Raw genomic sequence first — 221,696 nt, 5'->3', positions numbered from 1 at the left:
CCTGCATGCCGGCAGCTTCTGGCGCCCCTCGCAGACCACCGCCAGCCTCATCGCCCGGCTCGACGGTGAATCTCCGCGCCTGGCCGCCACTGGTACTTCTGCACCCTGCCTGTCCATGTTCCAGCCGCTGGGTTTCGACGAGCGCGCCGGCGAAGGGCTGCTCAGCCGCGAAACCGACGCCGTGGAGGACTCGCTCTGGTGGCGCTTCGAGACCGTGCACCAGCGCGCCCTCGCCGATCCCGGTTTCGCCGATGCATTGCGCGCCGGCCACGGCTGGCTGGAAACCGAGTTGCTCAGCGCCCTGGATCGGCGCACGCTGGAATGGCCGCGCCTCGCTGCCGAAGGCCAGGCCTGGCATGACGCCTGGCACCAATTGGCGCTGCAGCAGGCACCGCGTCCACCGCGCTGGTGGCGGCTCAACGCCGTGCACTGATGCCGCTTGTCAGTCACGCCCGCGCTGCGTAAGGTGCCGCCAGCCAATGATGAGGAGCCGGACATGAGCGATCTGCAGGAACTGTTCGACAACAACGCCCGCTGGGCCGAAGCCATCAAGGAGGAGGACCCCGAGTTCTTCGCCAAACTGGCCCGCCAGCAGACTCCCGAATACCTGTGGATCGGCTGCTCCGATGCACGCGTGCCGTCGAACCAGATCGTCGGCCTGCTGCCGGGCGACCTGTTCGTCCATCGAAACGTCGCCAACGTCGTGCTGCACACCGACCTCAACTGCCTGTCGGTCATCCAGTTCGCCGTCGACGTGCTCAAGGTCAAGCACATCCTAGTCACCGGTCACTATGGTTGCGGCGGCGTGCGCGCCGCGCTGCAGCATACCCAGTTCGGCCTGATCGACGGCTGGCTGCGGACCATCCGCGACCTTGCCTACGAATACCGCGACCACCTCGGCCAGTTCGAGAAGGAAGAAGAGCGCGTCGACCGTCTCTGCGAGCTCAACGTCATCCAGCAGGTGGCCAACGTCAGCCACACCAGCATCGTCCAGAACGCCTGGCACCGTGGTCAGAAGCTCTCCGTGCACGGCTGCATCTACGGGATCAAGGACGGTATCTGGAAGGACCTCAACGTCACCGTCAGCGGCCTCGACCAACTGCCGCCGCAATACCGCCTGCGCCCGCTCGGCCAGTCTTGAGCCGACGCCTGTGTGTCATTCCCGGTGACGGCATTGGCCGCGAGGTCGTGCCCGCCGCCGTGGAAGTCCTGCGACGCCTGCTGCCTGACCTGCAGGTAGAAGCAGCCGAAGCCGGCTGGGACTGCTTCCAGCGCCACCGCACCTCGGTGCCCGACACTACCTATGACCGCCTGCGCGCCTGCGGCGCCGGATTGTTCGGCGCCGTTTCCTCGCCCAGCCACAAGGTCGAAGGCTACCGCAGCGCCATCCTCAGCCTGCGCCAAGCGCTGGCGCTGAACCTCAACCTGCGCCCCGTACGCTCGCGCCCATTCGTCTCGCCGCGCGCAGGCATCGACTTGCTGATCCTGCGGGAGAACAGCGAAGGCCTCTACAGCGGCCGTGAGCACTGGGAGGCGGAAGGCGTCGCCATCGCCGAACGGGTCATCAGCCGCACCGCCTGCGCACGCCTCGCCGCTGGCGCCGCCGAGCTTGCTCGCCTGCGCAACGCACGGCGCATCACCCTCGTGCACAAAGCCAACGTCCTGCCGCTCACCTGCGGCCTGTTCCGCGACACCTGCCGCGACCGCTTGGCCGAAGACGGCTGGAGCGACGTGCTCGACGAACGCCTGGTCGATGTGGCCGCCCTGCAACTGGTCGAGCGCCCGGAGTCTTTCGACCTGATCGTCACCACCAACCTCTTCGGCGACATCCTCTCCGACCTCGCCAGCCACTGGGGCGGCGGCCTGGGCCTTGCACCTTCGCTCAACCTAGGCGCCGGCATTGCCCTCGCCGAACCCGTCCACGGCAGCGCCCCGGACATCGCCGGCACTGGCCGCGCCAACCCGCTCGCGGCCATTCTCAGTGCCGGCATGTTGCTGCGGCATCACTGGCAGTTACCGGAATTGGCGGATTGCATCGATGGGGCGGTGGATGCATTCCTGCGGGAGGAGGGGAGTGTGGATTTCGGGGGCGAGACGACGCGAGTGATCGGGCGGGGGGTGTTGGAGCGGTTGGGCTGATTGAGCGATCTTGCCGGTCGCCGTGACCTTCGCTGACTTTCAGCCCAAACTACGCTGAAAGCACCACTCTCCTGAGGTGCGCGGCATGTGCGGACGCTACGTCAGTCCCGAAGAGGCTGCCATCGAACGCTATTGGCACATCGGTGCGCGCACACCGCCGCGCTGGTTGGAGGCCTGCTACAACGTCGCCCCAACTATGACCGTGCCCATCCTGCGCCACGACGAAAGTGGCCAGCTCGAACTGCTGCCTGCCCGCTGGAGTTTGATCCCCTCCTGGTGGAAAGACCCCGCGCCGCCGCGCTTCTCTTTCAATGCCCGCAGCGAAGAAGCCGCCGGCAAACCCTTATGGCGACAAGCCCTGCGCAGCACTCGCTGCCTGATGCCCGCGCTGGGCTGGTATGAGTGGAACGAGAAGGAAAACCTGCGCAACCCGGCGGGCCGGAAAGTCCACCAGCCGTACTTCATCTACAGCCCCACCGATCCCATCATCGCAATCGCAGGCCTCTGGTCCCAGTGGATGAACCCCGACGGCGAGCCGGTTCTCTCCTGCGCCCTACTCACCAGATCCGCTGCGCCGAGCATCGAAAACATCCATCACCGTATGCCGGTGGTGCTGGCGCCGGAAAGCTTCGAGGAATGGCTGTCTACTGCCACCCGTAACGAGGCGGTGGACGACCTGATTCAACACGCGCGGGAGGACTTTGCGGGACACCGGGTTTCGTTGCGGGTAAATGACATCCGGAATGATGAAGATGGCTTGCTGGCCGAGGCTGAGTAGCCGGGGGGAAGGAATGACTTTTCGCAGACAAAGAAAAAGGAGTTTAGCTTTCGCTAAACCCCTTTTAAGAGATGGTGGCTACACCGGGACTTGAACCTGGGACATCAGCATTATGAATCGCATGAGAGGCAGCCCGCGTACCCTCAAAGTCTTCTAAATCAGGCCTTTCAAAGGTGAAAGAACCTCACCGAAACAGGCTATTTCTGACAATTCGCCTTATGTAGTCACCCTAGACTCTTTACGGGTACTAGCTTCTCGCGCTAGCTTTCCGTTAGTGGCAATGTGCCAAGAGCTGCAGGCTGTGTCTGTTGAGCGCTACCGAAACACTCCCTCTGACGCTAGGTGCTGTATGGAAATACAGTTCTGACCTGACTGAGTCTTAGGAAGTCTCCCAATACATGGAAGGTAAAGGTTGTGGATGGAGTCTCTTTCAAGGAATTCGATCAATTTGCGCTCTGCTGTGTGGAGGATTTTTCTGATGAGCTAAAGGGCTCATTAAGGAAGAATTTGTCGAGGATATGCCACGGATTTAGTCAAGCTAGCCGTGACCGAGATATGTATAAATATGCGGCTACCATCCGCGCATTTTGGGATAGATACAGTAGCAAAGCACCCTTAACTAAGAAGGGTATGCTTGGTGAGCTGCTTTCTCATGTCATAATCCTTGAATTGTTTCCTCGCTTCGAGGTTGTTTCGCCGTTTTTCAATTTAGAAGAAAGAAATATCAAGAAGGGTTTTGACTTATTACTATATGAAAATGCAGGGCAGGCAATCTGGATTACAGAGGTTAAATCCGGTGAGCTGCATGCAGGAAAGGACCAAACTGGTACTGCGTGCGATTTGCTTACGACTGCTCAGAATGATTTAAAGAAAAGATTGGCTGAGCAGCAGCTTAATCACTGGCAAAACGCAATTCATGCGGCTCGAATTGCAATTGACTCTAAGTCTGATTACAAAGATGTTGTGATAGATATATTGGAGTCAGAAGGTGATTTAGTAGTTGGCGGGAAAGCGGTTAGTCAAGATAATAATGCCTTTTTGGTTTCGGCTCTGTTTAGTGACGTTTCTAACAAAGTGGCAGAGGCAGCTCTGGTAGATTTTGTAGATAGTCTTAATGATGAATCGCTATTTAAGTCCTTCTTTGCTCTTTCATTGCATAAAGGAACGCTGAGTAAGGTCGAGGCTTTCTTGAAAGTTGAGGCAGGGGCGTGACTATGAAAGAGCTGACAATGAGACGTCTGCTAAATACTTCCTTCAAGTCCCTATATTTAGATTTTATCAAAGGTAGCCAACTTTCTGATTCCCAACTGGTAAAGCTTTTAGCAGTTGCTGTTTTGTTGCTAAATCAATCAGCGGTTGAGTTGAGGCGGTTAGGCTACCGAATTGCATTGCTCTATGGGAATAGAACAGGACGCTATGATGCTCTCTATGATATTGCCATTAATAGTGGGTTAATGCCTGTTTCCGCAGTTATTAATGCGGATCGATTTGGCGATGGAGAGGAGTTCGTCGATTCGTTTATTTTGAATTATGCCGATAGTTATGTTGATACGTTTCGACGTGATGGTCTTGTGATGACCGAGCAGCAAGACTTGCTGCAAGACTTCATTCAGGATCAATATTCCGAGTCTGTGGTGGTGGTTGCGCCAACTTCTTATGGTAAGTCTGAACTTATTATATCGTCTGTTAGGGGCAATCCTAAGAGTCGAATTTGCGTGGTTGTGCCGTCCAAAGCACTGCTGGCTCAAACCAAGAAGCGCTTGGTTGACGCAGATATAGATGGTGTTGGGAAGATAATTACACACCCGGAAATGTATTCTGAGGGGAAATCAAATAGGGTATTTGTTTTAACCCAGGAGCGATTGACGAGGCTACTGAGCGAACACGTTTCCCTGTCTTTTGATATGGTTTTTGTCGATGAGGCCCATAATTTATTAAGTGGCGATTATCGTAACGAGCTGCTGGCATCTGTTATATGTATGGTTGGGGCGCGAAATAGGTCGGCGTCATTTAAGTTTCTTACTCCTTTTATTTGTGAGGAGCTGAACCTTAGAGTTCGTTACTTGAAGATTGGAATGTCTGGCTTCCGAATTGATGAGTATGTGAAGTCAGAGTTGTTTCACATGTGTGATTATAGGCTGTCAAAGGGAGATGGGATTCTTAGGCTTTATGATCATTTTGTGAATGACTGGGTAAATGTAGAGATGTCTTACAAGGATTGCTTTGATCTTGTGTTGGGCGAGTCTTTGTCCAAAAACATTGTTTACGGAAATAAGCCAAAAAATATTGAAGTATTTGCTTGGACATTAGCTCAACGGTTGCCGTTGGTAAAATGTCCCATAATTAGCAAGGCATGTGATGAGCTTGCTGAAAACTTCGATAGCCAGTACTTGATTATTGATTGCCTGCGACGGGGGGTTATGTATCATCACGGCTCTATTGCAGATACCGTTCGTCTCTATCTGGAGAGCACCTTTTCTAAGTCGAAAGAGCTTAAGTATTTGGTTTGCAGTGCCACCCTGCTGGAAGGCGTGAATCTTCCCATTGAAAGGCTCTTCCTGATCGACAATAGAAAGGGAGGGAGCAATTTGACATCGTCTCAGTTCAAAAATCTAGTTGGCCGAGTCAATAGGTTTAGTGAGGTGTTTTCAAAAAAGGGGGGCGAATCTCTGAAACGCTTAGAGTCAAATGTTTATTTGGTAGGGGTGGATGGGTTTACAACACAGAAAGCTGACTTGATGGGGTATTACGAACGTGTCGTCAATGTCTCAAAGGGAGATAAGGATGACCTTAGTAACGTAATGCTAGAGGCGACTGAGATTGTTGATGGCGTTAACCTGGATAGATATGAGGACGTAATAGAGCGTTTGGAGAATCTGCAGCCTGGTGTTGTAGATGATTTTGAATGTAAATATGTTAAGACAGAAGTTGGTAGGCTTATTCTTGCGAATGGTATTGGCGAGATCGATGTTTTCGAAGTTGAGGAGCTTATCGAACAGGAGCTAACGGATTTCGTTGATTCCAATGGGGTCGTCACAGACCCTGATAGCCTAATGCTTGCAGTCAAACAATGTTTTATTGATTTCTTTGACGAATCCCGCGGCTACAGTGCCCTTTCTCGTCTGGAAGAGGCTGCAGCTCGTAGATTCTATGCGATGATGCTTGATTGGAAAATCAAGAAATATACCATGAAGCAAATTATATCTCAGTTTATAAAGTACTGGGATGAGCGAGTTCCTCAAGGTTCTTCGAATTTGGTATTTGTCGGAAAGTGGGGGGATAGGAAATTTGAGGATAGCTTCAGTGAGCATTGGGTTGATATGTCTGAGAAGACTCGTAAGGAGAAAATTAATTTAGCTATAGTTCGAGTAAAGGAGGAAGATGATTTCTTTGATTATAATATATTTAGATTCGTTGAGGTTATGAATGGGGTTGGCTGTGTTGATGTGGATTTTTATAAGAAGATAAAATACGGGACTACTGATGACGTTAAGATTAAAATGATTAGAGATGGATTCAGTCGGGGCCTGTCTGATCTAATTTTGAGCAAATACCCTCAGCAGGTTAGGATGACTGATGATGGTGAGGTTGATATTAACCCTGCCTTGGTAGGAGAGATGAGACTGAACGATGAAAGTGATCTGATGCTTTTTGAAGCGCAGATGAACTTGAAGTTTGTTTAATGGGTAGGCGTAGAGATTCAACTTGGCTACGTTCTTACGTAACCCAGCAAAAATAAGAAATTACTGAAAATAGCGCGTAGTGCCTTAAACGTCCGTCATATCCGTACCCATTCAATGTGATGCACGAGCGACCTGCTGTCTCGGCCTCACTCCCTCCTGGCGGATTTCCCTCGGGCGAACCAACGGCTAGCGACCTTTTGAGTAATCTCTATCCCGCGTCTTGTCCGACCAAGTTTCGGTGGGCCTCATCGTATTCAGGGCTGGTTTGGCCGCTTTCAGGCGCGACCTCTCCAGTCACCAGCCAAAGGGCGTAATGGGGAAAAAGGGCTATCACGGCCTCGATTTCCGCATCGGTGATACGTGCCTTTCCGTTGCGCACGTTTCCCCACCGGTAACGATCAATACCGGTTTCTTTCTCGAACCAGACGCTTGTCCGCTCCTTGTTGAACAAGGTTATAAGGCGGTCTTTTATCATGCCCAAATATTCTACTTAGTAGATTGTACTTAGTAGCAATCTAGATGTATGGTTGTCTTACTTAGTAGATATTACTCAGTAAGTGTGATTTTTATTATAGGGCAAAACCATGGAAGAGTCTGGAATAGTGGGGTTCACCGTCACAGGCGCTATGGAAAAGGTCACGGACTTCCGTACCGCTCCGTTCTGCTCCCAGGCGGTATTCGCTCAGATGCTGGGCCTGGAGGACATCACGGAAGACGTGGTGCGTGGCTGGGTCGAAACCAAGACCGTGCCAACTGCCAAGATCGGCCGCCGTCGCGTCATCAACCTCCACAAAATCCGCCGCGACCTGGACCGGGGAAAGTCGATCTTCTGCCAAGGGGATTACGACGATGAATGACGTCCGGTCCTTCTCCCAGTTCAAGCTGCGCATGCCCCCAGCCCTGCGCTCCCAGGTTGAGCAAGCCGCTGAAGCTTCCCTGCGCTCCCTGAACGCCGAACTGGTCTTCCGCCTTCAACAGAGCTTCGAAGGGGAGGTGCCCGCCGATGCTTCTGAGCAAGTACCTGCATCAACCTCATCCCGAGTCCTGTACCTGCTCTGTATGCGAAGCGGATCGTATCCTTCGGGCTCAACCGGATCTGGACGGCTCCAGCCGATTCACTCGTTGCAGCCAGTGCCGCCCTACGCGGGTATTCACGGTCGTTGGGACCATGAGTCTGGTATCCGGTGTCTGGAGGCTGGTCTCCAGTACCTATCGTGTGGAGCCGGGATTTACCTGCGTGAAGCACCAACCCGCGCGCCATCCGCCGAAGTACTGGCACGTTATCTACGACAGCGGCAGACCGACGCCCTTCGTCCCCGTGCGCGAACCGTTCGAGCTGGAGGGCTGAGCCATGGTCTCTAACCCGATCCCGCACCTGATCTTCTGGCTCGTGCTGCTGGCAGTTGGCGCTGTGGTCGGCCGCTACCACGCTCGCCACACCATCCCCACCTGGGCCAATCAGGTCCAGGGCCGCCGCACCGGCTTGTCCGAACGCGCTTTCCCGTTCGGACAAACGGAGCGCCGGGCGAAGCGCACCCTTGACCGTCCCCCTCCCTGAATAGCCTCCGCTCGGGAGTGAGGGGCAGCACCACCGCCCCGCGCTCCTGAGCCCTCGGCGGCAAGAGCGGGATGACAAGGGCAGAGCCCTTGGTGTTATTCGAACATGAGTAATCTGCACTTTAGAGAACTTCTAATTGCTCACTATTGCAGAGTATTACTTGCTAGAAGGACTCACTTGATAAATTCGCACAAACGGTTTTAACCGGCTTTTTTGTGTTGATATAGAGCTGTTGCAAGGCAATTTAGCCAAAGAAATTTGGCTCTTAAATCCTAAAGAAAACAACCCCGCTGAATTAACGGCAAATGAGCCGAATTGCAGCAGCGGGCCAACTCATGCCCGAAAAAGGCAAAAGGAGCTTCAGATGAACATGTTTGCAACCACTGGCGGCGTAGTCGAACTCTGGGTCACCAAGACCGACACCTACACCTCCACCAAGTCCGGCGAGATCTTCGCCAGCGTCCAGGCCATTTCCCCGATCCCGGAAACCGCTCGCGGTAACGCCAAGGGTTTCGAGATCAGCGAATACAACGTTGAGCCAACCCTGCTCGACTCCATCGTCTTCGAAGGCGCTCCGGTGCTCTGCAAGTTCGCCAGCGTGGTCCGCCCCACCCAGGACCGTTTCGGTCGCACCACCAATACCCAGGTGCTGACCGAACTCCTGGCAGTGGGTAAGGAAGCCAGCGCGCCGACTCCGGCTGCCCGCCCCGCTGCTCAGCCGCAAGCCCAGCGCCCGACTCAGCCCGCCGCTGAGAAGCCTACCGACAGCAGCAAGTCGTGACGGCGGGGGTAGGTAGATGAAAGCGCCGCTCCGCTTCGCCTTCGGCTGGGTTCTGTACGTGGCAATCCTCTGCGCCGTATCGCCTGCCGTGCGTGCGGTGCGCGAGTTCCTCGAACCCTACCCGCTGGATTCCGTGATCGCTGTGGTCGCGGCTGCGTTCGCCTTCTTCGCCCTGTGGTGGTTCGTCCTGCGCTCCTTCTGGAGCTGGTGCGACCGCCCACGCAAGGAGGCTCGCTGACATGTCAGGCGTTGTTGCCATTCAGGTCTGCACCAGCTGGGCGTCCACAGCGGACGGCCTGATGCGCTGCCAGCAGATCGAGTGGCAACAGGCCTATCTGATTCCGCCCGAGGCCGCTGGAGCAATTGAAATCCTGGTCAACGGCGGGTTCTCCCTGGAGGCCTTCAGCATCGGCGCTGCGGGCGTTCTCGGGGCATTCGTGACGGGGCTTTTGACTGGCTGGGTCGCGTCACTTCTTCGTAAAGCCAAGTAGAGAGGAAACACCCATGAAAGCACTGCAAAAACTCAACCCGGTAACCGCGCTCCGCAACCTGTGCATCGCCGGCACCGTCACCGCCGTGACGTCGGTCCCGGCCTTCGCCGCCAGCGTCATCGACACCAGCTCGGTCGAGCAGGCCATCACTGACGGCAAGGGCGACATGTCCAACATCGGCGGCTACATCGTCGGTGCCCTGGTCATCCTGGCCGTCGCCGGCCTGATCTACAGCATGTTGCGCAAGGCGTAAGTGCTCTGGTCGGTGTGGTTGGGGGCGTTCTTCGCCGGCGCCTTCATCACCGGGTACCGATGCGGCGAATTCTTCTGACTCGCTGACGACAGCGGAAGCCCCTCCGGTTCATCCGCAGGGGCTTTTTTCATGTCTGGAGTGGATATGTGGCGGGTTCTTTTACTGTTGGTGGCGCTGGCTTTCTTGCCGGTTGCTGCACAAGCCGAGACGGATCGCGGGAGCTTCTGGTGCAACCAGACGCAAGCGTCCAGTTGCTATTCCCCTGACCCGCCTGAAAGTAGCTGGAGCTCCGGCCAGTTCAAGCGCTTCAGCTTGGCGGAGTGGAAGGCTCGGGCCGACTACATATACGGCAACGTGAATGGCAACCGGACCAACTATCACGCCGAGTCCGTGATCGTTGCCACGACTGATTCGGCCGCGCTCTACACCTACTTCATCAAACGCGCGGACGGGTCCACCTACGGAGGCCCGTACAAGATCAACGTCTACCGCCATGGCAGTTGTGCGGCGAGCACCACCTACAACCATGAAACCGGCCGCTGCGATCCGCCCAGTGATGCCGAGTGCAAGACACGCGGCAACTACACCAAGACGATCCAGTTCTCGTACACCGATGGCGGTGCCGTCCTTGAGCTGGACCCGGAAATCAAAGACGGCTGCATCTACGAGCCGGGCTCGCCCGACAGCTGCAATGACAACGTCTGCACCGTGGACATGATCCCGGTGGGCAACGACGACATGTCGGATAACCCGGACAACCCCGATCAGCAGTTGCAGGACTACCTCGACGAACTCGCCAAGAAATTCGAGTGCAAGAAGACCGCGAACGGCACGGTGGGTTGTACCGGTGCCGAGACTACACCTCCCGATATCGATCCCGACGACAAATGCCCGCCCGGCTATTCGTGGTCGGGTTCTGCCTGCTTCCCCACCTCGGGTGGCGGCAACGAAAACCCCGACAACCCCGGCGGCAATACCGGCGGTGGCAATGGCGGAAACAACGGAGGCGATGGCGGCAGCAACCCAGGCACGGGCGGTGGCGAGGGAGAGGGCGACGGCGGTAACAACGGCGGTGGCGGCGGCAATGACGGCACCAGCGGCGGCGACGGCCCGAAAGAGTCCCTGGAGCAACCCAAGCAAGGCAGCTGGGACGAAGCCTTGGAGACATGGTCCGGCAAGGTCGAGGAAGCCAAAAAGGAGTTCTCCGAAAAGATCAAAGAGAACGCCGACCAGCTCAGGGGCGTGTTCGATCTCAACCTCGGCGAGGGCGGCGGCAAGCTCCCCTGCGACACCTTCGTGGTCTGGAAAAAGACCGTCAGCCTCTGCTTCACCGAGTACGAGGAAAAGCTCTCCTACCTGCGCTACGCGCTGATGTTCATGGCATCGGTGCTGGCCGCCTTCGTCATTCTGAAGGAGTGACCTCATGGAATGGCTATCCAGCTCTTTCGACCAGATTGTCCTGTTCTTCCAATGGCTCTGGGAGTTCATGACCCAAGGTATCTACGACTTCATCAAGGACGGCTTCGTGGTCGCCACTCAGTGGGCCATGTACAGCGCGCTCCAGGGTTTCCTGTTCCTGCTCGATGTCAGCTACACCGTCGCCCGCGAGCTGATCGACAGCCTCGGCGTGTCCAACATGGTCCGCTCGATGTACGCCACGCTTCCGGGTCCGCTCGCGGCGGCGCTGCAATTCCTCGGCGTCCCGCAGGCGCTGAACATCATGTTCTCCGCCCTGGCGACGCGCTTCTGCATGCGCTTCGTGCCGTTCATAGGGAGGTGAGTGAATCATGTCGATCAAGATTCACCACGGCCCCAACGGCTCCTACAAAACGAGTGGAGCGATCCAAGACGATGCCGTCCCCGCGCTGAAGGACGGCCGCGTCATTATCACCAACGTCCGGGGCTTCACCCTGGAGCGGGCCTACACCGTGTTTCCTGATCTGCCCAACACGGCGCAGATCATCAACCTCGATCTCGAATCCCTGGCCGATCTGGAAAAGATGCGCACGTGGTTCCAGTGGGCACCGCGGGGCGCGTTCCTGATCTTCGACGAAACCCAGCTGCTGTTCCCCAAGTCCTGGCGCGAGCGCGACCTAGAGAAGTTCGATTTCCCAGGCGGTCCCGAGGCAGCGCATGAAGCGGACCGGCCCATGGGCTGGCTCGATGCCTGGACCCGGCACCGTCACTTCAACTGGGACATCGTCCTGACGACGCCGAACATCAGCTACATCCGCGACGACATCCGCATGACCTGCGAGATGGCCTACAAGCATTCCAACCTCGCGGTCATCGGCATCCCAGGCCGGTACAAGGAGGCCCAGCATGACGCCCAGCTCAACCGACCACCCGCTGACGGCACCATCGTCGAATACAAGCGAATCAAGAAGCAGACCTTCCGCCTCTACCAGTCCACCGCCACCGGCAAAACCCAGGACACCAAAGCCGGCAAGAGTCTCTTCCGGTCGCCTAAGTTGGTTCTTCTACTGGCACTGCTGGCCGGCACTATTGGCTTTGTCAGCTATATGGGACCTCTCAAGGTCGTCGGCGGTGGGTCTCAGCCGAAGCCTGATCCTGCCCATCCTCACCAAGACAGCGAGCCTCATCCTCAAGGGAGTGCTCTACCTGCTCAAGCGCCTACTGCTGCGAATCGCGCTCTTCCTGCTGGTGCTGTTTTTGGCCAATCAGGTGTTCCGACTCTTCCACTAGCTGAGCATCCCTTCGCGGGCCGGCAGATCGCCGTGGCGGCCCGCGTGAAAGGGCTGGTGAAGGGCATGCAGCGCGAGATGTACATGTTCGTCATCACCGATGCCGAAGGGCGCCGGCTGATGCTCAATTCGTGGCAGATGGGCGAGTCCGGCTACGGCGTAAAGGCCCGCTCCGAATGCGTGGCCGAACTCACATACGGCGAGTACCACGAAACTATCGTGTGCGCCGGGTCCTTCCCCAGGCCGGCGCAGATGCCTACTACCGCGCCCGCAATGGCCGCCGCTCCAGCAGCACCCGCACAACCCACGCTCACCATCGTTCCCGATTCCGAATACCCCGCACGCCCCTGGAGGACCCAATGACCCTGCAGGCCTGATCAACGCCCTTGGGCTGCTCGCGCTCGCGTATGCGCTCGGTTTCCTTACCGCCCTGCAGGTGATGCAGCCGGTCGGGGCGTTTCCGTTTTGAGTCGGCGAGACGCGCCGCCGGCCGGGAGCGCCAGGCACGAGCGGTAGGCCGAAGGCGCGGCCGACGACCCTGTAACACGTCGGATAGCTAACGAGTAAGCACCTCAATAAACCTCATTGAAGGTACGAAAGAATGAAAAAGGCAGTTCACCCCCTCCGCCTGATCCTCAAGGAGAACGGGGATTTTTATGAGTCGTCCGAAGGACGGATTTTCATGGACCCGAGCAACGGCAGATTCGCCGACCTGTCGGGTGTTCGCCTGCTGCGCTGTGGCATCGATACCGTGCGGCAGCTGTACAACGGCATGATCCGCCCGGAAGTGATGGCGTTGTTCGATGAGCCTGAGGATCTCGTCAACTTCGCCGGCTACAAGTGGGCCAAGGGTCGCATCGGTCGGGACTCGGGTTACCAGTATCGCCTGCAGAACGCCGATATGGGACTGATCCTGCTGATCAAGAACCACAACGTGAAGCTGGAGAACATCGGCCCGCACCTCAAGATTGAAGTATCGCCACATGCCCTGGATGGTGCCGATCCGAAGATCCTGCAGGGCGTAATGGATGACCTGGCCGCAGGTGTGCTCTCGGCCTGCGAGGTGAACCAGTGTGCTGTCCATATCGCCCTCGACGTGCAGGGCTGGACCCCACCAGTGGACTTCGTGGACCGCATGCATTGCCGGTCCCGGCGTGTCCGCCAGATCAGCGGCATCGACCGCATCGAGTACGACGGCAACGCCTCAGTCTATGGGCGTGGTGAGACGTTCATGTTCGGCTCGGCCAACGGCCTGCAGATGTGCCTCTACAACAAGACGCTGCAGGCGAGAGCGACAGACAAGCTCGACTATTGGGAATCGGTGTGGGCTTCTCTGAATGGCGATCCCTTCGGCGATGGCGAACCCGCCTTCAACCCGCTGGAAACCGTGTGGCGCATCGAGTTCCGCTATCACCACTCCATCGTCCAGCAGTTCTCCGAAGGCTCCACGATGTCCTCGGGCGAGGTGATCGGCTGCCGGACCTACGAGGGCCTTTGCCCGCACCTGCAAGGCCTCTGGCAGTACGCCTGCGACAACTACAAGCTCATTTCCCGGGAAGGGATCTTCGACGCCTTCTGGTCGCTAATCAGCCTCGACACCAAGGTCCAGGTTGAAGCCGATCCACTCATCGAGCGCACCGAGTACCGCCGTTACTACAAGACGGCTCAGGGCTTCTCGGGGAAGAACTGCGAGATGTTCCTGGGCCAGTTCGCCAGTCTCATCGCACGGGAGCGCATCCCGCCAAAAAAAGCCTTAGAGGTCGGGCGTACTTTGCCCTTTTGGCACGTGATCGAGGATCACTACACCGCCAAGGGCTACAGCACTCGCGACCTCGAAAAGCACGTCATTGGACTCATAAATGATCGCTACATCAGGCGGGGCTACGCGATATGACCGCGCGCAAGGATGGGAAAACGTGGACGGCTGACTTTTACGATAACGGTCGCTCTGGTCGCAGGATCCGAAAGAAGGGCTTCGCCACCAAGTCCGCAGCCATTCGCTACGAACAGGACTTCTTTACCGTTCTGGGCGAGACCGGCCGCCCGCTGGATGACCGCCTCTCTGATCTGGTGAGGGTCTGGTACGACCTCCACGGCTGCACCCTGAAGGACGGCAAACAGCGCCTAGCTCGCTGCCAAGCATTGGCCGAACGCCTCGGCGATCCGCAGGCCTTCGAGTTCGATTCGCTGGCGTGGGCACGTTACCGACAACGCCGCCTGACTGAGGTGAAACCGGAAACGGTCAACCATGAGCAACGCTACCTGTCGGCCATCTTCTCCGAGCTGATCCGCCTCGGCTCATGGCACAAGGCAAACCCGCTGGCCAACGTCCGGCAGATCAAGACCGATCAGGTCGAACTGACCTTCCTCACCCTGGATCAGGTCGCCCAGCTCCTCGAGGAGTGCAAGGCCAGCACGAACAACCACACATACCCGGTCGCTCTCCTGTGCCTCGCCACAGGTGCCCGCTGGGAAGAGGCTGAGAGCATCGCACGTGGGGCCGTGCATGGGGGAAAGGTTCATTACCATCGCACCAAGAACCGCCAGAGCCGTTCAGTGCCGATCCCGGCCGAGCTGGAGCAACTGATGTTCAAGGTGGGCATGCCCGGAACCGGCCGCCTGTTCATGTCCTGCCGTGCCGCTTTCCGTTGCGCCTATGAGCGCTGTGGATTTCAGACGCCGGGCCAGCTGACCCACATCCTCCGCCACACCTTCGCGAGCCATTACATGATGGGAGGAGGGGACATCCTTACCTTGCAGCGGATTCTGGGGCACTCGTCGATCACGATGACCATGCGGTATGCGCACTTGTCTCCGGAGCATTTGGAGTCAGCGATGCGTTTGTCACCAATCGCGCAAGCCGATATCAGGTTGAACAGCTTGGGCTAGGCAGCTTGAGCAGCTTGGTGAAAGGGTTTCGCTTTTAGTATGTGTGATAAGGGAAACGAATGATCTATTTTATACGGAAGTATTTTCATGGAGTTAGTGCAAGAAAAAATTATCCCCAATCTCTTCTCTGCTAAGTGATGCACTAGGAGTATGAGTCGTATGTGCCGTCGTATCCTCCGATGCTGGGAGCAGGGAGGCAGCTACCCAGTAATAGCTGCCTTTAAGTATATTCAAATTATTGCTTGTAAATAATCACTCGGAGAATATTTTCTCATGCTCCTTGATTGCTTTAGTAAGCGAATTATGCCAAGTGCAACGTGTTTCTGGAGACTCCTCAATGAACAGTTCAATTGCTTGCTGCTCAGACTCGGAAAGCTGTTTTTGCTCCGAGTCGCTATCAAAATAATCTGAGCTTTGAACGGCGTACAGATTTGTCGATATGTCCTTGAAGCAACGATATTTAACCAATCGGCCATCAATGGTTTTAGCCCAGACAATAACTTCTTCGAAAAGTTTCATTCTCACTCCTTTACAGTGGGATCCACCTGCCGGATCTGACTCTAGAGTTTGTATTAGCACGGGTATTCTTGAAGCGAGTGATTTCCTTGCCCGACGAACTAGTTACTACCACCCGGTCACCTTGCACATGGACCGTGTGACCGGAGTCAGTATCGAGGTATTTCTTGCCATTTTCTATGACCTTGTTCTTATCGCCGATTTGTCGGTGAGCATCCGTTTTTCCCTCCTCCGCCCGTTGGTCTGCATGCTCGGTGGATTCCCCCCCTGCATCGGTAATAGGGCAGTTTGCTGGCTTTTCTTCATTGGCTACGCAAGTTCCAGTAAGAACGCACCAAATACCGATCCCCCCGGTGTTTGCCGCCGCGTTCGGGATACCGCCGATTGGAGTTGCCTTGGCTCCGCCACCAGGACAGCCCGCAGTCATGAACTCTAGGCCTAGGTTGACGCGAGTGCAGAGAATTGCAGTTTGCAGCCCTTCAGGGTCGGTAGCACTGATGGGATTCGCGCTGACGTATCCGAAGGTGTTCAGGCCTGCTTCGAGCCCAATCGGATCGCTTTCGACGTACCGCCCAGTTGCTGGGTCATAATCTCGAAAGAAGTTGTAATGCAAGCCACTTTCACTGTCGTAGTACTGACCTGCGAACCGCAGATTGAGTACTGTCTGTTGTCCGCTTGCCAGCGGATTTTGGTTAGGTACGCCGTTGCCGAAGGCATCCGACTCCCACTGCCACACTAGATCCCGAGTCCCTGAGGTTGCCAGTCGAGGCGTATTCAGGTGGTCGCTGTGCAGATAGATCACGCGAGGTGTGGCGCTAGCCAGCTTTTCGACACTGGCCAGAGGCATGCTGTCCAGCCAGAGATAAGCTTGTCTGCGTTGCTGGGCTCCGGCGCTGCTGTAGTCGGTCTCTGCCAGCAGTTGGCCGTCCGGACCGTACAGGTAGGTGGTGAAACCTTGGCCGGTGAGCTTGGCGATGCGCTGACCGAGGCTGTTGTAGCGATACTCCGCCACCTGCTGGCCGTTGATCTTCACGGTAGCCAGACGGTTCTGTGCGTCGTAACCGAGCAGTCGGCTGGAACGGTCCTGGGTCAGGTTGCCGGCGGCGTCGGTGCTGACGGACTGTCCGTCGATGGCAGTCAGACGGTTGCTGTCGCTGGCGTACAGGTAGGCAGTGGTCGCTGTTGCGCCATTCTCGGTGACTTGGCGCTGTGTGCGGTTGCCTACGTCATCGTAGCTGTAGCTGCCTTGCTTGCTGGCCGTGTTCTCACTGGTCAGGCGGTCTAGCGCGTCGTAGCCGTAGCTCAGCGTGCCCCAGATGTTGGTGGCCAGTTCGGTGATGTTGCCGTTGGCATCACGCTGGTAGTCGTTACGCCAAATGCCGACGTCCTGGCGGGTGAGTTGGTAGTCCTGGTCATATTGGCGGTTGAGCTGGATGCCATTGGCCCAGGTCAGTTGCTGCAGCGGGCCGAAGGGCAGGTAGCTGATGCCGCTGGCCACATTGGTGGTTGTGCCGCCATCGAGGGCAAGAGTCACGCTGGCGACCTGTCCGCCCGCATTGCGTGGATAACCCACTTGCACAGCGCCTGGATACCCGATACCCACCAGTTGGTCAGCGGCGTCGTACTGGAAGGTCACGGTGTCTGCCAGCGTCTGGCCGTTGATACTCAGGCTGCGAGCCTGCTCGATCAGATTGCCGCGAGAGTCGTAGCGGTAGGCGAGGGTGCCGCTACCGTCCTGGATCGCGGTCAAGCGGCCGATGCCAACGTTGCCACCCACTGTGGCGTCGTAGCTGTAGCTGGCGTCCAGTGCCGGTGTGGCCGGATAGTGACGGGCTGTTAGTCGGTTCAGCGCGTCGTAACTAAAGGTCACGACTACACCACGTGCATCTGTCTGTTTGGTGATGTTGCCGGCGGCATCGTACTCGAAGGTGCTGGTACCGCTGTCCGGGCTGATCAGCTTGGTCAAGTTGCCCAGGCCGTCATATTCGTAGCGCGTGGTGACACCGCGCGGATCCTGCACCTTGGTCAGGTTGTCCTGGGCGTCGTAGCCCAGTTGGGTGACGCCATTCAGGGCATCGGTCTGGTTGACCAGTCGATCCAGGGAATCGAAGCTGCTGGAGCTGCTGAACTGGCGCGGGTTGGTATGGCCAGTTGGGTTGTCGTTCAGGTCGTACTGGTAGTGATCGGTTTGCGCGCCGGCGCCGACCGAACGCAGCAGGCGGCCCAGTTCGTCGTAGACCCAGCTCTGTTGCTGCTTCAGTGTGCCGGTGGCGTCTTTCAGGCGCTGTGCCGTGCGCTTGCCGGCCACGTCGACGTCGTACTCCACACGCTCGCCAAGGTTATTGGTGATCGCGGTCAGTCGGCGCGCCGGGTCGTAGGTGTACTGCAGCCAACTACCGTCAGCACGGGTGATCTTGGTCAGTTGCCCGACCGCATCGTGCTCGAAGCTGGTGGTGCTGCTGGCGGTGGTGATACTCGCAAGCTTGGGATCGACGCCGCTGTAGGTCAGGGTGCTGACCACGCCGTTGGCGTCGGTGATGGTGCCGGGGTTGCCACGATCATCGTAATTGCCCAGCAGGGTCTCCTGACCCAGAGCGTTGGTGACCTTGGTGAGGTTGCCTTTGGCGTCGTAGGTGTAGTGGGTGACGTCCTGCACGTCGGTGCGTGGGCCGTCAGCGGTTTCGATCAGTCCCTGGGCGGTGTAGGTGTAGTTCCAGCTACGCTCTGCCGCTGTCGCGGACATAGCGATGCCGCAGGCAAGGGCGAGCGCGCCCAGCCTGTACATGGGATGTACCTGCATGATGACTTCCTTGGTGTTTAGCGGGGAGTAACGATCTGGCCGGTCTGGCGGCCTTGGGCGTCGTACTGGTAGGTGGTGATTCGGTCGGGTTCGGTGACCTTGGTTTTCAGGAACAGCGTTGGGTGCCACTCGGTGGTGGTGGTACGTGCCTGCGGAGTGCCGGAGGCTTCGGTGCGGCTGGTTTCCAGGCCGCGATCGTTGTAGTCGTAAGTGGTGAGGTTGCCCTTGGCGTCGGTATTGGTTTTTAGCAGACCGCGAGTATTGTAGGTAAAGCTGGAGTTGCTGGACGGGCAGTTCGGCGTGGGCTCGCCTTCGATGGCAACTACCTTCCGGATGCCGTTAATGGCCTGGAGGCGATAGGTTGTCTGCCGCCCATACTCGTTTTTGACAGATGTGGAGCCATCAGCGTTGTAGACTAGGCTGACTTTCTCAGCTCCGTTAGCGTGCTCACTGGTGATTGCTCGGCCTTGGTCATCATATTGCCAAGTTGCAAATCGGATTCCATTTTCGTCGATGATTCCAGTTAGAAGTTTGTCATTTCTGGAGTCTTCATAGAGATAACTCTGATGAAGAGAAACGCTGCCAACTGTTTTGTCCACGGATGTTAATCTGCCCTGCGGCGAGTAGTTATATACAACCCCCATGGTTGGCGTGGCGAGAGATTTTGGCTGGTGTTCGAAATCCTCTGAAAATACGATGCGGTTTCCACGCTCATCTACAGCTGTGACAGTGAACTCTACGTAAGAGAATTCTATGGATTTGCTATTTTCGTATAGCTTCGTGACTCTTCCAGTCTCATCAAAGTTGAGAGAGGAGCCATCCGGCTTACTTAGTGAGAAACCGACGGTGGTCTTTGTCAGTATCCCTCGATTTGCAGTAATTGGTGTGATGGTTGTACCGCTCCACCTGTAGTAGGACTCGTTTCCATCTGGAGATACATAGGATATGAACCCTCCTGCGATCCGAAGGAAATGGGCGTAACTGTGACGCCAGAACCCGTCAGAACTGTTGTAGCTTCTCGTGAATTCAAGAGGTGAGCTTCCTTGGGGTGGGTAGTCCAGAGCCACTTCGTACTTTGCGCCGGTGGCGGAGTTTACCGGATTGCCCGCGCAGCTCAATTTGTCAGGTTTACCTTTTTCTTCGTCTATGGAGCATTCACCAGTTGACTCGTTATAGGTAGTGCCTGCTGTACAGCCGGGGCCGCCTCGGAAAACCTTTGGGCTGAAGTTATGGAAGTACTTATTATCAAAGGAGGTCATCTTTATTTTGCATCTAAAGCTCCAGTAGTCGATGCGCTCTACCGTTCTTGCTGTTATTCGGTAAAGCGGCTCTGTAGTGGTGTAGTATTTATCATAGTAAGTGCATGCGGCTTGTGCGGTTGGGTATTTTCTAAGAGTGAAGCCATCCTCATATGGCGGTACATTTTCGTTGGTGTTGTACCAATAATAGGCTTGACTAGCGCTGGAAAATAAAAGTAAGCATGATGTAATGGTGCAAAGTAGTACCTTGGGAAATGTCAATTTGAAATTTTCCATGATAGATCCTTCTCATAGAGAATGGCTTATCGCTCCGGTGTTACGGCCTTGAGCGTCGTATTGGTAGGTGGTGATACGGTTGGGTTCGGTCACTTTGGTTTTCAGATAAAGCGTCGGGTGCCACTCGGTGGTGATGGTGCGTGCCTGCGGAGTACCTGCCGCTTCGGTACGACTGGTTTCTAGTCCGCGGTCGTTGTAGTCGTAGGTGGTGATGCTGCCCTTGGCGTCTGTCTTGGCTTTCAGCAGCCCCTGGGCGTCGTAGGTGAAGCTTGAGTTGGCCGCGGGACAGTTAGGGGTCGGTTCGCCTTCGATCGAGGTGATGTAGCTGGTGCCGTTGATGACCCGGAAGCGATAGGTCGCGCTTTTGCCATACCCATTGGTTACAGTCCGGCTACCATCGGAGTTGTAGGCAATTGCAACGTGCTCGGCGCCCCCAGCGTGTTCGCTAGTGAGGCCGCGGCCCTGATCGTCATAGGTCCAGGAAGCAAAAGTGACTCCGTTTTCGTCTTTGATCGATGTCAGGTAGCTGGGGAAGCGTGTATCTGCATAAAAAAGTGTTTGGCTTGGAGTAGGCGAATTGTTTTTGATGACAGAAACTAGCCTGCGCAGAGCGTCGTAGCTGAATTTCAAGTTATATGTTTGCGTAGAGAAGCCTAATGGCTGGCCGAACTGGTCCTCAGTGATCGTATAGATTTCACCTAAAGGGCCAGTGACAGTGGTTCCGGATTGACTTTTTTGAACTGTGTAAGTGGCTCCGTTAGGCGAAACCTTTCCTGTCATAGTGCCAGCTGAGTTGAATGATATTTTCCAGCCGTCTTTAGAGGAGTAGACGTATCCTTGGCTATTTCGCGTCAGAGTTCCTTGGTCAATTGAGTCTGGTAATATGGAAGATCCAGAAACTGTGAAGGATATTTGCTGGCCATTACCGCGCTCTACTACCAGCGAAACATCGGAAGCAACTAGTCGATCGGAGTAGTTGTGAGACCATGTTTTGTTGGTAGTGCTGTAAAATCTTTTGAACCCGAGCCCTATTTTAGGGGGATAATCCAAAAACTCCTGATACTTGGCTCCATTAGCGATAACGACGGGATTGCCAGCGGTCTTTCCCGTGCACGCAGAGTCTGTGTCGGGTTGGGGGAGTTCTTTCTTTGGTTGTGAGATTTCCGTAGATTCACATCCGCCTGTGGATGCGTTGTACTGGAGATCTGTAGCGCAACCATTGCCCCCGCGATGAATATTCCAAGTGAAATCCATCAAGATGCTTCCATTCGTTTTGTGCACGCTTAGCATGTTCACATAGGACAATTTTCCACTAGTTCCTCGTATCGTTGCTTTGCTGGTATAGCTTCCGTACATGCTCGTGTAGTCGGCTTCAAGTCGGGCTCGTAGTGCTTCTAGATTTGGGTATTTCAACATCGATGAGTATTTGGACGAATCAAGGCAGGAGTTCGATGTCCTTTCGGGATCGTTGAAACACCAGTAATATGGCTCTGCGAAAGCCTTATTGGATAGCCAGGTTAGAATAATTGTCGCGATTGGGAGTAGGGGCTTGAGATTCATTCGCGTGAGCCTCTCGATATAAATAAAAAAGCCCGGCGTTTGGCCGGGCTTCTCTTTAGGTGATTCTGACGCTTTAATTTGTAGTGTGATTAATTTATATCGGCCAATTCCTAACCGAGCAACCCGAACTCACTAATGCACGATAATAAGCAGCCAATGCACCGTCGATATGGGAGCAACCCACGGCTTTGTGATAGCCGAGGCGACTAGCTATGAGGCTCTTCCTACCTACCTAACCAGCCGTAAAGCTCAGCTGTAGCGACCTGCAGGACCGAAAGCCAACTGTGCATGGATTGATACTGCTCGTGGACGAAGGGCGTGTTCTCTTCGAAATGAGCTATGGCCAACTCGCACCCGGCTGTGGTGCTCAGGTCGAACATCGCTGTGAAGTGATGAGCAAGGTCGTTCCGAATTTGCACGAGCTGTCGGATGTCCTGATCGAGCATTTCGAGGATCGGCCCTTCCGATTGAATCCTGAATCTGAACCCGAAGTGGACTTCAGGAGGCTCTTCATCAAGGGCATCGTTGGTCGCCATCGTTCCCGTAGTGAATTCCCGGGCCAGCATGCCTAGGGTCATTTTTGAAACTCGGCTGCGCGATGGCTCGAAAGGGTCGCCAGGATGATCGGGGAGGAAGTGAACGTTGGAGCTGCTGACCAAGGTCTTCAGCATGCGCTCGTAGTTCTGGAGGTTCACGATCATCTTGCCCAGGAGGCGGAAGACCTCTGTGCGTAGCTGATCGCAGTCTGGAGGCAAACCCATTCAAGCGATCCCTGCTGTAGGTATCGCGCCAGTTTGACGGAGGGTTTGTTGGGTAGACAGGGTGTAGTCACTTCGTAGTCACTACCCCAGAAAGCACAAAGGGCTAGCTTTCGCTAACCCTTTGTTTTGTATGGTGGCTACACCGGGACTTGAACCTGGGACATCAGCATTATGAATGCTGCGCTCTAACCGACTGAGCTATGTAGCCGAGTGGCGCGCATTTTCCGCAGATCGGGGGGGGGTGTCAACCCCTTTTCTTGAATATTGTTCTGATCTATCAATCGTTTAGCCGGTCGTGCGGGATTTTCGCGATGAGCGGCGGGGCGGGGCGACCATAAGAAAAAGCCCCGGCTTATGGCCGGGGCTTTTTCGTGTCTGGCTGGCGCTTAGACGTTGAAGCGGAAGTGCATTACGTCGCCATCCTTGACGATGTAGTCCTTGCCTTCCAGGCGCCATTTGCCGGCTTCCTTTGCGCCCTGTTCGCCCTTGAACTGGATGAAGTCGTCGTAGGCGACGACTTCGGCGCGGATAAAGCCTTTTTCGAAGTCGGTGTGGATCACGGCAGCGGCCTGCGGGGCGGTGGCGCCGACGCGGACGGTCCAGGCGCGGACTTCCTTCACACCGGCGGTGAAGTAGGTCTGCAGGTGCAGCAGTTCGTAGCCGGCGCGGATCACGCGGTTCAGGCCGGGTTCTTCGAGGCCGAGGGATTCGAGGAACATGTCCTTCTCTTCGCCGTCGTCGAGTTCGGCGATCTCGGCTTCGATCTTGTTGCACACCGGTACGACCATGGCGCCTTCTTCTTCGGCGATGGCGCGGACGACGTCCAGGTGCGGGTTGTTCTCGAAGCCATCTTCGGCGACGTTGGCGATGTACATCACCGGCTTGCTGGTCAGCAGGTGGAAGCTGCGCACGAGGCGCTTCTCGTCATCGCCCATATTCTTCATCAGCGAGCGGGCGGGTTTACCTTCGCTGAAGTGGGGGATGAGCTTTTCCAGCAGGGCTTTCTGGACCAGCGCGTCCTTGTCGCCGCCCTTGGCGTTACGCGCGACCTTCTGCAGTTGCTTCTCGCAGCTGTCGAGGTCGGCGAAGATCAGTTCGAGGTCGATGATCTCGATGTCGCGCTTGGGGTCGACGCTGTTGGAGACGTGGATGACGTTCTCGTCTTCGAAGCAGCGCACGACGTGGGCGATGGCGTCGGTCTCGCGGATGTTGGCGAGGAACTTGTTGCCCAGGCCTTCACCCTTGGACGCGCCGGCAACCAGGCCGGCGATGTCGACGAATTCCATGGTGGTCGGGATCACGCGCTCAGGCTTGACGATCTCGGCCAGTGCATCGAGGCGGGCATCGGGCATCGGCACGATGCCGCTGTTCGGCTCGATGGTGCAGAAGGGGAAGTTTTCCGCCGCGATGCCGGATTTGGTCAGGGCGTTGAACAGGGTGGACTTGCCGACGTTGGGCAGGCCGACGATGCCGCAGTTGAATCCCATGCTAGGTCCCTCGCGCCACGTGGCGGAAATAGAGGTGTAATCAGGCCTTCTGGCTGTGCAGCTTCTGCATCGCGCGGGTCCAATCCCCGTCGAGCATTTCCGGCAGCACGCCGAGGGCGAAGTCGATGCTGGTGTCGAGCAGTTCCTGTTCGGCGCGCGGGGCGCGGCCAAGAACGAAACCGGAAACCAGGCTGCTGTGCCCCGGATGGCCTATGCCAAGCCGCAGGCGATGGAAACCGTTCTGGTTGCCGAGCTGGGCGATGATGTCGCGCAGCCCGTTATGCCCGCCGTGTCCGCCGCCCTTCTTGAGCTTGGCGACGCCGGGAGGCATGTCGAGTTCGTCGTGGGCCACCAGGATGGCTTCGACCGGAATGCGGAAGAATCCGGCGAGCGCCGCCACGGCTTGGCCGCTGCGGTTCATGTAGGTGGTGGGAATCAGCAGACGAACATCACGGCCCTTGTGGCTGAACTTGCCGACCAGGCCGAAGTACTTCTTGTCGAGAGACAGGTTCGCGCGTTGCGCGTCCGCCAGTCGCTCAACGAAAAGGGCCCCCGCGTTATGCCGGGTCTGGTCGTATTCAGGGCCTGGATTTCCCAGGCCAACGATCAGTTGTACGGCAGTCACGACGGGGGCCCCTTCCTTAAAGGCAATGGTGCGCGCGATTACTCGGCAGCAGCTTCGCCTTCACCTTCTTCTTTCACTACGCGGGAAGCGTGGATGTTGGCGACGGCCAGGTCGTTACCGTGGGCCAGTTGCACCAGCTCTACGCCTTTCGGCAGTTTCAGGTCGGACAGGTGAACGATCTGACCCAGGGCTACCTGAGCGAGGTCGACTTCGATGAATTCCGGCAGGTCTTTCGGCAGGCAGGAAACTTCGACTTCGGAGATCACGTGGGAGATCTCGCCGCCGCCAGTCTTGACGCCAACAGCGGTGGCTTCGTTCAGGAAGTGCAGCGGAACGTGAGCGGACAGCTTCTGGCCGGCAACGACGCGCTGGAAGTCAGCGTGCATGACGAAGCCTTTGGACGGGTGGCGCTGCAGAGCCTTGATCAGTACGGTTTCCTTGGCGGAACCGACGTTCAGGCTGATCACGTGGCTGAAGGCAGCCTCGTTTTCCAGCAGTTTGGTGATTTCGCGCAGTTCCAGGGTGACGGATTGCGGGGCTTTGTCGCCACCGTAGATCACAGCCGGGAGCAGGCCAGCGTTACGACGCAGGCGGCGGCTCGCACCTTTCCCCAGGTCGGAACGCTCTTGAGCATTGAGTACAAAGTCAACCATTTCACTATCTCCAAAATGACAAGATCGCCCGGACGCTTGCGACCAGCGTTCGGGCGATTTTGCTGATGCTTCGCCAGCATGGCGAAGCGCTTTACGTCAGGCCTGTCCCGCCTTAGCGGAACATGGCGCTGATCGATTCTTCATTGCTGATGCGGCGCATGGCTTCAGCGACAACCGGAGCGATGTCCAGTTGGCGGATGCGGCCACAGGCTTGTGCAGCAGCGGACAGCGGGATGGTGTTGGTCACCACCAGCTCGTCCAGTACGGAATTCTCGATGTTCTCGATGGCGCGGCCGGACAGCACCGGGTGGGTGCAGTAGGCGATGACCTTGGCGGCGCCATGCTCTTTCAGGGCCTTGGCGGCGTGGCCGAGGGTGCCAGCGGTATCGACCATATCGTCGACCAGTACGCAGGTACGGCCTTCGACATCACCGATGATGTGCATGACTTCGGACTGGTTGGCCTTCGGACGACGCTTGTCGATGATGGCCAGGTCGACGCCCAGGGACTTGGCGACGGCGCGCGCACGCACCACGCCACCGATGTCCGGGGAGACGATCATCAGGTTCTCGAAGCGCTGGTCTTCGATGTCGTCGACCAGTACGGGCGAGCCGTAGATGTTGTCGACGGGGATATCGAAGAAGCCCTGGATCTGGTCGGCGTGCAGGTCAACGGTGAGAACACGGTTGACGCCTACGACGGTCAGCATGTCGGCAACGACTTTGGCGCTGATGGCCACGCGAGCGGAACGCGGACGGCGATCCTGGCGGGCGTAACCGAAGTAGGGGATGACTGCCGTGATACGAGTCGCCGAGGAGCGGCGGAAGGCATCGGCCATCACTACCAGTTCCATCAGGTTGTCGTTGGTCGGTGCGCAGGTCGGTTGAATCAGGAAGACGTCCTTACCACGAACGTTTTCGTTGATTTCAACGCTGATCTCACCGTCGGAGAACTTGCCGACAGAAACGTCACCGAGAGGGATGTGCAGCTGCCGTACGACACGGCGTGCCAGATCGGGGTTGGCGTTCCCCGTGAAAACCATCATTTTGGACACGCTGCGGTACCTGTGTCGGCTTGAGGGTAGGCCCGGTTGAGCCAGAAGAAAATGGCAGGGGCGGCTGGATTCGAACCAACGCATGGCAGGATCAAAACCTGCTGCCTTACCGCTTGGCGACGCCCCTGTAGCTTACAACTTGCGGAGCAATGTGTTCGTTGACGCTGTACGTATAACCCTTTGGGTTAATGGCAGGGGCGGCTGGATTCGAACCAACGCATGGCAGGATCAAAACCTGCTGCCTTACCGCTTGGCGACGCCCCTGTATCGTACAACCGATTACATTACTGCTTCTCAGGCCTTGCCTTGCAGCTTTCGGTGCAACATCGAGATGTTACGGCCCTGGGCAACAAAACTCGGCAGAGTGGCCGGAAGTTGGCGGCGAACTTTATCAGCATCGCCCTTGTTTGGGAAGCTCCCAAACACACAAGCTCCGGTGCCGGTCAATCTCGCTTCGGTAAATTTACCTAGCTGGATCAGTGCGTTACGTACATCTGGGTAACGCTTCTCGACGACCGGCTGGCAGTCGTTATGACCGTCCACCCCGAGAAGGCTGCGAACTTTAATGGGCGGAGTATCCCGTGTCAACTCGGGATCGGAGAAAACTTCTGCTGTGGAGACAAAGACTTGCGGCACAACGACGAGGAACCAGGGCTCTTCCAGTTCAACCGGCGTGAGCTGTTCGCCAACGCCTTCGGCGAATGCGGCGTGGCCACGCACGAATACCGGGACGTCTGCGCCCAGGCTCAGGCCCAGTGCGGCAAGGCGGTCTTCGTCCCAGCCCAGTGACCACAAATGATTCAGTGCCAGCAGGGTAGTGGCGGCGTCGGAGCTGCCGCCGCCGATGCCACCGCCCATGGGCAGGCGCTTGTCCAGCCAGATATCGGCGCCCAGCGTCGTGCCGGATTGTTCCTGCAGCCGGCGCGCGGCTTTCACGATCAGGTTGCTGTCGTGGGGAACACCTTCGATCTCGGTGTTCAGGCGGATTTCGCCATCCTCGCGGACGGCGAACTGGAGCTCGTCGCCGTGATCGAGAAATTGGAACAGGGTCTGCAGCTCGTGGTAGCCGTCGGCGCGGCGACCGGTGATGTGCAGGAACAGGTTGAGCTTGGCCGGTGCCGGCAGGGTCAGGCGGTCTTGCATGTCACTGTTGGCTCGCCTGGCCCAGCTGGCGCGGTTGCCAGGTTTTTACCACCAGGGTGACGTCCAGATCCTGGCCGTGCAGCTTCAGGCGCTCGGGCAGCCAGTAGCCGTTCTGTTCGCTGTAGCGGGTGTATTCCACGTCCCAGCCGTCCTGTTGCAGCCTGGCCAGGCGGCTGTCGCTGTCGAGGGTCAGGCGGCTCTTGCTGTCCGGAGCGGGCAGGCCGCGAATCCACCAGAGCAGGTGGGAAACCGGCAGGCGCCAGCCCATCTGCTGTTCCAGCAGCTCTTCGGGGGAGGCGGCTTCATAGCGGCCCTGGCCGGCGACTTCGAGGGTCACGGCGCCTTCGCGGCCGGTCAGCCGCGCGGCTCCACGGCCGAGCGGGCCGGACAGGCGGATATCGTAGTAGTCCTGGCGCTGCAGCCAGAACAGGGTGCCGCTGCCCGAATCCTTGGGCGCGCGGATGCCGACCTTGCCGTCGATCTGCCAGCCGTCGAGGGTGGCGATGCGGGCCTTGTGGGCATTCCAGGCGGTGGCGTTGCCCTGGCCTTCCAGGGCTTCGTGGGTGCCGAAGCTGGAGCAGCCGGCCAGCAGGGCCAGCGCGGCAGCGCCGATCAGATGACGTAAACGCATAAATCAGAGGGTTCCGGAGCCGGTCAGGCGCAACATGGTGTCGCGCAGGACGGCGCTGTCAGGCTGGCTTTGCAGGGCAGTGGCCCAGACCTTGCGGGCTTCGCTCTGCTTGCCCTGGGCCCAGAGTACTTCGCCCAGGTGTGCAGCCACTTCGTGGTCGGGGAAGCGTTCCAGCGCCTTGCGCAGGTAGGTTTCCGCTTCGCTGAGGTTGCCCAGGCGGTAATTCACCCAGCCCAGGCTGTCGAGGATCGCAGGGTCGTCCGGGTTCAGCGAGTGGGCCTTCTGGATCAGGTCGCGTGCTTCGCTGTAGCGGGTGGTGCGGTCGGCCAGGGTGTAGCCCAGCGCGTTGAGCGCCATGGCGTTGTCCGGCTCGCGCTGGATGATCAGGCGCAGGTCCTGCTCCATCTGTGCGAGATCGTTGCGCTTCTCGGCGAGCATGGAACGGGTGTAGAGCAGGTTGAGGTCGTCCGGGAACTGCTTGAGGCCTTGCTGGATGACGCTCCAGGCGCGATCGACCTGGTCGCGGTTGGACAGGCCTTCGGCTTCGATCAGGTACAGCTGGATGGCGTAGTCCGGTTGGCGGTCGCGGGTTTCGGCGAGGCGTCGCGAGGCGTCGTCGTAGCGTTTCTGGTCCAGCAGGATCTCGGTGGATCGCAGCTGGGCCGGGAGGAAGTCGTTGCCCGGGCCGACCAGGGCGTACTCCTTGAGCGCGGTTTCCGGGTCCTTCTGCTCCTCGGCCAGGCGGCCCAGGTTGAAGTGGGCGGAGTCGACGTGGCTGTCGCGCTCTACCAGTTCCTGCAGGTAGACCTTGGCCTCGTCCCAGGCCTGGGCTTCAAGGCAGACCAGGGCCAGGGAGAAGCGCAGGTCGTCGTCATCGGGGAATTGCTCGACCAGCGCAGAGAACTCGGCCTTTGCGTCTTCCAGGCGGTTCTGCTCCACCAGCAGGCGGGCGTAGGCGAGGTGGACGCGCTTGTCGTCCGGGTGTTCCTTGATGCCGGCCTTGAGCAGTGGCAGCGCTTCATCGCTGCGCTTCATGCTCTGCAGCAGGCGGGCGCGCAGCAGCAGCGGGGCGACGTCGTGTTTGCTGGCGGAATTGTCTTCGAGCAGGTGCAGGGCTTCCTGCGGGCGGCCGTCCTGTTGCAGCAGCAGGGCCTTGCCGAACAGCAACTGGCCGTTGTCCGGGTACTTCTTCAACAGGCGATCGAAGCTCTGCAGCAGGCCGGCGCGGGTATCCGGGTCGGTCTCGGCGGCGGACAGCGCGAGGAAGTCGAAGTGGGTGTCGCCCTGGCCGTTGAGGACCTTCTCCATGTACACCATGGATTCGTCGTACTGCCCGGTGCGCGCCAGCTGGATGGCGGCAGCGCGCTGGGCGTCGAGGTTGTCCGGCGCGGCCTTGGCCCAGATCAGCGAGGTGTCCAGGGCTTCCTGATCTGCGCCCAGGTATTCGGCGATGCGGAACGCGCGCTCGGCGACGCCCGGATCGCGGGTTTCCTTGGCCTGCTCGACATAGTTGGCGAGGGCGATGTCGAAGCGGTTGCGCTGGCCGGCCAGTTCGGCGGTCAGCAGCGAGAACATGGTGTCCTCGCTGAAGGAGCCGTACTTCTGGTCCTTCTGGGCAGCCGCGGCCTTGTCCTTCTCCGCGGAAGCACTGTCGGAATTTTTCTGTGTAAGAGACTGGCAGCCGCCGAGCAGCAGCAGAGCAGTCAGCAGCGCAAGAGACTTGTTCATAGAGGAAGGACGAGGGCCTGACCTGCGAAATGGGACCATCATGACATAAGGAAAGTGCCAATCCCATGGGCAAGCGCCGCCGGATGGCCTGTATACGATTTGCAGTGTGCGATACGTCGCGGGTGGTTGTCCTTCACTGGCCTAAGTAGGACAATTGCGGGCTTTCCGATCAGCATCAGCGATTCTGCATGGCCTTCATTGCCCTCGGCATCAACCACAAGACCGCGTCCGTGGCCGTGCGCGAGCGCGTGGCTTTTACTCCCGAGCAGATGGTCGAGGCCCTGCAGCTGCTGTGCAGGCTGACCTCCAGCCGCGAAGCCGCGATCCTCTCCACCTGCAACCGCAGCGAGCTCTACCTGGAGATCGAACACCCGGATGCCGGCGACGTGCTGGCCTGGCTGGCCGATTACCACAACCTGGGCATCGATGACCTGCGCGCCTGCGCCTACGTTCACCAGGACGAGGAAGCCGTGCGCCACATGATGCGCGTGGCTGCCGGCCTGGATTCCATGGTGCTGGGCGAGCCGCAGATCCTCGGGCAGATGAAGTCCGCCTACGCGGTAGCCCGCGAGGCCGGCACCGTCGGGCCGATGCTCGGTCGCCTGTTCCAGGCAACGTTCAGCACCGCCAAGACCGTGCGCACCGACACCGCCATCGGCGAGAACCCAGTGTCCGTGGCCTTTGCGGCGGTGAGCCTGGCCCGGCAGATATTCAGCGACCTGAGCCGCAGCCAGGCGTTGCTGATCGGCGCTGGCGAGACCATCACGCTGGTTGCCCGCCACCTGCACGAGCAGGGCGTGAAGCGCATCGTGGTCGCCAACCGCACCCTGGAGCGCGCCAGCCAACTGGCCGAACAGTTTGGCGCCCGTGCCATCCTGCTGGCAGACATGCCGGACGAACTGGTCAACAGCGACATCGTCATCAGTTCCACCGCCAGCCAGTTGCCCATCCTCGGCAAGGGCGCGGTGGAGCGAGCCTTGAAGCAGCGCCGGCACAAGCCAATGTTCATGGTCGACATCGCAGTCCCGCGCGATATCGAACCGGAAGTCGGCGAGCTGGAAGACGTCTACCTCTATAGCGTCGACGATCTCCACGAAGTGGTCGCCGAGAACCTCAAGAGCCGCCAGGGCGCCGCCCAGGCCGCCGAGGAGCTTGTCGGCGATGGCGTCGTCGAGTTCATGCAGCGCCTGCGCGAACTGGCCGCGGTCGACGTGCTGCGCGCCTATCGTCAGCAGGCCGAGCGCCTGCGCGACGAGGAAACCCAGAAGGCCCAGCGTCTGCTGGCCAATGGTGCCGACCCGATGGAAGTCATCGCCCAGCTCAGCCGTGGCCTGACCAATAAATTGCTGCATGCTCCCAGCGTGCAGATGAAGAAACTCTCCGCCGAGGGCCGCATCGATGCGCTGGCCGTCGCGCAGGAACTGTTCGCCCTCGAGGAGGGCACTGACAAGCGATGAAAGCGTCCCTCCTGAAAAAGCTGGATATCCTCAGCGATCGCTTCGAAGAGCTCACTGCGCTCCTGGGCGACGCCGAGGTGATCAGCGACCAGACCAAGTTCCGCGCCTACTCCCGTGAGTACGCCGAGGTGGAGCCGGTGATCCTTGCCTTCCGCGAGTTCCGCAAGGTGCAGTCCGATCTTGAAGGCGCCCAGGCGTTGCTCAAGGACAGCGACCCGGACCTGCGCGAAATGGCCGAGGAAGAAGTCGCCGAAGCGAAGACCGCGCTGGTTGGCCTGGAGGATCGCCTGCAGCGCATGCTGCTGCCCAAGGACCCCAACGACGGCCGCAACGTCTTCCTGGAAATCCGCGCCGGCACCGGCGGCGACGAAGCCGCGATCTTCTCCGGCGACCTGTTCCGCATGTACTCGCGCTACGCCGAGAAGCAGGGTTGGCGTGTGGAAGTCATGTCCGAGAACGAGGGAGAGCACGGCGGCTATAAGGAAGTGATTGCCCGCGTCGAGGGCGAGAGCGTCTTCGCAAAGCTCAAGTTCGAGTCCGGCGCGCACCGTGTGCAGCGTGTGCCGGCGACCGAGTCCCAGGGCCGTATCCACACGTCGGCGTGCACCGTGGCGGTGCTGCCCGAGCCGGACGAACAGGCTGCCATCGAGATCAACCCGGCCGACCTGCGCGTGGACACCTACCGCTCCTCCGGCGCCGGCGGCCAGCACGTGAACAAGACCGACTCGGCGGTGCGCATCACGCACATCCCCTCGGGCATCGTGGTCGAGTGCCAGGAAGAACGCTCGCAGCACAAGAACCGCGCCAAGGCCATGGCCTGGCTGGCGGCCAAGCTCAACGACCAGCAACAGGCCGCGGCCCAGCAGGCGATCGCCAGCACGCGCAAGCTGCTGGTCGGTTCGGGTGATCGCTCCGAGCGCATCCGCACCTACAATTTCCCTCAGGGGCGCGTCACCGATCACCGCATCAACCTCACCCTCTATTCCCTGGGGGAAGTGATGGAAGGCGCGGTGGAGCAGGTGATCGAGCCCTTGCTGCAAGAGTTCCAGGCCGACCAGCTGGCCGCGCTCGGCGATTAAGAGAGCGACAGACCATGGCTACGATCATGACCCTGCTCAACGAGGCGCAATTGCCGGACTCGCCCAGTGCGCGCCTGGATGCCGAGCTGTTGCTCGCCGCCGCGTTGGGCAAACCGCGCAGCTTCCTGCGCACCTGGCCCGAACGCGTGGTCAGCCGCGAGGCGCACGACCTCTTCGACCGCTACCTGGCACGCCGCGTGGCCGGCGAGCCGGTCGCCTATATCCTTGGCCGCCAGGGCTTCTGGAGCCTGGACCTGGAAGTCGCGCCGCATACCCTGATCCCGCGCCCGGACACCGAGCTGCTGGTGGAGACCGCGCTGGCGCTGCTGCCGGCCTCGCCTTCCCGCGTGCTCGACCTGGGGACCGGCACTGGCGCCATTGCGCTTGCGCTGGCCTGCGAGCGCCTGAGCTGGCAGGTGCTGGGCGTGGACCGCATTCCCGAGGCCGTGGCCCTGGCCGAGCGCAACCGCGAGCGGCTGCGCCTGGCCAACGTCGCCTTCCGTGCCAGTCACTGGTTTTCTGCGGTCAATGGCGAGCGCTTCTCGCTGATCGTCAGCAACCCACCCTACATTCCCAGTACCGACCCGCACCTGAAGCAGGGCGACGTGCGCTTCGAGCCGTCGAGTGCTTTGGTCTCCGGCCAGGACGGGCTGGACGACATCCGCCTGATCATCAACCAGGCGCCGAACCATCTGGAAAATGGCGGTTGGCTGATGCTCGAACATGGCTTCGACCAGCCCGACGCCGTGCGCGACCTGCTGCTGGGCCGCGGCTTCACTGCCGTGGAAAGCCGCCGTGACCTGGGCGGCCACGAACGCATCAGCCTGGGGCGCTGGACATGCTGACCGACAACGAACTGCTGCGTTACAGCCGGCAGATTCTCCTGCCGCAGATCGATGTGGATGGCCAGCTACGCCTGAAAGACAGCCGTGTGCTGATCGTCGGCCTTGGTGGCCTTGGTGCGCCGGTGGCGCTGTATCTGGCCGCGGCCGGTGTCGGCGAGCTGCACCTGGCGGACTTCGATACGGTCGACCTGACCAACCTGCAGCGGCAGATCATCCATGACAGCCAGAGTGTCGGCGTGAGCAAGGTGGATTCCGCCATTGCCCGCCTCACGGCGATCAATCCGGACGTGAAACTGGTCGCTCATCGCCAGGCGCTGGACGCCGACTCCCTCGACGCTGCGGTTGCTGCCGTCGATCTCGTACTGGATTGCTGCGATAACTTCGGTACCCGCGAGGCGGTCAACGCCGCCTGCGTTGCCGCGAAGAAGCCGCTGGTGAGTGGCGCCGCCATTCGCCTGGAAGGGCAGCTTTCGGTGTTCGACCCGCGCCGGGAGGAAAGCCCCTGCTACCACTGCCTCTACGGTCACGGCAGCGAAGCCGAGCTGACCTGCAGCGAGGCCGGCGTGGTCGGCCCGCTGGTGGGTATGGTGGGCAGCCTGCAGGCGTTGGAAGCGCTGAAGCTGCTGGCCGGTTTCGGCGAGCCGCTGGTGGGCCGCCTGCTGCTGATCGATGCCCTGGGCTCGCGCTTCCGCGAGCTGCGGGTCAAGCGCGATCCGCAGTGCGCCGTGTGCGGAGCTGCGCATGGCTGATGCCGCGCCGGTCGGTGTGTTCGACTCCGGCGTGGGCGGCCTGAGCGTCCTCCACGAAATCCGCGCGCGGCTTCCCCATGAATCGCTGATCTACCTCGCCGATTGCGGCCATGTGCCCTACGGCGAGAAGACTCCCGAGTACATCCGCGCGCGTTGCCGTGCCATCGCCGAATTCCTTCTGGGCCGTGGCGCCAAGGCGTTGGTGCTGGCGTGCAACACCGCAACGGCCGCCGCGGCCGCCGACCTGCGCGAGCTTTATCCACAGCTGCCCATCATTGCCATGGAGCCGGCGGTCAAGCCAGCCGCCGAGGCGACCCGCAGCGGTGTGGTGGGCGTGCTCGCCACCACCGGCACGCTGAAGAGTGCGCGGTTCGCCGCGCTGCTGGATCGCTTCGCCAGCGATGTGCGGGTCATCACCCAGCCTTGTCCGGGGTTGGTGGAGCGCATCGAGCTGGGTGATCTGAACGGGCCGCTGACCCGTGAACTGCTGCAGAGTTATGTTGCGCCGTTGCTGGCTGAAGGCTGCGACACGCTGATCCTGGGCTGCACGCATTATCCTTTTTTGCGCCCGCTGCTGCGCCAACTGGTGCCGGCAGACGTTTCGCTGATCGATACGGGGGCCGCCGTAGCTCGCCAGCTTGAGCGGGTGCTGCAGGTGCGGGGAATGCTGGCTGAAGGCCACGCAAAAAAAATTGAGCTATGGACCAGCGGCGCAGTCGAAGCCTTTGAACCTGTATTGCCAGTGCTCTGGGGAACTGACGAACCTGTCAGGCACTTCCCTGGCTGATGGAAAAATAGCTAGCTACCCACTTTGGTCTGTCAGTAATTGCTGACAAATGGCCTTATAATTGCCAGCTATTCGCGGGGATTTTTCATTCAGCTTTCTAATAAAGGATGTTTCGATGAAGAAACTGCTCTCGCTTGCCACTGTGGCAGCTCTGACTCTCGGACACATGGTCTCTTCCCAGGCTGCCAGCCTGACCGGCGCTGTCGGTTTCACCGGGCAGAACGACATGACCTACCGACTGGGCCTGGGTTTCGACTGGGACAAGAGTTGGTGGGAAACTTCGACGGGCCGCCTCACCGGATACTGGGACGCCGGCTACACCTACTGGGAAGGCGGTGACGAAGCCAGTGGCCGCCACTCGCTGTCCTTCAGCCCGGTATTCGTCTATGAGTTTTCCGGCGAGAAGGTCAAACCCTTTGTCGAGGCAGGTATCGGCGTAGCCGTATTCAGCGGTTCCCGTGTCGGCGACCAGAACCTGGGTGGCGCCTTCAACTTCGAGGATCGCCTGGGCGTCGGCCTGCGTTTCGGCGAGGGCCAAGCCTTGGGTGTCCGGGCCATGCACTACTCCAACGCCGGCATCAGCCAGCCGAACGATGGCATCGAATCCTACAGCCTCTATTACACGCATCCGCTGTAACAGATCGCTGACAAAGAAAGCCGGGCCCAGCGCCCGGCTTTTTTGTGCGTGCTATATCGAGGCTCCTACGCCAAGGGACGCTTCAACGTGAGGCGGAGAGGTTCTTGAATGCCTCCAGCGCCCGCTCCCGCGTGGCCGAGAGGTCGCACATTGGCTGTGGATAACCGTCAGGCCCGAACAGGCCCTGCTTCGACGGATCGTGCAGCGCGCCCCCCTGCAGCCCGGCCAGCTCCGGCACCCAGCGGCGGATGAAGCGGCCGTCCGGGTCGAAGCGCTCGGATTGCGAGATAGGGTTGAAGATGCGGAAGTAGGGCGCCGCATCGGTCCCGGTGGAGGCGCTCCACTGCCAGCCGCCGTTGTTCGCCGCCAGGTCGCCGTCGATCAGGTGGCGCATGAACCAGCGTTCCCCCTCGCGCCAGTCGATCAGCAGGTTCTTGGTCAGGAACATCGCCACCACCATGCGCAGGCGGTTGTGCATCCAGCCGGTGGCGAGCAGCTGGCGCATGGCGGCATCGATGATGGGGAAGCCAGTGCGCCCTTGCTGCCAGTCCTCCAGGTCCTTCTGGTCGTAACGCCACTTCAGCTTCTCGGTGTCCTCGCGGAAGGCGCGGTGCCGGCTCACGCGCGGGAAGCCGACCAGGATGTGCTTGTAGAACTCGCGCCAGAGCAGCTCGTTGATCCAGCTGACCGCACCGCTGTTGCCGGTCTCGAACTCGCCATGGTTATTCGCCAGCGCCGCATGCAGGCATTGTCGTGGCGAGACCACGCCAGCGGCCAGGTACGGCGATAGACGGCTGGTGCCGTCGCGGGCGGGCAGATCGCGGGTGTCCTGGTAGGTCTTGAGGATTTCGTCGGCGAACAGCTCGATGCGCTCGTGCGCGGCGTCTTCGCCGGCGGGCCATTCCTCACGCAATGGCAGCGGCGGTGGTTCGAAGCCTTCTACCTGCTCCGGCACTTCGTCGCTGGGGATATCCAGCTTCTGCTGCGCGCAGGGCGCTGGCAGCAGACTGGGCACGCCCAGGTTCAGGCGTTCGTAGCAGACCTTGCGGAACTGGCTGTAGACCTGGAAGTAGGTGCCGCCCTTGGTAAGGATGGTGCCGGGTGTGAAGAACAGCTGGTCAAGGTGGCTGCGCAAGCGGACGCCTCCCTGCTCCAGCGCCCTCTCCACAGCGGCGTCGCGGGCCGCTTCGTTGACGCCGTACTCCTCGTTGACGTGCAGCGTCTCGATGTCCAGCTCGCGGCAGAGTTGCGCGATGACTTTCGGCGCCTCGTCCCAGTGGTCCGCGGTGCGGATCAGCAGCGGAATGTGCAGTTCGTCGAGGCCGGTGCGCAGTTCGCGCAGGTTGCGCAGCCAGAAGTCGACCTTGCTCGGTGCATCATCGTGGCGTTGCCATTGGCCGGGGCTGAGCAGGTAAAGGGCTATTACCGGGCCGCGCTCGGCCGCGGCGTGCAGGGCGCTGTTGTCGCGCAGGCGCAGGTCGGTGCGCAGCCAGACGAGTTGGCGTTTCATGCCGTCTCCCCGTTGAGCAGGTGCAGTTCGCGCAGCAGATCGAACGCGGCAACCGGATCGCTCGCCAGGTGCAGCGGCGGTTCGGCGATGGCCAGTTCCTGTAGCGCGTCGGGGTGGATGGCAGTGGCGGGGCCGGCCAGCAGGCGCGGGCAGTCGACGCCGGCCAGCAGCCGGGGCAGCTGCAGCAGGTTCAGCGTGCGGCTGGAGTAGAGCAGCACGGCGCGTGGCTGCAGGCGCTCCACCGCCAGTGCCAACTCGCCTGGCGGCAGCGGCCAGTCGAATATTTCCAGCGGGCAGCCGGCGCTGCTGGCCAGCCAGGCGGTGAGCCACAGGCCCGGCTCCAGCGGCAGGCCCGACTGGTTGACCAGCAGCAGCGGGGCGCCGCGTTGCTGGCGGTTGTGGTGGTACAGGCGGGTGCCGAACTTGGTGCGCAGCCAGGTATGGAAAAACACTCGCTCCAGCTGCGCACCGAACTGGCCCTGCCAGCGCCGTTCCAGTTCGTCCAGCAGCGGTAGCATCAGTTGTTCGCAGAGGGTCTGCGCGGGGTAGATCGCCAGCGCGCCGTTGAACAGCTCGTCCAGCTGGCGCTCGTTGATCCGGCCGATGGCGGCGATGCACTGCTGGCGCAGGTCGTCCCAGGGAGAGGCGGTGGCGTCCACCGGAAGCGGCGCGTTTTCGTCGAGTAGCGTGCGGATCTTGCTCACGGCCACGCCTCGGCCGAGCCAGGTGAGGATGGCCTGGATGCGCGAGACCTGCGCTTCGGAGTAGAGGCGGTGGCCCTTGGGTGTGCGCTGGGGTACGACCAAGCCGTAGCGGCGCTCCCAGGCGCGCAGGGTGACTGGGTTGACGCCGGTGTGCCGCGATACTTCACGGATCGGCAGCCAGCCTTCGGCCAGGGCCTGGCGATAGTCGTCGTCCGAGTCGCGGTGGGGGTGGTCGGGATTCATGGGGTTCCTGTCTGGACGTCAGATGGCATTGCGCAGGCTCAGGTCTTCGGGGTGCGGTTGCAGGTAGGCCTGGGCGTCGATGTAAGGGTGCGGATGGAGGCGGAAGTGATGCTTGAGCAGCGTCAGCGGCACGACCAGCGGGATCACGCCTTCGCGGTACTGGTTGATCAGATGCTGCATCTCGGCCTTCTCGGAGCCGGGCAGGTCGTGCTTGAGGTAGCCGGCCAGGTGCTGCAGCACGTTACTGTGCGTACCTCGGGTGGCGCAGGTGCCCAGCGCCTGCATGAAGTCGCGGAAGTAGTCCGGGGCGAACTCTTCCAGCGGCTGATCGCTGATCTTCGCCAGGCGCTGGCCGAGGGCACTGTACTGGCGCGGGTTGTGCGCCATCAGCTGGTACTTGTAGCGCGAGTGGAAAGTGATCACTGCGTGGCGCGTCAGGCCCTGTGCGCAAAGCTGCTGCCAGGCGCCGTAGGCGAACACGCGGGTAAGGAAATTCTCGCGGATCACTGGATCGTTGAGCCGGCCTTCCTCTTCCACCGGCAGTTCCGGGCGCGCGGCGCAGAAAGTGTCGGCGTAGAGCCCGCGCACGCCCGGCGGGCGCAGCTGCCCGTCGAAACGGTAAAGCTTCACGCGCTGCAGGCCGCAGGAAGGCGATTGCTGCATGAAAATGTAGCCGCAGATGTCCTGTTGCAGGCTGGCCTGTTTGCGGCCGAAGTCGCGCAGCGCTTCGCTGACGTCGCGGCCGCCTTCGCGCTGGATCAGCGCGCGCGGATCATCGCGGTCGCCCACCAGGCGCAGGGTCGGGCGTGGCACGCCGAGGCCGATGGCGACTTCGGGGCACAGCGGGACGAAGTCGAAATAACGGCTGAGTACGTCCAGGCACAGGCGCGAGGCCTTGTGCCCGCCGTTGTAGCGCACCGGTTCGCCCAGCAGGCAGGCGCTGATGCCGAGCTTGGGACGTGGCGGGATGCTGGACATGGTTTTGACCGTTTTCTTGTACAGATGGATTTATTTGTACAACTATCGGTCAGGATAGACGCAGGCCTGTACAAGTGCAAAGCCTTGTACAGGGGCGGGACGCCAGCGTGGAGGCTCCGCGGCCCTCCCCGGAAGGAGAGGGCCGTGCGCGATCAGAGGTGTTCGAGCAGGCGGCGGGCGGCTTCCAGGCCGCTCAGCCAGGCGCCTTCGACGCGACCGGAAAGGCACCAGTCGCCGCAGGCGTAAATGCCCAGGTCAGCATCGGCCAAGGCGCCGAACTGATGGGCTTCCATGGGCCGCGCGTAGAGCCAGCGGTGGGCGAGTGCAAAGTCGGGGGCGTGCACGGCGCAACCGATCAGCTCGGCGAAGGCCCCGCGCAGGTGTTCGATCACGCTTTCCTTGGGCAGGTCGATGTGCTGCTTGCTCCAGCCGCTGGCGGCATGCAGCACCCAGGTGTCCAGTTGCTCGTCGCGCCCCGGCTTGGAGTGGTTGCTGGCCAGCCAGGACAGCGCACCTTCGTGCACGAAGCAGCCTTGCACCGGCGTATCCAGCGGTTCACGGAAGGCCAGGGCAACGGCCCAGGTCGGCTCCATGGGAATGCTCGCGGCGGCCGCCGCCAGCTTCGGCGCGCTGGCCAGCAGGGCGGCGGCCTGCGGTGCAGGGGTCGCGACCAGCACACGGCTGAACGGCCCGTGCGTCTGGCCCTCGGAGTCCTGCAGGTGCCAGTGCTCCTCGCCGCGGTACACCTCGGTGATGCGGCAGGCGAAGGTGACGACCTGGTCCTGCAGCAGCGCGCGGGTGATCGCACTCATGCGCGGGGTGCCGACCCAGCGTGGCTGCTCGTCGGGAGAGGGGCTCAGTTCGCCGTCGCGGTACTGGTAGAGGGCCGGGTCCCATTCGGCGACCCAGCCATGCTCGCGCCATTGCTGAATGGCGTCGAGGAAGCGTCGGTCGCGGGCGGTGAAGTACTGTGCGCCGAGGTCCAGCGCACCGGCCTCGCTGCGCTTGCTGGCCATCCGGCCGCCGCTGCCGTGGCCCTTGTCGAACAGTTGCACGTCCTGTCCGGCATCACGCAGCGCGTGGGCGGCCGAGAGTCCGGCGATACCGGTGCCAATGATGGCAATGGGGGCGCTCATGACATGCCTCGTAATCTGTTTGCATTGAAGCGTAACGAGCGGGAGGTTCTTGTACAAACAAAACTATCTGTACAATTGCGTTTCAGCTGTCCGCGCTCGTCATCGATAGGAATCCGATCATCGGAACCTTCGGCGCCGCATCGGTTCATTCAGAGATGAGCCCGGCTCGGGTTCCGGCACTTACAGCGTAGACCTCGCCGCAGAGGGAGTGTCAATGCAATCGCCTCCCTCTCGTCCAGACTGATGGAAGGTGGAACAACGCAACAAGGAGTTCGCCATGCATATTCTCTTGACCGGCGGCACCGGCCTGATCGGCCGCCGCCTCTGCCGCCAGTGGAGCGCCGAGGGGCACCAGCTCACCGTGCTCAGCCGCCAGCCGCAGCGCGTTCCGTCGCTGTGCGGCGAGACGGTGCGCGGCATCGCCGACTTCGAAGCCTATGGCGACGGGCCGCTGGACGCAGTGGTCAACCTGGCCGGCGAACCGATTGCCGACAAGCCGTGGAGTGCCCGGCGCAAGGCCTTGCTGTGGGACAGCCGGGTGCGCCTGACCGAGCGCCTGGTGGCCTGGCTGGAAAGCCGCAGCCAGCGCCCGGCGGTGCTGATCAACGGCTCGGCGGTTGGCTGGTATGGCGATGCCGGTGAGCGCCCGCTGGAGGAGAACAGCGCAGCGGCCGGCGAGGACTTCGCCAGCGAGCTGTGCCTGGCCTGGGAGCAGATTGCCCGCGAGGCCGAGGCACTGGGCATCCGCGTGGTCCTAGTGCGCACCGGGTTGGTGCTGGCGCCCGAAGGCGGTTTCCTCAAGCGCCTGTTGCCGCCGTTCCGCCTGGGTGCGGGCGGGCGATTGGGGGACGGTCGCCAGTGGATGTCCTGGATCCATATAGAGGACCAGATCGCCCTGATCGATTTTCTTTTGCGCAAGGCCGATGCCGAGGGTCCCTATAATGCGTGCGCGCCGCAGCCGGCGCGCAACCGCGACTTCACCCAGGAACTGGGCCAGGCGCTGCACCGGCCGACGCTGATGCCCATGCCTGGATTCGCCCTGCGCCTGCTGCTGGGGGAAATGTCGACCCTGCTGCTGGGCGGCCAGCGCATCGTGCCGCGACGCCTGCTGGACGCCGGCTTCGAGTTTCGTTTCCCGGAGCTGAAGGAGGCCCTGGCCGACGTGCTTCGCGAGGCCCGCTGAACCCCGACCTGCCGAGGCCCTGCGACATCGGTGACAGCCTCGGGGCCTCTTGATGGAGCGAGCTGCGTGTAAACTGCCCAGCCCGCACGATGACCGCCTACCGCACCGGTTTAAGGACACTGCATGACCCAAAACGCCCTCCTGCTGGTCAACCTGGGATCGCCGGCTTCCACCCGGGTCGAGGACGTGCGCCGCTACCTCGATCAATTCCTCATGGACCCTTACGTGATCGACCTGCCCTGGCCGATCCGCCGGCTGCTGGTTTCGCTGGTGCTGCGCAAGCGCCCGGAGGAGTCCGCCCATGCCTATGCGTCGATCTGGTGGGACGAAGGCTCGCCGCTGGTCGTGCTGAGTCGTCGCCTGCAGGAGGCCGTCCGGCCGTTCTGGCCGCATGGCCCGGTGGAGCTGGGCATGCGTTATGGCGAACCTTCCATCGAGGGCGCGCTGCTGCGCCTGAGCCAGCAGGGCATTACCCAGGTGACCTTCGCGCCGCTCTACCCGCAGTTCGCCGACAGCACCACCACCACCGCCATCGAGGAAGCCCGCCGCGTCATGCGTGAGCATGGCCTCAAACTGGAGCTGAAGGTGCTGCCGCCGTTCTACGCGGAGCCTGAGTACCGCCAGGCGCTGGTGGATAGCGTGAAGCCCTATCTGGACAAACCTTACGATCACCTGCTGCTGAGCTTCCACGGCCTGCCCGAGTCGCACATCCGCAAGCTGGTGAAGGACAAGAGCCACGACCTCACGGCCAGTTCCAGCCGGGGCGTGCACGAGGACGTCATGGCTGTCTGTTACCGCAGCCAGTGCCTGCGCACGGCGGAGGACTTCGCCGCGGGTGCCGGGCTGGAGGACGGGCGTTGGTCGGTATCCTTCCAGTCGCGCCTGGGGCGCAACAAGTGGATCGAACCCTACACCGAAGCGCAGCTGGAAAAGCTCGGCAAGCAGGGCGTGAAGCGCCTGCTGGTGATGTGCCCGGCCTTCGTCGCCGATTGCATCGAGACGCTGGAAGAAATCGGCCAGCGCGGCAACGAGCAGTTCCGCGCGGCAGGTGGCGAGGAGCTGGTGCTGGTGCCTTGCCTGAATGACCAGGAGTTGTGGGCGCGGGCGCTGGCCAAGCTGTGTGAGCGGACGCCTGCCGCGATCTGATCGGCTTCGGCGCTCGGGCCTTTCCTCACCTTGACCCTCTCCCTTTGGGAGAGGGCTGGGGTGAGGGTATCTCCGGCACTTGCCTGCTCTTCGTAGGAGCGAGCTTGCTCGCGAACCAGTTATCCGACAGCTCTGGCGTCAAGCGTGTTCGCGAGCAAGCTCGCTCCTACAGGACGTCCCCGCTGAAACCCAGCAGCCAGCCTCTGACCACCCATTCATCAGCCAACGGCCGACGCACGCATTCAGAGACCTGATAGTGCGCGCGCTGTGTGTTCGCAATGCCTACTCTGCGGGTCTCCCCTTCGCCTTCGCCGCGATTGGCGGCGCATCAGGAGCCCGGCATGAACAACAACAATAACGGCTACCCCTCCAGTGCCGTGGCCTGGTCCACGGTTGCGATCCTCATGGTCGCCTACGTGCTTTCCTTCATCGACCGACAGATTCTCAACCTGCTGGTCGGCCCCATCCGCCGCGACCTGGAGATCAGCGACACGCAGATGAGCCTGCTGATGGGCCTGTCCTTCGCGCTGTTCTACACCCTTTGCGGCATTCCGCTCGGGCGCATGGCGGACAGCCGCAGCCGCCGCGGGCTGATCACCGTCGGCGTGCTGATCTGGAGCGCCATGACCGCCGCCTGCGGCCTGGCCAAGCAGTACTGGCACTTCCTGCTGTTCCGCGTTGGTGTCGGCGTGGGCGAGGCGGCATTGTCGCCGGCAGCCTATTCGCTGATCGCCGACAGCTTTCCGGCCAATCGCCGCGCCACCGCCATCAGCGTCTACTCCATGGGCATCTACCTCGGTTCGGGCCTGGCTTTCCTGCTCGGCGGGCTGGTGATCAAGTTCGCCTCGGCCCAGGGCGACGTGCACCTGCCGGTCCTCGGTGAAGTGCGCCCCTGGCAGCTGATCTTCCTGATTCTCGGCGCGGCCGGCGTGCTGTTCACCCTGCTGATGCTCGCGGTGAAGGAGCCGACCCGCCGTGGCGTGGGCGCCGGTGTGGTGGTGCCGATGAGCGAGGTGGGCGCCTACCTGCGCGCCAACCGCAAGACGGTGATCTGCCACAACTTCGGCTTCGCCTGCATCTCCTTCGCCAGCTACGGCAGCGGCGCCTGGGTGCCGACCTTCTTCGTCCGCACCTATGGCTGGGACGCCGGCCACGTGGGCGTGGTGTACGGCAGCATCGTCGCCGTGTTCGGCTGCCTGGGCATCGTCTGCGGTGGCCGCCTGGCTGACTACTGGGCCAAGCGCGGGCGCACCGACGCCAACATGCGCGTGGGCCTGCTGGCGGCCTGCCTGGCCATCCCGCTGAGCCTGGTCTACCCGTTGCTGGACAGCGCCAATGCGGCTGCCGCGATGATGGCGCCCATCGTGTTCTTCCTCAGCATGCCCTTCGGTGTCGCCCCGGCGGCGATCCAGGAAATCATGCCCAACTCCATGCGCGGCCAGGCCTCGGCCATCTACCTGTTCGTGGTCACGCTGCTGGGCCTGGGCGTCGGTCCGACCGCCATCGCCCTGGTCACCGACTACGTGTTCGCCGACGACATGGCGCTGCGCTATTCGCTGTTGATCGTTAGTGCCGTGGCCCTGCTGGCGGGCGCGCTGTTCCTGGCCAACGGCCTGAAGCCGTATCGGGCCAGCCTCGAACACCTCAAGAGCTGGAGCCTGAAAGGCGAGAGCAGCAGTGGCGCGATGCAACGCCAGCCGGCCTGATACTGCCTGTTCCGCACCGAGCCCCCGCGCAGCGATGCGCGGGGGCTTTTCTTTGTGCGTGGCACAATGCGGCGGAACATGGATTCGATGGGGGATTTCCAGCTTGGAAGGGAACAGTATTCGTGCAGGGCTGCTTGCCCTGGGGGTTCTGGCGCTGAGCGCTCCGGCAGGGGCGGACGAGCCTTGGGCGGCGTTCACGCAGAACGACCTCATCGGCTTCAAGGATGCGCAGGGTACGGTGAAGGTTGCGCCCAGGCTCAGCCCGATGTTCACGATAGCCCGGCGTTTCGAGCACATCATCGCCGCCGGCGAGGAAACCGCCGACGGTTACCGCACCTACTACCTGCTGCGCGATGGTCGCCAGGTGGCGCCGGAGGCGGTCTACTTCTTCGACAACGCGCCGGTCTGCGAGAGTGAGAACAGCATCCGCTTCCGCGATCGCCAGCGTGACAAGGTCGGGTTCCTCGATGGCCATGGTCAGGTGCTGATCCCGGCCGAGCTGAACGACGCCAGTGCCATGCGTAACGGCATGGTCGTGGCGCTGACGGGGGCCAGCCGAACCTGCGCCGATCCGGGCACCAGCCTGGAGCAGTGCGAACACCGAGGCTGGAAGGGCGGCACCGAGTTGCTGCTCGACCGCCACGGCAAGACGCTGGTGTCGAACTTCGACAGCACCCGTGCTGGCGCGCTGGACTGGTTCTCGCAGCAGGCCAGCGAGCAACCTTCCAATGACCCGCGCCGCGTTTCCTTCCAGGGAGTCGACGGGCGTTACATCAGCTTCGTTGACATCGAGAAGGACTTCGCCCTCTGGTTCAGGGACGTTTTTCTCGCGCAACTCGATGATGATTCACTGAAGGCCCACAGCTACTCGCGAGTCTGGCACGGTCAGGGCCGCGAGCCGCTGGATGACTGGCAGGCCGCTCCGGTGGACGATGTGGTGCGCCAACACGCGGCCGAGCTGCGCAAGCGCCTGGAAACCCTGCGTGCGTCAGGTGGCTATGGCGTGCGCCAGGACGACATGGGCTGGCCGTTCGACCCCGAGAGCGACCTGCAGTACTTCGACAACTGCGGCAACTTCGCCCAGTGGATGACGCCCAAGGTCTCGGCCGTGGAGCACTGGGAGCAGGGCTCGTTCGAGCCGGCCAAGCATGCGAGCTTCGATTTCATCCGCACTGCCGACGGATATCGCCTGGTGGCGTTCTCGATTCCAAAGCAGTGACCTACCAGTTGTATCGGAACTGTAGGAGCGAGCTTGCTCGCGAACGCGGTTTCGCCAGGGACATTGGCATCAGGCGGTTCGCGAGCAAGCTCGCTCCTGGACGGACTGCGTGTCGCAGGGGGCTCAATGCCAGCAATCGCTGACGCTGCCGGTGCCGCTGCTGCCTTTTTCGCCCTGGGCTGTCAGGGTCAGGCGGGTGCACTTGCTGTCGGTGAAGGTCGGGTTGGCCGTCAGCGTGTAGCCGCCGTCGCTGCTGCCTCCGCCGACGGTCAGGGTATACAGCCCGGTGGTCGAGGTGACGGTGCTGCCGCTGGTGCCGGATAGCTTCAGGTTCGACACCGACGACTGGTCGGTGATGTAGCCCGAGGTGGAATTGAGCGCGTACCAGCGCTCTTCCTGCGAGGCGGCCTGGTTGAGCAGGGCCTGGCCTTCCGCACGTTTGCCGCGTAGCACGTACTCCTGATAGCTGGGGTAGGCAATGGCGGCGAGGATGGCCACGATCACCGTCACCACCATGACTTCCAGCAGGGTGAAACCTCTTTGCCGGTGCTGCCTGTTCATTCCTGCTCCTTGATGTTCAGCCAATTCTGTCGTCCGGAACTGGAACCACTGGTTGCCACGCTCACGCAGCCATCGCTACCGCAGGCGTTGATGTTGCTGCTGCTGGCGCTGGTGCTGCCGACGGTGAAGCCGCCCTTGAGGCCGGACATCTGCAAAGCCGAGACGACGCCGCCGCTGTAAAGGTCGTTGTCGTCCACTACGCCGTCGTTGTTCAGGTCCAGCGTGGCGAACTCGGTGGCGCCTCCGGTGTATGGGTTGAGCGCCATCAGCCAGGTGGTGACGCCGTCGGCGCAGGGGTCTTCGTTGGGTGTCAGGGTGCTGGCGAGCAGCACGCCCGAGGTGGCGTAGGGGTTGTTGACGACCATTTCGCCGGTGGCTGGCAGGTCCAGGTACCAGCCGTACGTCGACACGTTGCCGCTGCTGTCGTACCAGGTCACGGCATTGTCGCTGACGGTGCGGATGGTCTGGGTCACGGCCGTGCCGCTGTTGTCGAAGGACGTGCTGACCTCGCTCTGAGTGATGGTCTGCTGCTGCAGCTTGCTGCGGCTCAGTGTCGGCGTGCTGCCGGCGGCTTCGCCCGCGGTCTGCCTGTCCCAGATGCCGTAGAGGCCCATGATCTGGGTGGTGTTGGGGGCGGCGTCATCGGATTCGATGTACTTGCCGGTGCCGAAGATCACCAGGTAACCAGTGCCGGAGCTGTGCTTGACCAGGTAGGGCGCGCTGGTGATTGGCTGGGCCTGACCGGCTGTGGTGGTCGCGGTGTACAGCGGCGCGCCTCCGAAGCCGACGCGGAAGCTGCTGGCGGTGGTGCTGGAGGTGAGGCTGCCGGAGCTGGTCAGGTCGAAACGCCAGAGGTTGCCGTGCAGATCGCCGGCGTAGACGTAGTCGGTAATCAGGTCGCCGTTGATGTCGGCGGCGCGTGGAGTGGCCAGACCGTTGGCAGTGGTCTTGCCGTCGCTGACGGTGAGGGCCTTGATCAGGCTGCCGTCCTTGACGTTCATCAGGTAGAGCACGGCCTTGTCGTTGGTGCCGTTGTAGCCGTTGCCCAGAATGACCGCCCAGTTGCCGTTGTGCAGCAGGCTGATGGTCGGCCGCGAGTAGGTGAAGCCCAGTTCGCTGTAGTCGCTGTCGCTGTAGCTCTTCTCCCAGAGCAGCTTGATGTTGGCCGGGTCGGTGATGTCCAGGGCGAACAGCGCACGGCCGCCGCCGCGCAGGGTGCCGACCAGCACGGTGTGCCAGGCGTTGTCGTAGTAGACGTCGGCGGTGACCGGCGAGCCGTCCACGTAGTACTGGTGGGTGGCGCTGGTGTAGTCGCTGTCGGTGAGCCTGTAGAGGTTGCCGATCACCGCACTGGGTACGTAGGCGAAGACTTCCTTACCGTCGGCATCGAAGGCATGCAGCATGCCGTCGTTGGCGCCGACGTAGAGGCGTGTGGGGCGTGCGCTCCAGGTGCTCTTGAAGGTGGTGTAGGAGGTATCGGTGCTGCTGATGGTGGCGTTCATCAGCGAGGCCAGGCGGCTGGGTGGCCCGACCAGTACCGGCGAGGAATCGATGATGTCGCCCAGCACGGTGCTGCGGGTGCGAAACAGCGTGCCTTCGTTGCTGCGGTCGCCGCGCAGGTAGGCCACGCGTTTCTCACCGTTGCTGTCGGTGACGCTGGCGAGGGTCTTGTTGAGGGTGGTCTGCTGGGCGCTGCTGAGGTTGCTCCAGGTGAAGTCCTTGAGCGTACCGGCGGTGCTGCCGGCCATCTTCACGGTACGTGTGGACCAGGCGCTGTTGCCGCTGCCATAGGTGCTGTCCATCAGGTTCTGGGCGCTCCAGACCGAGGTCTGGCTGCCGTTGGCGGTGTTCTGCAGGTACTTGATCAGGTCACCGCTCCAGTCGGTGCTGGCGAACTTTGGGGTATAGCTGTACAGCTCGCTGTCGGCGGTGCTGCTGTCGGCATTGAGCAGCGGCGAGCTGACCAGTGCCGGTGCGGCGCCGGAGTCCTCGCGCTGGGAGATGCGGTTGACCACGTTCTGCAGGGCCGACACCAGGTCGTCGGGTGAGTCGACACTGAAGAACTCGCCACGGGAGTCGATCGCTGCGTGCCACAGGTCGTAGACGTTGTTGGCGCTGCCGGAAGAGGCCGCCGGCCAGCTCAGGGTGCCGGCAGCCAGCTTGCTGTAGTCGCCGGAGTAGGTGTCGCCGCCCCAGGCCGGATTGGTCAGGCTGGTGGTCAGGCCAAGGCCGACGAAGTAGCTGACCATGTGCTGCCAGGTGGCCGGGTCGTTCTTCGGGTTCCAGTACTGGGTGGTGGCGTTGCTGTTGCTCTCGGCGATGTAGGTGCTGACGTTGTTGGCGATGTTCGGTTGGGCGTCGGTGGCCCAGTACTTGAACGCCAGGTCGGCGAGGGTGTTGGAGGCGCTGTCCTTGTAGGGGGCGCGCGCGCTGTAGGTCTGCCCGTCGGGAAGAGTACGGCTGGTGCTGTCCCAGTCGCCGTGGCTGCCGGCGGTGTTCCAGATACCGTCGGTCAGGGTGATGCTGTAGCTCGCCCGGCAGCTGTACAGCGGCGTTTCGCTGCTGCCGATGGCGTAGGCGTAAGGGCTGTATTTGCCGGTGACGCTGAGCAGCGACCCGACGCGGTCGACGGCGTCCAGCAGCGGCGTGCCCTGGTTGAAGTAGATGTCGCCGAGCCATTCGAAGAACTTGGCCCGGTGCGCACCGGAGAAGGTGCCGAGGCGGTTGTCATAGTAGCTGGTGCTGGTATTGCTCAGGCCGCGGCAGTTGTAGCTCGACAGGTAGGAACTGCTGGTGATGCAGGTATCGCTGGTGCCCAGGGCCTGCCAACTGAGCCGGGTGTTCTCCGGCAGCGAGACGAAGGCGAGGTTTGCGCCGGACTGGGTCGCCAACTCGCGGTTGCGATAGAAGCTGTACCAGTTGGCGAAGTTCTGCCGCTCGTCGCTACCGTTGCTGCCGGAGGTGGAGGACACCGTTACCAGCTTGTAGCAGTTGTCGTCGTTGACGTTGCTGCTGCAGCCGCTGAGCGCGGTGTTGTAGACGTAGTAGTACGCCGGCACCGCCGCCTTGGTGCGATCCGGATAGGTGGTGGTCGTCGTGAGGGTCGTGGTCGCGGTCGACGTCACCGTGTACGTAGTGGTCTTGCCGCTGGTGGTGTAGGAGCAGTTGGCGCTGGAGTAGCTGACGGCGGTGGTGGTGCTGGAAGTGCTGCCGTCGCTGTTGGTGGTGGTCGAGCCGGTACTGGATTTCGGGTTGGTGATGGTCGCCGTGCAACTGTTGCTCTTGGCGGTGACTGTGTAGGTGCCGCCGCCAGTCAGCGAGGCTGACTTGCCGGTGGAGGTGGTCGAGCCGCTGACACTGGTCGAGCTGCTGGTGCTGGAGGTGGTGCTGCTCGAGCTGAAGTCAGAGGAGGGGTTCGCCGCGAGGTAGTAGACCTTGTCCGGGCTGCTGTATGACGTATAGCCGGTATAGGTCCAGTAGGTACTGTCGGTGGTTGCCCGTGCTGTGTCGTACTCCCAGGAAACCTTGTACGCCGAGCTCAGGTCCAGGCTGCCCTTGGCGCTCTTGAAACCGTTCACGTAGGCCGCCGTGAAACTGGTGGTCAGCGGTGTGTAGGTGGTGACGGCGTTGCTGTAGAGGACGTTGTAGGGGGCCTGGTAGGTAACGTTGGGGTTGTAGTACAGCGGGTTGAAGGTCGACGACTTGGCGCGCCGGCTGGTACGAACCTGGTCGGCGCTGTAGCCGTTGTAGGTGGCGCCGGTGGTGGGGTTCATGCCATCGGGGGCGAAGCTCCAGCGCATGCTGTTTGAGTTGTCGATGGTCACCATGATATTCGGCGCCACGCCTTCGGTGAGGAACAGCGGCTGCTGGCTCAGGGTCAGCGTCGCGGCATCGGTGGGCAGCGCAGTGGCGAGCAGCAGGCCGCCGAACAGGAACAGCAGGAAGGGTTGGGCGGGACGTCGGCTCACGTCAGGCTCCTCAGTAGTAACGGCGGATGGTGACGGTCTGCAGCACGCTGATCAGGCGCTGTCCGTCGGCGCGGGCGGCGGCACTCACCCGGTAGTAGTGCGGACCGCGCCCCTGGGAGCGCTCGTCGGGATCGGTGATCTGCACGTTGCCGTTGGAGTCGGCGGGGTCGAAGGCGATGTAGGCGGTGTTCCAGCGCGGTACCGGATCGAAGGTGGAGCTGCCATCCATGCCCAGGTAGGCGATGGAGGTGGCGTCGCTGCTCCACCAGTCGACGCTGGCCTTGGCGTTGGAGGAGTACTTGTCGCTGACCAGGATGCACAGGTTGGCGTGCTGCGCGACGCTGGAGGTGCAGTTCGCCGAGCCCTGGTCCAGGCTGGTCTGCGCTGCCAGTCGGCGTTCGCCTTCGCGCAGCGCTGACTCGGCGGCGGCCCGTGAATGCTGCTGTTCGGCGAGGTTGCCGATGATGCGCGTCTCGGTGGTGGTGCTGCGCATACTGCTCAGGGCGATCAAGGTGCCGAGCAGCAGCATCACCAGGGCAATGACCAGGGTGGCGCCACGTTGCGCGCGCAGGTTATGTCGTGGGCTCATGGCATCAGGTTCCTTAGCATCACGCTGCCTTGGGCGATCTGGTAGACGTAGGCAGTGTTCTCAGTGAGCGTCGCGCCGCTGAGGGTTTTCCAGCGGCTGGCGATGTCGCTGCTCATGCTGCCGCGCGTTGAGGTGCCGGTGGCGAGCAGCGCCGCGTAGCTGATTGCCTGGCTGTCATCGGTGCTGCCTGGCAGGGTGAACAGGGCAAAACCCGCTACGCCCTTGATCAGCGTCTGCTCGCCGGCACCTTGCGCCGCGCAGGTCAGGGTTCCGTCGTCTGGCGTGCTGCCGGCGATATAGCTGATGCGGGTGAGGACGCGCGTGCCACGCGGGATGAATGTTCCAAGGCAGTCGTACTGGTTGCCATTGGAACCGGCGACTTCTGTGGTGCTGTCGCTGGCGCCCTGGTAACGCAGGCAGACGCCCTTGCCATCGCTGCTGGACTGGTAGGTCTGGCCAGCTTTGAACGATGGGCAACCGTTGCCACTGGCCAGCGCCGGGAACGCCACTTCCAGGCTGTCCTGCGGCAGGTAGCGATAGCCGGTGCGGGCCAATTGCTGGTCCAGCAGCAGGAGCGTGTAGCGAGCGTTCTCCTGGTTGCCCAGCTGCCCTTGCTGGAACTGGAAGTGCGCCTTGTTGTTGATGTACAGCGAGGTCGCACCAAGGATCAGCAGGCTGCCGATGGCCAGGGCGACCATCAGTTCGACCAGTGACAGGCCCGCCTGGCGAGCCAAGGGAATTCGTGCGGACATGCCGGACCTCAGAGTTCGCCGCGCAGGCGGTAGATACACAGGTTGTTGTCGCACTGGCCGCTCGGGTCCTTCCAGGCCAGCTGGATCAGCACGGCGGAACTGGCGTTGTTGCTGCAGGCGCCATCGGACTGGCTGGGACAGATGGTGAAGTTGGTACTGAGGATCGAGTTGGTCACCGGCAGCGTCGCCTGCACCGCTTGCAGCCAGCACGTGAGGTCGGCCTTGGCTACTTCGGAGCCGCCATCGCCGCGCTCGCGGGTGGCGCAATCGCTGCGCGAAGACGTGCCGAACGCGGTGCCGGCGACCTTGTAGTAGGCGGAGCTGCTGCTGAACTGGTGGGTGGCGCCAAGGGCGTCCTTGGGGTTGCTGCGCATCTGCTCCAGCAACTGCTGGGCGAGCATGATCGCCTCGTTGCGTTGTACCGCATCCTGGGTGAAGCGCAGGCTCTTGCCCTGCAATGCGGCCATGCCCAGGGCGCCGACGCTGACCAGCAGCAGGCTGATCAGCACTTCCAGCAGGCTGAACCCGCGATGTTGGTGCGTCATGACGAACACGCCGTGCTGGTGCTGGTGATCTGCCCGCTGCTGGAAATGCTCAGCAGGCGGCCGCTGCTGGTGCCGCTGCTTGGACACAGGCGGATGCTCTGCGCAGCACCGTTGAGCGTACCGGCTGCGCGGAAGGTCAGGCTGCTGGCGCTACCGGTCGCGGTCACTGCGCTGCCGCCATTGATGCCATCGCTACCGTAGCGGCGCAGGGTTTCGCCACTGGTGGCGACGCTCAGCGCACCGACCCAGTTGCCATCTCCGGCGCTGACAGTTACTGCGCTGGCGCGGGTGATGGCCTCGCTGCGGGCGTACTGCAGCAGATGAGTCAGTTCACCGCTCGCGGCATCGACCTTGGTGCGCTGGAGCAGGTCGCCGAACATTGGCGCAGCCAGGCTCGCCAGAATAGTCAGGACGGTCAGGGTGACCATCAGTTCGATCAGGGTGAAGCCTGGGCTTGGGGCATTGGCCGGCATGGAGGATCCCGACGTGGGGCCGGAAATCCCGGCGAATGCCGCGCAGGGATACGCGATGCGTGTATGGGGAATTTAGAGGCTTTGTATCAACGCCGAGATAAAGGAGTGGACGGTCGAAATGCGTGTGTGAATGGTCTGTCAGGTGATGCTGAAGGGAGCGCTTTTGTAGAAGCGGACTTCGCCTTTGATGGCATCCGGTGCGAGACGAACCTATCGCGGACGGCGTCTGCGACCTCGTGGGGGTATGGCGTCGGTATTCTCCGGGAAGATCGCCGGGCTTCCCGGTAGGAGCGAGCTTGCTCGCGAACGCGGTTTCGCCAGGGACATTGGCATCAGGCGGTTCGCGAGCAAGCTCGCTCCTACAGGGGCTGGTCGCGCGGATTAAACAGAGAAAAAAGCCCCGCGGATGCGGGGCTTTTTCGTTCAGTGCGCCGTGGCTGGCGTGCCGGCTTCAGCAGGCTTCTTGTCCGGTTTGGCCAGCAGCGTGTACACGCAGGGCAGGACGAACAGGGTGAACAGGGTACCGACGCTCATGCCCGTGGCGATCACCACGCCGATGTCGAAGCGGCTCACCGCGCCGGCGCCGCTGGCGAACAGCAGCGGGGTCACGCCCAGCACCATCGCTGCGGTGGTCATCAGTACCGGGCGCAGGCGGATCGCCGCGGCTTCTTCGACCGCCTCGCGCACCGACAGGCCGCGCTCATGGCGCAACTGGTTGGCAAACTCGACGATGAGGATGCCGTGCTTGCTGATCAGGCCGATCAGCGTCACCAGGCCCACCTGGGTGTAGATGTTCAGGCTCGACAGGCCGAGGAACAGCGGGATCAGCGCGCCACAGATCGACAGCGGTACCGTGACCATGATCACCAGCGGGTCGCGGAAGCTCTCGAACTGTGCCGCCAGCACCAGGAAGATCACCGCCAGTGCCAGGGCGAAGGTGATCATCAGCGCGCTGCCTTCCTGCACGAACTGCCGCGAGGCGCCTGCGTAGTCGAAGGAGAAGCCGCGCGGCGATTCCTCTTCGGCGAAACCGCGCACCGTCTCGATGGCCTCGCCCATGCTGACCATGGGCACGCCGGAGATGATCGCCGAGTTCAACTGCTGGAACTGGTTGAGCTGGCGCGGGCGGGCGCGTTCATGGAAGGTCACCAGGGTCGACAGCGAGATCAGCTGGCCGCTCTGGCTCTTCACGTAGTAGTTGTTCAGCCAGCTCGGGTTGTCGCGGTAGGCGCGCTCGACCTGGGCGATCACCTTGTAGCTGCGCCCGTCGATAGTGAAGCGGTTGATCTCGCCCTCGCCCAGCAGCGCGCCCAGGGACACGCCCAGGTCCTGCATGCTGACGCCCATCTGCGCGGCCTTGGCGCGGTCGATGTCGACCACCAGTTCGGGCTTGTCGAAGGCCAGGTCGAGGTCGAGGAAGGCGAACTTGCCCGACTCCTCTGCGCGCTTCTTCACCCGCTCGGCCACCTGCAGCAGCGACTGGTAGTCGCTGGCGGTGTTGATCACGAACTGGAACGGCAGGCCCTCGCCGGTACCCGGCAGCGACGGCAGGTTGAAGCCGAAGATCTGCAGGCCGGGAATCTTGTCCAGCTCGCCCTGCACTGCATGGAGCAACTCCATCTGGCTACGGTCGCGCTCGTCCCAGGGCTTGAGCAGCATGCCGCCGATGCCGGTCTGCACGCCGTTGTAGCCATTGATCTGGAACGCCGAATAGTACTCGGGGAACTTGCGGAAGATGCCCTCGAACTCGGCGGTGTACTTCGACAGGTAATCCAGGTTCGCCGTCTGCGGTGCGTTGGCCATGATGAAGACGATGCCCTGGTCTTCCTCCGGCGCCAGTTCCTTGTGGGTGAACATCAGCAGCAGCGGGATGATCGCCAGCACCAGCAGGGCGAAGACGATTACCACCGGACGGCTGTTCAGCGTGCCATGCAGGGCGCGCTGATAACGCTGCTTGAGACCCTCGAAGATCAGGTCCAGGCGATGCGCCAGGCCGCTGGGGTTTTCGTCGTGGCGCAGCAGGCGCGAGCACATCATCGGCGACAGCGTCAGGGCGACGATGCCGGAGATGATCACGGCGCCGGCCAGGGTGAAGGCGAACTCCTTGAACAGCGCGCCGGTCAGGCCGCTGAGGAAGCCGATGGGCGCATACACGGCGGCCAGGGTGATGGTCATGGTCACCACCGGCACGGCGATTTCCCGCGCGCCCTCGATGGCGCCCTGGAACGGCGACTTGCCCTCCTCGATGTGGCGGTGGATGTTCTCCACCACGACGATGGCGTCGTCCACCACCAGGCCGATGGCGAGCACCATCGCCAGCAGCGTCAGCAGGTTGATCGAGTAGCCCATCATCTGCATGAAGAACAGCACGCCGATCATCGACAGCGGGATGGTCACCACCGGGATGATCACCGAGCGGAACGCACCGAGGAACAGGAAGACCACGACGATGACGATCAGGATCGCCTCGGCCAGGGTCTTCACCACTTCGTCGATGGATGCCTGGATGAAGCGCGTGGCATCGTAGGCGATGGAGACTTTCAGGCCCGGCGGCAACTGCTCTTCCAGCTCCGGCATCTTGGCGCGGACTTCCTTGATCACGTCCAGCGGGTTGGAGCTGGGCGTGCCCTTGATGCCGATGTACACCGACGGGATGCCGTTGAACGAACTGACCGCGTCATAGCTCGCGGCACCCAGTTCGATACGTGCGACGTCACCCATCAGCACGCGGCGGTCACCCGCGGTCTTCAGCGGGATGGCGGCGAAGGCTTCCGGGGATTTCAGGTCGGTGGTGGCGTTCACCGAGGTGACCACCAGCTCGCCCTTCACCTCGCCGGCGGCGGAGAGAAAGTTGTACTCGCGCACCGCGCTGGCCACGTCGCCGGCGGTGATGCCGTAGGCGGCCATCTTCACCGGGTCCAGCCACAGGCGCATGGCGAATACCTGGTTGCCGAGGATCTCGGCTTCGGCGATGCCCGGCAGGGTGGCGAGCTTGGGCTGGATCACCCGCGACAGGTAGTCGGTGATCTGCGGGTTGTTCATCTGCTCGCTGAAGAAGCTGATGTACATCAGCGCCGAGGCGTCGGCCGCTTCCTTGTCGAGGATCGGGTCCTCGGCATCCGGCGGCAGCTGGGTCTTCACTTCGCCGATCTTCGACAGCAGTTCGGTGACCAGGCGATCGGTGTTGGCGCCGATATGCGCGTAGATCGAGATCACTGAGTAGTTCTGCCGGCTCACCGAGGTCATGTAGTCGATGCCTTCGGCGCTGGCGAGGCTCTGCTGCAGCGGCTGGGTGATGTAGCCCTGGATGGTCTCGGCGTTGGCGCCGGCATAGAAGGTGGTGACGGTGATCAGCGCGTTTTCCATCTGCGGATATTCGCGGATCACCAGCTTGCTGAAGGCCTGCATACCGAGCAGGACGATCAGCAGGCTGACCACGGTCGCCAGCACGGGGCGACGGATAAAGGGATCGGTGAACATAGCTCAATCCTTTAATGCGGACCCTGCCGGATGACGGCGGGGTCTGTTGGCGCGCAGCATCGAGCGACGCGCCGGCTATGCGATTACTGCGGGTCTTTGACGATGGCCACGGCGGTACCGTTGTCCAGCTTGAGCTGGCCGGAGGTCACCACTTCTTCGCCGGCCTTCAGGCCCTCGAGGATCACCACGTTGCCTTCGCGGCGCTCGCCGGTCTTCACGAAGCGGCGTTCGACGTCCAGCTTCGGCGCGTCACCGGCCTTGGCTTCTTCGGCTTTCTCGCCGTCCTTGGGCTTGTGCGGCACCACCACGTACACCGAGTTGCCGTACAGGGTGAAGGCCACGGCGGTTTCCGGGACGATCACGCGCGGGGCGCTGTCCGGCAGCTGTACTTCGAGGTTGGCGAACATGCCCGGCAGCAGCTTGCCCTCGGGGTTGGCCATGCTGGCGCGGACCAGCAGGTTGCGCGTCTGGTTGTCCACGCGCGGGCTGATGGCGTCGATCTGCGCGTCGAAGCTCTGGCCTGGATAGGCTGCCACGCGCACCACGACCTTCTGCCCGCGCTTGAGCAGCGGGAAGTCCTGTTCGGGCAGGAAGAAGTCCACCTGCAGGGTGGAAAGGTCCTGCAGGGTGACGATCTCGGTGCCGGGGGAAACGTAGTCGCCCACGTCTACCTGACGGATGCCGATGGTGCCGGAGAAGGGCGCGAGGATGCGCTTCTTCGCCAGGGCCGCCTTGAGCTGGGCAACGGTGGCAGTGGAGCGGTTCAACTGGGCGGCGAGGCGGTCGTACTCGCTCTTGGAGATAGCCTGGCGGCCCACCAGGCTCTTGCCGCGCTCGTACTCGACCTGGGCCAGCCCGAGGTCTGCCTCGGCGGTGCGCAGGGTAGCCTGCTCGACGTCGGATTCCAGTTGCACGACCGGCTGGCCGACCTTGACCTTTTCGCCGGAGACGAACTGCACGGCACTCACCGTGCCGGAGACTTCCGCAGTCAGGGTTACGCCCTGGATAGCGCGCAGGGTGCCGATGGCCGCCAGGCGGCTCTGCCAGTCGCGTTCTTCGGCCAGGGTCGCGTTCACGCTCACCGGCGGGCGGGGAGCCGAGAACATGGCGATCTGTTTGGTGATGGAGAGGTATTTCGAGCCGGCGAGCACCGCAACGATGACGGCAACTACGCCCAGCATGATCAGCATGCGGCGCAACATCTTCCTGTTCCTTGGTACGTGCCTGGCAGCTATCGAGCGCGATCGCTCGCCCACTATTTGCCGGGCGGCCTTCCGTTCGCGCAGATGTCGATCAGGCTCTGAAGCCTATACGTGGGACGCCCCATTGCGGGGCGGAATTGCGCACCTTATTCCTGAATCGACGGCGAGTCAAAGGGCCGGGTTTACAAGACGTTTCCCGCAGGATTTGAAGGGATTACGAGAAATAGGCGCTGAATCGGTGCAGCAGGAACTGTCGGAGGAGGGGGCCACTTCCGTGTGGCCGGAGCGGGTCAGGCGCTGAGCTTGCGGGTGACGTCGGCGATCTCGCCGGAGAGGCCGTGCAAGTGGCGGCTGGCGCCCTGGGTGCGCACCACGTTTTCCTCGTTGGTGGCGCCGATGGCAGTGATCTCGGTGAGGTTGCGCGAGATGTCCTCGGCGACCGAGGTCTGTTCTTCGGCGGCGGTAGCGATCTGCCGGTTCATGTCGCGGATCGCCTCCACGGCCAGGGTGATGCTGCGCAGCACTTCGCCGGCCTGGGTGACGCGCTCCACGCCCTGCTCGCTGCGGGTCTGGCCGTTTTCGATAGCGCGCAGGGCGTTCACCGAACCGGTCTGCACGGTGTCGATGATCTGGTGGATCTCGGCGGTGGATTCGGCGGTGCGCTGCGCCAGGGTGCGGACTTCGTCGGCGACCACGGCAAAGCCACGGCCGGCCTCACCGGCGCGGGCGGCTTCGATGGCGGCGTTGAGGGCCAGCAGGTTGGTCTGGTCAGCGATGCCGCGGATCACTTCGAGCACCTTGCCGATGCGGCCGCTGTCGCTTTCCAGGCGGCGGATCACTTCGGCGGTGTTGGCGATCTCGTTGCTCATCTCGGTGATGGTGACGATGGTGGTCTTCATCACCTCGCCGCCTTGCTGGGCGTGCTGGTCTGCGTCATCGGCAGCGCGCGCGGCGTCGGAGGCGTGGCGCGCGACTTCCTGCGCGGTGGCGGACATTTCGTGCATCGCCGTGGCCACCTGGTCGGTGCGCGAGAACTGCTCGCGGGTACCTTCGGCCATCAGCGTGGCGATGGCGTTCAGCTCACCGCTGGCGGTATCCAGTTCATGGGTGCTGTGCTTGAGGCGGGTGAAGGTTTCGGCGAGGAAGTCGCGCAGGGTGTTGGCGGCGCGCGCCAGGCGGCCCAGTTCGTCGCGACGCGTGGCGTCGACGCGTTCGCCGAAGTTGCCTTCGCTGAGCTGGGCAATGTGCTCGATCAGGCGCGCAATCGGGCCGATCAGGTTGCGATTGACCAGCCACAAGCTGAGCAGGCCCAGGGCGAGGCCGGAGACCAGCAGGATCAGGCTGCCGCTGATGACGGTGCTGTGGGCGCTGTCGGAAATCATCTGGGATTGCTCATGGGCTTCGCGGTGCAGGCTGTCGACCAGGGCGGCCATCTGGTCGCTGGCGGCGCGGTCGATGCCCTTCACGGCAGCATCACCGGCGCGCGGGTCGCTGCCGGCGGCAAGGTAGGCGTCGCGGCCCTTGCGGTAAGCCTGGCCGAGCTGGCGGTGCTCGTCGCGCAGGCGGGTTACCTGTGACTTGAGCTGCGGTTCGTCGCCGGCGTTCTGTTCCAGTCGGCCGAGGATGTCCTGCACCGCGCGTTCCTGGTCCTCGAACTGGCCCCAGTATTTGTTCAGGTCGGCCGGCTGCTGGCCGCGCAGCAGGACGTTCTTCCACTCCTGGACCTGGATCTTGAAGGCGAGGTTGGCCTGGTCGACCAGTTGTGAGGATCGCAACGGGCCGTCGAGCAGACGCTGGTAGGCCGTGACGCTGCCGGAGAGGAAGTGGAAGCAGGCGAGGGCGATCAGCAGCACGAGCAGCAGGCTGCCGCCCAGCAGCGAAAGGATCTGGGTACGCAAGGAAGTGTTGGGGGACATCGTGGGTACGCCTCTAAGACGCAAGGTGGGAATCGGTCAGTCTTTGCATCGGCCGGGCGCGCGCGTTTGTGAGGCCGGGCAGATGAGCGGTAGTGCTTTGGAACGCTCTGGGACGGGCGTTCAGCTTGATGCCTTGGTCTGTTGATCGCATAAGAGCGACTGTCTTCTGCGGGGAAGTCCGTGCCACTAGTTTTCCCTCATCCCAGCCCTCTCCCAAGGGGAGAAGGGCTGGCATGGCATCCAGAGAACACGGCACGTCCCGGCAACGCCAAACGGCGCCCTCTCCCTTCGGGAGAGGGCTGGGGGGAGGGCATGTCGTGCTGAGGACTCGCAGTCCGCTGGTGTGTTTGCCGGAAGCTTCACGCCAGGTGCAGGTGGTTGTCCCAGAAGGCCGGCGGCAGGTCCAGCGGCGTGCCGGCAATCCGTTCGCTGCGGCAGTCATAGACGCGGCAGCGGCCCTGGCCGGAGGTAACGACAAAGCCGTCCTTCACCGCGCCGACGCCGGCGCAATCGGGCAGCGGCGCGTCCAGGCGCACGGCGCCGCTGTCCAGGTCCCAGATGAAGAAGCGGTTGCCGCGCGGGGCGGTCAAGGCGACCAGGCGCAGCTCGTCATGGATGGCGACGCTGGCGGTGTACTGGGTCATCGCCAGGCGCTGCTCGTCCGCCAGCGGGAAGGCTTCGAATGGTTGGCCGGGGCGCTTGATGGCGAGCAGGTCGGCACGGTCGTGGCTGTCGCCCATGTATTGCTGGCCGGCGACGATGGTGCCGTCCTTCGCGATCGCCAGGTGGCGCACGCTGTTCATCTGCTGCGGCAGGGTTTCCTTGGAGATCAGCGAGCCGTCGCGGCGCATCAGCACCAGGCTCGGTTCCATGGCGTCGAGGTTCATTTCCACACGGCTTTCGGCTTCGGTGCGGATGCCGCCGTTGGCGACCACCAGGGTCTCGCCGTCAGGCATCCAGGACACCTGGTGCGGGCCGAGGCCGTGGGTGGAAATCTCGCCGGTGTGGCTCAGGCGCTCACCGTCGAAGCGGTACACACCGAGCATCCCGCGGCCCGGATCGGTGGTGTCGTTCTCGGTGGCGTAGAGCCACCCGCCGTCCTTGTGCCACACGCCGTGGCCGTAGAAGTGGCGGTCGGCCTGCGAGTCGAGGGTCTGCAGCAGGTGGCCGTCGTTCAGGTCGATCAGGTAGCTCTGCCGGCCCGGACGCCGGGCGACGAACAGCGCCAGTGGCAGTTCGGGATGCTGCACGACGTCATGGCAGCGCAGGCCGACTTCGGTGGCGAAGGCGCAGCTGCCATCCAGGCGATAGCCCACGGCGTAGTGTTTGCCATCCGCGTCGTCACGGGCGGACAGCACCAGGGGCTCCTTGCCCTTGCGTGACAGCGTCCAGCCGCCGAAGGTCAGGGCGCCGAGCAGCAGGCTGCCCAGGCCGATCACGTGACGTCGCAACATGGCGTTCACCTCGTTCGCTTTCTATCAGTCGCCGTCGTTGGCGTTGAACCCCAGCTGCACACCGAGGGCTTTCGCCAGGTCGCTTTCATGCAGGCGGTGGACGACGTTGAGGCTGTCGTACAGCTCGTTCAGTTGCTTGATGCCGGCATCGTCCTTAAGCAGTTCGCTGAGCGGGGTGTTGATCGCCTTCAGCTTGCCGTGAACGTCGGCGTAGGCCGCGTCGATCTTGCCGGCCAGCTCTTTCTGCTCGGCCGGCAGCAGGGCGCGCAGGCCCTTCTTGTCGGTGCCGTCCCACAGCGCCTGGGCGCCGGTCAGGCTGGAGTCCAGGCTCGCCAGCGACATGTCGCTGCGCCAGCCTTCGGCCTGGAACGGCTGCGGGATGCCCTTGCTCTGGCGGCCCAGCGGGGTGCCGAGCTTCTTCTTCAGCATGTCCAGCGCGGTGACCTGGACGCGCAGCAGCTCGGCGATGGCCTCGTGGGCATCAGCGTAGCGCTCGTTGGGGAACTTGGAGAGCTGGGCGAGCATGCCGCCGTCCTGCTTCCACTGCGCCAGGATGCCCTCCGCCAGGGCTTGCTGGTGGCTGCCGATGGCCTCCAGCAGCGGGCAGTAGCGCGCCTTGGTCTCGGCGTTGGCGAGGTCGATCTTGGCGTCGTAGAGGATGTATTCGTAGGCGGTCAGGCCCTGGACCACGACGCTGGATTTATCCAGGGTCGCCGGGGAAATCGCGTTGCCGCTGTTGAGCAGTTGCTCGACCTGACGCGCCACGAGGTTCTTCTTGTCCGGCCAGAACTGTACCTGCCAGGAACGATTGCCTTCGGCCAGAGGGCCGACCAGCAGCGGCTGCAGCTCGGCCCAGGCCTTCTGCGCGGCCATGAAGTCGGCACGGGCCTTGGTCAGGTCTTCCTTGCCCTGGCAGTAGGCCAGGGCGCTGGCGGCGAGCGCGCGGTCGGCGTCGACCCAGCGGCTGTAGGTCGGCAGGATCACCTGCTGGGCCAGCGTGGCGCTGGTGGTCGCCTGCGGGTCGGTGGGCGAGCAGGCGCCCAGGGCGATGGCGAGGCTGGTGATCAGAAGTCGGGGGCGGAACATGGTGGGCTCGGCTCCTTAGAGTGAGTTCAGGAACGCCAGCAGGGCGTCGCGCTGCCCGGCGTCGAAGTTCAGTACGCGTTGCTTGGCCGCTTCGGCTTCGCCGCCGTGCCAGAGCACGGCTTCGAGCAGGTTGCGGGCGCGGCCGTCATGCAGGAACTGGGTGTGGCCGTTGACCGTTTCGGTCAGGCCGATGCCCCACAACGGCGCGGTGCGCCAATCGCGGCCGCTGGCGAGAAATTCCGGGCGATTGTCCGCTAGTCCCTCGCCCATGTCATGCAGCAGCAGGTCGCTGTACGGGCGGATGATCTGGTTGGCCAGTTCGGGCTCGGCGGCGTTCGGCCCGGTGGTGAATTTGGGCGTGTGGCAACTGGCGCAGCCGGTGTCGAAGAACAGGCCCTTGCCGGTCAGCACCTGTGGGTCGTCGACCTTGCGCCGCGCCGGTACCGCGAGGTTGCGGGCGTAGAAGGCGACCTGGTTGAAGATGTGCTGGCTGACTTCCGGCTTGCCGCCGTCGATAGCGTTCTTGCAGGCGGTCTGCGCTGCCGTGCAGTCGTCGCTGGGCAGCAAATCACTGGTCAGGCCCATGTCGCCGGAGAAGGCGTGGGCGTTCTGCTGGGCGACGTTGGGCTGCCCGGCCTTCCAGCCGAAGCGGCCGAGGACGGTCTGTTGCGTGGCATCGTCCCAGACCCGGTTCGGTCGGCCGTGGATGCCGTCGCCATTTTTGGCTTGGAGTTCCGCGTTGGTGAGGATGTCCGCCTCGCTGATGGACTCCAGCAGGCCCAGGCCGATCATCGGCGGGGCGATGCGCGCGGAGAACATCGTGTCCGCGTGCATCGGGCCGTAGCCCAGGTCGCTGATGCGCAGTTTCGGCTTGCGCAGCTCGACCACGGTGCCGTCCTTGAAGGTCACCGGCACCGCGTCGTACTCCACGCGGACCTTGCCTTCGGGCGCCACGCCGGGGATCGCCGAGTCCTGGAACTGGCCGCCGTACACCGGCTCGGGCACCACGCCCAGGCGCTTGATGGTTTCGACGTCGGCGGAGCCGGCGGGGATCGACAGGCGTACCAGCATCGATACGGCGTTGACGTCGTTCAACTCCGGCGGATGGCCGCGGCCGTCCTTGATGTGGCAGTTCTGGCAGGCGTTGGTGTTGAACAGCGGGCCGAGGCCGTCGCGCGCGGTGGTGGTGGTCGGCGCGATCACCCAGGGATTGCGGAAGAAGCTGTTGCCCACGGCGAAGTCCAGGCGGCGGCTCGGCGTGAGGTTGGCCGAGGGCATGGAATAGGCGTTGCGGTCGCTCTGCCTGACCGTGGTGGCGCCGCCGGAAAGCGCTTCGCCAGGTTCGCTCACGGCGTGCTGGGAGGTCTCCGGCTTGCACGCGGCAAGGGCGAGGGCAGTCAGCAGCGGCACGAGGTGCAGGGCGGTACGGCGGTGGAGCATCGACGGGTTCCAGAGCGGTGACATGGCAGCGCGCCATGTTATCAGGGGCGTCAAATGCAAATATGAAAAATTTGTATTTGCGAACGACATCGTTTGCCGTCCGGAAACGACAAAGCCCCGCAGTGCGGGGCTTTGCCTTTGCCACTTCAGCAGCTGCGGCCTGGAGCCGCAGTCACTTCAGGACGCGCGGATCAGAACTGGTGATCGGCGTTGTCCGGCTTCAGGTCCTGCACGCCGACCGCGGTAGCGGCCTTCTCGATGGCGCCGGTCTGCTTGACCAGCGAGGCGATGGCGTCGCGGATCTTCTGCTGATCGTCCTTGTCTTCCGGAGCGATCATCTGGTCGAAGTGCACACCGTCCTTCTCGGCACGGTCGACGATGACCTGCATCTTGGCTTCGGTGTTGGCCAGGTCATTCTTCAGGTCGGTATCGGCGGCGGCGTCAGCCTTGGCGACCAGGTCGGACAGGCTCGGGCCCTTCACGACGCTGCCGTCGGTGCGCTTGTACTCGCCCAGGTAGATGTTGCGGATGGACTTGGCGTTGAAGAACAGGGTGTTGTGGGTGTTGTCGCTAAAGCAGTCGTGCTCGTCTTCGGTGGAGTTGGCTTCCAGCGCGACCTTCATGCGCTCGCCGGCCAGCTCGCCCAGGGACAGGGAACCCATGCCGAAGAACATCTTGCGCAGGTTGTTCTCGGCGGTGTCGGCCTCGACCTTGGCGCGGTAGTTGTCGGCGACGCCGGACTTGAAGTTGCCGTGCATTTCTTCCAGGTCGGAGACCAGCAGGTCGGTGACGGCCTTCAGGTAGGCAGCGCGACGGTCGCAATGACCGTTGGTGCAGTCCTTGCCCTGGGCGTAGTCGGTGTACTTGCGATCACCGGCGCCCGGCTTGGTGCCGTTCAGGTCCTGGCCCCAGAGCAGGAACTCGATGGCGTGATAGCCGGTGGCGACGTTGGCTTCGGAACCGCCCAGCTCGTTCAGGCCCTTGAGCTTCTCGCCGGTGATTTCCTTGACGTCGATCTTGTCTTCGCCGACCTGGATCTCGGTGTTGGCAATGATGTTGGCGGTGGCGCCGGCGTTGCCTTCGGCGTGCTGGTAGTCCTTGGCGACGTAGTCGATCAGGCCTTCGTCCAGCGGCCAGGCGTTAACCGCGCCTTCCCAGTCGTCGATGATCGAGTTGCCGAAGCGGAAGGCTTCGCTCTGCGAGTAGGACGGGCGGGAAGCGATCCAGGCTTCGCGGGCGGCCTTCAGGGTTTCTTCGCTGGGCTTGGCGATCAGCGCGTCGACGGCGGTCTGCAGCGCCTTGGCGGTGGTCAGGGCGTCGCCGTAGGTGGCCTCGGCGATGTCCAGGTAGTTTTTCACTACGGCCTTGACCGCGGCCTCGTCGACCTTGGCGGTCGCTGCCGGGGCAGTGCTCTGGGTGCTGGCAGCCGGCGCGGCGGCGGGGGCTTCGGCTTTCTTGTCATCGCCGCAGCCGGCGAGGGAGATGGCGATGGCGAGCAGGCTGGCAGTGGCCCAGGGCATACGAGTCATGACGGGTTCCTTTGCATGGAGAAGAGGCGCACGAAAAAGGACTGCGCAAGAAAATCCGCAACATAATGCGAAAGATTTGCATTTTTGAAAAGAGAGATCGGTGGCGCTGTTTGGTCACGGGGCCAGCAAGTCGCCAGCAGCCAAGGATTTACGTGTAGGGGCAACGGTCTTTCTCTGACAGGCCCAGCTCGGGATCGCCTTCTCCCTAACCCTGGCTGCGCGCCCCGCTCCGAAGGGAGAGGGGACTGGTTCAGCGCCGGCTGAAACCTCAGCGTCAGCTGGCACGGATTGCTCCCTCTCCCTTCGGAGCGGGGCGCGCAGCCAGGGCGGGGGAGAGGGGCACGGCGCAATATTTCAGGTAGGGGCGGGTGTCAGTGGCGCTCGACGGACCCGCCGGGATTGCCGCCGGCCGCTTCGGCCAGGCGCCGTGCCTGCTTGAGGTAGAGCGTCAGCTCGCGCGCCGGCAGCGGCTTGCTGTAGAGGTAGCCCTGACCTTCGTGGCAGCCCTGGGCGATGATGTAGGCCTCCTGCTCGACGGTCTCCACGCCCTCGGCGATCACCTGCATGCCCAGGCTCTTGCCCAGCTGGATGATGGCGCGAACGATGGTGGCGTCGTCGTCGTCCAGCAGCAGGTCCTGGACGAAGCTCTTGTCGATCTTGATCTTGTCCAGCGGCAGGCTCTTCAGGTAGCTCAGCGAGGAGTAGCCGGTGCCGAAGTCGTCGATGGCGATCAGCGCGCCGGCGCGGCGCAGGCTGAGCAGGTGCTGGGCGGCGGTGGAGATGTCCTCCATCAGGCCGGTCTCGGTGACCTCCAGTTCCAGCGAGCGCGGCGGCAGGCGGTGCATCTGCAGCAGGTTGCTGACCACGCGCGGCAGGGCGTTGTGGCGTAACTGCACGGTGGAGAGGTTGACCGCCAGGCGCAGGTCATCGAAGCCCTGGTCGTGCCATTCGCGCAGTTGGCGGCAGGACTGGTCGAGCACCCATTCGCCGATGCTGAAGATGCTGCCGTTCTGCTCCGCCAGCGGGATGAACAGGTCCGGCGCGACCCAGCCCTGGGTCGGGTGCTGCCAGCGCAGCAGCGCCTCGACGCCGACCACACGGTGATCGCGGTAATCCACCTGCGGCTGGTACACGAGGTGCAGTTCGTTGCGCGCCAGGGCTTCGCGCAGGTCCTTCTCCAGTTCGCGGCGGCGGCGCATCTCGCTGTCGACGCTGGCGATGTAGAACTGGTAGCGGTTGCGCGAGCGGCTCTTGGCCAGGGTCATGGTCTGTTCGGCTTTCTGCAGCAGCTTCTCGGTGGTCTCGCCGTCCTCGGGGAACAGGGTGATGCCGATGGTGGCGCGCAGGTGTACCAGGTGCTGGTCCAGCTCGAAGGGTGCTTCGAGGTCGTCGAGGATCTGCTGGGCGAGTTCCGCAGCTTCGTACGGCTGCTCGATGTCGGCCTGGACCAGGGCGAACTGGTCGCCACCCAGCCGCGCCAGGGCGCCCAGGTGCGCGCTGCGGGTGCGCAGGCGGTCGGCGAGGGCGATCAGCAACTGGTCGCCGAACTGGTAGCTGTATTGCTCGTTGATGCCCTTGAAGTCATCCAGGCCCAGGCAGAGCACGGCAACGCGGCGCTGCAGGCGCGAGGCGCCTTCGAGGATCTGGTCCAGGCGTTGTTGCAGCAGCTTGCGGTTGGGCAGGCCGGTGAGGAAGTCGTACTGGGAGATGCGCAGCAGGCTGTCTTCGGCCTCTCGGCGCAAATGGCCGTTGCGCTCGATGGAGGCCAGCAACTGGTTGGCGGTATTCACCCACAGGCCCAGTTCGTCCTTCTCGTGGCCGTCGGGCATCGGCAGCTTGTGCTGGCTGGGGCGGTCCGGGTTGATCGAGGCCAGGTGCTCGATGATCTTCGACAGCGGCTTGGTCAGCAGCCAGTGGTAGACCATGAACAGCACCAGGCTCAGGGCCATGGCGCGGAGGATGCCGGAGATGAAGATGATCACCGAGGTGGCGACGAAGTCGTCGCCGTAGGGCGCGGTGTCGAGGGTGATCTTCAGGTCGCCGTAGTATTCGTTGGAGCCGCCGCGGCCGGCGAGGCGTATGGAGTAGTTCTGCTCGGCGCCGAGGATCGGGTCGGTCAGCCAGCGGGTGTTGGAGTCCAGCAGCGGGCGGGATTTCTCCGCCAGCATGGGTTCGTCGGGGTGGCCGATGGCGGCGTAGCGCACGGCTTCGTGCTGGAACAGGCCTTCGAGGACCTGCATCGCCATGTCGCGGTCCAGGCTGTAGACGGCCTGGGTAGACGGGTCGCGAACCATCGCCAGGATGCGCTGGGCGTCGTTGTGTACGTTCTGGCGCGCCTTGTGGGCGTCATAGACGATCTGGGCACAGCTGAGTACCACCCCGACCACGAGGGCCGCGAGCAATACCATTCGCAGCAGCTTGAGGGAGAGGCTGTGCCGGGGATCCAGTTTCAAGGTCTTTCCTTGTTTCTCGCCAGGGGCGAACGACTGGGGCTGAGTATTGGCAATTGGCGCAATGACGTCAAAGGGCCATCGTTGTGTTTCGTGACTGTACCGGCCTTTCAGGTTAGCCGACACGAAGGTGTTACGCGCCCCTTACGAAAAAACCCGGCACGGGGCCGGGTTTTTTCAGATCAAGCGGGGTGCGATCAAGCAGCGAACTGCTCGGCCACGAAGTCCCAGTTGACCAGGTTCCAGAACGCCTCGACGTACTTCGGACGCAGGTTGCGGTAGTCGATGTAGTAGGCGTGCTCCCAGACGTCGCAGGTCAGCAGCGGGGTGTCGCCGCTGGTCAGCGGACAGCCGGCACCGATGGTGCTGGCCAGGGCCAGGGAACCGTCGGCTTTCTTCACCAGCCAGCCCCAGCCGGAGCCGAAGGTGCCGATGGAGGTCTTGCTGAACTCTTCCTTGAACTTGTCGAAGGAACCGAAGGCAGCGTTGATGGCGTCAGCCAGGGCGCCGGTGGGCTGGCCACCGCCGTTGGGGCTCAGGCAGTTCCAGTAGAAGGTGTGGTTCCACACCTGGGCTGCGTTGTTGAAGATGCCGCCGGAAGAGGTCTTGACGATGTCTTCCAGGCTTTTGCCTTCGAACTCGGTACCCGGAACCAGGTTGTTCAGGTTCACGACGTAGGTGTTGTGGTGCTTGTCGTGGTGGAATTCCAGAGTCTCCGCGGAAATGTGCGGCTCAAGGGCATTCTTCGCGTAGGGCAGCGGAGGCAATTCGAAAGCCATGGTGTCTCTCCTATCTCACTCAGTCTGGGCTAGCGCGGCGAACGCGCGACCGGTACACGGGGCCGGTATCGTAGGTGTCGCGGCATCCGGGCGTAGCTGCAAGACGTCCCGCAAGGGGACAGGCAGCGCGCCAGTTGCGTCTGGCAGCCTTGGCCGCCAGCGCCGCGAAGGTCGGATCATAGCACCCGACCTGTGGCATATCCACGCAGCAACTGTAGGGGCAAAGGCCCTGGGAGGCGGCCTGCGCTGGTATCCGGCCCTCACCCTACACAGACCGTGATGACGGAACGTCGTTCGGACTGATTCCGCGCCGCCAGCAGATCAGGCGGCGAACACCAGCTGCGCGGCCATCCCCAGCATCATGACCGCGACCATCAGGTCCACCAGGCGCCACGTCGCCGGCCGTGCCAGCCAGGGCGCGAGCCACGCGGCACCGAAGGCCAGGGTGAAGAACCAGATCAGCGAGGCACTGGCCGCGCCCATGGCGTAGGCGCCGGGGGCGGCCTGCTGGGCGCCGAGGGAACCGATCAGCAACACGGTGTCGAGGTACACATGGGGGTTGAGCAGGGTGACCGCCAGCGCAGCCATCAGCACGGTGCGGCGCGAGCGCGGGCCGGTTTCTCCGGCGTTGGCCATGGCTTCGGGTGCGACTGCGCGACGCAGCGCCTTGAGGCCGTACCAGACCAGGAAGGTGACACCGCCCCAGCGGGCAACGGCCAGCAGTGTCGGGTTCTCGGCGAGGATCTTCGCCAGGCCGAATACCCCGGCGCTGACCAGGATGGCGTCACAGGCCACGCACAGCGCGGCGACCGACAGGTGATGCTCGCGGCGCAGGCTCTGGGCGAGGACGAAGGCGTTCTGCGCGCCGATGGCGATGATCAGCCCGGCGGCGACCAGGATGCCGTTGAGATAGCTCTGCCACATGATTCAGATCCCCTCTTTATTGATGGCGGGGGGGGGGAGCGTGAGCGCGTGCAGGACGTCCAGAGCGCGCGGGCCGTCGGCGTGGGCGACGAACAGATGGTCGTGGTACCAGGCGGCGACCACGTTGCAGCTGATCCCGGCCTTGGCCAGGGCCGTCGCGACGGCGGCGGTGAGGCCCACCGCCTGCAATGCCGAGTGCACTTCGAGGGTCAGCCACGCAGCGACGTAGTCGAAGGCAAGCCCGGCCTGTTCTGCCTCGGCGCGGGGCAGGATCAGCGTCAGCCCTTCGCTTTCACGGAAGCTGCCCAGCGGCTGCAGGCCGGCGGGCATTTGCCCGTCGGGCAAGGTGCAGTAGACGTATTCGCCGTCATTGAGCACCGGGGTCATGTCGCGCAGCAGCGCGGCCAGGGAGGTTTCGCCAGCCATGGTGGGCAATCCATTTAATCGAGTGGGAATGCTGGCGATTGTCCGGCTTTGGCCTGTATAAGAAAAACCAATACTGCTGATATCTCATTAGGGAAATTGATCATGTTCGACTACAAGCTGCTTGCCGCCCTGGCCGCCGTGGTGGAGCAGGGCGGTTTCGAGCGTGGTGCCCAGGTGCTGGGGCTGTCGCAATCGGCGATTTCCCAGCGGATCAAGCTGCTGGAGGCGCGGGTCGGGCAGCCGGTGCTGGTGCGTGCGGCGCGACCGCAGCCGACCGATCTCGGGCAGCGCCTGCTCAACCATGTGCAGCAGGTGCGCCTGCTGGAGGGCGACCTGCAGCAATGGGTGCCTGCGCTGGACGACGGCGCTGCGCCCGAGCGCCTGCGCCTGGCGCTGAACGCCGACAGCCTGGCGACCTGGTGGGCGCAGGCGGTCGGGGACTTCTGTGGCGAGCGCCATGTGTTGCTGGACCTTGTCGTCGAGGACCAGGAAGTCGGCCTCAAGCGCATGCGCGCCGGCGAGGTGGCCGGTTGTGTCTGTGCCAGCCCGCGTCCGGTGGCCGGCGGGCGCTGCGAGCCATTGGGCGCCATGCGCTATCGCGGGCTGGCCAGCCCGGAATTCATTGCCCGGCATTTTCCCAAGGGAGTGAAGCCGGAAGGGCTGGTGCGCGCCCCGGCCATCGTCTATGGGCCGGACGATCAACTGCAGCACCGCTACCTGAAGGACCTGGGCGTCGACGGCCACTTCAGCTATCACTTGTGCCCATCTTCCGAGGGCTTCGTACGCATGACCAGCGGCGGTCTCGGCTGGGGCCTGGTGCCCGAGCAGCAGGTGCGCGGCGAGCTGGAACGCGGTGAGCTGGTGGACATGCTGCCGGGGCGGGTGATCGACGTACCGCTTTACTGGCACCACTGGCGCAACGGCGGCGAACTGCTCGCTGCGCTGACCCGGCACCTGCTGGCGAAGGCGCCGGGGCTGATGGTGCCGATCAGCCGCGAATGACGATGCTGCCGCTGCCCGGCAACTGCTCGACGCAGCGCGCGCCGAAGAGCTTCGACGGTGTGAAGTAGCCGACGCTGGTGGGATTGGCCAGCAGATGGCGCACCGCGAAGAGTACGCCGTGGATGGTCACGTCATAGCCGTTGGCCGTTTCCAGGCGCGCCGTGCAGCGTTCGCCACGGGCATTGCGCACTTCGCCCCAGACCCAGGTGCGCAGCTTGCCGCGCGCTACTTCGTCCGGGCCGTGGACGCGCTTGTCCACCTGCTCCTTGAGCCAGTCCTGCACGCGGTCGCGGCCCAGCAGTGGGCGGAAACTGTCCATCACGCGCATGCCGATGGCGGCGGCGGGCGGCACCGGCAGGTACACCTCGATGTCGCCGATGCCGGTGGAGTAATAGGCTGTCGCCACGTCGCCCCAGGGAATGGTCACGGCACGCTTGAGGCCGCGGCCGAAGTCGATGTCGCGGCGCTTGTAGCCCAACGGCACGTCGCGCAGGCGGCCGGCTTCGCGCACCTTGCCGCCCAGCTTGAGGCCTTCGACGGTGGTCTTGGCGGTACCCGGTGAGAGGCCGCTGCCGCTGTCGAAGCCCAGCGCCAGGGACGTGGCGTCGGGCATGGCTTCCTTGAGGCAGGCGGCGACGCAGTCGGTGGGGATCACGTCGAAGCCGACGCCGGGGCAGATCGCTACGCCTGCCGTGCGCGCCACTTCGTCGAGGCCGTGGGCGTATTCGAAGACGGATATCTCCCCGGTGATGTCGACGTAATGGGCGCCGCTGGCGATGCACGCCTCGATCATCGGCGCGGCGGTGGCGGAGAAAGGGCCCGCGCAGTTGGCGACCACGGCGATATCTTCCAGCGCGGCCAGGGCGGCGGCGCTGTCGTTCAGGTCGAACACCCGGCACTCCAGTCCCAGCGAACTGCCCAGCGCATGCAGGCTGGCCGGGTTGCGGCCGCCGAGGATCGGCGTCAGGCCTTCGCGTTGCGCCTGCTCGGCCACCAGCCGGCCGGTGTAGCCGTTGGCGCCGTAGATCATCCAGTGCGTCTTGCTCATGATGTGGCCTCGTGGATACGCGTCAGTGCCTCAAGGGTAGTCGCAACCACCCCCGGCATGTCGCCGATCTCAAGTCGTGCAACCCTGCCGGCTCGCTGCGGTCTGCAAGGATTCGTTTCTGGCGTGCAAGGCCAGAGTGGTAGCGTGCGGCGGCTGATAGAGTCGCCGGAAATAAAAACAGGAGTGGCGTGCATGAAGATTCTGGTCACCGGAGCCAGCGGGTTCATTGGCGGGCGTTTCGCTCGCTTCGCCCTGGAGCAGGGCCTGGCGGTACGGGTGAACGGACGCCGCGAGGAAGCGCTGCAGCCGCTGGTGGCGCGTGGTGCGGAGTTCATGGCCGGCGACCTGTCGGACCCGGCGCTGGTGCGGGCGCTGTGCAGCGACGTCGACGCCGTGGTCCATTGCGCTGGTGCGGTCGGTGTGTGGGGCAGCCACGAGTACTTCCACCAGGCCAACGTGGTGATGACCGAGGCCATCGTCGAGGCGTGCCTGAAGCAGAAGGTTCGCCGTCTGGTGCACCTGTCCTCGCCATCGATCTACTTCGACGGCCAGTCCCATGTCGGCATCAATGAAGAACAGGTGCCCAAGCGCTTCGCCAACCATTACGGCTCGACCAAGTACCAGTCGGAACTGGTTGCCCTCGGCGCCCAGGAGTTCGGTCTGGAAGTGTTGGCGCTGCGCCCGCGCTTCGTCACCGGGGCCGGCGACACCAGCATCTTCCCGCGGATGATCGGCGCGCACCGCAAGGGCCGCCTGCGCATCATCGGCCAGGGCCTGAACAAGGTGGACTTCACCAGCATCCAGAACCTCAACGACGCGTTGTTCTCCAGCCTGATGGTGGGCGATGCGGCGCTCGGCCAGGCCTACAACATCAGCAACGGGCAGCCGCTGCCGTTGTGGGACGTGGTGAACTACGTGCTGCGCCGACTGGACATGCAGCCGGTGGAGCGGCACATGCCGTACGGGTTGGCGTACAACCTAGCGCTGATCAACGAGGGCGTGTGCAAGGTCCTGCCCGGTCGCCCGGAGCCGACCCTGCATCGCCTGGGCATGGCGGTGATGGCCAAGGACTTCTCCCTGGATATCTCCCGCGCTCGCCAGTACCTCGACTACGACCCGCAGAACAGCCTGTGGGATGCGCTGGACGAGTTCTGTGAGTGGTGGAAGGTGCGCGGTGCCTGAGGGCTCGCTCCTATGAGATGCCTCTGAGCTTGGGTCGGCCCTCACCCTAACCCTCTCCCGGAGGGAGAGGGGACCAGTTGGTGCAGGGTGAAACCATGGCGTCAGTTGGCACGGTCTGCCCCCTCTCCCTTTGGGAGAGGGCTGGGGTGAGGGGAATGCAGTGGCACAGAGTGACCGAAGAAGACAGTTGCTCGTACTAGAACATTCCCAATCTAGCGTGCGCTGCGGGCACCGCCACGCAGCGGGCCGGAATACTGTTGCTCACCGCCGCCCTGCATCGGCAGGAAGCTCGGCTCCTGCACCACGCGCGGCAGCTTCACGCCGCTCAGCTCGCTCAGGCGCTCCCCCATCTGACGGGTTTCTTCCCGCGCGGAATCGGCACAGGCGCGCAGCATCCGCTCGATGGCGTCGCTCTGCTGGTACTGGATCTCCAGTGCCTGTTCTTCACGCAGACGGCGGCGCAATTCGCGCATGCAATCCAGGATGGCCTTGTTGAGTTCGATCACCCGACTTCCTCCCCCGCGAAGGGCGCCAAAGCGGCGCCAAGTATCGGGAGCAGGAGCAAGGGGCGTGCCACGATGTCGCAAAGCCACTATTGGCGGGTCGCCTGGGGAACTGCGCCCTTCATCACAGGTCTTCTGTGCGCCGACGAGGTGCGTGACGCCCTGTGATGGCACGCTGCTCTCAGGCTGCTCTCAGAGTCATGCGAACGGATATACTGCGCCCTGCGCAGGCAACACGCCGCTTTATCCCCACAGGTTCATTCCATGCGTAATGACACGTTCGACGAATTCGATGATGTGCCCCATCTTTCCACCGACGCCGCCGACCGCGACGAATTCGGCCATCACCCGCGCCGTGTGGTCGAGCCCAGCGGACGCCCGCTGCCCCCGCCGGTGAAGCGTGGCGGCGGGACCGGTGCGCTGTGGGCGCTGGTCGCGGCCATGGCCATCGCCCTGGCCGGCGTGGGCTGGTGGAGCCACCAGCAACTGCTGCTGATGGAGCAGCAACTGATCGCCACCCAGGAAAGCTTCGCCAAGATCAGCGAGGAGGCCGCCGGTCGCCTGGACGATATCCGCGGCAAGTTCGTCGCCAACGAATCCAATGGCATGAGCGACCGCGAGGCGCTGAAGCTGCAGGTCAAGCAGCTGCAGGGCCGCCTGGCCGAGCAGGCCAAGGCGCAGCAGACTTCCCTGTCGGAGTTCGACGGCGCCCAGGGCAAGCGTCTGGCGCAGATCAGCGACGACCTCAAGGCGCAACAGGAAAGCGCCGCGCAACTGGTGGCCCAGCTGGACGCCAAGCTCAAGACCATTTCCGACGAGCAGGCCAAGTTCAAGAACGTGCAGACCGACCTTGCCGCCGCCAACCAGCAGATCCAGGCGCTCAACACGGAAATCGCCAACCTGAAGAAGGACGGCAGCCAGGCCAAGGCGATCAAGAGCATCCAGGACGATCTGTTCGTGCTGCGCTCCGAGGTCGACGGCCGCCAGGGCCAGGCCAACAGCGATACCAAGGAGTTCGATGTGTTCCGCATCCAGGTGATGCGCAACATCAACACCTTGCAGCAGCAGATGCAGAACCTCCAGCAGCAGATCAGCACACGCTGAGCCGCGGCATTAAAAAAGCCCCCGCGCCGAAAGGTCCGGGGGCTTTTCATTGGCCATCCCTCTTTGGGGGTAGTCACGGCAATTCTTGTCTTGAATCAGTTTCAGGGCCGGCTTCGAGGCGAATAATCGCTAACAAATGAGAGTCATTCTGATTATCCCCTTGTTCGATCATTCGCCCGGAGGCTTCCCATGCACGATCTTCAAGCGCAACGCCGGTACCGCATCGCGGGTTACCGGCCCGGGATCGGCGCCGCCTTCCGCCAGCGTCTGTTCTCCATGGGGCTGCTGCCAGGCGCCGAGCTGAAGGTTCGCCGCGTGGCGCCGCTGGGCGATCCGGTGCAGGTGGATACCCGCCAGTGCAGCCTGGTCCTGCGCCGCCGCGATCTGGCCTTCCTCCAGCTCGAAGCGCAGGACTGATCGACCATGGATGAACTGCGCATCGGCCTGATCGGCAACCCCAACGCGGGCAAGACCACCCTGTTCAACCAGCTCACCGGCTCGCGCCAGCGCGTGGGCAACTGGGCCGGGGTGACCGTGGAACGCAAGGAGGGCAGCTTCCACACCGCGCGGCACAGCGTGCGCCTGGTGGACCTGCCCGGCACCTATTCGCTGACCACCTTGTCGACCCAGGCCTCGCTGGACGAGCAGATCGCCCGGCGCTGCATCGTCGATAGCGAGGTGGATGTGCTGGTCAACGTGGTGGACGCCACCAACCTCGAACGCAACCTCTACCTCACCGTGCAGCTGCGCGAGATGGGGCTGCCCTGCGTGGTGGCGCTGAACATGCTCGACATCGCCCGTACCCAGGGCGTGAACATCGACCGCGAGGCGCTGGCGCGGGAATTGGGCTGCCCGGTGGTGCCGCTGGTATCGACCCGCGGCGAAGGCATCGATGCGCTGAAGGAGGCCATCGACAGCCTGGGTGTACAGCAACCGCTGCAGGTGCCCTATCCCGCGGCCCTGCGTAACGCCATCACCCAACTGCTGCCCGCCGATGCACCGCCGGCCCAGGCCTGGATGGCGCTGCTCGCGTTGGAGGGCGACCTGCATTGCGCTCGCCAGCTCAAGCTCGACCCCGCCCGCCTGCTCGCCGCCCGCGATGCCATCCGCTGTGCCTGCGGCGAAGATCCGGAGCTGCTGCTGGTGGACGCGCGCTATCAATTGATCGGCGAGCTCTGCGAGCGCGCCAGCAACCATCGCCAGGCCGCGCCGCATCGCCTGACCCAGGTGCTCGACAGCATCGCGCTGAACCGCTGGTTGGGCATCCCGGTGTTCCTCTTCGTGATGTACCTGATGTTCTTCTTCGCCATCACCCTGGGGGGAGCGCTGCAACCGATCTTCGACCAGGGCTCCTCGGCGCTGTTCATCGACGGCATCCAGTGGCTGGGCGCGCGCACCGGCGCGCCGGACTGGCTGACCGCGCTGCTGGCCCAGGGCCTGGGCGGCGGCATCAACGCGGTGCTGCCGCTGATCCCGCAGATCGGCCTGATGTACCTGTTCCTCGCGCTGCTGGAAGACTCCGGCTACATGGCTCGCGCGGCCTTCGTCATGGACCGCCTGATGCAGGCCCTCGGCCTGCCGGGTAAATCCTTCGTGCCGCTGATCGTCGGCTTCGGCTGCAATGTGCCGTCGATCATGGGCACCCGCACCCTGGATAACCCGCGCGAGCGCCTGATGACCTCGATGATGGCGCCGTTCATGTCCTGCGGTGCGCGGCTGGCGATCTTCGCCGTGTTCGCCGCGGCCTTCTTTGGCCAGAATGGCGCGTTGGCGATCTTCTCGCTGTACCTGCTGGGCATCGTCGTGGCGGTGCTCACCGGGCTGCTGCTCAAGCACACACTGATGCGCGGCGAGGCCTCGCCCTTCGTCATGGAACTGCCGCTGTACCACGTGCCGCACCTGCGCAGCCTGCTGCTGCAGACCTGGATGCGCCTGCGCGCCTTCATCGTCCGCGCCGGCACCGTGATCATCCTGGTCAGCCTGGTGATCGGCGGGCTGAACAGCGTCACCCTCGATGGCCGCCCGGTGCAGGGCGACATCGCCGACTCGGCGCTGTCGAGTCTCAGCCACAAGGTCACGCCGCTGCTGGCGCCCATGGGCGTGCACCCGGACAACTGGCAGGCCACCGTTGGCCTGGTCACGGGCGCGCTGGCCAAGGAAGTGGTGGTCGGAACACTCAACACGCTCTACACCGCCGAGCACATCCAGGGCGAAGCGTTCGATGCCGATGCCTACGACCTCTGGGGCCAACTGAAACAGGCCGGGGCGGATACGCTGGACGGCCTGCGCGACTCGTTCAGCCTCAGCGTGCTGGCCAACCCGGTGGCCGCGAGCATGGCGGACGGCGAGATGGAGGAGGGCTCCATGGGCACCTTCGCCGCCAAGTTCGGCAGCCCCTTGGCCGCCTACAGCTACCTAGTCTTCGTGCTGCTCTACGTGCCCTGCGTGGCGACCCTTGGGGCGCTGACCCGCGAAAGCGGCCGCGGCTGGATGACCTTCTCGGTGCTCTGGGGCCTGAACGTCGCCTACTCGCTGGCGACCCTCTGCTACCAGGTATTCAGCTTCGCCGAACATCCGCAGTACAGCGCGGTGGCGATTGGGGTGGTGTTGGCATTCAACCTCGTGCTGTTCCTGATCCTGCGCTGGGTTGGCAGGCGCGGGCTGGAGCTGGATGGCGAGCGCGAGCTGCGCGCGGCCCCGGCGGGGAGCTGCCACTGATGGCCACGGTAATCGCAGTGCGCAACCTGCTGGGCGAGCTGGGCGAGGCGGATGTGCCGGCCCTGGCCCAGCGTCTCGGCGCCTCCAAGGCGCTGCTGGAAGCTTTGCTGGAAAGGCTGCTGGCGATGGGCGTGGTGGAAAAGGTCGCGCCCGAGCCGGCGGCCTGCGGGAGTTGCAAGGGCTGCGCGGAAGCGACGCGATGCGCGACGACGGGGTATCGGTTGTCGTCGAGAAGCACTGTTGCGCCGCTGCGCTGGCTCACGCCCTGACCCCGGACCGTAGGATGGCGTGGAGCGAAGCGATACCCATCACGCATCGCTTCGACAGCATGGGTATCGCTGCGCTCCACCCGTCCTACAAAGAGCTCCGACGCAGAACCTGACGCGCTTTTTGTAGGAGCGAGCTTGCTCGCGAACAACACCGGCCTCGGTGCCGAGCGGTTCGCGAGCAAGCTCGCTCCTACAGAGGTTTTCCGGTTTTCGCATGGCGAATAGAAAAAGGGCGCCTTCGCAGGAAGGCGCCCTTTTTGGTTAGCGTTGGAGTCCAGTACCTTACAGGCGCGGGTAGTCCAGGTAGCCGACCGGGCCCTTGCCGTAGAAGGTTTCCGGATGCGGCTCGTTCCAGGCGGCGCCTTTCTGCAGGCGGGTCACCAGGTCCGGGTTGGCGATGAACGGGATGCCGAAGGCGACCGCGTCGGCCTTGCCGCTTTCCAGCCACTCGCTGGCGGTTTCCTTGGTGAAGCGCTCGTTGGCGATGTACACGCCGCCGAAGATTTCCTTCAGTTTCGGGCCAATGCTGTCGTCAGCGGCCTTCTCGCGGGTGCAGATGAACGCCACGCCGCGCTTGCCCAGCTCGCGGGCCACATAGCCGAAGGTGGCCAGCGGGTCGGCATCGCCCATGTCGTGGGAGTCCATGCGCGGAGCCAGGTGGACGCCAACACGGCCGGCGCCCCACACGCCGATCACGGCGTCGGTGACTTCCAGTAGCAGGCGCGCGCGGTTCTCCACGGAGCCGCCGTACTGGTCGGTGCGCTGGTTGGTGCTGCTCTGCAGGAACTGGTCGAGCAGGTAGCCGTTGGCGCCGTGTACTTCCACGCCATCGAAACCGGCGGCCTTGGCGTTCTCGGCACCGATGCGGTAGGCCTCGACGATGTCGGCGATCTCTTCGGTTTCCAGGGCGCGCGGGGTGACGAATTCCTTGATCGGACGTACCAGGCTGACATGGCCGGCCGGCTTGAGGGCGCTCGGTGCCACTGGGGTTTCGCCGTTCAGGTACAGCGGGTCGGAAATACGGCCCACGTGCCACAGCTGCAGCATGATGCGCCCGCCATTGGCATGCACGGCCTTGGTGATGTTGGTCCAGCCGCGAACCTGGTCGTCGGACCAGATGCCGGGAGTATCCGGGTAGCCCACGCCCATCGGGGTCACCGAGGTGGCTTCGCTGAGGATCAGGCCGGCGTCGGCGCGCTGGGTGTAGTACTCGGCCATCAGTGCGTTGGGCACGCGGCCTTCGTCGGCGCGGCAGCGGGTCAGCGGGGCCATGATGATGCGGTTGGGCAGTTCCAGGTCACCGATGACGATGGGATCGAAAAGCGTAGTCATTGCATTACTCCGGGGCGTGAGGGTGGAGGTTCAATCGAGGACGGTTTGTGTCTGGTTGGGCTTGCCGCTGAAGGCGATCATCACCGCGATCAGCGCGAGTACGGAGAGCACTGCGCCGGCCAGGGGCACGCGGGTCAGGCCCAGGCCGTGGTCGATGACGCTGCCGCCGACCCAGGCGCCGATGGCGTTGCCGACGTTGAAGGCGCCGATGTTCAGGGTGGCGACGAGGTTGGGCGCGGCGCCGCCGACGCGGACCACGTTGACCTGCAGGGCGGGCACCGCGGCGAAGGCGGCAGCGGCCCAGATGAACAGGGTGATTTCGGCCGGGATCAGTGCGGCGCTGGTCCAGCTCAGCACAGTGGAAACCACCGCCATGGTGGCGAACACGCCGGCCAGGGTGGTGCCCAGGCGCCAGTCGGCGAGGCGGCCACCGATGATGTTGCCCAGGGTCAGGCCGAGGCCAATCAGTACCAGGCTCCAGGTGATACCGCGCGGCGAGACCTGGGTGACTTCGCCGAGCAGCGGCGCGACGTAGGTGAACAACGCGAAGACCGCGGCGGAGAACAGTACGGTGGTGCCCAGCGCCAGCCACAGCGGGCCGTTGCGCAGCGCGGAGACTTCCTTGCGCATGTCCACCGCTTCTTCATCGTGTTGCTTGGGCAGCACACGCCACAGGCTGATCAATGCGATGACGCCGATCAGCGTGACTGCCCAGAACGGCGAGCGCCAGCCGGCGACCTGGCCCAGCGCAGTGCCGGCCGGAACGCCGAGCACGTTGGCCAGGGTCAGCCCGGTGAACATCAGCGCCACGGCGGAAGCCTTGCGGTTGGCCGGCACCAGGCTGGCGGCGACCACCGAGCCAATGCCGAAGAAAGCGCCGTGACACAGCGCGGTGATGACCCGCGCCAGCATCAGCAGGCCGTAGTTGGCGGCCACGGCGCAGAGCAGGTTGCCGAGGATGAAGATGCTCATGAGCATCAGCAGGGCGGTCTTGCGCGGCAGGCGGGCCGTGAGCAGCGCCATGATCGGCGCGCCGATGGCGACGCTGAAGGCATAGCCGCTGACCAGCCAGCCGGCGGCCGGGATAGAGACGGACAGGTCGCCCGCGACCTCGGGCAACAGGCCCATGATCACGAATTCCGTGGTGCCGATGGCAAACGCGGACAAAGCGAGGACGAGAAGCGAAGTGGGCATGCGCCTGCTCCTGGAAAGTTGAAATTGTCTTGGCTGGCAGTAGCCGGTCAAACCCGTCCTGAATCTGCTGCGCGTCGGCATAGCTGCGTTGAAAACAGACTCGGAATGCTCATTTACCGCTTGTAAACTGCGCTTCCTCGTCTGTTTTCGCCTTGCTCTGCTCTAGCTCGCAAGATTCTGAACGGGTTTGTTACAGCGCTTCGCTGAGGTGGCGAACAAAGGCCTGGATGGTTTCTTCATTGCGTTTGAAGAAATTCCACTGGCCGACTTTTCGACTGGTCACCAGACCCGCGCGCTGGAGGGCGGCCAGATGCGCGGAGACGGTGGATTGCGACAGACCGGTACGCTGGTCGAACTTGCCGGCACAGACGCCGATCTCGAAGGATTGGTGCTCCTGTTCGACGAAGAATTTCTCCGGGTCCTTGAGCCAGTGCAGGATGTCGCGTCGCACCGGGTGGGCCAGGGCCTTGAAGATTTCGTCGAGGTCCAGAGTGTGTTGTTCAGTCATGGGCGTATCGGTCTATCGCGTTGGGACGAACTATATATCGGTCAAAAACGATATGAATTCGTTTGGCGCGATAGTAATGATCACCACCCGTGATAATAGGGCGTTCAACCGTGGGAGCGGGCCCTGTCCGCGATGGTTCCGCCTCTGCTCCGTGTCAAGAAGTTCGCGAGCAAGCTCGCTCCTACAGCAGAGCATCGGTACGCGCTAAGCTCATCTCATGAACTACCTCGCGCATCTCCACCTGGGCGGCGACCGGCCCGCCCAACTGCTCGGCAGCCTTTACGGCGATTTCGTCAAAGGCCCCCTGGCCGGGCAGTGGCCCGCCGAAATCGAGGCGGGCATCCGCCTGCACCGGCGCATCGACGCCTTCACCGACAGTCATCCCTTGATACACAGTGCCAAGTCGCGCTTCCCCAGTGAGCGCCGGCGCATGGCCGGCGTGCTCTTGGACGTGTTCTACGACCACTGCCTGGCCCGCGACTGGGGGCGTTTCTCCGGCGAGCCGCTGGAGCACTTCACCCAACGGGTCTACGGTGTACTGGGCCGCACGCCCGGCCTGCCGGAGCGTCTGGCGCGCATTGCACCGCGCATGGCCGCGCAGGACTGGCTGGGCAGCTATCGGCAGTTCGAGGTATTGCAGGACGTGGTCGCCGGCATGTCCCGGCGCCTGTCGCGGCCGTCCCTGCTGGATGGCGCCTGGGAGGAGCTGGATCGTCTTTACGAGCCGCTGAGCGACGACTTTCGTGAGTTCTATCCCGAACTTCAGGAGTTCGTCAGAAATCCGCCGAAATCGATGGACGGTCCGGCCTGACTTGATATGCGTCAACCGCCCGGCGGCCCATAGCGTGTGCAATAGACACATCTGAAGGACGACGAGAGGAGCAGCATGATGAAGTCGCTAATGGTCGCAACGGATCTTTCCGGCCGTTCCGAAAAGGCTTTGCACCGTGCGGCAGCGCTTGCCAAGCGCTACGCCTGCCCCTGGACCGTGCTTTACGTGGTCGATGAGGACCAACCGTCGGCACTGGTCGAACAGGAAGTCACCCAGGTGCGCATGATGCTCGAAGCGCGCCTGGTCGAACTCACCGAAATGGGTGGTACCTGCCCGAAACTGCTGGTGGAGCGCGGCGATCCGAACCAGAAGATCCTCGCCGCAGCGAAGAACCTCAACTGCGAAATGCTGGTGATGGGTGCGCACCGCAAGAGCGTGCTGCGCGACATCTTCGTCGGCACCACCGTCGAGCGAGTGCTGCGCGCCGGGCAACTGCCGGTGCTGGTGGTCAACCAGCCGGCCGGCGGGCAATACCGCGACCTGCTGATCGCCCTGGACACCTCGCCGGCTTCGGCCCACGCGGTGGAAGTGGCCAATGACCTGGGCCTGCTGGACGGCGCCGTGCGCCGGGGCGTCTACGCCTTCAGTCCGCTGGCCAAGGGCATGATGCAGTACTCCGGAGTGAGCGAGGAGCGCATCGACGAATTCGTCAGCAGTGAATCGCGCCAGGCGGTGGAGGAGCTGAAGACGTTCCTCCACGACCAGCACCTGGAAGAACGCATCGATGAACAACTGGTGGCCGTCGGGCTGCCGGGCAACGTGTTGCAGCGGATGGTCGACAAGCATCGGCCGGATCTGCTGGTCATGGGTACTCGGGGTATGGGCGGAATCAAGCGTGCCCTGATCGGCAGTGTTGCCGACTACGCTCTGCGCGAACTGGATTGTGACATCCTGGTCGTGCCGCCGGAGGCTTGAGCCTGCGGCGTCTGGAGACTGTTTTCAGGCTGCGTCGGGCGACTCGAGGGTGCCGCCCGGCGCAGTTTGAAAGCCGTTTCGTCAGAGTGGGAACCCGTCGGCCGTAGGTTACGGCGGGCTCCAATCCCTTCGCTTGTCAGCGAACCTCAGGCCGCAATAGCCGCCTCTTCCTGCTCATCACACACCACCGCACGGATTGCCGCGTGTGCTTGCCTGGCCAGCAGGTTGCGGTCCTGGTGGGCGCTGGACAGCGCCGGCAAGAGGTGGATTTCCACGACTCCCCGATCATTGTCGAACAGACGCTTCAAGTGGCTGACCAGATCGTCGTCACCGATGAAGGGCGCCAGCTCACACGCCTGCCCGTTGCGTCGGTAGCGCAGCGCCACCGGCTGCACCGGCACGCCGGCCTCGATGGCGCTGGCCATAAGCCGGCCGTGGAAGGTGCGCAGGCCCTGCCCGTCGGTGGTGGTGCCCTCGGGGAAGACCAGCAGCGAACGGCCGCGCGACAGGTGCGTGGCCAGTTGCGCGTTGATCATCCGCGAATCGCCAGAACCCCGGCGGATGAACAGCGTGCCGGCCTTTTCCGCCAGCCAACCGGCGACCGGCCACTGGCGCACTTCGGCCTTGGACAGGAAGGTCAGCGGCAGCAGCGCACCGAGCAGCGGGATATCGACCCAGGACACATGGTTGGACACCCACAGCATCGGCTGGCCGGGTAGCTCGCCGTGCACCTTCACTTCGAAGGGCAGGGCAGCCGTCAGGCGCGCCAGGTACCAGCAGGTGAGGCGCTGGCGCAGGGGCATCCAGTCGCGGCCGGGCAGGCGCTCCAGCAGGCTGACGAAGGCGGCCAGCGCGAGGCCCACCGTCAACACCAGCAGCAGGCGGGCAACGCGCAGCCAGGCGCGCAGGCTACGCATCAGACCGCGGCCTTGAAGTGGCGGGCGTAGCGCGGGCAGAGCTCGTCGCGCTTGAGCAGGATGAACACGTCGGCGACGCCGAAGTCCGGGTCCCAGCAGGGCTCGCCGCAGATCTTCGCACCCAGGCGCATGTAGGCCTTGAGCAGCGGCGGCAGCTCGGCGGTGAGGTTTTCCGGCACGTCCAGTTGCGGCAACGGGGTCTTCGGTTCGGCGCGCAGGTTCTGCTGGCACAGGTAGCGGTCGCGCAGGCGCTGCATTACCGCGCGGGCCTGGATGCCGCCGTCGCGCATGGGGATGCTGGCGCAGCCCATCAGGTAACGGTAGCCGCCTTCATTCAGCACTTCGGCCAGCTCGCTCCAGAGCACGGCGATGGTGCCGCCATTGCGGTAGTCCGGGTCGACGCAGGTACGGCCGATTTCCAGCACCGGGCCCTGCAGGTTGTCCAGGCCATCGAGGGCGAATTCCTCTTCGCTGTAGAAGCGGCCCAGGCGCTGCGCGGCGCGGTGGTCGAGCAGGCGGGTGGTGGCCACCAGCGCGCCGGTGTTGAGGTCGCGCACGCCGATGTGGGCGCAGTGGCGGTCGTAGTCGTCCATGTCCAGCCCCTGGTCCGCGCCCTTGAGCTGGGCATCGAACTCGCTGCTGAACACGCGGTAACGCAGGGCCTGGGCTTCGCGAAGGGCGCGGGCGCCGCGCAGACGCACGGCCTTGAGACGGCGTTCTGCCGGGGTGTCACAGGAGAGGGCGATCTGACTCATGCGAGTGCCTCCGTGAACCGGCCATGCGGGTTGCGGCCGGTCGGCTTTGTTGTGCAAGCTCAGGCTAGGAATGACCGGTGTCACGCCCATGACGGTGCGGTGATGCTTGTATGACAAGAACAACGACCTCGAAGGAAGGAGCGCCGCGATGCCCTGGAAATGCCTGCTCGGCCCGCAGGACCGATTGCCGCCCGGCCTGGCCCTGGACGACTGGTACGCCGAACTGCTGGCGCGCGCCGGCCATAGCGGCAGCTTCGAGCTGGCTGTGCTCGGCGGCCGCCTGGCGACCTCACCGGGGCTGGCCTTCCTCGCCGGCTATCAGGCCGCCCTGCGCGCGCTCTGGCCGGCGGCCCCGCTCAGCCTCGGCGCGCTCTGCGTGACCGAGAAGAAGAGCGTGCGCCCCGCCGACCTGCAGACCCGCCTCGACGGTCTGGTGCTGCACGGTCGCAAGGACTTCGCCACTGCCGCCGACAGCGCCGCCTGGTGGCTGGTCGCCGCGCGTGACGAGGACGAGGGACAGCCTCCGCGCATCGCCATGACCGTCGTCCAGTCCGGTGCGCCAGGCGCGAAGCTCGAGTCGCTGCCGGCCCTGCCGCTGATGCCGGACATCCCCCACGCCCGCCTGCTGCTCGACGGCGCCCACTGCGAGCGCCTGCCCGGTGATGGCTGGGCGGCCTACAGCAAGCCTTTCCGCACCTTGGAGGACACCCATGTGCTGGCGGCGGTCTGCGCCTGGCTCTATGGCCTGGCGCTGGAGTACCAGTGGCCGGCGGAGCTGGCGCTGCGCCTGACCGGTGTGCTGGCCGGCTGTGCGGAAGTCAGCCGGCAGCCGGCTTCGCAGCCGGAAACACACCTGCTGCTGGCCGGCGTGTTCAGCCAGTTCGAAAGCCTCGCTGCGACGCTGGATGCCGCCTTCGCCTCGGGTGACCCGGAGCTGGCGGCGGTCTGGAGACGCGACAAGGGTGTGCTCGCCATCGCCGGCGCCGCACGGGCCAAGCGCCTGGAGAAAGCGAGGGTGGCAATAGGCCTTGACCCACGTCAGTGAGGGCCTGGGGAGGGGACGTTAGCCTTACAGATGTTTCTGAGATACCAAGAAATTTCCGCAGGGCTACCCACTGTTTTCCCTCCCACTGCTTTAGGAAATCCCCTCATGCGACGCGAACCCATCGTGCTGTTCGACGACGGTAAACACCAATGCCTATGTTTCGACGATCTGGTCAGCGGCGACGGTGTGCAATCCAACCAGTTCCTCATCGTCGACCACGACAAGCGCCTGCTGCTCGATCCGGGCGGCGATCTGACCTATACGCCGTTGTCCCTGGAACTCTCGAAACTGTTCTCGTTGCAGGACCTGGACTACATCTTCGCCTCGCACCAGGACCCGGACATCATCGCCGCGCTGGACAAGTGGCTGCTGCACACCCGCGCCAAGGTCATCTGCTCCAAGCTCTGGGCGCGCTTCCTGCCGCACCTGACGGCCAACTACCTGGCGGTCAGCCATGGCATCTCCACCTATGACCGGGTGATTCCGCTGCCGGACCGCGGCGAGTCGGTGCAGCTGGGCCGCTGCCAACTGAAGATGATCCCCGCGCACTTCCTCCACTCGGTGGGCAACTTCCAGATCTACGATCCGGTCAGCAAGATCCTCTTCTCCGGCGACATGGGCGCCTCCCTGGTGGACGACGCCAGCCCGGTGCAGGATTTCGCTGCGCATGTACCGCACATGGAAGGCTTCCACCGTCGCTACATGGCGTCGAACAAGGTCGCGCGGCTCTGGGCATCGATGGTGCGCGGCATGGACATCGAGATGATCGTCCCGCAGCACGGCCGGCCCTTCGTGGGCAAGGCCATGATCGGAGCCTTCCTCGACTGGATCAGCGACCTGCAATGCGGCATGGACCTGATGGGGCCGGAGGATTACCAGGTGCCACGCTGACAGGCCCCATGCTGACCGATTGCGCCAATCGTCCTTGATTACGGCACGATCGGCGCTTAATTCGTCATCTTCACCGTGCTAGGGTGCGGGCCGACCTGATAACAAGAGGCCCGCCGATGCCCTTCACTTCCTACAGGCCAGCGCTGCGCGCATTGGCCCTGGCCACCTGCCTGCTCAGCAGCCATGCCCACGGAGCCGACACCTGGCCCGAGGCCGACTGGCCCCACGGCGCCACGCCCAGTGGCGCTGCTGTCGAAGCCTTCGAAAGCTACGCCTTCCCCAGCCGCGACGACGCCACCCGCAAGGGCGTGCGCACCGATGCGGTGGTGGTGATTCGCGACGGCCAACTGATCTACGAACGCTACGCCGGCCCGACCAGCGCGCAGACGCCGCACCTGGCCTGGTCGATGAGCAAGAGCGTGATGGCCAGCGTCCTCGGTGTGGCCTTCGGCGAGGGCAAGTTCCAGCTCGACGACCCGGTCGCCAAGCATTACCCGGCCTTCGCCGACCATCCCGATATCAAGATGCGCGACCTGCTGCACTGGGCCTCCGGCTTGGCCTGGCAGGAAGAGTACGAATACGCGCCGGTGCGCTCCTCGGTGGTGGCGATGCTCTACACCCGTGGCCGCGACGACATGGCGAAGTTCACCGCCGGCTTCGCTGCCGATGCCGAGCCGGGCAAGCGCTTCCGTTACTCCAGCGGCGACAGCAACGTGCTTTCCGCCACGCTCAAGCAGATGGTCGGCAAGGACTACGCGAACTACCCCTGGACCGCGCTGTTCGAGCCGCTGGGCATCCAGTCCGCGGTCTGGGAGCGCGATGCCAGCGGTACCTTCGTCGGCTCGTCCTATGCCTACATGACTGCCCGCGACATGGCGCGCATCGGCCTGCTGATGGAGCGCGACGGGCGCTGGAAGGATCGCCAGTTGCTGCCGCAGGACTGGATGAAATTCGTTCTCGCGCCGTTCCCCGAGTACCAGCCTGATCCGAAGAAACCCAACGAAGCGGTGCCCGGTGGCCAGTGGTGGCTCAACCGCCCGGTGGCCGGCGCGCCGGTACCCTGGCCGGATGCGCCCGAAGACACCTTCGCCGCGCTCGGCCACTGGGGCCAGGCGCTCTACGTGATCCCCGAACAGAAACTGGTGATCGTCCGCTACGCCGACGACCGCGACGGCAGCTACCAGCACGACGCCTTCCTCAAACTCGCCCAGGCGGCCTTCGCCCACGGGGAGGTGCAGCCATGATCCGCCGCCATCCAATCCTCAGCGTTCTCGCCCTGCTGCTCGTCGCGCTGGCCGTGGTGAGCTGGCAGAACCGCATCCACCTTGCCGCGTTCCCCGGCATCATCGGCGCCTATACCGCCAAGGAGTACTGCTCCTGCCGTTACGTTATGGGGAACTCGGCGGACTATTGCCGGGCCTATACCAAGCAGTACGTGCCGACCAGCGGCTTCCTCGACGACGAAGCGCGCAAGCGGGTGACCGCCCGCGGCCTTGGCAGTACGCAGACAGCCGCCTGGCTCGGTGCGCGCGAGGGATGCCAACTGATGCCCCAGGCGGATGATTTGCCCGAATCGGGCAACCACTGAGAACGCGATTACGATCTGCTGCGCGTCGGCAGAACGGCGTTAAAAACAGGCTCGGACTGCTCATTTACCGCTTTTAAACTGCGCATCCTCGCCTGTTTTTGCCTTGTTCTGCTCTAGCTCGCGAGATCGTAATCACGTTCTGACGGGCGCGTTCCACGGAGCGGGGCGACCCGCTTTGGAGGATCAATGCATTCTTTTGTAACAGGAGCCGTGTGCGCATTGCTGGTGCTGGCCAGCCCCCTGGCGATGGCCGAATGGCAACTGGACGGCGACACCTCGCGGATCAGCTTCGTGTCGGTCAAGCGCGGCAAGATGGCAGAAGTGCAGCGCTTCGACCGTCTTTCCGGGCAGATCGACGACCAGGGCGCGGTGCGCGTCGTGGTGCCGCTGGAGTCCATCGACAGCGGCCTGGCGCTGCGCGACGAGCGCATGCGCAACTCCTTCTTCGAGATCGAGCGCTTCCCCGAGGCGATCGTCAGCAGCCAGCTGGACCTGAGCCGTTACGACGACCTGCAGGTCGGCCAGTCGCGCCAGGAAACCGTGGACTTCAACCTCGACCTGCACGGCCAGCAGCGCCGGCTGAAGTCACAGGTGCTGGTCAGCCGCCCCAGCGAGAGCCGCATCGAGGTGACGACCCTGGAGCCGCTGGTGCTCAAGCTGATCGACTTCGACCTGGAAGAGAAACTCGAGCCGCTCAAGGAAGTCGCCAACGTGCCTTCGATCACGCCCGAAGTGCCGGTGTTCGCGGTGCTGGGGTTCAGCCAGGTGATCAAGCAGGCGCCGTGACCTTGATGGATCGGCACCTTTGCCGGTGCCGATCTCATCGGCGATCCGTCGGCAAGGCCAGCGTTGGGCGGTTCGCGAGCAAGCTCGCTCCTACAGGTCAGCTGCGATGTGCTCTTCGTAGGAGCGAGCTTGCTCGCGAACCGCACGGCACAGTGTCAATCGCGAAAACAGCCAGCCTTAAGCCCGCGCCGCAATTGCCGGCAAGTCTGGCTGGAAGCGAAAGCCGGAGCCCACGCTGCAACTGGAAGCGCTGATGAACACGAAGGCGAGCAGCAGGATGGTTTTCATGGCGGTGTTCCTGTCAGTCAGGATCGGGCCACCTCCAGTGTAGGTCGTGCCGCCCGGCGCGCGCCGAAGGTCACGAAACTGCCTGCTGCGAACAGCCACGCGCTGACCCCACCGTAGCCCAACACCCAGCCGAAGCCCTGCACCAGTGCCGCCCGCGCGTTGGCCGGGGCATCGGGGCCCAACTGGCCGGCAGCGATGCTGGCGGCCTGTTGCAGCTTCTCGCTGCCGTTCACGCCGTGCAGCCCGGTAGCGACGCCCCAGAGCAGGATCAACCCCATCACCGCGATATTGATCGCCAGGGAAATCATCCGCGCGCTCATGTCGATGCCCGAAGCCATCCCCGCGCGGGCGGCGGGCACGGCGGCGGTGGAGGTATTGGTCACCGTGGTGTTGGTCATGCCCAGCCCGATGCCGGCCAGCACGCAGCCGGGCAGCAGGGTCAGCCAGCTGGCGTGATCCACGGCGCTACCCCAGAGCATCAGGAAGAAGCCGGCGCCGATCACGAACATCCCGCCGGGGATCACCCAGCCGGGGTGGAAGCGGTGCGCCAGGCGCTCGGCGATGGGCGGCACCAGCAGCGTCGGCAGTGTGTACGCCAGCAACGACCAGCCGGCCTTCACGTCGCCGTAACCGAGCACGCCGTGGTAGTAGACCGGCAGGTAGATCATCAGGGGCCAGAAGCTTGCGTTCATTCCCGCCGAGGCGAACATCGCGCCGGAAAACGCGCGGATGCGCAGCACGGAGAAGTCGAACATCGGGTGGGCGGCGCGGCGCTCGATCAGGACAAAGGCGGCGAGGCTGGTCAGGCTGAGCAACAGGATCACCAGCGCGGCCGGGCTGGTGAAACCCATGCCGGCGCCCTGGGTGATGTAGAACACGATGCCGAGCACGGCCAGTGACAGCGTGAGCATGCCGCCGATATCCAGCCGCTCGGCTTGCGGATCGCGCGACTCCACCGCGCCGTACTGCGCCAGCGCGAGGGTCAGCAGGGCGAGCGGCCCGTGTACCAGGAACACCCACTGCCAGTTGGCCAGGGCGACGATGGCGCTGCCGATGATCGGCCCGAAGCCCAGGCCGATGCCGAACACCACGCCCCAGGCGGCGAAGGCGCGCACGCGCTCAGCCGGGTCGCTGAACTGGCTGGTCAGCACCGCCACTTGGCAGATCAGCATGACGCCGCCGGCGGCGCCCTGCAGGAAGCGCCCGGCGATCATGGTCGGCATGTCGCCCGCCAGCCCGCAGAGCAGCGAAGTGAGGCCGAACAGCGCCAGGCTGATGACGAACAGGTGCTTGCGGCCGAAGCGGTCAGCCAGGGTACCGGCGGCCATCAGTACGCTGGTGACGGCGATGGTGTAGGCGTTCATCACCCATTGCAGGTCCTGGAAGTCGCCGTGCAGTACCCGCTCAAGGGCCGGCAGGCTCGCCGGTACGCTGGAGATTTCCAGGCCAAACATCATCGAGGACAGGCACACCGCAGCCAGGGCGATGAGGTTTCTGGGGTTATGGAGGGCAGTCATGAGGATGGCTCCGTGGGGCGAACCACTATTCTGAAAAAGAACAGGGTTCCCCATTGGCTCCATTTCGTCCCATCATTGGGTCTCTTGAGGATTCAAAAGGGGCTGCCTGATGGATGACCGGCTCGATGGCATCGCCACCTTCGTCCAGGTGGTGGACGCCGGCAGCTTCGCCGTGGCCGCTGAGCGCCTGAACCTCACTCGCTCGGCGGTAGGCAAGGCCATCGCCCGGCTGGAGGCGCGCTTGGGTGTGCGCTTGCTGCAGCGGACCACGCGCAGCCAGAACCTCACCGACGATGGCCAGGTGTTCTACGACAGTTGCGTGCGCGCGCTGGCCGAACTGGACGCCGCGCATACCGCGCTGGAAGGCGGGCGCATGGAGCCGCGCGGGCGCCTGCGGGTCAGCGTGCCGATCTCCTTCGGCCACCTCTGCGTGGTGCCGCTGATGCTGGCGCTGGCGCGGCAGTATCCGTCGCTGAAGATCGACCTGTCGTTCACCGACCGCCGTGTCGACCTGGTGGAGGAGGGCTTCGACCTCGCCGTGCGCATCGGCCCGCTGGGCGATAGCGCCACGCTCGCCGCGCGCAAGCTGGGCGTGCAGTACACCAGCATCGGCGCGGCGCCCTCGTACATCGCCGAGCACGGCATGCCCGAAGGCCTGGACGACCTCGCCGGCCACTCGGCCATCAGCTACTCGGTTGCCGGTGTCACCTCGCCCTGGGACCTGCGCGACGACGATGGCCAGGCGAAACGCATCGACATCGACCCACAGCTGAGCATGGATGACCTGCAAGCCATCACCGCCGCCGCCGTGGCCGGCTTCGGTCTGGCTCGGCTGCCGTCCTGGCTGCTGGCGCGGCACGTGAAGCTGGGCGAACTGGTGGTGGTGAAGGGCCGCTGCAACCTGCCGCCACTGGATATCCATGCGGTGTGGCCGAAGACCCGCTACATGCCGTCGAAGATCCGCTGTGCCATCGATGCGCTGGTGGCCGGGATTCCGGCGCTGCTGGCCGACTGAACCATTGGCGCCGGCGCCTGCCCAAAGGGCTCGCCGGTCGGCTGGTTTGCAAGCCGACGGCGGGCCGCTATCGTTGGCCGTTGGTCCATCCGTTTCCATGTAAGGGATTCCATGCGCTCGCTGTTCGCCTTCCTTTTCGCGGCCTGCTTCGCCGCTTCCGCCCAGGCGGCCTGGTACCTCGACTACGAGTCCTCGCGGCTGACCTTCGTCACCACCAAGAACGCCGATATCGCCGAGGTAAACCGCTTCCTGGTGATGCACGGCAAGGTGGAGGAGCAGGGCCAGGTGGAGCTGCGCATCGAGATGGATTCGGTGAGCAGTGGCATTCCGCTGCGCGATGAGCGCCTGCGCGACAAACTGTTCGATACCGAGAAGTTTCCCGAGGCGCGCATCACCTCGCGCATCGACCTGCGCCCCATTACCGAACTGGCCAGTGGCGTGCAACTGGAGATGCGCCTGCCACTGCGCCTGGAGCTCAACGGCCAGGCGAAGGACTACCGCACCGACGTGCTGATCACCCGCCTGGACGAGCACCGCTTCCAGGTGGTGACCCTCTCGCCGCTGGTGATCAACGCCGCCGACTTCGGCCTCGCGCCGGGCGTGGCGCAGCTGCGCAAACTGGCCGGGCTGAAGAGTATCGGCCTGTCGGTGCCGGTGGGCGCCGTGCTGATCTTCGCCTCGCGGTGAGCGGCCCGATATTCCCCTGGCGAACGGGCAACCGCTTCGCCCTGCTCTGCGACGGAGAGCGCTTCTTTCCGCGCATGTTCGAAGCCATCGACAGCGCCGAGCGGCAGATCGAACTGGAACTCTACCTGGTGGAAAGCGGCAGCTGCGCCGAGGCGCTGCTGGATCGCCTGCTGGCCGCCCGAGCGCGGGGCGTCAAGGTGCGCTGCCTGTTCGATGCCTTCGGCAGCCTGAAGCTTTCCAGCACCTGGACGCGGCAACTGCTGGAGGCGGGCGGTGAACTGCGCCACTACAACCCGCTGAACTGGAAGGCCGGCCTGCGCAATCTGTACCGTGATCACCGCAAGCTGCTGCTGGTGGATGAGCGCATCGCCTATGTCGGCGGCACCGGCGCTACCGACGAATTCTGGTCCGCGCGTGAGAACCGCAGCGACTGGCACGAAGTGATGGTGGAGCTGACCGGCCACATCGTTGCCGACTGGCAGCGGCTGTTCGAGCGGCAGTGGAATGCCTGCCTTGGCCTACGGGCCTGGAAACCGCGGGAGGAAGTCCTGCTGACCCGCCTGCCGCCGATCCCCAACTACGGCGAAGGCCTGGCGCGGGTGGCCTATGCGGACGCCGGCCAGCATCGCGACATCCTCCAGGCGCTGGTGCGCTCGCTGCGCGGTGCGCACCAGCGGGTGTGGCTGGCGACGCCGTACTTCCTGCCGACCTGGAAGGTCCGCCGGGCGCTGCGCAAGGCCGCACAACGTGGTGTCGATGTGCGCCTGCTGCTCACTGGCCGGCTGACTGACCACGCGCCGGTGCGCTACGCTGGCCAACGCTATTATCCCGGCCTGCTGCGCGCCGGGGTGAAGATCTTCGAGTACCAGCCGCGCTTTCTTCACCTGAAGATGGTACTGGTCGATGACTGGGTCAGCGTCGGCTCGTGCAACTTCGATCATTGGAACCTTCGGTTCAATCTGGAGGCCAATGTAGAAGCGTTCGATCCGCAGTTCACGGCGGCAGTGGCCGACTGCCTGGCCGCCGACTTCGCGCAGAGCCGCGAGATCGACCTGGGCTTCTGGCGCGCGCGCCCTTGGTGGAAGCTTCTGCGCGAGCGGCTGTGGGGCTCGCTGGACCGACTGGTGGTGAACTTCCTCGACCGCCGCCGCTGACGTCGTTGTTGTCTGTCGAGAAGGAGAGAGGCGTGGAGACCAATCGCAAGGAACGATTCATCGGGCTGGAATGGCTGCGCTTCCTGATGGGCTTGTACGTGGTGATCTACCACACGTTGCACAGCTACCCCGCCGAGCAGAAGTTCGCCGGCCTCGATGACCTCACCGCCCTGGGCTTCTTCGCCACCAGCACCTTCTTCGTGCTTTCCGGCTTCCTGCTGTGCCACGTCTACGTCACCGACGGACAGCTCCGTGAGAGCCCGCGCAGCTTCTTCACCAAGCGCCTGTCCAACCTCTACCCGCTGCACATCTTCTCGATCCTGCTGACCATTGCCGTGCTGCTGGTGGTCAGTGGGCTGGGCATCGGCCCGGACCTGGACCAGGCCACGCCGCGCTTCGTCATTTACGACACCAACGAGGCCATCGGCCGGCTGCAGCCGGAGCTGTTCCACCACTGGATGAGCGACCGCGAACTGCTGTTCAACAGCATCCTGCAGCTGACCATGCTGCAGGCGTGGAACCCGTATTACCTGACCTTCAACGCGCCGCTGTGGTCGTTGTCGACGCTGTTCTTCTTCTACCTCTGCTTCCCCTTCGTCGCCCCGCGCCTGGCGCGGCTGCAGCACAAATGGCGCTGGCTGCTGGTGCTCTGGGGCGTGTACCTGATCCCGCCGCTGCTGGTGGTCGCGAGCGAACAGTACGGCATGCCCTGGACCGGGCTGTTGCACCGCAACCCACTGCTGCGCCTGCCGGAGTTCCTCAGCGGGATCCTCGCCTATGGGCTGTTCCGCGAGTACAAGGATGCCGGCCGCCTGCCCGGCCGCGGAACGCTGGTGGCGATGGGCGCGTTCGTGCTGGCCAACTTCCTGGCCGCCGATTACCTCTACACCCATGGCGCCAAGTTCTGGTACTTCCTGCTGCACAACGGCCTGCTGTTGCCGGCGCAACTGATGCTGGTCTACATGAGCGCCTTGCCGCGCGACCCGAAGAGCAACCTGGTGCGGCACTGGTCGCCACGGCTGGGGGCGGCGTCACTGTCGTTGTTCGCTCTGCACGTGCCGTTGTTCACGCTGTTCTCGCGGACGGAGAAACTGATTCGCGCACCGGGAGACTGCCTCGCGGACTGGGCCTTCTGCGTCGAGTCGGCGACTCACCAGCAGTTGTCGATCTGGCTGTATCCGCTGTTCCTGCTGTTCATGGTCACCAGCTGCGTGCTGGTACAGGAGCGCTGCGTGGTGCCGGTGCGCAAATGGCTGGTGCGCCACCTGTTGCCGGCGCCGCCCACACCGCCAGCCCCGCGGCGACGGGTGGTTACCGAGTCGTAATCCATCGTTGGGCCGTTCGCGAGCAAGGACTCGGCGTCCCCCTCGGTCCTGCAGGTTGCGCTCTTCGTAGGAGCGAGCTTGCTCGCGAACCAGATACTCCCCCGCCCCTCACCAGCTCCGCCGACCTGCGCTACCCGTGCTAGGTTTTCTGCAGCGCCGCCGCTGCGGCCCTTTGCGGAAGAAAACCACCATGCCCGTCGAGTTTCGCCTGCTCAGCGGCGACGCCCTTCGCCCGTTCATCGATGATCTGGCGCGACTGCGCATCACCGTGTTCCGCGAGTATCCGTACCTCTACGACGGCAGTCCGGAATATGAAGCCGGGTACCTCGACGGCCATGTGCGATCGGCCTGGAGCCTGTGCCTGCTGGTGATCGATGAGGGCAGGGTAGTGGGAGCTTCGACAGGGCTGCCGCTGCTGGACGAGGCCGAGACTTTCCAGCAGCCGTTCCTGGCGCAGGGCTGGAACCCGGAGCGAATCTTCTATTTTGGCGAGTCAGTGGTTCTGCCGGAGTACCGCAGCGCCGCTCTCTACCTGCGTTTCTTCGAGGAACGCGAGCGCTTTGCACGTGGCCTGGGGCGCTTCGATTGGGCGGCCTTCTGCGCCCTTCGGCGGCCGCCGGAGCACTCCGCACGCCCCGTCAGCTACCGCTCGCCGGACGCCTTCTGGCTGCAGCGCGGCTTCACTCCGCAACCTTCCCTGCAGACCGAATACCACTGGCGCGATATCGGCGAGCAACGGGAGACTGCCAAGTCGATGATGTTCTGGCTCAAGGAACTCACCTGACTCGGGTTCAGTAACCGGCTTCGCGCTGGTGGCGGATCGCGAGGATGACCAGTGTTTCCCCATCGATGTGGTAACGGGCTATGTAGCCGCTGTCACCGAAGTCGATGGGCCATTCGCGGAATTCGATCGGCAGGTCATCGATCAGTCGTCCCATCTGCGGATAGGCCCCCAGCGCCTGGGTGGCCTGGAGAATGATCTGGCCGGCACGGCGGGCGGCGGTGGGATTGGTTTCCCGGAGGAATCGGCGCAGGCGGTCGAGGTCGCGAAGCGCCGCGGGCGCGTAGATCACTCGCATTTCGGTGCGGCTTGCTCGTCCTCATCGCCCCAGCTGTTCAGCCAGCTCTCCACCGCTTCGGCAGTGACGTGCTGGCCGGTCGCCTGGAATTCTTCCCAGGCCTGCTCGGTGTCGCGCTTGAGCTTCTCGCGCTGCTCTTCACGCACGACGTATTGGCCGATGGCTTCGCGCATGATCCAGTGCGGCGAGCGCTGGCGCAGTTCGGCCAGCTCGCGGACGCGGGCGAGCATTTCCTCGTCGAGTTTGACTGAAGTGGCCATGGCGGCACCTGTGTAGTTAAAGGTAATACCGGGTAATACTTCGCCCTGGGTGCGGCAGTGTCAAACAGGTTGGGATGAGCGGGGCTCGCCCTGGCGTTTGTGTGAACTCTTCGACCCGGACTTTCGACGGGTGGCAAGCCCCGGCGCGGTGGTTATGCTCCGGGCATAACCATAAGAGGGACTTTCCATGCTCCGATCGGCCCTGTGCGCCTTTCTCCTGATGCTGGCCGGCTGCAGTTCGCCCGGCGCCTTCTTCGGCGCGGTGGATGGGCCGCCGTACAGTGCGCAGCCCGCGGATTCGCAGCAGGCCACGGTGTACCTCTACCGGCCGCAGAACCAGTGGTCCGATGAAGAACTGGAAGCGCCGGGGCTGTTCCTCAACAACGAGCTGATCGGCAGCCTGCCGAGCAACGGCTACTTCACCCTGCACTTCGCCCCCGGCAGTTATCCACTGCAGATGCGCCGCCCGCTGCTGGGCAGCTTCTGGACCTTCTTCGCCGGTGGCAGCCTGGACTTCACCCTGATCGCCGGTTTCACCCTGGAGGCCCGCGCTGGCGAGGTTTATTACCTGCGCTACGACGAAACCCACACCCCACCCAAATACGAGCACACCGCCGGCCAGGGCGCCGGCCCGCTGCAACTGGTGGGCAAGGAACTGGGCTCGCGGGAAATCCCCGCCACGCGCCAGGTGCAGGAGCCGGTGAGCATCGCCGCCAGTGGCAAGGAAGTCGAAGGGCCGGGCTTCTTCGAACGTATCGGTTTGTGAGATTCACGCCCCTCTGGAGTTATGAGGGCAACTCATAGCTCCTTGAGTTTTTGTGGTTACCGGGCCGCTCGGGCCCGGTGCTAAAAATCGTCGCACCAGCTCATCGACAACAACAAAGAGCGACGCGACATGACTTCCTTCCTGCTTTCCCCGCCCTCGAACCGTCCTCTGCACTCCGGCCTGGCCGGTGCCTTCGCGCACCCGTCCCATTGGCCCGTCGATAGCTGATCCCGTCTCGTTTTCCCCCGGCGTCCTCCGCCGGTTTTGCCACGGGCCGCCCGAGCGTGCCCGGGCTTTCTTACACCCCACGTTTGCATGAGGTACCCCATGAAAAAACTCGACCTGTACATCGGTGAAGGTTTCGAAGGCCCCGGCGTCAATGCCGCGCACATCAACATCCTGCTCGGCCCGCGCAGCGGCCCGGCCGGCCAGGCGTTTTCCAACAGCCTTGCATCGCCCAGCCAGGGGCACTGCCCGTTCATGGTGATCGCCCAGCCGAACGTCCCGGTCAAGCCGATGACCCTCTACGTGAACAAGGCCGAGATCAACGGTGACCTGCACGCCAACGCCACCTGGGGTGCGTCCCAGGCCGGTATCGCCAAGGCCGTTACCGAAGCGCTGCTGGACGGCACCCTGCCGCCCGAAGCCGAGGACGAGTGGGCCATCGTCACCGCCAACTGGGTCAACCCAGGCTGCGACGACCTCGATGCCGTCTACCTGAACAACTACAACGCCTGCCGCACCGCGATCCGCGCGGCGCTGAGCTGCAAGCCCGAGCGTGCGCAACTGGCCGACGTGGTCAACGCCATCGCCAACCCCTTCTACACCCCCAAGGCCTGAGGTGCGCGCCATGCAATACATCCGTCTCGGCAACTCCGGCCTGCAGGTTTCCAAGCTGTGCCTGGGCACCATGAACATGGGCACCCCGGACTGGAAGCCGTGGATCTTCGATGAACAGAAAAGCGAGCCGATCGTGAAGCACGCGCTGGATGCCGGCGTGAACTTCATCGACCTCGCCGACTTCTATTCCGCCGGCGTCGGCGAGGAAGTGGTCTGCCGCATCCTCAAGCGCCTGGTGCGCCGCGAGGATGTGGTGATCACCACCAAGGTCGGCTATGGCACCCGCCCGGGCATCAATGCCAGCGGCCATTCGCGCAAGCACATCATGGATGGCATCGACGCCTCCCTGAAGCGCATGGGCATGGATTACGTCGACCTGTACATGCTGCACTTCTACGATGTGAACACGCCGGTGGAAGAGGTCATGGGCGCGATGAACGACATCGTCCGCGCCGGCAAGGCCCGCTACATCGGCGTGTCCACCATGCTCACCGGCCAGCTGGCGAAGATCCTCATGGCCTGCGAGCGCAACGGCTGGGTCAAGCCAATCAACATGCAGCTGCAGCTCAACTGCGCCTACCGCGAGGAAGAACGCGAGATGATCCCGTTCTGCCGCGACCAGGGCCTCGGCGTTTCGGTGTTCAGCCCGCTGGCGCGCGGCCTGCTGACCGGCGATGCGAACTCCACGCGCAACCAGACCGACTTCTTTACTCAGCAGATGTACGCCGACGAGGCGTCCTTCGAGATTGCCCGTTCCGTGCAGCGCGTCGCACAGCGCCGTGGCGTGTCCAATGCGCAGATCGCCCAGGCCTGGGTGCTGCAGCATTCCGGTGTGGATTGCATGCTGGTTGGCGCCGACACCACCGCGCAGTTCGACAGCGCCCTGGCCGCGCTGGAGACTCGTCTCGACGATGAGGAAATCTACGAGCTGGAGCGCAACTACACACCCTGTGACGTGATCAACGACTACACCGCCGGCAAGCGCATCCTGCGTGCCGCCCGGCCCATGCGCGAAGCCTTCGCGCTGACGGAGGCGGTGGCATGAGCGCGCTGCTGAAAACCGGCCACTACATCGATGGAAAATGGGTGACGGGTGGCGCGACCTACCCGGTGCGCAACCCGGCCACTGGCGCGCTGATCGTCGACGTAGCCCGTGGTGGCGCCGAGGAAACCGACGCCGCCATCGCTTCCGCCGAACGTGCGCTGCCGGCCTGGCGCGCCCTGACCGCCAAGGAGCGCAGCGCGCGCATCCGCCGCTGGGGCGAGCTGATGCTGCAGCGCCAGGACGACCTCGCGCGCCTGCTCAGCACCGAGCAGGGCAAGCCGCTGGCCGAGGCCAAGGGTGAAGTCGCCTACGCGGCGAGCTTCCTCGAGTGGTTCGCCGAGGAAGCCAAGCGCGTCTACGGCGATGTGATTCCCTCGCACAAGGGCGATGCGCGCATCGTGGTGATCAAGCAGGCCATCGGCGTGGTCGCCGCGATCACGCCGTGGAACTTCCCGCTGGCGATGGTCACCCGCAAGGTTGGTCCGGCGCTGGCGGCAGGCTGCACCATGATTCTCAAACCCTCGGAAGAAACACCGCTTTCCGCCTTCGCCCTTGCGGTGCTGGCGGAAGAAGCGGGCATTCCGGCGGGCGTGTTCAACATCGTCTCCGGAGACGCGCCTGCCATTGGTGGTGCGATCCAGGCGTCCGGCGCGGTGCGTAAGCTGTCCTTCACCGGCTCGACCCGCACCGGCAAGCTGCTGATGCGCCAGGCGGCGGAGACGCTGAAGAAAGTCTCGCTGGAGCTGGGTGGCAACGCTCCCTTCATCGTCTTCGACGACGCCGACATCGACGCCGCCGTGCGCGGCGCCATGGCCTCGAAGTTCCGCAACACCGGGCAGACCTGTGTGTGCGTCAACCGCTTCTATATCCAGGAGCGCGTCTACGAAGCGTTCGTCTCGCGCCTGACCAAGGCAGTCAGCGAGATGCGTGTGGGCAACGCGCTGGATGGCGAAACCGAGCAGGGCCCGCTGATCAACGAGGCGGCACTGGCCAAGGTCGAGCAGCATGTCGGCGACGCACTGGAGAACGGCGCGAAGCTGATGTGTGGTGGTCGTCGCCACGCCCTCGGCGGCACGTTCTACGAGCCGACCGTGCTGGCCGAGGCGAATGCGCAGATGCTGATTGCCAGTGAGGAAACCTTCGGCCCAGTCGCCGCCTGTTTCCGCTTCCGCGACGAGTCTGAAGTCCTGGGTCTGGCGAACGATACGCCCTACGGGCTCTCCGCTTATTTCTACAGCCGCGATATCGGCCGCGTCTGGCGCATGGCCGAAGGGCTGGAGGCCGGCATGGTCGGCATCAACGAAGGCATCATTTCCACCGAAGTCGCGCCCTTTGGCGGCATCAAGGAATCGGGCCTGGGTCGCGAAGGTTCCCGGTACGGCATCGAGGACTACGTGGAGATCAAGTACCTGCTCATGGGCGGCCTGTCCGCCTGACGACTCACCAAGGAGTTCTGCCACAGCCGCCGCGCCACTGTTCATGGCACGGCGGCCCAACCTCGCTGTGTTTCCAATAACAAAAAATCGGAGACGATCATGTCGGGTCAAACAGTCAAAATCGATGACCTGCCCATCGGCAGGTTCCACATCAAGATCGCCGGCCTAACGTTCGGCGCCCACTTCACCGATGGCTACATCCTCGGCCTCATCGGCATCGCCTTCACCCTGATCAACCCGCAGATGGCGCTGACACCCTTCTGGCAGGGCCTGATCGGCAGCTCCGCCCTGCTCGGCCTGTTCATGGGCAGCCTGTTCTTCGGCTGGGTTTCCGACCACCTGGGGCGGCAGAAGATCTTTCTCATCAGCTTCGTGCTGATCACCATTGCCTCGGTGATGCAGTTCTACGTCGAATCCGCGCTGCAGCTGTTCCTCTGCCGGGTGCTGATCGGCATTGGCCTGGGCGGCGACTTCAGCGTCGGCCATGCGATGCTCGCCGAATTCTCCCCGCGCAAGCATCGAGGCGTACTGCTGGGCTCGTTCAGTGTGATCTGGACCTTCGGCTACGTCGCCGCCACTTTCGTCGGCACCGCCATGCTGCCATTGGGCGACGATGCCTGGCGCTGGATGCTGGCATCCTCGGCGATCCCCGCCGCGATGATCCTGATCGCCCGCATCGGCACGCCGGAGTCGCCGCGCTGGCTGGTCTACAAGGGCCGGATCGAAGAAGCGCGCGCCATCGTGCACAAGCACCTGGGCGCCAACGTGGAGATCGACGAGGAAGTCATCAACCGCAAGCACAGCGGCTACAAGGCACTGTTCAGCCGCGAATACCGCAAGCGCACCGCCTTCAACTGCCTGTTCTTCATCTGCATCGTCATGCCGTACTTCGCCATCTACACCTTCCTGCCGTCGATCCTGCAGAGGATGGGGCTGGCCGAAGGCTTCGGCACCGAGATGATGCTCAACGCACTGCTGATCATCGGCGCGCTGCTGGGCATCTGGTGCACCATCAAGTTCAGCCGCCGCGGCTTCCTGATCAACTCCTTCCTGATCCTCGCTGCCTCGCTGTTCCTGCTGGTGTTGCTGCCCGGCAGCATGGCCTGGCTGATGGTGGCGTGCTTCGGCCTGTTCACCCTGGTGCTGTCGGCGGTGAGCAACCTGGTGGGCGTCTATCCGGCGGAGAGTTTCCCCACCGAAGTGCGCGCTGGCGGCATCGGCCTTGCCACTGCGGCGAGCCGCCTGGGCTCGGCCCTGAGCACCTTCCTGCTGCCGGTCAGCGTGGCGGGCATCGGGCTCAACCCGACCATGGCGATCCTCGCCGGCATCCTCCTGTTCGGCGCGATCATCTCCATCGCCTGGGCGCCGGAAACCAAGTACCTCACGCTCACCGATTGCGGTCGTGGGGAGGCGGATGGCGCCGATCAGGCCGTGACGACCAAGGTCGCCACAGTCTGATCGGCGCAGGCAGTTCCTGGGCGCGGAGTGCGCTCAGGGGTTGCTGACCAGGTTCAGCCAGTCCTGAAAGCGCTGCACTTTCGACAGGCCGCATTTGTCCGTCGCAATGTCCAGCCAGTAGCCATAGGGGCCGATCACCTCGATTGGGGTGATCGGCAGCAGGCTGCCTGCCGCCAGTTCACGCTCGATCATCTGCCGGTCGATCACCGCGAGCCCGCCGCCGGCCAGCGCGGTATGGATCACCTGGTCAAGGGTGCTGAACTCGATGCCACTGCTGGCATCCACGTCCGTCCTGCCGACCGCCTCCAGCCAGTTTTCCCAGACCTTCAGGCGTTTGCCTTCGTGGAGGATGTGCAGCAGCGGGTGAGCGTTGAGCTCCGGCGGTTGCTCGTCGTCGAACAGCTCCGGGCTGGCGACTGCGATGTGGCGTTCCATCACCAGCAGTTCGCTGTGGCAATGCGTGGCTTGTTGCAGGCCGAAGCGAATGCGGCAGTCCAGCTCGCCGGCACTTTCTCCGTCCGGGTGATTGGTAACGCTCAGGCTGATATCCGGGTAGCGCTGCAGGAAGGTCCGCAGCCGCGGCGACAGCCAGCGGGTGCCCCAGGTGGGTGGCGCGAGGATGCGCAGGCGCTGGCGCAGATTGGGCACGCGCACGGCCTGCAGGGCACGCTCCATCTGATCGAAGGCATCGCTCAGGTGAGGGGCGAGGGCGCTCCCGGCTTCGGTGAGCGTCAGGCCGCGTGGCGTTCGCAGGAAAAGGCTGATCCCGAGGTATTCCTCCAGCTGCTTGATCTGCCGGCTGACAGCTCCCTGGGTGACGTTCAATGCATCGGCCGCACGATTGAAACTGCGATGGTGGGCCACTTCTTCGAAGACGCGGAGCATGGTCAGGGGCGGCAGGTTGCGCATGGCGGGGCCATCCGGAGATGCGCTCGTGAGCGCGGGCTTTTCTCGCCGATTCTAGCCGCGGCGGTGCCTTCGGAATATGTGTTTTTCCTGGGTGGGCACCGCGATTCCGTCGTTTGTCGGATGGGTTTGCCAGCAGCTGATTTTGGCGCGCTCACGCACATCGCAGTGGATGCACGACAGCATCGTCTGCTGCTGCCGATCAGTGTGTGGCTCGCCCAGCGCATGGCGGTGTAGTAGCGGCGTATTACCCCGCCGCCAGCGTGACTGTCTAAGCTCTCCCGCATGCCCCGCCGCCACGGCCGGGCCCTGCCGGGAGGATGCCCAAGATGGCCGCGAAGAAGATCCTGATGCTGGTCGGCGACTACGCTGAAGACTACGAAACCATGGTGCCGTTCCAGGCACTGCTGATGGTCGGGCACACCGTCCACGCCGTCTGCCCGGACAAGAAGGCCGGCCAGAGCATCCGCACTGCGATCCACGATTTCGAGGGCGACCAGACCTACAGCGAGAAGCCCGGTCACAACTTCGCCCTCAATGCCAACTTCGCCGAGGTAAGTGCCGACGACTACGACGCGCTGCTGATCCCTGGCGGTCGCGCCCCGGAATACCTGCGCCTGAACGCGAAGGTGATCGAGCTGGTGAAAGCCTTCGACGCCGCGAAGAAGCCCATCGCTGCCGTCTGCCACGGCGCCCAGCTGCTGGCCGCTGCCGGTGTGCTCAAGGGCCGTGCATGCAGCGCCTATCCGGCTTGCGGTCCGGAAGTGACGTTGGCCGGTGGTGAGTACGTGGACATCCCGGTGGATGCCGCGCACGTCGATGGCAACCTGGTCACCGCGCCCGCGTGGCCGGCTCATCCTGCGTGGCTGGCAAAGTTCCTCGATGTGCTGGGCACCAGGATCAGCCTGTAAACTGGCACGACATCGAAGCTGGAGAAGCCGTCCATGTGCGAACTCTATGTAAAGGCCGACCCGATCCTCTATGAGTCGCGCTCCCGCTCGCTGCGCATCCGTGGCGTGGTCACCACACTGCGCCTGGAGAACCAGTTCTGGGACATCCTGCGGGAGATCGCCGAGGTGGACGGCATGACCACCAACCAGCTGATCGCCAAGCTCTATGACGAGGTGATGGACTATCGCGGGGAGGTGGTGAACTTCGCTTCCTTCCTGCGGGTGAGCTGTACGCGCTTCCTCGCCCAGCGCCGTGACAACGTCGTGGAGCTGAACCGGGTGCCGCGCAGCGCCTGATATCCGCTGCGTGCTTTTTTGTAGGGGCGAGGGGGACGCCCTGCCCCGGTGCCGCCGGGAACTCTGTTCGCGAGCAAGCTCGCTCCTACAGGGGAACGCAGTGGCGTAGTTATCCGCGATGGGTCCGCCCATACGCCGATGCCAAAAAATTCCCGCCCATGAAAAAGCCCGGCACATGGCCGGGCTTTTTCATGGGGCGGTCATGCAGTGATCACTGCACTTCCACCGCCAGGTTCTCGGCGATCTTCTTCTGCCAGATGGCCGGGCCGGTGATGTGCACCGACTCGCCATTGGTGTCGACCGCGACGGTCACCGGCATGTCCTTCACTTCGAACTCGTAGATCGCTTCCATGCCCAGTTCGGCGAAGGCCAGGACCTTGGACTTCTTGATCGCCTGGGCGACCAGGTAGGCGGCGCCGCCCACGGCCATCAGGTAGACGGCCTTGTTGTCCTTGATCGCTTCGATGGCGATGGGGCCGCGCTCGGACTTGCCGATCATGCCCAGCAGACCGGTCTGCTCGAGGATCTGGCGGGTGAACTTGTCCATGCGGGTCGCGGTGGTCGGGCCTGCCGGGCCAACCACTTCGTCACCGACCGGATCAACCGGGCCGACGTAGTAGATGAAGCGGCCTTTCAGGTCCACCGGCAGTTCTTCGCCCTTGTTGAGCATGTCGACCATGCGCTTGTGCGCAGCGTCGCGGCCGGTGAGCATCTTGCCGTTGAGCAGAATGGTCTCGCCCGGCTTCCAGCTCTGCACTTCTTCCGGGGTGATGCTGTCGAGGTTGACGCGGCGCGCGGACGGACCGGCTTCCCAGACGATTTCCGGGTAGGCGTCCAGCGACGGCGCTTCCAGTTCGGCCGGGCCCGAGCCGTCGAGCACGAAGTGTGCGTGGCGGGTGGCGGCGCAGTTGGGGATCATGCAGACCGGCAGCGAGGCGGCGTGGGTCGGGTAGTCCATGATCTTCACGTCGAGCACGGTGGTCAGGCCGCCCAGGCCCTGGGCACCGATGCCCAACTGGTTGACCTTCTCGAACAGCTCGAGGCGCATTTCCTCGATCTTGTTCTGCGGGCCGCGGGCCTTCAGCTCGTGGATGTCGATCTCGTCCATCAGGACTTCCTTCGCCATCACCGCGGCCTTCTCGGCGGTACCGCCGATGCCGATGCCGAGCATGCCCGGCGGGCACCAGCCGGCGCCCATGGTCGGAACGGTCTTCAGCACCCAGTCGACGATGGAGTCGGACGGGTTGAGCATGGCCATCTTCGACTTGTTCTCGGAGCCGCCGCCCTTGGCCGCGACGTCCACTTCCACGGTGTTGCCGGGAACGATGGAGTAGTGGATCACCGCCGGGGTGTTGTCCTTGGTGTTCTTACGCGCACCGGCCGGGTCGGCCAGGATGGAGGCGCGCAGGACGTTCTCCGGCAGGTTGTAGGCACGACGCACGCCTTCGTTGATCATGTCGTCGACGCTCATGGTGGCGCCGGCCCAGCTCACGTCCATGCCGACGCGGACGAACACGGTGACGATACCGGTGTCCTGGCAGATCGGGCGATGACCGGTGGCGCACATGCGCGAGTTGATCAGGATCTGCGCCATCGAGTCCCGGGCGGCCGGCGATTCTTCGCGCAGGTAGGCCTCATGCATGGCCTGGATGAAATCAACCGGGTGGTAGTAGGAGATGAACTGCAGGGCATCGGCGACGCTCTGGATCAGGTCGTCTTGCTTGATCACGGCCATGGAGCACGGTCCTCTTCAGGCAGGAAAGTCAGGCGGGTAGTACAGGCTCTCGCCTGTTACATCGGGAATTCGCCGACACGGCTGCGGCGAAAAAAGGCGCCGTAGTATACCGCCGCGGCTGCTTGCCGCGCACCCGCCAGCGATCCGACCTTGGTCCCAGATGGACTCTGAACCTTGCCAGGGCCGCCCACATTCCGATCGGCTAGGCACTGGGGCGCTTTGATAGTAGAGTGAGGGCAAGGTGCCATTACGGGACGGAGCCCCATGAGCACGCTGAAACCACCTCTGAAGCAGCACGCCTTACAAAAACTACTCATCAGGCGATTCGGCATGGCCCTCGGGACCTATGCCCTGGCGCTGCTGTTGTTGTGGTTGGCCGTGTTCGGCGAGTTCTACCGTGCGCCCGTCAGCTTTGCCCTGACCTGCACCCTGCTGGTCGCCGGCAGTCAGCTGGTGTTCGGCTGGCTGTTCCTCACCGGGCGCAACCAGCGCTTCACCGACCCGAGCATGACCGAGCCGCAGGTATTGGTGGCGGTGGTCTGGCACACCCTGTTCCTGGCCAACGTGGATACCGCGCGCGGCACGCTGATGGTGCTCTACGTGCTGATCCTGCTGTTCGGCGTCTTCCAATTGCAGCCCAGGGTGTTCGCCCGTTGTGCGGCGCTGGCCTTCATCGCCTTCGCCGGGCTGAACCTCCACGAAGCCTTCCAGCAACGCCTGCAACTGCCGGCGCAGGCCGTGTTGCAGTTGCTGGTGCTGTTCATCGTGCTCACCTGGCTGAGCCTGTTCGCCGGCTACGTGCAGTCGTTGCGCCAACGCATGCGCCAGCGCCGGTATGCGCTGCAGGCGCACCAGGACACGTTGCGCGGCATGATGCGTCAGCTCGAAGACCTGGTGGCCACCGACGAACTCACCGGGCTGTTCAACCGCCGACATTTCCTCCGTCTGGCCGGCCGCGCGCTGGAAGAAATGCGTGAGGGTCAGCGCCACGGCCTGGCGCTGATCGACCTGGACCACTTCAAGCGCATCAACGATGTCCATGGCCACGCAGCCGGCGACCGTGTGCTGCAGACCTTTGCTGCCGTGGCGCGGGCCTGCCTGCGGGAAGGCGACGTGCTGGCACGCTACGGCGGCGAGGAATTCGTCCTGCTGCTGCCCAACGCCGATGCCGACCGCCTGACCACCTGCTGCGAACGCCTGCGGATGGCCTATGCCGCGGCAGAGCCGGTGGGCGTGAATATCGAAAGCCTGAGCCTGTCGGCGGGCATGACGCTGCTCGACGCCAACGATGACCTCGACGAGGCCTTGCAACGGGCCGACCAGGCGCTCTACCGTGCGAAACGCAGCGGACGCAACCGCTGCGATGCCGCATGGGAGTGGACGCGTGCCTGAGATACAGGCCGGATCGCAACGCTTTTCGGTAAGCCCCGGAGTCAACCTGCTCGATGCCCTGCGCGGGGCGGGCATCGCCGTGCCCTACAGTTGCCGGGCCGGCAGCTGCCATGCCTGCCTGGTGCGTTGCACGCAGGGCGAAGTCCTCGATGCCCTGCCCGACGCCCTCGATGCTGCACGGCGAGACCAGGGCTGGCGGTTGTCCTGCCAGTGCCGGGTGATCGACGACATTGCAGTGGAAACCTTTGATCCGCAGCGCGACGGGCTGCCTGCCAGTGTTGCCGAGTTGGACTGGCCAGCACCGGATACCCTGCGTCTTCGGCTCATCCCGCAACGACCGCTGCGCTACAGCGCCGGGCAACACCTGATTCTCTGGAGCGCCGACGGTGTGGCGCGGCCTTATTCACTGGCCAGCGTGCCGGGGCTCGATCCCTGGCTGGAGTTCCACATTGACTGTCGCGAGCGCGGCGCCTTCGCCGATTTCGCCCGTGAGCTGAAGATCGGTGACGCTGTACGCCTGGGCGAACTGCGCGGAGGCGCGCTGCACTACGATCCGGAATGGCACGAACGACCCTTGCTGCTGATGGCCTCCGGCACCGGCCTGGCGCCGCTCTGGGGCATCCTGCGCGAGGCACTGCGCCAGCATCACAGCGGGCCGATCCGCGTCATTCACCAGGCCCATGATCGCGCTGGCCACTACCTCGCCGAACCCCTGCAAACCCTGGCCGCCAGCCAGCCCGAGCTGGATGTGACGCTGATGACCACGGCCGAGTCGACCGAGGTTTTGGCGCAACTCCGGCTTGTTTCGCGGCGAACCCTCGCCTTACTCTGCGGCCATCCCGCCAGCGTCGATGCCTTCGCTCGCCGCCTTTACCTCTGCGGCGTGCCCCGTGGCCAGACGCTGGCCGACCTGTTCCTGCCCCACGCCTGAACCGGTCCTCTCACTTCAATAAGAACAAGGAATTGCCATGAGCGAACAGATTCTCGTCGAGCGCGAAGAGGGACTGCTGACCCTGCGCCTGAACCGTCCGGACAAGATGAACGCGCTGACCCGCACCATGTATGCGGGGCTCGCCGATGCCCTGGAAGCGGCACAGGAGGATCGTTCGGTGCGCGTGGTGCTGATCACCGGCAACGCCGAGTGCTTCACCAGCGGCAACGATATCGTCGACTTCCTCCAGGAACCGCCCAGCGGCCCGGACAGCGCGGTGTTCCGCTTCATGCGCGCGCTGATGGAGTTCACCAAACCGGTGGTCGCTGCCGTCGCTGGCCCGGCCGTGGGCATCGGCACGACGCTGCTGCTGCATTGCGACCAGGTGTTCATCGCCAAGGGCGCCAAGCTGAAGATGCCTTTCGTCAACCTCGGCCTGTGCCCGGAGTTCGGTTCCAGCTTCCTGGTGCCGCGCCTGGTTGGCCCGGTGAAGGCTTCCAGCCTGTTGCTGCGCGGTGAAGGTTTTACCGGCGAGCAGGCCGTGGCCTACGGCATCGCCAATGAGGCACTGGACGATGGCGCGGCTGCGTTGGAGCGTGCCCGCGAGGTCTGCCAGGCCTTCCAGCAACTACCTCCGGCGGCGGTGGCGCTGAGCAAGCGCCTGCTGAAAGCGCCCTTCATCGAAGAGCTGCGCCGCGTCGTGGCGGAGGAGGGCCAGCATTTCGTCCAGCGCCTGCATTCGCCCGAAGCCCACGAGGCGCTGAGCGCCTTCACCCAGCGGCGCCAGCCGGATTTCTCGAAGTTCCTGTAAGCGCTGCCTGTCGGCGTACAGATTGGCATCGGTGCCGTTGGGCAGGATGTTCGCGAGCAAGCTCGCTCCTACAGGGAGCACCAACCGGATTCCCCGGTGGCGCAGGAGCGCGCTGGTCTGCATCGCCAGGAAAGTTTGCCCACACAATCTGTGGAACGCGTTGTGGATAAGCTCTGGGGCAACCTGCAGAACCCACGCCGCGCATGGCCTGCAGGGGATTGAGCGGTATTTGAGCGATGCCGTGCAGGTTGCCCACAGTAGATGTGGAAGGCGTTGTGGATAAGCTCTGGTGCAACCGCTGCAAGCCAGGCGCCATAGGCCTTGGCGCGGATTGAGCAGGAATTGAGCAGCGCGAGCTTTTGCTCTTTGTAGGACCGAGGGGCACGTCCAGTGCTTGCTCGCGAACAAGCCCCCGCTGCGATCCTGGTTCGCGGGCAAACCCGCTCCCACAAGGTCCCCGCAACGGAAATGAAAAGGCCGCCCAGAAGGGCGGCCTTTTTTTGCTCCGAACGCAGGATCAGGCCAGCAGGTCGCCCACGTGCAGCACCTTCATGGTGTTGGTGCCGCCCTGGGTGGTGTAGCTGTCGCCCTTGGTCAGGATCACCCAGTCACCCTTGGTCACCACGCCACGCTGCAGCAGCGCGTCGACGGCCTCCTGGCTGACACGTTCCGGCGGCAGGGCGGCCGGGTCGAACGGGATGGTCTCCACGCCGCGGAACAGCGCCACGCGGGCCTGGGTTTCGCGGTGCGGGGAGTAGGCGAAGATCGGTACCGAGGAACGGATGCGCGACATGATCAGCGGGGTGTAGCCGCTTTCGGTCAGGCAGATGATCGCCTTGATGCCCGGGAAGTGGTTGGCGGTGTACATGGTGGCCAGGGCGATGCTCTCGTCGCAGCGCTCGAAGGTCTGGCCGATGCGGTGGCTGGACTTCTTGGTGGTCGGGTGCTTCTCGGCGCCGGCGCAGATGCGCGCCATGGCCTTGACCGCTTCCACCGGGTACTCGCCGGCGGCGGATTCGGCGGAGAGCATCACGGCGTCGGTGTAGTCGAGCACGGCGTTGGCCACGTCGGAGACTTCCGCGCGGGTCGGCATCGGGTTGTGGATCATCGACTCCATCATCTGGGTCGCGGTGATCACGGCCTTGTTGTAGCGGCGTGCGTGCAGAATGATCTTCTTCTGGATACCCACCAGCTCGGCGTCGCCGATTTCCACGCCGAGGTCGCCACGGGCCACCATCACGGCGTCGCTGGCGCGGATCAGGCCGTCCAGGGCTTCGTCGTCGGCGACGGCTTCGGCGCGCTCGATCTTGGCCACCAGCCAGGCGGTGCCACCGGCTTCGGTAAGCAGGCTGCGGGCGTATTCCATGTCCTTGGCGTCACGCGGGAAGGACACGGCGACGTAGTCCAGGTCCATGCTCGCGGCCAGCTTGATGTCGGCCTTGTCCTTCTCGGTCAGGGCCGGCGCGGTGAGGCCGCCGCCACGACGGTTGATGCCCTTGTGGTCGGACAGCGGGCCGCCGATCAGGACTTCGCAGACCAGTTCGTCTGCCTTCACTTCTTTCACCACCATGACTACGCGGCCATCGTCCAGCAGCAGCTCATCGCCGATGCCGCAGTCCTTGACCAGATCCGGGTAGTCGATGCCCACGACCTGCTGGTTGCCTTCGGTGCGCGGGTGGCTGGTGGAGAAGCGGAAGGTGTCGCCGACCGCCAGTTCGATGCGCTTGTTGGCGAATTTCGCAATACGGATCTTCGGACCCTGCAGGTCGCCCAGCAGCGCCACGAAGCGACCGTGCTTGGCGGCGATATCGCGTACCAGCTGGGCGCGGGCGCGGTGTTCGTCGGGAGTTCCGTGGGAGAAGTTCAGGCGGGCGACGTCGATCCCGGCGAGGATCAGCTGTTCCAGTACTTCGGGGGAATTGCTGGCTGGGCCGAGGGTGGCGACGATCTTGGTGCGGCGAAGGGACATGCGGGACTCCAAGGGGAAAGCAGCGGTCAGGTTGCCCCGCGAGCGGGTCCGAGGCAGCCACGGCGCCATCTTACTCTCTTTCAGATGACTCTTTCAGGTGGCTCTCTCAGGGGCCGGGTCTGATCACCAGCAGATCGCATTCGACCTCCTCGAAGACCCGCTCGGCGGTCTGGCCGATCAGTGCGTTGTCGAGCTGTCCGCGGGCGACAGCGCCCATCAGCAGCAGGTCGATGCCGTGTTCCTTCACGTAGGTGGGGATGACTTCCTCGGCGAAGCCTTGGCCCAGGTGAGTACGTGTGCGGTCGATCTGTGGATAACCGGCCAGCAGGGCATCGAAGGCTTTGCGGTGATGCGCCTCGGTGCGCAGCACATAGTCATCGTAGTCGGCCAGCAGCTCGGCGTTGAACGCCAGGGTGTGCGGCAGGGCCATATAGGCGTGCAGGTAATGGGCGTCGAGTTGCAGGCGCTGCTCCAGTTCGCGGGCCACCGTGATCAGCCGGTGGTCCAGCGCGGCCGGGGCGTCGCCGGCGTGCAGCGGGTCGACGGCGGCGCAAAGGTTCCTGCCGGCCCACTCGCCATGCTGCACCAGCCATAGCGGCTGTGGGCAGTGGCGGATCAGCTGCCAGTCGTTGTTGGTGAGGAACAGGCGCTTGAGCAGGCTGTGGTGGTGCGCGGACTTGAGTACCAGGTCGGGCGTGGTCTGCTCGCAGTGGAGGACGACCTGATGGTGCAGGGACTTGCCCCAGCGTACCTGGCAGTGCACATCGAGGCCGCCGTCGCGCAGCGGTTCGGCCAGCGCTTGCAGCCAGGCCAGGCGTTCGTCCAGCAGGTTGCGCTGGGCGGCGTCGAGGTCGCCGCGCTCCAGTAGCAGTGCGTTGTCCAGCGCCGGGTTGTATTCGCAGGCCAGCAGTTCCAGGCGCGCGCCGCAGCGCTGGGCGATCCAGCGGGCGCGGGTGAGGGCGGGCTGGTCCTCGCGGGTCGGGTCGATGATGACGAGCAGGTGCTGCAGCTTCATGGCGGAGTCCTCGCTTGCTCTGCGCTCAATGCAGAGCAAGCGTAGACACTGGCGCCTGCCGCGCGCCTTGATGTGGCTCAGCGGCGCGCCGGGTTTGCCATCAGCTGCGTGGCGAGGTCTGGTTCAGCGCACGATCCAGATGGCGGGCGCCCTTGTCGGCCAGCTCACCGTTGGGGAATTCGGCGAGCTGGCGGCGCAGGTAGGCGATGGCCTTCTCGCGGTCCGGGTGGGGGTTATCCGGCGCCATGTACATCAATCCCAGCTGGTACAGCGCCTTCTCGCGGATGTCCGGCGGGATGGCTGGATCGTTGGCGCCCAGCAGGTAGAGTTGCGCGGCCTCGTCAACACGGTCCTTGAGGACGGCACGGCGCGACAGCAGGGTCATGTCCGGATCGAGGGTCGGTTTGTTCAGGTCCAGGTTGTACTGCGGCTGCCAATCGGCCAACAGTTGTTTCGCGGTTTTCTGCACCGGGTCCTTGGCGCGCTGGCGGATGATCAGCTCTCGCGCGTCGGCATGTTCGGCAGCCTTGGTGCCGGGGAACTCGCGGTCGATGCGCTGGAAGTAGTCCATGGCCTTCTGGTCATCGCGCTGGTCGTTGTAGCGGCTCATGTAGATCAGGCCGATCTGGTACAGGGCGATCGCCCGCACTTCGGGGCTGTAGCGGGTGTTGTCGTAGCCGGTGAGATAGAGCTTCTCGGCCTCGGCGCTCTTGCCATCGCGGATGGCCTGGGCGCTGTAGGTCAGCAGGTCGCCTTCTTCTTCCACCGCGGCGGTCATGCGCTTGTTCTTGAGCTGTTTGTACTCCGCGACTTCACCGGTGGTGATCTGCGCGACGAACAACGGCGTGGTAGGGGCGCAGGCGGCGAGCCAGGGCAGCAGCATGACGAGGGGCAGGGCATGGACGAAACGCATGGCAACTCCTTTGCGCCAGGGCGAGGTCCACGTGAGTCTAGTGGCGGGCTACAGTACGGCCAAGACGGGCCGATACACTTCCCAACGGAGGATATGCCCATGCGAACCCTTTTCCTCGCGCTGCTGGCGCTGAGTGTTACCGGCTGCACCAGCTGGTCGATGAACTATCACCTGAACAACGCCTACCGCGCGTACAAGAGCGGCGACTGCCAGCGCGTGCAGCTGGAGCTGTCCGAGACCGAGCGCAAGGCCCGCGCGCGGCCGTGGATCCAGCCGGAAATCTCCATGCTGCGCGGGCAGTGCCTGGAGCGTGAGAAGTTCTACGTCGACGCGGCGCAGACCTACCAGTTCATCATCGCCCGCTACCCCACCAGCGAGTATGCTTACCGGGCCAAGGCACGCCTGGAGACACTGCGTCTCAACGGTCGGCTGCCCGGCGATTCGCGTACCTACCCGGCTACCCCCTGACCGCCGGTCGGTGGCGAACTTGAGCCAAGCCGCTAGCTGGCTAATCTTTTGAGTGCTTTGTGCAAGGAGGTACGAATGCGCGCCCTGTGGCTTTGCGCCTGGTGTTTCCCCCTGCTCGCTTCGGCGGATATCTACCGCTGGACCGACGCTCAGGGAAAGGTGCACTTCAGCGAAACACCACCGCCAGGGGCGCAACGCGTCGAGGTCAAGCCGCAGGTCGTCGAGCGTGACGCGGCGACCCGCGAGCGGGAGGAACGCACCCGCCGCTTCTACGATGCGCGTCGAGATGAAAGCGCGGCCGCGCAGAGCCAGGCGGCGCAGCAGCAGGCCAAGCTGGACCAGCAGTGTGCGAAGTGGCGTCATGACCTGGAGTCGCTCAGTCATGGCGGGCGCTACTTCTCGCAGGACGGCAGTGGCGACAGGACTTACTACAGCGATGCACAGATCGACGCCGCTCGTCAGGCGCTTAGCGCACGACTGGCGGAAGGTTGTCGTTAGGACTGGCCCCCGGCGGGCAGCATCGTCATACTGGACGATATCTCATAGCGAAACGCCATTATGCGTCATCAACGACATATCGAGCGCCATCAGCTGCCCTACTACCTGAAGGTGTTCAACAGCATCACCGACAAACCGATGGGTTACCTGGGCAACGTGTCGCTGGACGGGCTGCTCCTCATCAGCCAGCTGCCGATGCTGGTGGGTGGCCGCTTCGAAATGCGCCTGAAGATCCCCGGGCATGACGGCAAGCTGCAGTTGATCGAGTTCGCCGCCACCTGCCAGTGGTGCCGCGAGGACGTCAATCCGGGCAACTACGATTCGGGCTTCAGCCTGGCGGCGGCACCGACGGAGTACGTCGAACTGGTCGATGCGCTGCGCCGTTATTTCAGTTTTCGCCGGCAGGTGGAGTCGGTCTGAAGCGCAGGACGCGCTGACCGATCTGCTCGGTGTGGGACGCCAGGGAGTTGGTGTCCGGTCGTGGCGCGCTGTTACAGCGCGCCAGCCTTCTTCCAGCCCAGGTAACGGCTGATCAGTTCCGGCCCCAGCTGGCTCGGCCGCGCGTCGAGCACCGGCACGCCATGGGCTGCCAGCTTTTCGTGCAGGCCGGCGCGGGCGTTCAGGTAATCCACCGCACCGCAGTACGCCAGGGCTTCCTCGAAACCTTCCACCGGCGCCTGGCGCAGGCGGTCCAGCACTTCCTCGCGCAGGCTCGCGACGAGTACACGGTGCTGGCGTCCGAGGCGTTTCACCGCGGCCACCAGTTCCTCGTCGTCCTCGTCGCGCAGGTTGGTCACTATCACCACCAGCGCGCGGCGGCGCTGGTGCGTCAGCACGGCTTGCACGGCCGCCGGGTAGTCCGCCGGGCGCTGGCTGCTGCGCAGGTCGTAGACGCTGTTGAGCAGGGCGGTGAGCTGGGCGCTGCCCTTGGCCGGCGGCAGGTGGCGCGGTTGATCGCCTGCGAAGGTCATCAGGCCTACGGCGTCGCCCTGGCGCAGGGCGACGTAGGCCAGCAGCAGGCTGGCATTGAGCGAATGGTCGAAGTGCGAGAGGTCGCCGTCGTGGCTGCGCATGCGCCGGCCGCAGTCGAGCAGGAAGAGAATCTGCTGGTCGCGCTCGTCCTGGTATTCGCGGGCGATGGGCGTGCGCTTGCGTGCGGTGGCCTTCCAGTCGATCTGCCGCAGGGTGTCGCCGTCGCGAAACTCGCGCAGTTGGTGGAAATCCAGGCCCAGGCCACGCCGCTGCCCGGAGCGCACGCCGATGCGGTTGAGCCAGTGGTCCACGGCCATCAGCTCTGCGCCGTAGAGGCGGGCGAAGTCCGGGTAGACGCGGGTTTCGTCGCGCTGTTCCAGGTAGCGCCGGCCCTTCCACAGACGCAGTGGGCTGGACAACTCGATCTCGCAGCGCTGGAAGACGAAATGCCCACGGGACAGCGGGCGCACGCGGTAGCCCAGTTCAGTCTGTTCGCCGGGGTGCAGCTCCACGGTCTGCGGCAGGTATTCGAACTCCATGCCGGCCGGCAGGTGGTCGAACACCGTGACGCGTTGCGGCTGGGCGTAGCGGTGATGGAATTGCAGGCGTATCTCGCTCCAGCGGCCCAGCGGCAGATTGCCGCTCAGCTGGCGGCGTAGCTCGGGCGAGGGCGTGCGGCGCAGCCAGAGCGCATCGGCCAGCGCCAGCAGGAGCAGCGCGCAGAGCGCCCCCCACCAGAGGCGGCCGAGCAGGGCCGATCCCGAGTCCAGGGCCTCGGCCGCGCCCAGGGCGATGGCAATCGCCAGCAGGACGCCGAGCAACGCGAGGAGCGCGCGCGATGGCTTCATACGCGCGGCGCCGGTACCTGGTCGAGCAGTTGTTGCAGCACCTGGTCCACCGACAGGCCTTCGATCTCCAGTTCCGGCGACAGGCGCACGCGATGGCGCAGCACGGCCAGGGCGCTGCCTTTCACGTCGTCCGGAACGACGAAGTCGCCGCTGCGCAGCAGGGCGCGAGCGCGGGCGCAACGCACCAGGGCGATGGACGCACGTGGGCCGGCGCCCAGTGCCAGGCCCGGCCAGTTGCGGGTGGTACGGGCGATGCGTACGGCGTAGTCGAGCACCTGGTCATCGATGGGCAGGTCGGCAGCGATCTTCTGCAGCGCCAGCACGTCCTTGTCCTTGAGCAGGGCGCGCATGGGCGCCACGTCGAGCATGTCGCTGCGCGCCGAGCGGGTGACCTGGCGCACCAGGGTCTGCTCCTCGGCCTCCAGCGGATAGTCGATACGCAGTTTGAGCATGAAGCGGTCGAGCTCGGCTTCGGGCAGCGGGTAGGTGCCTTCCTGCTCGATGGGGTTCTGCGTGGCCAGCACCATGAACGGCTGCGGCACCGGCAGGGCGCGGCCTTCGAGGGTGACCTGGCGCTCCTGCATCACTTCCAGCAACGCGGCCTGGGTCTTGGCCGGGGCGCGGTTGATTTCGTCGGCCAGCAGCAGGTGGGTGAACACCGGTCCCTTGCGCAGCTTGAACTGCTCGGTGGCGAGGTCGTACACGGCGTGGCCGGTGACGTCGCTGGGCATCAGGTCGGGGGTGAACTGGATCCGCGCGAAGCCGCCGTCGAAGCAGCGGGCGAGGGCGCGCACCAGCAGCGTCTTGCCCAGGCCGGGCACACCTTCGATGAGCACATGGCCGCCGGCGAGCAGGGCGGTGAGCACGTCGTCGATCACGGCCTGCTGGCCGATCAGGGCCTTCTGCAGTTCGTGGCGCAGCGCCTGGGCCAGCTGGCTGGCGCGCTGGCGCTGGGCGGCGGCATTGGGAGCGGTGGTGCTGGTGGGTTCAGGCGTCTGTTCGCTCATAGGGCATTCCTGAGGCTTTGCAGGTGCGCGACCTGGCGGGTGAATTCGGCGACGGCCATGCGCTGTTGCGGATAGGGGCGCATGGCCTGGCTGATGGCGCTGACCGACATGCGCGTCATGCGGCCCAGAGCTTGCCATTGTTCGGCGACCGGCAGGCGGTCGAAGCCGGGCTGGCGCTGCCGCGCCCGGCGCATCACATCTCGTTGCAGGCCTTGCAGCAGGGCAAGCTGGCCGCGCTGGCGGAGGATGAAGTCGGCGCCGGCGCGCAGGTGTTCTTCCAGTTGCCGACGGCTGCGGTCCGGATTGGGCTGCAGCGGGCCCTGGCGCAGGCCATTGCGCCAGAGCACCAGTACCAGCAACAGGGCGGCGGCCAGCAGTGCCTGCGGGAAATAGCGCATCAGCAGGGTCATGAGGCTGGTGCCGTCGGCGCGGTAGACCAGGGTAACGGCGCTGTCCTGGGCCAGGTACCAGAGCAGCCAGGCGTTGTCGTAGGCGTCGAGTTCGCCGTTCTGCCAGATCCAGTTGTCGGTGAGCACGGTGATCAAGCCCTGGCCCCGCTGCAGCTGCAGCAGGTGGGTGGAGTCGCCGCTGTTGGCCCAGGCGTAGGCGAGGTTCTTCGAATCGAACAGGTGATAGTCGGTGTCGAAGTCGATATAGGCCGGGGCCTTCTCGTTCTCCAGGTAGAGCTTGGTCAGGTTCGGGTAGGGATCGGCTTCTGCCTCGGCCTTGTCGGTAGCGCCGGAGGCCTGGTCCGGGTGCTCGTGTTCCACTTCTGCCTTGCCGGTATCGTCGTCCGCGCGGCCCTCGGATGGGGCTGCAGCCTGCTCGTCGGACTGAGTGGATTTCTCCTCCTCCTTGTCCTTCAGGTCGGCCGTGAGGAACTGCTGGACGCCCAGTTGATCCAGCAACAGATCGCCACTCTTGCCTTCGTCCTCGTCCCACAGGCTTTCGGCGGTGACGATGAGGTGGCCGCCGCGGTTGGCCCAGTCCAGCAGGCGGGCGTTCTGGGTCGGCGTGACGTTCTCGCGGGTACCCAGCAGGATCAGGGTCTGGCCCTTGCTCGGCAACTGGTCCAGCACTTCCATGCCGCGGGCGGTGGTGACGCGGATGCCGCGGCCACGCAGGTACATCTCGGCGGCCAGGTAGGGGGTGGCGCGGGCTTCCGGGGAGGCGCCGTGTTCGATGGTCTCGGTGTAGGGCTCGAGGTTGCGGTACAGGTAGTAGCCGATGCCGCCGAGCACCAGCAGGACGAGCAGTACCAGCAGAGCGAGGTTGCCGCGCTTCATGCCCGCACCTCGTTACCGAACAGGTGGCGCCATTCGCCGCACAGTTGCTGCTTGAGTTCGGCTTGCGGCGTGCGGTGCCCGTAGGCGAGCGCCTGCCACTGCTGGGTCAGGCTGCGGGCGAAATTGTCCAGCGGCGGGTCGTTGAGGTCGGCCACGCGTACAAGGACTTCACCTTCGGTGGTGGACTCGCGCAGCGGCACGCGAAAATCGTGCAGCAGGCGGCTGAGCAGGGCGCGGTAGAGCAGGCCAAGGGCGGCGCGCGGTTGCTCGTCCCACAGGCGCTCGGCCTCGCTGGCGACGTCACTGGGCAGGGTTTCCGGCGCCAGGTCCAGCCCGAACAGCACGCTGGGGGCTTCGCGGCGCGGCTTCTGCGGCAGGCCGATACGCCCGACGAACAATCGCAGCCATTGCCGATAACGCCAGATGACCAGGGCGATGACGGTGAACAGCAGGCCCCAGAGCAGTACCTCGATGCCTTGCGCAGCGAACTTGAAGGCTTTCCAGTTCTCCAGTGCCTCGAAGAAGCTCTTCAGGCGTTTGGCGTCATTGGGGTCTGCCGGCTTTTCCTCTTTCTTGTCTTCGCTCAGTCGCCAGCCGGTGACCTTCTCGCTGTTCTTGAAGGGCGGCGCGGCGAGGATCCTTTCCGCGGCGCTGCGCGAGTCCTCGCTGTTGAGTTTCTGCTGGGTCAGCCGCGCACCCTGCGGGCCGTCGGGGTTCTGGTCGGGCAACGGGCAACTCTGGCTGGCCTTGCCGCCGGCTTCCGCGCCGGCCGCCAGCGCGTCATGGGCCGGCAGTAGCGCGAAGGCGCCGGCCACCACCAGCAGCAGGGCATAGGCGCTGCCGATCAGGCGCTGGCGCAGGCGACGGAACACCAGTTCGATGTCCCAGGCTTCCAGTTCGGTGCGGCGGTTGAGGTAAAGGGTGAAGCCGCAGGCGACGTACACCGGTTCCCAGACAATCAGCAGCAGGGCGTAGACCAGGTTGCTGATGTGCTCGAGCCACACCCAGTCGCCTTCGGCGGCGCTGATCAGCGACTTCCACTCCCAGTCTTCCACCCACTGGTTCGGCAGCATCAGGTACATCAGCGTGGTCAGCCCCAGCCACAGCGCCAGTTCGAAATGCATGCCGACGATGGTGAGCCAGGTGGCCCCGCCCGCATTGCGCTGGCCGAGCACCACCAGACGCTGGCTGCGTGCCTGGCCCTTGAGGCCTTCGAGCTGCAGCACCGGCAGGTCGAAACTGCGGGTCGGGCTCAGCCGTCGCCAGAGCAGGCTGGGCAGCAGCTGTGACTTGAGCAGGCCGGGGAAGGCCCTGAGCGCTTCCTTGAGCGTCGGCGTGTCGCCGAACAGCGAGCGCGAGAGGATGTACAGCGGCAGGCGTTCGAAGGCGGGCTTGAGCCACCAGAAGATCAGTATTGCCCAGCTGGAGTAGTTCCACAGCAGTACGGAGAGCAGCACGAACACCGGCAGGGTGACGATGGCCCAACTGGCCATCAGCACACCGGCGTGGCGGCGCGCCAGGAGAATGCCCAGGTCCAGTGCCTCCCAGGCGCTGCGCGGGCGAATGGCGACGCTGGCGTCAGTCAGGCGCATGACGCCTCCGTCCGGCAAGGAGGAAGTAGCTGCCCACCAGCAGCCACAGGCAGGCGCCGACGATGTACTTCACGGTGGCGGAGAAATGCGTGACGGAGGACCAGTAGCCCTCGACGAAAGCGGCGATCAGCAGCATCAGGATCACCCCGCCGATCAACTGCACGGCGCGGGCGGCGGCCTGGCGCAGAGCTTCCAGGCGGCTCAGGCGGCCGGGGGCGAGCAGCGCCCAGCCGAGCTTGAGGCCGGCACCGCCGGCGAAGGTGATGGCGGTCAGTTCGAAGGCGCCGTGGCCAATGACGAAGGACCAGAACGTCTCGATGTAGCCGACCTGGGTCAGGTGGCCGGCCACCGTGCCGATGATCAGGCCGTTGAACAGCAGGAAGAACAGGCTGCCGACGCAGAACAGCAGGCCGCTGGCAAAGGTCTGAAAGGCGATGCCGATGTTGTTCATGATGTAGTGGCCGAACATTTTCCAGTCATCGCCGGCGTCGCGCGTGCTCATGGGGCCCAGGCGCGTGGTGTCCGGCGAGTACATCGACTCCATCTCGGCCACTCGCTCCGGTGCCATGACGCTGTAGACCAGATCGGGGAAGTGGTAGACGAGCACGCCCATCAGCAGCAGGCTGCCGTAGAACAGCAGGCTGGCGATGGCGATGCAGCGCCACTCCTCGCGCACCAGGCGCGGGAAGCCGGCGACCAGGAAACCGAGGATGCGCGCACCCAGATGGCTGCGGTGCCGATAGAACTGCTGGTGGCCACGCATGGCGAGCTGCTGCAACTGGTCGATCAGGTGGCTGCTGTAGCCGCGCTCCTGGGCCAGGGCGAGCTGCTGGCAGATGCGCCGGTAATCGGCGGCGAACTCTTCGGGCTTCTCGCTCGGTTCCTGGCGCTTGCCGCTTTCCAGTTGTTCCAGGCGCTTGGCGAAGCGTTTCCAGCTGCCCTGGTGGCGTTGTTCGAAGAAGGCTTGCTTCATGGGTGGCCCGTCCCGTTACCGAGCAGGCCGCTGGCGATGCGATTCAGGCGGGCCTCCGCCTGTTCCGGGGCGATACCCAGCGGTTGCGCCAGAATGCCGGCCAGTTCCTCGCGGCGGGCGGCGGAGAGTTGCGTGCCGCGTTCGGCAAAGCTCATCAGTGCGCGTTGCTCTTCCAGCTTCAGCGGCCAGGGCGCCAGCTCGGGCGCAGCCTCCGAGACCTGCGGGCGGCTTGGCGGCGGGTCGCGGTAGATCACCAGGGTACCGGCGGCGAGATCGCCCAGGCGCTTGAAGGCCGAGTTGGACAGGCAACTGAGCAGCCCGAGCGTGTAGGCGAACGGCAGGATATCGGCGAAGCGCAGCAGGTTGCGCAGCAGCGAGGCGGACCAGCCGATCGGCGTGCCGTCGTCGTGTACCACGCGCAGGCCCATCATCTGCTTGCCGGGCGAGCGGCCCTGGTTGAGCACTTCGAACAGCACCATGTACCACCAGGTCATGACGAAGGTGAGGATCAGCCCGAGGCCGGTGCCCAGTTCGCCGAGGAAGGCCAGCAGCATGAACAGCGCCAGCATCAGCAGGATGCGGATACCCAGGTCGATCAGGTAGGCGAGGGCGCGGGGGACGACACCGGCGGGACGCAGCAGCAGATCGATGCCTTCCGGAGTCTCCACGTGGTAGCGGGTGTCCAGGACGGGGGCGTGGGAAGACGCTTGGGATAAAAGGTCTGCTGGGCTCAAGGGAAACCGCTGTCGATGGCTGAGAGCCAGATGCTAGCCAGCGCGGTGCGGCGAGGCAACCGCGCTGGCAGGCTCAGGCCGAATTGATTACTTGGCCGGTGGCAGCACGCCGAAGATGGTGCGATACAGCACGCCGATGGTGACGATCAGCCATGGCATCACCCAGATCAGCGCGATACCGAGGGTCAGGGTGCTGAGCATGAACAGCAGGCCGAACACCAGCAGCAGGCCGAAGACCTTGAACCAGTGCTGGCTGATGGCCTTGCGCGAAGCTTCCAGCGCTGCCCAGGGCGACAGGCCACGCTCGACCACCAGCGGGATGGCGAGCATGTAGGCGATGCTCAGGTAGATGCCCGGCAGCACGAAGAGGAAGTAGCCGACGCAGATCAGGAGGGTGCTGAGCAGCACGCAGACGACCACCTGGAAGGTACGGCCGAAGTGGCTGAAGACTTCGTTGAAGCGCAGCGGCTGGTCGGCGGCGCGGCGGATACCGAGCATGTTCACACCCGCCAGCAGCGGGTAGCACACGGCGGTGGCAACGAAGCTCAGGACGATGGAACCGATGAAGAAGGCCACCAGCGCACCGACCGCCATGCCGCCGGCGGCTTCGCTATCGCCGAGCAGGCCCATCCCGGCAATGCCGGCGACGCCGACCACGGTGAGGAACAGGCTGAGCAGGTTGACCAGGGCGAAGATCGCCGCATAGAAGACCACGAAGCCACCGATGATCAGGCCCTTGGTGCCTTTGGTGCGGCGCCAGGATTCGCCCAGCAGTTCGTTGATGCTGAAGTTGTAGCGGCGGCTCAGCGCCTCGGCGACGGAGGGCACGGTGCCCTGGGCTGCGCCCGGTTCGAGGTTGCTCAGTGGAGCGCTGTAGGGATTCTGTGCTGCGAGGTCTTGCATGAGGAAAGTCCTTTCCAGTGGGGTGTCCTTGCGACGGCCATCATAAAGGCGAGGGCTGGCTAGGTGCCAGCGAGGCGTTTTGGAAGTGTGGTCGGCAGCACTGTTAGACTGCGACGCACTCGCTTGCAGGCAAGGAAAAACGATGAACGCCAGCATCTTCTGGTACGACTACGAAACCACCGGCATCGACCCGCGCCGCGACCGTCCGCTGCAGGTGGCCGGCATTCGCACGGACGAGGACCTCAACGAGGTCGGTGAATCGCTGAACCTCTACTGCCGGCCCAGCGATGACATCCTCCCGCATCCGGCCGCCTGCCTGGTCACCGGCATCACCCCGGATCGCCTGGAGGAACGCGGCCTGGGCGAAGCCGAATTCATGACCCGCCTGTACGCCGAACTGGCGCAGCCGGGCACCTGCGTAGCGGGCTACAACACCCTGCGTTTCGATGACGAGGTCACGCGCTACAGCCTGTACCGCAACTTCTTCGATCCCTACGCCCGCGAGTGGCAGGGCGGCAACAGCCGCTGGGACCTGATCGACATGGTGCGCACCGCCTACGCGCTGCGCCCGGAGGGCATCGTCTGGCCCGAACAGGATGGCGTCGTCAGCCTCAAGCTGGAACGCCTCACCGCGGCCAATGGAATCGACCATGGGCAGGCGCACGATGCGCTGTCCGACGTGCGCGCCACCATTGCCCTGGCCCGGCTGGTGCGCGACCGCCAGCCGAAACTCTATGACTACCTCTATCGCCTGCGCGGCAAGCAGGGCGTGCTGGATCAGGTTCGTGTGCTGCAACCGATGGTGCACATCTCCGGCATGTTCTCCGCGGCGCGGCACTACCTGTCCGTGGTGCTGCCGCTGGGGTGGCATCCACGCAACCGCAACGCGTTGATCGTCTGCGACCTGGGCGTGGATGTTTCGCCGTTGCTGGAGCTCGATGCGGAAACGTTGCGCAAGCGCCTCTATACGCGCCGCGATGAGTTGGCCGAAGGCGAGTTGCCGGTGCCGCTGAAACTGCTGCACATCAACCGCTGCCCGGTGGTGGCGCCGTTGTCCGTACTGCGCCCGCAGGATCGCGAGCGCATCGGTGTGAATCTCGATGCCTGCCTGGCCGCTGCGCAAACCCTGACCCAGGCGAAAGCGATCTGGCAGGACAAACTGGCGCCCTTGTATGCCGAGGAAAGTTTCGCCGGCAGCGAAGATCCCGAGCAGCAGTTGTATGACGGTTTTATCGGTGACCGTGATCGCAGATTGTGCGAACAGGTGCGTCAGGCTGATCCCGCGCGGCTGGCGAAAGAACAATGGCCATTCGATGATGCGCGACTTCCCGAACTTCTCTTCCGTTATCGGGCACGCAATTTCCCGGAAACTTTGAGTGCCACGCAACAGCAACAATGGCAGGACTTCTGCCGTACGCGCCTGAGTCAGGCCGAATACGGCGCACCGAATACTCTGGATAACTTTGCCGCGGCAATGAGCGAGCAGCTGGTCAATGCCACGCCGGCCGGCCGTTTGGTGCTGGAAGAGTGGGAGAAGTATGCGCAGGTGTTGCGCGCGCGCTATCGCCTGTAGCGCCGCGCACTTTTCGGCAGGCAATAAAAAACGCCAGCGCGAAGCTGGCGTTTTTCATGTCCGCAAGGCTCAGCCCAGCAGTGTGGCCCAGCCTTCAACGGCTTCGGCGCCCCACTTGGCTTTCCATTCCTTGAGGGTCTTGTGGTTGCCGCCCTTGGTCTCGATGACTTCACCGGTGTGCGGGTTCTTGTATTGCTTGACCTTGCGAGCGCGCTTGGTCACGGTGGCTTTTGCGGTGCGCGGCGATTTGCTCAGCTTCGCGTCCGGATCGAGCAGGGCGATGACGTCACGCAGGGACTTGCCATAGCTGGCCATCAGCGCGCGAAGTTTCTCTTCGAACTCAAGCTCTTTCTTCAGCTTGTCGTCCTGCTCCAGGGATTTCAGGCGCTCCTGAAGTTCCTTGATGGCTTCTTCGGTAGCGCGGTACTCGTTGATCAGCGACATGTTGGGTACCTTGTTCTGGGTCCAGCGGTGGCGGATAGTTTGTAGCAGACATAATAGTCAGCGAAGTTGTTCAAGTAAATGCTTGTGGAAAGTTTTGTCGTTAATTGTCGACTTATTTAACTAATTCATTCTCTGGTAATTAATCGACGCACTCGCAATGCACCGAACTGGCTCTCGTCGGCGCACTGCGGCAATGGCTGATCTTTTCCCCGGCAGCCGCTAGAATGGCGGCCTTCGCGATGTATCTGGAGTACACCCATGCGCACTTTCCGACTGGTGATCGCCTGCCCCGACGGGGTCGGCATCGTCGCCAAGGTGAGTAATTTCCTGGCCACTTACAACGGCTGGATCACCGAGGCCAGTCACCATTCCGACAACGACAACGGCTGGTTCTTCATGCGGCATGAGATTCGTGCCGACTCCCTGCCGTTCGATATCGACGGTTTCCGCCAGGCCTTCGCCCCCATCGCCCGCGAGTTCTCCATGGAGTGGCGGATCACCGACTCCTCGGTGAAGAAGCGCGTCGTGCTGATGGCCAGCCGCGAATCGCATTGCCTGGCCGACCTGCTGCACCGCTGGCACAGCGGCGAGCTGGACTGCGAGATTCCCTGCGTGATCGCCAACCACGATGACCTGCGCAGCATGGTGGAGTGGCACGGCATTCCTTACTTCCACGTCCCGGTGGACCCGAAGAACAAGCAGCCGGCCTTCGAGCAGGTCTCGCGCCTGATCGACGAGCACCAGGCCGATAACGTGGTGCTGGCGCGCTACATGCAGATCCTGCCGCCGGACCTGTGCCAGAAGTACCGCCACCAGGTGATCAACATCCACCACAGCTTCCTGCCGTCCTTCGTCGGCGCCAAGCCGTACCACCAGGCCTCGCTGCGCGGCGTCAAGCTGATCGGCGCGACCTGCCACTACGTCACCGAGGAGCTGGACGCCGGCCCGATCATCGAGCAGGACGTGGTGCGCATCAGCCACCGCGACAACATCGAGGACCTGGTGCGCCTGGGCAAGGACGTCGAGAAGCTGGTGCTGGCCCGCGGCCTGCGCTATCACCTGGAAGACCGCGTGCTGGTGCACGACAACAAGACCGTGGTGTTCGACTGATCCACGCGGTCTCGTTCTAGACTGGGTACTCCGCATGCTCTCGCCGTCCACCGACGGCGAGCGCTGCGCCCAACGGAGACGCCGCCATGAGCGACCCGAAGAACCCCGGCACCGCCACCCCACCGCCCACCCTGGGTGAAGGCTGCACCAGCCGCTACGATCCCGACGCGCTGAGCGAAGAGGACGGCACCGAGTTTCCCGGCGCCGCCGAGCTCTGGGATTCGCTCAAGCCTGAGCAGAAGCAAGACAAGCCCGCCAGCGGCTGAGCTTCAGGCGCGTTCGCGCATCCCTATCAGCTTGCGCAGCAGCGGACGCCCCGCCATGAGGGCGAACACCGGCGCGCCCATCACCAGGTAGAAGTAGTAGGTCACCACGCGCCAGATCAGGATGGCCGCCGCCGCCGTGGATTTGCCCACCAGCGGGGCGAGCAACGCGGCGCTGGTCAGCTCGGTACCGCCCGCGCCACCGGGCAGCAGCGTGGCCAGGCCTGCCGCCAGCGACAGCAGCTGGATAAGGAAGGCCCAGGCCCAGTGCAGGTCCACGCCCAGCGCCTTGAGGGTGATGTAGAGCACCGAGAAGCGCAGGATCCAGTGGCAGCAGGTGAAGAAGAAGATCAGTGCCAGCCGGCGCTTGGGTTGGCGCAGGCAACTGACCAGGGTGTCGCGGAAGTGCAGCGCCTTGCGCGCCCAGTGCAGGCGCGTGCGCGGCTTCATTCCCAGACGCTTGAACAGCCGGCCGTTGGCCTTGATGACCCGGCGCTGGAAGCGCGCCAGCAGGACCACGCCGAAGAAGATTCCGCCCAGCAGCACGCCGCTGGTGATCAGCGAGGTTTCCAGGTTCGGGCTGACGCTGTGGGACAGCGCCCAGACCAGCACCGCCGCCAGCGCGCAGAGGAAGAACAGCAGGTCGCTCAACTGGTCCACAGCGAAGATCGCGCTGCTGTGCGCCGGGCGCATACCGTGGCGCGCGAGCAATGCCATCAGCGTCAGCGGGCCGCCGGTGCCGCCGGGGGTCGCATAGAAAGCGAACTCCGAGGCCATGATGATGCCCACCGAGCGCACCTTGCCGATCTCCCCGGCGCGACCATTGAGCAGCACGCGGAGCTTCTGCGCGTTGATCAGCCAGCACAGGCAGATCATGCCGAACATGATCAGCAGCTTGTCGAGGGGAAAGGCGAGGACGTGATCGAGCATTTCCCGGCCGCCGAGGGCGAGCGGGATCAGCGAGGCGCCGATCAGGCCGAGCAGCAGCCACCAGGCACGGCTCACGGGCGCACCTTCGGCGGCGGGAGGGGCAGGAGCGAGGCGGAGCGGATAACCAGAGCCTCCTGTCGAAATCGAACTGTCATGCTGAATGGACCGTCAACGGCATGCTGCGTTCGCCGAACTTTACGTGGGCAAGGGCGCCGCGATCAGTCGGCGCCCGTGCCAATCACTCGGCGGATTTTCCGTCGTCGGCGCCTTGTTCCAGTGCCTTGTTCTCCCAGCCTTCTTCGCCGGGGAGGATCAGGTTCAGGAGGATCGCGACGATGGCGCACAGAGCGATGCCCTTCAGGCCGAAGTCGTCCGGGCCGGTCCCGGTGCCGATCAGCACACCGCCGATGCCGAACACCAGGGTGACCGAGACGATGCACAGGTTGCGCGCCTGGGACAGGTCGACCTTGTGGCGGATCAGGGTGTTCATGCCCACCGAGGCGATGGTGCCGAACAGCAGGCAGAGAATGCCGCCCATTACCGGTACCGGGATGCTCTGCAGGATGGCGCCGAACTTGCCGACGAAGGCCAGGCTGATGGCGAACACCGCCGCCCAGGTCATGATCTTCGGGTTGTAGTTCTTGGTCAGCATCACCGCGCCGGTCACTTCCGCGTAGGTCGTGTTCGGTGGGCCGCCGAACAGGCCGGCGGCGGAGGTGGCGATGCCGTCGCCCAACAGGGTGCGGTGCAGGCCCGGGGTCTTCAGGTAGTTCTTGCCGGTCACGCCGCCCACGGCGATGACGCCGCCGATGTGTTCGATGGCCGGGGCCAGCGCCACCGGAACGATGAACAGGATGGCCTGCCAGTTGAATTCCGGTGCGGTGAACTTCGGCAGTTCCAGCCAGGGTGCGGCGACGATCTTCGCCACGTCGACCACGCCGAAGGCGAAGGACAGGCCATAGCCCACCAGCACGCCGGCGATGATCGGCACCAGGCGCAGCATGCCCTTGCCGAACACCGCGACGATCAGCGTGGTCAGCAGCGCCGGCATGGAGATGAACATGGCGGTCTTGTAGGGGATCAGCTCGGTGCCGTCACCCGCCTTGCCCATGGCCATGTTGGCGGCGATCGGCGCCATGGCCAGGCCGATGGAAATGATCACCGGGCCGATCACCACCGGTGGCAGCAGGCGGTCGATGAAGCCGGTGCCTTTGACCTTCACCGCGAGGCCCAGGAAGGTGTAGACGAAGCCTGCCGCCACCACGCCGCCCATGGTCGCGGCCAGGCCGAACTGGCCCTTGGCGAGGATGATCGGGGTGATGAAGGCGAAGCTCGACGCCAGGAACACCGGTACCTGGCGGCCAGTGACGATCTGGAACATCAGGGTGCCGAAGCCGGCGGTGAACAGCGCGACGTTCGGATCGAGCCCGGTGATCAGCGGCATCAGCACCAACGCGCCGAAGGCCACGAAGAGCATCTGTGCGCCAGAGATGATCTGGCGCCACAGAGGTTCGTTGAATTCATCGGCCATGAATCAGGTTTCCTTCTGCTTGGTGCCGAAGATCTTGTCACCGGCATCGCCCAGGCCCGGCATGATGTAGCCGTTCTCGTTCAGGCACTGGTCGATGGAGGCGGTATAGATGAGCACGTCCGGATGCGCATCGTTGACTGCCTTGATCCCTTCCGGCGCCGCCACCAGCACCATGGCGCGGATATCCTTGCTGCCGGCTTTCTTGAGCAGGTTGATGGTGGCAACCATGGAGCCGCCGGTAGCCAGCATCGGGTCGATGATCAGCGAGCGGCGCTCGGCGATGTCCGGCGCGAGCTTTTCCAGGTAGGTGTGCGCTTCGAGGGTTTCCTCGTTGCGCGCGACCCCGACGGCACTGACCTTGGCGCCCGGAATCAGGCTGAGCACGCCGTCGAGCATGCCGATGCCGGCGCGCAGGATCGGCACCACGGTGATCTTCTTGCCGGCGATCTTCTCGACCAGCACCGGGCCGGCCCAGCCTTCGATCTCGTAGTTCTCCAGCGGCAGGTCCTTGGTCGCCTCGTAGGTCAGCAGGGCGCCCACTTCCTGGGCCAGCTCGCGGAAATTCTTGGTACTGATATCGTGACGGCGCATCAGTCCGATCTTGTGGCGGATCAGGGGATGGCGAATCTCGAGTACGGGCATGGACGGGTTCTCCGGACGGGCTGGCAAAAAAATTGCGGTAGCGTAATGCATCCTAGCTACCTTGGGCCACGATTGTCGGCGACATTCGTCCGCTGACCCTTGCTCCGTGGCACGCCGATAGGTACCTTTGCGCACTTTTTCACGGGAGAACCCCCATGTCCGTCGATCTCGCGCACATCCGCCAAGTTATGGCCGAAGCCGACTGTCTGTACACCAACGCCGAGGTAGAGGCCGCCATCGCCCGTGTGGCAGAGGCCATCAACGGCTCGCTGGCCGACACCAACCCGGTGGTGTTCTGCGTGATGAACGGCGGCCTGATCTTCTCCGGCAAGCTGCTCCCGCTGCTGAATTTCCCGCTGGAAGCCTCCTACCTGCATGCGACCCGTTACCGCAACGAGACCACCGGTGGCGAGCTGTTCTGGAAGGCCAAGCCGGAAATCTCCTTCATCGACCGTGAAGTGCTGATCATCGACGACATCCTCGACGAAGGGCACACCCTCTCGGCGATCATGGACTTCTGCAAGCACGCCGGCGCCAAGCGCGTGCACACCGCCGTGCTGATCGACAAGGACCACGACCGCAAGGCCCGCCCGGACCTGAAGGCCGACTACGTGGGCCTGTCCTGCATCGACCGCTACATCTTCGGCTACGGCATGGACTACAAGGGCTACTGGCGCAACGCCGCCGGCATCTTTGCCGTCAAGGGCCTCTGACGATGAGCGGGCCGCGTTTCCTCGACAGTGCGTTGTTCGACGAGGTTGCGGCCCGTGCCGCCGCCAGCCCCCGGCGTCGGCAGAATCACAACTTCCATGAGCAGACCGAGCCCTGTCACCGTCTGCTCAATGCGCTGCAGCCCGACAGCTATATCCCGCCGCATTGCCATCGCCACCCGGACAAGGCCGAAAGCCTGCTGGTAGTGAAGGGCACGCTGGGCCTGCTGATCTTCTCCGACTCCGGTGAGCTATTGACCACGCGCGAACTGCGCGCGGGCGGTGAGTGCGTCGGCGCAGACCTGCCGCCGGGCACCTTCCACGCCATCGTCGCGCTGGAGCCGGACAGCATCATGTTCGAAGCCAAGGCCGGGCCGTTCGTGCCGCTGGGCGAGGATGAGCGCGGGCAATGGGCACCACGCGAAGGCGAACCGGGCGCCGCCGAGTACCTGGCCTGGATGCGCTCCCACTTCGCCTGAGCCGCCTGCTTTTCGTAGGAGCGAGCTTGCTCGCGAACCGCTGCGCACCAAATCTTCCCATCGGTGCCGTGATGTTCGCGAGCAAGGACTGGGCGTCCCCCCTCGGTCCTGCAGCAAATTGATACATCGCATAGTGTCGATGTATGCATGGTTAAGCAGGCATTTTTGCCGATGAATGCCCCGCCTATCCTGCGACCCTCACAAGACAACCGCCCGAGGTTCGCATGTCCCGTCTCCTTTATATCGATGGCCAATGGCAGGCCGCCGACAGCGGCGCCGTCCTGCGCCCGATCGCTCCCGCTACCCGTGAGGCCCTGCCGGAAGTTGCCTGCGCCGGTGTGTCCGACGTAGAGCGCGCCGTCGCTGCCGCCAAGCGCGCCTTCGCCGGCTGGAAGCTGACCAGCGCCGCCCAGCGCGCCGGTTACCTGCGAGCTTTCGCCGAGCAGCTCGAAGCCCGCAGCGAAGCGCTGATCACCCTGCAGATGCAGGCCAGCGGCAAGCCGCGCCTGGAAGCGGAAATCGATATCGGCGACGCCATCGCGACCTTCGCCTACTACGCCGAGCTAGCCGAGCAACTGGATGCCCGGCAGAACGCCGAAGTGGCCCTGCCCGACGCTGGCTACCGCTCGCAGACCCGCTTCGAGCCCATCGGCGTGGTTGGCCTGATCGTGCCGTGGAACTTCCCGCTGGTGACCAGCGCCTGGAAGGTCGCACCGGCCCTGGCGGCGGGCTGCACCGTGGTGCTCAAGCCCTCGGAAATCACCCCGCTGATCGAGCTGGTGCTGGGCGAGATCGCCGACGCCATCGGCCTGCCGGCTGGCGTGCTGAACCTGGTGCCGGGCCTGGCCGATGCTGGCGCTGCGCTGTGCAGCCATGCCGGCATCGCCAAGCTGTCCTTCACCGGCAGCAACGTCGTCGGCCGCAAGGTCATGGAAGCGGCTGCCGCGCGCACCCTGCCGGTGGGCCTGGAGCTGGGCGGCAAGTCGCCGATCCTGGTGTTCGAGGACTGCGACCTGGACGAAGCCGTGCAGTGGATCATCGCCGGCGTCTACTGGAACGCCGGGCAGATGTGCTCCGCCACCTCGCGCCTGCTGGTGCAGGAATCCATCGCCGCACCGCTGCTGGCGAAGCTGAAGGTCGCGGTGGAAGGCCTGCGCGTTGGCGACTCGCTGCTGGGCGAGACCGACATGGGCCCGATGACCAGCGAAGCGCAGTACCGCAAGGTACTCGACTACTTCGCCGTGGCCCGCGACGAAGGCCTGGCCTGCCTGACCGGTGGCGAAGTGGCCGAGGGCTGGTTCATCCAGCCGACCGTGTACACCGACGTGCCGGTGGACAGCCGCCTGTGGCGTGAGGAAATCTTCGGCCCGGTGCTGTGCGTACGTACCTTCAGCGATGAAGCCGATGCCCTGCGTCAGGCCAACGACAGCGATTTCGCCCTGGCCGCCACCGTGTGCAGCGCCGACCTCGAGCGTGCCCAGCGTGTCGCCGAGAAACTGGAGGCCGGCAACGTCTGGCTGAACTCGCCGCAAGTCGTCTTCCCGCAGACTTCCTGGGGCGGCGGCAAGCGCAGCGGCATCGGTCGCGAGCTGGGACCGTGGGGTCTGTCGGCATTCTTCGACATCAAGCACATCACCGCGCCGCGCTGATCGGCGTCACCCGGTGCTCCAGGCGCAGGTCTTCGACCAGCGCCTGGAGCGCTTCGTTGTGCCCCGGCTCGTCGCGCACCACCAGGCTATGGGTGATGCCATAGCCGAGGCTGTCCGGCAGCAACGCGCGCATCTCGCCCTGTTCGACCCAGCGCTCGGCGTAGTGCGTCGGCAGGTAGCCCAGGTGGGTCCCGGCGCGCACCGCGTGCAGTACCGCTTCCATGTGCTGGGCGAATGCCGTGCTGCGCTGTGGGTCGGCGGGCAGTTGCACGTCCGCCACCGCATAGCCGTGCTGGATCCAGTTGCAGGTTTCCAGTTCGGCGGCGTCGCGCACGTCCTTGTCGAACAGCGGATGCTCGCGCCCGCAGAACACCGCCACGCGCTCGTGGTAAAGCGGCTCATAGCGCAGGTTCGGCAGGCGCCGGCTGAAGCAGGCGATGGCCAGGTGCAGGCGACCGCTGAGTACCAGGCGCTCCAGTTCGCTGGAGGATTCGATGAGGAAGTGCAGGCGCACGTCCTGGTCGCGCCGGTTGAAGCGCGCCAGGGTGTGGTGGATGCGTGCGTCGGGCAGCGTGGCGATATTGTCGGCCAGGCCCAGGTGCAACTCGCCGACCAGGCGCCCGGCCAGTGACTGCACCTGATCACGGAAGTCCCCCAGCGCAGCGAACAGGTTCTGCGCGTAGTCCAGTACTCGCTCGCCTTTCTCGGTCAGTCGGAAGCCGCTCTTGCCACGTTCGCACAGGCGGTAGCCCAGGCGCGTCTCCAGGCTGGCGATGTGCGTGCTGATGGTCGACTGGCCCATGCCCAGTTCGCCCTGCGCGGCAGAGAAGCCGCCGCAGCGCACCACGCAGGCGAAGATGCGCAGCAGGCGCAGGTCGAGGTCGGAGACGTTGTGCAGCATGGCTGTTTCGATCTGTGGCTGGCGATGTATTGAGTTGGTAACTTCGAAGGCTATCAATGTATCAGCGGGCTTGCCATGCGTGCCTGTCGTCCTGCTCGGCGTGCGTGCTAGAGTGCCCGGCCCTGTCCCGCGGAGGTGATGATGTCCGTTCGCATGCCGGGCGCCATGCTGGCGCTGCTGTTCTGCATTCCTCTCGGCTTTGCTGGTGCAGCCCTTGCCGCGCCGATGCACGGCCAATTTCTGCCGCCGGACGATGCCGGCCTGCGCCAGGGCGAGCCGGAGCAGCAACAATTGCTGCAGGTCACCGAATACAGCGTGGTGCTGGGCAACCAGCGCCAGTCCAACCAGCAGCCGATCCCTATTACCACGCCGTCGCTGCTGCGCCTCAAGGGCAAGCCGCTGAACAAGGGCGCGCAGATCAGCCAGGTGTTGATCAGCTTCGATGCCGAGGGCAAGAGCCTGAAGAAGCCGGCCTACGATGAGAAGACTCGCGTGCTCAGCCTGTATTACCCGCAGGCGGCTTATCCACAACTGCTGGACCTGCTGCGCAACGGTACCGTCTATGTGCAGTTCCTCACCTACGGCAATGGCCATATCTGGGCCGACCTGCATACCGGCGCCGTGCGTGCGCGTTGAGCCGCGCCCGGCGCGGGGGTAAACTGCCCGACCCGTGGTGCCCGGCCAGCCGTTGCCGGCCGCGATCCCCGAGACAGCCGTAGAGAGAAGCGAGCGATGCGTAAAGACAAGAAGCAGGTGATTGGCGAAGAGATCGACGACGCCGAGATCAAGCTGTTCCTCGACGTGGAACCGGCCGACGACACCCCGGCGTCCCTGCACAAGCTGGTCAAGGCCTACCGTGGCCTGCGCATCGACGACTTCGAGCGCTTCGTCGGCTTCTTCGTTGAAGCTGGCTACGACCTGTCCGCCAAGGATGTCCAGGGCAAGGACTTCGTCGCCCTGATCCAGGACCAGCGCCAGGCCGAGCCCTACATCGAAGTGATCAAGGCCGCCCGCGGCTGATTGCATCGATGCGCTGAAAAGCCCGCCTTTTGCGGGCTTTTTTGTTTGCGAATCGAGCAGGGAAAACTCCTTGTAGGATGGCGTGGAGCGCAGCGATATCCATCACTTCCGAGTCGCGAACCGCATGGGTATCGCTGCGCTCCACCCATCCTACGGGCAGACTCGCCGGACCCTCCTCGAATCCCCGCCTAGACTTCTCCGAAGAACGATAACGACAAGGCGAGGACGAAGCCGTGCAAGTACAGCCCTATCTGTTTTTCCATGGTCGCGCCGATGAGGCCATTGCCTTCTACCAGCACGCGGTGGGTGCCCAGCTCGGGGCGCTGATGCGCTTCGAAGATGCGCCGGGACCCTCGCCGGTGCCCGATGGCTGGCTGGACAAGGTGATGCACGCCAGCCTGCAGATCGGCGAGACCGAAGTCTTGCTGTCCGATGGGCGCGGTGAACACAACGCCGCCTTCAATGGCTTTTCCCTGCACCTGACGCTGCGCAGCGTGGTGGCGGCGGAACAGGCGTTTGCCGCCCTGGCGGAGGAGGGGCGGGTGGAGATGCCGCTGGAAAAGACCTTCTGGGCCCAGCGCTTCGGCATGCTCACCGATCGCTTCGGCGTTGGCTGGATGGTCAGCTGCCACGGCTAGGTCGCCGACATGAAAAAGCCCGCCAGGAGGCGGGCTTTTTCACGAGTGCAGCACTCAGGACGCGGCGACGATCTGCAGACGGTCGGCGGTCATCTGGTTGACCTCGCGGTACACCGCGGCGTCGGTTTCCAGCTGCTTCTCGCGGGCCGGGAAGATCTCCTTGAGCTTCGCGGTCCACTCAGCCGATTTGTAGCGATCGGGGAAGCAGCGCTCCAGCAGGCCCAGCATGATCGACACGGTGACCGAGGCGCCCGGGGAGGCGCCGAGCAGGGCGGCGATGCTGCCGTCCTGGGCCGCCACCAGTTCGGTACCGAACTGCAGGATGCCGCCTTTCTTCGGGTCCTTCTTGATGATCTGCACGCGCTGGCCGGCGGTTTCGAGGCGCCAGTCGGCCGGGTTCAGCTCCGGGTAGAATTTGCGCAGGGCTTCGATGCGCTGGTCCATGGACTGCATGACTTCCTTCACCAGGTAGCGGGTGAGGTCCATGTTGTCGCGGGCCACGGCGAGCATCGGCAGCAGGTTGCTGGTGCGCACCGAGAGCGGCAGGTCGAGGAACGAGCCATGACGCAGGAACTTGGTGGAGAAGCCGGCGTACGGGCCGAACAGCAGGGAAGTCTTGCCCTCGACCACGCGGGTGTCCAGGTGCGGCACGGACATCGGCGGGGCGCCCACTTCGGCCTGGCTGTAGACCTTGGCCTGGTGATGCTTGACCACTTCCGGGTTGTCGCAGCGCAGCCACTGGCCGCTCACGGGGAAGCCGCCGAAGCCTTTGCTTTCCGGGATGCCGGACATCTGCAGCAGCGGCAGTGCGCCACCGCCGGCGCCGAGGAAGACGAACTTCGCCCTGACCTTGCGGGCATCGCCGGTCTGGGTGTTCTTGATGTCCACCAGCCAGCCGTCGCCGCTGCGCTCAAGGCCGACTACTTTCTGGAAGTAGCGGACTTCGCTGCCTTCGCGGCTGGAGAGGTAGCCCAGCAACTGGTTGGTCAGGGCGCCGAAGTTCACGTCGGTGCCGCTTTCCACGCGGGTCATGGCGACCTGCTCGTCGGCCGGACGGCCGGGAATGGTCAGCGGGGCCCACTCGGCAATCTTCGCGCGGTCCTCGGTGTATTCCATCGAGGAGAAGGCGTGATGCTGGCTGAGCATCTCGTGGCGCTTCTTCAGGAAGGGAATGTCCTTGCCACGCACGAAGCTCATGTGCGGAACGGGGTTGATGAAGTTGCGCGGCGCGCCGAAGGCGTCCTTCCCGGTCAGGTAGGCCCAGAACTGCTTGGACACCTCGAACTGGGCGTTGATGTTCACCGCCTTCTTGATGTCGATCGAGCCGTCGGCCGCCTGCGGGGTGTAGTTCAGCTCGCAGAGGCCGGCGTGACCGGTGCCGGCGTTGTTCCACGGGTTGGAACTCTCGATGGCCCCGGATTCCTGCAGCTCGACGATCTCGAGCCTGACGCCCGGATCGACTTCCTTGAGAAGGACAGCCAGGGTTGCGCTCATGATGCCGGCGCCTACCAGCAGCACGTCCATCGATTCGATTTCGTTCTGCGCCATTAACGCGTCTCCAAAACTATCAGCAGCCAGTTGTGACAGAGGTTTCGCGTCCAGTGCGCAAAACAAATGTCCGAATTCTTCTCAGGTCAATGGACCTATCGCGAATGTCTCGGGCCGGGATCGGAGGAGGGGAAATGCGCACCTTCTCGGCAGTCCACGGCGGACGAGTTCATCCGCAAGTGCATCCGGGTGCGGCGCTTATGCGCGGCTTCCGGTGCCGAAAAAGCGATTCAGTGCTGCGGGGTCAGACGTCAATGGTGCTACCAACGCAAAACTCTTCATTGCTCGCCACACTCTCGTGAAGTAGTGAAAAACCTTCGATCACGCTCTTTTGGAGGCGTGAAGCTCAAAGGGGATCGTCGTCGCGGGCCGGTCCGGTCTCCGTGCGGAGGGGGCGGCTGCATCCTTGCCAAGTTCTGCGCAACGAACGTACAAAGCGCGACGGCCAGTGACCGAGGCGAATGGCGACTCTCTTTGAGGGGTGGCAGAGGCTAGACACGGTGTGTCGGCATCGTGCGGGGCCCGACCAGGAGGCGTCCTTATAATCGGGGGGCGATTATAACGGCGAAACACAAAAAAAAGCTCTGCACCTTAGACTTTTTTCCTAGTGTGCTCCCCTTGATTTGCCATTTGTGCCCCGTCCCGGTGCGTCTTGCCTGCAGCTGGGTCAAGGCGGCCTAACGACGCGTGGCGAGGGAACCCTGAGAACGGCTTCCGCGTCCAATGGCCAAGCGCTATCTGACTGCGCTGCCCGCCGGTATACTGCCGGCCATCGCTTACCCCATGGAGAGATGAGCATGCTGCCTCGCCTGTTGCTCGGCTTTATCGCTGCCGCCAGCCTGACCTTGACCGGCTGCGCCCTCAGCCCGCAACAACTCAACCCGACGCCCGAGTTCAAGGGGCCGGTCGCCGCCGTTGGCCAGGGCCAGCCGGTAGTGGTGAAAGTCGTCGACGGTCGCCCGAGCACCGCGCTGGGCACCCGTGGCGGCCTGTATTCGGAAACCAGCCAGCTCACCGTGCGCAGCGAGGACGTGATTCCCAAGCTGCAGCTGCAGGCTGAAACCGCCGTGCGCCTGCTGGGCTTCACCCCGTCGGCCAACGCCTACAACGCACCGCAACTGACCCTGACCCTGGCCGAGCTGAAGTACCAGTCGCCCAAGGAAGGCATGTACGTGACCGAGGCGGACATCGGCGCCACCTTCCGCGCTGACGTGCAGAGCGGCACCCGTCGCTACAGTGGCCGTTATGGCGCTTCGACCAACCAGCGTTTCGGCATGGCGCCCAATGAGGCGACCAACACCAAGCTGGTGAGCGAAGTGCTCAGCGACGCGCTGACCCGCGTGTTCAAGGACCCGACCATCGGCCAGACGCTGAACCAGCGCTGATCGGGGCGGCAATGAAAAAGCCCGGCAGATGCCGGGCTTTTTCGTGGGCGGCCGATCGACGGATCAGGCGGCCTGGCGGTACGGGTCGACCTCGACCAGGCGCATGCGCTCATCGGCTTCCGGCAGGTCCAGGTGCTCGTGGCCACAGGCCTGGGTGTAGACCAGCCAATGGTCATCCTGGACGTTGAACGAGAGTTCGGTGACGACGGCTTCGATTTCTTCCAGGTGTTCGATCAGGTAGGCGTTTTCGTGGGGGACGATTTCGAGCATGGCGAATCTCCTTGGCGAAAGACTTCGAGTGGCAGAATTCGGTAAAGCCAGCAACGTGCCAATGCGCGGGAGAGGTCTTAGACCATTTCTCGATAATTCTTACGCTCGTCGTAAATAAGCGTTGCGCGCTGGCTGCGAAGCATGGCCAGCGGATAAAATGCGCGACGATTGTTTCTCATCCATGACGGGCCATGCCCGTTCGTCCAGACTGACCCCGCTTTGCTTCGAAGTCGATGGCGTGCAGTTCTGAAGCGGAGGTTGTGATGTCGCTGCAGGCGTTCTGGAGTCTCTTCCAGGCCCATCCCGGTCGTATCGTGAACGACCTGGCCCTGTTCTTCGCCCTGGCCGGAGGCTGGCTGCTGCTGGCAACCCGTCGCCGTGAACGCCTCGCCCTGGCGCGCCTGGCTGCCGAAAGCGAAGTCGCACCGGTCCCCCTGGACAGCGTCGAGCCGACTGCGCGGATGAATCGCTTCTTCTACCGTTTCGGCTTTGCCTGCATGACGCTGGCGCTGGCCGTGAGCTGGTACAGCACGCAGCTCAGCCAGTAACGAGCGAAAGCAAAAAGGCGCCCGAGGGCGCCTTTTTTCATGCCTGCGGCTTGAGCCGGTATTGGTTCAACACCGGGTTGGCGTACTGCAGGATCAGGTGGCCGCGCTGCTCCACGGGGCATTCGCCCAGGCGACGCTCCCATTCGGTGCGCGCCCGCTGCAGTTCCTCGGCCTTGAACAGGGTCTCGGCGCACGGGACTTCCAGCGCGGCATCGCGCAGCTCGGAGGCCTCGTAGGCGAGGTAATGCACCGGGAACAGCCGGTAGTTGCCGAGGATCTGCCGGTCCAGCTCGGCGGCGAGCTGCTTGGCGTCGGCGAAATCGCCGGTGATCTCCTCGCCGAAGTTGATGTGCACCCGGCCCTTGTAGCCGGTGATGCCCTGCACGATGCTGCGGTCGTCCTCTCCCGGCGCCTTCCTGTACTCGCCGGTGGTGGCGCGGGTGTACAGCTCGCGGGCCTTGGCGGCGTCGCAGGGGTCGTATTCGTAGCTGATGGACACCGGGATCAGGTGCAGCTGGCGGATCACCTCGGCGAACGGCTCGTCCTTGCGGCTCATGTGGAACATCTTGAGGATCGCCGAATCGGTGCGGTCGTCACCGTCCTTGGCGCGGCCTTCGGCCTGGGCGATCCAGATCGACTGGACGTCCTGGCAGATCGAGTGATTGATGTAGGCCGACAGGTTCTGGTACGCCGCCAGCTTTTCGCGCCGGCCGCTGATGGAACGGTGCACGATGAAGCTCTTGTTCAGGCGCATCAGGTCGCTGACGAAGGGCTTCTGCAGCAGGTTGTCGCCAATGGCGATGCGCGGCGTTGGCAACTTGGCGTGGAAGATCGCGTAGTTGCAGAAGGCCGGGTCCATCACGATGTCGCGGTGGTTGGCGATGAACAGGTAGGCGCGGCCGGACTTCAGGCGCTCGACGCCCGAATAGGTGACGCCGTCGGTGGCATGCTCGATGGTCCGGTCGACGTAGGGCTCGAACTTGTCCTGCAGCGCGACGACGCTGCGGATACCGGTGACTTCGCGGGCCAGCCGATGGGCTATAAGTGGTCTGAGCAGCCAGCCGAATGGACCGGACAGACGCGGGAAACGGTAACGCGCCAGCGCGCCGAGGAAGGCGTCATCGCTCAGCAGGCGCTGCAGGACAGCCGGGACTTCGGCGTCGTTGTACGGTCGGATGGCTTCGAACTCGCCCATCATGCTCTCTAATGAATGCTCGGGGGTATCACGGGTCGGGCCGCGATGTAGACGGTCCGGAAGGGTATGCCGCCGACTCATCGGTCAGGCGGGCGCCCAAAAAGACCGCGCGATTATAAACGGAAGTCACGGGGGAACCAGCGATGCTCGAAAGTCAGGCCTATTCCTGCCCTTATTGCGGCGAGCCGGCGGAGGCTGTACTCGACCTCTCCGGGGGCGACCAGAGCTACTATGAAGATTGCCCGGTGTGTTGCCGGCCGATCCTGTTCCAGCTCCACACCGATGGGGTGGAATGGTCCCTGGAAGTCCAGCGCGAGGACGATTGATGCAGCGAATCTACGCACCTGCCGACCTGATCGAAGCCGAACTGCTGGGTGGCATGCTGGCCAACGAGGGCATTTCGTCGCACCTGGGTGGGCGCCACCTGGTCGGCGGCATCGGCGAGCTGCCGGGCATGGGGCTGCTGCACCTCTGGGTCGAGGATGAGATGGCCGAGCAGGCGCGCGAACTGATCGCCGCGTACAATGCCGCGCAACCCCTGCCGGGGCCCGCTGACGATCACGAAGGCGGCCCGGGCGTCCTGCTTTGCTGAATCCCTTCAACGAGTCCCGATGACCAGCCGCTACGCCCTGTTCCGCTGGAACCGCGAGCTGGCCGACAGCGCCGGCTTCCCTGCCGACCTGCAGCCGCAGTGGAGCCTCGCGCCCGGCGCGCGCGTGCTGATGCTGCGCGAGGAGAACGGCACGCGCCATGCCGACCTCGCGCGCTGGGGCCTGACGCCTGCCTGGTTGAAGGACCTGTCGCGCACTCCCGCCCACGCCCGTGTCGAAACCATCGCCGAACAGCCGATGTTCCGCGATGCCTTTGCCCTGCGCCGCTGCCTGCTGCCGGCCAACGGCTTCTACGAGTGGCGCGGCGTGCGCAAGCGGCCGCACTGGGTTTCCGGCGGCGGACTGATCTGCTTCGCAGGCGTGTGGGAGGCGTATCCGGTGGAAGGCCACACCTATTACAGCGTGGCGATGCTGACCCAGGAAGCGGGCGGCATGCGTCGGCCACTGGTTCTGGATGTCGCCGAGCAGGCGCAGTGGCTGTCGAGCGAAACTGAAACGGCGCGCTTGAAGGAGTTGCTGCTGTTGCCCCAGGCGCGGTTGCGCGAGCAGGCGCTGGCGAACTTCATCAACGACCCCACCTGCAATGGGCCGGAGTGCCTGACGCCGGCCTGACGTTGATCTGTCCCTGCTCCTGCAGGATCAAGAGCCCCTCTCCCGCAAGCGGGAGAGGGGACCGTTCGGTGCAGGATGTAACCTAGGTATCAGCCGGCACGGGCAGCTCCCTCTCCCTTCAGGGATAGGGTTGCGGTGAGGGAATAAGCCCAGCACCAGGGCTTCAGAAAAAGACAGTTGCTCCTACGGGTCCGCGCCGGCGCTGGGTTTGCCGGAAGCGCGGGGCGCGCACGAGCTAGCCCCTTTAGACCTTGAACTGATTTACCAGCCGGCGCTGTTGCTCGGCCAGCTTGGTCAGCTCGGCGCTGGCCTGGGAGGCTTCGTCGGCGCCACCGGCCACCTGGTTGGCGACCATGCCGATGTTGCTGACGTTGCGGTTGATGTCCTCGGCCACCGCGCTCTGCTCCTCGGCGGCGCTGGCGATCTGGGTATTCATGTCGTTGATCACCGATACCGCCTGGGTGATCGACTCCAGTGCCTGGGCCGCTTCGCCGGCATGCCGCACGCTGTCTTCGGTCTTGTCCTGGCTCTGCTGCATCACCTGCACCACTTCGCGGGTGCCGTTCTGCAACTGCTGGATCATCGACTGGATTTCCTCGGTGGCCTGCTGGGTCTTCTGCGCCAGGTTGCGTACTTCGTCGGCGACCACGGCGAAGCCGCGGCCCTGCTCACCGGCGCGGGCGGCCTCGATGGCGGCGTTGAGCGCCAGCAGGTTGGTCTGCTCGGCGATGCCGCGGATGGCCACCAGGATCGCGTTGATGTTCTCGCTGTCGCGGGCCAGCGACTGCACCACTCCTACTGCCCGGCCGATCTCGCTGGCCAGCGCCTGGATCGCCGTGGAGCTGCTCTCGACGATGCGCTTGCCGTGGTGTGCGGCCTGGTCCGCGTGGTTGGCCGCTTCCGCCGCGTGAGTGGCGTTGCGCGCCACGTCCTGGGCGGTGGCGGTCATCTCGTGGACCGCGGTGGCCACCAGTTCGATTTCCGCCAGTTGCTTCTGCACGCCCTGGTTGGTGCGGATGGCGATGTCGGCGGTGTGCTCGGAGGAATCGCTGACGTGCTGCACCGAGGTCACCACCTGGCCGATCATGCCCTGCAGCTTGACCAGGAAAGTGTTGAAGCCCTTGGCGATGGAACCCAGTTCGTCGGCGCGGTCGCTGGTCAGGCGGCGGGTCAGGTCACCTTCGCCCTGGGCGATGTCGTCGAGCATGCCGACCAGTTGGCGCAGCGGGCGGGCGATGCCGTGGCCGACCAGCCAGATCACGGCCAGGCCGATGGCAGCGATCAGCAGGCCGACCAGGGTCATGCCCAGGGTGTCGCTGTCGCGCTGTGCCTTCAGGTCGCTCTGCAGCTGGTTCAGATCGCCCAGCACGGCTTCCTGCGGCAATTGCAGCATCAACGTCCAGCGCGCGCCGGAGTCGGCGATGGTGAAGGGCAGGAACAGCTCGATATGGCCGTGCTCCTTGTCCAGTGAGGTCAGCGGCTGGTCGAGAGTGAGCTTGGCCAGGTTGGCCACTTCGTTGGCGTCCAGCACGCTGCTGGCGGATTCGCCGAGCTTGGCCGGGTCCTTGGTGTACGCGACCAGGCGACCGTTGGTGGAGATCAGCGCCATCTCGCCGGCGCCGTTGTAGAGCTGGCTGTCGGCGGTCTTGAGCAGGTCCTGGATGAAGTCCAGCGACAGGTCCACACCGACGGTGCCCTTGAACTGGCCCTTGACCATGATCGGTGCGTTGAAGGAGGACATCAGCACCATCTTGCCGCCCATTTCGTAGGGCGCCGGGTCAATGATGCACGGCTGGTGCTTCTCTTTCGGGCACAGGTAGTACTCGCCTTCGCGCACGCCGGTGGGCTGCATCTTCTGGCTTTCCAGGGTGTCGCCCATGGCCTCGACGGTGAGGCCGCCGTCCTTGCGGTACCACCAGGGCATGAAGCGGCCGCTGGCGTCATAGCCGGGCAGGCCCGAGTACTGGCTGTCGTTGCCGGCGAAGGCGTTGGGTTCCCAGCCGGCGAAGGCGTCGAGCAGCTTGGGGTTCTGCGCCACGGTCTGGCGCAGCAGGTTGGACATGCCGGCGCGGCCGATGCCCAGCAGCGGCTGGCCATTGGCGTCGGTCTCGTCGAGCAGGGCGTTGGTGTTGGCCAGGTCGCGGGCGACCGTCAGGGGGTACTCCAGCTCGCGCTGGATCTGGGCGACCTGGCCGCGCGCCATGGCCACCAGGCGTTCATTGATCACCTGTTCGAGCAGCGCCTGGGTGCGCTCCTGCACCAGCGCCTGGGTCCGAGAGCCGGCGAACAATGCGTACAGCACCAACGCCGCGACCACTGCCAGAACGCTGGCACCGGCCAGCGCCACCACGGAAAACTGGATCGACTTGAATTTCATACGGGTACCCGGAATGCGCCAGAAGCCTGCGTGTCTATCTGTATCGGCAGGACCGGGGAAATTCCTTAGGCGGCCGTTGTAATGGGTTGTAACGCGGCTGTTCACCGCCTGTCGCAGGATTGTCGGCGCTGGCCGGGAGGTCTAGCATGTGATGTCAAAATGAAATTACTCGGCCGCGCCGAGCGCCCAGGGCCTGTACTTGAACGGGTGACGAGGGCGCCGCCGACGGTTGACCCGTGGTGGCGGCGCGCACCTGCGATGGCCCCTGCCGCGTATGTCACGACAGATGGCTCCAGGTCCCTTCCGATCAGCCGGTCCGGTTTCGTAAGTCACTGCTGCGCCGGCTGTTTCCTGGCAGTTGCCGGGCACCGGGGGTGGGCCTACCATGCGCGCTGTCCGTGGGAGATTGCATTGTTTCGGGAGAGCAACATGCCCAGAGTTTTCCGTATCGCCGGCCTGGCCGCCGCGCTGATGCTTACTGCCTGCCAGCAGGTGAACACCACCAGCGGCGGCGTCGTCGGCGTCGAGCGCAAACAGACCATGTTCAGCATGCTGTCCAGCGCGCAGGTCGACCAGATGTACGCGCAGTCCTACCAGCAGACCCTCAGCGAGGCCTCCAAGGCCGGCAAGCTGGATGCCAGCAGCAGCGTCGCCAAGCGCGTGAAGGCCATTGCCGACCGGCTGATTCCGCAGACCGGCGCATTCCGCCCGGATGCGCCGTCGTGGAAGTGGGAAGTCAACGTGATCCAGAGCGACGAGCTCAACGCCAACTGCGGTCCCGGCGGCAAGATCATCGTCTACACCGGGCTGATCGATAAGCTGAAGCTGACCGACGACGAACTCGCCGCGGTGATGGGCCACGAAATCGCCCACGCCCTGCGCGAGCACGGCCGCGAGGCCATGTCCCGCGCCTACGCCGAACAGGTCGGCCTCGGCCTGGGCGGCCAGTTGCTGGGCCTGGGCCAGACCAGCGTGGACCTCGCCCACCAGGTCGTCGAATACAGCATGACCCTGCCCAACAGTCGGCAGAACGAAAACGAGGCCGACCTGATTGGCCTGGAATTGGCGGCGCGAGCCGGTTATAACCCCAACGCCGCTATCACCTTGTGGCAGAAGATGGGGCAAGCCGGGGGCGACGCCCCGCCGGAAATCCTCAGCACTCACCCTGCGGATAGCACGCGGATGGCCAACCTGCAGGCCGCCATCCCGAAGGTCATGCCGCTCTACGAGCAGGCCAAGACTCGCTGAGCAGTGTTTTTGCAGCAGGGGTTCGTGATTCTCTCGAACGGCCAGGAGCGGCGTAAGGTTGCGCCGCTTTATCCAGTGAACAGGGAGCACCCGTGAAAATCGCTGTACTCGGAGCCACCGGGCTCCTGGGCCACCACGCCGCACGCGCGATCAAGGCGGCCGGCCACCAGCTGGTGCTGATCCATCGACCCTCGTCGCAGATCCAGCGCCTGGCCTACCTGGAGCCTGAGTGCCGGGTAGCCGAACTCTTCGATCACCAGGGCATGGCTCGCGCGCTGAGCGGCCTAGACGCGGTGATCTTCAGCGCCGGCTACTACCCGGTGCGGCCGCGCCGCTGGCAGGAGGAAGTCGCCAGTGCGCTGGACCTGACCAACCATTTCTATGCGGCCTGCCTGCAGGCCAAGGTGCCGCGCATCCTCTACGTCGGCTCGGCGTTCGCCATGCCTTCGCATCCGCAAGGGTTGCCGGGGCACGAAGGGCTGTTCTACGAAGGGCTGCCCACCGGCAAGAGCGCCTACGTGATGTGCAAGTGGGCGCTCGACGAGCAGGCTCGTGAACAGGCTCGCGGCGGGCTGCCGGTGGTGATCGGGATTCCCGGCATGGTGCTGGGCGAGCTGGACATCGGCCCGACCACCGGCCGCCTGATCACCGCCATCGGCCGCGACGAGATGCTGCATTACGTGCCGGGGCGACGAAATGTCATCGATGCTTCCGAAGCCGGGCGCGGTCTGCTCAAGGCCCTGGAGCGCGGCCGGGTAGGGGAGCGCTACCTGCTCACCGGGCACAACATCGAAATGGCCGAGCTGACCGCGACCATCGCCAGGTTGCAGGGCAAGCCGGCGCCAACGCCGATGCCGCTGCACCGCGCCCGCGCGCTGGCGACCCTGGGGCGCTGGCGCTATCGCCTGACCGGCAAGATGCCGTTGCTCGACGACACCGCCATCGAGGTGATGGCCGGCGGGCAGTTCCTCGACGGCCGCAAGGCGCGCGAAGAGCTGGGCTTCGAGTCGCATGTGCCGCTGCAGGATACGCTGGAGCGGGCCATTTCCTGGTTCCACGCCAACGATTACCTCTGAGCTCGAGGCTCGGGCCCTGTAGGAGCGAGCTTGCTCGCGAACCGCATAACACCGAGCGGTTCCTGTTCGCGAGCTAGCTCGCTCCTACAAGAGCAGCACCGGGAGCGAGGAAGAAAAAAGCCCGGCGGATGCCGGGCTTTTTCTTTGTCAGGGCAGCGCCTTCTCGGCAAACGGCCGGTTGGGCAGCCCCATCTGTGCGCGGAAGCTCTCCATGTCGAACAGCGTGCACAACTCCTGCACCTGGTCCTGGCTGTTGAACACCCAGAAACCCATGGCCGAGATGCTGACGATGCGGTCGCTGGCCGGGTAACCCAGCACAGGCCTGACGATGCAGCCCATCAACGTGCTCCAGGTGAAGACCTTGTTGCCCTCGCGAATGCATTCCTCGACGGCCACTTCCAGGTCATCCATGCCGCCACGGATTTCCTCTACCAGCGCTCGGTAGCCGGCGTTGTCCAGCGGCTGGGCGGTGAAGGCGCTCTTGTAGATGAAGTCCGGGCTGTGCAGTTGTTCCACCAGCGCCAGGTGCCCCTTGTTCCAGGCCAGGTCGATGTGATGGCGGGCGACTTTCTTCAGGTCTTTTTCCGGCATGGCGACATCCTTTGTCGTAGGAGGCGGAAACGCCACTGTGTATCGCAGGCGATACACAGGCATTGGCCGGCGCGCCAGCCTCCCCTCGAAAAGCTGTCGGTCAGAACACGCCGCCCAGTTTCAGCGCGTGGTACACGGCGGCCAGGCCGAGGACGGCGAAGGCTGCGGCAGCCAGGCGGCGGATCAGGTTCAGTGGCAGGCGCTCGGCGGCGAAGTTGCCGGCCAGGACCACCGGCACGTTGGCGATCAGCATGCCCAGGGTGGTACCGATCACCACGAGCCAGAAGTGCGGGTACTGCGCGGCCAGCATCACGGTGGCGACCTGGGTCTTGTCGCCCATCTCGGCGAGGAAGAAGGCGATCAGGGTGGTGAGGAAGGGGCCGAATTTCTTCAGCGAACCTTCTTCGTCGTCATCCAGTTTGTCCGGGATCAGAGTCCAGCCGGCAACGGCCAGGAAGGACACGGCCAGTACCCAGCTCAGCGTGGCTTCGGAGAAGAAGCTGGCGACCCAGCTGCCGACAGCGCCGGCGGCGAAGTGGTTGGCCAGGGTGGCGGCGATGATCCCGGCGATGATCGGCCAGGGCTTGCGGAAACGCGCGGCGAGGACGAGCGCGAGCAGTTGCGTCTTGTCGCCGATTTCCGCGAGGGCAACGATCAGGGTGGGGACGAAGAGGGATTCCATCAGGCGTTCCTAAAGGGGGCGGGTCGACTAATCACCATGACACGCGCCACCTGCCCGCCCCGGGTCAGGTTGCTCGTGTCATAGGTCTTGTCAAACCCGGGCCTGAACGCTGCAGGCCTGGATCGTACGCGCCATGGTCTGCGGACCAAGTGTGTTGACGCGTACCGGGCGAGCCGGTTGCTCGCGGGAGACTACTCCCCTAGGACGGGGCGCATTCTGCCCAAGTCCTAGGACTTGGGCAAGCCTGCGTGTCGGATCATTCGCGGGTGGGACGAATGTCCATGTCTTCGTAGCGGATGAAGCGGGTCTTGTTCTTGAAGCGGTAGCCCAGCCAGATGGCGAGGAACAGCGGGATGGTGATGTAGGTGGCGACCAGCCCGGCCCAGTCCACGTGTTCGCCGACGAAGGCCTGGTAGTTCTGCCCCAGGGTGATGACCAGGCAGAGGACGAAGGCGAACAGCGGGCCGAAGGGGAACCACTTGGCGCGGTAGGGCAGGTCGTCGAGGTTGCCGCCCTGCAGCACGAAGCCCTTGCGGAAGCGGTAGTGCGACACGGCGATGCCCAGCCAGACGATGAAGCCGCACATGCCCGACGCGTTGAGCAGCCAGGTGTAGACGGTCTTGTCGCCGATGAAGCTGGTGAGGAAGCACAGCGCGCCGATCAGCGTGGTGGCGTACAGCGCGTAGCGCGGCACACCGCTCTCGGACACCTGGGTGAACAGGCGCGGCGCCTTGCCTTGGGTGGCCATGGTGTAGAGCATCCGGGTGGAAGCGTACATGCCCGAGTTGCCAGCGGAGAGGATCGCCGAGAGGATCACCGCGTTCATCACGCCGGCCGCGGCGGCGAGGCCCGCCCGCTCGAACAGCAGGGTGAAGGGCGAGGTGCTGATGTCGCTGCTGTCGGTCTTGAGCAGGTTCGGATCGGTGTAGGGAATCAGCATGCCGATGACGAAGATCGACAGGATGTAGAACATCAGGATTCGCCAGAACACCTGGCGGATGGCGATGGGAATGGACTTCTGCGGGTTCTCCGATTCGCCTGCGGCGACGCCGATCAGCTCGGTGCCCTGGAACGAGAACCCGGCGATCATCGCCACCCCGATCATCGCCTGCAGGCCGCCGACGAAGGGCGCGTCACCGGTGGTGAAGTTGCTGAAGCCGGGGCTGTCGATGCCGTGCATGATGCCGATGATGCTCGCCAGGCCGATGCCGATGAAGACCACCACGGCGACCACCTTGATCAGCGCGAACCAGAACTCGCTCTCGCCGAAACCCTTCACCGAGAAGAAGTTGAGCATGAACATGATGCCCAGGAAGCCGGCGCTCCAGTACATGCCGGAGACTTCCGGGAACCAGAACTTCATCACCAGCTGCGCCGCCACCAGCTCGGCGGCAATGGTCACCGCCCAGTTGTACCAGTAGTTCCAGCCCATGGCGAAGCCGAAGCCATCGTCGATGAAACGACTGCCATAGGTGCAGAACGAGCCGGAATCGGGAATGTAGGCCGCCAGTTCGCCGAGGCTGGTCATGAGGAAGAACACCATCAGCCCGATCAGCGCATAGGCCAGCAGTGCGCCGCCGGGGCCTGCGGTGGCGATGGTGCTGCCGGAGGCGACGAACAACCCGGTGCCGATGGAGCCGCCGATGGCGATCATATTCAGGTGGCGTGGCTTGAGAGAGCGCTTGAGGTGATGCGGCTTCTCTTTGGGCCCCATGGCGAATGTCAGTTCGACGTCATCTTTGATTCTGCGATTCACGGGTGTCCTCGATATTTCAGGGCGAGCGGCGATGCGCCGATCCGGGCAGGCTCGGTGGAGTGTAGTGCGAGCCTGGGATCAGCGCCGGGCGCTGTAGAGTCGGAAGCCGTCGGCCTCGGCCAGGGTACGGCAGGGGCCCAGGTGCTGTTCGATCAGCGGCGGGTATTTCAGGAAGCTGTTGGCCACCAGGCGCAGCTCGCCGCCGGGCGCCAGGTGGCGCGCCGACTGGCGCAGCAGGTGTTCGGTGGTGGCGTAGCTGGTGTGCACGCCCTGGTGGAAGGGCGGGTTGGTGACGATGGCGGCCAACTCGCTTGGCGCGGCGTCGATGCCGTCGCCGGCGATCACGTCGCCTTCCAGTCCGTTGGCAGCCAGGGTCAGGCGGCTGCTTTCGACGGCGAAGGCGTCGACGTCCAGCAGGGTCAGCCGGCTTTGTGGATAACGTCGCTTGAGCGTCGCGCCGAGCACGCCGGCGCCACAGCCGAAGTCCAGCAGGTGGCCGACGGGCAGCTTGTCCAGGTGCTCCAGCAGCAGGGCGCTGCCGCGATCCAGGCGGCCATGGCTGAACACGCCCGGCAGGGTAATGACGTGCAGCGGGCCGTCCGCCAGCGGCAGTTCATAGCGTTGCGCGAGGGCATGCAGGTCAGGCGCTGCCGGGGCGCCGTCGATGTGCGTGTGCCACAGCTGGCAGTGGCGAGCGCTGTCGAGCTTGCTGGCGCGGCCGAATTCGCCGAGCTGCTTGCTGGCGCGCTCGACGCCGGCACGCTTCTCACCGACCAGGTACAGCTCGCCGTCCGGCACGCAACTGGCCAGCGCGGCCAGCAGGTAATCGGTCAGTTCGCGGGACTTGGGCAGGAACAGCACCGCGGCGTCGAACTGGCCTTCGGGCGGTGTGGCGCCGAAGTGGCAGCGGTCGGCGTAGCGGGCTTCGAGCTGCCGGGCCTCGCCGGCGTGCCAACTCCAGCCTTGCGCCTGCGGCAGGTCGCCAAGCAGGGCGTCGGCGGGCAGGCCGGCGAGCAGGACGCGGCCCTGGAAGCGCTCGATCTGGCGCAGCAGCACTTCACTGGTGGGGGCGTTGGACATGCGGCCTCCTCGAAAAAAGGGCGCGAGTTTAGCAGGGCTGCCGCGGCCGAGCCTAGGCGAGCCGCACCTCGGCGTTCTTCCAGAAGTCCTCGCCACGCAGTTCCAGCGCGCCGGCCGCGACTTGTGCGCGCAGGCGCCAGGCGGCCAGCAGGTCGCTGACGAACAGGCCGTCGACGTAGGCCATGGTCGGCCCGATCAGCGATTGCACCGGGCGCCAGGACTCGCTGGCGCTGTCCAGCAGGATGCGGTCGATATGTGCGTAACCGGTGCCGCTCAACTGGCCATCGAGCCACAGGCGCAACTCGGCGTTTTCAAGCAGCGCACGCTGCCAGTCCGCGCCCAGGCGCTGGCGTTCCGCGGCTTCCAGTTCATGACTGCCGGCCAGGGCGTTGGCCAGTTCTTCGGGTTTGAGCATGGCGATGGCGTGGCGGTCCTCGCTGCGGCACTGGCCGCTGCCGGCGCCAACGCTGCGCAGGGTGACGTGTGCGGGTAGCAGCGCGCAGACGCGCCGCAGCAGCAATTGCTCGCTGGCGCTGTCGCCGTGCCAGAGGGTGACGGCGGGTACGTCGGGGCTGCGCAGCCAGTTCACTTCGGTGGCCAGTTCGAGGGCGATTTCCCTGTCCTGCAGGGCCTCGCCGCCCAGTTCGTGCCAGAACGCGGCGCGTTGCTGGCAGGGCGGGGTGTCGACGTCACTCAGCGGGCCGACGGCCAGGTCGTCCGGCATCACACGGATTTTTTTCTCGGTCAGCACGCCTGCTTCGACCGCGCGGCGCAGGGCATCGGCGGCGCCGTCGCCGCAAACCAGGTGCAGGCTCATGGCGCCACCACCCGGCGCGGCTCGCCGGCAAAGAAGCCGGCGGCGTTTTCGCTCAACTGGCCGACGATGCGCTGCCGGGCCTCGCGGCTGCCCCAGGCGCTGTGCGGGGTAAGGATGAAGCGCGGGATATCGCCGGCCAGCAGCGGGTTGCCGTCCTTCGGCGGTTCCACGCTGAGCACGTCGAACGCGGCACCGCCCAGGTGGCCGCGGCGCAGGGTGCCGGCCAGCGCCTGCTCGTCGACCAGCCCGCCGCGGGCGGTGTTGATCAGGAAGGCGTTGGGTTTCATCAGGTCCAGTTCGCGCTGGCCGATCAGGTTGCGCGTGGCGTCGGTCAACGGGCAGTGCAAGGTGAGGGCATCCACCTGTGGTAGCAGTTCGTCCAGCGCCAGGCGATCGGCGCGCGGCGGGCGGCCGGGCAGGGCGCCGAGCAGCACGCGCATGCCGAAGGCTTCGGCCAGCTTCGCCACCGCGCCGCCCAGTTCGCCGTGGCCGAGCAGGCCGAGGGTCTTGCCCTCCAGTTCGACGATGGGGAAGTCCAGCAGGCAGAACTGCGGTGCCTTCTGCCAACGGCCTTCGCGAATGGCTGCCTGGTAGTCAGGCAGGCGGGTGGCCAGGGCGAGCAGCAGCATCAGGGTGTGCTGGGCCACTGACGGGGTGCCGTAGCCCTGGCAGTTGCTCACGGTCACGCAGTGCTGGCGTGCGGCTTCGAGGTCGACGTTGTTGGTGCCGGTGGCGGCCACCAGGATCAGCTTGAGGTCCGGGCATTGCGCGAACACCTCGGCGCCGATGCGCACCTTGTTGCTGATCGCCACCTGTGCGCCCTGCAGCCGCTCGGCCACCTGCTGCGCGTCGCTGCGCCCGTGCAGGACCAGTTCGCCGAAGGGCGCGCGCAGCGGCGCGAGGTCGAGGTCACCGAGGTCGAGGGAGGCATGGTCGAGGAAGACGGCGCGAGCAGGATTCATGAGCGATGACACCTTGATCGGAAGGGCGGGATGAAGGGGATTCTCGGCACAACCGCCGCCGCGGACAACCCTGGCTTCCCGCGAGCACACGGCTGGGCTGCCTTGCACTTATGGTAGATGTTTGATTGAAAAATCTGACAGGCGTTTCAGTTTTCCCTCATCCGCTATCCGCCAACGGCTTCGTAGATTGCACCGATCGAAATATTGAGGTGCGTCGTGATGATGGGATGGATTCTTTCCAGCCTCACAGCCATTCGGGCAGGGCTGCGCGGTGCTGCGCAGCCCCCTGACCCACGGGCGCGGCGACGCCGGCCGAGCCCTTCGGCTGGCCCCGAGGCCCTGCTGTGCTTCGGCGCACTGATGGCTGCCTGTAATGGGGCGGTTGGTCACTCGCTGGTTCGCGAGCGCTCTGAGGTCGCGGCCGCTCTGGCCAGGGAACTGGGGGAATGCTGGGGCATCGGCGATGCCGGTTCGGCTCGCAGCACCTTGCAGAACATGTTGCTCGAAGCCCATGGCCAGCAACTGGACGGCGACTTTCAGCGCCTGCAGCGCAACGAGTCCAGCGCCTTCGACGGTGAGCAGCGGCTGCGTTGGCTGCGGGCGAAGCAGGCCTGGGGCAAGGCCGGCCTGACGTTGCCGTGCCACGTGTCGATGGCCGCCCATGATTACGAACGAATCGCCTGGCTGGCGCGGCGCTGCCGTGCCTGTGGATACCTCACCGAAGCCGAGGCCTGGCTGACCCTGGCCTGGGTTGCCGATGCGGCGATCCGCACCTTCGCCGACTGGCAGGCCTACGCCGCCTCTTTCGTGCTGGGACGGGCAACCCTGCTGCGCGGCGGGCAACACACATCGCTGGCGATCCGCGCGTTCAGGGAACTCATGGGGGGCAAGCGCGGAGGCGTTGCGGTGGCTGGCCTGTGGTGGGCACATCCGCTGGCGGGCATACAGGTGGCCGAGGTGGTCCTGCACTCGGAACACGCGGTCGAAGGGCTTGGCCTTCCTGCGCGACAGGCGCTGCTGGCCTTCGGCGCGCTGATCGCCACCAGCGGCGGCGTGCGTGCCGATGCCCTGGCAATTGCGGACCATGAACGGGAACTGAACCGGGCCTGGCTCGCCGAACGGTGGAACGCCACCGACCGGAATGGGGTTCTCCAGCGCATGGAGTGGCTGATGGGCCATGGCAGCCGACGGAAGCTGGACCCCTTGCTTGGGCAATCCGGCACCGTGGGCGGTAAGCGGCAATCTGGCGGAGTGGCCCGTGGGGCGCGCTTCGAGCAGGCGCGGCGGGCACTGCTCAAGGCCGGGCACGATCCGGAGTTGATCGAGGGCTGCCAGACCCTGCTGGCCTACGATCTGGAACGTGCAGCCTTCGGTGCACGGCTGGCCTTCAGCGCCGGGTTGCTGGACGAAGAGGCGCTCTGGAATGCCTTGCGCCACATGGCTCGTCAGGCCCGTGCGGCGTTCGATTGCTGGGAGCAATACCTGATCTCGATGGTGCTCGGCCATGCCCTGGCCAACGAGAATTGGGAGGTCGGCAAGCGCCTCATCCGCAGTGGCATGGAGTTGCTCGACGGAATCAGCCCTTTCGCCGACTATCTCTCGCCCTGGCAGGCCTGCCCGCTGCGTCAGCTTCCGCTGCTGCACGGTCTTGGTCACGCCGGCGCGCACTAGCTTCCGTGTGCCCTGCCAGCGGCTTGTCGGTGGCCCGTCGATTCGTATAGAAGATGAGCTTTTCTCGGCGGTTGTTTGGAGGTGCGATGTACTGGGCGGAATTTCTCACGGTGGCGTTCATTCACCTGCTGGCAGTGGCCAGCCCCGGCCCGGATTTCGCCGTGGTGGTACGCGAGAGCGTGACCCACGGCCGCCGCGCCGGCACCTGGACGGCATTGGGCGTGGGCAGTGCGATCTTTCTCCACGTCACCTATTCGCTGCTCGGCATCGGCCTGATCGTGTCGCAGTCGATCGTGCTGTTCAACGCGCTGAAATGGCTGGCGGCAGCCTATCTGCTGTACATCGGCTTCAAGGCGCTGCGGGCGCGCCCGGCTGACCCGGCGACAGAGACTATTGCGGCTCCGGTCGCTCGTACGGCTCGCGGTGCCTATGTCGCCGGTTTCGTCACCAACGGCCTGAATCCCAAGGCCACGCTGTTCTTCCTTTCGCTGTTCACCGTGGTGATCAACCCGCATACGCCGCTGCTGGTCCAGGCCGGTTATGGCGTGTACCTGGCCTGCGCCACGGCAGTGTGGTTCTGCCTGGTGGCGCTGCTGTTCAGCCAGCAACGCGTGCGCGCCGGTTTCGCCCGCATGGGCCACTGGTTCGACCGGGTGATGGGCGTGGTTCTGATCGGCCTGGGGATCAAGCTGGCCTTCACCGAGTTGCGCTGAACGCGGCTTTTCGTAGGCGCGAGCCTGCTCGCGAACCAAATTCACGTCGAAGCGGTTCGCGAGCAAGCTCGCTTTTACAGGAATGCTTTGTTCCAAATGAAAAAGGGGCGCCGAGGCGCCCCTTTTTCATTTGGAGTAACGATCAGACCAGTTCGATCGCCACCGCGGTAGCTTCGCCGCCACCGATGCAGAGCGAGGCGACGCCACGCTTGCCGCCCTTCTTCTGCAGGGCGTTGATCAGGGTGACGATGATCCGCGAGCCGGTGGAACCGACCGGGTGGCCCTGGGCGCAGGCGCCGCCGTAGACGTTGACCTTGGCGTGGTCCAGGCCGTGTTCGCGCATGGCGAGCATGGTGACCATGGCAAAGGCTTCGTTGATCTCGAACAGGTCAACGTCGTCCTTGCTCCAGCCCGCCTTCTTGAACAGATTGGTCATGGCGCCGATCGGAGCCAGGGTGAACTCGGCCGGGTCCTGGCTCTGGGTGGCGTGGGCGACGATCTTCGCCAGCGGCTTGAGGCCGCGGCGGGCGGCTTCTTCGGCGGTCATCAGGACCAGCGCGGAGGCGCCATCGGAGATGGAGCTGGCGTTGGCCGCGGTGATGGTGCCGTCCTGGCGGAAGGCCGGGCGCAGGCCGGGGATCTTGTCCAGGTTGGCGGTCAGCGGCTGCTCGTCGTCCTTCACCACGGTCTCGCCCTTGCGGGTGGTGACGGTGACCGGGACGATTTCCGAAGCCAGCGAGCCGTCCTTGATGGCGGCCTGGGCGCGCTGCAGGGATTCGATGGCGTAGGCGTCCATCTCTTCGCGGGTCACGTTGTACTTGTCGGCGGTTTCCTGGGCGAAGGAGCCCATCAGGCGGCCGGTGCGGGCGTCTTCCAGGCCGTCGAGGAACATGTGGTCCTTGATCTCGCCATGGCCCATGCGCAGGCCGGTGCGGGCCTTCTCGATCACGTAGGGGGCGTTGGACATGCTTTCCATGCCGCCGGCGACCATTACGCTGTTGCTGCCAGCCTTGAGCAGGTCGTGGGCCAGCATGACGGCCTTCATGCCCGAGCCGCAGAGCTTGTTGATGGTGGTGCAACCGGTGGCGGCAGGCAGGCCGGCGTTCAGCGACGCCTGGCGGGCCGGGCCCTGTTTCAGACCGGCGGGCAGCACGTTGCCCATGATCACTTCCTGCACGTCTTCGGGCTGGATGCCGGCACGGGAAATGGCTTCGCGGATGGCGATGGCGCCCAGGTCGACGGCGGAAACGCCGGACAGGCTGCCCTGGAAGCCGCCCATGGGAGTACGGGCGCCGCTGACGATGACGATCTCGGACATGAATAACCTCTTCGCTCTTGTTGTGATGCGCTATCTGGGTACCGGCCGTGAACGGCCGGGCGTCAGGATTCTACCGCGTGACCGGATGTCGCCAAAGAGTCATCGGCAAATCACTCTTTTGACTGATGAATGGCTCGGCGCAGCGCTCTAGAGTCGGTCTCATCCTGATGAGACTCAACTCGAAATCCAGCCTTGAGAGTGCGCACGCCATGCTGAAAACCCGCGTCATCCCTGCTGCCCAGAACGCCTATCAGTATCCGTTGTTGATCAAGAGCCTGCTGCTGTCCGGCAGCCGTTATGAAAAGGGCAGGGAGATCGTCTACCGCGACAGCGTGCGTTACACCTACGCCACGTTCAACGAGCGCGTGGCGCGGCTGGCCAACGTACTGACCGAGGCCGGTGTGAAGGCCGGTGACACCGTGGCGGTGATGGACTGGGACAGCCACCGTTACCTGGAGTGCATGTTCGCCATCCCGATGATCGGTGCGGTGCTGCACACCATCAATATCCGTCTTTCGCCGGACCAGATCCTCTACACCATGAACCACGCCGACGACCGCTTCGTGCTGGTCAACAGCGAGTTCGCCGCGCTCTACCAGGGCATCGCCGGGCAACTGACCACGGTGGAAAAGACCCTGCTGATCACCGACGGCGCGGACAAGACCAGCACGCTGCCCAACTGTGTCGGCGAGTACGAGACGCTGCTGGCTGCCGCCAGCCCGCGCTACGCGTTCCCCGATTTCGACGAGAACTCGGTGGCGACCACCTTCTACACCACCGGCACCACCGGTAACCCCAAGGGTGTGTACTTCACCCACCGCCAACTGGTGCTGCACACCCTGGCCATGGCGGCGACCATCGGCAGCCTGGACAGCATCCGCCTGATGGGCACGGATGATGTGTACATGCCGATCACCCCGATGTTCCACGTCCATGCCTGGGGCGTGCCCTACGTGGCGACCATGCTGGGGGTGAAGCAGGTGTATCCGGGGCGTTACGAGCCGGAGTTGCTGTGCAAGCTGATCCGCGAGGAGAAGGTGACCTTCTCCCACTGCGTGCCGACCATCCTGCAGATGATGCTCAACACCGCCAGCGCCAAGGACCACGACTTCGGCGGACTGAAGATCATCATCGGCGGCAGCGCGCTGAACCACGCGCTGTACGACGCCGCCAAGGCCCGTGGCATCCAGCTCACCGCCGCCTATGGGATGTCCGAGACCTGCCCGCTGATTTCCTGCGGTTACCTCAACCAGGAACTGTGCGCCGGTAGCGAGGATGAGCGCACCACCTACCGCATCAAGGCCGGTGTGCCGGTGCCACTGGTGGAAGCGGCGATCATGGACGAGCACGGCCAGTTGCTCCCGGCCGACGGCGAGTCCCAGGGCGAGCTGGTGCTGCGCGCGCCCTGGCTGACGCAGGGCTACTTCCGTGAGCCGGAGAAGGGCGAAGACCTCTGGGCTGGCGGCTGGATGCATACCGGTGACGTGGCGACTCTCGACGGCATGGGCTTCATCGATATCCGCGACCGTATCAAGGATGTGATCAAGACCGGCGGCGAATGGCTGTCCTCCCTGGAGCTGGAAGACCTCATCAGCCGTCATCCGGCGGTGCGCGAGGTTGCGGTGGTCGGCGTGCCCGATCCGCAGTGGGGCGAGCGCCCGTTCGCCCTGCTGGTGCTGCGCGAGGGGCAGGCGCTGGACGCCAAGGCGCTGCGCGAGCACCTCAAGCCTTTCGTCGAGCAGGGAAACATCAACAAGTGGGCGATTCCCTCGCAGATCGCCATTGTTACTGAAGTTCCCAAGACCAGCGTCGGCAAGCTCGACAAGAAGCGTATCCGGGTAGACATCGCCCAATGGCAGGAGGCCGGCAGCGCCTTCCTCTCCACGGTGTGACCGACGACCGGCAAGTCACGGTTTGCGGGCGGCCGTGCCAAGCAAGCGCTTGGCACGGCGCAGCCCAGTGACCACGCCATCTCGGGCTCTGCGCAAGCGTCTAGTCAGGGCCTTTGTAAGACAAATCACACTTTCGAGCGATCAAGCACCGTAGGACGCTGGATATAGTCGCCGCTACTCATAACAAAAAACACATGGAGTAGCGTCGATGAAAACCATGCAACATATCTGGCGCCTGGCACGGTTGCCGCTGGCAGTCAGCCTGGCTTCTTCACTGGCGGCTCCCGCTTCCGCTGTCAGCTTCAACATCGGGGAAATCGAAGGCTCGTTCGACTCGACGCTGTCCGTGGGGGCCAGTTGGTCGACTGAGAATCCGAACAGCAACCTCATCGGCGTGAACAACGGCGGCAAGGGCCTGTCCCAGACCTCCGACGATGGTCACCTGAACTACAAGGCCGGCAAGACCTTCTCGAAGATCTTCAAGGGCATCCACGACCTTGAACTCAAGTACGGCGACACCGGCGTGTTCGTACGTGGCAAGTACTGGTATGACTTCGAGCAGAAGGACGAAAATACCGAGTTCAAGCCGCTCTCCGACCATAACCGCAAGGAAGCCGCCCAGGCATCCGGCGGTGAGATTCTCGACGCCTTCATCTATCACAACTACAACATCGCCGACCTGCCGGGCACCGTGCGCCTGGGCAAGCAGGTGGTGAACTGGGGTGAAAGTACCTTCATCCAGAACGGCATCAGCGTGATCAACCCGTTCGACGTCACCGCCTTCCGCCGCCCGGGCTCCGAGATCAAGGAAGCCCTGGTGCCGGTGAACATGTTCTACCTGTCGCAGAACCTCACCGAGAACCTCTCCGCCGAAGGCTTCTACCAGTTGGAGTGGGACCAGACGGCGGTCGACAACTGCGGCACCTTCTTCTCGCAGCCTGACGTGGTGGCTGACGGTTGCACACAGAACCTGGCGGTGCTGACCAACAACCCGGCCTCGATCAACACCCTGAACTCCCTGCTCGGCCCGAGCCTGGCCCTGACCCCGTCGCCGTGGAACGAAGGTATCGTGGTCAAACGCGGTCCGGACCGCGACGCCCGCGACAGCGGCCAGTACGGCTTCTCGCTGAAGTACTTCGCCGACAGCCTGAACACAGAATTCGGCGGCTACTACATGAACTACCACAGCCGCCTGCCGATCTTCAGCGGCCGTGGCGCCGACACCGCCAAGGTGGCGCAGATCAACCAGTTGATCACCAACATCGCGGCGATCAGCCCGTCCCTGGCGGCCCAGGCCGGCGCGGCGGCGATGGCGGGCAATTCCAGCTACTTCATCGAGTACCCCGAAGACATCCGCCTGTACGGCCTGAGCTTCTCCACCACACTGCCCACCGGTACCGCCTGGCAGGGCGAGATCAGCTACCGCCCGAACGCACCGGTGCAGCTGAACACCACCGACATCCTGTATTCCGGCCTCGACCCGGTGTCCATCGGCGGCAACCACGTCTACGACAACGCCTCCGTGCTGACCGGCACCGCCGGCCAGGACCTGCATGGCTACCGCCGCAAGGAAGTCACCCAACTGCAGACCACCTTCACCCACTTCTTCGACCAGGTCATGGGCGCCGAGCGTCTGACCCTGGTGGGTGAAGTCGGCTGGACCCACGTGGGTGGCCTGGAAAGCCAGAACGATGCACGCTACGGCCGTGACCCCGTGTTCGGCCCGGGCCCGCTGAACGGCAGCCTCAACGGCCGCCCGACCTGCGAGGCGCTCAACGCGTCCACCCTGGGCTCCGGTCCGCAGAACAACCTGTCGCGCAAGTGCGAAAGCGACGGCTTCACCACCGCTGACTCCTGGGGCTACCGCGCCCGTGCGATCTGGGACTACAACGACGTCTTCGCCGGTGTGAACCTCAAGCCCAACGTGGCCTGGTCCCACGACGTGGACGGTTACTCCCCCGGCCCCGGCGGCAACTTCGAGGAAGGCCGCAAGGCAGTCAGCCTGGGTATCGACGCCGACTACCTGAACACCTACACCGCCAGCCTGGCCTACACCAACTACTTCGACGGCAAGTACTCCACCGTCGACGATCGCGACTTCGTCAGCCTCAGCTTCGGTGTGACCTTCTAAGCCGGCCGTTCAACCGGCAACCGGCCCGCCCGCGCGGCGGGCCATTCGCGTGGGCGGGGTGACCCGTCCCGCGCGAGCAGCAGACAAGACCCGCGAACCGCGTTTGCAAGCGCGGCCACCGCGGTGGGCAAAGACTCAACGAGGACGATAAACGAATGAGAACAACAAAGATCCTGCTGCACACGGGCGCCCTGGCGCTCAGCCTCATCGCCTCCCAGGTGATGGCGGCCGTCTCTGCCGATGAAGCGGCGAAGCTGGGCACCACCCTGACTCCGATGGGCGCAGAAAAGGCCGGCAACGCCGACGGCAGCATCCCGGCCTGGACCGGCGGCTTGCCCAAGAACGCCGGCACTGCCGACAGCAAGGGCTTCCTCAGTGATCCGTTCGCCAGCGAGAAGCCGCTGTTCACCATCACCGCGCAGAACATGGACCAGTACAAGGACAAGCTGACCCCCGGCCAGCAGGCCATGTTCAAGCGCTACCCCGATACCTACAAGATGCCGGTGTACACCACGCACCGCACCGCCACCGTGCCGGCCAACGTGCTCGAGGCGACCAAGAAGAACGCCACCAGCACCAAGCTGCTGCAGGGCGGCAACGGCCTGGAGAACTTCCAGGTGGCCAACCCCTTCCCGATTCCGAAGGACGGCCTGGAAGTCATCTGGAACCACATCACCCGCTACCGTGGCGGCCACGTGCGTCGTCTGGTGACCCAGGCCACGCCGCAGGTCAACGGTTCGTACTCGCTGGTGTACTTCCAGGATGAATTCGTCTTCCGCACCGACCTGAAGGACTACGACGCCAGCAAGCCGAGCAACGTGCTCTTCTACTTCAAGCAACGCGTCACCGCTCCGGCGCGCCTGGCCGGTAACGTGCTGCTGGTGCACGAGACCCTCGACCAGGTGAAGGAACCGCGCCTGGCGTGGCTGTACAACGCCGGTCAGCGCCGCGTACGCCGCGCCCCGCAGGTTTCCTACGACGGCCCGGGTACCGCCGCCGACGGCCTGCGTACTTCCGACAACCTGGACATGTACAACGGCGCGCCGGACCGCTACGACTGGAAACTGGTGGGCAAGCAGGAGCTGTACATCCCGTACAACAACTACAAGATGGACGATCCGAAGCTGAAGTATTCGGACATCATCAAGCCCGGCCACCTGAACCAGGACCTGGCCCGCTACGAGCTGCACCGCGTATGGCACGTGACCGCCACCCTGAAGCCGGGCGAGCGCCACATCTACGCCAAGCGTGACTTCTTCATCGACGAAGACACCTGGCAGGCCGTGGAGATCGACCACTACGACGGTCGCGGCACCCTGTGGCGCGTCGCCGAGGCGTTCAACCAGTACTACTACAACTACCAGGTACCGTGGTACACCGCGGAAACCCTGTATGACCTGCTGTCCGGTCGTTACCTGGTGCTGGGCCTGAAGAACGAGGAGAAATCCGCCTACGACTTCAACTACAGCGCCTCGGAAAGCGACTTCACCCCGGCAGCGCTTCGCCAGGAAGGCGTGCGCTGATCCCCCGATCCCCACGGGTGGTTCCGCGGTGAAAAAAAGACCGGCCTTCGGGCCGGTTTTTTTATGGGGCATCATCTGTCAGATGAATGGAGGCGGGAATGTCGGACGCCTTCCAGTCATCTTGTGAGCAAAGGTAACAAAATCGGCTTCAATTCCCGCCCGCAAGGGGCTAGGCTCCGTCCTCAGTGTGACCTCCGTCGACATAGCGATAAGAGCTAGAGCAAGAGCCAGGCCGATGACCGACTTCTCGACTCTGCCAAGACTGACCGATGTTCCCCCCAGCACGGCCGGCAGCCGCTTCTTCCGGCCGCCGCTGCCGCATGGCCATGTTGCTCGTTCGCGCCTTTGCCAGCGCATGGTCGCAGGGCTGGAGGGACGGCTGATACTGGTGTCTGCGCCGGCGGGGTTCGGCAAGAGCTCCCTCGCCATCGAGTTCTGCCAGACGCTGGAAAGCCAATGGCACAGTCTATGGCTGGGGCTCAGTGCCAGGGACAGCGACCCCGGGCGTTTCCTCGAACGCCTGCTCGAAGGCCTGCGCCTGCATTTCCCCACGCTCGGCGAAGAAGCCCTGGCCCTGCTGAAGATGCGCCAGCGCCACCAGCCCTTTGCCTTCGAAGCCTGGCTCGATGACCTGCTCGATGAACTGGTGGACAGCCTGTCCGTCGAGCGCCCGCTGCTGCTGGTGCTGGACGACTATCACCTGGCCCAGGGCGCAGTACTCGACCGTTGCCTGCAATTCCTGCTCAACCACCAGCCCCCCGGCCTGGTCGTGCTGGTCACCAGCCGTCAACGTCCGGACTGGCACCTGGCGCGCCTGCGCCTGTCGCGGCAATTGCTGGAGTTCACCGAGCAGGACCTGCGCCTGACCGTGGAGGAAACCGCCCAGCTGGTCTCCGCCAACGGCGCGCAGCTCGACGACAATGCCCTGGACAACCTGGTCGAGCGCAGCGAAGGCTGGATCGCCGGCCTGCGCCTGTGGCTGCTGGCCCACGGCGACGAATTGGCGGCCAACGTGCCGGACCTGTCCGTGCATGGCGCCGAGGAGCTTATCCGTGACTACCTGCTGGAAGAAGTGATCGACAAGCAGTCGCCGGAAGTCCAGGTATTCCTGGCGCAGACCGCGCGCTTCGAGCGCTTTTCCGCCGAACTGTGTGATTCCCTCCGCGACTCCCATGACAGCGCCTCCATCCTGCGCCACCTGCAGCAGCATCAGGTGTTCCTGGTGCCGCTGGACGAACAGGGCCAGTGGTTCCGCTATCACCACCTGTTCTCCGACCTGCTGCTGGCGCGCCCGCTGCCCGGTTCCGGGCCGTCCGCAGCCGCGCTGCACCTGCGCGCGTGCCGCTGGTTCAGTGCCCAGGGGCTGTTCGACGACGCGGTGGAGCAGGCCCTGCGCGCCGGCCACCCGGAAGTGGCGGCGAGCCTGGTGCAGAGCCTGTCCGAAGAACAACTGCTGGCCGAACAGAACGTCGCCACGCTGCTGCGCTGGAAGATGGACCTGCCCGATAGCCTGCTGGCCAGCACGCCGCGCCTGATCGTGCTGTACAGCTGGGCGCTGGCGCTGGCCTGCCAGCTGGATGCGGCCGAGGAGCTGGCAGCGCAGCTGTCGCGTTTCCTGCCCGCCGCCGATGCCACTGCCCAGCGCGATCTGCTCGCGCAATGGCAGGCTCTGGCCGGGGTAATTGCCCGTGGCCGCGGCGAGATCGATGCGGCCGAGCGTCACTGCGAAGAGGCCATGCACGGCCTTGGCCCGGAACGCTTCGGCCCGCGCCTGTTGTGCCTGTCCACGCTGAGCAACCTGGCCATCGTGCGCGACGATCTGTGGCGCGCGCGCGGCCTCAATCGAGAAGCGCTGGAGCTGGCGCAGCGCTTCGGCAATCCGCTGTTCGAAGCCATGGTGCATTACGACCGTGCGCGCGTCCTGCAAGCGCGCGGCGAAGTGCTGCGTGCCGAGGACGAAGTGCGCCAGGGGTTGGCGCGGCTTTCCGGTCTGTCCTCGCAGCGGCGCTACGCGGTGCGCGGCCGATTGATGCTCTACCAGGGTTATCTGCGCAGCCTCGCACTGCAACCGGACGAGGCGCGCAAGTGCCTCAAGGCCGGTATCGAGGAAGCCCGCGCCTGCCGCGACATCAGCCTGGTGATCGGCTTCTGCGTGCTGGCCAGCCTGGAAGGGCGGCTGGGCAACTACACCCGTGCCTTCGCTCACCTCGCCGAGGTCGAGCGGATGATGCACGTCTGGGACGTGCCGCCGGTCTACTACCTGTCGGCCATTACCCTGATCAAGTGCGAGCTCTGGCTTGGCCAGGGCCAGGTCGAACTGGCCAGCGCCTGGCTGGAGCGTCTGCGCGACACCTACACCGGCGCCGAGCCGGCCACGCCGCCGGAATGCTCGCCGCAGCTGCCGCGCAATGTGGAAATGCTCCAGGCCCTACTGGAGCGCCGCGAAGGCCGCATGGCCGAGGCCGAGGCACGCCTGCGAGCCGTGGCCAGCGGCGCCCTGCAAGGTGGTGCGCAGTTGCAGGCGCGCTTTGCCCAGGGCCAACTGGTTGCCTTGCTGCTGCAGGATGGCCGCGAGCGCGAGGCGTCCTTCGAGTTGGGCGAGTGCCTGAGCGGCCTGGCCGCCGGCCTGACGATCCCGCTTCAGGAAGCGCTGCAGCAACATCCGGAATGGCTGCGCGAGCAACTGGCCGTGCGGGTCACCTCGCCAGCCATCGAGGCCCTGCGTGAACGCTTGCCAGCGGCGCCGGAGCGCAGCGCGACGCTCACCGATTGCCTCAGCGGCCGTGAGCTGGCCGTACTGGAACTGATCGCCCAGGGCTGCTCGAACCAGGAGATCAGCGATCGCCTGTTCATTTCCCTGCATACCGTGAAGAGCCACGCCCGGCACATCAACGACAAGCTTGGCGTGGAACGTCGTACCCAGGCGGTGGCGCGAGCGAAGGAGATGGGGTTGCTGCGGTAGGGGAGATGGTGCAGGTCGTTGATTTCGGCTTGTCGGCTGGCCGCGCTCCCGCTCCCTGGCCTACCCCCGCAAGCGGGAGAGGGGACTGACCCTCTGTCCGCCCTGCCTCCACTGCCTCCCTGATGTTCCCCAGAGTTGCATCAGGGCCGCGATCCTCCCTGTATTTCCGAACAACCCCCTCGCCCTTCAGGGAGAGGTGCGATGCCAGACTGGGCTTCAGCTCTCCAGGTGCACACTCGCGCCCTGTGGAACTACATCCCCTTCTTCTCTCCCTCCACCGGCGCGCTCAGATCCAGCCCTTTTGGCGCCGGCTGGCCCTTGGCCGGTGGTGCCAGTTGCTTCTGCACATCCGCCTGGATCGCCTGCAGCACCGGCAGCAGGTCGCGCATGTTCTCGCGCACCTCCGGGTAGGCGTGCTTCTGCGCCAGTTCATCCACGCGCATCAGCAGCTGCACGCGCACTTCCGGCGGCAGGTGGATGAACAGCTCGGGCAGTTGCTTGGCCAGTTCGGCGCTGTAGAGCACCAGGTCCTGGCGATCGAACTGGGCAGTCAGGCCGAGGTAGTCCAGGGCGCTGCTGGTGAGCATCGAGGCGGCGGCCTTGGCTTCCTGCATGCCCTGCAGGCGCACCGGGTTGCGCTGCTCGCTCTGCGCCAGGGTCATCCAGAACTCCACCGTCAGGTTGAACAGGATCGCCTGTTCGCGCAGCGAGTAGCTCATCAGGCCCAACGCCTCGGCGCCATAGGGCTGCTTGGCAGCGCGGAAGTTGAAGTACAGGCGCATCAGCTCCTTGAGCTTGAACAGCACCTCGCGTGCCTCGTTCTGCCGCAGCTCCAGTGGCGCGTAGATGTTCAGCTGCGGGCGGAAATTTTCCTCGCTGACCATGCGCTGGTAGATCGGCCCGGTGAACTCGCCGCTGCGCCGGGGCAGGCCGTTGACCTGGGTCTCGTCGATCTTCTTCAGCGCGTCGATCAGCACCTGGTAGTCGGCGCTGGTCCAGTTGCGCTGGATGTCGGGAATCTTCTGGCCCAGGTAATAGAGGTCGGCGGACAGGGCCGGGCGGCACAGGAGCAGCAACAGCACGGCCAGCGGCCATAGCGAGCGGCGAGTCAGGATCGGCACGAACGGGCTTTCCTTGCGCGAGGGCGGGTCGGGCTAGGTTAGCGGGGTGAGCGGGCTGCGTCATCCCGTGACGGGCCTCGACACTACCTAGGTTGGGCGCGGCGACGTGGGCGCTGTGGTGTGATTCGGGCTTGAGAACAACAAGCACGGGAGTCACTCGTCCATGACCGCCACATTGTCTGTGCAACCGCCGCTGGCCGAGGGCCTGGCCCGCTATGGTTTCGGCCCCCTGCCGCTGGCTGCGCTGAAGGCACGCTACGCTTCGCCCGAGTCCGGTTCGAAGTTCATCCACGTCGACGGCTTCGACATCCATTACCGCGACGAAGGCAGCCCCGAGAAACCGGTGCTGGTGATGGTCCACGGCGTGATGGCCTCGCTGCATACCTGGGACGGCTGGGTCGCCGAGTTGTCCGAGCACTTCCGCATCATCCGCCTCGACGTTCCCGGCTTCGGCCTCACTGGTGGCGGCCAGGACCGCGAGTACGACGGCGAGCGCCTGGTGAAGGTGTTCGGCCTGTTCCTCGACCGCCTGGACCTCAAGCAGGTGTCCATCGCCGGCAACTCGCTAGGCGGCTACATCGCCTGGAATTACGCGCTGGCCAACGCCCACCGCGTCGAGCGGCTGATCCTTATCGACCCGGCCGGCTACTACATGCAGAAGGTGCCGTTGATGATCGCCAGCGCCGTGCTGCCCGGCGCCGGCATCATGATGCCGATGTGGATGCCGCGCGCCCTGGTGGCCCAGGGCATCAAGGAAGTCTACGGCGATGCGCGCAAGATCAAACCGGGCGTGATCGATCGCTACTACGACATCAGCCGCCGGCCGGGTAACCGCCGCGCGATGATCGACATCTTCCGCGTGCTGGTGAAGGCGAACCGCGAGGAGCTGCCCACCACCCCCAACCGCGTGGCCGCGTTGAAGGTGCCGACCCTGCTGATGTGGGGTGAGCGCGACCGCTGGATTTCGCCGCGCCATGTTCCGATGTGGCAGCGCGACGTACCGGGGATCGAGGTGAAGGTCTATCCCGGCGTGGGGCATATCCCGATGGAGGAAATCCCCGAGGAGTCGGCAGCGGACGCGCTGCGCTTCCTGCATGCCTGACTGTTGATTGCTCAATGAAAAGCCCGGCCAAGCGCCGGGCTTTTCGTTCTGCCGAATTGCTTTTCGTAGGATGAATAACGCGTCAGCGTTATCCGCCATGCAACGGCCGGTGGATAACCTGTTCCAGGTTATGCGCCCTACGGTCCTGCCCAAGCGCTTTTCGTAGGATGGCGTGGAGCGAAGCGATACCCATCAGCTCCCGCGCGCCGACAGCATGGGTATCGCTTCGCTCCACCCATCCTACGGGGAAGTCCGCGGTCAGCACTGGAAACAAAACCGCCCCGACAGGGCGGGGCGGTGTTCGAAGCGAGGCGCGGATCAGCCAGCGTGCGCCAGCGGCTGCGGGTCGTATTCCTTGCGCACCTCGTAGAGCACATCGAGGTTGTTGTGCTGCCACGGGTGGAAGTCGGACTTGAAGAAGTCCAGGTACTCGCGCAGCAGCGGGCGGAACACGCCGTGCTTGCCCCAGGTCCACTTGATGCCGTCGCGCCAGACGCGCCAGTTCCACAGCAGGCCGTCCACCTTGAGCATGTGCACCAGGCCGCGGAAGGTATCCAGCACGAAGAAGAAGGTCGCCATGCGCATCGCCCGGCGCAGCAGCTTGCGGCTGCCGCAGACCTGGTTGTAGACGTCGAAGGCCACCGCCTTGTGCTCGGTTTCTTCCAGTGCATGCCAGCGCCACAGGCGCTGCATCACCGGGTCGGCGCCTTCCATGGTGCGCGGGTCGGTCAGCAGCCCGTTGGCCATGATCGCGGTGATGTGCTCCAGCGCTGCTGTCGCGGCCAACTGGCGCTTGGCAGGGAACTTCTTCTGGGTGAAGCGGATGCGCGCCTGGGCGCGTTTCTCGATGGCGGTGACGTCGTAGCCCAGGTCGCGCAGGCGCTGGCTGTAGGTCAGGTGCTCGCGGCTGTGGTGACCTTCCTGGCCGATGAAGCCGCGGATCTGCTCTTTCAGCACCGGGTCGCTGATCTGGTCGCGGAACTGCCGCACCGAGTCGATGAAGAAGCGCTCGCCGTCGGGGAAGAGCACCGACATGGCGTCGAACAGATGGGACTTGAAGGCGTCTCCGCCGTGCCAGTGACGCGGCAGCGGATCGGGCAGATCGAAGTCCATGTGCCGGGGCTTGATCTCCAGTCCTGCGGGGGTGGTGCTGGCCATGGCGGCTCCAGTGTGGTGGTTGTCCATGTTCATTACTCTGGGCTTGTAGCGGAAGCGTCACAAGGTTATTGTCTGCCAACTTTCCGGTCATATCCGGCCAGCGGTCAACATAAGAAGAACGATGAAGCAACCGCTCAATTTCACCGCCGAACTGGTACCGGTCGCCTATGCGCAGGCGCTCCTGGACCTTGCCGAAGAGCTCGGTGTGCCGCGCGCGCGCCTGTTCGAACTGGCCCGCGTGCGCCCCGAGGTACTGCAGAGCCCCAACGGTCGGTTGTCCTTCGTCGATTTCCACCAGTTGTCCAGCGCTGCCCTGGCGCACTGCAACGAACCTGCCTTCGGCCTGCTGCTGGGGCAGCGGCTGAACGTCTCCACCCACGGCATCCTTGGCTACGCGGTGCTGTCCAGCGCCAATCTCGAGCGTGCCATCGCCTTCGCCCTGAAGTACTACCGCGTGCTGGGCCTGGCCTACGACCTGGAGATGGTGGAAGACGGCGGCGTGTCCTACCTGCGTGCCAGCGAGTCGATTCCGCTCGGGCCGACGAGCCGCTTCGCCGCCGAAGGCCTGATGACCAGCCTGCACACCATCGCCCGCTTCCTGGTGGGCGAGCCGCTGCAGGGCGTCAGCGTTGGCTTCGCCTACGCCGAACCGGACTACGCCGAGCGCTACGCCGAGGTATTCGGCGGGGAAGTGCTGTTCGACCAGCCGTTCCACTTCATCGGCCTGCCCAGCGAATACCTGGCGCGGCCCATGGCGCTGGCCAACCCGGCCACGGTGCAGATGTGCGAGCAGCAGTGCGAGGCGCTGCTGGCCACGCTGGACGTGCAGGAAGGCCTGCTGACCCGCATCCGCCGCCTGCTGCTGGCGCGGCCCGGCGAGTTTCCCGACCTGGAGGCGGTGGCGGCGGACCTGCACACCAGCGGCCGCAGCCTGCGTCGACATCTTTCGAACCTGGGCACCACCTACCAGGAAGTGCTCGACGACGTGCGCAAGCGCCTGGCCCTGCAATACCTCACCACGACCCACCTGCCGCTCTACGAGATCGCGCTGCTGCTGGGCTTCAACGACCCGTCGAACTTCCGCCGGGCGTTCCGCAAGTGGACCGGCAAGCTGCCCACGGATTACCGCCAGGGCGACTGAACCGTCGACCGGGCCGGCTCGCCAGGGCTGGGCGAATCAGCGAAAATGGGCGTCGTGTACTTCCGCAACCCAGCGAGTCCCCGATGAGCGAACAGCCTGCCCTGATCCGCGAAACCTTCCCTGTCGGCCCCTTGCAGTGCAACTGCACCATCATCGGTGATCCCGTGACGAAGAAGGCCATCGTCGTCGATCCGGGTGGCAACCACGAGCTCATCCTGCAACGCCTCGACGCGCTGGGGCTCAAGGTGGTCAGCATTATCCATACCCATGCGCACCTGGATCACTTCCTCGCCTCCGGGCAGATGAAGGAAAAGACCGGCGCGACCCTGCACCTGCACAAGGACGACCAGTTCCTCTGGGATAACCTGGAAATGCAGTGCCGCATGTTCGGCGTGCCCTATACGCCCGTCCCGTCGCCCGACCAGTGGTTGGCCGATGACGAGGAGCTGGCCTGTGGCTGCGGCGTGGCGCTGCACACACCGGGGCATACGCCGGGTTCGATGAGTTTCTGGTTCCCCAGGGACAAGCTGCTGATCGCCGGCGATACGCTGTTCCGCCGCAGCATCGGCCGCACCGACCTGTGGGGCGGGGATTACGCCACCATCGAGCGTTCGATCCGCGAGCGTCTCTATGCACTGGACGAAGAAGCTACCGTAGTCACAGGCCACGGGCCCGATACCAATCTGGGCGATGAGATGCGGGAAAATCCCTTCATCCGTGCTTAAGGTTGCTCGGGAATTATTTGCACGTCCTAAGCTCTAACTTGCCGCCCGATACCGGGTGTTTCGCTATTCGAGGAGTCATCCGTCATGTTCACCGCACGTAGTCTGTCCATGGTCGCGGCTGCCACCGCCTTTGCTCTCATGGCCGGTTGCGCCTCCCAGAATCCCTATGATCCCAACACCCAGGTGCCCGCCGAGGGCGGCGTCAGCAAGACCGCCAAGTACGGCGGCCTGGGCGCGCTGGCCGGTGCCGTGGCCGGCGCCGCGATCAACCACAACAACCGTGGCAAGGGCGCGCTGATCGGCGCTGCCGCCGTGGGCGCCGCGGCCGCAGGCTACGGCTACTACGCCGACAAGCAGGAAGCCAAGCTGCGCCAGCAGATGCAGGGCACCGGGGTGCAGGTCGAGCGCCAGGGTGACGACATCAAGCTGATCATGCCGGGCAACATCACCTTCGCCACCGACTCGGCGAACATTGCGCCGTCCTTCTATACCCCGCTGAACAACCTGGCCAACTCCTTCAAGGAGTTCAACCAGAACAGCATCGAGATCGTCGGCTACACCGACAGCACCGGCAGCCGCCAGCACAACATGGACCTGTCCCAGCGCCGTGCGCAGTCGGTCGCGAGCTACCTGACCTCCCAGGGCGTCGATGGCTCCCGCGTCAGCACCCGTGGCATGGGCCCGGACCAGCCGGTGGCCTCCAACGCCGACGTCAATGGCCGCGCCCAGAACCGCCGCGTGGAAGTGAACCTGAAGGCCCTGCCGGGGGCGCAGACCCAGCAGTACCAGCAGTAAGCACCGCCCATGAAAAAGCCCGCCGATTGGCGGGCTTTTTCGTTCTTGCTCTTCTGTAGGAGCGAGCTTGCTCGCGAACCGCATGGCACCGAGCGGTTCCTGTTCGCGAGCAAGCTCGCTCCTACAAAAGCCGGCTCACGCCTTGGCAGCAGCCGGGAATTCCCGGTGCAGCTGGGCCAGCAACTGGTCCTTGCGCTCCCACAGCTGGTTCACCCACAGCTGGAACTCGGCGCGGTAGCCCTCGTCCTGGTCGTAGCTCTTGCCGATGAACTGGCGCGGGATCTCCAGCTCTTCGAAGCGCACTACCACCGAGCGCAGCTTGCCGGACATCAGGCACCAGAAGGTCGGGCGGCCATCGGGGTAATGGATGGTGACGTTCACCAGGGTCTTGAGCTGCTCGCCCATGGCGTCGAGGACGAAGGCAATGCCGCCGGCCTTGGGCTTGAGCAGGTGCTGGAACGGCGACTGCTGTTCGTCATGCTTGGCCTGGGTGAAGCGGGTGCCTTCGAGGAAGTTGAAGATCGACACCGGGATGCGGCTGAACTTGGCGCACGCCTTGCGGGTGGTCTCCAGGTCCTTGCCTTTCTTCTCCGGGTACTTGGCCAGGTAGGCCTTGGTGTAGCGCTTCATGAAGGGGAAATCGAGCGCCCACCAGCACAGGCCGATGATCGGGACCCAGATCAGCTCCTGCTTGAGGAAGAAGCGCAGCAGCGGCACGCGGCGGTTCAGCTGGTACTGCAGGACGAGAATATCGACCCAGCTCTGGTGGTTGCTGGTGACCAGGTAGGAGTGGTCGTAAACCAGACCCTGCAGGCCCTCGACGTTCCAGTGAGTGCTGCGCACCAGGTTCATCCAGCCTTTGTTGCAGGCGATCCAGCTTTCGGCGATCAGGCTCATGATCTTGCTGCAAGCGCTCTGCGCCGCGGCGAACGGCAGGACGATCTTGACCAGCGTCATGCCGAGCAGCAGCGTGGCCCAGCAAACGGTATTGAGGAACAGCAGCAGGCTCGCGATCACGCCGCGAACGATCGGGGGGAGGAAACTCAACATCGAGGAATGGTCCTTGTACGTAGGCGCCCGGTTGGCCGGGCGCGTGATGCGTTCGTGGGCACATCCCTCGTGCCTTGGGTTATCAGCCGTCCTTGCCGCTGTCCGCCTGGATCGCCGTCAGCGCGATGGTGTAGACGATGTCGTCCACCAGCGCCCCGCGTGACAGGTCGTTCACTGGTTTGCGCAGGCCCTGCAGCATCGGGCCGATGCTGACGCAGTCGGCGCTGCGCTGGACGGCCTTGTAGGTGGTGTTCCCGGTGTTCAGATCGGGGAACACGAATACGTTGGCGCGTCCTGCCACCTGGCTCTCGGGGGCCTTCAGGCGACCCACGCTGGCGATGGCGGCGGCATCATACTGCAAGGGGCCGTCGATCAACAGATCGGGGCGTTTTTCCCGCGCGATGCGTGTTGCTTCGCGCACTTTCTCGACATCTGCGCCCGTTCCCGACTCGCCGGTGGAGTAGCTGATCATCGCCACCCGCGGGGTGATGCCGAAGGATTGCGCCGAGGCGGCACTCTGCAGGGCGATCTCCGCCAGGTCACTGGCCGAAGGATCGGGATTCACCGCGCAGTCGCCATAGACCACCACCTGGTCGGGCAGCAGCATGAAGAACACCGAGGACACCAGGTTGTAGCCCGGTGCCGTCTTGATCAGCTGCAGGGCCGGGCGGATGGTGTTGGCGGTGGTGTGGATGGCACCGGAAACCAGCCCGTCCACCTCGTCCAGGGCAAGCATCATGGTGCCCAGCACGACGTTGTCTTCGAGTTGCTGCTCGGCCATCGGCGCATTCAGGCTTTTGCCCTTGCGCAGCTCGACCATCGGGTCGACGTAGCGGCTGCGTACCAGGTCCGGGTCGACGATCTCCAGGTCCGCGGGGAGCACGATGCCCAGCATCTGGGCCACGGCCTGTACGTCATCGGGCTTGGCCAGCAGCACGCAGCGGGCAATGCCGCGGGCGTGGCAGATGGCGGCGGCCTGCACGGTGCGCGGTTCGCTGCCCTCGGGCAGGACGATGCGCTTGCCCGCACGATTCGCGCGCCGGGTCAGCTGGTAGCGGAATACCGGCGGCGACAGGCGCAGCTCGTGGGGGGCGCCGCAGCGCTCCTTGAGCCACTCGAAGTCGATGTGTTCGGCAACGAATTCGGTGACACGCTCGGCGCGCTCGCGGTCGTCCACCGGGATTTCCTTGTTCATCCGCGACAGGTCGCCGGCGGTGTCGAAGGAGCCGGTCTTCACGGTGAGCACCGGCAGACCGCTCTGCAGCGCGCTGCGGCACAGCTCCATGATCCGCGCGTCCGGCGCCAGGCCCGAGCACAGCAGCAGGCCGGCCAGCGGCACGCCGTTCATGGCGGCGAGGCAGGCAGCGAGGATGATGTCGTCGCGGTCGCCCGGCACCACCACCAGCACGCCGGGCTTGAGCAGGTGCACGGTATTCGGCGCGGAGGGTGCGCAGAGGATGATCTTCTGCACGCGGCGTTGTTCATAGTCGCCGGCGTTGAGCACGCTGGCATCCAGCAGGTCGGCGACGTCGCGGGTGCGCGGGGCGTTCATCTCGTCCTGCCAGGGGATGCAGCCGAGCAGGCGGACGTCACCATCGCGCAGCAGCGGCGAATGTTCCTTCAGGCGCTCGCCGAACAGCCGCGCCGCGGCCTCGGCATCGCGGGGCATATCGTCGCTCTCGCCGCCGCGCACCTTGTTCACGATCAGGCCGGCCAGGTGCGGGTCGCGCGGGCCGCCGAACAGCTGGGCAAGAATCTCGATGCGGTCGGACAGCTCGCTCACGGTCTCGTTGTCCGGCGCGGAGACGAGGATCACTTCGGCATCCACGCTGCGCGCCAGGTGTGCGTTGATGCGTGCGGCGTAGCTGGCGTGCTTGGTCGGCACCATGCCTTCGACGATCATCACGTCCTTGTCCACGGCGGCGTTGTTGTACATGCCGACTATGTCTTCGAGCAGCTCGTCGAGCAGGCCGTCGCCGAGCATGCGCTCGACCTTGGAGAGCGACAGCGGGGTGGGTGCATTGAGGCCGTGGGTGCGTGCGACCAGTTCGCTGGAGCGCTCCGGGCCGTCGTCCCCGGCATGGGGCTGGGCGATGGGCTTGAAGAAGCCGACCTTCAGGCCGGCGCGTTGCAGGGCGCGGATCAGCCCCAGGCTGGTGGACGTCAGGCCAACACCGAAACCGGTCGGTGCGAGGAAGAAGGTGTGCATCCGGGCTCCTTAAGCCGTGCGGAGAGAGGAGGTGCCCTTGTGGGGCGCAACCCGTGGATCTTCAGTCGAGTACGGCCAGGGTGTCGAGAGCGATCTGCCGTTCTTCGTTGGTGGGGATCACCAGTACGCGCGGATGGCCGGCCAGGTGGATCGGCCCGCCGACACCGCGCACGCAGCGGGCGTTGGCTTCTCCGTCGAGTTCGAGGTTGAGCACGTGCAGGTGCTTGACCGTGAGGTTGCGCACCAGCGCGGAGTTCTCGCCGATGCCGCCGGTGAAGATGATGCCGTCCAGGCGCGGCAGCGCACAGGTCAGCGAGGCCAGCGACTTGGCCAATCGGTAACAGAATACTTCGATGGCCAGCGCCGCATTGGCGTGGCCCTGCTCGCGGGCATGCTCCAGGGTGCGCATGTCGTTGGACAGCCCCGACAGGCCGAGCAGGCCGCTGTCGTGGTTGAGCATGTGGTCGATCTTCTCCAGGCTCCAGCCCAGGGTGCGCGCCAGGTGGCTGTGCAGGTTCGGGTCGACGTCGCCCGAGCGGGTCCCCATCATCAGGCCTTCCAGCGGGGTCAGGCCCATGCTGGTGTCGCGGCTCTGGCCGTTGGCGATGGCGCAGGTGGAGCTGCCGTTGCCCAGGTGCGCGGACAGCCAGTAGCTGTCACCTACCGCCAGCCCGCTCATCTCGGCCGCCTTGTGGCTGACGTAGCGGTGGCTGGTGCCGTGGAAGCCGTAGCGGCGTACGTGCTGCTCGCGGTACAGCGGCTCGGGGATGGCGTAACGGTAGGCGCGCTCGGGCAGGCTCTGGTGGAAGGCGGTATCGAACACGGCGATGTGCGGGAGGGCGGGGTAGAGCGCCATGGCGGCGTCGATGCCCACCAGGTTGGCCGGGTTGTGCAGCGGCGCCAGGGGCGAGGTCTCGCGGATGGCGCTGAGCACTTCATCGGTCAGGCGCGAAGCCTGGGTGAAGCGCTCGCCGCCGTGTACGACGCGGTGGCCGATGGCGTGCAACTCGCCTTGTGCAGCCTGGGCCACCAGCGGTAGCAGGCGGGCGAGGGCGGCCTTGTGGTCGCCACCGGGCAGCTCCAGGGTCTGCGGCTGCTCGTCGGTCTCGCCCTGCCAGCGCAGGCTGGCGCCGTTGGAGCCAAGGCGCTCGGCCAGGCCGTGGAGGATGAAGTCTTCGCGCCCCTCTCGAACCAGGGCGAACTTGATCGAAGAACTGCCGCAGTTGATCACCAGGATATTGCGAGCCGGCATGCCTACTCCTTGTTGCTGTCGGAATCCTTGGCGCACCAGCCGCAGGGGAACCAGCGGCCGATCTGCGCCTTGCGTTGCTGCGGGTCCAGCACCCAGGGCCGCGACTGCCAGGGCGGCTGGTGGCGCAGGTGCTGGGTGTGGCCGCAGGACAAGACTGCCATCCAGTGGCCGTCTTCGTCCTGATGAAAGTCAAGCAGGCGCGGCGGACCCGCGTTGTCCCGTCCGTCCGTCTTCGGGTCGCATTCGGGGGCGTCGCCGCGTAAACTTACGCGCTCAACTTCTATATCAGATAGGTTTCGAACCATGCAGATCGCGGCCAACAAGGCGGTTTCCATCGACTATACCCTGACCAACGACGCAGGTGAGGTCATCGACAGCTCCGCCGGCGGCGCTCCGCTGGTCTACCTGCACGGTGCCCACAACATCATTGGCGGCCTGGAAAAAGCCCTCGAAGGCAAGCAGGTTGGTGATGAACTGGACGTGACCGTCGAGCCGGCCGATGCCTATGGCGAGTACAGCGCCGAACTGGTCGCCACCCTGACCCGCGAGATGTTCGAAGGCGTGGACGAGCTGGAAGTCGGCATGCAGTTCCACGCCTCCGCTCCGGACGGCGGCATGCAGATCGTCACCATCCGCGACATCGATGGCGACGACGTGACTGTCGACGGCAACCACCCGCTGGCCGGCCAGCGCCTGAACTTCAAGGTGAAAGTGGTCGACATCCGTGACGCTTCGGCTGAAGAAGTCGCCCACGGCCACGTCCACGGCGAAGGTGGTCATCACCACTGATCGCTGCCACCCGGTCGCTCATCGAGATCGGGTGGAGCCATCATTGAGCTGCTAAGCTCAATCGGGAAAGGCGCCTTCGGGCGCCTTTCTCATGCAATCGGCTTCAACTGCAAAGAATGCCAGGGCATTTTTCCCGCATCGACTGGGATTGCGCAGCACGTCGGACACATTGTCCGCCCCTGCGCGGGCACTTCGTGCCTACTTCTTCAAGGAGCAAGCAATGAGCGCTTTTCACGATCTGACGCTGCATGGTCTCGACGGCCAGGATCTGCCGCTGGCCCCGCTCAAGGGCAAGGTCGTGCTGGTGGTCAACGTCGCCTCGAAGTGCGGCCTGACTCCGCAGTACGCCGGTCTGGAGAAGCTCTACCAGCAATACAAGGATCAGGGGTTCGTGGTACTGGGGCTGCCTTGCAACCAGTTCGCCGGGCAGGAGCCGGGCAGCGAATCCGAGATCCAGTCGTTCTGCTCGCTGAACTATGGGGTCAGCTTCCCCATGTCGGGCAAGCTGGACGTCAACGGCTCGGAACGTCATCCGCTGTACCGCCTGCTGGCGGGCGAGGGCGCCGAGTTCCCCGGCGACATCACCTGGAATTTCGAGAAGTTCCTGCTCGGCCCGGACGGCCGCGTGCTGGCGCGCTTCAGCCCGCGCACCGCACCGGATGATCCGGCGCTGATCCAGGCCATCGAGAAGGCGCTGGGCGCCTGACCGCTGCTGGCGGGAGAGGGCGCTTGCGCCAATCCCGCTGGCATTTCTTCCTTTGCGTTGTTTCGCGCAGCGCGCGGCGGCTTAATCGGGCGACCTGCTTCCGGAGCCCGCCATGAGCCGTTTCGCCGCCGAGTCCGCCTGCTTGCCCGCCACGCCTGATGCCCTGCGCGCCTTGATCGAGCAGCGTCGTTCGGTTCGTCGCTTCCTCGACGAGCCTGTGCCCGATGCAGTGCTGCGCGATTGCCTGGAGCTGGCGGTGCTCGCTCCCAATGCCTGCAACCTGCAGCCCTGGAGCTTCCAGGTGATCCGCGATGCCCAGCTGCGGCGCCAACTGGTGCCGGTCTGCCTGGGGCAGAACGCAGCGCGCACGGCGCCGGTGCTGATCGCCGTGCTGGCGCGGCCGGATACCTGGCGCGAGTCCTGCGCCGACATCCTCGAGCAATGGCCCGAACCGCAGGTGCCGGAGAAGGTCCGGCGCTTCTATGAGCACACCGCGCCTTTCCAGTACGACCAGGGTGCATTGGGCTTGCGCGGGTTGTTCAAGCGCGCGCTGTATTCGGTCGTCGGGTTGCGCCGTGCCCTGATGCGGCAGCCCAACAGCCACGCCGAAATGCGCCTGTGGGCGGTGAAATCCACCGCGCTGGCGGCGCAGAACCTGATGCTCGCCCTGCAGAGCCACGGCTTCGCCAGTTGCCCCATGGAAGGCTTCGACGAGGTGCGGCTGCGCAAGGTGCTGCAGATTCCCCGTCGCGCGGTGCCGATCATGTTGCTGGCAGCAGGACGGGCTGCGGACAACGGCGTCTACAACCCGCGCCTGCGCTTCCCGCTGGAGCAGCGCGTCAGCTGGCACTGACCGCATCGGGGCGCGTCAGCACACCCATGCGCCCGCCGCCGAAGGACCAGTCGTCCGCCTCGCTGGTGGTGATCTGCACCATCACGTCCTCGCTGGCGACTCCCAGGCGTTCGCCCAGCAATGCATTGAGTCGGCGGTAGAACGCCTGCCTGGTCTGCGAGTCGCGCGGGCGGCCGATGGTGATGGCGATGAGCACGAAGTCGTCGCTGCGCGGGCCGCCGAGGTAATCGCGGTTGTAGACGAATTCCTCCGCTTCATGCTGGTGGATCATCACGAACTGGTCGCCTTCCGGGACGTTGAAAGCCTCGTGCATGGCGTCGTATACGGTGTCGGCCAGTTGGCGCAGGTACTGCGGTTGCTTGCCTTTGCGCAGGGAGATGCGGACGGTGGGCATGGTGTCACTCCTCGTCGAGACGGTTGAGAGCGGAAGCGGCCGTCGGCCAGCCGCCGTAGAAGGCCAGGTGGGTGATCAGCTCGACCAGCTCCTCGCGGGTCAGGCCGTTGTCCCTGGCCAGTTCGAAATGGAACGGCAGTTGTTTCTGCCGGCCCTGCACCACCAGCGCGGCGACGGTTGCCAGGCTGCGCTCGCGCGGACTCAACTGCGGGCGTTGCCAGACATCCCCGAACAGCACCTGCTCGGTGATCTGCGCCAGCTTCGGTGCCTGCTGTTGCAGGGCAGGGGAGACCTGGGGTGGACGAGACATGCTGCCGTTCCTCTTCTGTGGCTTGACGGAATCAGGCTAGCGCGGCAGGTTTGTTCTGAAAATCAGGAAATATTTGACTGATAGTTCGATTAATCAGGATGGTTGCCATGGCCCGCATCAACTTCGATCTCGACGTGCTGCGCACCTTCGTCACCGGCATCGAGCTGGGCAGCTTCGCCCGTGCGGCGGACCGCCTGGGGCGCTCCACGTCTGCCGTCAGCGCGCAGCTGAAGAAGCTGGAAGAGCAGGCCGGCACCCCGGTGTTGCGCCGCGAAGGACGTGGCATGGCACTGACCGAGGCGGGTGAGACGCTGTTGGCCTACGCCCGCCGCCTGCTGGATTTGAACGACGAGGCGGCCGGCGCCTTGCGTGGCGGCTCGCTGGAGGGCCGGGTGCGCCTCGGCCTGCAGGAGGACTTCGGCGAAACCCTGTTGCCCGCCGTGCTCGCGCGCTTCGCCCGTGCTCATCCCAGGGTGCGCATCGAGGTGCGCACCTCGCGCAATCAACAACTCATCGAAGGGGTGCGCAGCGGCGAACTGGACCTGGCGCTGGCGTGGGAAACCGGTGAGCGCACGCCCTACATGGAGCGCCTGGGGGCGGTGGCGCAGTGCTGGATCGGCGCCCCGGATGCGCCCTTGTTTCCCGCGGCCCAAGCGCTGCCGCTGGTCATGCTGGAGGCGCCCTGCCTGCTGCGCAGCGCGGCAACGGCGGCCCTGGACAGGGCCGGCGTGCCTTGGCGCGTGGCCTTCACCAGTGCCGGGCTGTCCGGCATCTGGGCCGCCGTCGGCGCGGGGTTGGGGATCGGCCTGCGTACTCCCATCGGCTTGCCGGCCGGCGTCGAGCGGCTGGATGCCGGGCGCGCCGGGCTGCCGACCATGGAGCCGCTGGGCCTGTGCCTGCATTGCAGCGAAGCCGAACCTGAAGCCGTGGTGGAGCGCCTGCGTGAATTGCTGAAGGAAGGCGTGGCGGAGTTGCTGGAAAGCCCGGCGGTTCGCTGATCCGCTTCTGAAGGAAAATCACTGCGATCAATGGTGCTGGCAAAAGCGAGACGACCGGTCATATTCTTGCCGCCATGAACAGCATCCGACTCGACAAGCGTGACCTGATCCTCGCCAAGGGCTCCCTGGCGATGACCCGCAGCGGCTACCACGGCACCGGCGTGCAGGACATCGTCCAGGCCGCGGGGATTCCCAAGGGCTCCTTCTATCACTACTTCGACAGCAAGGAAGACTTCGCCCTGCAGGCGCTGGAGCACCTGTATGCACCACGCCTGGCGCGCTACGCCGAGGCGCTGGGTAATCCGGCACTGGGGCCGCGCGCACGCATCCTCACCTATTACCGCGAGCTGTTGGCGCACTTCGCCCGTCAGGAGAAGCTGCAGTACCACTGCTTCATCGGCAGCCTGAGCTTCGAGATGGCTGAGCTGTCGCCGCCGATCGCCGAGCGTGTCGACGGCATCCTTCAGCAGTCCATCGATACCCTGCGCGACTGCCTGGCTGACGCCCAGCGCGCCGGGGAATTGCCCGCCTCGGAGAACGTCGAGCAACTGGCCGAGTTCATCGGCAATGCCTGGCAGGGCGTGCTGGCGCGCATGAAAGTCAGCGCTTCGCTCAAGCCGGTGGAACGCTTTATCGAGCGCCTGGAGCACTTGCTACAGGCCTGATCTGCCTGAGTCATCACTCATTTTTCCAGCCCCACTCAAAAACGAGACGACCGGTCGCCTGGCCGTCATGGAGACTTCAATGACTGCATCCGTAGATACCCTGTTCTCGCCCTTCCGCCTGGGCGATCTGGAACTGCCCACGCGCATCGTGATGGCGCCGATGACCCGTAACTTCACGCCGGGCGGCGTACCCCACGCCCAGGTCGTCGAGTACTACCGTCGCCGCGCCGCTGCCGGCGTCGGCCTGATCGTTACCGAAGGCACCACGGTCAACCACAAGGCCGCCAACGGCTACCCGAACGTGCCGCGCTTCCATGGTGAAGATGCCCTGGCAGGCTGGAAGCAGGTGGTCGACGCCGTGCACGCCGAAGGCGGCAAGATCGTCCCGCAACTGTGGCACGTCGGCGCCGTGCGCCGCCTGGGCACCGAGCCGGACGCCAGCGTTCCGGGCTATGGCCCCAGCGGCAAGGAAAAGGACGGCACCGTGCTGGTCCATGAGATGACCAAGGACGACATCCAGGAAGTCATCGCCGCCTTCGCCCAGGCCGCTCGCGACGCCAAGGCCATCGGCATGGATGGTGTGGAAATCCACGGCGCCCACGGCTACCTGATCGACCAGTTCTTCTGGGACGGCAGCAACAAGCGCACCGACGAATACGGCGGCAGCCTGGCCAACCGTTCGCGCTTTGCGATCGAACTGATCCAGGCCGTGCGCGCGGCCGTCGGCCCCGACTACCCGATCATCTTCCGCTTCTCCCAGTGGAAGCAGCAGGACTACAGCGCCCGCCTGGTGCAGACGCCCGAGGAGCTGGCAGCCTTCCTCAAGCCGCTGTCGGATGCCGGCGTGGACATCTTCCACTGCTCCACCCGCCGCTTCTGGATTCCGGAATTCGAAGGCTCCGACCTCAACCTCGCCGGCTGGACCCGCCAGCTCACCGGCAAGCCGACCATCACCGTCGGCAACGTCGGCCTGGATGGCAGCGAATTCCTGGCGTTCTTCGGCAACACCGAGGAAGTCGCCCAGCCGTCGGGCATCGACGGCTTGCTGGAGCGTCTGAACAAGGAAGAGTTCGACCTGGTCGCCGTCGGCCGTGCCCTGCTGGTGGACCCGGACTGGGCGCTGAAAGTGCGCGACGGTCGCCTTGCCGACATCAAGCCGTTCAGCCGTGATGCGCTGATGTCGCTGGCCTGATTCGTCCGCGTCTGATCCTCAAAAGCCCCTGGCACCCACGGTGCCAGGGGCTTTCGCATTTCTGTAGGAGCGAGCTTGCTCGCGAACAGAGTCCGCCGTGCAACCGGTTCGCGAGCAAGGACTAGGCGTCCCTCTCGCTCCTACCAGTGATGCCTTGTTTATGGCGGGTTATTGATTGCCTGAATGGTCTGAAAACACCGGCCCAGGCGTTTACAAATCTTTTCCGAGACCCACCTTTCCGCATGCTGACTTCCCAGTCCGAAACGGGCAGAGTATGAACGCGTTCACACAACAATAGGCCGGGAGACGGCCATAGGAGTAAGTCATGCGGATCGGCTTGGTAGTCGATGCAACCTGCGACCTTCCCCCCGAATTCCTTGCTGCCCACAACATTCGCGTCCTCCCCATCGGTATCCGTGTGGGCGAGCGTCGCATCGTCGATGATCGCGATCCCGACACCACCCTGACGTTCTATTCCCAGGACCTGCCCAAGGTCGGCCCCGAGGACGGCAGCGAGCCGCTGACTCCGGCGCAGACTCACGACTGGTTCCTGGAAAAGCTGGTCACCGATTTCGACTACGTGATCTGCCTGACCGTCAGCAGCCAGCGCAGCCCGATCTTCGACAACGCCACCCAGGCCTCCTTCAGCCTCCTGCAGAGCTACAAGGAACGCCGCGCCGCCGCTGGTATCGCCGGGCCCTTCGCGCTGCGGGTGATCGATAGCCAGACCGTGTTCGCCGGCCTGGCCGTGCTGGCCGCCGAAGGCGTGCGCCTGCTCGGCGAAGATCAGCATCCCAATGCCGTGCGCACCCGCCTGGAGCAGCTCAGCCAGCAGATGAACACCTTCCTGGTCGCCAGCGACCTGGGGCACATCCGCCGCCGTGGCTTCCAGAAGGGCGACCGCAGCAGCATCGGCGACCGCCTGCGTGGCGCCTTCCTTGGCCTGGGTTCGATGCTCGACATGAAGCCGGTGCTGAGCCTGGTACAGGGCGAGGACAAGCCCGTGTCGGTGTCGCCGAACTACGAGAAATCCGCCGAGCGCCTGCTCAACTTCGCCCGCGCGCGGGTCGAGGCGGGCGAGTTGCTGGCGCCGCAGATGAGCCTGAGTTACGCCGGCGATCCTTCCGCGCTGCGTGACCTGCCAGGCTTCGCCGCGCTGGAAGCGGCCTGCCAGGCCAAGGGCGTGCAGGTGCACCTGGCGATGCTCAGCCCCACCGGCGGCATCAACCTCGGCGCCGGCGCCATGAGCCTGTCCTTTGCCGCCGAGCCCAAGCCTTTCGCCTGATCGCTACTTGTGGGTTTCAGGGTGGCCCAGGCCGCCGGGGTTCTTCCCCGGCAGGCCCGCGCGGCAGGCTTCCTGCAGATAGCCCTCGAAGCGCTCGACCACCGTGTCCCACGCCTGGTGGATGGCGTGGTGACGAGCGTTGAGGCGCACCCGGCGCAAACGCTCCGGGTCCTCCAGCAGCCAGCTCGCCGCTTCGAAGAAGCTCTGGCTCTCGCCCGGAACGCCGAGCACGCCGTTGTGCCCGTGGCGGATGTGCTGGCCGGCGGCCGCCTGGTCGAAGGCCACCACCGCCAGCCCTGAGGCCAGCGCCTCCAGCACCACATTGCCAAAGGTTTCCGACAGGCTGGGGAACAGGAACAGGTCGCCGCTGGCGTAGTGCCGGGCCAGTTCCTCGCCACGCTGCAGGCCGCAGAACAGCGCTTCGGGCAGTTCCTTCTGCAGGTGCGCGCGCTGCGGGCCGTCACCGACTATCACCAGGCGCAGTTTCAGCTGCGGGTGTTCCGCGCACAGGGCGCGGAAGCTGCTGCCCAGCAGCGACAGGTTTTTCTCCGCTGCCAGCCGGCCGACATGCAACACAGCGATATCCCGTTCGCCCAGGCCCCATTCGCGACGCAGCGCTTCGTCGCGGCGGGCGGGGTTGAACAGTTGGCTGTCGACGCCGCGCGAGAGCTGCGCCAGGCGCTCGAAGCCGCGCCGCTGCAGCTCCATGGACTGGCTGGCGCTGGGCACCAGGGTCTGCTGGGTGCGGTTGTGGAACCAGCGCAGGTACAGGGTCACCAGGCGCATCAGCGGGCCGAAACCGTAGTGCGCGCTGTACTGCTGGAAATTGGTGTGGAAGCCGCTGATCACCGGGATCCGCAGGCGCCGGGCGGCGCGCAGAGCGGCGAGGCCGAGGGGGCCTTCGGTGGCGATGTAGAGCACATCCGGGCGGGTGCGTTTCCAGTGGCGCATCAGCTTGTGCAGGCACGACTGGCCCCATTGCAGGCCGGGGTAGCCGGGCAGCGGCCAACCACGGGTCAGCACCAGCTGGCCATCGCTGTGTCGGCCTTCGTCGCTCTGCTGGCGCGGGCGGACGACCTGGATCTGGTGTCCGAGATGCAGCAGCCCTGAGGCCAGCCGGCCGAGGGTGTTGGCCACGCCGTTGATTTCCGGCGGAAAGGTTTCGCTGATCAGCGCGATGCGCAGGGGAATCGTGGTCATGCTCGCAGTGTCCCGGCGCGCGGTGGCGCGCCGATGACAATGCGATGATCGATAGGTGACAGCCGCTCAGGCGCGGCGGCGGGTTACTTCACCAGCGCCTTTTCACCACCCTCGCGCACCCAGAACAGCACGGCGCCGGCCACGGCGGCGGGCATGGCGACCAGGTTGACCACCGGGATCAGCAGCGCGAGGTAGGTGATGCCACCGAAGCCCATGCAGGCCCAGCGCTTGCTGCGCAGCCAGGCGAGCATCTCGTTCCAGCCCAGTTTGTGGTTGTCCGCCGGGTAGTCGATGTACTGCACCGCCATCATCCACACGCCGAAGATCAGCCACAGCGGTGCAGCGATCAGGTTCAGGCCGGGGATCAGGCTGAGGATGAACAGCGCGATGGCGCGTGGCAGGAAATAGCCGAGCTTGCGCAGCTCGCGGCCGATGGTTCGCGGCACCATGGCCATCAGCTCGCCCCAGCTGAATTCGGGGAAGTCGTCGGTGCCGCGCACCACGACTTCCACCTTCTCCGCCAGGAAGCCGTTGAAGGGCGCGGCGATGATGTTGGCGATCATGGTGAAGGTGAAGAACACGATCAGCAGGACCAGCGCGACGAACAGCGGCCAGAGGATGAACTGCAGGAAGCTCAGCCAGTCCGGCAGGGTCGGCATCAGCCAGTCGACCCAGTGGCTGAACTGGTTGATGGCGAAGCCGATCAGGCCGACGAACAGCAGGATGTTGATGCTCAGGGGCAGCAGGACGAACAGCCGCAGGCCGGGGCGCATCATCAGTTTCAGGCCTTCGCTGAGGTATTGCGGGCCGCTCAGGGTGGACATCGGACTCTCCAGGGTTGAACCGTAGGCGACCTTAGCAGACCCGGCGAAGGCCCGGCGAGCCGTCTGTTTTGCCGGGTATGTGCATCGCAGCCGCGCGTTCAGGCGACCGTGTAGCGATAACAGCGGTTGCGTTCCTGCTTGGCCTGGTACATGGCGATGTCGGCGGCGCGGGTCAGGGCGTCGGCATCGGCGGCGTCCTGCGGGTAGAAGGCGATGCCGATGCTGGGGGTGACGAAGTCGATGACCTGGCCGTCCAGGCGGTACTCGGCGCCGAGTACGCCCAGCAGGCGCATGCCCAGGGCTTCGGCCTGATCCGGCTGGGCATTTTCCAGCAGCACGGCGAATTCGTCGCCGCCCAGGCGGAAGGCCTGGTCCGGCTGGCGCAGGCTGCCGCGCATGCGCTCGCCGACGGTGCTGAGCAGCGCATCGCCGATGGCATGGCCGAAGCGGTCATTGACCTGCTTGAAGCGGTCCAGGTCGATGTACAGCAGGGCCACCCGATTGCTGTGCACGATGGCGCGCTGCAATTGCTCATTGAAGGCCTTGCGGTTGCCCAGTGCGGTCAGCGTGTCTCGGTACGCGAGGTCGATCAGTTGTTTCTGGTAGGCCACCTGATCGCTGATGTCGCGCAGGATGCCGCGGAAGCCCTGGAATTCACCCTGGCCATCACGGATCGCCGAGAGCCGTGTTTCGCAGCTCACCAGCCGACCATCGCGGCGCTTGAACGGGGCGGAGAAGGTAGTTTCCTGCTCGTCGTCGCGGACCTTGTCGTACAGGCTCTGGGCGCGGTGATAGTCCTCCTCCTGCAGGAGGATGCCGAAGTGCTGGCCGCTGAGCTGGTCGGCGGCGTAGTCGAGCATCCGGCACAGTGCCGGGTTGACGGTGCGGATGATGCCCCGGGTGTCCATCTCGAAGTAGCCATCGCGGATGGCATCGAGGATGGCCCGATCGCGCGCTTCGCTCTGCGCCAGGCGATCGAGGGTACGGTTCATCTCGTTGGCCAGCTGGCCCAGTTCGTCCGTCCCCTGTGGGCTCAGGCGCAAGGCGGTGCGGTCCTGCCCGATGACTGCTACCTCGCGGTTCATGCTGCTGACCCGGCGAATGATGCGCAGCTCCAGGGCCACGTAGGCGAGCAGGATGGCGCCGCCGAGCAGGGCCAGGGTCAGGTAGAGGAACAGGCTGACCGACTGCTGGCCTTGCTGGTACAGCGGCCGGGGGCTGGTCAGTTCCAGGCGCAGTTGCGGCCGGCCGTGGGAGTCGAGATAGAGCAGCGACATCTGCTGGCTGTTCTCGTCCAGCAGATGCCGCGAGCTGAGCAGGGTGGCGCCGCGCCCGGTGGGGATGTTCAGGGTACGCCAGTCCTTGCCCTGTACCGGGTCCCGGGCCAGGCGCAGGCTCGCGCCCATCTGGGTCTGCAGGTTGTACATGCGCGCGCTGTCGAGCAGCACGCCGGCGATGACCACGCCGGCCGGCTCGGCGGTGCCCGCGGTATTGCTGATGGGATAGCTGAGCAGCAGCTGCGGCACGCCTTCGATCTGCAGCAGCTGGTCGAGGCTGTGGCGCGGGTCGCCATCGATATCCAGGGCGCCCAGCTCCAGTGCGGTGCGCAGGATGCCGTCGCGCAGCCGGGCGGCTTCGGGCACCTGCTGGCCGGGGAAACGCTGGGCCAGTTCGTCGAGTTTCCATTGCTGGGCGAGGATGTGCCCGTCGCGGTCGACGAACAGCACATAGTCGAAGCCGAGGATGCCCAGCAGGTCCTGGTCCAGGTTGTCCTCGATGAAGCGCGCCTGCGGCAGGCGCATGAACTGGTAGCTGGCATCCCACCAGGCGTAGCTGTGGACGATGTCGAGGTTGCGCTGTTTTTCGTAAGCGACGCGGTTGTGGACGATGCGTACCTCGTCGGCCAGGTGCTGGCGGTCCCCGCGGTCGAAGCGGTCGAGCAGGATCATGTCCGACAGCAGCCAGACCCCTGTGAGGCTCGCGACGAACAGGGGCAGGCACAGCCAAAGCAGGCGGGCGCGAAGGTTCATGGTGGTCCGGGTGACCTCTGGTTTGCTTGAGTCTAGACACAGGTGCAGTGGCTGCCCGCTACATAGGGGCAGCCTATGGGGGGCATTGAGATTGGGCATTTCAGCAGGACGCGGCGGCGGCGGTAAGCTGCGCGCCATCTGGTATCGAACGAGTTCGAGGGTCGATCCGACACTCCCTGACTTATCTCAAGGAGCGCAGGACGACCGCGGAAATCCCTGACTTATCTCAAGGGTTTTCCGGAGTTCTGCGGGACAATGCGATCCGTGACTCAGGTCACACCGCATTGTCCTCAGTCTCCGGACCGTGCGGTCCGCGCAAGAAACCTTTCAGTGGAGCTGCCGCCCTCCCAACCTTCCCCCTGGTGCTTTGGCAGCTCCCTTTTCTTTTGCACCCCGCTCTTCACCCGAGCACTGGAGGCTGTCATGTCCGATCGTCACGCGCGCGTCATCATTCTGGGTTCGGGGCCTGCGGGTTACAGCGCTGCGGTCTACGCCGCCCGCGCCAACCTCAAGCCGCTGCTGATCACTGGCATGCAGGCCGGCGGCCAACTGACCACCACCACCGAAGTCGACAACTGGCCGGGTGACCCCCATGGCCTGACCGGCCCGGCGCTGATGCAGCGCATGCAGGAACACGCCGAGCGCTTCGAGACCGAGATCGTCTTCGACCATATCCATGGCGTCGACCTGGCCGGCAAGCCGTTCGTGCTCAAGGGCGACAGCGGCACCTACACCGCGGATGCCCTGATCATCGCCACCGGTGCCAGTGCGCGTTATCTCGGCCTGCCGTCGGAAGAGGCGTTCATGGGCAAGGGCGTGTCCGCCTGCGCCACCTGCGACGGCTTCTTCTACCGCAACCGCGAAGTGGCGGTGGTGGGCGGCGGCAATACTGCCGTGGAAGAGGCGCTGTACCTGGCCAATATCGCCAGCAAGGTGACCCTGGTGCACCGCCGCGACAGCTTCCGTTCCGAGAAGATCCTGCAGGACAAGCTGCGTGCCCGCGTCGCCGAGGGCAAGATCGAACTGCGCCTGAATGCCCGGGTGGAAGAGGTGCTGGGCGATGCCATGGGCGTCACCGGCGTGCGCCTGCGCCATAACGATGGCCAGGCTTCGGAACTGAAGGTGGACGGCCTGTTCGTCGCCATCGGCCACACGCCGAACACCTCGTTGTTCGAAGGTCAGCTTGAGCTGAAGGACGGCTACCTGGTGGTCAACGGCGGCCGCGAAGGCAATGCCACGGCGACCAGCATCCCCGGCGTGTTCGCCGCCGGCGACGTGGCCGACCATGTCTACCGCCTGGCGATCACGTCCGCCGGCGCCGGCTGCATGGCCGCGCTGGACGTCGAGCGCTACCTGGATTCCCTGTAACGGCCCGAAGAGCCGGCGTGCAGGAAGGGGCCCCGCTTTGCGGGGCCTTTTTCTTTGTCGGGCTCAGAGGCATTCGAACAGCGCTGCTGCACCCTGCCCGCCGCCAATGCACATGCTGACCACGATGTAGCGCGCATTGCGCCGACGACCTTCGAGCAGCGCGTGACCTACCAGGCGTGTGCCGCTCATGCCGTAGGGATGGCCGAGGGCGATGGCGCCGCCGTTGACGTTCAGCCGCTCCGCCGGGATGCCCAGGGTTTGCGCGCTGTACAGCACCTGCGAGGCGAAGGCTTCGTTGATTTCCCACAGGTCGATGTCATCGATGTTCAGCCGGCAGCGCTGCAGCAGCTTGCGGATCGCCGGCACCGGGCCGATGCCCATTTCATCGGGCGCGCAGCCTTCCACCACGCAACTGACCAGGCGCCCCAGCGGTTGCAGGCCGTGACGCTGCAACTGCGCCTCGGAAACCACCAGGCAAGCGGCGGAACCATCGGACAGCGGGCAGGCGTTACCGGCGCTGACTGAGCCTTGGGTAAACACCGGCGACAGCGCTGCCAGGCCTTCGGCGCTGGTGGCGGGACGTGGGCATTCGTCGCGCGCCACGTCGATCTCGACGAAGGACTGTTCGCCGCTGTTGCGATCTTCGATGCGCTGAACGGTGCGGACCGCTGCGATCTCCGTTTCGAACAGACCCTGGGCCTGTGCCGTGGCGGCGCGTCGCTGGCTCTCCAGTGCGTAGGTGTCCTGTGCTTCGCGGCTGACGCCATAGCGCGTGGCGACCACTTCGGCGGTCTCGACCATTGGCATGTAGGCGGCGGGCAGGACTTCCAGCAACTGGCGGTCCTGACGTCGGTAGGTGTTCATGTGCTGGTTCTGCACCAGGCTGATGGATTCCACGCCGCCGGCGAGGATCAGCTCGGCGTCGCCGGCCTGGATGCGCTGGCTGGCGATGGCCACCGACATCAGGCCGGAGGCGCACTGGCGGTCCACGGTCATGCCGGGGGTGCGCACCGGCAACTGCGCCGCCAGTGCCGCCATGCGGCCGATGTTGTAGTACTGCGAACCCTCGGGCAGGGCGCATCCGAGGATCACATCGTCGATGGCGTGCGGGTCGAGGTCGTGCCGTTGCAGGAGCGCGCGCAGGGCAAAGGCGGCCAGTGTCGGAGCATCGGTGTCGTTGAACGCACCGCGATAGGCCCGGCCGATGGGCGTACGGGCGTAACCGGCGATGTAAGCCGGGAAGGCAGTCGAAGTCATGGTGGCAGTCCGGGTCAGTGGCGGGCGTCGCGGAAGGGCGCGGTGATCGCTTGCAGTTGGGCCAGGCTCAGGTCGCCGAGGATTTCCCGCAGCAGCAGGCCCTCGTCCTCGATATCGAAGACCGCGTGTTCGGTGATGATTCGCGTCACGCAGCGGCGCGCGGTGAGCGGCAGCTCGCAGCGTTCGACGATCTTGGCGCGGCCGTCCTTGTCGCAGTGCGGCATGGTGACGATCACCTGGCGGGCCTTCTGCGCCAGCTCCGCGCCGCCGCCGATGCCGGCGACGATCTTGCCCGGCACCAGCCAGTTGGCCAGGTCGCCGTGCTGCGAAACCTGCAGCGCGCCAAGGAAGGTGATGTCGAGCAGGCCGCGGCGGATGATGCCGAAGGAGGTGGCGCTGTCGACGATGGCGCCGCCCGGCACCACGGTGACGTAGCCGCCGCCAGCGTCGATCAGTTCGGCGTCGAGGTTGTGCGCGTCAGCCTGCGGGCCAACGCCGACGATGCCGTTCTCCGAGTGGATCCACACCTGGATGTGCGCCGGCACGTAGCCGGGGATCAGGGTCGGCAGGCCGATGCCGAGGTTCACCAACTGGCCGTCGCGGATATCCCGGGCGGCCCGGCGGGCGATGATTTCCCGCGGGTCAGCGAGGGATGGGCTGGTACTCATGGGAGCTCCTTGTGACGGCGACCAGGTGGTGCACGAAGATGCCGGGGGTGTGGATGCTGTCGGCCGCCAGGGCCTGCTCGCTGAGGTCGTAGACCTCGGCGATCACGCGGTCGGCGGCCATCGCCATCAGCGGGCCGAAGTTGCGCGCGCTGCCGTGGTATTGCAGGTTGCCGGCATGGTCGGCACGGTGCCCGGCGATGAAGGCGTAGTCGGCGCGCAGCGCCGTTTCGACGTACAGCTGGCGGCCTTCGAGCGTCACCGTCTGGCGCTGCTCGCCGAGCTCCTCGGGAATCTCGATGTCGCTGAGGAAAGCCGGCAGGCCGACGCCGGCACAGCGGATACGCTCGGCGAACAGGCCCTGGGAAACGAACTCCACTTCCAGTTGCCCGGCGGTGTAGGCCTTGCGCGCGGCGCCACTCAGGCCGAGGTGGGTGGTGACCATCTTGCGAATGGCGCCGGCCTCGATCAGCCGCGACACGCCGTAACCGTCCTGGTTGGCGTCATTCTTGATGATGGTCAGGTCACGCTTGCCCTGCCGCATGAGTTCTTCCAGCAGAGAAAACGGCGTGCCGGGCGAACCGAAGCCGCCGACCATGATGCTGCTGCCGTCGGCGATGTCGGCGATGGCCTGTTCCAGCGTGCACTGCTTGTTCATCGGCCGGCCTGCTGCGCCTGGAAGGCGTCGAAGGTGGCGCCGAGCAGTTCGACGATTTCGTCGCACTGTTCGCGGGTAGTGATCAGCGGCGGCGAGATCAGCGTGTGGTCGCCCTGTTCACCCATCAACGAACGGCGCGGGTAGATGATCAGGCCGCGCTCGCGAGCCAGGCGGGTGATGCTGTCGCTGACGTTGGCGGCCAGCGGGAAGGGCGTCTTGCTGTCGCGGTCGGCGACGTACTCGATGGCCTGCAGGTATCCGCGGCCACGCACATCGCCGATGAACTCGTAGCGTGCGCCAAGGGCCTTGAGGCGCTCCAGCAGGTAGGCGCCGTTCTCGGCGACCTTGCTTACCAGGCCTTCGTCCTCGATGGCCTGGATCACCGCCAGTGCGGTGGCGCTGGCCAGCGGGTTGCCGGCGTAGGTGTAGCCATGCTGGAAGCCGCCCGATGCGAGGATCGGGTCGGTCAGTTCGGCGCGGGTCAGCACTGCCGACACCGGGTAGTAGCCGGCGCCCAGGCCCTTGGCCAGGCAGAGGATGTCGGCCTGCACGTCCCAGTGTTCGTAGCCGAACCAGCGGCCGGTGCGGCCGATGCCGGTCATCACTTCGTCGAGGATCAGCAGGATGCCGTGGCGCTTGCAGATCGCCTGGATGCGCGGGAAGTACGCGTCGTGCGGCACTTCCGCGCCGGTACTGGCGCCGCCGATGGGTTCGGCGATGAAGGCGGCGACGTTCTGCGCGCCGATTTCCAGGATGGCCGCTTCCAGTTCGTCGGCGCAGGCAATCGCGTGGGCCTCGGCGCTCAGGCCGGCGGGTACGCGGTACTGGGTCGGCGAGGCGATCTTCGGGTAGTGCTGGAACATCGGCTCGAAGGGTTGGGTCAGCGGCGTGTAGCTGGTCATCGCCAGTGCGCCCATGGTCGAGCCGTGGTAGGCCGGCTTGCGGCTGATGAACACCCGGCGCTGCGCTTCGCCCTTGGCATACCAGTACTGGCGGGCGATCTTCAGCGCCGACTCGACCGACTCGGATCCGCCCGAGGAGAAGAACACCCGGTCGAAGCGCTGGCCGGTGAGGTTGACCAGGCGCTCGGCGAGGTCCAGCGCCGGCTGGTTCTCGAACTGGGTGCGGTAGGCGAAGGCGACCTTGTCCAGTTGCGCCAGCATCGCCTCGCGCACTGCCGGATGGCCATGGCCGAGCTGCGCGACGATGGCCCCGGAGCAGGCGTCCAGGTAGCGCTGGCCGTGCTCGTCCCAGGCGTAGATACCCTGGGCGTGGGAGACGGTCGGCAGGCGCACCGCGGATTGGTAGAACAGGTAGTCGGACATGCGAATCCCCTGATTGTCGGCGCCCGCCGTGGCGTGCGCGCTGGATTGGGCGTATCAGCCGATGTCGGCGAGGAACGCGCGGGTGCGTTGCTGTTGTGGCGCGCGGAACACTTCCTGCGGGGTACCCTGCTCGACGATGTTGCCGTCGGCCATGAACACCACGCGATCGGCGACCTTCTCGGCGAAGCGCATTTCGTGGGTGACCACCATCATGGTCATGCCGCTGCGGGCCAGGCTCTCCATCACGTTGAGCACGCCGCCGACCATTTCCGGGTCGAGCGCCGATGTCGGCTCGTCGAACAGCATCGCGTCGGGTTTCAGCGCCAGGGCGCGGGCAATCGCCACGCGTTGCTTCTGACCGCCGGAGAGGTTGCCGGGGTAGACGTCGCGCTTGTCCAGCACGCCGACCTTTTCCAGCAGCTCCTCGGCCTCGGCTCGCGCCTGGCGCGGGTCGATGCCCTGCAACTGGGTCGGGGCGATGGTGATGTTCTCCAGCACGGTCAGGTGCGGGAACAGGTTGAAGTGCTGGAACACCATGCCGACTTTCATGCGCAGGCTGTTGAGGTACTTTTCCTGCGCGCGATGGCTGCGCTGGCGGTCGTTGATCAACTGGTCCTGAAAGAGGATTTCGCCGCGCGTCGGCTGTTCGAGCATGTTCACGCAGCGCAGCAGGGTGCTCTTGCCCGAGCCGCTGGGGCCGATCAGCACCATCACCTCGCCCTTGTGCACGTCCAGGTCGATGCCCTTGAGCACCTCCAGCGGGCCGTAGTGCTTGTGGATATCTTTCAGCTGGATTTGTACGTCGGCGCGGCTCATGCCCGTCCTCCCTTGAGCAGCAGGCGCCGCTCGAACAGTTGCAGCAGCAGGCTGGTGATGGTGGTCAGCAGCGCGTAGATCAGCGCGCAGGCGAAATACAGCTCGAACGGCTTGAACGTTGCGCCGACCAGTTGCTGGGTGCGCATGAACAGCTCGGCCAGGGTGATGGTGGACACCAGCGAGGTGTCCTTGATCAGGATGATCAGGTTGTTGCCCAGCGGCGGGACGATCAGCTTGAACGCTTGCGGCAGGATGATCAGCCGCATGGTCCGCGCGGTGCCGAAGCCCAGCGAGCGCGAGGCTTCGACCTGGCCGAGAGGAATCGCCTGGATGCCGGCGCGGATAGTCTCGGCGTTGTAGGCGCCGACGTTCAGCGCCAGGCCTATCACGCCCGACGTGAAGGGCGACAGTTCGAAGCCGAACTGCGGCAGGCCGAAGTAGATGATGAACAACTGGACCAGCAGCGGCGTCGAGCGGATCAGCCAGATGTAGCCGGCGGCGGTCCAGCGCAGGGCGCGGTGCCGGGACAGGCGGGCGAGGGCGGCGAGCAGGCCGATCAGCAGGCCGAAGACGATGGCCAGCAAGGTCAGCTCGACGGTAACGCCGGCTGCCTTGAGCAGCATCGGCAGGTAATGGAGCACAAGGTTGAAGTCGAACATTCTTATTCTCGGGATGGGTGTCGGGAGCCAAACGCGGGGAACGAATGGTGATTCCTACAAATTATTTTAATACCCAGGTGTTCGGTCAAAGACCCCTGTTCTGAAAGGGTTTCGGTTGTTCGAGAACACGTGGCGAGTCTTGCATTGACAAAAAACAGCGTCAATTTATGATCTTTTTTCATCATTTGACCGGCCAGGGTGTTCCCGACCATGCGTACCGAGTTCAGCCTGCGCGATCTGGAAATCTTCCACGCCATCGCCACCACCGGTTCGACGCGCCAGGCGGCGGTGCAGCTGGGGCTTACCCAGTCGGCTGTCAGCCATGCGCTGGCGCGGCTGGAGGAGTCGCTGAAGATTCGCCTGTTCGCCCGTGAGAACCAGCGCCTGCAGATCACTGCCGCAGGGCGCTACATGCTCAACGAGGCGATCCTGCTGATGGGCAACCTGGCGCGTATCGAGGAGGACTTGTTCGTCCTCCAGGACAGCGGCGTGGCGTCGCTGAAACTGGGTTGCGCGCCGGGACTGGGGCATCGCTTCGGGCCGGCCCTGGTGCAGCGTTACCTGCAGGCACACCCGGGGATCGCGGTGTCACTGGATGTGGCGGCCAGCGGCCGGCTGATTGCTGATGTGGAGGCTGGAAGGCTGGACATGGCGCTGGTGTCCTATGAGGTGCACGAGCCCAACCTGCTGTTCGCGCCGATGGTGGCGGCACGCATGCGCGTGCTGATGCCGTCGGCGAGTGCGCTGGCAGAAAAGGCCGAGCTGGAACTGACCGACCTCGATGGGCAGACGCTGATCAAGCCGATCCAGTCGGACCACCTGATCTACCGCGACAACAGCCTGCGCCGTCTGCTGCGCCACGAGTTGCAGTCGAGCCTGTCGAGCATGGGCGCAATGATCGAGATGACCGGCGGGCTGAGCCTGGTCAACGCCATCACCGCCGCGGACCTGTGCGAAAACCCCAAGCTGGTCAGCCGCCCCTTCGCGCTGGAGCAGTGGTTCAACTTCTACCTGGTGTACAAGCAGGAGCTGAAGAGCAACCGGCTGATCGGCGATGTGCGCCTAGCGCTGGCGCAGGTGGTCGAGGCGATGCAGCAGCGCGAGGACTGTGCCGGGGCGTTGCGCCTGCCGGCGGCGTGAGAACTTGTCTACGATCTGCTGCGCGTCGACATAACTGCGTTGAAATCGGTCTCGGGATGCTCATTTACTGCAAGTAAACTCCGCTCCCTCAACCGATTTCGCCTTGTTCTGCTCTAGCTCGCGAGATCGTAAACAGGTTCTGAAGCGGGCGGCCGGGGCCGCCCGCTGCGGCTTCATGCAGTGCGCCGGGGTGCGAGGAAGCCGTTGAAGAACTGCTCGGCGTTCTCCTGCAGGCTCTCCAGGTGGTAGCCGCCTTCCTGCACGATCAGCGTGGGCAGGCCCAGTTCGCCGATGGCCTGGCCGAGACGATTGAAGCCCTCGCTGGTCACCGCGACCTGGGACTGCGGGTCGAGCTCGTAGATATCGAAGCCCAGTGACAGCACCAGTACCTCGGGTTCGAACCGGCGCAGGGCCGCGATGGCCTCGCGCAGCCGCTCGAAGAACACCGACTCGGGCGAGCCGTGGGGCATGCTCAGGTTGACGTTGTAGCCGTGGCCGGCTCCAGTGCCGCGCTCGTCCTCGTAGCCGGCAACCACCGGGTAGAAGTTGGTCGGGTCGCCATGGATCGACACGTACAGCACGTCGTCCCGCTCGTAGAATATTTCCTGGATGCCCTGGCCGTGGTGCATGTCGGTATCCAGCACGGCGACGCGCGCATGGCCCTTGCGCAATTCCTGGGCGGCGATGGCGGCGTTGTTCAGGTAGCAGAAGCCACCAGCGGCATCGCGGCGTGCATGGTGTCCCGGTGGACGACACAGTGCATAGGCCTCGGGCTGGCCGTCGAGCAGGGCGCGTGCGCCGGCCACTGCGCTTTGTGCCGACCAGTAGGCGCCGCGCCAGGTCTGCTCGCCGACCGGGCAACTGCCATCGGCCAGGTAGCGTGCGGCTTTGGCGAGAATCCCGCGCAGCGGGTTGGGCTCGCGGACGAAGACGTTGGAGATCACTTCGTCGCCCCAGTCCTGGCCGGTAGCCTTCCACTCGCTGTGGGCTTCTTCGAGGAAGCGCAGGTACTCCGGGCTGTGCACGGCGCTCAGCGGTTGCATACCGTGGTCATCCGGCTGGCGCAGCTCGAAGCCGAGCCGTTCCACGGCCTGCAGCAGGCGCCGCGGGCGCTCGGGGATTTCCTGCGGTACGCGCATCTGCCCACGGGACAGGTAGGTGCGGGGGTGGTGCAGGTACTGGTCGGGGTGGAAGTAAGTCAACATTGCGCGATGTCCTTCAACGGATGTCGGTGCCCAGCCATTTCTCGCTGATGCCCTTGTAGCTGCCGTCCTTGTCGAGATCGGCGAGTGCCGCGTTGATCGCCGCCTTCAGCTCCGGGTTGTCCTTGCGTACGGCGATGCCCATCTTTTCAGGGTAGAGCAGCTCGCCGGCCGGCCGGGCGTTGAGGTTGCGATCGCGGATGGTCAGCAGGCCGGCGATCTTGTCGGTGACGAAGCCGTCGATGCGCTTGTTCTGCAGGTCCAGGAGGATGTCCGGCAGGCCCTTGTAGGTTTTCAGCGTGACGTTGGGCTTGTGCTCGCGCAGCCAGCTTTCGTAGGTCTCGCCCAGGGTAATGCCGATGACCTTGCCGTCCATCTCGTCGATGCTCTGCAGCGGGCTGTCCTTGCGCACGAACAACTGCGCGCCGGAGAGGTAGTAGGGCTCGGAGAAGTCGACGGCCTTCAGGCGTTCGTCGGTGATCGCCAGGCTGCCGATGATGGCGTCGTACTTGCCGGCGAGCAGGCCGCCGACAATGCCGTCCCAGGCGGTGGTCACCGGCTTGGCCGTCACGCCCAGGCGCCGGGCGATGCCATCGCCGATGTCGACGTCGAAGCCCTGCAGCTTGCCGTCGATGTCGATGAAGCTGAAGGGCGGGTACTTGCCGGTGAGGGCGAAGCTGAGTTCGCCTTTCTGCTTGATGCCATCGAGGTCGCCGGCCTGGGCGGCAAGCGGGGTGAGACAGGCGGATGCCAGCAGCAGGCAACCGGCCAGGGCGCGCATTGTTCTTGTCATTGGCGGAGCTCCCGGTAGTCAAGTGAAGTCGCCGGGGAGTGTTCCAATCGCCTGTTTTCGCGTCAATCTATGTTGTTTTTCAATCACATGAGTCGTTTGGCTAAGCACCCGCGGTGTTGAGTCGCTGCGTTCTTCCCGGCCAAGAAAAAGCCCCGCATCGGCGGGGCTTTTTCATCGAGCGAGTCGCCTCAGCCGCGGCGCGACAGCGGCTGGCGCTCGAAGTTGACGCCGGCCAGGCCAGTCACCTGCAGGGCGCGGATGTTGGCGTGATCGGTGCCTTCGGGGTGCTCGCGCACGGCGCGGTAGTGCTCACCGAACGCCAGCAGGCTCTCTTCCTGGCTCAGGCCTTCGAGAATGGCGAAGCCCAGGGTCTTGCAGGAGCCCTCGTTCTGCCCGGCGGGGTTTTCCACGCTGCCGTTGGTGAAGGCGCTGGGGCTGTAGCTGTAGTGCTCGGCGATGTACGCCAGGGTGTCGGTGAACAGGTGCTGCTCGCTGCGCAGGCGCACACGAAAATCGGTGAGGGTCATCAAGGCAAACTCTTAGTGTTTCTTCGCGTTATCGAAGGCCGTCTGCTGGGCAGGGGTCGCTTCCGTCTGGTACTTGGCCTTCCATTCGGCGTAAGGCATGCCGTAGATCTCTTCGCGGGCCTGGTCCGGGCTGACTTCCAGGCCCATGTCGTCGGCCGCTGCCTTGTACCACTTGGACAGGCAGTTGCGACAGAACCCGGCAAGATTCATCAGATCGATGTTCTGCACGTCCTTGCGGGTACGCAGGTGCTGCACCAGGGTGCGGAACGCGGCGGCTTCGAGCGCCGTGCGTTGCTCGTCGGTCAGGTTCATCGGCTCGGTCATGGCAGGTCTCTCAACAAAGGCGCTTCAGAGGCGCATGGCGGGGCTGGCGAGATTCTAAGAGGCGGGCGATCTGCCAGCAACGCCCGTTGGCCGACTGGCACGGGCGTGCAGGTGCTTGGGCGGCCTTCAGCGTTGCGCGGCGAGGGCGATGGACACAGATTCGGCGAAGCGCAGGGCGTGGGGCTTGTCCACTTCCACCTCGGCATAGCGTACCGCCGGGTTGGCCATGACCAGGTCGAGCAGCTCCTGGGTCAGGCGCTCGAGCAGGGCGAAGCGGTTTTCCTCGACGTGGGCGATGATCGCCTTGGTGATGGTGCGGTAGTTCAGCGCGTGGTCGATGTCGTTGACCTGCACCGCGTCGCCGGCCGGGTAGAGGATGGTGAGGTTGATCAGCACATCCTGCTTGTTGAGGATTTCCTCTTCCTTGATGCCGATGTAGGTGCGTACGCGCAGGTCCTTGACCCGGATCCGCGCCATGCCCGGCTGCAGTTGCGTCATTTCACTTGCTCCGTCCGATCAGTTGCAGGAATTCCTGGCGGGTATTGGTCGATTCGCGGAAGGCGCCGAGCATCACCGAGGTGTTCATCACCGAGTTCTGCTTCTCCACCCCGCGCATCATCATGCACATGTGCTGCGCCTCGATCACCACCGCCACGCCAGCGGCGCTGGTGACCTGCTGGACGGCCTCGGCGATCTGCCGGGTCAGGCTTTCCTGGATCTGAAGGCGACGCGCGAACATGTCGACGATGCGCGCCACTTTCGACAGGCCCAGCACCTTGCCGGTGGGAATGTACGCCACATGGGCCTTGCCGATGAAGGGCAGCAGGTGATGTTCGCACAGCGAGTAGAGCTCGATGTCCTTGACGATGACCATTTCGTCATTGTCCGAGGCGAACAGCGCGCCGTTGACGATCTCGTCCAGCGTCTGTGCGTAGCCGTGGCAGAGGTACTGCATGGCCTTGGCCGCGCGCTTGGGGGTGTCCAGCAGGCCCTCGCGGGTCGGGTCTTCGCCGAGCCCGAGGAGAATCTCACGGTAGTGGTGAGACAGGTCTTCGATCATGGTGGGAGTTCCTCGTGCCCGCGCCGGGCGGGTCATTTGAGGTGCCGGCCGCCGTTGACGGTCAGGGTGGTGCCGGTCACGTAGGGGCTGTCGAGCAGGTAGCGCACGCTCTGGTAGATCACGTCCGGGCCGGGCTCGATGCCCATGGCGGATTTCGCCAGGGTGCGGGCGCGGTACTCGGCGTCGTCGCCGGGATTGAACATGATCAGTGCCGGCGCGATGCCGTTGACCTTGATGCGCGGTGCGAGGCTGGCGGCGAAGGACAGGGTGAGGTTGTCCAGGCCGGCCTTGCTGGCGCAGTAGGCGATGCGGTTGGCGCTGCCCTTGCGGGCGACGTCGTCGCTGAGGTGAATGATGTCGGCTGGGGCGCTGCGCCCGGCGGCGTCGCGCTCGAGCAGTTCGGCGCAGCGCAGGTTGATCAGGTAGGGCGCGAGCATGTGCACGCGGAACAGCGACTCGAAGGCCTGCGCCTCTTCGTCGGGCTGCTCGGAGATCCACGCCGAGGCGTTGTGGATGATCGCGCGTAGCCGGTTGGTGCGGGACTTCAGCTCGTCGATGAAGGCCAGGATGCCGGCCTCGTCGGCCAGTTCGGCGTGCAGGCAGGTGGCACCCAGTTCGCGCAGTTCGGCGATGCCGGGTTTTTCCTGGCGATAGGTCGCGATGACCGGCTGGCCGTCTTGCAGCAGGCGTTTCGCGCAATGCAGGCCGATGCGCTGGCTGGCGCCGGTGATCAGGATGGGGGCTGGGGTCTGGCCCATGCACGCCTCGCGAAAATCCACAGGGGAAGCGCCGCGATGGACAATGTCCGAGCGGCCGGGTAGGGCAAAACTATACCAGCCCCGGCGCGGTGCGGCACGGATGGGGCATAATGGGCGGCCTTGTATTGCCTTGTGGGAGTGAACATGAAAGTCGCCATCCTGTCCGGATCGGTCTACGGCACCGCCGAAGAAGTCGCCCGTCACGCCAAGCGCCTGCTCGAGGCCGCCGGCTTCGAGGCCTGGTTCGACCCGCGCGCCACCCTGGATGCGGTGATCGATTTTTCTCCCGAGGCCTTCCTGGTGGTGACTTCCACCACTGGCATGGGCGATCTGCCGGACAGCTTCCAGCCGCTGTTCCATGCCATCCGTGATCGCCTGCCCGCGCAATGGCGCGGTTGCCCCGGCGGCGTGCTGGCGCTGGGCGATTCCAGCTATGGCGACACCTACTGCGGTGGTGGCGAGCAGGTGCGTGAACTGTTCGTCGAGCTGGGCGTACGGGAAGTGGTGCCGATGCTGCGCCTGGACGGCAGCGAGACGGTGGACCAGGAGACCGACTCCGAGCCGTGGCTGGGCGAATTCATCGCCGCGCTGAAGGCCTGATGCATCCCCGCGCCCGCCAGCTGATCGACACGCTGCAGCTCGCCCCGCACCCCGAGGGCGGCTTCTACCGACGTGTGTTCGAGTCGCGGCTGAAGGGTACCGATGGCCGGCCGCAATCGTCGGCCATCCTGTTCCTCCTGCCGGCGGGAACCGTCAGCCGCTGGCACCGCGTGGATGCCGACGAGCTCTGGCACTTCCACGAGGGCTCGCCGCTGGAGTTGCTGATCGCCGACGCTCCGGAGTCTGCCGTACGCATCGAAACCCTCGGCCCGGTGGGCGAGGGCAGCTTGCCGCAACGCGCCGTGCCCGCCCATGCCTGGCAGGCGGCGCGCTGCCTGGGAGACTACGTGCTGGTGGGGTGTACCGTGTCGCCGGCATTCGAGTTCGCCGGGTTCCAGCTGCTGGCCGATGATGAGCAGGCGCAGCGGGAATGGCCGAAGCTGGCCGGCGAGTTTCCGCAGCTGCTCTGAAGAGCTTCGCGAGCAAGCTCGCTCCGACAGGTATGTGCCGCGCGCTCTTCGTAGGAGCGAGCTTGCTCGCGAACCGGTTTCACTCCGGATGCAACGGCATCTCGACCATCAACGCCAACCAGGCCTTCGCCGCATTCGACAGGTAGGCGTCGCGCCGCCAGATGAAACTGATGTCCCAGCGCAGGTCCGGCTGGCTCAGCAGCACGCGCACCAGGCCCGGCCGCTCCAGGTCCTTCGCTACCACGCGGGGCAGCAGCACCGCGCCCTGGCCGGCAGCGACCAATGCGCCGAGGAAGTCAGCCTGTCCGCTGCGCCCGCCCTCCTTGGGTTCGAAGCCGGCTTCGCGGCAGGCGCGCAGCAGGCGGTCGTTGAGGGTGAAGCTCTGCTGGTAGAGCAGGAAAGGCGTGTCGGACAGTTCCACCAGTTCCAGGTTTCCCCGCGATGCCAGCGGATGATCGGCCGGCAACAGGACGTCCAGCGGCTCGTTGCAGAACGGCTGCCAGTCGAAGCCAGGCTCGTCCGGCGTGAGGCCGCCGCCCAGTTCCAGTTCGCCGCTGCGGACCATTTCCTCCATGGTCTTGCTGCCGCCCTCGATCAGGTGCACGTCGATGTTCGGGTAGCGCCGCCGGTACTCGGCGAAGCGCCCGGCAAACAGCGCGTCGGCGCCCAGCAGCGGTAAGCCAAGGCGCAGTTCGCCGCGGTGCAGGTGGGTGAGGTCGTCCAGTTCGGTATGCAACTCGCGGCGCAGACGCAACATGTCTTCGGCGCGGCGCAGTACCACTTCGCCGGCGGCCGTCAGGCGGATGTGCGGGCCGCTGCGCTCCAGCAGTTGTACGCGCAGGCTCTGCTCCAGCTGCGCAACCTGCTTGCTCACCGCCGACTGGCTGGCGTTCAGGTGCACTGCTGCCTGGGTGAAACTGCCGTGGCGCACTACCTCGGCGAAGGTACGCAGCTGCTTGAATTCCATTCTGGAATGGCTCCGATTCGATCTATTCGCTTTGGGGATGATAGGCGCGGGAGTAGGCTTTGCGCCATTCCCAACCGATTTATTCACCCACTCAACGCATCGAGATCGCCGCCATGTTTCGCCGCGCCGCCCGCCTGATTTTCGAACTCGCCGTCCTGGTCGCCTTCTGGTGGATCGGCGGCTGGGTTGCCACGCTCACCGGGCTGCCGCTGCCGGGCGGGGTGATCGGCCTGGCGCTGCTGCTGGTGCTGTTCGCCTGCGGGGCGATCCGCCCAGCGCTGTTGCAAGGCGGCGCTGGCCTGTTGCTGGCGGAGATGCTGCTGTTCTTCATCCCCGCCCTGATGAGCCTGCTGGACTACGGCCCGCTGCTGCGCAGCGAAGGCTGGAAGATTCTGCTGGTGATCACCGCCAGTACTGTGATGGTGATGCTCTCCACTGCCCTGGCGGTGGAATGGATGTGCAACAGGAGTTCGCGCCATGAGCCTCGATAAGCAAGCACTGTTCTGGTTGGCCGTGACCCTGGGCGGCTACCTGCTCAGCCGTACCCTCTACCGCCGTTTCCAGCAGTACTGGTTGTCGCCCATCGTTTTCGTGCCGGTGCTGCTGTTCGCCCTGGCGATCCCGATGCAGGCCCGTTACGCCGACTACGCCCGCGACACCAGCTGGCTGGTGGCGCTGCTCGGCCCGGCTACTGTGGCGTTCGCCATTCCGATCTGGCAGCAGCGCGCCTTGCTTGCGCGCCACTGGCCGGCGCTGTTGACCGGCATGCTGGCCGGCTCGACCATGGCCATCGGCAGTTCCTGGGCCCTGGCCCATGCGCTGGCGCTGGATGGCCAGGTGACCCTGTCGCTGATTCCGCGCTCGATCACCACGCCCTTTGCCATGGAGATGTCCCACGACCTGGGCGGCGTGCCGGCGCTCACGGCGGCTTTCGTGATGATCACCGGGGTATTTGGCGCGTTGATCGGCGGCGTGCTGATGAAAATGCTGCACCTGCGCTCCGCCCTGGCCCGTGGCGCGCTGCTGGGCGTTGGCGCCCACGGCGCGGGTACCAGTCGGGCTTATGAGTTCGGCGGTGAGGAAGGTTCGGCGGCGGGGCTGCTGATGGTGCTGACCGGGCTGTTCAACCTGCTGATGGCCCCGGTCCTGGCCTGGTGCCTGTAAGGCTCAGCTGAGCTCGTAGGCATCGAGCATGCGCGAGGTGTCGGCGGGGGAGTTGAACATCATCACGTCGATGATCGACAGGCCGGCCTCGAAGGTCGGCCGCTTCTGCTCGTAGGGCACCAGCTTGGGCTCCTGGAAGCGCAGCGTCAGCCCGGCAGCGTCGTACTTGCGGCGGTCGAAGAAGCTCTGGCCGCCCGGCGGGTTCCAGTATTCCTCCACGCTGCCCAGTGCCTTGCAGATGTTCAGTGCCCATTCGTCCGGCGCTTTCGGGCGCTCCATCGGCAGGTCCATGCGCGAAAGCACCGGCATCTGCCGGGGGAAGCCCAGGTAGGCGCAGGTTGCCTCCAGGGTGGTCTTGTTCAGCGAGACAATGTCCTCGAACGGATGGTCCAGGGAGGCGGCGATCATCTCCCGTACGTCGCGGTAGTAAGGGGCCACCTTGCGGTACACGTCGAGCTGCGAGAACAGGCTGCGCCGCCAGTCCTGGCGGTTGTCCAGTCGCACGTCCTTGATCAGTGTCTCGCGGTGGTGCTTGATCCGCGGCACGCGGATGTACAGCCAGCCGTCCTGCTGCTTGAGGATGCGGTTGCGCTCGATCCAGCCGTGGTGGATGTACTGCACGGTATCGAACAGGACGAACAGGTCGGTGTGCTTGATCAGGCTGAAGTAGCCCAGGTAAGGAAAGAAGTAGGGCTGCATGATGGCGGTTCGTTTCACGTCGGCTGCCTCGTTGGCCGAACTGGAGTCTCCTCCCGACTCCCAGGTACTACTGCGGAATGGTGCCAAAGATATTGCGAAATGTTTCCAGGTGGACCGAAAGCGCCGGATCAGGCGTCGGGGGCAGGGCGGCAAACGGGCACGCTTCCGCCAGCCCGGACCTGCGATCTGGCTGCCGCACTGTCTGGATTGCGCTTTTGGAAGGAGTTGCCGGCGCGCCGGGTCCCGCTGGCGCCGCTCAGTGCAACTTCGCCCACTATAGGTGGTGAGACTCGCCGCGCAAGGCGGCTCATCGGTCCGCGCTTATGGGGGAACATTCGCCAGACAGTGACAGAGCCAACTGTCAGTTCCGTGACAGTCGCTTCGCCGCGCTGCTGACTAGACTGCGCCATCGAACAACAACAACGAAGAGGCTACCGACCATGCACGCCGCTCATCCGCTGCCCACCGTGAACGTCAAGGACCAGGTCTCCGCCGCCGAATGGCAGACCCGCGTGGACCTCGCCGCCTGCTACCGGCTGATCGCCCTGCAGGGCTGGGACGACCTGATCTTCACCCATATCTCGGCCAAGGTCCCCGGCACCGAGGATTTCCTGATCAACCCCTACGGCATGATGTTCCACGAGATCACCGCGTCGAGCCTGGTGAAAGTGGATGCCTCGGGCAAGAAGCTGATGGACAGCCCCTACGACATCAACCCCGCCGGCTACACCATCCACAGCGCCATCCATGATGTACGTCACGACGTCGCCTGTGTCCTGCACACCCACACAGCCGCCGGCATCGCCGTCTCGGCGCAGAAGCAGGGCCTGCTGCCGATTTCCCAGCAGTCGCTGTTCGTCCTTTCCAGCCTGGCCTACCACGGCTACGAAGGTGTTGCGCTGAACCATGACGAGAAGGCGCGGCTGCAGGCCGACCTGGGCGAAGCCAACTTCATGATCCTGCCCAACCATGGCCTGCTGACCTGCTCCGCGACCATTGCCGACACCTTCCTGATGATGTTCACCCTGCAGCGCGCCTGCGAGATCCAGGTGCTGGCCCAGGGCGGCGGCGCCGAGCTGATCATGATTCCGCAGCAGATCCTCGATGGCGCCCGCGCCATGGCTGCAGCCGTCACCAAGAGCAAGCAGGGCATGGGGGGCGCGCTGGCCTGGCCGGCACTGCTGCGCAAGCTGGACCTGCAGAACCCCGGCTACCGCGACTGATGGCGCTGGCCGGCATCACCCTGCGCGACTGGCGCGCGCAGGGCTGCGACTTCACCTTCCGTGGCCACCCGATTAGGTACTGGAGCGCCGGCAGCGGTGCTCCGCTGCTGTTGATCCACGGATTTCCCACGGCATCCTGGGACTGGCACTTCCTCTGGCAGCCACTGGCCGAGCGCTACCGGGTTATCGCCTGCGACATGCTCGGCTTCGGCGACTCCGCCAAACCCACGGGGCACGACTACCGCATCCTCGAACAGGCCGACCTGCAGCAGTCGCTGCTGGAACACCTGGGTGTGCAGGAACCGGTGCACCTGCTGGTGCACGATTACGGCAACAGCGTCGGCCAGGAGCTGCTGGCGCGGCACGAAGAGGGGGCTTTCAAGCTGGCTTCGCTGGCCTTCCTTAATGGCGGGCTGTTCCCGGAGACTCATCGAGCGGTGCTGTCGCAGAAACTCCTGCTCAGCCCGCTGGGTGGCTTCTTCGGCAAACTCTTCGATCGCCGGCGACTGGCGCAGAACTTCGCCAAGGTGTTCGGCCCAGGTACGCAACCGTCCGAAGCGGAGCTGGATACCTTCTGGGAACTGATCCGCCACAACGACGGGCCGAAGGTCATGCACCGGCTCATCCACTACATCCTCGACCGTCGCGAGCATCGTGAGCGTTGGGTCGGGGCGATGCAGCGCACCGACGTGCCGCTGCGGCTGATCGACGGACCGGAGGACCCGATCTCCGGCGCGCACATGGTGGTGCGCTATCGCGAACTGATACCGCATCCCGATACGGTGGAGTTGCCCGGGATCGGCCATTACCCGCAGGTCGAGGCGCCGGAGCAGGTACTGCAGCACTATCTGGCCTTCCGACAGGATCGTGCCGAGCAGGTACGGACTGATCCGCCCGTAGATTAGGAACTGGCTGATAGGCACACTCTGAGTGGCAGCGGTAGCTTCCCCGGCTTTGTTCCGCCGGAGGCCGCTGCCATGCCACTCAGATCCGTCATTCCCGTCCGCCAGCCGCAAGGCTCGCTGCGCTACCGGGTGTTGTTGCACATGCGCCAGGACTTCGTCTGGATCGCCATTCCGCTGCTGTTGCTGCTGCTGGCGGCCAGCGCGGCCGGTTGTTACTACGCCTGGCTCCTGCAGCACTGGGCGCCTGCCGCTGGCGCTGCGTTGGCGATGCTTGCGGCGGTGGGGCTGGTGCTGTTCTGGAGCGAGTACGACTGGTGGCTGTTCAAGCTCGGCCCGCGTGGCAACCTGAACATGCCCATGCGCTGACGGATCATCCCCTGGCCTTATCGGGCACCATTCAGCCGCGGTCGTCTTGGTTGTGACCGGATCGTGACTGCCGGACACTTGATGAAAAACCATCCTGTCTGGAGCCCCAATCATGAGTGATGCCCTGCACTTCGACGGAAAAGTCGTGATCGTTACCGGAGCCGGTGGCGGCATCGGCCGTGCCCACGCCCTGCTGTTCGCCAAGTACGGCGCCAAGGTGGTGGTGAACGACCTGGGCGGCAGCACCCATGGCGAAGGCGCCAATGCCTCGGCCGCCGACCGCGTGGTCGCCGAAATCCGCGAAGCCGGTGGCATCGCCATCGCCAACCACGACTCGGTGACCGACGGCGAGAAGATCGTTCGCCAGGCCGTCGAGGAATTCGGCCGCATCGACGTGGTGGTGAACAACGCCGGCATCCTGCGCGACAAGACCTTCCACAAGATGGAAGACGCGGACTGGGACCTGGTTTACAAGGTCCATGTCGAGGGCGCCTACAAGGTGACCCGTGCCGCCTGGCCGTTCATGCGCGAGCAGGGCTATGGCCGTGTGATCTTCACCTCGTCGACCTCCGGCATCTACGGCAACTTCGGCCAGAGCAACTACGGCATGGCCAAGCTCGGCCTCTACGGCCTGACCCGCAACCTGGCCATCGAAGGCCGCAAGAACAACATCTTCGTCAACGCCATCGCCCCCACAGGCGGCACCCGCATGACCGAAGGCCTGATCCCGCCGCAGGTATTCGAGCAGCTCAAGCCCGAGCTGGTCAGCCCGCTGGTGGTGTACCTGGGCAGCGAGGCCTGCCAGGAAACCTCCGGCCTGTTCGAAGTGGGTGGCGGCTGGATCGGCAAGGTGCGTTGGGAGCGCAGCCTGGGCGTGGGCTTCGACCCGCGCAAGGGCTTCAGCGTCGAGGACGTGGCGGCCAACTTCGCGCAGATCTGCGACTTCGAGAATGCCGCGCATCCGAAGGACAACGTCGAGGCGCTGCGCGAAATGATGGCGAACCTGCAGAAATACGTCAGCTGATCCGGTCAGCCTGACCGGCGGAACCGCCAGCGGGGCTGTTCCGGGGCGGTGAACGCAGTAAGGTGAAAGGGCCGGCTGAATGCCGGCCCTTCGCTTTTCCGCTTCCAGGCTCGAGGAGTTCGCCATGAGCGTGATAATCCAGAAGAACGGCCCGGTGACCACCCTGGTCATCGCCCGCCCTGCGGTGCGTAACGCTGTGGACCTGCCCACTGCCCAGGCGTTGGCCGATGCCCTGCGCGAGTTCGAGCAGGACGAGGAAGCCCGCGTCGCCGTGCTCACCGGTGCCGGCGGAACATTCTGCGCAGGTGCCGACCTTGGGGCGCTGGCGGAGGATGGCGAGCGACGCAACCGACTGGAAACCGAAGGCGACGCTCCCATGGGGCCGAGCCGGATGCAGCTCTCCAAGCCATTGATTGCCGCCATCGAGGGCTACGCCGTGGCTGGCGGCCTGGAGCTGGCGCTGCTGGCGGACTTGCGGGTGATGGCCGAGGACGCCGTTTGCGGGGTGTTCTGCCGGCGCTTCGGCGTGCCGCTGATCGATGGCGGCACTGTGCGTTTGCCACGGATCGTCGGCCAGGGCAGGGCGTTGGACCTGATTCTCACCGGCCGCCCGGTGGGCGCCCAGGAAGCCTTCGCCATGGGCCTGGCCAACCGCGTGGTGGCCAGCGGCACGGCGCTGGAGGCGGCGGAAGAGCTGGCGCGGGAGATCGCCGACTTTCCGCAGCGTTGCATGCTGGCCGATCGGGCGAGCGTGTTCGCGCAATGGGAGCTGTCGTTCGACGTGGCGTTGGCCAACGAATTCCAGGGTGGAATGGCGGTGATCGAAAGCGGCGAGACGGCGGACGGGGCGAAGCGCTTTGCCGGCGGAGCGGGGCGGCACGGGGAGTTCGGATAGGGATTCTGACGGTAGGAGCGAGCTTGCTCGCGAACCCGATCAGCTGTGGTGCTGCCGGTAAATCCGTTCGCGAGCAAGCTCGCTCCTACAGATACCGGCTGATACCGCGTTGCGCATTGATCCAGGCAGATGGGGCGACGGAAAGCCCGTGCACCGGCCCTCCCATCGCACCAACAGGCCGATCAGTCGCGCTCGATGATCACGTAGGTCTTGCGCGTGGTTTCCTGGATGTCCCAGATACCGAGGCTGTTCTGCGGCAGCAGGAAGGCGTCGCCGGCCTGGAAGGCGATCGGCTCGCCGCCGTCCGGGGTGAAGGTGCCGCGGCCGGAGATGAAGTGGCAGAACTCCTGCTCGACGATCTGGCGGCGCCAGCGGCCGGGGGTGCATTCCCAGATGCCGGTTTCCACGCCGTCCGGACGCTCGATGGACTCCACGCGGGTCTCCGAAATCGGCTCGCCCAGGGGTACGGCGACCGGGTTCGCCTCACCGAGTTGAGCGTGCAGGGTGTTTTTCAGGTGGGTCAGTTTCATACGGGGCTCCAGTGGGGGCTTTCTATCCAGGGGTGAGGCCGGCGGATCAGCCGACCTTCCAGGTCATCAGGTTTTCCATGGTCGCGGCGACCTTCTCCGCCAGCCGGCGGCGCCAGGGCGCGCTGTTCGGGTTGGCCAGCACGTCATCCTCGTGCACGAAGCTGCGGATGATGGCGTTGTAGCCCAGCCAGCGGCAGGGTTCCGGCTCCCAGCCGCGCAGGCCGTCCTGCACGCTGCGGTCGTTGATGACCCAGGGCTGGCGGGTGAGGGCGCTGTCCTGGCCGAGGATCAGGTCGGCCAGCGTGCGGCCGCCCAGGTTGGTGGCGCCGACGCCTTCACCGCCGTAGCCGCCGGCGAGGGCGATGCCGTTGCGGCGGTCGATCAGCATGTGCGGGTGGAAGCGCCGCGACATGCCCAGGTTGCCGCCCCAGGTGTGGGTGATGCGCACGTCCTTCAATTGCGGGAACAGTTCGCTGAACAGGTAGCGGCGCAGCTCCACTTCATCATTGGTCAGGCTGAAGTCGTTGCGCAGCTTGCCGCCGAAGCGGTAGCCGCCACGGGCGCCAAAGGCCAGGCGGTTATCCGGGGTGCGCTGGCCGTAGGTGACCTGGCGGCTGAACTCGCTGAAGGCCTGGCCCTTGTCGAGGCCGATCTCCGCCCAGACCGATTCGGGCAGCTGCTCGGTGGCCACCAGCAGGCTCTGCACCGGTAGCTGGTAGTTGCCCAGCGGGGGCAGGTCGGCAGCGTAGCCTTCGATGGCCGGCACCACCCATTGCGCTTTCAGTTCACCCTGCTCGGTGCGCAGCAGGCCGGGTGCCCAATGCGTGACGCGGCTCTTCTCGAAAATCTGCGTACCCTGGCGTTCAACCGCGCGGGCCAGGCCGCGCACCAGCTTGGCCGGGTCGATGGTGGCGCAGTGCGGGGTGTGGATGGCGCCCAGCGCGCTGGGAATGCGCAGCTGTTCGGCCAGCTCGCTCTTGCTCAGCCAGCGGTAGTCGTCCTCGGTCAGGCCTTCGCTGTGCAGATGCTTGAGGTAGTCGCGCAGGCGGGTTTCCTGCTCCGGGTAGCGCGCGGCGGTGTAGAGCACACCAGCCTTGCGGTAGTCGCAGTCGATGCCTTCGCGGTCGAGGACGCGGGCCACTTCATCGGGGATGTCGTGCAGCAGGTCGTAGGACGCGCGGCGCTGCTCGGGCGACAGGCCGGCGAGCAGGCGGTCTTCGCCGAGCATGTTGCCCATCAGCCAGCCGCCGTTACGACCGGATGCGCCGAAGCCGGCGGTCTCGGCCTCGACGATGGCGATCTTCAGCTGCGGCGCGCGCAGCTTCAGGTAATAGGCGGTCCACAAACCGGTGTAGCCGGCGCCGGCGATGGCCACATCGACGTCCAGGGTGCCCTGCAGGGATGGCCGCGGGACGAGATCATCGTCCAGCTGGTTCATCCACAGACTGATATGACGCCATGCCGACATAGACGACTCCAAAAGGAAGAAGGGGGAATGTCGGCAAGCCTAGATTTGGCGCGGGGTTCTGTCGTGCGCGCGGGTACGCGAGGATTGCTCGCGTACCCGCCGGCAGGGGCGCATCAGGCCTCTGCCTGTTCCTCGCGCAGGCGTTTGAGGTACTCGCGGGGGGACTGGCCGGTCTGCTGGCGGAAGCAGCGATAGAAGGCCGAGAGCGAGTTGAAGCCGGCGGAGAAGGCCAGTTCGTCGATGCGCGAAGGTAGCGGCGGGCGCAACTGGCTGAGCAGGTGGGTCAGGCGGGTCTGGTTGACGTACTGGTAGAAGCTCAGGCCCATCACCTGGTTGAGCAGGTAGGAAATCTGGTTGCGCGTGTAGCCGGTGGCCGTGGCCACCTGGGTCAGGTCCAGGTCCGGTGCCAGGTAAGGCTGGCTCTTGCTGAAGTAATCCTCCAGGTCGCTGGCCAACTGGCTGAGCTGGCGCGGCGAGAGGCCCAGGCGGCTGGTGGCCGGACGCGGGTCGATGGCCTGTGGACGGCTTTCGCCGCCTTCGCGCACGACCGAAGCATATTCGTTGATGCGCCAGATCAGGCCGTCGCGCACGGTGATCGCTTCGCTGGAGTGGAAGGTCGCCAGGCGGCCGCTCAGGGTGACCGCGATGCGGTACTGGATGAAGGCGGTGTCGCCGTCCACGCGGATGCGGTCGATGTGGTCGAGGAACTCTTCCGGGCGGCTGGGCATGGTGGCCTGCACGTAGTCGCGCAGGTCGGTGTAGCCCAGGGTGCGGTTCTGGAAGAAGTCGTTGTACTGCACCTGCGGGTGATACAGCGCGAGCACCGCTTCGAGGTCGCGGTGCTTCCAGCACTGGTGGTAGCGCAGCACCACCTCGCGGGTCTGCTCGGTGAGGTGGCTGTCGGTCGGGCGTTGGTCGATGGCATGCATAGGGGGCTAAGAATGCCCCAGACGGCGCTTCTCGGGTAGTGGCAAAGCACCTGCCGGGTGCAACGCACTATCCATCGTCTCGATGATCCGTCATCGCCTGCGCCAATATCGCCCGCCAGAGCCCATGGCAGAGGGGGGATTCACTCTTTCGGGCGACACGCCAAATACCACCTTGGAGCGCTTACTCCCCGTCAGGTCGCTCAGTAGGGTAAGGCCACCTAGACACCGTCAGGAGAGCCGCATGACAACAAAAACAAGGCGCGGATTCTTCCAACCGCAACTTCTCGCCACCGCTGTCGCCCTGGGATGCGCCACCCAGGCTCAGGCAATCAACTTCAATATCGGGGAAATCGAGGGTCAGTTCGATTCCAGTCTGTCCGTGGGGGCCAGCTGGAGTACCCAGAGTCCGAAAGAGGATCTGATCGGGGCTGCCAATGGCGGCCACGGCATGACCCAGACCAACGACGATGGCCGGCAGAACTTCCGCAAGGGCCATACCTTCTCGAAGATCTTCAAGGGCATCCACGACCTGGAGCTGAAGTACGGGGACTTCGGCGTCTTCACTCGGGGCAAGTACTGGTATGACTTCCGTCTGAAGGATGAAGGCGTCGCCTTCAAGGACCTTTCGGACGACGGCCGCAAGGAAGGCGCCAAGGCTTCCGGCGCCCAGTTGCTCGACGCCTTCGGCTACTACAACTACGCGATCGCCGACATGCCCGGCACCGTGCGCCTGGGCAAGCAGGTGGTGAGCTGGGGTGAGAGCACCTTCATCGGTAACAGCATCAACACCATCAACCCCATCGACGTCTCCGCCTTCCGCCGTCCCGGTTCGGAAATCAAGGAAGGCCTGATCCCGGTGAACATGCTCTATCTGTCGCAGAGCCTGACCGACAGCCTGTCCGTCGAAGGTTTCTACCAGTTGGAGTGGGACCAGACGGTGCTCGACAACTGCGGCACCTTCTTCTCCACCACCGACGTGGCGGCCGACGGCTGCAAGACCAACTACAACATTCTCGACCCGGCCACGGTCAACTCGTTGAACGCACCGGCGACCAAGGCGCTGCTCAATTCCCTGGGCGTCACCGTCACCCCTGAAGGCCTGATGGTGCCGCGCGGCGCTGACCACGATGCACGCGACTCCGGCCAATGGGGCCTGGCCCTGCGCTGGCTGGGCAGCGATGTGGAGTACGGCGCCTACGCCATGAACTACCACAGCCGCACGCCCATCGTGAGCATGAAGAATGCCGGCACCGCCGACATCGGCAACGTGCTCCGCGCGCTGTCCGTGCCGGGTGGTGCAGCACTCGCACAACCGCTGCTGCTCGGTCGCGGCAATTACTTCCTCGAGTACCCGGAGGACATCCGCCTCTACGGCCTGAGCTTCTCCACCACCCTGCCCACCGGCACCGCGTGGAACGGCGAGATCAGCTACCGGCCGAACATGCCGCTGCAGCTCAACACCACCGACATGACGCCGTTGCTCGCCACTACCGTGGTCGGCGGTTTCACCTCCGGTGGGGCGGCTGGTGCGCTGGCCCAGGCCAACCAGATCAGCCACGGCTACGTACGCAAGGAAGTGACCCAGGCGCAGACCACCTTCACCCACTTCTTTGACCAGACCATGGGCGCGGACCGCGTCACCCTGGTGGGCGAAGTCGGCATGACCTACGTTGGTGGCATGACCGACGAAGTCGGCGAGCGCTATGGTCGCGACTCCGTCTATGGCGTCCCGGAGAACGCCACCGCGCGTAACGAGTACGGCAGCGGCGGCTTCTACACCTCCTCCTCCTGGGGTTATCGCGCCCGCGCCATCTGGGACTACAACAACGTCTTCGCCGGGGTGAACCTCAAGCCGAACATCGCCTGGTCCCACGACGTGCACGGTTACGGCCCGGTCTTCAACGAAGGCAGCAAGGCGGCCAGCGTCGGCATCGATGCGGACTACCAGAACACCTACACCGCGAGTCTGAACTACACGAACTTCTTCGGCGGCGATTACAACACCATCGTCGACCGGGACTTCCTGTCGCTCAGCTTCGGCGTGAACTTCTGACCTGCCTGCTCAAGGAATCGACATGAGAACGACAAGAATCCTCCAATGCGGCGCGCTGGCCCTGAGCCTGCTGTCCTGTGGCGTGATGGCGGCGGTGTCCGCCGACGAAGTGGCCAAGCTGGGCACGACCCTGACGCCCATGGGCTCGCAGAAGGAAGGCAACGCCGACGGCAGCATCCCGGCCTGGACCGGCGGCATCTCCCGCACCGCCGGCAAGCTCGACGGCAAGGGCTTCCTTTCCAACCCCTTCGCCGATGAGAAGCCGCTGTTCACCATCACCGCGCAGAACGCCGACCAGTACAAGGACAAGCTTTCCGCCGGCCAGTTGGCGATGTTCAAGCGCTACCCGGATACCTACAAAATCCCGGTATACAAGACCCACCGCACCTTCGCGCTGCCTGACGACATCTACGCCGCCATCAAGCGCAGCGCCGAATTCGTCCAGCCGATCAATGACGGCAACGGTCTGGAGAACTTCGAGAAGAGCCGCTACTACGCCTTCCCGCTGCCCAAGAACGGCGTGCAGGCGCTGTGGAACCACCTGACCCGCTACCACGGCGGCAACATCTCCCGCTCGGTGGTACAGGTTGTGCCGCAGACCAACGGCAGCTACACGCCGATCCGCTTCGAGGAATCGATTGCGGTGCCGCAGAACATGGGTGACCAGGATGTCAGCAAGACCGGCAACATCCTCACCTACTTCAAGCAGCAGGTAACGGCGCCGGCGCGCCTGGCCGGTAACGTCCTGCTGGTGCACGAGACCCTGGACCAGGTGAAGGAGCCGCGCCTGGCGTGGATCTACAACGCCGGCCAGCGCCGCGTTCGCCGCGCCCCGCAGGTTGCGTACGACGGCCCGGGCACCGCCTCGGACGGCCTGCGCACCTCGGACAACTACGACATGTTCTCCGGCGCACCGGACCGTTACGACTGGAAACTGGTGGGCAAGCGCGAGATGTACATTCCGTACAACAGTTACCGCCTGAACTCGCCGGAGCTCAAGTACGACGACATCGTCAAGCCGGGCCACATCAACCAGGACCTGACCCGTTACGAACTGCACCGTGTGTGGGAAGTGGTGGGCACCCTGAAGTCCGGCGAGCGCAACATCTACGGCCAGCGCCACTTCTACCTCGACGAGGACAGCTGGCAGATCGCGGTGTCCGAGCTGTATGACGGTCGCGGGCAACTCTGGCGTGTCGGCGAAGGCCACGAGATGACCTTCTACACCGAACTCGCCACCGGCTACGCCGCCGAATCGCTGTACGACATCCTCGCCGGCCGCTACGTGACCTTCGGCCTGAACAACGAAGAGAAGCGTGGCTACCAGTTCGGCCAGAAGGCCAGCATGGCCGACTTCACGCCGGCGGCACTGCGTAACACCGGCGTTCGCTGAAGTAACACTCCGCTCCTTGGCCCCGGCATCCCTAGTGGATGCCGGGTTTCTTTTTTGTGCTCCGGCCAAGCGGCGCGCCTCTACTTCGGGCCTGAGCGCAGTCTGCGCTATACCGTCCCATGAATCTGGCTGATGGTCCTTTGCCCGCTCTGCCCAGCGGCATAGTCTGGCCTGCAAATGGCCGGAAGAAGCCCATGTCGACAATCGCCCAGCACAGCGCGGCGCTGCCTCGCCTGCCCCGCCAGCACCTGCCCCGCGAACGGCTGCATGCCAGCCTGAGTGCCACCGAGTGCCGCCTGCGCCTGCTGGTGGCGCCGCCCGGTTGCGGCAAAACGGTGCTGATGAGCGAATGTGCACGCCTGGCACCGGCGGGAACTCGCGTGGTCTGGCTGGGGCTTGGGGGCCGGGCGTTGCAGCCGGAGCAGTTCTGCGAGCGGCTGGGCGAGGCACTGGGCGTGCCCTGGGCCGGCGAGGCGGCACTGGCGAGCTGGCTGGAAAACGCCAGCGAGCCGGTCTGGCTGATGCTCGATGACTATCCCCGCGCACCCGATCCCGCTCTCGACGACTGCTTCGACCGCCTGCTTGCTGTCGCTTCTCCGCTGATCGGCTGGTGGCTGGCCAGCCGCCGTCGCCCGGCCTGCAACCTGACCCGCCTGCTGCTCGAAGGCGAGCTGCTGGAGCTGGGTGCCAGCACCCTGGCCCTGACCCAGGGCGAGCTGGACGCCTACCTGCAGACCGCCGGCCTGGAATGGCCCCAGGCCCAGCGCCAGGCGCTGCAGGACGCGACCCATGGCTGGTTCGCCGGCGTGCGCCTTCGCCTGCTCAGCCTGGGCAATGAGCCCATCGCGCCTTGCGCTACCCAGGTCGCCGAGACCGGCAATGGCTTGCTGCAGGATTACCTGCAACGCGAAGTCCTCGCGAGCCTGCCGGCGGAGCTGGCGGAGACGCTTTGTGGCCTCGCGCAGATTGCCCGCTTCAACCGCGAACTCTGCGATTACCTGTTCGATGAGCCCGGCCTTGGCCTGGACGGTCTGCAAGCCTGGGGCGTGCTGATCGAAGTGGTGGACAACACCCAGCACTGGTTCCAGGTGGCGCCCATGCTCGCCACGGCGCTGGCCAGCCTGTCCCGCTGGCCGGCGGCGACCCTGCACCGGCGCGCCTGCCAGTGGTTCACCCAGTGCGGGGAGATCCACTCGGCGTTCGAGCACTCCCTGTACGCCGAGCAGCCGGATGTCTCCGCCAGCCTGCTGCAGCGCCTGACCGAAGAGCAGCTCTTGCACGGTCGCAATGTCGAGCGTGTGCTGCAACTGCGTGAGTCGCTGCCCGAGGAACTGCTGTGCAGCACCCCGCGCCTGCTTATCCTCAATGCTTGGACGCTGTTGTTCGTCGGTCGGCTGGATGATGTGGAAGCGCTGCTGACCGGTTTCGATCGTTTCCTGCCGATGCCCGGCGAGCACCGCCAGCGTGCGCTGATCGCCCAATGGCAAGGGCTCAACGGCATGCTTACCCACGCCCGAGGCCTGCGTGGCTCCCGCGAGCAACTGCGCGAGGCGTTGGCGCACCTGCCGGAGGAGGCCTGGGCGCAGACCCTGATCTGCCTCTCCGCGCTGACCCAGCAGGCCCAGGCCGAAGGGCGCCTGGCCGAGGCACGGCTGATCAACCGCGAGGCGCTGCGGCGGGCGCGCCTGCAAGGCAGCACCACGTTCGAAGCGCTGCTGGAACTGGACCGCGCCCAATGGCTGGAGCAACGCGGCGAACTGCAGCGCGCCGATGCGCTGCTGGCGCGGGTGCAGGAATACCTCGACGAGATGCGCATCACCTGCAACGCCATGGCCGGCCGTGTCGCGCTGCGCCGCGGCTGGCTGTGCCTGCGCCAGGGGCGTGACGACGAGGCCCGCGAACTGTTCATTGCCGGGTTGAACGAAACCCGCCGCAGCCAGGACCCGAGCTCGATATACGGCTTCACTGGCATGGCCTGGCTGGATGCACTGGACGGCGACACCGACGGCGCCTTCAGTCGCCTGCTCGAGGTCGAGCGGCTGATGCAGCTGCAGCATGTGCCGGAACCCATCTACCGTGGCCCGCTGCTGCTCGCCAGCGGCGCGTTGAACCTGCGGCAGAACCGGGCGGGCCCGGCGCGGGAAGTCCTGCAACGCGTGGCCGCGCGCTACCGTACCGACTCCCTCTGCCCGCCGGCGGCGGCGCCGGACCAGATCCTGCGGGTCGAACACCACCTGGCGCTGGCCGAGCTCTACGACGGCGACGTGGATGCCGCGCAGCAGAGGCTGCTGGCAATGCTGCCGGACCTGCTGCGCCAGGGACGCAACACCCTGGCCTGCGACGTCTGGCTGGCGCTGGCCGAAGTCCATTTCATCGCCGGCTGCCTGGACCAGGCGCGCGGCGCGCTGGACGAGGGCGTTGCCCTGGCCCAGCGTTTCGGCCTGCTCTCCACCCTGCGCGACACCCAGCGCCGCCAGCCGGGCCTGTTCGGTCTGCGCCCGCATGCCGGCGAGATGGCCCCGCACAACCTGCTGAGCCTGCGTGAGCTGTCGGTACTGGAATTGATCGCCCGAGGGTGTTCGAACCTGGAAATCGGCGAGCGGCTGTACATCTCCCTGCACACGGTGAAGACCCATGCACGCCGGATCAACGGCAAGCTCGGCGTGGAGCGGCGCACCCAGGCGGTGGCGCGGGCGAAGGAACTGGGGCTGCTGAAGGTCTGAGGCGTCAGTGCAGTGCCTTGGGCGGCACGCTGATGTCGGCCAGACGCTGGGCCAGGCGCATCTGCTCGGCGGCATCGTCGCTGAGCAGCATGGCCCGTTCGAGGTCGTAGCGTTCCGCCTGCGGGCAGTCCAGTACATGGTAGAGGTCGGCGCGCGCGAGGTGGTCGCTGGCGCTGGGTGGCCCCAGTTCCAGCACACGCTGGGCATCCTTCAATGCCGCCAGTGGTTCCCCGGCGGCGAGGTGTAGTTGACGCAGATTGCGTGACAGGCGCTGCAGCATATCGGTAGCGCTGGCCGTGCGCAGGTGCTCGGCGGACAGCTCGACATGGGCGCCCATCTGGCGAGCCAGCAGGTCGCGGCAGTCGCGGGTATAAAGACGGCGGCCGGTGGCCGGGTCGAGCAGGTGGTCGGCGCCGGGCACCCGCAGCAGGAAGCGACCGGGGAAGTTCACGCCGACCAGGGTGATGCCGTTGCGGCGTGCCATCTCCAGGGCGATCAGCGCCAATGACAGCGGTTGGCCGTGGCGGCGTTGCAGAACCTGGGGGAGCAGGGCGGCGCGCGGGTGCAATGGGTACGCGTCATCCTCGGCAAAGCCCAGTTCGCTCAACCGGCGCAGCAGGAACTGCGCGCGTTCCGCATCGCCGGTGCCCTGCGGCAGCGCCACCGCGACCTGGTGCGCGAGCGAGTCGAAGAGCCGCAGCGCATGTTCCGGCGGCAGGTGCGGCTCGTGCTCGGTGGCGATCCACAGGGCTGCTTCGAACAGGGCTGGCGGGTCCTGGGCAAGACAGGCAAGGCAGGCTTGACGCGGGTCCATGGCGTTCTCCGGCTGACCCTGCGGTTGTAACCGGAGCAATGGGCGCTCGTCCAGTGGTGCGGTCGTCGCCCGTGAAGGTGATGTGACAGGCGCTGCCTATACTCAGGAAGGTCCGTCTACGGACCGTTGTCCACCCACAGCAAGGGAGCGCCGCCATGTTCGACATGATGGAAGCCACCCGGCTCGAGTCGCTGCATCTCTTCCAGGACCCGGCCACGGGACTCAAGGCCATCATCGCCATCCACAACTCCCGGCTCGGGCCGGCCCTGGGTGGCTGTCGCTACCTGCCCTATCCCAGCCAGGATGCCGCATTGCGTGATGCCGCACGCCTGGCTCAGGGCATGAGCTACAAGGCGGCGCTGGCCGGCCTGCGCCAGGGCGGCGGCAAGGCGGTGATCCTGCGTGCGCCTCACGTCAACAACCGTGGCGAACTCTTCGAAGCCTTCGGCCGCATGATCGACACCCTCGGCGGCGCCTACATCACGGCGGTGGACAGCGGCACTTCCAGCGCCGACATGGACTGCATCGCCCAGTTCACCCGCCATGTCACCAGCACCACCAGCGGCGGCGATCCCTCTCCGCATACCGCTCTGGGTGTGTTCGCCGGCATCCGCGCCAGCGCCCAGGCGCGCCTGGGCAGTGATGACCTCGATGGGTTGCGCATAGCGATCCAGGGGCTGGGGAACGTGGGCTTTGCGCTGGCCGAACATCTGTCAGCGGCGGGCGCCGAACTGCTGGTCAGCGATATCGACGCGGGCAAGGTTCAGCTCGCCGTGGAGCAACTGGGGGCGCGCCCGGTGCCCAATGAAGCGTTGCTCACCACCCCTTGCGACATCCTTGCGCCCTGTGGGCTGGGCGGTGTGCTGACGTCGCAGGTGGTCGGCCACCTGCGCTGCGCTGCCGTCGCCGGGGCGGCCAATAATCAGCTGGCGCACCCTGAGGTGTCCGATGAACTGGAGGGCAGGGGCATCCTCTATGCACCGGACTACGTGATCAACTCCGGCGGCTTGATCTACGTGGCCCTGCAGCACCAGGGCGAGTCACTGCCGACCATTACCGCGCACCTGTCTCGTATCGCCGAGCGCCTGACCGAAGTCTATGCCCACGCACAGGCCGATCACCTGTCGCCGGCCCGGGTGGCCGACAAGCTGGCTGAGCGGATTCTCTACGGGGAATATTCGGGGCACTGAGCTTCGTGCCGCCGTGCGTCACTCCTCGGCGGCGCCCTCGCTGAAGATGTCGTTGAGCGCATCGGGCTGGTTCTTGAAGGCCCGGGCGAAGGCGTCGCGATTCTTGGCCATGAAGATGCCGATCTCCTCGAGCTGATCTTCCTTGAGCGAAGGCACCGCCTTCTCCAGTACCTCGGCCAGCGTTTCCGCCAGTTCCAGCATCTTGTCGTGCCGGTCGGCTTCTGCCTTATCCATGAACAGACGCTCCGGATCGCGGCTGCTGCGGTACACCACTTCGACGGCCATTCATCACCTCTGTGCCTTCTCTTTGATTGGGGGGAGCAAATTTACTGGTTGTTTATACAGTAAAATGATTGCGCAATGCTACTGCTGGTGTGCGAATCGTTGTCAGCAGCGTAGACGCAGGAAGGGGAAGTGCCTGTATCTGGCCACCATCGGTCGGCGGCCCAAAGCGGTGCGCACGCCCTGTTGGCGCGCGCCAGCGAGCCAGGTGACTGGCGCAATGAATCGTCAGTCAGATGGCTCTGAGGGAAGGAATTCTTGCAGAGGGGAACGTCAGGACGCGATCGGCAGGCCGTTATCGCCGCGCGTCATGGCAGCCAGCAGCTGCGGCGCTGTGCCGCCTTGCTCGATGGCGATGCCGAACCGGATGCTCTGGATGAAGCGCTGGAGCTGTTCCGGGTCCTGCAACTGTGGGGTGCGGATCAGCCGGCGCGCGGTCACACCCTCTTCGGTGGAGAGGGTAAGGACGATGCTGCCGTCGGGCCGTTCAACGCTGAAGTTGACGCGGTATTGGTCCTGAAAGGCGTCGGTCAGTGTCTGAAAGGGACTATCCATCACTCGTTCCTGCCTGTTGTGGGGCGTGCCTCTGGATGGACCGGGGCGCAGCCGAAAAAGTTCGCAGTCATATTCGCGCAGTCGATCTGTGCCATGACTGCGCAAGATCAATGGCGTAGCACTTGCAGGCTTCACGCCAACCAAGCCTTGTATTGCGGAGAACCGACGAATGAAACAGAACTGGGCCGAGCGCCTGAGCGAACGGATGCACGGCTGTGCCGAATCCCTGGGCAATCTGCTGGTGGAGGGCTTCCACTACCTGGCGCTGTTCGCCATCGGGGGCACGGTGTTCTGGTCGGCAGCGGTGGCCTTCGGCGAGATGGTCGGCAAGGGCCATGCGAGCATCGACGACATCCTGCTGCTGTTCATTTACCTCGAACTGGGTGCGATGGTCGGCATCTACTTCAAGACCAACCACATGCCGGTGCGCTTCCTGATCTACGTGGCGATGACCGCGCTGACCCGCCTGATGATCGCCGACATCCAGCACAACCACGTGCCCGACGACGGCATCATCCTGGTTTCGGTGGCATTGCTGCTGCTGGCGCTGGCGATCCTCGTGGTGCGCTACGCCTCCTCGCGCTTCCCCTCGCCGAGCTCCTCGCAACGGGGTGGCGGTGAACGCGATCTGATCAGCGACGACGAGCGCTGATCGCCCGCCGGCTTGATCCAGAGCCGCCGCTCGGGCGGCGGATGCACTACCATCGGTGCATCCGCCGCCTGAGAAGACCACTCCATGAAGGGATGGAAGCTGTTCGCACCCCTGCTGATCCTGGTGATCATTGCCATCACCCTTTACCTGCGCCTGCATACCCAGCCGCTGTTGCTGCAGGGTGAAGCGGACGCCACCAACGTCATTGTCGCCTCCAAGGCCAAGGGGCGGGTCGAAGTGCTGCATGTGCGGCGTGGCGACGACGTGAAGCAGGGCCAGGTGCTGATTTCCCTCAGCAGCCCGGAGCTGCAGGCCCAGCTGGACTCCCTGCGTGCTGCACGCAATCAGGTGCAGGCCAATCTCGACGAATCTCTCCATGGCACCCGCGAGGAAACCCTGCGCGCCCTGCAGGCCAGCCTGTCCCAGGCCCAGGCCGAGCTGCGCAATGCCGAGTTGGAGTACCAGCGCAATGAAGAACTGGCCGGGCGCGGCTTCGTTTCCCAGGCGCAGATGGACCTCTCCCGTCGCGGCCGCGACGTGGCGCGCAACCGCGTCGCCGAGGCCCAGGCCAATCTCGACCAGGGCAACCAGGGCGACCGCGAGGAGCGCCGGCAGGCGCTGGAAGCTGCCGTGCGCCGGGCCGACGCGCAGATCCTCGAGCTGCAGGCCCAGACCGACGACCTCAACGTGGTGGCACCGGTGGATGGCGAAGTCGGGCCGATCCCGGCGGAACAGGGCGAGCTGGTCAATGCCTACAGCCCGTTGCTCACGCTGGTGCGCCTGTCCGACAGTTATTTCGTTTTCAACCTGCGGGAAGACATCCTCGCGGATGTGAAGAAAGGCGATGAAGTGGCCATCCAGGTTCCGGCATTGAAGGGCGCCGAGGTGAAGGCCAAGGTCAGCTATATCGCACCTTTGGGCGACTTCGCGACCAAGCGTGCCACCCGTGCCACCGGTGACTTCGACCTGAAGACCTTCGAGGTCCGCCTTTATCCGGAGCAACCGGTGCCAGGCCTGAGGCCCGGGATGAGCGCGCTGTGGCAGTGGAAGCAGTAAGAAGCAACCTGCGGCGCTTCGCCCAGGCCTTCGGTAGCGAGACGCGGGTCGCCCTGCGCAGCTGGACCATCCACTGGCTCGGCTGGCTCTGGCCGTTGCTGCTGTTCGTGGTGATCAGCGGCGTGTACCAGGCGGGCACCTTGCTGGACATGCCGGTGGCGGTGGTCGATGCCGACCACAGCAGCCTGTCGCGACGCATCGTGCGTGAGCTGGATGCCGGCTCCCACGCCAAGGTCGAGGTGCTCGGCGGCGGCCTGCAGGAAGGCCTGCGCCGCCTGCGCATGGCCGACGACTATGCGCTGCTGTATATCCCCCGCGACTTCGAGGCGGATGCGCTGTCGGGCCGCCAGCCGGTTGCCGAGCTCTACTACAACTCGCTGTTCTATTCCGCCGGCTTCTACTCGACCCAGGATTTCAGCGGCCTGATGAGCTCGGTCAACGCCGAGTTGCGCCCACGCCTGGCCGTGGGCATGGATCGCAGCATGCCGGCGCTGGCCAGCATCAGCGTGTCCTATGAAAGCCTGTTCAATGCCAGCGGCAACTACATCTACTTCCAGCAGTTCGCCGCCATCGTGCATCTGCTGCAGCTGTTCGTGATCGTCGCCACGGTACATGTGCTGGCCCGGGAGGCACCGGAGCTGCGCGCGTCCTCGCCACACATCCTGCGGGCCAAGGCTCTTGGGGCGCGTCTACTGGGCAAGATGGCGCCCTACACGTTGCTGTTCAGTACGTTGCTGATGGTCGAGCTGTTCCTGCTGGTGGAGATCAATGGCGCGCGGATCAACGGCAATCCGTGGTGGATGCTGGCGATCACCGTCTGCTATGTGGCTGCGGCGCAGAGCGTGGGACTGATGTTGTTCATCTTTACCGCCAACCGATTCAGCGCCTATTCGCTGATCGGCCTGCTGATCGGTGTGGCGCAGACCTATTCCGGCGTATTGCTGCCGGAGCTGGCGATGCCGCAGATCGCCCGCATCATCTCCGAGGCCGAGCCGCTGACCCATACCCTGCACGGCCTGTTCGACCAGTTCCTGCGCAGAGCACCGGCCGAATCCGGGCTCTATACCTGCTGCAAGCTGCTGCTCTACCCGCTGATCGCCTACATGATCGCCAAGATGCGCCTGCGTCGGCGCCTCGACCTGAGCCCGGCGTAAGGAACCGCCATGCAGAACTTCTGGACCGTCTTCCGCCAGTCCCTGGGCAACATGCTCGGCAAGCCGCTGTGGCTGTTGATGGTGTTGTCGGTGACGCTGACCACCCTGCCATACGCCCATCGCACCATGGACGACCTGCCGGTGGCGGTGATCGACATGGATCATAGCTCGGTGTCCCGCGAGCTGATCCGCCAGCTCGACGCCGCGCCGAAGATCGCCGTGCGTGCCTACGACCAATTGCCTGAAGCCCAACGCGATCTCGCCTGGCGCGAACTGTTCGGGATCGTGGTGATTCCCGTGGACTTCGAGAAGCGCGTGCTGCGTGGCGAGGCGGTCACCGTGCCGATCTTCGGCGATGCCACCAACCGCATGGCCAACGGGCAGATCCAGCAGGATATCAGCGCCACCTACACCGAACTGTCGCTGCGCTACAACCGCGAACGGCTGATGCGCGAGGGCTTCTCCGAGCAGCAGTCGAACGTCCTGCTGCAACCGGCCATCGGCCAGCTCACCGACCTGTTCAACCCTGGCACCAGCTTCGCGGCCATTGTGCTGCCGGGGCTGGTGACGCTGATCCTGCAGCACAGCCTGTTGCTCTCCTGCACGCGGGTGAATCTCAACCTGCGCGGCGGCACACCGCGTTCGTTACGCCAGCCAGCGTCCACGCGTTTTGGCCGGTACGCCGCCCAGCTGTCGATCTGGACGGTGCTGGCGATGCTCTTCTACGTGATCTGGCCGTGGATGATGGGTTACCGGCAGACCGCGTCGTTCTTCATGCTGATGGGGCTGGTGTTGCCGTTCCTGCTGGCGGTGATCGCCATGAGCGAATTCATCGCCGAAGTGCTGCCCTCGGAAGAGGCGGTCTACCTGACCATGACCTTCATCACCCTGCCGCTGTTCTACATGGCCGGCTTCACCTGGCCGCCCCAGGCCATGCCGCAGTGGGTGCAACTGCTGGCCGACGCGATACCGTCCACCTGGGCGATTCGCGCAGTGGTGGAAATGAACCAGATGAACCTGCCGCTCTCTGCCGTTGCCGACAGGATTCTCATCCTGTTCGCCATGGCGGCGGCCTACGGTTTACTGGGTACACTGGTCTACCAGTACCGCAACTGGCGCTGGGACCAGCTCAAGGGCTGGTAAGCTTTCGCTGTCGAGAAGGAGTTTCAATATGACGCTGTGCCGTGCCTGCCTTATGCTCGGTGCCGCTCTGCTCAGCGGTTGCGGTTCCTACCACACCCTGCGCAGCGATGACGTGGTGGACGCCAGCGACCTGAAGCTCAAGGGGACCTACTGCGGCGCCATCCCGCACATCTACGGTGGCGTGGTCTGGGATGCCTGCCAACTGTACGGCGAGCCCCCGGCCGATACCGGCACTACGCAACCCTCAACACCGGCCAACTACACCTTTGGCCCGCCGATCCTGCCCGTGCTGGACATGGCATTTTCCGGCGTCGTCGACACCCTGGCCCTGCCTTACACCGTCTATCGGCAGAATCGCGATGGCAGCATCGAATTGCGACGTGACTGAGTAAAGGAGTCCAATCATGCTGTTTCGTTTACTTGGCCTGCTGCTTGTTGGATGTGTCGCTGGTTGTGGTTCGGTACGAGCGCTTTCCAGTGACAATGTTGTGCAAACGTCCGATCTGAAGCTCAAGGGCACTGGCTGCGGCGATACCTTGCCGCGAGTTTACGGGGGGGTGATCTATAACCTCTGCGTGATGAGTGGCGATGGCCAGCAGCGTGGCGGCGCGCTTTACCGCGTCCAGCCGATGCCGATCTTCGACATGGGCCTGTCAGCGGTGGCCGACACGCTTGCGCTGCCCTATACCCTGTACCGCCAGGATCGCGACGGTGACATTCAATTGCTGCGCGACTGATCCGTCTAGAGTGAGAGTTCCTACCTCTGCGGGAGCTCTGTGATGAATGCATTGAACGGCAAGGTTGCGGTGGTCACCGGCGCGGCCAGTGGCATCGGTAGGCAGATCGCGCTGACGCTGGCACAGGCGGGCGCGGCCGTGGCCGTTGCCGACCTGCAGCAGGACGCCGCCCAGCGTGTGGTGGATGAGATCGGGGCAGCCGGCGGAAAGGCCCTGGCGGTGGTCATGGACGTCACCGACGAGCAGGCGGTGGACAATGGCATCGATCAGGTGGCCGCCACTTTCGGCGGCATCGACATCCTGGTCTCCAACGCCGGCATCCAGATCGTCAACCCGATCCAGGACTTTGCCTTCACTGACTGGAAGAAGATGCTCGCCATCCACCTGGACGGCGCCTTCCTCACCACCCGCGCCGTGCTGCGCCATATGTACCCGGCCAAGCGTGGTGGTGTGGTGATCTACATGGGCTCGGTGCACTCCCATGAAGCTTCGCCGCTGAAATCCGCCTACGTCACCGCCAAGCACGGCCTGCTCGGGCTGGCCCGTACCCTGGCCAAGGAGGGCGGGCCGCAGGGCGTGCGCTCCCATGTGGTTTGCCCCGGCTTCGTGCGCACGCCGCTGGTGGAGAAGCAGATTCCCGAGCAGGCGAAGGAACTGGGCATCAGCGAGGAAGCGGTGGTCAAGCAGGTGATGCTCGGCGGCACCGTGGATGGCGAGTTCACCACCGTGGAGGATGTGGCGCAGACGGTACTGTTCCTGGCCAGCTTCCCCTCGGCGGCGCTCACCGGGCAGTCGGTGCTGGTCAGCCATGGCTGGGGGATGCGCTGAAGCGCAGGTATAGCGCCAGAAAAAAGCCCCGGCTCAATCGATAGGCGAGCCAGGGCTTGGGGACAACATCTGCGCCGGCAAGCGCTCCGGTTCTCCTGGAATTTCTGCCTGTTCCGGGGTCGGGGCTGGTTGATTCGGCGCAGCAGTAGATTCCCCTGGATCGGGGCCGAGCGATGTAGTGGGTTTACCGTTCGGTCTGTCAGGCAATTCTCCATCGGCTGGCACGTCCGATTTGCCGTCGGGCGATTGCCGCTGGCTCGTCGTCCCCGGTGGCGACAAATGGCA

General features: G+C 64.5%; 217 protein-coding genes, 3 tRNA genes, 1 pseudogene and 1 riboswitch (1 of these 222 running past the window's edge). Of the genes and pseudogenes, 114 read left to right on the top strand and 107 right to left on the bottom strand.

Features of this window, described 5'->3' with window-relative positions; all coding sequences use genetic code 11:
• From RS899_RS21905 to RS899_RS21880, 6 genes are all read left to right on the top strand, one after another.
• Nucleotides 1-433 carry the final stretch of a C69 family dipeptidase gene (locus tag RS899_RS21905; RefSeq protein ID WP_315808076.1) on the top strand. The gene continues 812 nt to the left of window position 1, outside the view, so only the last 433 of its 1,245 coding nucleotides appear in the window; its start codon lies beyond the left edge, outside the window; it ends in the stop codon at nt 431-433.
• A gap of 63 nt (nt 434-496) precedes the next feature.
• Nucleotides 497-1,141, top strand: coding sequence for a carbonate dehydratase (gene can, locus RS899_RS21900; protein ID WP_315808075.1), 645 nt, complete (start codon nt 497-499; stop codon nt 1,139-1,141).
• A complete protein-coding gene (locus RS899_RS21895) occupies nt 1,138-2,139 on the top strand; it encodes an isocitrate/isopropylmalate dehydrogenase family protein (RefSeq protein ID WP_315808074.1) in 1,002 nt (333 codons plus the stop codon). The genes can and RS899_RS21895 overlap by 4 nt, the downstream gene beginning before the upstream one ends.
• Before the next feature lie 85 nt (nt 2,140-2,224).
• Entirely contained in the window at nt 2,225-2,917 is a 693-nt protein-coding gene (locus tag RS899_RS21890; RefSeq protein WP_315808073.1) for an SOS response-associated peptidase, read from the top strand.
• Between the two features lie 414 nt (nt 2,918-3,331).
• Entirely contained in the window at nt 3,332-4,129 is a 798-nt protein-coding gene (locus RS899_RS21885) for a hypothetical protein (RefSeq protein ID WP_315808072.1), read from the top strand.
• Between the two features lie 17 nt (nt 4,130-4,146).
• Complete coding sequence (locus RS899_RS21880) at nt 4,147-6,600, top strand: DEAD/DEAH box helicase (RefSeq protein ID WP_315808071.1); 2,454 nt, start codon at nt 4,147-4,149, stop codon at nt 6,598-6,600.
• 208 nt (nt 6,601-6,808) lie between these two features.
• Here the strand turns inward: RS899_RS21880 and RS899_RS21875 are convergent, their stop codons facing one another.
• Nucleotides 6,809-7,075 (bottom strand): DNA-binding protein, encoded by a 267-nt coding sequence (locus RS899_RS21875; protein ID WP_315808070.1) that lies wholly within the window; start codon nt 7,073-7,075, stop codon nt 6,809-6,811.
• Between the two features lie 109 nt (nt 7,076-7,184).
• Here RS899_RS21875 and RS899_RS21870 point away from each other — a divergent pair, with 109 nt between their 5' ends.
• From RS899_RS21870 to RS899_RS21815, 12 genes and pseudogenes are all read left to right on the top strand, one after another.
• Complete coding sequence (locus RS899_RS21870) at nt 7,185-7,457, top strand: hypothetical protein (RefSeq protein ID WP_045217776.1); 273 nt, start codon at nt 7,185-7,187, stop codon at nt 7,455-7,457.
• Nucleotides 7,450-7,533: pseudogene (locus RS899_RS21865) on the top strand (hypothetical protein); the annotation flags it as partial. The gene RS899_RS21870 and the pseudogene RS899_RS21865, both read left to right, overlap by 8 nt.
• A gap of 70 nt (nt 7,534-7,603) precedes the next feature.
• On the top strand, nt 7,604-7,948 hold the full coding sequence (pflM, locus tag RS899_RS21860) for a lysogeny maintenance protein PflM (protein ID WP_315808069.1): 345 nt from the start codon (nt 7,604-7,606) through the stop codon (nt 7,946-7,948).
• Nucleotides 7,949-8,522: 574 nt separating this feature from the next.
• Nucleotides 8,523-8,939, top strand: a complete 417-nt coding sequence (locus RS899_RS21855) for a DNA-binding protein (protein WP_315808068.1) — start codon at nt 8,523-8,525, stop codon at nt 8,937-8,939.
• Nucleotides 8,940-8,955: 16 nt separating this feature from the next.
• Nucleotides 8,956-9,177: a hypothetical protein gene (locus tag RS899_RS21850; protein ID WP_151188330.1), complete on the top strand. Its 222-nt coding sequence runs from the start codon at nt 8,956-8,958 to the stop codon at nt 9,175-9,177.
• A gap of 1 nt (nt 9,178) precedes the next feature.
• Nucleotides 9,179-9,430 (top strand): hypothetical protein, encoded by a 252-nt coding sequence (locus RS899_RS21845; RefSeq protein ID WP_151188024.1) that lies wholly within the window; start codon nt 9,179-9,181, stop codon nt 9,428-9,430.
• Between the two features lie 13 nt (nt 9,431-9,443).
• Nucleotides 9,444-9,683: a major capsid protein gene (locus RS899_RS21840; protein WP_315808067.1), complete on the top strand. Its 240-nt coding sequence runs from the start codon at nt 9,444-9,446 to the stop codon at nt 9,681-9,683.
• Between the two features lie 129 nt (nt 9,684-9,812).
• Entirely contained in the window at nt 9,813-11,102 is a 1,290-nt protein-coding gene (locus RS899_RS21835; RefSeq protein WP_315808066.1) for a hypothetical protein, read from the top strand.
• A gap of 4 nt (nt 11,103-11,106) precedes the next feature.
• Nucleotides 11,107-11,463, top strand: coding sequence for a DUF2523 family protein (locus tag RS899_RS21830; RefSeq protein WP_315808065.1), 357 nt, complete (start codon nt 11,107-11,109; stop codon nt 11,461-11,463).
• Nucleotides 11,464-11,470: 7 nt separating this feature from the next.
• Nucleotides 11,471-12,751, top strand: coding sequence for a zonular occludens toxin domain-containing protein (locus RS899_RS21825; RefSeq protein ID WP_315808064.1), 1,281 nt, complete (start codon nt 11,471-11,473; stop codon nt 12,749-12,751).
• 238 nt (nt 12,752-12,989) lie between these two features.
• On the top strand, nt 12,990-14,282 hold the full coding sequence (locus RS899_RS21820) for a hypothetical protein (protein WP_315808063.1): 1,293 nt from the start codon (nt 12,990-12,992) through the stop codon (nt 14,280-14,282).
• The gene (locus RS899_RS21815; protein ID WP_315808062.1) at nt 14,279-15,277 is read left to right on the top strand and encodes a phage integrase; all 999 of its coding nucleotides are present in this window, start codon (nt 14,279-14,281) and stop codon (nt 15,275-15,277) included. Before RS899_RS21820 ends, RS899_RS21815 begins: the two co-directional genes overlap by 4 nt.
• A gap of 252 nt (nt 15,278-15,529) precedes the next feature.
• On the opposite strand, the gene RS899_RS21810 is transcribed toward RS899_RS21815, so the two are convergent.
• The 15 genes from RS899_RS21810 to RS899_RS21740 all read right to left on the bottom strand — a co-directional run bounded on the left by RS899_RS21810 (nt 15,530) and on the right by RS899_RS21740 (nt 29,812).
• The gene (locus tag RS899_RS21810) at nt 15,530-15,796 is read right to left on the bottom strand and encodes a hypothetical protein (RefSeq protein ID WP_315808061.1); all 267 of its coding nucleotides are present in this window, start codon (nt 15,794-15,796) and stop codon (nt 15,530-15,532) included.
• 10 nt (nt 15,797-15,806) lie between these two features.
• Nucleotides 15,807-18,593, bottom strand: a complete 2,787-nt coding sequence (locus RS899_RS21805) for an RHS repeat-associated core domain-containing protein (RefSeq protein ID WP_315808060.1) — start codon at nt 18,591-18,593, stop codon at nt 15,807-15,809.
• Nucleotides 18,594-18,610: 17 nt separating this feature from the next.
• Nucleotides 18,611-20,128 carry an RHS repeat domain-containing protein gene (locus RS899_RS21800; protein ID WP_315808059.1) on the bottom strand — a complete coding sequence of 506 codons (1,518 nt, stop codon included), beginning with the start codon at nt 20,126-20,128 and terminating at the stop codon, nt 18,611-18,613.
• A gap of 12 nt (nt 20,129-20,140) precedes the next feature.
• Nucleotides 20,141-21,382 (bottom strand): DUF6531 domain-containing protein, encoded by a 1,242-nt coding sequence (locus tag RS899_RS21795; protein WP_315808058.1) that lies wholly within the window; start codon nt 21,380-21,382, stop codon nt 20,141-20,143.
• 530 nt (nt 21,383-21,912) lie between these two features.
• On the bottom strand, nt 21,913-22,449 hold the full coding sequence (locus RS899_RS21790; protein WP_315808057.1) for a hypothetical protein: 537 nt from the start codon (nt 22,447-22,449) through the stop codon (nt 21,913-21,915).
• 131 nt (nt 22,450-22,580) lie between these two features.
• A tRNA-Met gene (locus tag RS899_RS21785) sits at nt 22,581-22,657 on the bottom strand.
• 178 nt (nt 22,658-22,835) lie between these two features.
• Complete coding sequence (gene ychF / locus RS899_RS21780) at nt 22,836-23,936, bottom strand: redox-regulated ATPase YchF (protein WP_054909837.1); 1,101 nt, start codon at nt 23,934-23,936, stop codon at nt 22,836-22,838.
• A 40-nt stretch (nt 23,937-23,976) separates the two neighbouring features.
• The gene (gene pth, locus RS899_RS21775) at nt 23,977-24,561 is read right to left on the bottom strand and encodes an aminoacyl-tRNA hydrolase (protein WP_024767097.1); all 585 of its coding nucleotides are present in this window, start codon (nt 24,559-24,561) and stop codon (nt 23,977-23,979) included.
• A gap of 38 nt (nt 24,562-24,599) precedes the next feature.
• The gene (locus RS899_RS21770; protein WP_054909836.1) at nt 24,600-25,214 is read right to left on the bottom strand and encodes a 50S ribosomal protein L25/general stress protein Ctc; all 615 of its coding nucleotides are present in this window, start codon (nt 25,212-25,214) and stop codon (nt 24,600-24,602) included.
• Between the two features lie 112 nt (nt 25,215-25,326).
• Nucleotides 25,327-26,268, bottom strand: a complete 942-nt coding sequence (locus RS899_RS21765; protein WP_015478849.1) for a ribose-phosphate pyrophosphokinase — start codon at nt 26,266-26,268, stop codon at nt 25,327-25,329.
• A gap of 52 nt (nt 26,269-26,320) precedes the next feature.
• Nucleotides 26,321-26,395: transfer RNA gene (locus tag RS899_RS21760), tRNA-Gln, on the bottom strand.
• 62 nt (nt 26,396-26,457) lie between these two features.
• A tRNA-Gln gene (locus RS899_RS21755) sits at nt 26,458-26,532 on the bottom strand.
• A gap of 30 nt (nt 26,533-26,562) precedes the next feature.
• Entirely contained in the window at nt 26,563-27,411 is an 849-nt protein-coding gene (gene ispE, locus RS899_RS21750) for a 4-(cytidine 5'-diphospho)-2-C-methyl-D-erythritol kinase (protein ID WP_315808056.1), read from the bottom strand.
• A gap of 1 nt (nt 27,412) precedes the next feature.
• Nucleotides 27,413-28,042, bottom strand: a complete 630-nt coding sequence (lolB, locus tag RS899_RS21745) for a lipoprotein insertase outer membrane protein LolB (protein WP_024762571.1) — start codon at nt 28,040-28,042, stop codon at nt 27,413-27,415.
• Between the two features lie 3 nt (nt 28,043-28,045).
• A complete protein-coding gene (locus RS899_RS21740; RefSeq protein WP_169890142.1) occupies nt 28,046-29,812 on the bottom strand; it encodes a tetratricopeptide repeat protein in 1,767 nt (588 codons plus the stop codon).
• A gap of 146 nt (nt 29,813-29,958) precedes the next feature.
• On the opposite strand from RS899_RS21740, the gene hemA reads away from it, so the two are divergent.
• The 6 genes from hemA (at nt 29,959) to RS899_RS21710 (ending at nt 35,324) form a co-directional block, all read left to right on the top strand.
• Nucleotides 29,959-31,227, top strand: a complete 1,269-nt coding sequence (gene hemA, locus RS899_RS21735) for a glutamyl-tRNA reductase (RefSeq protein WP_038803562.1) — start codon at nt 29,959-29,961, stop codon at nt 31,225-31,227.
• Complete coding sequence (prfA, locus tag RS899_RS21730) at nt 31,224-32,306, top strand: peptide chain release factor 1 (RefSeq protein WP_065084419.1); 1,083 nt, start codon at nt 31,224-31,226, stop codon at nt 32,304-32,306. The genes hemA and prfA overlap by 4 nt, the downstream gene beginning before the upstream one ends.
• A gap of 14 nt (nt 32,307-32,320) precedes the next feature.
• The gene (gene prmC / locus RS899_RS21725) at nt 32,321-33,151 is read left to right on the top strand and encodes a peptide chain release factor N(5)-glutamine methyltransferase (RefSeq protein ID WP_315808055.1); all 831 of its coding nucleotides are present in this window, start codon (nt 32,321-32,323) and stop codon (nt 33,149-33,151) included.
• Complete coding sequence (locus RS899_RS21720) at nt 33,145-33,900, top strand: molybdopterin-synthase adenylyltransferase MoeB (RefSeq protein WP_313464415.1); 756 nt, start codon at nt 33,145-33,147, stop codon at nt 33,898-33,900. Before prmC ends, RS899_RS21720 begins: the two co-directional genes overlap by 7 nt.
• On the top strand, nt 33,893-34,687 hold the full coding sequence (gene murI / locus RS899_RS21715; protein WP_315808054.1) for a glutamate racemase: 795 nt from the start codon (nt 33,893-33,895) through the stop codon (nt 34,685-34,687). The genes RS899_RS21720 and murI overlap by 8 nt, the downstream gene beginning before the upstream one ends.
• A 115-nt stretch (nt 34,688-34,802) precedes the next feature.
• On the top strand, nt 34,803-35,324 hold the full coding sequence (locus RS899_RS21710) for an acyloxyacyl hydrolase (protein ID WP_315808053.1): 522 nt from the start codon (nt 34,803-34,805) through the stop codon (nt 35,322-35,324).
• Nucleotides 35,325-35,406: 82 nt separating this feature from the next.
• Here the strand turns inward: RS899_RS21710 and phrB are convergent, their stop codons facing one another.
• The 4 genes from phrB to RS899_RS21690 all read right to left on the bottom strand — a co-directional run bounded on the left by phrB (nt 35,407) and on the right by RS899_RS21690 (nt 39,895).
• Nucleotides 35,407-36,834 (bottom strand): deoxyribodipyrimidine photo-lyase, encoded by a 1,428-nt coding sequence (gene phrB, locus RS899_RS21705; protein WP_315808052.1) that lies wholly within the window; start codon nt 36,832-36,834, stop codon nt 35,407-35,409.
• Complete coding sequence (locus RS899_RS21700) at nt 36,831-37,781, bottom strand: MerR family transcriptional regulator (RefSeq protein ID WP_315808051.1); 951 nt, start codon at nt 37,779-37,781, stop codon at nt 36,831-36,833. The genes phrB and RS899_RS21700 overlap by 4 nt, the downstream gene beginning before the upstream one ends.
• Nucleotides 37,782-37,799: 18 nt before the next feature.
• On the bottom strand, nt 37,800-38,759 hold the full coding sequence (locus RS899_RS21695; RefSeq protein WP_315808050.1) for a DUF523 and DUF1722 domain-containing protein: 960 nt from the start codon (nt 38,757-38,759) through the stop codon (nt 37,800-37,802).
• A 152-nt stretch (nt 38,760-38,911) separates the two neighbouring features.
• Entirely contained in the window at nt 38,912-39,895 is a 984-nt protein-coding gene (locus RS899_RS21690) for an NAD(P)/FAD-dependent oxidoreductase (protein ID WP_315808049.1), read from the bottom strand.
• A 277-nt stretch (nt 39,896-40,172) separates the two neighbouring features.
• On the opposite strand from RS899_RS21690, the gene RS899_RS21685 reads away from it, so the two are divergent.
• The 4 genes from RS899_RS21685 (at nt 40,173) to RS899_RS21670 (ending at nt 45,149) form a co-directional block, all read left to right on the top strand.
• Nucleotides 40,173-41,078, top strand: a complete 906-nt coding sequence (locus tag RS899_RS21685) for a TIGR01777 family oxidoreductase (protein WP_313464429.1) — start codon at nt 40,173-40,175, stop codon at nt 41,076-41,078.
• Nucleotides 41,079-41,201: 123 nt separating this feature from the next.
• Complete coding sequence (hemH, locus tag RS899_RS21680; RefSeq protein ID WP_315808048.1) at nt 41,202-42,224, top strand: ferrochelatase; 1,023 nt, start codon at nt 41,202-41,204, stop codon at nt 42,222-42,224.
• A gap of 341 nt (nt 42,225-42,565) precedes the next feature.
• Entirely contained in the window at nt 42,566-43,930 is a 1,365-nt protein-coding gene (locus RS899_RS21675) for a spinster family MFS transporter (protein ID WP_054909824.1), read from the top strand.
• 103 nt (nt 43,931-44,033) lie between these two features.
• Entirely contained in the window at nt 44,034-45,149 is a 1,116-nt protein-coding gene (locus tag RS899_RS21670) for a hypothetical protein (RefSeq protein ID WP_315808047.1), read from the top strand.
• A 123-nt stretch (nt 45,150-45,272) separates the two neighbouring features.
• Here RS899_RS21670 and RS899_RS21665 read toward each other — a convergent pair whose 3' ends face one another.
• The 17 genes from RS899_RS21665 to RS899_RS21585 all read right to left on the bottom strand — a co-directional run bounded on the left by RS899_RS21665 (nt 45,273) and on the right by RS899_RS21585 (nt 68,723).
• The gene (locus RS899_RS21665; protein ID WP_313464434.1) at nt 45,273-45,710 is read right to left on the bottom strand and encodes a type IV pilin protein; all 438 of its coding nucleotides are present in this window, start codon (nt 45,708-45,710) and stop codon (nt 45,273-45,275) included.
• On the bottom strand, nt 45,707-49,678 hold the full coding sequence (locus RS899_RS21660; RefSeq protein WP_315808046.1) for a pilus assembly protein: 3,972 nt from the start codon (nt 49,676-49,678) through the stop codon (nt 45,707-45,709). The genes RS899_RS21665 and RS899_RS21660 overlap by 4 nt, the downstream gene beginning before the upstream one ends.
• Nucleotides 49,679-49,688: 10 nt before the next feature.
• Nucleotides 49,689-50,267: a pilus assembly PilX family protein gene (locus RS899_RS21655; RefSeq protein WP_315808045.1), complete on the bottom strand. Its 579-nt coding sequence runs from the start codon at nt 50,265-50,267 to the stop codon at nt 49,689-49,691.
• A complete protein-coding gene (locus RS899_RS21650) occupies nt 50,264-51,019 on the bottom strand; it encodes a PilW family protein (protein ID WP_315808044.1) in 756 nt (251 codons plus the stop codon). The genes RS899_RS21655 and RS899_RS21650 overlap by 4 nt, the downstream gene beginning before the upstream one ends.
• A gap of 8 nt (nt 51,020-51,027) precedes the next feature.
• Nucleotides 51,028-51,564, bottom strand: coding sequence for a type IV pilus modification protein PilV (pilV, locus tag RS899_RS21645; RefSeq protein ID WP_313464442.1), 537 nt, complete (start codon nt 51,562-51,564; stop codon nt 51,028-51,030).
• A complete protein-coding gene (locus RS899_RS21640; RefSeq protein WP_313464444.1) occupies nt 51,561-52,037 on the bottom strand; it encodes a GspH/FimT family pseudopilin in 477 nt (158 codons plus the stop codon). The genes pilV and RS899_RS21640 overlap by 4 nt, the downstream gene beginning before the upstream one ends.
• Nucleotides 52,038-52,460: 423 nt before the next feature.
• Entirely contained in the window at nt 52,461-55,517 is a 3,057-nt protein-coding gene (locus tag RS899_RS21635; protein WP_315808043.1) for a multidrug efflux RND transporter permease subunit, read from the bottom strand.
• Between the two features lie 83 nt (nt 55,518-55,600).
• A complete protein-coding gene (locus tag RS899_RS21630; protein WP_315808042.1) occupies nt 55,601-56,719 on the bottom strand; it encodes an efflux RND transporter periplasmic adaptor subunit in 1,119 nt (372 codons plus the stop codon).
• A gap of 290 nt (nt 56,720-57,009) precedes the next feature.
• On the bottom strand, nt 57,010-58,635 hold the full coding sequence (locus RS899_RS21625) for a methyl-accepting chemotaxis protein (protein WP_315808041.1): 1,626 nt from the start codon (nt 58,633-58,635) through the stop codon (nt 57,010-57,012).
• 359 nt (nt 58,636-58,994) lie between these two features.
• Entirely contained in the window at nt 58,995-60,089 is a 1,095-nt protein-coding gene (locus RS899_RS21620; RefSeq protein ID WP_315808040.1) for a DUF1513 domain-containing protein, read from the bottom strand.
• A 24-nt stretch (nt 60,090-60,113) separates the two neighbouring features.
• On the bottom strand, nt 60,114-61,175 hold the full coding sequence (locus RS899_RS21615) for an imelysin family protein (RefSeq protein WP_315808039.1): 1,062 nt from the start codon (nt 61,173-61,175) through the stop codon (nt 60,114-60,116).
• A 15-nt stretch (nt 61,176-61,190) separates the two neighbouring features.
• Nucleotides 61,191-62,615 (bottom strand): di-heme oxidoredictase family protein, encoded by a 1,425-nt coding sequence (locus tag RS899_RS21610; RefSeq protein ID WP_315810466.1) that lies wholly within the window; start codon nt 62,613-62,615, stop codon nt 61,191-61,193.
• A 191-nt stretch (nt 62,616-62,806) separates the two neighbouring features.
• Nucleotides 62,807-64,144 carry an imelysin family protein gene (locus tag RS899_RS21605; protein WP_315808038.1) on the bottom strand — a complete coding sequence of 446 codons (1,338 nt, stop codon included), beginning with the start codon at nt 64,142-64,144 and terminating at the stop codon, nt 62,807-62,809.
• A 371-nt stretch (nt 64,145-64,515) separates the two neighbouring features.
• A complete protein-coding gene (locus RS899_RS21600) occupies nt 64,516-66,597 on the bottom strand; it encodes a putative bifunctional diguanylate cyclase/phosphodiesterase (protein WP_045211149.1) in 2,082 nt (693 codons plus the stop codon).
• 194 nt (nt 66,598-66,791) lie between these two features.
• Nucleotides 66,792-67,373: a superoxide dismutase gene (locus tag RS899_RS21595; protein ID WP_045211147.1), complete on the bottom strand. Its 582-nt coding sequence runs from the start codon at nt 67,371-67,373 to the stop codon at nt 66,792-66,794.
• 321 nt (nt 67,374-67,694) lie between these two features.
• Nucleotides 67,695-68,297, bottom strand: coding sequence for a LysE/ArgO family amino acid transporter (locus RS899_RS21590; RefSeq protein WP_054909815.1), 603 nt, complete (start codon nt 68,295-68,297; stop codon nt 67,695-67,697).
• Nucleotides 68,298-68,300: 3 nt separating this feature from the next.
• Complete coding sequence (locus RS899_RS21585) at nt 68,301-68,723, bottom strand: ACT domain-containing protein (RefSeq protein WP_315808037.1); 423 nt, start codon at nt 68,721-68,723, stop codon at nt 68,301-68,303.
• Nucleotides 68,724-68,819: 96 nt separating this feature from the next.
• Here RS899_RS21585 and RS899_RS21580 point away from each other — a divergent pair, with 96 nt between their 5' ends.
• Nucleotides 68,820-69,725, top strand: coding sequence for a LysR family transcriptional regulator ArgP (locus RS899_RS21580; RefSeq protein WP_156160408.1), 906 nt, complete (start codon nt 68,820-68,822; stop codon nt 69,723-69,725).
• Here RS899_RS21580 and RS899_RS21575 read toward each other — a convergent pair.
• Nucleotides 69,712-70,773, bottom strand: coding sequence for a saccharopine dehydrogenase family protein (locus RS899_RS21575; RefSeq protein WP_315808036.1), 1,062 nt, complete (start codon nt 70,771-70,773; stop codon nt 69,712-69,714). The genes RS899_RS21580 and RS899_RS21575 overlap by 14 nt on opposite strands.
• 192 nt (nt 70,774-70,965) lie before the next feature.
• On the opposite strand from RS899_RS21575, the gene RS899_RS21570 reads away from it, so the two are divergent.
• Complete coding sequence (locus RS899_RS21570) at nt 70,966-71,955, top strand: NAD(P)-dependent oxidoreductase (RefSeq protein WP_315808035.1); 990 nt, start codon at nt 70,966-70,968, stop codon at nt 71,953-71,955.
• Between the two features lie 212 nt (nt 71,956-72,167).
• On the opposite strand, the gene RS899_RS21565 is transcribed toward RS899_RS21570, so the two are convergent.
• Entirely contained in the window at nt 72,168-72,458 is a 291-nt protein-coding gene (locus tag RS899_RS21565; RefSeq protein ID WP_054909857.1) for a hypothetical protein, read from the bottom strand.
• Between the two features lie 264 nt (nt 72,459-72,722).
• Between RS899_RS21565 and RS899_RS21560 the strand changes: the two genes are divergently transcribed.
• From RS899_RS21560 to RS899_RS21545, 4 genes are all read left to right on the top strand, one after another.
• A complete protein-coding gene (locus RS899_RS21560; RefSeq protein ID WP_054909810.1) occupies nt 72,723-73,562 on the top strand; it encodes a hypothetical protein in 840 nt (279 codons plus the stop codon).
• Between the two features lie 189 nt (nt 73,563-73,751).
• The gene (gene feoA, locus RS899_RS21555) at nt 73,752-73,979 is read left to right on the top strand and encodes a ferrous iron transporter A (protein ID WP_024762599.1); all 228 of its coding nucleotides are present in this window, start codon (nt 73,752-73,754) and stop codon (nt 73,977-73,979) included.
• Nucleotides 73,980-73,985: 6 nt separating this feature from the next.
• Nucleotides 73,986-76,280 (top strand): Fe(2+) transporter permease subunit FeoB, encoded by a 2,295-nt coding sequence (gene feoB, locus RS899_RS21550; protein WP_315808034.1) that lies wholly within the window; start codon nt 73,986-73,988, stop codon nt 76,278-76,280.
• Nucleotides 76,280-76,549, top strand: coding sequence for a FeoC-like transcriptional regulator (locus RS899_RS21545; protein ID WP_054909808.1), 270 nt, complete (start codon nt 76,280-76,282; stop codon nt 76,547-76,549). The genes feoB and RS899_RS21545 overlap by 1 nt, the downstream gene beginning before the upstream one ends.
• A gap of 282 nt (nt 76,550-76,831) precedes the next feature.
• Here the strand turns inward: RS899_RS21545 and RS899_RS21540 are convergent, their stop codons facing one another.
• From RS899_RS21540 to RS899_RS21530, 3 genes are all read right to left on the bottom strand, one after another.
• Nucleotides 76,832-77,881, bottom strand: coding sequence for an alkene reductase (locus RS899_RS21540; RefSeq protein WP_054909807.1), 1,050 nt, complete (start codon nt 77,879-77,881; stop codon nt 76,832-76,834).
• Between the two features lie 30 nt (nt 77,882-77,911).
• Nucleotides 77,912-79,075, bottom strand: a complete 1,164-nt coding sequence (locus RS899_RS21535) for an MFS transporter (RefSeq protein WP_315808033.1) — start codon at nt 79,073-79,075, stop codon at nt 77,912-77,914.
• A 190-nt stretch (nt 79,076-79,265) separates the two neighbouring features.
• On the bottom strand, nt 79,266-79,583 hold the full coding sequence (locus RS899_RS21530; RefSeq protein ID WP_054909805.1) for an ArsR/SmtB family transcription factor: 318 nt from the start codon (nt 79,581-79,583) through the stop codon (nt 79,266-79,268).
• Between the two features lie 217 nt (nt 79,584-79,800).
• Here RS899_RS21530 and RS899_RS21525 point away from each other — a divergent pair, with 217 nt between their 5' ends.
• On the top strand, nt 79,801-80,394 hold the full coding sequence (locus RS899_RS21525; protein WP_315808032.1) for an ACP phosphodiesterase: 594 nt from the start codon (nt 79,801-79,803) through the stop codon (nt 80,392-80,394).
• 75 nt (nt 80,395-80,469) lie between these two features.
• Entirely contained in the window at nt 80,470-81,330 is an 861-nt protein-coding gene (locus RS899_RS21520; protein WP_315808031.1) for a universal stress protein, read from the top strand.
• A 146-nt stretch (nt 81,331-81,476) separates the two neighbouring features.
• On the opposite strand, the gene RS899_RS21515 is transcribed toward RS899_RS21520, so the two are convergent.
• Together RS899_RS21515 and olsB are read right to left on the bottom strand one after the other, a co-directional pair.
• On the bottom strand, nt 81,477-82,247 hold the full coding sequence (locus RS899_RS21515; protein WP_315808030.1) for a lysophospholipid acyltransferase family protein: 771 nt from the start codon (nt 82,245-82,247) through the stop codon (nt 81,477-81,479).
• Nucleotides 82,247-83,002, bottom strand: a complete 756-nt coding sequence (olsB, locus tag RS899_RS21510; protein WP_054909802.1) for an L-ornithine N(alpha)-acyltransferase — start codon at nt 83,000-83,002, stop codon at nt 82,247-82,249. Before olsB ends, RS899_RS21515 begins: the two co-directional genes overlap by 1 nt.
• A 148-nt stretch (nt 83,003-83,150) precedes the next feature.
• On the opposite strand from olsB, the gene RS899_RS21505 reads away from it, so the two are divergent.
• From RS899_RS21505 to RS899_RS21485, 5 genes are all read left to right on the top strand, one after another.
• Nucleotides 83,151-84,047 (top strand): acyl-CoA dehydrogenase family protein, encoded by an 897-nt coding sequence (locus tag RS899_RS21505; protein WP_315808029.1) that lies wholly within the window; start codon nt 83,151-83,153, stop codon nt 84,045-84,047.
• 105 nt (nt 84,048-84,152) lie between these two features.
• Nucleotides 84,153-84,938 carry an MBL fold metallo-hydrolase gene (locus RS899_RS21500; RefSeq protein WP_024762609.1) on the top strand — a complete coding sequence of 262 codons (786 nt, stop codon included), beginning with the start codon at nt 84,153-84,155 and terminating at the stop codon, nt 84,936-84,938.
• Nucleotides 84,939-85,054: 116 nt separating this feature from the next.
• Nucleotides 85,055-86,182: a serine hydrolase domain-containing protein gene (locus tag RS899_RS21495; protein WP_054908594.1), complete on the top strand. Its 1,128-nt coding sequence runs from the start codon at nt 85,055-85,057 to the stop codon at nt 86,180-86,182.
• Nucleotides 86,179-86,526 (top strand): amidase, encoded by a 348-nt coding sequence (locus RS899_RS21490; protein WP_315808028.1) that lies wholly within the window; start codon nt 86,179-86,181, stop codon nt 86,524-86,526. Before RS899_RS21495 ends, RS899_RS21490 begins: the two co-directional genes overlap by 4 nt.
• Nucleotides 86,527-86,772: 246 nt before the next feature.
• On the top strand, nt 86,773-87,312 hold the full coding sequence (locus RS899_RS21485) for a YceI family protein (RefSeq protein WP_371914072.1): 540 nt from the start codon (nt 86,773-86,775) through the stop codon (nt 87,310-87,312).
• A gap of 305 nt (nt 87,313-87,617) precedes the next feature.
• Here the strand turns inward: RS899_RS21485 and RS899_RS21480 are convergent, their stop codons facing one another.
• The gene (locus RS899_RS21480; RefSeq protein ID WP_315808027.1) at nt 87,618-89,117 is read right to left on the bottom strand and encodes an MFS transporter; all 1,500 of its coding nucleotides are present in this window, start codon (nt 89,115-89,117) and stop codon (nt 87,618-87,620) included.
• 109 nt (nt 89,118-89,226) lie between these two features.
• Between RS899_RS21480 and RS899_RS21475 the strand changes: the two genes are divergently transcribed.
• The 5 genes from RS899_RS21475 to RS899_RS21455 all read left to right on the top strand — a co-directional run bounded on the left by RS899_RS21475 (nt 89,227) and on the right by RS899_RS21455 (nt 94,082).
• Nucleotides 89,227-90,132 (top strand): LysR family transcriptional regulator, encoded by a 906-nt coding sequence (locus RS899_RS21475; protein WP_315808026.1) that lies wholly within the window; start codon nt 89,227-89,229, stop codon nt 90,130-90,132.
• Nucleotides 90,133-90,243: 111 nt separating this feature from the next.
• On the top strand, nt 90,244-90,819 hold the full coding sequence (locus tag RS899_RS21470; RefSeq protein WP_054908599.1) for a YceI family protein: 576 nt from the start codon (nt 90,244-90,246) through the stop codon (nt 90,817-90,819).
• The gene (locus RS899_RS21465; protein ID WP_315808025.1) at nt 90,816-91,973 is read left to right on the top strand and encodes a phospholipase D-like domain-containing protein; all 1,158 of its coding nucleotides are present in this window, start codon (nt 90,816-90,818) and stop codon (nt 91,971-91,973) included. Before RS899_RS21470 ends, RS899_RS21465 begins: the two co-directional genes overlap by 4 nt.
• A gap of 86 nt (nt 91,974-92,059) precedes the next feature.
• Nucleotides 92,060-93,298, top strand: a complete 1,239-nt coding sequence (locus tag RS899_RS21460; RefSeq protein ID WP_315810465.1) for an acyltransferase — start codon at nt 92,060-92,062, stop codon at nt 93,296-93,298.
• Between the two features lie 190 nt (nt 93,299-93,488).
• A complete protein-coding gene (locus tag RS899_RS21455; RefSeq protein WP_054908602.1) occupies nt 93,489-94,082 on the top strand; it encodes a hypothetical protein in 594 nt (197 codons plus the stop codon).
• A gap of 7 nt (nt 94,083-94,089) precedes the next feature.
• On the opposite strand, the gene RS899_RS21450 is transcribed toward RS899_RS21455, so the two are convergent.
• Together RS899_RS21450 and RS899_RS21445 are read right to left on the bottom strand one after the other, a co-directional pair.
• The gene (locus tag RS899_RS21450; protein ID WP_024762619.1) at nt 94,090-94,377 is read right to left on the bottom strand and encodes a type II toxin-antitoxin system RelE/ParE family toxin; all 288 of its coding nucleotides are present in this window, start codon (nt 94,375-94,377) and stop codon (nt 94,090-94,092) included.
• Nucleotides 94,368-94,637 carry a CopG family ribbon-helix-helix protein gene (locus RS899_RS21445; RefSeq protein ID WP_024762620.1) on the bottom strand — a complete coding sequence of 90 codons (270 nt, stop codon included), beginning with the start codon at nt 94,635-94,637 and terminating at the stop codon, nt 94,368-94,370. The genes RS899_RS21450 and RS899_RS21445 overlap by 10 nt, the downstream gene beginning before the upstream one ends.
• A gap of 187 nt (nt 94,638-94,824) precedes the next feature.
• Here RS899_RS21445 and RS899_RS21440 point away from each other — a divergent pair, with 187 nt between their 5' ends.
• From RS899_RS21440 to RS899_RS21420, 5 genes are all read left to right on the top strand, one after another.
• Complete coding sequence (locus RS899_RS21440; protein WP_315808024.1) at nt 94,825-95,403, top strand: DUF2846 domain-containing protein; 579 nt, start codon at nt 94,825-94,827, stop codon at nt 95,401-95,403.
• Nucleotides 95,404-95,730: 327 nt separating this feature from the next.
• On the top strand, nt 95,731-96,243 hold the full coding sequence (gene fae, locus RS899_RS21435; RefSeq protein WP_315808023.1) for a formaldehyde-activating enzyme: 513 nt from the start codon (nt 95,731-95,733) through the stop codon (nt 96,241-96,243).
• A gap of 10 nt (nt 96,244-96,253) precedes the next feature.
• Nucleotides 96,254-97,288 carry an aldo/keto reductase gene (locus RS899_RS21430; RefSeq protein ID WP_054908606.1) on the top strand — a complete coding sequence of 345 codons (1,035 nt, stop codon included), beginning with the start codon at nt 96,254-96,256 and terminating at the stop codon, nt 97,286-97,288.
• Nucleotides 97,285-98,724, top strand: a complete 1,440-nt coding sequence (locus RS899_RS21425; RefSeq protein ID WP_315808022.1) for an NAD-dependent succinate-semialdehyde dehydrogenase — start codon at nt 97,285-97,287, stop codon at nt 98,722-98,724. Before RS899_RS21430 ends, RS899_RS21425 begins: the two co-directional genes overlap by 4 nt.
• A gap of 99 nt (nt 98,725-98,823) precedes the next feature.
• Complete coding sequence (locus RS899_RS21420) at nt 98,824-100,182, top strand: MFS transporter (protein ID WP_054908608.1); 1,359 nt, start codon at nt 98,824-98,826, stop codon at nt 100,180-100,182.
• Nucleotides 100,183-100,215: 33 nt separating this feature from the next.
• On the opposite strand, the gene RS899_RS21415 is transcribed toward RS899_RS21420, so the two are convergent.
• On the bottom strand, nt 100,216-101,091 hold the full coding sequence (locus tag RS899_RS21415; RefSeq protein ID WP_315808021.1) for a LysR substrate-binding domain-containing protein: 876 nt from the start codon (nt 101,089-101,091) through the stop codon (nt 100,216-100,218).
• 326 nt (nt 101,092-101,417) lie between these two features.
• Here RS899_RS21415 and RS899_RS21410 point away from each other — a divergent pair, with 326 nt between their 5' ends.
• Entirely contained in the window at nt 101,418-101,999 is a 582-nt protein-coding gene (locus tag RS899_RS21410) for a DJ-1/PfpI family protein (RefSeq protein WP_315808020.1), read from the top strand.
• Between the two features lie 33 nt (nt 102,000-102,032).
• Complete coding sequence (locus RS899_RS21405) at nt 102,033-102,335, top strand: ribbon-helix-helix domain-containing protein (RefSeq protein ID WP_017519692.1); 303 nt, start codon at nt 102,033-102,035, stop codon at nt 102,333-102,335.
• 211 nt (nt 102,336-102,546) lie between these two features.
• On the opposite strand, the gene RS899_RS21400 is transcribed toward RS899_RS21405, so the two are convergent.
• Nucleotides 102,547-104,070, bottom strand: coding sequence for a fumarate hydratase (locus RS899_RS21400; protein ID WP_054908611.1), 1,524 nt, complete (start codon nt 104,068-104,070; stop codon nt 102,547-102,549).
• Between the two features lie 264 nt (nt 104,071-104,334).
• Between RS899_RS21400 and RS899_RS21395 the strand changes: the two genes are divergently transcribed.
• From RS899_RS21395 to RS899_RS21385, 3 genes are read left to right on the top strand one after another with little or no spacing between them, the layout of a single operon-like run.
• Nucleotides 104,335-105,462 carry a GGDEF domain-containing protein gene (locus tag RS899_RS21395; RefSeq protein WP_054908612.1) on the top strand — a complete coding sequence of 376 codons (1,128 nt, stop codon included), beginning with the start codon at nt 104,335-104,337 and terminating at the stop codon, nt 105,460-105,462.
• Nucleotides 105,455-106,393 (top strand): iron-sulfur-binding ferredoxin reductase, encoded by a 939-nt coding sequence (locus RS899_RS21390; protein ID WP_315808019.1) that lies wholly within the window; start codon nt 105,455-105,457, stop codon nt 106,391-106,393. Before RS899_RS21395 ends, RS899_RS21390 begins: the two co-directional genes overlap by 8 nt.
• A gap of 37 nt (nt 106,394-106,430) precedes the next feature.
• Nucleotides 106,431-107,204, top strand: a complete 774-nt coding sequence (locus tag RS899_RS21385; protein WP_045211038.1) for an enoyl-CoA hydratase-related protein — start codon at nt 106,431-106,433, stop codon at nt 107,202-107,204.
• Between the two features lie 517 nt (nt 107,205-107,721).
• Here the strand turns inward: RS899_RS21385 and pyk are convergent.
• The 3 genes from pyk to RS899_RS21370 form a co-directional block, all read right to left on the bottom strand.
• Nucleotides 107,722-109,173 carry a pyruvate kinase gene (gene pyk, locus RS899_RS21380; RefSeq protein WP_045211036.1) on the bottom strand — a complete coding sequence of 484 codons (1,452 nt, stop codon included), beginning with the start codon at nt 109,171-109,173 and terminating at the stop codon, nt 107,722-107,724.
• A gap of 106 nt (nt 109,174-109,279) precedes the next feature.
• The gene (locus RS899_RS21375) at nt 109,280-110,188 is read right to left on the bottom strand and encodes a universal stress protein (protein ID WP_315808018.1); all 909 of its coding nucleotides are present in this window, start codon (nt 110,186-110,188) and stop codon (nt 109,280-109,282) included.
• A gap of 100 nt (nt 110,189-110,288) precedes the next feature.
• On the bottom strand, nt 110,289-111,101 hold the full coding sequence (locus RS899_RS21370; RefSeq protein ID WP_313464938.1) for an outer membrane assembly lipoprotein YfiO: 813 nt from the start codon (nt 111,099-111,101) through the stop codon (nt 110,289-110,291).
• A gap of 99 nt (nt 111,102-111,200) precedes the next feature.
• Between RS899_RS21370 and RS899_RS21365 the strand changes: the two genes are divergently transcribed.
• The 3 genes from RS899_RS21365 (at nt 111,201) to RS899_RS21355 (ending at nt 112,487) form a co-directional block, all read left to right on the top strand.
• Nucleotides 111,201-111,569: a lipoprotein gene (locus RS899_RS21365; RefSeq protein WP_024762630.1), complete on the top strand. Its 369-nt coding sequence runs from the start codon at nt 111,201-111,203 to the stop codon at nt 111,567-111,569.
• A 75-nt stretch (nt 111,570-111,644) separates the two neighbouring features.
• Entirely contained in the window at nt 111,645-112,067 is a 423-nt protein-coding gene (locus RS899_RS21360; RefSeq protein ID WP_024762631.1) for a DUF4124 domain-containing protein, read from the top strand.
• A 60-nt stretch (nt 112,068-112,127) separates the two neighbouring features.
• Complete coding sequence (locus RS899_RS21355; RefSeq protein ID WP_024762632.1) at nt 112,128-112,487, top strand: PilZ domain-containing protein; 360 nt, start codon at nt 112,128-112,130, stop codon at nt 112,485-112,487.
• A gap of 71 nt (nt 112,488-112,558) precedes the next feature.
• Here the strand turns inward: RS899_RS21355 and RS899_RS21350 are convergent, their stop codons facing one another.
• From RS899_RS21350 to RS899_RS21320, 7 genes are all read right to left on the bottom strand, one after another.
• Entirely contained in the window at nt 112,559-113,887 is a 1,329-nt protein-coding gene (locus RS899_RS21350) for a DUF58 domain-containing protein (RefSeq protein ID WP_315808017.1), read from the bottom strand.
• Nucleotides 113,884-114,894, bottom strand: a complete 1,011-nt coding sequence (locus RS899_RS21345) for a MoxR family ATPase (RefSeq protein WP_315808016.1) — start codon at nt 114,892-114,894, stop codon at nt 113,884-113,886. Before RS899_RS21345 ends, RS899_RS21350 begins: the two co-directional genes overlap by 4 nt.
• Complete coding sequence (locus RS899_RS21340; protein WP_315808015.1) at nt 114,891-116,180, bottom strand: DUF4350 domain-containing protein; 1,290 nt, start codon at nt 116,178-116,180, stop codon at nt 114,891-114,893. Before RS899_RS21340 ends, RS899_RS21345 begins: the two co-directional genes overlap by 4 nt.
• Complete coding sequence (locus tag RS899_RS21335; RefSeq protein ID WP_315808014.1) at nt 116,177-117,772, bottom strand: DUF4129 domain-containing protein; 1,596 nt, start codon at nt 117,770-117,772, stop codon at nt 116,177-116,179. The genes RS899_RS21340 and RS899_RS21335 overlap by 4 nt, the downstream gene beginning before the upstream one ends.
• Nucleotides 117,759-118,745, bottom strand: coding sequence for a stage II sporulation protein M (locus RS899_RS21330; RefSeq protein ID WP_024762635.1), 987 nt, complete (start codon nt 118,743-118,745; stop codon nt 117,759-117,761). Before RS899_RS21330 ends, RS899_RS21335 begins: the two co-directional genes overlap by 14 nt.
• Entirely contained in the window at nt 118,742-119,479 is a 738-nt protein-coding gene (locus RS899_RS21325; RefSeq protein WP_315808013.1) for an RDD family protein, read from the bottom strand. The genes RS899_RS21330 and RS899_RS21325 overlap by 4 nt, the downstream gene beginning before the upstream one ends.
• Before the next feature lie 87 nt (nt 119,480-119,566).
• Nucleotides 119,567-120,382, bottom strand: coding sequence for a hypothetical protein (locus tag RS899_RS21320; RefSeq protein ID WP_315808012.1), 816 nt, complete (start codon nt 120,380-120,382; stop codon nt 119,567-119,569).
• A gap of 142 nt (nt 120,383-120,524) precedes the next feature.
• On the opposite strand from RS899_RS21320, the gene sbcB reads away from it, so the two are divergent.
• Nucleotides 120,525-121,955, top strand: coding sequence for an exodeoxyribonuclease I (gene sbcB / locus RS899_RS21315; protein ID WP_315808011.1), 1,431 nt, complete (start codon nt 120,525-120,527; stop codon nt 121,953-121,955).
• Between the two features lie 69 nt (nt 121,956-122,024).
• On the opposite strand, the gene mvaT is transcribed toward sbcB, so the two are convergent.
• Entirely contained in the window at nt 122,025-122,399 is a 375-nt protein-coding gene (gene mvaT, locus RS899_RS21310; protein WP_054908626.1) for a histone-like nucleoid-structuring protein MvaT, read from the bottom strand.
• Nucleotides 122,400-122,657: 258 nt separating this feature from the next.
• Between mvaT and purU the strand changes: the two genes are divergently transcribed.
• A complete protein-coding gene (gene purU / locus RS899_RS21305) occupies nt 122,658-123,509 on the top strand; it encodes a formyltetrahydrofolate deformylase (protein ID WP_017519713.1) in 852 nt (283 codons plus the stop codon).
• Nucleotides 123,510-123,595: 86 nt separating this feature from the next.
• Nucleotides 123,596-123,775 carry a hypothetical protein gene (locus RS899_RS21300; RefSeq protein ID WP_024762639.1) on the top strand — a complete coding sequence of 60 codons (180 nt, stop codon included), beginning with the start codon at nt 123,596-123,598 and terminating at the stop codon, nt 123,773-123,775.
• Nucleotides 123,776-123,778: 3 nt separating this feature from the next.
• On the opposite strand, the gene RS899_RS21295 is transcribed toward RS899_RS21300, so the two are convergent.
• The 3 genes from RS899_RS21295 to upp form a co-directional block, all read right to left on the bottom strand.
• Entirely contained in the window at nt 123,779-124,777 is a 999-nt protein-coding gene (locus tag RS899_RS21295) for a lysylphosphatidylglycerol synthase transmembrane domain-containing protein (protein WP_169936736.1), read from the bottom strand.
• Between the two features lie 163 nt (nt 124,778-124,940).
• Nucleotides 124,941-126,233: a uracil-xanthine permease family protein gene (locus RS899_RS21290; protein WP_054908628.1), complete on the bottom strand. Its 1,293-nt coding sequence runs from the start codon at nt 126,231-126,233 to the stop codon at nt 124,941-124,943.
• Between the two features lie 3 nt (nt 126,234-126,236).
• A complete protein-coding gene (gene upp, locus RS899_RS21285) occupies nt 126,237-126,875 on the bottom strand; it encodes a uracil phosphoribosyltransferase (protein ID WP_054908629.1) in 639 nt (212 codons plus the stop codon).
• 155 nt (nt 126,876-127,030) lie between these two features.
• Here upp and RS899_RS21280 point away from each other — a divergent pair, with 155 nt between their 5' ends.
• The 3 genes from RS899_RS21280 to RS899_RS21270 all read left to right on the top strand — a co-directional run bounded on the left by RS899_RS21280 (nt 127,031) and on the right by RS899_RS21270 (nt 129,713).
• Nucleotides 127,031-127,588, top strand: a complete 558-nt coding sequence (locus tag RS899_RS21280) for a hypoxanthine-guanine phosphoribosyltransferase (RefSeq protein WP_017519718.1) — start codon at nt 127,031-127,033, stop codon at nt 127,586-127,588.
• 2 nt (nt 127,589-127,590) lie between these two features.
• Entirely contained in the window at nt 127,591-128,064 is a 474-nt protein-coding gene (locus RS899_RS21275; RefSeq protein ID WP_233298957.1) for a WbuC family cupin fold metalloprotein, read from the top strand.
• 224 nt (nt 128,065-128,288) lie between these two features.
• On the top strand, nt 128,289-129,713 hold the full coding sequence (locus RS899_RS21270; RefSeq protein ID WP_315808010.1) for an aldehyde dehydrogenase family protein: 1,425 nt from the start codon (nt 128,289-128,291) through the stop codon (nt 129,711-129,713).
• On the opposite strand, the gene RS899_RS21265 is transcribed toward RS899_RS21270, so the two are convergent.
• Nucleotides 129,697-130,614, bottom strand: coding sequence for a LysR family transcriptional regulator (locus RS899_RS21265; protein WP_315808009.1), 918 nt, complete (start codon nt 130,612-130,614; stop codon nt 129,697-129,699). The two genes, RS899_RS21270 and RS899_RS21265, sit on opposite strands and share 17 nt — an antisense overlap.
• 165 nt (nt 130,615-130,779) lie before the next feature.
• Here RS899_RS21265 and RS899_RS21260 point away from each other — a divergent pair, with 165 nt between their 5' ends.
• The 3 genes from RS899_RS21260 to RS899_RS21250 all read left to right on the top strand — a co-directional run bounded on the left by RS899_RS21260 (nt 130,780) and on the right by RS899_RS21250 (nt 132,272).
• The gene (locus RS899_RS21260; RefSeq protein WP_409978090.1) at nt 130,780-131,250 is read left to right on the top strand and encodes a hypothetical protein; all 471 of its coding nucleotides are present in this window, start codon (nt 130,780-130,782) and stop codon (nt 131,248-131,250) included.
• Nucleotides 131,251-131,346: 96 nt separating this feature from the next.
• Complete coding sequence (locus RS899_RS21255) at nt 131,347-131,634, top strand: PA4642 family protein (protein WP_315808008.1); 288 nt, start codon at nt 131,347-131,349, stop codon at nt 131,632-131,634.
• A gap of 233 nt (nt 131,635-131,867) precedes the next feature.
• The gene (locus tag RS899_RS21250; protein ID WP_054908635.1) at nt 131,868-132,272 is read left to right on the top strand and encodes a VOC family protein; all 405 of its coding nucleotides are present in this window, start codon (nt 131,868-131,870) and stop codon (nt 132,270-132,272) included.
• Between the two features lie 54 nt (nt 132,273-132,326).
• On the opposite strand, the gene mqo is transcribed toward RS899_RS21250, so the two are convergent.
• A complete protein-coding gene (mqo, locus tag RS899_RS21245; RefSeq protein ID WP_315808007.1) occupies nt 132,327-133,820 on the bottom strand; it encodes a malate dehydrogenase (quinone) in 1,494 nt (497 codons plus the stop codon).
• A 797-nt stretch (nt 133,821-134,617) separates the two neighbouring features.
• Here mqo and RS899_RS21240 point away from each other — a divergent pair.
• Nucleotides 134,618-135,205, top strand: a complete 588-nt coding sequence (locus RS899_RS21240; protein WP_054908637.1) for a YajG family lipoprotein — start codon at nt 134,618-134,620, stop codon at nt 135,203-135,205.
• A gap of 63 nt (nt 135,206-135,268) precedes the next feature.
• Here the strand turns inward: RS899_RS21240 and RS899_RS21235 are convergent, their stop codons facing one another.
• Nucleotides 135,269-135,475, bottom strand: coding sequence for a hypothetical protein (locus RS899_RS21235; RefSeq protein ID WP_054908638.1), 207 nt, complete (start codon nt 135,473-135,475; stop codon nt 135,269-135,271).
• A gap of 263 nt (nt 135,476-135,738) precedes the next feature.
• Here RS899_RS21235 and RS899_RS21230 point away from each other — a divergent pair, with 263 nt between their 5' ends.
• Complete coding sequence (locus RS899_RS21230) at nt 135,739-136,023, top strand: hypothetical protein (RefSeq protein WP_054908639.1); 285 nt, start codon at nt 135,739-135,741, stop codon at nt 136,021-136,023.
• Between the two features lie 37 nt (nt 136,024-136,060).
• Here the strand turns inward: RS899_RS21230 and RS899_RS21225 are convergent, their stop codons facing one another.
• Nucleotides 136,061-137,221, bottom strand: a complete 1,161-nt coding sequence (locus RS899_RS21225) for a 1-acyl-sn-glycerol-3-phosphate acyltransferase (RefSeq protein ID WP_315808006.1) — start codon at nt 137,219-137,221, stop codon at nt 136,061-136,063.
• A gap of 140 nt (nt 137,222-137,361) precedes the next feature.
• Here RS899_RS21225 and RS899_RS21220 point away from each other — a divergent pair, with 140 nt between their 5' ends.
• From RS899_RS21220 to RS899_RS21210, 3 genes are read left to right on the top strand one after another with little or no spacing between them, the layout of a single operon-like run.
• Complete coding sequence (locus RS899_RS21220) at nt 137,362-137,544, top strand: CPXCG motif-containing cysteine-rich protein (RefSeq protein WP_017519730.1); 183 nt, start codon at nt 137,362-137,364, stop codon at nt 137,542-137,544.
• Nucleotides 137,544-137,810, top strand: coding sequence for a putative signal transducing protein (locus RS899_RS21215; protein WP_024762654.1), 267 nt, complete (start codon nt 137,544-137,546; stop codon nt 137,808-137,810). Before RS899_RS21220 ends, RS899_RS21215 begins: the two co-directional genes overlap by 1 nt.
• Before the next feature lie 19 nt (nt 137,811-137,829).
• Nucleotides 137,830-138,441 (top strand): SOS response-associated peptidase, encoded by a 612-nt coding sequence (locus RS899_RS21210; protein WP_315808005.1) that lies wholly within the window; start codon nt 137,830-137,832, stop codon nt 138,439-138,441.
• 244 nt (nt 138,442-138,685) lie between these two features.
• On the opposite strand, the gene RS899_RS21205 is transcribed toward RS899_RS21210, so the two are convergent.
• Nucleotides 138,686-140,818, bottom strand: coding sequence for a methyl-accepting chemotaxis protein (locus tag RS899_RS21205; protein ID WP_315808004.1), 2,133 nt, complete (start codon nt 140,816-140,818; stop codon nt 138,686-138,688).
• A 429-nt stretch (nt 140,819-141,247) separates the two neighbouring features.
• Between RS899_RS21205 and RS899_RS21200 the strand changes: the two genes are divergently transcribed.
• Entirely contained in the window at nt 141,248-142,066 is an 819-nt protein-coding gene (locus RS899_RS21200) for a M48 family metallopeptidase (RefSeq protein WP_315808003.1), read from the top strand.
• 92 nt (nt 142,067-142,158) lie between these two features.
• Nucleotides 142,159-143,142, top strand: a complete 984-nt coding sequence (locus RS899_RS21195; RefSeq protein WP_315808002.1) for an NAD-dependent epimerase/dehydratase family protein — start codon at nt 142,159-142,161, stop codon at nt 143,140-143,142.
• Between the two features lie 147 nt (nt 143,143-143,289).
• On the opposite strand, the gene RS899_RS21190 is transcribed toward RS899_RS21195, so the two are convergent.
• The 6 genes from RS899_RS21190 to RS899_RS21165 all read right to left on the bottom strand — a co-directional run bounded on the left by RS899_RS21190 (nt 143,290) and on the right by RS899_RS21165 (nt 149,030).
• Nucleotides 143,290-143,733, bottom strand: coding sequence for a ketosteroid isomerase-related protein (locus RS899_RS21190; RefSeq protein ID WP_054908645.1), 444 nt, complete (start codon nt 143,731-143,733; stop codon nt 143,290-143,292).
• A gap of 100 nt (nt 143,734-143,833) precedes the next feature.
• A complete protein-coding gene (locus RS899_RS21185) occupies nt 143,834-144,415 on the bottom strand; it encodes a TMEM165/GDT1 family protein (protein ID WP_024762660.1) in 582 nt (193 codons plus the stop codon).
• Between the two features lie 5 nt (nt 144,416-144,420).
• Nucleotides 144,421-144,627: riboswitch (yybP-ykoY riboswitch) on the bottom strand.
• Nucleotides 144,628-144,671: 44 nt separating this feature from the next.
• Nucleotides 144,672-146,129, bottom strand: coding sequence for an amino acid permease (locus tag RS899_RS21180; RefSeq protein ID WP_045210957.1), 1,458 nt, complete (start codon nt 146,127-146,129; stop codon nt 144,672-144,674).
• Nucleotides 146,130-146,249: 120 nt separating this feature from the next.
• Complete coding sequence (locus tag RS899_RS21175) at nt 146,250-147,251, bottom strand: class I SAM-dependent methyltransferase (RefSeq protein ID WP_315808001.1); 1,002 nt, start codon at nt 147,249-147,251, stop codon at nt 146,250-146,252.
• A gap of 52 nt (nt 147,252-147,303) precedes the next feature.
• Nucleotides 147,304-148,068, bottom strand: a complete 765-nt coding sequence (locus RS899_RS21170) for a DUF1835 domain-containing protein (protein ID WP_315808000.1) — start codon at nt 148,066-148,068, stop codon at nt 147,304-147,306.
• Nucleotides 148,065-149,030: a 2-hydroxyacid dehydrogenase gene (locus RS899_RS21165; RefSeq protein ID WP_315807999.1), complete on the bottom strand. Its 966-nt coding sequence runs from the start codon at nt 149,028-149,030 to the stop codon at nt 148,065-148,067. Before RS899_RS21165 ends, RS899_RS21170 begins: the two co-directional genes overlap by 4 nt.
• A 219-nt stretch (nt 149,031-149,249) precedes the next feature.
• Between RS899_RS21165 and RS899_RS21160 the strand changes: the two genes are divergently transcribed.
• Together RS899_RS21160 and RS899_RS21155 are read left to right on the top strand one after the other, a co-directional pair.
• Nucleotides 149,250-150,701 (top strand): DUF1266 domain-containing protein, encoded by a 1,452-nt coding sequence (locus RS899_RS21160; protein WP_315807998.1) that lies wholly within the window; start codon nt 149,250-149,252, stop codon nt 150,699-150,701.
• 86 nt (nt 150,702-150,787) lie between these two features.
• Nucleotides 150,788-151,414, top strand: coding sequence for a LysE family translocator (locus RS899_RS21155; RefSeq protein WP_315807997.1), 627 nt, complete (start codon nt 150,788-150,790; stop codon nt 151,412-151,414).
• A 142-nt stretch (nt 151,415-151,556) separates the two neighbouring features.
• Here RS899_RS21155 and RS899_RS21150 read toward each other — a convergent pair whose 3' ends face one another.
• Nucleotides 151,557-152,732: an acetyl-CoA C-acyltransferase gene (locus RS899_RS21150; RefSeq protein ID WP_315807996.1), complete on the bottom strand. Its 1,176-nt coding sequence runs from the start codon at nt 152,730-152,732 to the stop codon at nt 151,557-151,559.
• Between the two features lie 209 nt (nt 152,733-152,941).
• On the opposite strand from RS899_RS21150, the gene RS899_RS21145 reads away from it, so the two are divergent.
• The 4 genes from RS899_RS21145 to RS899_RS21130 all read left to right on the top strand — a co-directional run bounded on the left by RS899_RS21145 (nt 152,942) and on the right by RS899_RS21130 (nt 161,240).
• Nucleotides 152,942-154,624 (top strand): fatty acid--CoA ligase, encoded by a 1,683-nt coding sequence (locus tag RS899_RS21145; protein ID WP_054908652.1) that lies wholly within the window; start codon nt 152,942-152,944, stop codon nt 154,622-154,624.
• 208 nt (nt 154,625-154,832) lie between these two features.
• The gene (locus RS899_RS21140) at nt 154,833-156,755 is read left to right on the top strand and encodes a DUF1302 domain-containing protein (protein ID WP_315807995.1); all 1,923 of its coding nucleotides are present in this window, start codon (nt 154,833-154,835) and stop codon (nt 156,753-156,755) included.
• A gap of 155 nt (nt 156,756-156,910) precedes the next feature.
• On the top strand, nt 156,911-158,278 hold the full coding sequence (locus RS899_RS21135; RefSeq protein WP_233298975.1) for a DUF1329 domain-containing protein: 1,368 nt from the start codon (nt 156,911-156,913) through the stop codon (nt 158,276-158,278).
• A gap of 235 nt (nt 158,279-158,513) precedes the next feature.
• Complete coding sequence (locus tag RS899_RS21130; protein ID WP_315807994.1) at nt 158,514-161,240, top strand: LuxR C-terminal-related transcriptional regulator; 2,727 nt, start codon at nt 158,514-158,516, stop codon at nt 161,238-161,240.
• A gap of 251 nt (nt 161,241-161,491) precedes the next feature.
• Here RS899_RS21130 and RS899_RS21125 read toward each other — a convergent pair whose 3' ends face one another.
• Nucleotides 161,492-162,361 carry a hypothetical protein gene (locus RS899_RS21125; RefSeq protein ID WP_313465604.1) on the bottom strand — a complete coding sequence of 290 codons (870 nt, stop codon included), beginning with the start codon at nt 162,359-162,361 and terminating at the stop codon, nt 161,492-161,494.
• A gap of 163 nt (nt 162,362-162,524) precedes the next feature.
• Here RS899_RS21125 and RS899_RS21120 point away from each other — a divergent pair, with 163 nt between their 5' ends.
• A complete protein-coding gene (locus RS899_RS21120) occupies nt 162,525-163,463 on the top strand; it encodes an alpha/beta fold hydrolase (protein ID WP_054908657.1) in 939 nt (312 codons plus the stop codon).
• Between the two features lie 318 nt (nt 163,464-163,781).
• On the opposite strand, the gene RS899_RS21115 is transcribed toward RS899_RS21120, so the two are convergent.
• A complete protein-coding gene (locus RS899_RS21115; RefSeq protein ID WP_024762671.1) occupies nt 163,782-164,621 on the bottom strand; it encodes a metal-dependent hydrolase in 840 nt (279 codons plus the stop codon).
• A gap of 121 nt (nt 164,622-164,742) precedes the next feature.
• On the opposite strand from RS899_RS21115, the gene RS899_RS21110 reads away from it, so the two are divergent.
• From RS899_RS21110 to RS899_RS21100, 3 genes are all read left to right on the top strand, one after another.
• On the top strand, nt 164,743-165,762 hold the full coding sequence (locus RS899_RS21110; protein ID WP_054908658.1) for an AraC family transcriptional regulator: 1,020 nt from the start codon (nt 164,743-164,745) through the stop codon (nt 165,760-165,762).
• 83 nt (nt 165,763-165,845) lie between these two features.
• Entirely contained in the window at nt 165,846-166,487 is a 642-nt protein-coding gene (locus RS899_RS21105) for an MBL fold metallo-hydrolase (RefSeq protein ID WP_037012945.1), read from the top strand.
• An 84-nt stretch (nt 166,488-166,571) separates the two neighbouring features.
• Nucleotides 166,572-167,282 carry an OmpA family protein gene (locus RS899_RS21100; protein WP_054908659.1) on the top strand — a complete coding sequence of 237 codons (711 nt, stop codon included), beginning with the start codon at nt 166,572-166,574 and terminating at the stop codon, nt 167,280-167,282.
• A 135-nt stretch (nt 167,283-167,417) separates the two neighbouring features.
• On the opposite strand, the gene RS899_RS21095 is transcribed toward RS899_RS21100, so the two are convergent.
• From RS899_RS21095 to RS899_RS21080, 4 genes are all read right to left on the bottom strand, one after another.
• Entirely contained in the window at nt 167,418-168,332 is a 915-nt protein-coding gene (locus RS899_RS21095; protein ID WP_233298977.1) for an acyltransferase, read from the bottom strand.
• An 82-nt stretch (nt 168,333-168,414) separates the two neighbouring features.
• Entirely contained in the window at nt 168,415-170,541 is a 2,127-nt protein-coding gene (gene pta / locus RS899_RS21090) for a phosphate acetyltransferase (RefSeq protein ID WP_054908661.1), read from the bottom strand.
• Nucleotides 170,542-170,602: 61 nt separating this feature from the next.
• Complete coding sequence (locus tag RS899_RS21085; RefSeq protein ID WP_233298978.1) at nt 170,603-171,793, bottom strand: acetate kinase; 1,191 nt, start codon at nt 171,791-171,793, stop codon at nt 170,603-170,605.
• Nucleotides 171,794-171,795: 2 nt separating this feature from the next.
• On the bottom strand, nt 171,796-172,128 hold the full coding sequence (locus tag RS899_RS21080) for a DUF3565 domain-containing protein (RefSeq protein WP_315807993.1): 333 nt from the start codon (nt 172,126-172,128) through the stop codon (nt 171,796-171,798).
• On the opposite strand from RS899_RS21080, the gene RS899_RS21075 reads away from it, so the two are divergent.
• The 3 genes from RS899_RS21075 (at nt 172,097) to RS899_RS21065 (ending at nt 174,141) form a co-directional block, all read left to right on the top strand.
• The gene (locus RS899_RS21075) at nt 172,097-172,582 is read left to right on the top strand and encodes an FKBP-type peptidyl-prolyl cis-trans isomerase (protein ID WP_024762679.1); all 486 of its coding nucleotides are present in this window, start codon (nt 172,097-172,099) and stop codon (nt 172,580-172,582) included. The genes RS899_RS21080 and RS899_RS21075 overlap by 32 nt on opposite strands.
• A 220-nt stretch (nt 172,583-172,802) precedes the next feature.
• Nucleotides 172,803-173,288, top strand: coding sequence for a glutathione peroxidase (locus RS899_RS21070; protein ID WP_024762680.1), 486 nt, complete (start codon nt 172,803-172,805; stop codon nt 173,286-173,288).
• A 112-nt stretch (nt 173,289-173,400) separates the two neighbouring features.
• Nucleotides 173,401-174,141: a nitroreductase family protein gene (locus RS899_RS21065; protein ID WP_315807992.1), complete on the top strand. Its 741-nt coding sequence runs from the start codon at nt 173,401-173,403 to the stop codon at nt 174,139-174,141.
• On the opposite strand, the gene RS899_RS21060 is transcribed toward RS899_RS21065, so the two are convergent.
• Nucleotides 174,128-174,535, bottom strand: coding sequence for a tautomerase family protein (locus RS899_RS21060; protein ID WP_315807991.1), 408 nt, complete (start codon nt 174,533-174,535; stop codon nt 174,128-174,130). The two genes, RS899_RS21065 and RS899_RS21060, sit on opposite strands and share 14 nt — an antisense overlap.
• Before the next feature lie 4 nt (nt 174,536-174,539).
• A complete protein-coding gene (locus tag RS899_RS21055; RefSeq protein WP_315807990.1) occupies nt 174,540-174,845 on the bottom strand; it encodes a carboxymuconolactone decarboxylase family protein in 306 nt (101 codons plus the stop codon).
• A gap of 107 nt (nt 174,846-174,952) precedes the next feature.
• On the opposite strand from RS899_RS21055, the gene RS899_RS21050 reads away from it, so the two are divergent.
• From RS899_RS21050 to RS899_RS21035, 4 genes are all read left to right on the top strand, one after another.
• On the top strand, nt 174,953-175,843 hold the full coding sequence (locus RS899_RS21050) for a LysR substrate-binding domain-containing protein (RefSeq protein ID WP_233298981.1): 891 nt from the start codon (nt 174,953-174,955) through the stop codon (nt 175,841-175,843).
• A gap of 74 nt (nt 175,844-175,917) precedes the next feature.
• Entirely contained in the window at nt 175,918-176,508 is a 591-nt protein-coding gene (locus RS899_RS21045) for a TetR/AcrR family transcriptional regulator (protein ID WP_054908666.1), read from the top strand.
• Between the two features lie 79 nt (nt 176,509-176,587).
• On the top strand, nt 176,588-177,700 hold the full coding sequence (locus tag RS899_RS21040) for an NADH:flavin oxidoreductase (protein ID WP_315807989.1): 1,113 nt from the start codon (nt 176,588-176,590) through the stop codon (nt 177,698-177,700).
• A gap of 325 nt (nt 177,701-178,025) precedes the next feature.
• Nucleotides 178,026-178,985 (top strand): DegV family protein, encoded by a 960-nt coding sequence (locus RS899_RS21035; protein ID WP_054908668.1) that lies wholly within the window; start codon nt 178,026-178,028, stop codon nt 178,983-178,985.
• A 3-nt stretch (nt 178,986-178,988) separates the two neighbouring features.
• Here the strand turns inward: RS899_RS21035 and RS899_RS21030 are convergent, their stop codons facing one another.
• From RS899_RS21030 to RS899_RS21020, 3 genes are all read right to left on the bottom strand, one after another.
• Entirely contained in the window at nt 178,989-180,185 is a 1,197-nt protein-coding gene (locus RS899_RS21030; protein ID WP_233298984.1) for a glycosyltransferase family 4 protein, read from the bottom strand.
• Between the two features lie 83 nt (nt 180,186-180,268).
• Nucleotides 180,269-181,009, bottom strand: coding sequence for a sulfate transporter CysZ (cysZ, locus tag RS899_RS21025; RefSeq protein ID WP_233298985.1), 741 nt, complete (start codon nt 181,007-181,009; stop codon nt 180,269-180,271).
• A gap of 98 nt (nt 181,010-181,107) precedes the next feature.
• Nucleotides 181,108-183,039: a sensor domain-containing diguanylate cyclase gene (locus tag RS899_RS21020; RefSeq protein WP_315807988.1), complete on the bottom strand. Its 1,932-nt coding sequence runs from the start codon at nt 183,037-183,039 to the stop codon at nt 181,108-181,110.
• Between the two features lie 423 nt (nt 183,040-183,462).
• Between RS899_RS21020 and trxB the strand changes: the two genes are divergently transcribed.
• Nucleotides 183,463-184,407, top strand: a complete 945-nt coding sequence (gene trxB / locus RS899_RS21015) for a thioredoxin-disulfide reductase (RefSeq protein WP_315807987.1) — start codon at nt 183,463-183,465, stop codon at nt 184,405-184,407.
• A 63-nt stretch (nt 184,408-184,470) separates the two neighbouring features.
• Here the strand turns inward: trxB and RS899_RS21010 are convergent, their stop codons facing one another.
• Genes RS899_RS21010 through RS899_RS20985 form a run of 6 tightly spaced genes read right to left on the bottom strand, consistent with a single transcriptional unit; the run spans nt 184,471 to nt 189,787 of the window.
• Nucleotides 184,471-185,664 carry a thiolase family protein gene (locus RS899_RS21010; protein ID WP_315807986.1) on the bottom strand — a complete coding sequence of 398 codons (1,194 nt, stop codon included), beginning with the start codon at nt 185,662-185,664 and terminating at the stop codon, nt 184,471-184,473.
• Nucleotides 185,665-185,678: 14 nt separating this feature from the next.
• Nucleotides 185,679-186,332, bottom strand: a complete 654-nt coding sequence (locus tag RS899_RS21005) for a 3-oxoacid CoA-transferase subunit B (RefSeq protein WP_315807985.1) — start codon at nt 186,330-186,332, stop codon at nt 185,679-185,681.
• Nucleotides 186,307-186,987 (bottom strand): CoA transferase subunit A, encoded by a 681-nt coding sequence (locus RS899_RS21000; RefSeq protein ID WP_315807984.1) that lies wholly within the window; start codon nt 186,985-186,987, stop codon nt 186,307-186,309. Before RS899_RS21000 ends, RS899_RS21005 begins: the two co-directional genes overlap by 26 nt.
• Nucleotides 186,984-188,312, bottom strand: a complete 1,329-nt coding sequence (locus tag RS899_RS20995) for an aspartate aminotransferase family protein (protein ID WP_315807983.1) — start codon at nt 188,310-188,312, stop codon at nt 186,984-186,986. Before RS899_RS20995 ends, RS899_RS21000 begins: the two co-directional genes overlap by 4 nt.
• A gap of 54 nt (nt 188,313-188,366) precedes the next feature.
• Nucleotides 188,367-189,128: an amino acid ABC transporter ATP-binding protein gene (locus RS899_RS20990; protein WP_233298992.1), complete on the bottom strand. Its 762-nt coding sequence runs from the start codon at nt 189,126-189,128 to the stop codon at nt 188,367-188,369.
• Nucleotides 189,125-189,787, bottom strand: coding sequence for an amino acid ABC transporter permease (locus RS899_RS20985; protein ID WP_054908678.1), 663 nt, complete (start codon nt 189,785-189,787; stop codon nt 189,125-189,127). The genes RS899_RS20990 and RS899_RS20985 overlap by 4 nt, the downstream gene beginning before the upstream one ends.
• A 210-nt stretch (nt 189,788-189,997) precedes the next feature.
• On the opposite strand from RS899_RS20985, the gene RS899_RS20980 reads away from it, so the two are divergent.
• Nucleotides 189,998-190,927 (top strand): LysR family transcriptional regulator, encoded by a 930-nt coding sequence (locus RS899_RS20980; RefSeq protein WP_315807982.1) that lies wholly within the window; start codon nt 189,998-190,000, stop codon nt 190,925-190,927.
• Nucleotides 190,928-191,100: 173 nt separating this feature from the next.
• Here the strand turns inward: RS899_RS20980 and RS899_RS20975 are convergent, their stop codons facing one another.
• The 7 genes from RS899_RS20975 to folM all read right to left on the bottom strand — a co-directional run bounded on the left by RS899_RS20975 (nt 191,101) and on the right by folM (nt 195,591).
• Nucleotides 191,101-192,132: a histone deacetylase family protein gene (locus tag RS899_RS20975; RefSeq protein ID WP_233298994.1), complete on the bottom strand. Its 1,032-nt coding sequence runs from the start codon at nt 192,130-192,132 to the stop codon at nt 191,101-191,103.
• 13 nt (nt 192,133-192,145) lie between these two features.
• Nucleotides 192,146-192,922 carry an ABC transporter substrate-binding protein gene (locus RS899_RS20970; protein WP_064979868.1) on the bottom strand — a complete coding sequence of 259 codons (777 nt, stop codon included), beginning with the start codon at nt 192,920-192,922 and terminating at the stop codon, nt 192,146-192,148.
• Between the two features lie 188 nt (nt 192,923-193,110).
• Nucleotides 193,111-193,449 carry a HopJ type III effector protein gene (locus tag RS899_RS20965; RefSeq protein ID WP_024762690.1) on the bottom strand — a complete coding sequence of 113 codons (339 nt, stop codon included), beginning with the start codon at nt 193,447-193,449 and terminating at the stop codon, nt 193,111-193,113.
• A 12-nt stretch (nt 193,450-193,461) separates the two neighbouring features.
• Nucleotides 193,462-193,773 carry a DUF1244 domain-containing protein gene (locus RS899_RS20960; RefSeq protein ID WP_054908682.1) on the bottom strand — a complete coding sequence of 104 codons (312 nt, stop codon included), beginning with the start codon at nt 193,771-193,773 and terminating at the stop codon, nt 193,462-193,464.
• Between the two features lie 126 nt (nt 193,774-193,899).
• Nucleotides 193,900-194,271 (bottom strand): dihydroneopterin triphosphate 2'-epimerase, encoded by a 372-nt coding sequence (folX, locus tag RS899_RS20955; RefSeq protein ID WP_017519088.1) that lies wholly within the window; start codon nt 194,269-194,271, stop codon nt 193,900-193,902.
• Between the two features lies 1 nt (nt 194,272).
• Complete coding sequence (folE, locus tag RS899_RS20950; RefSeq protein WP_054908683.1) at nt 194,273-194,833, bottom strand: GTP cyclohydrolase I FolE; 561 nt, start codon at nt 194,831-194,833, stop codon at nt 194,273-194,275.
• A gap of 32 nt (nt 194,834-194,865) precedes the next feature.
• Nucleotides 194,866-195,591, bottom strand: a complete 726-nt coding sequence (folM, locus tag RS899_RS20945) for a dihydromonapterin reductase (RefSeq protein WP_315807981.1) — start codon at nt 195,589-195,591, stop codon at nt 194,866-194,868.
• A 144-nt stretch (nt 195,592-195,735) separates the two neighbouring features.
• On the opposite strand from folM, the gene RS899_RS20940 reads away from it, so the two are divergent.
• Complete coding sequence (locus tag RS899_RS20940) at nt 195,736-196,191, top strand: flavodoxin (RefSeq protein WP_054908685.1); 456 nt, start codon at nt 195,736-195,738, stop codon at nt 196,189-196,191.
• On the top strand, nt 196,191-196,661 hold the full coding sequence (locus tag RS899_RS20935) for a cupin domain-containing protein (RefSeq protein WP_315807980.1): 471 nt from the start codon (nt 196,191-196,193) through the stop codon (nt 196,659-196,661). Before RS899_RS20940 ends, RS899_RS20935 begins: the two co-directional genes overlap by 1 nt.
• A 79-nt stretch (nt 196,662-196,740) precedes the next feature.
• On the opposite strand, the gene RS899_RS20930 is transcribed toward RS899_RS20935, so the two are convergent.
• The gene (locus tag RS899_RS20930) at nt 196,741-197,628 is read right to left on the bottom strand and encodes a LysR family transcriptional regulator (RefSeq protein ID WP_315807979.1); all 888 of its coding nucleotides are present in this window, start codon (nt 197,626-197,628) and stop codon (nt 196,741-196,743) included.
• Nucleotides 197,629-197,741: 113 nt separating this feature from the next.
• Between RS899_RS20930 and RS899_RS20925 the strand changes: the two genes are divergently transcribed.
• Together RS899_RS20925 and RS899_RS20920 are read left to right on the top strand one after the other, a co-directional pair.
• Entirely contained in the window at nt 197,742-198,119 is a 378-nt protein-coding gene (locus RS899_RS20925; RefSeq protein ID WP_024762696.1) for a CidA/LrgA family protein, read from the top strand.
• Nucleotides 198,106-198,792: an LrgB family protein gene (locus RS899_RS20920; protein ID WP_064979867.1), complete on the top strand. Its 687-nt coding sequence runs from the start codon at nt 198,106-198,108 to the stop codon at nt 198,790-198,792. The genes RS899_RS20925 and RS899_RS20920 overlap by 14 nt, the downstream gene beginning before the upstream one ends.
• Before the next feature lie 3 nt (nt 198,793-198,795).
• On the opposite strand, the gene RS899_RS20915 is transcribed toward RS899_RS20920, so the two are convergent.
• Entirely contained in the window at nt 198,796-199,509 is a 714-nt protein-coding gene (locus RS899_RS20915) for a WbqC family protein (RefSeq protein ID WP_233298999.1), read from the bottom strand.
• A 422-nt stretch (nt 199,510-199,931) separates the two neighbouring features.
• Between RS899_RS20915 and RS899_RS20910 the strand changes: the two genes are divergently transcribed.
• The 5 genes from RS899_RS20910 to RS899_RS20890 all read left to right on the top strand — a co-directional run bounded on the left by RS899_RS20910 (nt 199,932) and on the right by RS899_RS20890 (nt 203,904).
• Nucleotides 199,932-200,714 (top strand): class II aldolase/adducin family protein, encoded by a 783-nt coding sequence (locus tag RS899_RS20910; RefSeq protein ID WP_024762699.1) that lies wholly within the window; start codon nt 199,932-199,934, stop codon nt 200,712-200,714.
• Nucleotides 200,714-201,619 (top strand): alpha/beta hydrolase, encoded by a 906-nt coding sequence (locus RS899_RS20905; protein WP_315807978.1) that lies wholly within the window; start codon nt 200,714-200,716, stop codon nt 201,617-201,619. The genes RS899_RS20910 and RS899_RS20905 overlap by 1 nt, the downstream gene beginning before the upstream one ends.
• Nucleotides 201,620-201,691: 72 nt before the next feature.
• On the top strand, nt 201,692-201,985 hold the full coding sequence (locus RS899_RS20900) for a hypothetical protein (RefSeq protein WP_024762701.1): 294 nt from the start codon (nt 201,692-201,694) through the stop codon (nt 201,983-201,985).
• Between the two features lie 112 nt (nt 201,986-202,097).
• Entirely contained in the window at nt 202,098-203,009 is a 912-nt protein-coding gene (locus tag RS899_RS20895; protein ID WP_024762702.1) for an SDR family oxidoreductase, read from the top strand.
• Nucleotides 203,010-203,133: 124 nt separating this feature from the next.
• Entirely contained in the window at nt 203,134-203,904 is a 771-nt protein-coding gene (locus RS899_RS20890; protein WP_315807977.1) for a crotonase/enoyl-CoA hydratase family protein, read from the top strand.
• A gap of 182 nt (nt 203,905-204,086) precedes the next feature.
• Here the strand turns inward: RS899_RS20890 and RS899_RS20885 are convergent, their stop codons facing one another.
• The 3 genes from RS899_RS20885 to RS899_RS20875 form a co-directional block, all read right to left on the bottom strand.
• Nucleotides 204,087-204,434: a cupin domain-containing protein gene (locus RS899_RS20885; RefSeq protein WP_315807976.1), complete on the bottom strand. Its 348-nt coding sequence runs from the start codon at nt 204,432-204,434 to the stop codon at nt 204,087-204,089.
• Nucleotides 204,435-204,480: 46 nt separating this feature from the next.
• On the bottom strand, nt 204,481-205,902 hold the full coding sequence (locus RS899_RS20880; RefSeq protein ID WP_315807975.1) for an FAD-binding oxidoreductase: 1,422 nt from the start codon (nt 205,900-205,902) through the stop codon (nt 204,481-204,483).
• 113 nt (nt 205,903-206,015) lie between these two features.
• Nucleotides 206,016-206,768 (bottom strand): AraC family transcriptional regulator, encoded by a 753-nt coding sequence (locus tag RS899_RS20875; RefSeq protein ID WP_371914070.1) that lies wholly within the window; start codon nt 206,766-206,768, stop codon nt 206,016-206,018.
• Between the two features lie 304 nt (nt 206,769-207,072).
• On the opposite strand from RS899_RS20875, the gene RS899_RS20870 reads away from it, so the two are divergent.
• The 3 genes from RS899_RS20870 to RS899_RS20860 all read left to right on the top strand — a co-directional run bounded on the left by RS899_RS20870 (nt 207,073) and on the right by RS899_RS20860 (nt 213,000).
• On the top strand, nt 207,073-208,884 hold the full coding sequence (locus tag RS899_RS20870; protein WP_315807974.1) for a DUF1302 domain-containing protein: 1,812 nt from the start codon (nt 207,073-207,075) through the stop codon (nt 208,882-208,884).
• 22 nt (nt 208,885-208,906) lie between these two features.
• On the top strand, nt 208,907-210,277 hold the full coding sequence (locus tag RS899_RS20865; protein WP_054910119.1) for a DUF1329 domain-containing protein: 1,371 nt from the start codon (nt 208,907-208,909) through the stop codon (nt 210,275-210,277).
• Nucleotides 210,278-210,471: 194 nt separating this feature from the next.
• Complete coding sequence (locus tag RS899_RS20860; RefSeq protein WP_315807973.1) at nt 210,472-213,000, top strand: LuxR C-terminal-related transcriptional regulator; 2,529 nt, start codon at nt 210,472-210,474, stop codon at nt 212,998-213,000.
• A gap of 4 nt (nt 213,001-213,004) precedes the next feature.
• On the opposite strand, the gene RS899_RS20855 is transcribed toward RS899_RS20860, so the two are convergent.
• A complete protein-coding gene (locus RS899_RS20855; RefSeq protein WP_054910117.1) occupies nt 213,005-213,814 on the bottom strand; it encodes a SirB1 family protein in 810 nt (269 codons plus the stop codon).
• 155 nt (nt 213,815-213,969) lie between these two features.
• Here RS899_RS20855 and RS899_RS20850 point away from each other — a divergent pair, with 155 nt between their 5' ends.
• On the top strand, nt 213,970-215,004 hold the full coding sequence (locus RS899_RS20850; RefSeq protein ID WP_054910116.1) for a Glu/Leu/Phe/Val dehydrogenase family protein: 1,035 nt from the start codon (nt 213,970-213,972) through the stop codon (nt 215,002-215,004).
• Between the two features lie 18 nt (nt 215,005-215,022).
• On the opposite strand, the gene RS899_RS20845 is transcribed toward RS899_RS20850, so the two are convergent.
• Both RS899_RS20845 and RS899_RS20840 read right to left on the bottom strand, forming a co-directional pair.
• On the bottom strand, nt 215,023-215,289 hold the full coding sequence (locus RS899_RS20845; RefSeq protein ID WP_024762711.1) for a YebG family protein: 267 nt from the start codon (nt 215,287-215,289) through the stop codon (nt 215,023-215,025).
• Between the two features lie 270 nt (nt 215,290-215,559).
• Complete coding sequence (locus tag RS899_RS20840; RefSeq protein WP_315807972.1) at nt 215,560-215,841, bottom strand: DUF3509 domain-containing protein; 282 nt, start codon at nt 215,839-215,841, stop codon at nt 215,560-215,562.
• A gap of 169 nt (nt 215,842-216,010) precedes the next feature.
• On the opposite strand from RS899_RS20840, the gene RS899_RS20835 reads away from it, so the two are divergent.
• From RS899_RS20835 to RS899_RS20805, 7 genes are all read left to right on the top strand, one after another.
• Complete coding sequence (locus RS899_RS20835; RefSeq protein WP_024762713.1) at nt 216,011-216,493, top strand: phosphate-starvation-inducible protein PsiE; 483 nt, start codon at nt 216,011-216,013, stop codon at nt 216,491-216,493.
• 84 nt (nt 216,494-216,577) lie between these two features.
• Complete coding sequence (locus tag RS899_RS20830; RefSeq protein ID WP_054910114.1) at nt 216,578-217,549, top strand: HlyD family secretion protein; 972 nt, start codon at nt 216,578-216,580, stop codon at nt 217,547-217,549.
• A complete protein-coding gene (locus tag RS899_RS20825) occupies nt 217,531-218,703 on the top strand; it encodes an ABC transporter permease (RefSeq protein WP_024762715.1) in 1,173 nt (390 codons plus the stop codon). The genes RS899_RS20830 and RS899_RS20825 overlap by 19 nt, the downstream gene beginning before the upstream one ends.
• A gap of 9 nt (nt 218,704-218,712) precedes the next feature.
• Nucleotides 218,713-219,846: an ABC transporter permease gene (locus RS899_RS20820; protein WP_315807971.1), complete on the top strand. Its 1,134-nt coding sequence runs from the start codon at nt 218,713-218,715 to the stop codon at nt 219,844-219,846.
• Nucleotides 219,847-219,874: 28 nt separating this feature from the next.
• Complete coding sequence (locus tag RS899_RS20815) at nt 219,875-220,234, top strand: YceK/YidQ family lipoprotein (RefSeq protein WP_315807970.1); 360 nt, start codon at nt 219,875-219,877, stop codon at nt 220,232-220,234.
• A 16-nt stretch (nt 220,235-220,250) separates the two neighbouring features.
• Nucleotides 220,251-220,583, top strand: a complete 333-nt coding sequence (locus RS899_RS20810) for a YceK/YidQ family lipoprotein (protein ID WP_315807969.1) — start codon at nt 220,251-220,253, stop codon at nt 220,581-220,583.
• Nucleotides 220,584-220,625: 42 nt separating this feature from the next.
• Nucleotides 220,626-221,411: a 3-hydroxybutyrate dehydrogenase gene (locus tag RS899_RS20805; protein ID WP_315807968.1), complete on the top strand. Its 786-nt coding sequence runs from the start codon at nt 220,626-220,628 to the stop codon at nt 221,409-221,411.
• The last annotated feature ends 285 nt before the right edge of the window (nt 221,412-221,696 follow it).

It is taken from the genome of Pseudomonas sp. C9-3 (assembly GCF_032392015.1).
GTDB classification, from domain to species: Bacteria; Pseudomonadota; Gammaproteobacteria; order Pseudomonadales; family Pseudomonadaceae; genus Pseudomonas; species Pseudomonas nitroreducens.
This window is presented reverse-complemented; position numbering and strand designations above follow the sequence as displayed.

Bases quoted from the DNA above. Each gene is read 5' to 3' on its own strand.
- RS899_RS21850 (WP_151188330.1), top strand. From the start codon at position 8,956: ATGAAAGCGCCGCTCCGCTTCGCCTTCGGCTGGGTTCTGTACGTGGCA.
- RS899_RS20850 (WP_054910116.1), top strand. From the start codon at position 213,970: ATGTTCGACATGATGGAAGCCACCCGGCTCGAGTCGCTGCATCTCTTC.
- RS899_RS21385 (WP_045211038.1), top strand. From the start codon at position 106,431: ATGAGCGAACAGATTCTCGTCGAGCGCGAAGAGGGACTGCTGACCCTG.
- RS899_RS20830 (WP_054910114.1), top strand. From the start codon at position 216,578: ATGAAGGGATGGAAGCTGTTCGCACCCCTGCTGATCCTGGTGATCATT.
- RS899_RS21835 (WP_315808066.1), top strand. From the start codon at position 9,813: ATGTCTGGAGTGGATATGTGGCGGGTTCTTTTACTGTTGGTGGCGCTG.
- RS899_RS21540 (WP_054909807.1), bottom strand. From the start codon at position 77,881: ATGACTACGCTTTTCGATCCCATCGTCATCGGTGACCTGGAACTGCCC.
- prmC (WP_315808055.1), top strand. From the start codon at position 32,321: ATGGCTACGATCATGACCCTGCTCAACGAGGCGCAATTGCCGGACTCG.
- RS899_RS20975 (WP_233298994.1), bottom strand. From the start codon at position 192,132: ATGTTGACTTACTTCCACCCCGACCAGTACCTGCACCACCCCCGCACC.
- RS899_RS20960 (WP_054908682.1), bottom strand. From the start codon at position 193,773: ATGACCGAGCCGATGAACCTGACCGACGAGCAACGCACGGCGCTCGAA.
- RS899_RS21110 (WP_054908658.1), top strand. From the start codon at position 164,743: ATGAAGCAACCGCTCAATTTCACCGCCGAACTGGTACCGGTCGCCTAT.
- ispE (WP_315808056.1), bottom strand. From the start codon at position 27,411: ATGCAAGACCGCCTGACCCTGCCGGCACCGGCCAAGCTCAACCTGTTC.
- RS899_RS21720 (WP_313464415.1), top strand. From the start codon at position 33,145: ATGCTGACCGACAACGAACTGCTGCGTTACAGCCGGCAGATTCTCCTG.
- RS899_RS21000 (WP_315807984.1), bottom strand. From the start codon at position 186,987: ATGAACAAGCAGTGCACGCTGGAACAGGCCATCGCCGACATCGCCGAC.
- RS899_RS21770 (WP_054909836.1), bottom strand. From the start codon at position 25,214: ATGGTTGACTTTGTACTCAATGCTCAAGAGCGTTCCGACCTGGGGAAA.
- RS899_RS20820 (WP_315807971.1), top strand. From the start codon at position 218,713: ATGCAGAACTTCTGGACCGTCTTCCGCCAGTCCCTGGGCAACATGCTC.
- RS899_RS21830 (WP_315808065.1), top strand. From the start codon at position 11,107: ATGGAATGGCTATCCAGCTCTTTCGACCAGATTGTCCTGTTCTTCCAA.
- pta (WP_054908661.1), bottom strand. From the start codon at position 170,541: ATGCACACCTTCTTCCTCGCACCGACCGGTTTCGGTGTTGGCCTGACG.
- RS899_RS21820 (WP_315808063.1), top strand. From the start codon at position 12,990: ATGAAAAAGGCAGTTCACCCCCTCCGCCTGATCCTCAAGGAGAACGGG.
- RS899_RS20970 (WP_064979868.1), bottom strand. From the start codon at position 192,922: ATGACAAGAACAATGCGCGCCCTGGCCGGTTGCCTGCTGCTGGCATCC.
- RS899_RS20930 (WP_315807979.1), bottom strand. From the start codon at position 197,628: ATGGAATTCAAGCAGCTGCGTACCTTCGCCGAGGTAGTGCGCCACGGC.
- RS899_RS20840 (WP_315807972.1), bottom strand. From the start codon at position 215,841: ATGGATAGTCCCTTTCAGACACTGACCGACGCCTTTCAGGACCAATAC.
- RS899_RS21040 (WP_315807989.1), top strand. From the start codon at position 176,588: ATGACTGCATCCGTAGATACCCTGTTCTCGCCCTTCCGCCTGGGCGAT.
- RS899_RS21080 (WP_315807993.1), bottom strand. From the start codon at position 172,128: ATGGAAACCGCCTTGTTGGCCGCGATCTGCATGGTTCGAAACCTATCT.
- RS899_RS21570 (WP_315808035.1), top strand. From the start codon at position 70,966: ATGAAGATTCTGGTCACCGGAGCCAGCGGGTTCATTGGCGGGCGTTTC.
- RS899_RS21545 (WP_054909808.1), top strand. From the start codon at position 76,280: ATGGCCACGGTAATCGCAGTGCGCAACCTGCTGGGCGAGCTGGGCGAG.
- RS899_RS21880 (WP_315808071.1), top strand. From the start codon at position 4,147: ATGAGACGTCTGCTAAATACTTCCTTCAAGTCCCTATATTTAGATTTT.
- RS899_RS20870 (WP_315807974.1), top strand. From the start codon at position 207,073: ATGACAACAAAAACAAGGCGCGGATTCTTCCAACCGCAACTTCTCGCC.
- RS899_RS21615 (WP_315808039.1), bottom strand. From the start codon at position 61,175: ATGTTCCGCCCCCGACTTCTGATCACCAGCCTCGCCATCGCCCTGGGC.
- RS899_RS20925 (WP_024762696.1), top strand. From the start codon at position 197,742: ATGTTTCGCCGCGCCGCCCGCCTGATTTTCGAACTCGCCGTCCTGGTC.
- RS899_RS21010 (WP_315807986.1), bottom strand. From the start codon at position 185,664: ATGACTTCGACTGCCTTCCCGGCTTACATCGCCGGTTACGCCCGTACG.
- RS899_RS21265 (WP_315808009.1), bottom strand. From the start codon at position 130,614: ATGCTGCACAACGTCTCCGACCTCGACCTGCGCCTGCTGCGCATCTTC.
- RS899_RS21595 (WP_045211147.1), bottom strand. From the start codon at position 67,373: ATGGCTTTCGAATTGCCTCCGCTGCCCTACGCGAAGAATGCCCTTGAG.
- RS899_RS21260 (WP_409978090.1), top strand. From the start codon at position 130,780: ATGCTGGCGCTGCTGTTCTGCATTCCTCTCGGCTTTGCTGGTGCAGCC.
- RS899_RS21815 (WP_315808062.1), top strand. From the start codon at position 14,279: ATGACCGCGCGCAAGGATGGGAAAACGTGGACGGCTGACTTTTACGAT.
- RS899_RS20855 (WP_054910117.1), bottom strand. From the start codon at position 213,814: ATGGACCCGCGTCAAGCCTGCCTTGCCTGTCTTGCCCAGGACCCGCCA.
- feoA (WP_024762599.1), top strand. From the start codon at position 73,752: ATGCACGATCTTCAAGCGCAACGCCGGTACCGCATCGCGGGTTACCGG.
- fae (WP_315808023.1), top strand. From the start codon at position 95,731: ATGAAAAAACTCGACCTGTACATCGGTGAAGGTTTCGAAGGCCCCGGC.
- can (WP_315808075.1), top strand. From the start codon at position 497: ATGAGCGATCTGCAGGAACTGTTCGACAACAACGCCCGCTGGGCCGAA.
- RS899_RS21060 (WP_315807991.1), bottom strand. From the start codon at position 174,535: ATGCCCACCGTCCGCATCTCCCTGCGCAAAGGCAAGCAACCGCAGTAC.
- RS899_RS20965 (WP_024762690.1), bottom strand. From the start codon at position 193,449: ATGACCCTCACCGATTTTCGTGTGCGCCTGCGCAGCGAGCAGCACCTG.
- RS899_RS21105 (WP_037012945.1), top strand. From the start codon at position 165,846: ATGAGCGAACAGCCTGCCCTGATCCGCGAAACCTTCCCTGTCGGCCCC.
- RS899_RS21470 (WP_054908599.1), top strand. From the start codon at position 90,244: ATGCGCTCGCTGTTCGCCTTCCTTTTCGCGGCCTGCTTCGCCGCTTCC.
- RS899_RS21355 (WP_024762632.1), top strand. From the start codon at position 112,128: ATGCGTCATCAACGACATATCGAGCGCCATCAGCTGCCCTACTACCTG.
- RS899_RS21455 (WP_054908602.1), top strand. From the start codon at position 93,489: ATGCCCGTCGAGTTTCGCCTGCTCAGCGGCGACGCCCTTCGCCCGTTC.
- RS899_RS21190 (WP_054908645.1), bottom strand. From the start codon at position 143,733: ATGCCGGAAAAAGACCTGAAGAAAGTCGCCCGCCATCACATCGACCTG.
- folX (WP_017519088.1), bottom strand. From the start codon at position 194,271: ATGACGCAACTGCAGCCGGGCATGGCGCGGATCCGGGTCAAGGACCTG.
- RS899_RS21115 (WP_024762671.1), bottom strand. From the start codon at position 164,621: ATGGCCAGCACCACCCCCGCAGGACTGGAGATCAAGCCCCGGCACATG.
- RS899_RS21210 (WP_315808005.1), top strand. From the start codon at position 137,830: ATGACCAGCCGCTACGCCCTGTTCCGCTGGAACCGCGAGCTGGCCGAC.
- RS899_RS21360 (WP_024762631.1), top strand. From the start codon at position 111,645: ATGCGCGCCCTGTGGCTTTGCGCCTGGTGTTTCCCCCTGCTCGCTTCG.
- RS899_RS21480 (WP_315808027.1), bottom strand. From the start codon at position 89,117: ATGACTGCCCTCCATAACCCCAGAAACCTCATCGCCCTGGCTGCGGTG.
- RS899_RS21185 (WP_024762660.1), bottom strand. From the start codon at position 144,415: ATGGAATCCCTCTTCGTCCCCACCCTGATCGTTGCCCTCGCGGAAATC.
- RS899_RS21800 (WP_315808059.1), bottom strand. From the start codon at position 20,128: ATGGAAAATTTCAAATTGACATTTCCCAAGGTACTACTTTGCACCATT.
- RS899_RS20900 (WP_024762701.1), top strand. From the start codon at position 201,692: ATGCCACTCAGATCCGTCATTCCCGTCCGCCAGCCGCAAGGCTCGCTG.
- RS899_RS21130 (WP_315807994.1), top strand. From the start codon at position 158,514: ATGACCGACTTCTCGACTCTGCCAAGACTGACCGATGTTCCCCCCAGC.
- RS899_RS21490 (WP_315808028.1), top strand. From the start codon at position 86,179: ATGATCCGCCGCCATCCAATCCTCAGCGTTCTCGCCCTGCTGCTCGTC.
- RS899_RS21535 (WP_315808033.1), bottom strand. From the start codon at position 79,075: ATGCCCACTTCGCTTCTCGTCCTCGCTTTGTCCGCGTTTGCCATCGGC.
- RS899_RS21280 (WP_017519718.1), top strand. From the start codon at position 127,031: ATGTCCGTCGATCTCGCGCACATCCGCCAAGTTATGGCCGAAGCCGAC.
- feoB (WP_315808034.1), top strand. From the start codon at position 73,986: ATGGATGAACTGCGCATCGGCCTGATCGGCAACCCCAACGCGGGCAAG.
- RS899_RS21275 (WP_233298957.1), top strand. From the start codon at position 127,591: ATGAGCGGGCCGCGTTTCCTCGACAGTGCGTTGTTCGACGAGGTTGCG.
- RS899_RS21695 (WP_315808050.1), bottom strand. From the start codon at position 38,759: ATGTCCAGCATCCCGCCACGTCCCAAGCTCGGCATCAGCGCCTGCCTG.
- RS899_RS20990 (WP_233298992.1), bottom strand. From the start codon at position 189,128: ATGAGCCGCGCCGACGTACAAATCCAGCTGAAAGATATCCACAAGCAC.
- RS899_RS21225 (WP_315808006.1), bottom strand. From the start codon at position 137,221: ATGATGGGCGAGTTCGAAGCCATCCGACCGTACAACGACGCCGAAGTC.
- phrB (WP_315808052.1), bottom strand. From the start codon at position 36,834: ATGAAACGCCAACTCGTCTGGCTGCGCACCGACCTGCGCCTGCGCGAC.
- RS899_RS21170 (WP_315808000.1), bottom strand. From the start codon at position 148,068: ATGAGCCTGCACCTGGTTTGCGGCGACGGCGCCGCCGATGCCCTGCGC.
- ychF (WP_054909837.1), bottom strand. From the start codon at position 23,936: ATGGGATTCAACTGCGGCATCGTCGGCCTGCCCAACGTCGGCAAGTCC.
- folM (WP_315807981.1), bottom strand. From the start codon at position 195,591: ATGGGCCAGACCCCAGCCCCCATCCTGATCACCGGCGCCAGCCAGCGC.
- RS899_RS21300 (WP_024762639.1), top strand. From the start codon at position 123,596: ATGAGCGACCCGAAGAACCCCGGCACCGCCACCCCACCGCCCACCCTG.
- RS899_RS21395 (WP_054908612.1), top strand. From the start codon at position 104,335: ATGAGCACGCTGAAACCACCTCTGAAGCAGCACGCCTTACAAAAACTA.
- RS899_RS21330 (WP_024762635.1), bottom strand. From the start codon at position 118,745: ATGAAGCAAGCCTTCTTCGAACAACGCCACCAGGGCAGCTGGAAACGC.
- mvaT (WP_054908626.1), bottom strand. From the start codon at position 122,399: ATGTCGCTGATCAACGAGTACCGCGCTACCGAAGAAGCCATCAAGGAA.
- RS899_RS21145 (WP_054908652.1), top strand. From the start codon at position 152,942: ATGCTGAAAACCCGCGTCATCCCTGCTGCCCAGAACGCCTATCAGTAT.
- RS899_RS21475 (WP_315808026.1), top strand. From the start codon at position 89,227: ATGGATGACCGGCTCGATGGCATCGCCACCTTCGTCCAGGTGGTGGAC.
- RS899_RS21665 (WP_313464434.1), bottom strand. From the start codon at position 45,710: ATGAACAGGCAGCACCGGCAAAGAGGTTTCACCCTGCTGGAAGTCATG.
- RS899_RS21400 (WP_054908611.1), bottom strand. From the start codon at position 104,070: ATGGCCGTGATCAAGCAAGACGACCTGATCCAGAGCGTCGCCGATGCC.
- RS899_RS21610 (WP_315810466.1), bottom strand. From the start codon at position 62,615: ATGCTCCACCGCCGTACCGCCCTGCACCTCGTGCCGCTGCTGACTGCC.
- RS899_RS21375 (WP_315808018.1), bottom strand. From the start codon at position 110,188: ATGAAGCTGCAGCACCTGCTCGTCATCATCGACCCGACCCGCGAGGAC.
- RS899_RS21030 (WP_233298984.1), bottom strand. From the start codon at position 180,185: ATGACCACGATTCCCCTGCGCATCGCGCTGATCAGCGAAACCTTTCCG.
- RS899_RS21710 (WP_315808053.1), top strand. From the start codon at position 34,803: ATGAAGAAACTGCTCTCGCTTGCCACTGTGGCAGCTCTGACTCTCGGA.
- RS899_RS21430 (WP_054908606.1), top strand. From the start codon at position 96,254: ATGCAATACATCCGTCTCGGCAACTCCGGCCTGCAGGTTTCCAAGCTG.
- folE (WP_054908683.1), bottom strand. From the start codon at position 194,833: ATGATCGAAGACCTGTCTCACCACTACCGTGAGATTCTCCTCGGGCTC.
- RS899_RS21180 (WP_045210957.1), bottom strand. From the start codon at position 146,129: ATGGGGCCCAAAGAGAAGCCGCATCACCTCAAGCGCTCTCTCAAGCCA.
- RS899_RS20810 (WP_315807969.1), top strand. From the start codon at position 220,251: ATGCTGTTTCGTTTACTTGGCCTGCTGCTTGTTGGATGTGTCGCTGGT.
- RS899_RS21230 (WP_054908639.1), top strand. From the start codon at position 135,739: ATGTCGCTGCAGGCGTTCTGGAGTCTCTTCCAGGCCCATCCCGGTCGT.
- RS899_RS21270 (WP_315808010.1), top strand. From the start codon at position 128,289: ATGTCCCGTCTCCTTTATATCGATGGCCAATGGCAGGCCGCCGACAGC.
- RS899_RS21790 (WP_315808057.1), bottom strand. From the start codon at position 22,449: ATGGGTTTGCCTCCAGACTGCGATCAGCTACGCACAGAGGTCTTCCGC.
- RS899_RS20905 (WP_315807978.1), top strand. From the start codon at position 200,714: ATGGCGCTGGCCGGCATCACCCTGCGCGACTGGCGCGCGCAGGGCTGC.
- RS899_RS20880 (WP_315807975.1), bottom strand. From the start codon at position 205,902: ATGTCGGCATGGCGTCATATCAGTCTGTGGATGAACCAGCTGGACGAT.
- RS899_RS21700 (WP_315808051.1), bottom strand. From the start codon at position 37,781: ATGAATCCCGACCACCCCCACCGCGACTCGGACGACGACTATCGCCAG.
- RS899_RS21460 (WP_315810465.1), top strand. From the start codon at position 92,060: ATGGGCTTGTACGTGGTGATCTACCACACGTTGCACAGCTACCCCGCC.
- RS899_RS21095 (WP_233298977.1), bottom strand. From the start codon at position 168,332: ATGTTGAGTTTCCTCCCCCCGATCGTTCGCGGCGTGATCGCGAGCCTG.
- RS899_RS21155 (WP_315807997.1), top strand. From the start codon at position 150,788: ATGTACTGGGCGGAATTTCTCACGGTGGCGTTCATTCACCTGCTGGCA.
- RS899_RS21635 (WP_315808043.1), bottom strand. From the start codon at position 55,517: ATGTTCACCGATCCCTTTATCCGTCGCCCCGTGCTGGCGACCGTGGTC.
- RS899_RS21640 (WP_313464444.1), bottom strand. From the start codon at position 52,037: ATGCCGGCCAATGCCCCAAGCCCAGGCTTCACCCTGATCGAACTGATG.
- RS899_RS21075 (WP_024762679.1), top strand. From the start codon at position 172,097: ATGCAGATCGCGGCCAACAAGGCGGTTTCCATCGACTATACCCTGACC.
- RS899_RS21350 (WP_315808017.1), bottom strand. From the start codon at position 113,887: ATGAAGCCATCGCGCGCGCTCCTCGCGTTGCTCGGCGTCCTGCTGGCG.
- RS899_RS21135 (WP_233298975.1), top strand. From the start codon at position 156,911: ATGAGAACAACAAAGATCCTGCTGCACACGGGCGCCCTGGCGCTCAGC.
- RS899_RS21415 (WP_315808021.1), bottom strand. From the start codon at position 101,091: ATGCGCAACCTGCCGCCCCTGACCATGCTCCGCGTCTTCGAAGAAGTG.
- RS899_RS21845 (WP_151188024.1), top strand. From the start codon at position 9,179: ATGTCAGGCGTTGTTGCCATTCAGGTCTGCACCAGCTGGGCGTCCACA.
- RS899_RS21810 (WP_315808061.1), bottom strand. From the start codon at position 15,796: ATGAAACTTTTCGAAGAAGTTATTGTCTGGGCTAAAACCATTGATGGC.
- RS899_RS21150 (WP_315807996.1), bottom strand. From the start codon at position 152,732: ATGTCCGAGATCGTCATCGTCAGCGGCGCCCGTACTCCCATGGGCGGC.
- RS899_RS21290 (WP_054908628.1), bottom strand. From the start codon at position 126,233: ATGGCCGATGAATTCAACGAACCTCTGTGGCGCCAGATCATCTCTGGC.
- RS899_RS21420 (WP_054908608.1), top strand. From the start codon at position 98,824: ATGTCGGGTCAAACAGTCAAAATCGATGACCTGCCCATCGGCAGGTTC.
- RS899_RS20865 (WP_054910119.1), top strand. From the start codon at position 208,907: ATGAGAACGACAAGAATCCTCCAATGCGGCGCGCTGGCCCTGAGCCTG.
- RS899_RS21235 (WP_054908638.1), bottom strand. From the start codon at position 135,475: ATGCTCGAAATCGTCCCCCACGAAAACGCCTACCTGATCGAACACCTG.
- mqo (WP_315808007.1), bottom strand. From the start codon at position 133,820: ATGGCGCAGAACGAAATCGAATCGATGGACGTGCTGCTGGTAGGCGCC.
- RS899_RS21045 (WP_054908666.1), top strand. From the start codon at position 175,918: ATGAACAGCATCCGACTCGACAAGCGTGACCTGATCCTCGCCAAGGGC.
- RS899_RS21585 (WP_315808037.1), bottom strand. From the start codon at position 68,723: ATGGCTGGCGAAACCTCCCTGGCCGCGCTGCTGCGCGACATGACCCCG.
- RS899_RS21020 (WP_315807988.1), bottom strand. From the start codon at position 183,039: ATGAACCTTCGCGCCCGCCTGCTTTGGCTGTGCCTGCCCCTGTTCGTC.
- RS899_RS21370 (WP_313464938.1), bottom strand. From the start codon at position 111,101: ATGCGTTTCGTCCATGCCCTGCCCCTCGTCATGCTGCTGCCCTGGCTC.
- RS899_RS20815 (WP_315807970.1), top strand. From the start codon at position 219,875: ATGACGCTGTGCCGTGCCTGCCTTATGCTCGGTGCCGCTCTGCTCAGC.
- RS899_RS21445 (WP_024762620.1), bottom strand. From the start codon at position 94,637: ATGGCCACTTCAGTCAAACTCGACGAGGAAATGCTCGCCCGCGTCCGC.
- RS899_RS20920 (WP_064979867.1), top strand. From the start codon at position 198,106: ATGAGCCTCGATAAGCAAGCACTGTTCTGGTTGGCCGTGACCCTGGGC.
- RS899_RS21690 (WP_315808049.1), bottom strand. From the start codon at position 39,895: ATGAGCGCCCCCATTGCCATCATTGGCACCGGTATCGCCGGACTCTCG.
- RS899_RS21345 (WP_315808016.1), bottom strand. From the start codon at position 114,894: ATGAGCGAACAGACGCCTGAACCCACCAGCACCACCGCTCCCAATGCC.
- sbcB (WP_315808011.1), top strand. From the start codon at position 120,525: ATGAACGCCAGCATCTTCTGGTACGACTACGAAACCACCGGCATCGAC.
- RS899_RS21650 (WP_315808044.1), bottom strand. From the start codon at position 51,019: ATGTCCGCACGAATTCCCTTGGCTCGCCAGGCGGGCCTGTCACTGGTC.
- RS899_RS21805 (WP_315808060.1), bottom strand. From the start codon at position 18,593: ATGCAGGTACATCCCATGTACAGGCTGGGCGCGCTCGCCCTTGCCTGC.
- RS899_RS21215 (WP_024762654.1), top strand. From the start codon at position 137,544: ATGCAGCGAATCTACGCACCTGCCGACCTGATCGAAGCCGAACTGCTG.
- RS899_RS21855 (WP_315808068.1), top strand. From the start codon at position 8,523: ATGAACATGTTTGCAACCACTGGCGGCGTAGTCGAACTCTGGGTCACC.
- RS899_RS21655 (WP_315808045.1), bottom strand. From the start codon at position 50,267: ATGAGCCCACGACATAACCTGCGCGCGCAACGTGGCGCCACCCTGGTC.
- RS899_RS21035 (WP_054908668.1), top strand. From the start codon at position 178,026: ATGCGGATCGGCTTGGTAGTCGATGCAACCTGCGACCTTCCCCCCGAA.
- RS899_RS20835 (WP_024762713.1), top strand. From the start codon at position 216,011: ATGAAACAGAACTGGGCCGAGCGCCTGAGCGAACGGATGCACGGCTGT.
- RS899_RS21425 (WP_315808022.1), top strand. From the start codon at position 97,285: ATGAGCGCGCTGCTGAAAACCGGCCACTACATCGATGGAAAATGGGTG.
- RS899_RS21365 (WP_024762630.1), top strand. From the start codon at position 111,201: ATGCGAACCCTTTTCCTCGCGCTGCTGGCGCTGAGTGTTACCGGCTGC.
- RS899_RS20890 (WP_315807977.1), top strand. From the start codon at position 203,134: ATGAGCGTGATAATCCAGAAGAACGGCCCGGTGACCACCCTGGTCATC.
- RS899_RS20935 (WP_315807980.1), top strand. From the start codon at position 196,191: ATGCATCCCCGCGCCCGCCAGCTGATCGACACGCTGCAGCTCGCCCCG.
- RS899_RS20845 (WP_024762711.1), bottom strand. From the start codon at position 215,289: ATGGCCGTCGAAGTGGTGTACCGCAGCAGCCGCGATCCGGAGCGTCTG.
- RS899_RS21050 (WP_233298981.1), top strand. From the start codon at position 174,953: ATGGCCCGCATCAACTTCGATCTCGACGTGCTGCGCACCTTCGTCACC.
- RS899_RS21740 (WP_169890142.1), bottom strand. From the start codon at position 29,812: ATGATGGTCCCATTTCGCAGGTCAGGCCCTCGTCCTTCCTCTATGAAC.
- RS899_RS21520 (WP_315808031.1), top strand. From the start codon at position 80,470: ATGATGAAGTCGCTAATGGTCGCAACGGATCTTTCCGGCCGTTCCGAA.
- RS899_RS21205 (WP_315808004.1), bottom strand. From the start codon at position 140,818: ATGAAATTCAAGTCGATCCAGTTTTCCGTGGTGGCGCTGGCCGGTGCC.
- RS899_RS21825 (WP_315808064.1), top strand. From the start codon at position 11,471: ATGTCGATCAAGATTCACCACGGCCCCAACGGCTCCTACAAAACGAGT.
- RS899_RS21005 (WP_315807985.1), bottom strand. From the start codon at position 186,332: ATGAGTACCAGCCCATCCCTCGCTGACCCGCGGGAAATCATCGCCCGC.
- RS899_RS21405 (WP_017519692.1), top strand. From the start codon at position 102,033: ATGTGCGAACTCTATGTAAAGGCCGACCCGATCCTCTATGAGTCGCGC.
- trxB (WP_315807987.1), top strand. From the start codon at position 183,463: ATGTCCGATCGTCACGCGCGCGTCATCATTCTGGGTTCGGGGCCTGCG.
- RS899_RS21055 (WP_315807990.1), bottom strand. From the start codon at position 174,845: ATGTCTCGTCCACCCCAGGTCTCCCCTGCCCTGCAACAGCAGGCACCG.
- olsB (WP_054909802.1), bottom strand. From the start codon at position 83,002: ATGAGTCAGATCGCCCTCTCCTGTGACACCCCGGCAGAACGCCGTCTC.
- RS899_RS21515 (WP_315808030.1), bottom strand. From the start codon at position 82,247: ATGCGTAGCCTGCGCGCCTGGCTGCGCGTTGCCCGCCTGCTGCTGGTG.
- RS899_RS21120 (WP_054908657.1), top strand. From the start codon at position 162,525: ATGACCGCCACATTGTCTGTGCAACCGCCGCTGGCCGAGGGCCTGGCC.
- RS899_RS21440 (WP_315808024.1), top strand. From the start codon at position 94,825: ATGCTCCGATCGGCCCTGTGCGCCTTTCTCCTGATGCTGGCCGGCTGC.
- RS899_RS20860 (WP_315807973.1), top strand. From the start codon at position 210,472: ATGTCGACAATCGCCCAGCACAGCGCGGCGCTGCCTCGCCTGCCCCGC.
- purU (WP_017519713.1), top strand. From the start codon at position 122,658: ATGCGCACTTTCCGACTGGTGATCGCCTGCCCCGACGGGGTCGGCATC.
- pilV (WP_313464442.1), bottom strand. From the start codon at position 51,564: ATGACGCACCAACATCGCGGGTTCAGCCTGCTGGAAGTGCTGATCAGC.
- RS899_RS21165 (WP_315807999.1), bottom strand. From the start codon at position 149,030: ATGAATCCTGCTCGCGCCGTCTTCCTCGACCATGCCTCCCTCGACCTC.
- RS899_RS20895 (WP_024762702.1), top strand. From the start codon at position 202,098: ATGAGTGATGCCCTGCACTTCGACGGAAAAGTCGTGATCGTTACCGGA.
- RS899_RS21065 (WP_315807992.1), top strand. From the start codon at position 173,401: ATGAGCCGTTTCGCCGCCGAGTCCGCCTGCTTGCCCGCCACGCCTGAT.
- RS899_RS21500 (WP_024762609.1), top strand. From the start codon at position 84,153: ATGCGACGCGAACCCATCGTGCTGTTCGACGACGGTAAACACCAATGC.
- RS899_RS20910 (WP_024762699.1), top strand. From the start codon at position 199,932: ATGCACGCCGCTCATCCGCTGCCCACCGTGAACGTCAAGGACCAGGTC.
- RS899_RS21200 (WP_315808003.1), top strand. From the start codon at position 141,248: ATGCCCAGAGTTTTCCGTATCGCCGGCCTGGCCGCCGCGCTGATGCTT.
- RS899_RS20885 (WP_315807976.1), bottom strand. From the start codon at position 204,434: ATGAAACTGACCCACCTGAAAAACACCCTGCACGCTCAACTCGGTGAG.
- prfA (WP_065084419.1), top strand. From the start codon at position 31,224: ATGAAAGCGTCCCTCCTGAAAAAGCTGGATATCCTCAGCGATCGCTTC.
- RS899_RS21085 (WP_233298978.1), bottom strand. From the start codon at position 171,793: ATGCCGGCTCGCAATATCCTGGTGATCAACTGCGGCAGTTCTTCGATC.
- RS899_RS20940 (WP_054908685.1), top strand. From the start codon at position 195,736: ATGAAAGTCGCCATCCTGTCCGGATCGGTCTACGGCACCGCCGAAGAA.
- RS899_RS21890 (WP_315808073.1), top strand. From the start codon at position 2,225: ATGTGCGGACGCTACGTCAGTCCCGAAGAGGCTGCCATCGAACGCTAT.
- RS899_RS21485 (WP_371914072.1), top strand. From the start codon at position 86,773: ATGGCCGAATGGCAACTGGACGGCGACACCTCGCGGATCAGCTTCGTG.
- RS899_RS21410 (WP_315808020.1), top strand. From the start codon at position 101,418: ATGGCCGCGAAGAAGATCCTGATGCTGGTCGGCGACTACGCTGAAGAC.
- RS899_RS21605 (WP_315808038.1), bottom strand. From the start codon at position 64,144: ATGACTCGTATGCCCTGGGCCACTGCCAGCCTGCTCGCCATCGCCATC.
- RS899_RS21795 (WP_315808058.1), bottom strand. From the start codon at position 21,382: ATGGATTTCACTTGGAATATTCATCGCGGGGGCAATGGTTGCGCTACA.
- RS899_RS21175 (WP_315808001.1), bottom strand. From the start codon at position 147,251: ATGTCCAACGCCCCCACCAGTGAAGTGCTGCTGCGCCAGATCGAGCGC.
- RS899_RS21530 (WP_054909805.1), bottom strand. From the start codon at position 79,583: ATGACTGAACAACACACTCTGGACCTCGACGAAATCTTCAAGGCCCTG.
- pyk (WP_045211036.1), bottom strand. From the start codon at position 109,173: ATGTCCCTTCGCCGCACCAAGATCGTCGCCACCCTCGGCCCAGCCAGC.
- RS899_RS21220 (WP_017519730.1), top strand. From the start codon at position 137,362: ATGCTCGAAAGTCAGGCCTATTCCTGCCCTTATTGCGGCGAGCCGGCG.
- RS899_RS21575 (WP_315808036.1), bottom strand. From the start codon at position 70,773: ATGAGCAAGACGCACTGGATGATCTACGGCGCCAACGGCTACACCGGC.
- RS899_RS21630 (WP_315808042.1), bottom strand. From the start codon at position 56,719: ATGTTGCGCCGCATGCTGATCATGCTGGGCGTAGTTGCCGTCATCGTT.
- RS899_RS21675 (WP_054909824.1), top strand. From the start codon at position 42,566: ATGAACAACAACAATAACGGCTACCCCTCCAGTGCCGTGGCCTGGTCC.
- RS899_RS20805 (WP_315807968.1), top strand. From the start codon at position 220,626: ATGAATGCATTGAACGGCAAGGTTGCGGTGGTCACCGGCGCGGCCAGT.
- RS899_RS21160 (WP_315807998.1), top strand. From the start codon at position 149,250: ATGATGGGATGGATTCTTTCCAGCCTCACAGCCATTCGGGCAGGGCTG.
- RS899_RS21100 (WP_054908659.1), top strand. From the start codon at position 166,572: ATGTTCACCGCACGTAGTCTGTCCATGGTCGCGGCTGCCACCGCCTTT.
- RS899_RS20980 (WP_315807982.1), top strand. From the start codon at position 189,998: ATGCGTACCGAGTTCAGCCTGCGCGATCTGGAAATCTTCCACGCCATC.
- RS899_RS21875 (WP_315808070.1), bottom strand. From the start codon at position 7,075: ATGATAAAAGACCGCCTTATAACCTTGTTCAACAAGGAGCGGACAAGC.
- hemA (WP_038803562.1), top strand. From the start codon at position 29,959: ATGGCCTTCATTGCCCTCGGCATCAACCACAAGACCGCGTCCGTGGCC.
- RS899_RS21070 (WP_024762680.1), top strand. From the start codon at position 172,803: ATGAGCGCTTTTCACGATCTGACGCTGCATGGTCTCGACGGCCAGGAT.
- RS899_RS21840 (WP_315808067.1), top strand. From the start codon at position 9,444: ATGAAAGCACTGCAAAAACTCAACCCGGTAACCGCGCTCCGCAACCTG.
- RS899_RS21495 (WP_054908594.1), top strand. From the start codon at position 85,055: ATGCCCTTCACTTCCTACAGGCCAGCGCTGCGCGCATTGGCCCTGGCC.
- RS899_RS21685 (WP_313464429.1), top strand. From the start codon at position 40,173: ATGCATATTCTCTTGACCGGCGGCACCGGCCTGATCGGCCGCCGCCTC.
- RS899_RS21240 (WP_054908637.1), top strand. From the start codon at position 134,618: ATGCTGCCTCGCCTGTTGCTCGGCTTTATCGCTGCCGCCAGCCTGACC.
- RS899_RS20995 (WP_315807983.1), bottom strand. From the start codon at position 188,312: ATGTCCGACTACCTGTTCTACCAATCCGCGGTGCGCCTGCCGACCGTC.
- RS899_RS21320 (WP_315808012.1), bottom strand. From the start codon at position 120,382: ATGCAAGACCTCGCAGCACAGAATCCCTACAGCGCTCCACTGAGCAAC.
- upp (WP_054908629.1), bottom strand. From the start codon at position 126,875: ATGCCCGTACTCGAGATTCGCCATCCCCTGATCCGCCACAAGATCGGA.
- RS899_RS21340 (WP_315808015.1), bottom strand. From the start codon at position 116,180: ATGAAGCGCGGCAACCTCGCTCTGCTGGTACTGCTCGTCCTGCTGGTG.
- RS899_RS21560 (WP_054909810.1), top strand. From the start codon at position 72,723: ATGCGTAATGACACGTTCGACGAATTCGATGATGTGCCCCATCTTTCC.
- RS899_RS21140 (WP_315807995.1), top strand. From the start codon at position 154,833: ATGAAAACCATGCAACATATCTGGCGCCTGGCACGGTTGCCGCTGGCA.
- RS899_RS21620 (WP_315808040.1), bottom strand. From the start codon at position 60,089: ATGTTGCGACGTCACGTGATCGGCCTGGGCAGCCTGCTGCTCGGCGCC.
- RS899_RS21525 (WP_315808032.1), top strand. From the start codon at position 79,801: ATGAACTACCTCGCGCATCTCCACCTGGGCGGCGACCGGCCCGCCCAA.
- RS899_RS21625 (WP_315808041.1), bottom strand. From the start codon at position 58,635: ATGTCCCCCAACACTTCCTTGCGTACCCAGATCCTTTCGCTGCTGGGC.
- RS899_RS21590 (WP_054909815.1), bottom strand. From the start codon at position 68,297: ATGTGGCAGAGCTATCTCAACGGCATCCTGGTCGCCGCCGGGCTGATC.
- RS899_RS21870 (WP_045217776.1), top strand. From the start codon at position 7,185: ATGGAAGAGTCTGGAATAGTGGGGTTCACCGTCACAGGCGCTATGGAA.
- RS899_RS21335 (WP_315808014.1), bottom strand. From the start codon at position 117,772: ATGCGCCTGACTGACGCCAGCGTCGCCATTCGCCCGCGCAGCGCCTGG.
- pflM (WP_315808069.1), top strand. From the start codon at position 7,604: ATGCTTCTGAGCAAGTACCTGCATCAACCTCATCCCGAGTCCTGTACC.
- cysZ (WP_233298985.1), bottom strand. From the start codon at position 181,009: ATGTCCACCCTGAGCGGCCCGCAATACCTCAGCGAAGGCCTGAAACTG.
- RS899_RS21255 (WP_315808008.1), top strand. From the start codon at position 131,347: ATGCGTAAAGACAAGAAGCAGGTGATTGGCGAAGAGATCGACGACGCC.
- lolB (WP_024762571.1), bottom strand. From the start codon at position 28,042: ATGCGTTTACGTCATCTGATCGGCGCTGCCGCGCTGGCCCTGCTGGCC.
- RS899_RS20985 (WP_054908678.1), bottom strand. From the start codon at position 189,787: ATGTTCGACTTCAACCTTGTGCTCCATTACCTGCCGATGCTGCTCAAG.
- hemH (WP_315808048.1), top strand. From the start codon at position 41,202: ATGACCCAAAACGCCCTCCTGCTGGTCAACCTGGGATCGCCGGCTTCC.
- RS899_RS21450 (WP_024762619.1), bottom strand. From the start codon at position 94,377: ATGCGAGTGATCTACGCGCCCGCGGCGCTTCGCGACCTCGACCGCCTG.
- murI (WP_315808054.1), top strand. From the start codon at position 33,893: ATGGCTGATGCCGCGCCGGTCGGTGTGTTCGACTCCGGCGTGGGCGGC.
- RS899_RS21505 (WP_315808029.1), top strand. From the start codon at position 83,151: ATGCCCTGGAAATGCCTGCTCGGCCCGCAGGACCGATTGCCGCCCGGC.